Annotated in this window: 195 protein-coding genes, 2 rRNA genes and 3 pseudogenes (2 of these 200 running past the window's edge); 78 read left to right on the top strand and 122 right to left on the bottom strand. The window is 66.5% G+C overall.

Annotated elements, in window-relative coordinates; translation table 11 throughout:
- Together ACTG4X_RS02850 and ACTG4X_RS02845 are read right to left on the bottom strand one after the other, a co-directional pair.
- Window positions 1–5,494, bottom strand: partial view of an MG2 domain-containing protein gene (locus tag ACTG4X_RS02850; protein WP_440533180.1) — the 5' portion only. It extends 209 nt beyond the left edge of the window; only the first 5,494 of its 5,703 coding nucleotides appear in the window; the start codon lies at window positions 5,492–5,494; the stop codon falls past the left edge of the window.
- A gap of 144 nt (window positions 5,495–5,638) precedes the next feature.
- A complete protein-coding gene (locus ACTG4X_RS02845) occupies window positions 5,639–7,147 on the bottom strand; it encodes a CoA-acylating methylmalonate-semialdehyde dehydrogenase (protein ID WP_093053588.1) in 1,509 nt (502 codons plus the stop codon).
- A 118-nt stretch (window positions 7,148–7,265) separates the two neighbouring features.
- Between ACTG4X_RS02845 and ACTG4X_RS02840 the strand changes: the two genes are divergently transcribed.
- From ACTG4X_RS02840 to ACTG4X_RS02815, 6 genes are all read left to right on the top strand, one after another.
- Window positions 7,266–8,195: a LysR family transcriptional regulator gene (locus ACTG4X_RS02840; protein WP_093053586.1), complete on the top strand. Its 930-nt coding sequence runs from the start codon at window positions 7,266–7,268 to the stop codon at window positions 8,193–8,195.
- Window positions 8,196–8,339: 144 nt separating this feature from the next.
- Window positions 8,340–9,506 (top strand): MlaE family ABC transporter permease, encoded by a 1,167-nt coding sequence (locus tag ACTG4X_RS02835; protein ID WP_093053583.1) that lies wholly within the window; start codon window positions 8,340–8,342, stop codon window positions 9,504–9,506.
- Between the two features lie 4 nt (window positions 9,507–9,510).
- Window positions 9,511–10,353, top strand: coding sequence for an ABC transporter ATP-binding protein (locus ACTG4X_RS02830; RefSeq protein WP_093053581.1), 843 nt, complete (start codon window positions 9,511–9,513; stop codon window positions 10,351–10,353).
- A gap of 16 nt (window positions 10,354–10,369) precedes the next feature.
- On the top strand, window positions 10,370–11,329 hold the full coding sequence (locus tag ACTG4X_RS02825) for an MlaD family protein (RefSeq protein ID WP_097200589.1): 960 nt from the start codon (window positions 10,370–10,372) through the stop codon (window positions 11,327–11,329).
- Window positions 11,330–11,355: 26 nt separating this feature from the next.
- Window positions 11,356–12,042: an ABC-type transport auxiliary lipoprotein family protein gene (locus ACTG4X_RS02820; protein ID WP_440533179.1), complete on the top strand. Its 687-nt coding sequence runs from the start codon at window positions 11,356–11,358 to the stop codon at window positions 12,040–12,042.
- A gap of 30 nt (window positions 12,043–12,072) precedes the next feature.
- Window positions 12,073–12,294, top strand: coding sequence for a hypothetical protein (locus tag ACTG4X_RS02815; protein ID WP_093053572.1), 222 nt, complete (start codon window positions 12,073–12,075; stop codon window positions 12,292–12,294).
- 6 nt (window positions 12,295–12,300) lie between these two features.
- Here the strand turns inward: ACTG4X_RS02815 and ACTG4X_RS02810 are convergent, their stop codons facing one another.
- Both ACTG4X_RS02810 and ACTG4X_RS02805 read right to left on the bottom strand, forming a co-directional pair.
- Window positions 12,301–13,059 (bottom strand): SIR2 family NAD-dependent protein deacylase, encoded by a 759-nt coding sequence (locus ACTG4X_RS02810; protein ID WP_440533178.1) that lies wholly within the window; start codon window positions 13,057–13,059, stop codon window positions 12,301–12,303.
- On the bottom strand, window positions 13,056–13,919 hold the full coding sequence (locus ACTG4X_RS02805) for an IclR family transcriptional regulator (protein WP_097200592.1): 864 nt from the start codon (window positions 13,917–13,919) through the stop codon (window positions 13,056–13,058). Before ACTG4X_RS02805 ends, ACTG4X_RS02810 begins: the two co-directional genes overlap by 4 nt.
- Window positions 13,920–14,074: 155 nt before the next feature.
- Here ACTG4X_RS02805 and ACTG4X_RS02800 point away from each other — a divergent pair, with 155 nt between their 5' ends.
- From ACTG4X_RS02800 to fahA, 6 genes are read left to right on the top strand one after another with little or no spacing between them, the layout of a single operon-like run.
- Window positions 14,075–15,034: an MBL fold metallo-hydrolase gene (locus ACTG4X_RS02800; protein ID WP_097200593.1), complete on the top strand. Its 960-nt coding sequence runs from the start codon at window positions 14,075–14,077 to the stop codon at window positions 15,032–15,034.
- Window positions 15,035–15,071: 37 nt separating this feature from the next.
- Window positions 15,072–16,709: an FAD-dependent oxidoreductase gene (locus ACTG4X_RS02795; RefSeq protein WP_097200594.1), complete on the top strand. Its 1,638-nt coding sequence runs from the start codon at window positions 15,072–15,074 to the stop codon at window positions 16,707–16,709.
- A gap of 5 nt (window positions 16,710–16,714) precedes the next feature.
- Window positions 16,715–16,915 (top strand): DUF2783 domain-containing protein, encoded by a 201-nt coding sequence (locus ACTG4X_RS02790; RefSeq protein ID WP_093054237.1) that lies wholly within the window; start codon window positions 16,715–16,717, stop codon window positions 16,913–16,915.
- A gap of 48 nt (window positions 16,916–16,963) precedes the next feature.
- Window positions 16,964–18,274 carry a homogentisate 1,2-dioxygenase gene (hmgA, locus tag ACTG4X_RS02785; protein ID WP_440533177.1) on the top strand — a complete coding sequence of 437 codons (1,311 nt, stop codon included), beginning with the start codon at window positions 16,964–16,966 and terminating at the stop codon, window positions 18,272–18,274.
- Entirely contained in the window at window positions 18,271–19,254 is a 984-nt protein-coding gene (locus tag ACTG4X_RS02780) for a Bug family tripartite tricarboxylate transporter substrate binding protein (protein ID WP_097200596.1), read from the top strand. Before hmgA ends, ACTG4X_RS02780 begins: the two co-directional genes overlap by 4 nt.
- A gap of 22 nt (window positions 19,255–19,276) precedes the next feature.
- Window positions 19,277–20,542 (top strand): fumarylacetoacetase, encoded by a 1,266-nt coding sequence (gene fahA, locus ACTG4X_RS02775; protein WP_440533176.1) that lies wholly within the window; start codon window positions 19,277–19,279, stop codon window positions 20,540–20,542.
- 7 nt (window positions 20,543–20,549) lie between these two features.
- On the opposite strand, the gene mrdA is transcribed toward fahA, so the two are convergent.
- The 4 genes from mrdA to ACTG4X_RS02755 all read right to left on the bottom strand — a co-directional run bounded on the left by mrdA (window position 20,550) and on the right by ACTG4X_RS02755 (window position 25,186).
- Entirely contained in the window at window positions 20,550–22,520 is a 1,971-nt protein-coding gene (gene mrdA, locus ACTG4X_RS02770; RefSeq protein WP_093053547.1) for a penicillin-binding protein 2, read from the bottom strand.
- A gap of 55 nt (window positions 22,521–22,575) precedes the next feature.
- Complete coding sequence (gene mreD, locus ACTG4X_RS02765; RefSeq protein WP_093053544.1) at window positions 22,576–23,097, bottom strand: rod shape-determining protein MreD; 522 nt, start codon at window positions 23,095–23,097, stop codon at window positions 22,576–22,578.
- A complete protein-coding gene (gene mreC / locus ACTG4X_RS02760) occupies window positions 23,094–24,056 on the bottom strand; it encodes a rod shape-determining protein MreC (protein WP_097200598.1) in 963 nt (320 codons plus the stop codon). The genes mreD and mreC overlap by 4 nt, the downstream gene beginning before the upstream one ends.
- 86 nt (window positions 24,057–24,142) lie before the next feature.
- A complete protein-coding gene (locus ACTG4X_RS02755; RefSeq protein ID WP_007833435.1) occupies window positions 24,143–25,186 on the bottom strand; it encodes a rod shape-determining protein in 1,044 nt (347 codons plus the stop codon).
- A gap of 215 nt (window positions 25,187–25,401) precedes the next feature.
- On the opposite strand from ACTG4X_RS02755, the gene gatC reads away from it, so the two are divergent.
- Genes gatC through gatB form a run of 3 tightly spaced genes read left to right on the top strand, consistent with a single transcriptional unit; the run spans window position 25,402 to window position 28,683 of the window.
- On the top strand, window positions 25,402–25,701 hold the full coding sequence (gene gatC, locus ACTG4X_RS02750) for an Asp-tRNA(Asn)/Glu-tRNA(Gln) amidotransferase subunit GatC (RefSeq protein WP_093053537.1): 300 nt from the start codon (window positions 25,402–25,404) through the stop codon (window positions 25,699–25,701).
- Window positions 25,701–27,191: an Asp-tRNA(Asn)/Glu-tRNA(Gln) amidotransferase subunit GatA gene (gatA, locus tag ACTG4X_RS02745; protein ID WP_440533175.1), complete on the top strand. Its 1,491-nt coding sequence runs from the start codon at window positions 25,701–25,703 to the stop codon at window positions 27,189–27,191. Before gatC ends, gatA begins: the two co-directional genes overlap by 1 nt.
- A gap of 1 nt (window position 27,192) precedes the next feature.
- Window positions 27,193–28,683, top strand: coding sequence for an Asp-tRNA(Asn)/Glu-tRNA(Gln) amidotransferase subunit GatB (gene gatB, locus ACTG4X_RS02740; protein ID WP_440533174.1), 1,491 nt, complete (start codon window positions 27,193–27,195; stop codon window positions 28,681–28,683).
- A 43-nt stretch (window positions 28,684–28,726) separates the two neighbouring features.
- Here gatB and ACTG4X_RS02735 read toward each other — a convergent pair whose 3' ends face one another.
- Together ACTG4X_RS02735 and pyrE are read right to left on the bottom strand one after the other, a co-directional pair.
- Window positions 28,727–29,422: a DUF4124 domain-containing protein gene (locus ACTG4X_RS02735; RefSeq protein WP_177192769.1), complete on the bottom strand. Its 696-nt coding sequence runs from the start codon at window positions 29,420–29,422 to the stop codon at window positions 28,727–28,729.
- Between the two features lie 13 nt (window positions 29,423–29,435).
- A complete protein-coding gene (pyrE, locus tag ACTG4X_RS02730; RefSeq protein WP_093053529.1) occupies window positions 29,436–30,122 on the bottom strand; it encodes an orotate phosphoribosyltransferase in 687 nt (228 codons plus the stop codon).
- A gap of 12 nt (window positions 30,123–30,134) precedes the next feature.
- Between pyrE and ACTG4X_RS02725 the strand changes: the two genes are divergently transcribed.
- Entirely contained in the window at window positions 30,135–30,938 is an 804-nt protein-coding gene (locus ACTG4X_RS02725) for an exodeoxyribonuclease III (protein WP_097200601.1), read from the top strand.
- Between the two features lie 8 nt (window positions 30,939–30,946).
- On the opposite strand, the gene ACTG4X_RS02720 is transcribed toward ACTG4X_RS02725, so the two are convergent.
- From ACTG4X_RS02720 to ACTG4X_RS02675, 10 genes are read right to left on the bottom strand one after another with little or no spacing between them, the layout of a single operon-like run.
- Window positions 30,947–32,464: an amidohydrolase family protein gene (locus ACTG4X_RS02720; RefSeq protein ID WP_440533173.1), complete on the bottom strand. Its 1,518-nt coding sequence runs from the start codon at window positions 32,462–32,464 to the stop codon at window positions 30,947–30,949.
- A gap of 28 nt (window positions 32,465–32,492) precedes the next feature.
- A complete protein-coding gene (locus ACTG4X_RS02715; protein ID WP_097200602.1) occupies window positions 32,493–33,548 on the bottom strand; it encodes an ABC transporter substrate-binding protein in 1,056 nt (351 codons plus the stop codon).
- Between the two features lie 21 nt (window positions 33,549–33,569).
- A complete protein-coding gene (locus ACTG4X_RS02710) occupies window positions 33,570–33,983 on the bottom strand; it encodes a DUF3830 family protein (RefSeq protein WP_093054233.1) in 414 nt (137 codons plus the stop codon).
- 5 nt (window positions 33,984–33,988) lie between these two features.
- Window positions 33,989–34,765 carry an ABC transporter permease gene (locus ACTG4X_RS02705; RefSeq protein WP_097200603.1) on the bottom strand — a complete coding sequence of 259 codons (777 nt, stop codon included), beginning with the start codon at window positions 34,763–34,765 and terminating at the stop codon, window positions 33,989–33,991.
- Window positions 34,762–35,652 carry an ABC transporter ATP-binding protein gene (locus ACTG4X_RS02700; RefSeq protein ID WP_097200604.1) on the bottom strand — a complete coding sequence of 297 codons (891 nt, stop codon included), beginning with the start codon at window positions 35,650–35,652 and terminating at the stop codon, window positions 34,762–34,764. The genes ACTG4X_RS02705 and ACTG4X_RS02700 overlap by 4 nt, the downstream gene beginning before the upstream one ends.
- Window positions 35,653–35,660: 8 nt before the next feature.
- Window positions 35,661–36,806, bottom strand: coding sequence for a ring-opening amidohydrolase (locus ACTG4X_RS02695; protein WP_097200605.1), 1,146 nt, complete (start codon window positions 36,804–36,806; stop codon window positions 35,661–35,663).
- Window positions 36,803–38,272 carry an allantoinase AllB gene (gene allB, locus ACTG4X_RS02690; protein ID WP_440533172.1) on the bottom strand — a complete coding sequence of 490 codons (1,470 nt, stop codon included), beginning with the start codon at window positions 38,270–38,272 and terminating at the stop codon, window positions 36,803–36,805. The genes ACTG4X_RS02695 and allB overlap by 4 nt, the downstream gene beginning before the upstream one ends.
- 10 nt (window positions 38,273–38,282) lie before the next feature.
- Window positions 38,283–39,074 carry an SDR family NAD(P)-dependent oxidoreductase gene (locus tag ACTG4X_RS02685; RefSeq protein ID WP_097200607.1) on the bottom strand — a complete coding sequence of 264 codons (792 nt, stop codon included), beginning with the start codon at window positions 39,072–39,074 and terminating at the stop codon, window positions 38,283–38,285.
- 14 nt (window positions 39,075–39,088) lie between these two features.
- Complete coding sequence (locus tag ACTG4X_RS02680) at window positions 39,089–40,144, bottom strand: ABC transporter substrate-binding protein (RefSeq protein WP_097200608.1); 1,056 nt, start codon at window positions 40,142–40,144, stop codon at window positions 39,089–39,091.
- Window positions 40,145–40,155: 11 nt separating this feature from the next.
- Entirely contained in the window at window positions 40,156–40,977 is an 822-nt protein-coding gene (locus tag ACTG4X_RS02675; protein WP_097200609.1) for a cysteine hydrolase family protein, read from the bottom strand.
- Window positions 40,978–41,105: 128 nt separating this feature from the next.
- Between ACTG4X_RS02675 and ACTG4X_RS02670 the strand changes: the two genes are divergently transcribed.
- Window positions 41,106–42,011, top strand: coding sequence for a LysR family transcriptional regulator (locus ACTG4X_RS02670; RefSeq protein ID WP_097200610.1), 906 nt, complete (start codon window positions 41,106–41,108; stop codon window positions 42,009–42,011).
- Here the strand turns inward: ACTG4X_RS02670 and ACTG4X_RS02665 are convergent.
- Entirely contained in the window at window positions 42,008–42,916 is a 909-nt protein-coding gene (locus ACTG4X_RS02665; RefSeq protein WP_097200611.1) for a LysR family transcriptional regulator, read from the bottom strand. The genes ACTG4X_RS02670 and ACTG4X_RS02665 overlap by 4 nt on opposite strands.
- 102 nt (window positions 42,917–43,018) lie before the next feature.
- Here ACTG4X_RS02665 and ACTG4X_RS02660 point away from each other — a divergent pair, with 102 nt between their 5' ends.
- The gene (locus ACTG4X_RS02660) at window positions 43,019–44,257 is read left to right on the top strand and encodes a flavin-dependent oxidoreductase (protein WP_097200612.1); all 1,239 of its coding nucleotides are present in this window, start codon (window positions 43,019–43,021) and stop codon (window positions 44,255–44,257) included.
- Between the two features lie 31 nt (window positions 44,258–44,288).
- On the top strand, window positions 44,289–45,263 hold the full coding sequence (locus tag ACTG4X_RS02655) for a tripartite tricarboxylate transporter substrate binding protein (protein ID WP_097200613.1): 975 nt from the start codon (window positions 44,289–44,291) through the stop codon (window positions 45,261–45,263).
- Between the two features lie 13 nt (window positions 45,264–45,276).
- On the opposite strand, the gene ACTG4X_RS02650 is transcribed toward ACTG4X_RS02655, so the two are convergent.
- The 14 genes from ACTG4X_RS02650 to ACTG4X_RS02585 form a co-directional block, all read right to left on the bottom strand.
- Entirely contained in the window at window positions 45,277–46,020 is a 744-nt protein-coding gene (locus ACTG4X_RS02650) for a GntR family transcriptional regulator (protein WP_176928762.1), read from the bottom strand.
- Between the two features lie 29 nt (window positions 46,021–46,049).
- The gene (locus ACTG4X_RS02645) at window positions 46,050–46,727 is read right to left on the bottom strand and encodes a cysteine hydrolase family protein (protein WP_440533171.1); all 678 of its coding nucleotides are present in this window, start codon (window positions 46,725–46,727) and stop codon (window positions 46,050–46,052) included.
- A gap of 58 nt (window positions 46,728–46,785) precedes the next feature.
- Complete coding sequence (locus ACTG4X_RS02640; RefSeq protein ID WP_440533170.1) at window positions 46,786–48,372, bottom strand: ABC transporter ATP-binding protein; 1,587 nt, start codon at window positions 48,370–48,372, stop codon at window positions 46,786–46,788.
- A 169-nt stretch (window positions 48,373–48,541) separates the two neighbouring features.
- A complete protein-coding gene (biuH, locus tag ACTG4X_RS02635) occupies window positions 48,542–49,252 on the bottom strand; it encodes a biuret amidohydrolase (protein ID WP_440533169.1) in 711 nt (236 codons plus the stop codon).
- Window positions 49,253–49,257: 5 nt separating this feature from the next.
- Window positions 49,258–50,250 (bottom strand): formamidase, encoded by a 993-nt coding sequence (locus ACTG4X_RS02630; RefSeq protein WP_440533168.1) that lies wholly within the window; start codon window positions 50,248–50,250, stop codon window positions 49,258–49,260.
- 5 nt (window positions 50,251–50,255) lie between these two features.
- Entirely contained in the window at window positions 50,256–51,179 is a 924-nt protein-coding gene (locus ACTG4X_RS02625; RefSeq protein ID WP_440533167.1) for an ABC transporter permease, read from the bottom strand.
- Window positions 51,176–52,237: an ABC transporter permease gene (locus ACTG4X_RS02620; RefSeq protein WP_093076739.1), complete on the bottom strand. Its 1,062-nt coding sequence runs from the start codon at window positions 52,235–52,237 to the stop codon at window positions 51,176–51,178. The genes ACTG4X_RS02625 and ACTG4X_RS02620 overlap by 4 nt, the downstream gene beginning before the upstream one ends.
- A 23-nt stretch (window positions 52,238–52,260) precedes the next feature.
- Window positions 52,261–53,385 carry a BMP family ABC transporter substrate-binding protein gene (locus tag ACTG4X_RS02615; RefSeq protein ID WP_093076738.1) on the bottom strand — a complete coding sequence of 375 codons (1,125 nt, stop codon included), beginning with the start codon at window positions 53,383–53,385 and terminating at the stop codon, window positions 52,261–52,263.
- Window positions 53,386–53,436: 51 nt separating this feature from the next.
- Window positions 53,437–53,817 (bottom strand): oxalurate catabolism protein HpxZ, encoded by a 381-nt coding sequence (gene hpxZ, locus ACTG4X_RS02610; RefSeq protein ID WP_093076736.1) that lies wholly within the window; start codon window positions 53,815–53,817, stop codon window positions 53,437–53,439.
- Window positions 53,814–54,647 (bottom strand): ABC transporter ATP-binding protein, encoded by an 834-nt coding sequence (locus ACTG4X_RS02605; protein WP_440533166.1) that lies wholly within the window; start codon window positions 54,645–54,647, stop codon window positions 53,814–53,816. Before ACTG4X_RS02605 ends, hpxZ begins: the two co-directional genes overlap by 4 nt.
- Window positions 54,644–55,471, bottom strand: a complete 828-nt coding sequence (locus ACTG4X_RS02600; protein WP_440533165.1) for an ABC transporter permease — start codon at window positions 55,469–55,471, stop codon at window positions 54,644–54,646. The genes ACTG4X_RS02605 and ACTG4X_RS02600 overlap by 4 nt, the downstream gene beginning before the upstream one ends.
- A 5-nt stretch (window positions 55,472–55,476) precedes the next feature.
- Complete coding sequence (locus ACTG4X_RS02595; RefSeq protein ID WP_440533164.1) at window positions 55,477–56,478, bottom strand: ABC transporter substrate-binding protein; 1,002 nt, start codon at window positions 56,476–56,478, stop codon at window positions 55,477–55,479.
- Between the two features lie 12 nt (window positions 56,479–56,490).
- On the bottom strand, window positions 56,491–58,224 hold the full coding sequence (atzF, locus tag ACTG4X_RS02590; RefSeq protein ID WP_440533163.1) for an allophanate hydrolase: 1,734 nt from the start codon (window positions 58,222–58,224) through the stop codon (window positions 56,491–56,493).
- A 203-nt stretch (window positions 58,225–58,427) separates the two neighbouring features.
- A complete protein-coding gene (locus ACTG4X_RS02585; protein WP_426391104.1) occupies window positions 58,428–59,282 on the bottom strand; it encodes a M48 family metallopeptidase in 855 nt (284 codons plus the stop codon).
- A 60-nt stretch (window positions 59,283–59,342) separates the two neighbouring features.
- On the opposite strand from ACTG4X_RS02585, the gene ACTG4X_RS02580 reads away from it, so the two are divergent.
- From ACTG4X_RS02580 to ACTG4X_RS02555, 6 genes are all read left to right on the top strand, one after another.
- Window positions 59,343–60,728 carry an AmpG family muropeptide MFS transporter gene (locus ACTG4X_RS02580; RefSeq protein WP_440533162.1) on the top strand — a complete coding sequence of 462 codons (1,386 nt, stop codon included), beginning with the start codon at window positions 59,343–59,345 and terminating at the stop codon, window positions 60,726–60,728.
- 156 nt (window positions 60,729–60,884) lie between these two features.
- Window positions 60,885–62,087, top strand: coding sequence for a beta-ketoacyl-[acyl-carrier-protein] synthase family protein (locus ACTG4X_RS02575; RefSeq protein WP_440533161.1), 1,203 nt, complete (start codon window positions 60,885–60,887; stop codon window positions 62,085–62,087).
- Between the two features lie 5 nt (window positions 62,088–62,092).
- Window positions 62,093–62,929: a beta-ketoacyl synthase chain length factor gene (locus ACTG4X_RS02570; RefSeq protein ID WP_257015058.1), complete on the top strand. Its 837-nt coding sequence runs from the start codon at window positions 62,093–62,095 to the stop codon at window positions 62,927–62,929.
- Between the two features lie 118 nt (window positions 62,930–63,047).
- Window positions 63,048–63,770 carry a response regulator transcription factor gene (locus ACTG4X_RS02565; RefSeq protein ID WP_093053372.1) on the top strand — a complete coding sequence of 241 codons (723 nt, stop codon included), beginning with the start codon at window positions 63,048–63,050 and terminating at the stop codon, window positions 63,768–63,770.
- Between the two features lie 10 nt (window positions 63,771–63,780).
- Window positions 63,781–64,980, top strand: coding sequence for an ATP-binding protein (locus tag ACTG4X_RS02560; protein WP_440533160.1), 1,200 nt, complete (start codon window positions 63,781–63,783; stop codon window positions 64,978–64,980).
- A 71-nt stretch (window positions 64,981–65,051) separates the two neighbouring features.
- Window positions 65,052–66,308, top strand: coding sequence for an O-antigen ligase family protein (locus ACTG4X_RS02555; protein WP_440533159.1), 1,257 nt, complete (start codon window positions 65,052–65,054; stop codon window positions 66,306–66,308).
- A gap of 22 nt (window positions 66,309–66,330) precedes the next feature.
- Here the strand turns inward: ACTG4X_RS02555 and ACTG4X_RS02550 are convergent, their stop codons facing one another.
- Together ACTG4X_RS02550 and ACTG4X_RS02545 are read right to left on the bottom strand one after the other, a co-directional pair.
- A complete protein-coding gene (locus ACTG4X_RS02550) occupies window positions 66,331–66,540 on the bottom strand; it encodes a zinc-finger domain-containing protein (RefSeq protein ID WP_097200622.1) in 210 nt (69 codons plus the stop codon).
- Window positions 66,541–66,548: 8 nt separating this feature from the next.
- The gene (locus ACTG4X_RS02545; protein WP_093053364.1) at window positions 66,549–67,502 is read right to left on the bottom strand and encodes a branched-chain amino acid transaminase; all 954 of its coding nucleotides are present in this window, start codon (window positions 67,500–67,502) and stop codon (window positions 66,549–66,551) included.
- 142 nt (window positions 67,503–67,644) lie between these two features.
- Here ACTG4X_RS02545 and ACTG4X_RS02540 point away from each other — a divergent pair, with 142 nt between their 5' ends.
- Window positions 67,645–68,646 carry a recombination-associated protein RdgC gene (locus ACTG4X_RS02540; RefSeq protein WP_093053361.1) on the top strand — a complete coding sequence of 334 codons (1,002 nt, stop codon included), beginning with the start codon at window positions 67,645–67,647 and terminating at the stop codon, window positions 68,644–68,646.
- Window positions 68,647–68,658: 12 nt separating this feature from the next.
- Here the strand turns inward: ACTG4X_RS02540 and ACTG4X_RS02535 are convergent, their stop codons facing one another.
- Complete coding sequence (locus ACTG4X_RS02535) at window positions 68,659–69,870, bottom strand: M20 aminoacylase family protein (RefSeq protein WP_097200623.1); 1,212 nt, start codon at window positions 69,868–69,870, stop codon at window positions 68,659–68,661.
- A 33-nt stretch (window positions 69,871–69,903) separates the two neighbouring features.
- Window positions 69,904–71,223 (bottom strand): MFS transporter, encoded by a 1,320-nt coding sequence (locus ACTG4X_RS02530; RefSeq protein ID WP_440533158.1) that lies wholly within the window; start codon window positions 71,221–71,223, stop codon window positions 69,904–69,906.
- A gap of 191 nt (window positions 71,224–71,414) precedes the next feature.
- On the opposite strand from ACTG4X_RS02530, the gene ACTG4X_RS02525 reads away from it, so the two are divergent.
- On the top strand, window positions 71,415–72,359 hold the full coding sequence (locus tag ACTG4X_RS02525; protein ID WP_097197377.1) for a LysR family transcriptional regulator: 945 nt from the start codon (window positions 71,415–71,417) through the stop codon (window positions 72,357–72,359).
- Here the strand turns inward: ACTG4X_RS02525 and ACTG4X_RS02520 are convergent, their stop codons facing one another.
- Window positions 72,360–72,797 (bottom strand): glycerate kinase, encoded by a 438-nt coding sequence (locus ACTG4X_RS02520; RefSeq protein WP_093053349.1) that lies wholly within the window; start codon window positions 72,795–72,797, stop codon window positions 72,360–72,362.
- 151 nt (window positions 72,798–72,948) lie between these two features.
- On the opposite strand from ACTG4X_RS02520, the gene ACTG4X_RS02515 reads away from it, so the two are divergent.
- On the top strand, window positions 72,949–73,203 hold the full coding sequence (locus tag ACTG4X_RS02515) for a hypothetical protein (RefSeq protein ID WP_097197378.1): 255 nt from the start codon (window positions 72,949–72,951) through the stop codon (window positions 73,201–73,203).
- A gap of 50 nt (window positions 73,204–73,253) precedes the next feature.
- On the opposite strand, the gene radA is transcribed toward ACTG4X_RS02515, so the two are convergent.
- Entirely contained in the window at window positions 73,254–74,645 is a 1,392-nt protein-coding gene (radA, locus tag ACTG4X_RS02510) for a DNA repair protein RadA (protein WP_440533157.1), read from the bottom strand.
- A 99-nt stretch (window positions 74,646–74,744) separates the two neighbouring features.
- Here radA and hpaR point away from each other — a divergent pair, with 99 nt between their 5' ends.
- The 26 genes from hpaR (at window position 74,745) to ACTG4X_RS02380 (ending at window position 100,322) form a co-directional block, all read left to right on the top strand.
- Entirely contained in the window at window positions 74,745–75,182 is a 438-nt protein-coding gene (hpaR, locus tag ACTG4X_RS02505) for a homoprotocatechuate degradation operon regulator HpaR (RefSeq protein ID WP_093053341.1), read from the top strand.
- The gene (locus ACTG4X_RS02500) at window positions 75,179–75,805 is read left to right on the top strand and encodes a fumarylacetoacetate hydrolase family protein (protein ID WP_097197380.1); all 627 of its coding nucleotides are present in this window, start codon (window positions 75,179–75,181) and stop codon (window positions 75,803–75,805) included. The genes hpaR and ACTG4X_RS02500 overlap by 4 nt, the downstream gene beginning before the upstream one ends.
- The gene (locus ACTG4X_RS02495) at window positions 75,802–76,575 is read left to right on the top strand and encodes a fumarylacetoacetate hydrolase family protein (RefSeq protein ID WP_097197381.1); all 774 of its coding nucleotides are present in this window, start codon (window positions 75,802–75,804) and stop codon (window positions 76,573–76,575) included. The genes ACTG4X_RS02500 and ACTG4X_RS02495 overlap by 4 nt, the downstream gene beginning before the upstream one ends.
- Window positions 76,572–78,035, top strand: a complete 1,464-nt coding sequence (hpaE, locus tag ACTG4X_RS02490; protein ID WP_097197382.1) for a 5-carboxymethyl-2-hydroxymuconate semialdehyde dehydrogenase — start codon at window positions 76,572–76,574, stop codon at window positions 78,033–78,035. Before ACTG4X_RS02495 ends, hpaE begins: the two co-directional genes overlap by 4 nt.
- On the top strand, window positions 78,032–79,006 hold the full coding sequence (locus tag ACTG4X_RS02485; protein ID WP_097197383.1) for a tripartite tricarboxylate transporter substrate binding protein: 975 nt from the start codon (window positions 78,032–78,034) through the stop codon (window positions 79,004–79,006). Before hpaE ends, ACTG4X_RS02485 begins: the two co-directional genes overlap by 4 nt.
- Before the next feature lie 3 nt (window positions 79,007–79,009).
- Complete coding sequence (locus tag ACTG4X_RS02480) at window positions 79,010–79,345, top strand: aromatic ring-opening dioxygenase subunit LigA (RefSeq protein WP_097197384.1); 336 nt, start codon at window positions 79,010–79,012, stop codon at window positions 79,343–79,345.
- Window positions 79,342–80,169, top strand: a complete 828-nt coding sequence (locus ACTG4X_RS02475; RefSeq protein WP_097197385.1) for an extradiol ring-cleavage dioxygenase — start codon at window positions 79,342–79,344, stop codon at window positions 80,167–80,169. Before ACTG4X_RS02480 ends, ACTG4X_RS02475 begins: the two co-directional genes overlap by 4 nt.
- Before the next feature lie 13 nt (window positions 80,170–80,182).
- Window positions 80,183–80,590 (top strand): 5-carboxymethyl-2-hydroxymuconate Delta-isomerase, encoded by a 408-nt coding sequence (locus tag ACTG4X_RS02470; protein WP_097197386.1) that lies wholly within the window; start codon window positions 80,183–80,185, stop codon window positions 80,588–80,590.
- A gap of 13 nt (window positions 80,591–80,603) precedes the next feature.
- Complete coding sequence (gene hpaH / locus ACTG4X_RS02465) at window positions 80,604–81,407, top strand: 2-oxo-hept-4-ene-1,7-dioate hydratase (RefSeq protein WP_097197387.1); 804 nt, start codon at window positions 80,604–80,606, stop codon at window positions 81,405–81,407.
- A gap of 15 nt (window positions 81,408–81,422) precedes the next feature.
- Window positions 81,423–82,244, top strand: a complete 822-nt coding sequence (gene hpaI, locus ACTG4X_RS02460) for a 4-hydroxy-2-oxoheptanedioate aldolase (RefSeq protein WP_097197388.1) — start codon at window positions 81,423–81,425, stop codon at window positions 82,242–82,244.
- 25 nt (window positions 82,245–82,269) lie between these two features.
- On the top strand, window positions 82,270–82,740 hold the full coding sequence (locus ACTG4X_RS02455; RefSeq protein ID WP_093175579.1) for a nuclear transport factor 2 family protein: 471 nt from the start codon (window positions 82,270–82,272) through the stop codon (window positions 82,738–82,740).
- A 37-nt stretch (window positions 82,741–82,777) separates the two neighbouring features.
- The gene (gene ilvD, locus ACTG4X_RS02450; protein WP_097197389.1) at window positions 82,778–84,523 is read left to right on the top strand and encodes a dihydroxy-acid dehydratase; all 1,746 of its coding nucleotides are present in this window, start codon (window positions 82,778–82,780) and stop codon (window positions 84,521–84,523) included.
- 32 nt (window positions 84,524–84,555) lie between these two features.
- On the top strand, window positions 84,556–85,548 hold the full coding sequence (locus tag ACTG4X_RS02445) for a Bug family tripartite tricarboxylate transporter substrate binding protein (RefSeq protein ID WP_093175584.1): 993 nt from the start codon (window positions 84,556–84,558) through the stop codon (window positions 85,546–85,548).
- Window positions 85,549–85,567: 19 nt separating this feature from the next.
- Window positions 85,568–86,359, top strand: a complete 792-nt coding sequence (locus ACTG4X_RS02440) for a class II aldolase/adducin family protein (RefSeq protein ID WP_097197390.1) — start codon at window positions 85,568–85,570, stop codon at window positions 86,357–86,359.
- A gap of 19 nt (window positions 86,360–86,378) precedes the next feature.
- Window positions 86,379–87,368, top strand: a complete 990-nt coding sequence (locus ACTG4X_RS02435) for a 2-dehydropantoate 2-reductase (RefSeq protein WP_097197391.1) — start codon at window positions 86,379–86,381, stop codon at window positions 87,366–87,368.
- Between the two features lie 196 nt (window positions 87,369–87,564).
- A complete protein-coding gene (locus tag ACTG4X_RS02430; protein WP_176928761.1) occupies window positions 87,565–87,768 on the top strand; it encodes a hypothetical protein in 204 nt (67 codons plus the stop codon).
- Window positions 87,769–88,675: 907 nt separating this feature from the next.
- Window positions 88,676–89,839 (top strand): polysaccharide biosynthesis/export family protein, encoded by a 1,164-nt coding sequence (locus tag ACTG4X_RS02425; protein WP_093053301.1) that lies wholly within the window; start codon window positions 88,676–88,678, stop codon window positions 89,837–89,839.
- The gene (locus ACTG4X_RS02420; RefSeq protein ID WP_093053299.1) at window positions 89,836–90,294 is read left to right on the top strand and encodes a low molecular weight protein-tyrosine-phosphatase; all 459 of its coding nucleotides are present in this window, start codon (window positions 89,836–89,838) and stop codon (window positions 90,292–90,294) included. Before ACTG4X_RS02425 ends, ACTG4X_RS02420 begins: the two co-directional genes overlap by 4 nt.
- A complete protein-coding gene (locus ACTG4X_RS02415) occupies window positions 90,291–92,555 on the top strand; it encodes a polysaccharide biosynthesis tyrosine autokinase (protein WP_097197392.1) in 2,265 nt (754 codons plus the stop codon). Before ACTG4X_RS02420 ends, ACTG4X_RS02415 begins: the two co-directional genes overlap by 4 nt.
- A gap of 268 nt (window positions 92,556–92,823) precedes the next feature.
- On the top strand, window positions 92,824–93,603 hold the full coding sequence (locus ACTG4X_RS02410; protein WP_256216746.1) for a sugar transferase: 780 nt from the start codon (window positions 92,824–92,826) through the stop codon (window positions 93,601–93,603).
- A gap of 92 nt (window positions 93,604–93,695) precedes the next feature.
- The gene (locus ACTG4X_RS02405; protein WP_257014412.1) at window positions 93,696–94,754 is read left to right on the top strand and encodes a hypothetical protein; all 1,059 of its coding nucleotides are present in this window, start codon (window positions 93,696–93,698) and stop codon (window positions 94,752–94,754) included.
- Window positions 94,751–95,902, top strand: a complete 1,152-nt coding sequence (locus ACTG4X_RS02400; RefSeq protein ID WP_097197393.1) for a polysaccharide pyruvyl transferase family protein — start codon at window positions 94,751–94,753, stop codon at window positions 95,900–95,902. Before ACTG4X_RS02405 ends, ACTG4X_RS02400 begins: the two co-directional genes overlap by 4 nt.
- 13 nt (window positions 95,903–95,915) lie before the next feature.
- On the top strand, window positions 95,916–96,989 hold the full coding sequence (locus ACTG4X_RS02395; protein ID WP_097197394.1) for a glycosyltransferase: 1,074 nt from the start codon (window positions 95,916–95,918) through the stop codon (window positions 96,987–96,989).
- Entirely contained in the window at window positions 96,986–98,254 is a 1,269-nt protein-coding gene (locus ACTG4X_RS02390; protein WP_097197395.1) for a hypothetical protein, read from the top strand. The genes ACTG4X_RS02395 and ACTG4X_RS02390 overlap by 4 nt, the downstream gene beginning before the upstream one ends.
- Before the next feature lie 5 nt (window positions 98,255–98,259).
- Window positions 98,260–99,489, top strand: coding sequence for a lipopolysaccharide biosynthesis protein (locus tag ACTG4X_RS02385; RefSeq protein WP_097197396.1), 1,230 nt, complete (start codon window positions 98,260–98,262; stop codon window positions 99,487–99,489).
- Between the two features lie 29 nt (window positions 99,490–99,518).
- On the top strand, window positions 99,519–100,322 hold the full coding sequence (locus tag ACTG4X_RS02380; RefSeq protein WP_093053279.1) for a phytanoyl-CoA dioxygenase family protein: 804 nt from the start codon (window positions 99,519–99,521) through the stop codon (window positions 100,320–100,322).
- Between the two features lie 2 nt (window positions 100,323–100,324).
- On the opposite strand, the gene ACTG4X_RS02375 is transcribed toward ACTG4X_RS02380, so the two are convergent.
- Window positions 100,325–101,086 carry a hypothetical protein gene (locus ACTG4X_RS02375; RefSeq protein WP_097197397.1) on the bottom strand — a complete coding sequence of 254 codons (762 nt, stop codon included), beginning with the start codon at window positions 101,084–101,086 and terminating at the stop codon, window positions 100,325–100,327.
- Complete coding sequence (gene alr / locus ACTG4X_RS02370) at window positions 101,083–102,183, bottom strand: alanine racemase (protein WP_093076686.1); 1,101 nt, start codon at window positions 102,181–102,183, stop codon at window positions 101,083–101,085. Before alr ends, ACTG4X_RS02375 begins: the two co-directional genes overlap by 4 nt.
- Window positions 102,184–102,365: 182 nt before the next feature.
- On the opposite strand from alr, the gene lplT reads away from it, so the two are divergent.
- From lplT to ACTG4X_RS02355, 3 genes are all read left to right on the top strand, one after another.
- Window positions 102,366–103,670 (top strand): lysophospholipid transporter LplT, encoded by a 1,305-nt coding sequence (gene lplT, locus ACTG4X_RS02365; RefSeq protein ID WP_093053270.1) that lies wholly within the window; start codon window positions 102,366–102,368, stop codon window positions 103,668–103,670.
- Between the two features lie 65 nt (window positions 103,671–103,735).
- Window positions 103,736–104,626: a DMT family transporter gene (locus tag ACTG4X_RS02360; RefSeq protein ID WP_097197398.1), complete on the top strand. Its 891-nt coding sequence runs from the start codon at window positions 103,736–103,738 to the stop codon at window positions 104,624–104,626.
- 11 nt (window positions 104,627–104,637) lie between these two features.
- Entirely contained in the window at window positions 104,638–105,126 is a 489-nt protein-coding gene (locus ACTG4X_RS02355) for a glutathione peroxidase (RefSeq protein ID WP_093175618.1), read from the top strand.
- Window positions 105,127–105,150: 24 nt separating this feature from the next.
- On the opposite strand, the gene ACTG4X_RS02350 is transcribed toward ACTG4X_RS02355, so the two are convergent.
- From ACTG4X_RS02350 to ACTG4X_RS02310, 9 genes are all read right to left on the bottom strand, one after another.
- A complete protein-coding gene (locus ACTG4X_RS02350; protein WP_093053261.1) occupies window positions 105,151–105,588 on the bottom strand; it encodes a hypothetical protein in 438 nt (145 codons plus the stop codon).
- 89 nt (window positions 105,589–105,677) lie between these two features.
- Window positions 105,678–106,913: a glycolate oxidase subunit GlcF gene (glcF, locus tag ACTG4X_RS02345; protein ID WP_440533156.1), complete on the bottom strand. Its 1,236-nt coding sequence runs from the start codon at window positions 106,911–106,913 to the stop codon at window positions 105,678–105,680.
- Window positions 106,914–106,930: 17 nt separating this feature from the next.
- Window positions 106,931–108,037 (bottom strand): glycolate oxidase subunit GlcE, encoded by a 1,107-nt coding sequence (gene glcE / locus ACTG4X_RS02340; protein WP_440533155.1) that lies wholly within the window; start codon window positions 108,035–108,037, stop codon window positions 106,931–106,933.
- Window positions 108,038–108,042: 5 nt separating this feature from the next.
- A complete protein-coding gene (locus ACTG4X_RS02335) occupies window positions 108,043–109,545 on the bottom strand; it encodes an FAD-linked oxidase C-terminal domain-containing protein (RefSeq protein ID WP_093175623.1) in 1,503 nt (500 codons plus the stop codon).
- Between the two features lie 117 nt (window positions 109,546–109,662).
- Window positions 109,663–110,547 (bottom strand): LysR substrate-binding domain-containing protein, encoded by an 885-nt coding sequence (locus tag ACTG4X_RS02330; protein WP_093053249.1) that lies wholly within the window; start codon window positions 110,545–110,547, stop codon window positions 109,663–109,665.
- 102 nt (window positions 110,548–110,649) lie between these two features.
- Entirely contained in the window at window positions 110,650–111,594 is a 945-nt protein-coding gene (locus ACTG4X_RS02325; RefSeq protein WP_097197400.1) for an SMP-30/gluconolactonase/LRE family protein, read from the bottom strand.
- Between the two features lie 191 nt (window positions 111,595–111,785).
- The gene (locus ACTG4X_RS02320; protein WP_093053241.1) at window positions 111,786–113,213 is read right to left on the bottom strand and encodes an ammonium transporter; all 1,428 of its coding nucleotides are present in this window, start codon (window positions 113,211–113,213) and stop codon (window positions 111,786–111,788) included.
- 29 nt (window positions 113,214–113,242) lie between these two features.
- Window positions 113,243–113,581 (bottom strand): P-II family nitrogen regulator, encoded by a 339-nt coding sequence (gene glnK / locus ACTG4X_RS02315; protein WP_007833403.1) that lies wholly within the window; start codon window positions 113,579–113,581, stop codon window positions 113,243–113,245.
- Between the two features lie 67 nt (window positions 113,582–113,648).
- A complete protein-coding gene (locus ACTG4X_RS02310; RefSeq protein ID WP_097197401.1) occupies window positions 113,649–114,527 on the bottom strand; it encodes a TorF family putative porin in 879 nt (292 codons plus the stop codon).
- Between the two features lie 216 nt (window positions 114,528–114,743).
- On the opposite strand from ACTG4X_RS02310, the pseudogene ACTG4X_RS02305 reads away from it, so the two are divergent.
- Window positions 114,744–114,956: pseudogene (locus ACTG4X_RS02305) on the top strand (magnesium chelatase domain-containing protein); the annotation flags it as partial.
- Window positions 114,957–115,097: 141 nt separating this feature from the next.
- Here ACTG4X_RS02305 and ACTG4X_RS02300 read toward each other — a convergent pair.
- Both ACTG4X_RS02300 and ACTG4X_RS02295 read right to left on the bottom strand, forming a co-directional pair.
- Window positions 115,098–115,355: pseudogene (locus tag ACTG4X_RS02300) on the bottom strand (helix-turn-helix domain-containing protein); the annotation flags it as partial.
- A gap of 109 nt (window positions 115,356–115,464) precedes the next feature.
- Window positions 115,465–117,003, bottom strand: a complete 1,539-nt coding sequence (locus tag ACTG4X_RS02295) for an IS3 family transposase (RefSeq protein WP_097197408.1) — start codon at window positions 117,001–117,003, stop codon at window positions 115,465–115,467.
- A gap of 141 nt (window positions 117,004–117,144) precedes the next feature.
- Between ACTG4X_RS02295 and ACTG4X_RS02290 the strand changes: the two genes are divergently transcribed.
- The gene (locus ACTG4X_RS02290) at window positions 117,145–117,459 is read left to right on the top strand and encodes a hypothetical protein (protein WP_097197402.1); all 315 of its coding nucleotides are present in this window, start codon (window positions 117,145–117,147) and stop codon (window positions 117,457–117,459) included.
- Between the two features lie 225 nt (window positions 117,460–117,684).
- Here the strand turns inward: ACTG4X_RS02290 and ACTG4X_RS02285 are convergent, their stop codons facing one another.
- From ACTG4X_RS02285 to ACTG4X_RS02260, 6 genes are all read right to left on the bottom strand, one after another.
- Entirely contained in the window at window positions 117,685–118,074 is a 390-nt protein-coding gene (locus tag ACTG4X_RS02285; RefSeq protein WP_097197403.1) for a hypothetical protein, read from the bottom strand.
- A 2-nt stretch (window positions 118,075–118,076) separates the two neighbouring features.
- Complete coding sequence (locus tag ACTG4X_RS02280) at window positions 118,077–123,242, bottom strand: RHS repeat-associated core domain-containing protein (protein ID WP_440533154.1); 5,166 nt, start codon at window positions 123,240–123,242, stop codon at window positions 118,077–118,079.
- Between the two features lie 3 nt (window positions 123,243–123,245).
- On the bottom strand, window positions 123,246–124,256 hold the full coding sequence (locus ACTG4X_RS02275; protein ID WP_097197405.1) for a DUF2169 family type VI secretion system accessory protein: 1,011 nt from the start codon (window positions 124,254–124,256) through the stop codon (window positions 123,246–123,248).
- An 18-nt stretch (window positions 124,257–124,274) separates the two neighbouring features.
- Window positions 124,275–126,533: a type VI secretion system Vgr family protein gene (locus ACTG4X_RS02270; RefSeq protein WP_097197406.1), complete on the bottom strand. Its 2,259-nt coding sequence runs from the start codon at window positions 126,531–126,533 to the stop codon at window positions 124,275–124,277.
- Between the two features lie 164 nt (window positions 126,534–126,697).
- The gene (locus ACTG4X_RS02265) at window positions 126,698–127,180 is read right to left on the bottom strand and encodes an Hcp family type VI secretion system effector (protein ID WP_097197407.1); all 483 of its coding nucleotides are present in this window, start codon (window positions 127,178–127,180) and stop codon (window positions 126,698–126,700) included.
- Between the two features lie 530 nt (window positions 127,181–127,710).
- Window positions 127,711–128,064: an abortive infection family protein gene (locus ACTG4X_RS02260; protein ID WP_440533153.1), complete on the bottom strand. Its 354-nt coding sequence runs from the start codon at window positions 128,062–128,064 to the stop codon at window positions 127,711–127,713.
- 95 nt (window positions 128,065–128,159) lie between these two features.
- Here ACTG4X_RS02260 and ACTG4X_RS02255 point away from each other — a divergent pair, with 95 nt between their 5' ends.
- Entirely contained in the window at window positions 128,160–129,698 is a 1,539-nt protein-coding gene (locus tag ACTG4X_RS02255) for an IS3 family transposase (RefSeq protein ID WP_097197408.1), read from the top strand.
- A gap of 239 nt (window positions 129,699–129,937) precedes the next feature.
- Window positions 129,938–130,342 (top strand): annotated as a pseudogene (locus ACTG4X_RS02250) (ATP-binding protein); the annotation flags it as partial.
- A gap of 31 nt (window positions 130,343–130,373) precedes the next feature.
- On the opposite strand, the gene ACTG4X_RS02245 reads toward ACTG4X_RS02250, so the two are convergent.
- From ACTG4X_RS02245 to tssJ, 6 genes are all read right to left on the bottom strand, one after another.
- On the bottom strand, window positions 130,374–132,413 hold the full coding sequence (locus ACTG4X_RS02245; RefSeq protein WP_440533152.1) for a serine/threonine-protein kinase: 2,040 nt from the start codon (window positions 132,411–132,413) through the stop codon (window positions 130,374–130,376).
- Between the two features lie 52 nt (window positions 132,414–132,465).
- Window positions 132,466–133,179: a type VI secretion system-associated protein TagF gene (tagF, locus tag ACTG4X_RS02240; protein WP_093058945.1), complete on the bottom strand. Its 714-nt coding sequence runs from the start codon at window positions 133,177–133,179 to the stop codon at window positions 132,466–132,468.
- Window position 133,180: 1 nt separating this feature from the next.
- Window positions 133,181–136,840 carry a type VI secretion system membrane subunit TssM gene (gene tssM, locus ACTG4X_RS02235; protein WP_097197411.1) on the bottom strand — a complete coding sequence of 1,220 codons (3,660 nt, stop codon included), beginning with the start codon at window positions 136,838–136,840 and terminating at the stop codon, window positions 133,181–133,183.
- Window positions 136,840–138,240 (bottom strand): DotU family type VI secretion system protein, encoded by a 1,401-nt coding sequence (locus ACTG4X_RS02230; RefSeq protein ID WP_440533151.1) that lies wholly within the window; start codon window positions 138,238–138,240, stop codon window positions 136,840–136,842. Before ACTG4X_RS02230 ends, tssM begins: the two co-directional genes overlap by 1 nt.
- 8 nt (window positions 138,241–138,248) lie before the next feature.
- Window positions 138,249–139,544: a type VI secretion system baseplate subunit TssK gene (tssK, locus tag ACTG4X_RS02225; protein WP_256217028.1), complete on the bottom strand. Its 1,296-nt coding sequence runs from the start codon at window positions 139,542–139,544 to the stop codon at window positions 138,249–138,251.
- 255 nt (window positions 139,545–139,799) lie between these two features.
- Entirely contained in the window at window positions 139,800–140,228 is a 429-nt protein-coding gene (gene tssJ / locus ACTG4X_RS02220) for a type VI secretion system lipoprotein TssJ (protein WP_426391071.1), read from the bottom strand.
- A 240-nt stretch (window positions 140,229–140,468) separates the two neighbouring features.
- Between tssJ and ACTG4X_RS02215 the strand changes: the two genes are divergently transcribed.
- Genes ACTG4X_RS02215 through ACTG4X_RS02205 form a run of 3 tightly spaced genes read left to right on the top strand, consistent with a single transcriptional unit; the run spans window position 140,469 to window position 143,680 of the window.
- Complete coding sequence (locus tag ACTG4X_RS02215; RefSeq protein ID WP_256217027.1) at window positions 140,469–140,855, top strand: TssQ family T6SS-associated lipoprotein; 387 nt, start codon at window positions 140,469–140,471, stop codon at window positions 140,853–140,855.
- A gap of 58 nt (window positions 140,856–140,913) precedes the next feature.
- Window positions 140,914–142,896, top strand: a complete 1,983-nt coding sequence (gene tagH / locus ACTG4X_RS02210) for a type VI secretion system-associated FHA domain protein TagH (protein ID WP_440533150.1) — start codon at window positions 140,914–140,916, stop codon at window positions 142,894–142,896.
- Window positions 142,889–143,680: a PP2C family protein-serine/threonine phosphatase gene (locus ACTG4X_RS02205; protein ID WP_093058951.1), complete on the top strand. Its 792-nt coding sequence runs from the start codon at window positions 142,889–142,891 to the stop codon at window positions 143,678–143,680. The genes tagH and ACTG4X_RS02205 overlap by 8 nt, the downstream gene beginning before the upstream one ends.
- A gap of 12 nt (window positions 143,681–143,692) precedes the next feature.
- Here ACTG4X_RS02205 and ACTG4X_RS02200 read toward each other — a convergent pair whose 3' ends face one another.
- From ACTG4X_RS02200 to ACTG4X_RS02065, 28 genes are all read right to left on the bottom strand, one after another.
- Window positions 143,693–144,073: a DUF4150 domain-containing protein gene (locus ACTG4X_RS02200; RefSeq protein WP_093058952.1), complete on the bottom strand. Its 381-nt coding sequence runs from the start codon at window positions 144,071–144,073 to the stop codon at window positions 143,693–143,695.
- A 15-nt stretch (window positions 144,074–144,088) separates the two neighbouring features.
- Window positions 144,089–144,733, bottom strand: coding sequence for a DUF3540 domain-containing protein (locus ACTG4X_RS02195; protein ID WP_093058953.1), 645 nt, complete (start codon window positions 144,731–144,733; stop codon window positions 144,089–144,091).
- Between the two features lie 53 nt (window positions 144,734–144,786).
- Window positions 144,787–145,836, bottom strand: coding sequence for a pentapeptide repeat-containing protein (locus ACTG4X_RS02190; RefSeq protein WP_097197414.1), 1,050 nt, complete (start codon window positions 145,834–145,836; stop codon window positions 144,787–144,789).
- Window positions 145,833–148,544: a DUF2169 domain-containing protein gene (locus ACTG4X_RS02185; RefSeq protein ID WP_440533149.1), complete on the bottom strand. Its 2,712-nt coding sequence runs from the start codon at window positions 148,542–148,544 to the stop codon at window positions 145,833–145,835. Before ACTG4X_RS02185 ends, ACTG4X_RS02190 begins: the two co-directional genes overlap by 4 nt.
- A 17-nt stretch (window positions 148,545–148,561) precedes the next feature.
- Entirely contained in the window at window positions 148,562–148,990 is a 429-nt protein-coding gene (locus ACTG4X_RS02180) for a hypothetical protein (RefSeq protein ID WP_143042656.1), read from the bottom strand.
- Window positions 148,991–149,004: 14 nt separating this feature from the next.
- Window positions 149,005–151,374 (bottom strand): type VI secretion system Vgr family protein, encoded by a 2,370-nt coding sequence (locus ACTG4X_RS02175; RefSeq protein ID WP_440533148.1) that lies wholly within the window; start codon window positions 151,372–151,374, stop codon window positions 149,005–149,007.
- Between the two features lie 20 nt (window positions 151,375–151,394).
- Window positions 151,395–154,124, bottom strand: a complete 2,730-nt coding sequence (tssH, locus tag ACTG4X_RS02170) for a type VI secretion system ATPase TssH (protein ID WP_440533147.1) — start codon at window positions 154,122–154,124, stop codon at window positions 151,395–151,397.
- Window positions 154,121–155,326: a type VI secretion system baseplate subunit TssG gene (gene tssG / locus ACTG4X_RS02165; protein ID WP_440533146.1), complete on the bottom strand. Its 1,206-nt coding sequence runs from the start codon at window positions 155,324–155,326 to the stop codon at window positions 154,121–154,123. Before tssG ends, tssH begins: the two co-directional genes overlap by 4 nt.
- The gene (gene tssF, locus ACTG4X_RS02160; protein ID WP_440533145.1) at window positions 155,323–157,194 is read right to left on the bottom strand and encodes a type VI secretion system baseplate subunit TssF; all 1,872 of its coding nucleotides are present in this window, start codon (window positions 157,192–157,194) and stop codon (window positions 155,323–155,325) included. The genes tssG and tssF overlap by 4 nt, the downstream gene beginning before the upstream one ends.
- Window positions 157,195–157,722, bottom strand: coding sequence for a type VI secretion system baseplate subunit TssE (gene tssE / locus ACTG4X_RS02155; protein WP_042673168.1), 528 nt, complete (start codon window positions 157,720–157,722; stop codon window positions 157,195–157,197).
- An 11-nt stretch (window positions 157,723–157,733) separates the two neighbouring features.
- Entirely contained in the window at window positions 157,734–158,594 is an 861-nt protein-coding gene (locus ACTG4X_RS02150; RefSeq protein WP_093082835.1) for a type VI secretion system accessory protein TagJ, read from the bottom strand.
- Window positions 158,595–158,722: 128 nt separating this feature from the next.
- Window positions 158,723–159,205 carry an Hcp family type VI secretion system effector gene (locus tag ACTG4X_RS02145; RefSeq protein ID WP_097197420.1) on the bottom strand — a complete coding sequence of 161 codons (483 nt, stop codon included), beginning with the start codon at window positions 159,203–159,205 and terminating at the stop codon, window positions 158,723–158,725.
- 47 nt (window positions 159,206–159,252) lie between these two features.
- The gene (tssC, locus tag ACTG4X_RS02140; RefSeq protein ID WP_093059305.1) at window positions 159,253–160,761 is read right to left on the bottom strand and encodes a type VI secretion system contractile sheath large subunit; all 1,509 of its coding nucleotides are present in this window, start codon (window positions 160,759–160,761) and stop codon (window positions 159,253–159,255) included.
- 33 nt (window positions 160,762–160,794) lie between these two features.
- The gene (gene tssB / locus ACTG4X_RS02135; protein WP_093081718.1) at window positions 160,795–161,373 is read right to left on the bottom strand and encodes a type VI secretion system contractile sheath small subunit; all 579 of its coding nucleotides are present in this window, start codon (window positions 161,371–161,373) and stop codon (window positions 160,795–160,797) included.
- Between the two features lie 91 nt (window positions 161,374–161,464).
- Window positions 161,465–162,559, bottom strand: a complete 1,095-nt coding sequence (tssA, locus tag ACTG4X_RS02130) for a type VI secretion system protein TssA (RefSeq protein WP_093179985.1) — start codon at window positions 162,557–162,559, stop codon at window positions 161,465–161,467.
- 151 nt (window positions 162,560–162,710) lie between these two features.
- A complete protein-coding gene (locus tag ACTG4X_RS02125; protein WP_097197424.1) occupies window positions 162,711–163,892 on the bottom strand; it encodes a fumarylacetoacetate hydrolase family protein in 1,182 nt (393 codons plus the stop codon).
- Window positions 163,893–163,981: 89 nt separating this feature from the next.
- Complete coding sequence (locus ACTG4X_RS02120) at window positions 163,982–167,683, bottom strand: molybdopterin cofactor-binding domain-containing protein (RefSeq protein WP_440533144.1); 3,702 nt, start codon at window positions 167,681–167,683, stop codon at window positions 163,982–163,984.
- A complete protein-coding gene (locus ACTG4X_RS02115) occupies window positions 167,680–168,180 on the bottom strand; it encodes a (2Fe-2S)-binding protein (RefSeq protein ID WP_440533143.1) in 501 nt (166 codons plus the stop codon). The genes ACTG4X_RS02120 and ACTG4X_RS02115 overlap by 4 nt, the downstream gene beginning before the upstream one ends.
- Window positions 168,158–169,318 (bottom strand): ABC transporter substrate-binding protein, encoded by a 1,161-nt coding sequence (locus tag ACTG4X_RS02110; RefSeq protein WP_440533142.1) that lies wholly within the window; start codon window positions 169,316–169,318, stop codon window positions 168,158–168,160. Before ACTG4X_RS02110 ends, ACTG4X_RS02115 begins: the two co-directional genes overlap by 23 nt.
- 55 nt (window positions 169,319–169,373) lie before the next feature.
- A complete protein-coding gene (gene pncA / locus ACTG4X_RS02105) occupies window positions 169,374–170,099 on the bottom strand; it encodes a bifunctional nicotinamidase/pyrazinamidase (RefSeq protein ID WP_093059292.1) in 726 nt (241 codons plus the stop codon).
- 31 nt (window positions 170,100–170,130) lie between these two features.
- Window positions 170,131–170,865 carry an ABC transporter ATP-binding protein gene (locus ACTG4X_RS02100; RefSeq protein ID WP_093059290.1) on the bottom strand — a complete coding sequence of 245 codons (735 nt, stop codon included), beginning with the start codon at window positions 170,863–170,865 and terminating at the stop codon, window positions 170,131–170,133.
- Window positions 170,862–171,671: an ABC transporter ATP-binding protein gene (locus ACTG4X_RS02095; RefSeq protein ID WP_097197427.1), complete on the bottom strand. Its 810-nt coding sequence runs from the start codon at window positions 171,669–171,671 to the stop codon at window positions 170,862–170,864. The genes ACTG4X_RS02100 and ACTG4X_RS02095 overlap by 4 nt, the downstream gene beginning before the upstream one ends.
- Window positions 171,668–173,602: an ABC transporter permease gene (locus ACTG4X_RS02090; protein WP_097197428.1), complete on the bottom strand. Its 1,935-nt coding sequence runs from the start codon at window positions 173,600–173,602 to the stop codon at window positions 171,668–171,670. The genes ACTG4X_RS02095 and ACTG4X_RS02090 overlap by 4 nt, the downstream gene beginning before the upstream one ends.
- Window positions 173,603–173,632: 30 nt before the next feature.
- The gene (locus ACTG4X_RS02085; protein ID WP_097197429.1) at window positions 173,633–174,838 is read right to left on the bottom strand and encodes an ABC transporter substrate-binding protein; all 1,206 of its coding nucleotides are present in this window, start codon (window positions 174,836–174,838) and stop codon (window positions 173,633–173,635) included.
- 67 nt (window positions 174,839–174,905) lie between these two features.
- The gene (locus tag ACTG4X_RS02080; RefSeq protein WP_093059282.1) at window positions 174,906–175,490 is read right to left on the bottom strand and encodes an amino acid synthesis family protein; all 585 of its coding nucleotides are present in this window, start codon (window positions 175,488–175,490) and stop codon (window positions 174,906–174,908) included.
- Window positions 175,491–175,522: 32 nt separating this feature from the next.
- Window positions 175,523–176,164, bottom strand: coding sequence for an amino acid synthesis family protein (locus ACTG4X_RS02075; protein WP_093059280.1), 642 nt, complete (start codon window positions 176,162–176,164; stop codon window positions 175,523–175,525).
- Between the two features lie 21 nt (window positions 176,165–176,185).
- The gene (locus ACTG4X_RS02070) at window positions 176,186–177,091 is read right to left on the bottom strand and encodes a UPF0280 family protein (protein ID WP_440533141.1); all 906 of its coding nucleotides are present in this window, start codon (window positions 177,089–177,091) and stop codon (window positions 176,186–176,188) included.
- Between the two features lie 2 nt (window positions 177,092–177,093).
- A complete protein-coding gene (locus ACTG4X_RS02065; RefSeq protein ID WP_354339328.1) occupies window positions 177,094–178,713 on the bottom strand; it encodes a 6-hydroxynicotinate reductase in 1,620 nt (539 codons plus the stop codon).
- 311 nt (window positions 178,714–179,024) lie between these two features.
- Here ACTG4X_RS02065 and ACTG4X_RS02060 point away from each other — a divergent pair, with 311 nt between their 5' ends.
- The 3 genes from ACTG4X_RS02060 to ACTG4X_RS02050 are packed head-to-tail and all read left to right on the top strand — an operon-like array spanning window position 179,025 to window position 181,745.
- Window positions 179,025–179,798, top strand: a complete 774-nt coding sequence (locus tag ACTG4X_RS02060; RefSeq protein ID WP_093059274.1) for a ferredoxin--NADP reductase — start codon at window positions 179,025–179,027, stop codon at window positions 179,796–179,798.
- Between the two features lie 19 nt (window positions 179,799–179,817).
- The gene (locus tag ACTG4X_RS02055) at window positions 179,818–180,591 is read left to right on the top strand and encodes a TetR family transcriptional regulator (protein WP_440533140.1); all 774 of its coding nucleotides are present in this window, start codon (window positions 179,818–179,820) and stop codon (window positions 180,589–180,591) included.
- Window positions 180,546–181,745 carry an amidohydrolase family protein gene (locus ACTG4X_RS02050; RefSeq protein ID WP_093059271.1) on the top strand — a complete coding sequence of 400 codons (1,200 nt, stop codon included), beginning with the start codon at window positions 180,546–180,548 and terminating at the stop codon, window positions 181,743–181,745. The genes ACTG4X_RS02055 and ACTG4X_RS02050 overlap by 46 nt, the downstream gene beginning before the upstream one ends.
- A gap of 21 nt (window positions 181,746–181,766) precedes the next feature.
- Here the strand turns inward: ACTG4X_RS02050 and ACTG4X_RS02045 are convergent, their stop codons facing one another.
- From ACTG4X_RS02045 to metH, 4 genes are read right to left on the bottom strand one after another with little or no spacing between them, the layout of a single operon-like run.
- Entirely contained in the window at window positions 181,767–182,168 is a 402-nt protein-coding gene (locus ACTG4X_RS02045; RefSeq protein ID WP_426391055.1) for a GtrA family protein, read from the bottom strand.
- Window positions 182,165–183,160 (bottom strand): glycosyltransferase family 2 protein, encoded by a 996-nt coding sequence (locus ACTG4X_RS02040; RefSeq protein ID WP_440533139.1) that lies wholly within the window; start codon window positions 183,158–183,160, stop codon window positions 182,165–182,167. Before ACTG4X_RS02040 ends, ACTG4X_RS02045 begins: the two co-directional genes overlap by 4 nt.
- Window positions 183,157–184,986, bottom strand: coding sequence for an ArnT family glycosyltransferase (locus ACTG4X_RS02035; protein WP_097197436.1), 1,830 nt, complete (start codon window positions 184,984–184,986; stop codon window positions 183,157–183,159). Before ACTG4X_RS02035 ends, ACTG4X_RS02040 begins: the two co-directional genes overlap by 4 nt.
- A 52-nt stretch (window positions 184,987–185,038) precedes the next feature.
- Complete coding sequence (metH, locus tag ACTG4X_RS02030; protein ID WP_440533138.1) at window positions 185,039–187,753, bottom strand: methionine synthase; 2,715 nt, start codon at window positions 187,751–187,753, stop codon at window positions 185,039–185,041.
- Window positions 187,754–188,001: 248 nt separating this feature from the next.
- On the opposite strand from metH, the gene ACTG4X_RS02025 reads away from it, so the two are divergent.
- Together ACTG4X_RS02025 and ACTG4X_RS02020 are read left to right on the top strand one after the other, a co-directional pair.
- Window positions 188,002–188,973 (top strand): esterase/lipase family protein, encoded by a 972-nt coding sequence (locus tag ACTG4X_RS02025; protein ID WP_373559400.1) that lies wholly within the window; start codon window positions 188,002–188,004, stop codon window positions 188,971–188,973.
- Between the two features lie 7 nt (window positions 188,974–188,980).
- Window positions 188,981–189,910 carry a lipase secretion chaperone gene (locus tag ACTG4X_RS02020; RefSeq protein WP_097197438.1) on the top strand — a complete coding sequence of 310 codons (930 nt, stop codon included), beginning with the start codon at window positions 188,981–188,983 and terminating at the stop codon, window positions 189,908–189,910.
- On the opposite strand, the gene ACTG4X_RS02015 is transcribed toward ACTG4X_RS02020, so the two are convergent.
- Window positions 189,900–190,343, bottom strand: a complete 444-nt coding sequence (locus ACTG4X_RS02015) for a PACE efflux transporter (RefSeq protein WP_097197439.1) — start codon at window positions 190,341–190,343, stop codon at window positions 189,900–189,902. The genes ACTG4X_RS02020 and ACTG4X_RS02015 overlap by 11 nt on opposite strands.
- Window positions 190,344–190,444: 101 nt before the next feature.
- Here ACTG4X_RS02015 and ACTG4X_RS02010 point away from each other — a divergent pair, with 101 nt between their 5' ends.
- The 3 genes from ACTG4X_RS02010 to ACTG4X_RS02000 all read left to right on the top strand — a co-directional run bounded on the left by ACTG4X_RS02010 (window position 190,445) and on the right by ACTG4X_RS02000 (window position 193,182).
- Window positions 190,445–191,377, top strand: coding sequence for a LysR family transcriptional regulator (locus ACTG4X_RS02010; RefSeq protein WP_097197440.1), 933 nt, complete (start codon window positions 190,445–190,447; stop codon window positions 191,375–191,377).
- 33 nt (window positions 191,378–191,410) lie between these two features.
- The gene (locus ACTG4X_RS02005) at window positions 191,411–192,031 is read left to right on the top strand and encodes a TetR/AcrR family transcriptional regulator (RefSeq protein ID WP_097197441.1); all 621 of its coding nucleotides are present in this window, start codon (window positions 191,411–191,413) and stop codon (window positions 192,029–192,031) included.
- Between the two features lie 116 nt (window positions 192,032–192,147).
- Window positions 192,148–193,182 (top strand): NADP-dependent oxidoreductase, encoded by a 1,035-nt coding sequence (locus tag ACTG4X_RS02000; RefSeq protein ID WP_097197442.1) that lies wholly within the window; start codon window positions 192,148–192,150, stop codon window positions 193,180–193,182.
- Between the two features lie 11 nt (window positions 193,183–193,193).
- Here the strand turns inward: ACTG4X_RS02000 and ACTG4X_RS01995 are convergent, their stop codons facing one another.
- Both ACTG4X_RS01995 and ACTG4X_RS01990 read right to left on the bottom strand, forming a co-directional pair.
- Window positions 193,194–193,937, bottom strand: a complete 744-nt coding sequence (locus ACTG4X_RS01995; protein WP_440533137.1) for an SH3 domain-containing protein — start codon at window positions 193,935–193,937, stop codon at window positions 193,194–193,196.
- Window positions 193,938–194,015: 78 nt separating this feature from the next.
- A complete protein-coding gene (locus tag ACTG4X_RS01990; RefSeq protein ID WP_093059252.1) occupies window positions 194,016–195,068 on the bottom strand; it encodes a homocysteine S-methyltransferase family protein in 1,053 nt (350 codons plus the stop codon).
- 113 nt (window positions 195,069–195,181) lie between these two features.
- On the opposite strand from ACTG4X_RS01990, the gene ACTG4X_RS01985 reads away from it, so the two are divergent.
- Window positions 195,182–197,041 carry a DUF1963 domain-containing protein gene (locus tag ACTG4X_RS01985; RefSeq protein ID WP_440533136.1) on the top strand — a complete coding sequence of 620 codons (1,860 nt, stop codon included), beginning with the start codon at window positions 195,182–195,184 and terminating at the stop codon, window positions 197,039–197,041.
- 12 nt (window positions 197,042–197,053) lie between these two features.
- Here the strand turns inward: ACTG4X_RS01985 and hutG are convergent, their stop codons facing one another.
- The 14 genes from hutG to ACTG4X_RS01915 form a co-directional block, all read right to left on the bottom strand.
- Window positions 197,054–197,878, bottom strand: a complete 825-nt coding sequence (hutG, locus tag ACTG4X_RS01980; protein WP_440533135.1) for an N-formylglutamate deformylase — start codon at window positions 197,876–197,878, stop codon at window positions 197,054–197,056.
- Between the two features lie 7 nt (window positions 197,879–197,885).
- Entirely contained in the window at window positions 197,886–199,268 is a 1,383-nt protein-coding gene (locus tag ACTG4X_RS01975) for a formimidoylglutamate deiminase (protein WP_440533134.1), read from the bottom strand.
- On the bottom strand, window positions 199,265–200,491 hold the full coding sequence (hutI, locus tag ACTG4X_RS01970) for an imidazolonepropionase (protein WP_440533133.1): 1,227 nt from the start codon (window positions 200,489–200,491) through the stop codon (window positions 199,265–199,267). Before hutI ends, ACTG4X_RS01975 begins: the two co-directional genes overlap by 4 nt.
- A gap of 27 nt (window positions 200,492–200,518) precedes the next feature.
- Complete coding sequence (locus tag ACTG4X_RS01965) at window positions 200,519–201,091, bottom strand: HutD/Ves family protein (protein WP_440533132.1); 573 nt, start codon at window positions 201,089–201,091, stop codon at window positions 200,519–200,521.
- On the bottom strand, window positions 201,088–201,756 hold the full coding sequence (locus ACTG4X_RS01960) for an amino acid ABC transporter permease (protein WP_093059241.1): 669 nt from the start codon (window positions 201,754–201,756) through the stop codon (window positions 201,088–201,090). Before ACTG4X_RS01960 ends, ACTG4X_RS01965 begins: the two co-directional genes overlap by 4 nt.
- A gap of 7 nt (window positions 201,757–201,763) precedes the next feature.
- Window positions 201,764–202,516, bottom strand: a complete 753-nt coding sequence (locus tag ACTG4X_RS01955; RefSeq protein WP_093081781.1) for a transporter substrate-binding domain-containing protein — start codon at window positions 202,514–202,516, stop codon at window positions 201,764–201,766.
- A gap of 47 nt (window positions 202,517–202,563) precedes the next feature.
- Entirely contained in the window at window positions 202,564–203,298 is a 735-nt protein-coding gene (locus ACTG4X_RS01950) for an IclR family transcriptional regulator (RefSeq protein WP_097197449.1), read from the bottom strand.
- A 122-nt stretch (window positions 203,299–203,420) separates the two neighbouring features.
- Entirely contained in the window at window positions 203,421–204,272 is an 852-nt protein-coding gene (locus ACTG4X_RS01945) for a phytanoyl-CoA dioxygenase family protein (protein WP_097197450.1), read from the bottom strand.
- Window positions 204,272–206,008, bottom strand: coding sequence for a urocanate hydratase (gene hutU / locus ACTG4X_RS01940; protein ID WP_440533131.1), 1,737 nt, complete (start codon window positions 206,006–206,008; stop codon window positions 204,272–204,274). Before hutU ends, ACTG4X_RS01945 begins: the two co-directional genes overlap by 1 nt.
- A gap of 27 nt (window positions 206,009–206,035) precedes the next feature.
- Entirely contained in the window at window positions 206,036–207,595 is a 1,560-nt protein-coding gene (gene hutH / locus ACTG4X_RS01935; RefSeq protein WP_440533130.1) for a histidine ammonia-lyase, read from the bottom strand.
- 60 nt (window positions 207,596–207,655) lie between these two features.
- Window positions 207,656–208,393, bottom strand: coding sequence for a histidine utilization repressor (hutC, locus tag ACTG4X_RS01930; protein ID WP_097200628.1), 738 nt, complete (start codon window positions 208,391–208,393; stop codon window positions 207,656–207,658).
- 8 nt (window positions 208,394–208,401) lie between these two features.
- Window positions 208,402–209,199 (bottom strand): ABC transporter ATP-binding protein, encoded by a 798-nt coding sequence (locus ACTG4X_RS01925; protein ID WP_093059229.1) that lies wholly within the window; start codon window positions 209,197–209,199, stop codon window positions 208,402–208,404.
- Window positions 209,184–210,038 carry an ABC transporter permease gene (locus ACTG4X_RS01920; protein ID WP_093059309.1) on the bottom strand — a complete coding sequence of 285 codons (855 nt, stop codon included), beginning with the start codon at window positions 210,036–210,038 and terminating at the stop codon, window positions 209,184–209,186. Before ACTG4X_RS01920 ends, ACTG4X_RS01925 begins: the two co-directional genes overlap by 16 nt.
- Window positions 210,039–210,051: 13 nt before the next feature.
- A complete protein-coding gene (locus tag ACTG4X_RS01915; RefSeq protein ID WP_093059227.1) occupies window positions 210,052–211,026 on the bottom strand; it encodes an ABC transporter substrate-binding protein in 975 nt (324 codons plus the stop codon).
- A gap of 303 nt (window positions 211,027–211,329) precedes the next feature.
- Here ACTG4X_RS01915 and recQ point away from each other — a divergent pair, with 303 nt between their 5' ends.
- Together recQ and ACTG4X_RS01905 are read left to right on the top strand one after the other, a co-directional pair.
- Window positions 211,330–213,222 (top strand): DNA helicase RecQ, encoded by a 1,893-nt coding sequence (gene recQ / locus ACTG4X_RS01910; RefSeq protein ID WP_440533129.1) that lies wholly within the window; start codon window positions 211,330–211,332, stop codon window positions 213,220–213,222.
- Window positions 213,223–213,250: 28 nt separating this feature from the next.
- Window positions 213,251–214,132 (top strand): LysR family transcriptional regulator, encoded by an 882-nt coding sequence (locus ACTG4X_RS01905; RefSeq protein WP_097197455.1) that lies wholly within the window; start codon window positions 213,251–213,253, stop codon window positions 214,130–214,132.
- Between the two features lie 13 nt (window positions 214,133–214,145).
- Here the strand turns inward: ACTG4X_RS01905 and ACTG4X_RS01900 are convergent, their stop codons facing one another.
- From ACTG4X_RS01900 to ACTG4X_RS01880, 5 genes are all read right to left on the bottom strand, one after another.
- Window positions 214,146–215,138, bottom strand: coding sequence for a tripartite tricarboxylate transporter substrate binding protein (locus ACTG4X_RS01900; RefSeq protein ID WP_097197456.1), 993 nt, complete (start codon window positions 215,136–215,138; stop codon window positions 214,146–214,148).
- Window positions 215,135–215,974 (bottom strand): amidohydrolase family protein, encoded by an 840-nt coding sequence (locus ACTG4X_RS01895; RefSeq protein WP_440533128.1) that lies wholly within the window; start codon window positions 215,972–215,974, stop codon window positions 215,135–215,137. Before ACTG4X_RS01895 ends, ACTG4X_RS01900 begins: the two co-directional genes overlap by 4 nt.
- A gap of 124 nt (window positions 215,975–216,098) precedes the next feature.
- Window positions 216,099–217,292, bottom strand: coding sequence for a nucleoside hydrolase (locus tag ACTG4X_RS01890; protein ID WP_097197458.1), 1,194 nt, complete (start codon window positions 217,290–217,292; stop codon window positions 216,099–216,101).
- Window positions 217,293–217,462: 170 nt separating this feature from the next.
- On the bottom strand, window positions 217,463–219,094 hold the full coding sequence (locus tag ACTG4X_RS01885; protein WP_097200630.1) for a S41 family peptidase: 1,632 nt from the start codon (window positions 219,092–219,094) through the stop codon (window positions 217,463–217,465).
- Window positions 219,095–219,158: 64 nt separating this feature from the next.
- On the bottom strand, window positions 219,159–221,483 hold the full coding sequence (locus ACTG4X_RS01880; protein ID WP_093081809.1) for an ATP-binding protein: 2,325 nt from the start codon (window positions 221,481–221,483) through the stop codon (window positions 219,159–219,161).
- A gap of 121 nt (window positions 221,484–221,604) precedes the next feature.
- Here ACTG4X_RS01880 and ACTG4X_RS01875 point away from each other — a divergent pair, with 121 nt between their 5' ends.
- The 3 genes from ACTG4X_RS01875 (at window position 221,605) to ACTG4X_RS01865 (ending at window position 225,095) form a co-directional block, all read left to right on the top strand.
- Window positions 221,605–222,804, top strand: a complete 1,200-nt coding sequence (locus ACTG4X_RS01875; RefSeq protein ID WP_440533127.1) for a threonine ammonia-lyase — start codon at window positions 221,605–221,607, stop codon at window positions 222,802–222,804.
- A gap of 119 nt (window positions 222,805–222,923) precedes the next feature.
- Window positions 222,924–223,076: a hypothetical protein gene (locus tag ACTG4X_RS01870; protein ID WP_177142503.1), complete on the top strand. Its 153-nt coding sequence runs from the start codon at window positions 222,924–222,926 to the stop codon at window positions 223,074–223,076.
- Between the two features lie 153 nt (window positions 223,077–223,229).
- A complete protein-coding gene (locus ACTG4X_RS01865; RefSeq protein WP_097197460.1) occupies window positions 223,230–225,095 on the top strand; it encodes a phosphoenolpyruvate carboxykinase (GTP) in 1,866 nt (621 codons plus the stop codon).
- A 146-nt stretch (window positions 225,096–225,241) separates the two neighbouring features.
- Here the strand turns inward: ACTG4X_RS01865 and rrf are convergent.
- Together rrf and ACTG4X_RS01855 are read right to left on the bottom strand one after the other, a co-directional pair.
- Window positions 225,242–225,354: ribosomal RNA gene (gene rrf / locus ACTG4X_RS01860) — 5S ribosomal RNA — on the bottom strand.
- A 128-nt stretch (window positions 225,355–225,482) separates the two neighbouring features.
- Window positions 225,483–227,933: ribosomal RNA gene (locus tag ACTG4X_RS01855) — 23S ribosomal RNA — on the bottom strand (it continues 422 nt past the right edge of the window).

The following is a 227,933-nucleotide window of genomic DNA, read 5'->3' as shown; positions in this document are numbered from 1 at the left end:
CCTCGCTGGTCTCGCCGCGCTGCGCGAGATTGCTCTCGCGGCCCAGGCCGCGGCCGAGCTGGCTCGCGCCCGAGGGCACGGCGTCGCGCACCACCACCCAGGTCTGCTCGGCGGTCGATTCGAGGTCCAGCCGCACGCGGTAGACGTCGCCCACCGACCACTGGCCTTTGCGCTTCTGCTCGACCGGCGTGACGCTGCGGCGTACCACGAGACCGTTGGCGACGGGCTGCGTGTTGCGCACTGCTGCCAGCGTGCTGATGGTGGCCCAGGGCTTGCCGCTGCCTTCGTGGCGCAGCTGCAGCGTGCCTTGCGCGCCTTGGGCTGGCCAGGGCAGCAGCACACTCGGAGCCTTGGCATCGGTCCACGCCGCATCGCGCGTGGCGCGGCCCAGCGTGGCACGCGTCGTGCCATCGACCGGGCCGGCTTCGAACTGCTGCTGGAAGCGGCGCAGCGCGACCGTGCTCCAGGCATTGCCGGTGGTGGTGCTCCAGCGGCCGGCGCTCTGGCGGCCGACCAGCCCTTGCGTGATGAGCGGCGCATCGGCCTTCCAGCTTGCGTCGGTCTCGGCCCATTGCTGCGCGAGCAGGGCCATGCGCGCGGCGGTGCTGTCGCCGCTCCACATGAACCACCACCAGTGCAGCGACGATTCATCGCGCCAGCGCAGGCGCGTGCCCTGCACGTCGAAGCGGCTGCGCAGTTGCGCGCCGGCTTCCTTCAGCGCAGCATCGCGCTCGGCATCGGCGGGCATCGCCATGAGCGCGCGCGACCAGTCGACCAGCGACTGGGCCGAGAGCGCATCGAGCGCCTTGGGCTTGACCACGATCTTCGCGCGGCCATGCTCCACCAGCGTGGCCTGCGCGGCGAGCTGCTGCGGCTCCAGGTAATTGCGCGGCGCCCAGTCTTGCGCGGCCAGGCGGCCTTGAAGCAGGGCATCGAGCGCATCGAGCATCTGGCGGCGCGGGGCTTCGGGCACAGGCCAGCTCTTGGCGTGGGCGAGGTCGAGCAGCTGCACGGTGAGCATCTCGCTGCCGGACAGCGAGGACTCGGGGAAGTAGCGCGCCAGGCCCTTGCCGTCGATGTACTTGGGCAGCTGGGCCATCAGCCGGTCCCAACTCGCGCGATCGTCGAGCGACACGTAGCGCGAGCTCTGCTGCTCGAGGCAGCTGTACGGGTACTGCGCCATCCAGCGCGTGGATTCGGCCAGCGCTGCATCCACGAGGCTGGACTGCAGCGCCACGCGCACGCCGCCTGTGAGCGGCACGGCATCGCGCGGTTGCACGACGGGCACCGCGCCCGCGTCGGCCACCGACAGCAGCGTCGACTGGCGCACCGTGGCGGTCAGTGCTGGCACCACGCGCTGCGTGATCTCCAGCGCGTCGCGTTCTTCACCGCCCTGCGCGCTGATGCGCCAGCGCAGCGCACTGGCACCACCGGGCACGGCCACAGGCCACAGCACTTCCTGCGTCTGGCCGGCCGCAAGCTGCACACGGCGCTCGATCTTCAGGCCGCGCGCGGCCAATGCATCGGCGGGCACCACATCGCGTGCGCCAGACCATTCGCCATTGGGCTCGACGACGGCCTCGGCCTTGAGCACCACGGCAAGCGGCGACGCGCCGGTGTTGCGCAGGCTGAGCTTCTGCACGATGGCATCGTCCGCGCGCAGCAGCTCGGGCAGGCCGCTGAAGATCTGCAGCGGCTGCGTGCTGGTGATGGTGGTTTCGCCCTGGCCGAACTGCGCCTCGCCCGCACTGGCGATGGCGACGATGCGGAACTGGGTGAGTGCGTCGTTGAGCGGGACGGTGGCGCGGGCGATGCCTTGGGCGTCGGTGCGCAGGTCGGTGCGCCAGAGGATGAGCGAGGAGAGGTCAGTGCGCGGGGGCGGCTCGTCCGGCGCGTCCGGCTTCGAGGCGCGCATCGCGGCGGCCGCGACCGGGGCCGGAGCGCCCGGTACGGCGCCGAACAAGCCGCGCGCGGCCTCGTCGTCCGGCCGGTGCTGCGGCTGCAGACCGAGCTCGACCCGGCGCAACAGGCGGGCATCGAGCGCCGTGCTGGTGACCGAGTTGCCGCGCGCTGCGAGCATCGCCCGGGCCAGCGCCCAGGTGCCATTGGGCTTGAGCGCCAGCAGGGCCTGGTCCACCGCGACCAGTGTGACGCGCGCGCCCCCCACGGGCTGGCCGGCGACATCGCGCACCGCCACCTCCATCGACAGCTGCGTACGCGGCCGCGCCGTTGCAGCCTCGGGACGCAAACCGACGGAAAGCGTCCACGCGTCGGGACGCACCGGCACCTCCGCGCGCTGCACGCTCGCCAGCGGTGCGTCCTTGCCTGCGTCCTGCAGCGGATACACATAGCGCGCCGCCAGATGCACGTTGGGCGCATGTTGCGCAGCCAGCGGCAGTTCGATGCGCTGCGCCATCGCGGTGATCGCATGCACGCTGGCTGCCATCACACCTTCGCGTTCCACGGTGAGCAGCAGGTTCGCCGGCAGACGCTCGGGACGCGCGATCACGATGGCGGTCTCGCCAGGGCCGAAGGCCGGTCCGTTCTCCAGCTGCAGCGCTGAACGGGCCAGCGCCTCCTGCCAGCCCAGTGTCCAGCGGTACTGCAGCATGTCGGTGCGCACGACGGCGCGGCTGTGCTTCAGGCTGCTGGCGCTCGCGCTGAACAGCCATTGCTCGGGCACCTGCTGGCCCGACACCGCGGCGGGTAACTGCCACTCGCAGGCCCACCGCCCTTGCGCGTCGGTGCGGGTGCTGCACACATCCACCTCGGGGCCGAGGTCGGTGATTCGCGTCTGTCCGTTGTTCCAGTTCCGCTGCACCGGCTTGACACGCACGCTCACGGGTTCGTCGGCCACCGGCCGGTTCTGGTCGTCGAGTGCAATGCCTTCGATGGCCTGCGGCCGATCCCGGTCTTTCGCCCGCACGCGCAGGCCGAGCTTCATGCGGTCGGGCCACAGCATGGTGCTGGCGCCGACGGTCTGGGTTTCGCCGTTGGGGTCCTGGAACTTCAGCTCGGTCTGCAGCAGCATCGGCCGTTCCAGCGATGGCGCCTTGAGCCGCAGTTGCGTCCTGCCGGCGGCATCGAGCTTCGTGGCCTGCGGTGCAATGGACGGCGGCATGGCAGGCACGGCATCGAGCGTTTCGTCGTAGAACGCGTAGCCGGGCTGCGGACCTTGCACCTGGCGCGCCCAGCCCTGCTGCACGGTCACCGGCAGCCCGGCCGCGGCGCCGCCGGCGAAGTAGCTCAGCCGCGCATCGACCACCGCGAGTTGAGCGTCGCGCTCCCACAGCGCCTTGGTACGCAGTTCGCTGTCGAACACCGGCGTGCGGAACTCCTCGACCTGGAACTGCGCACTGGCCAGCTGCCGGCCGCCCTGCAACACCAACACGGTGTAGTTGCCGAGCTTGGCGTCGAACGGGATCGTCCATTGGCTGGTGGCGCTCCCGTCGGGGCCGAGCGGCACACTGGACGTGCTCACCTTGTCGCTCCAGCTGTAGCGGATCTCGACATCGAGCGTGCCTGCCGGCGGCAGCGCGAAGCCGCGGCTTTCAAGCAGCCGCACGACGTGCTGCATGCTGACGGTCTCGCCTGCCTTGAACAGCGTGCGGTCGAGCACGGTGTGGGCGCGGAAGTTCTGCGCATCGCGGCCTACGGGAAAGCCGTTCCACCCTGCGAAGACCTGCATCAGCGCCATGTCGTCGCCGGCGCGCACCACCACCCAAGGGCTGTTGTTGCCGCCGCCACCGTAGCGTGGCGTCACGGCGCGGGTGTTGTTGCTGCACGCCAGCTTGCCACGCAAGGTCTCGTCCGGCCGGGCCAGGCCCTGCGCGTCGGTCTTGCCGCGCCAGAGCAGTTCGCGGTTGCACGAGTACACGGCCACGTCGGCGCCCGCCACCGGCTTGGCGCTGTCGAACGCGGTGACCCAGATCACCGAAGCACCTGCATTGCCGAAGCTCGCGCCGGGGTTGAGGTTGGTGGCCTGCACCACCGCATAGCGCTGGCGTGGCGAGGCATCCCGGGTTTCGTTCGGACCAAGCGGGCGGGCGTCGATGTATTGCGTGAAGGCGGCGCTGTCGGCGCGCACCACGTGCAAGCCGGGCGCGGCGAGCGGCACGCCGACGAATTCCATTGCATCGCCCTGCGTGGCCAGCGTCGATGTACGCGGTGCCCCTGCCTTGGCGTTCAGCTCTTCGGTGGGCCACTGGCCGGCCTGCTGGTTCTGCAGCAGTGCGATGGCGTAGGCCTCGATGCCCACGCCCATCTCGCCGCCGAGCCGCCATTGCCGCAGCGGCACCGACTTCTCGACGCGGCGCACGGCAAAGGCCGCCACTGCGTCGGACTTGCCGGCTTGCCACGGCATGACGGCGAGAGAGTTGGCCACGCCCAGATATGGCGGCAGGCGAGCGAATTCGACTGTCTTGGGAAACTCCGACGCGTTGACCAGCGGCCGGCCGAGCACGTCGCGGAAGTCTTCGGGCAGGCGCACAGTGAAGCGGGTTCCCTCGCCGAAGCTGCCCTTGGGCGGCATCACGCGCAACTGCCGAACCTCGTCACGACGCCATGTGTCGACGGCATCGAAAGACAGGTCGGCGCCCGACGCGTCGGTCAGGCGGATGCCGCCGGACCTCATGAGGCCGATGCCGGCGGAGAAAGTCAGTTCGACCGGCCGTCGCGGGTCGCAGGCCTTCTGTCCCTGGGGGTAGTCGAGCACCGTGCACTCGACACGCGCGGTGAAGCGCGGGCGGGTGGTGTAGTTGAAGAGCTTCGGCTCGGCACCGCCCACGGGCGCCTGGCGCAGGCGCAATTGCACGCCTTCGGGCAGCGGCTGCGCGCAGCGCAGTGCCAGGGCATAGCTACCCGACTGGGCTGCGCGCAGCGCCGAGGCCAGGGCGGCCCCGGTGACCAGCTCTGCCGGCTGACTCTGCACCTTGTCGCCGTCGCGCAGCTCGCAGGTGAAGCCGGTCGCCAGCGTCTGCGGATCACCCACGGGCTGGGGGTCGTAATGGCGCAGCAGGAAGACCTGATCGGGCGCGACCTGCGAGCCCTCGGCCGGAAAGGAAGTAGAAAAACCATGGGGGCCGGCCACAAAGCTCGCAGCCGGCGGCGTGGTCACCGCCTCGCCCGCCAGCGTCTTCAGCCCAGCCTTGAACACGACATTGCATCGCGTCCCGCCACGCACATCCTTCTCGAACTCGAAGGCCCAGGCGCGCGGACCGATCCAGCGCGCGCGCCCTGCCGGCGTCTGCGGCGAGCACTGCACGCTCGCGGGCTCGGCGCCTTCGCTCTGGCCCAGCGGCACCATGTCGGCGTCGAAGCGGATCGACACCTGCCGCACGTCGCGCGCTTCGCCTTGCGGGCTCACGCTGAGCACGCCGGCCGCGTGCAGCGTCGGCGCCGCGACGAGCGCCACGGCCAGGGCCAGCAGCCGCCAGAGCGCGCCGCCGGCCAAAGCCGGGTTTCGGAAAGTCCTCGTGTTGTTGTTCGCAGCCATGTCTCCTCGGTCCTCTCTGGTCTTCTGATGCTGGACGCGGGATGCGTCCGGGTTTCTAGGCGGTCATGGCGAACTCTACGGAAGAAACGTTTCAGAACCCGAAGGATCGGAGAGACCCCGGCGACGGTGGCCGGGGGCCTGCTTTTACTTGGCAGTCGGCATCACGAACTCGGCGCCCTTGCCGATGCTCTCGGGCCAGCGCTGCATCACCGACTTCTGCTTGGTATAGAAGCGCACGCCCTCTTCGCCGTAGGCATGCATGTCGCCGAACAGCGAGCGCTTCCAGCCGCCGAAGCCGTGCCAGGCCATGGGCACCGGGATCGGCACGTTGATGCCGACCATGCCGACCTGGATGCGGCGGCTGAATTCGCGCGCCACGTTGCCGTCGCGGGTGAAGCAGCTCACGCCGTTGCCGAACTCGTGCGCGTTGACGAGGTCGACTGCGTCCTTGAAGTTGGCCACGCGCACGCAGCTGAGCACCGGACCGAAGATTTCTTCCTTGTAGATGCGCATCTCGGGCGTGACGTTGTCGAACAGCGTGCCGCCCATCCAGAAACCGTCGCCGCAGCCTTCGCCAGCGGTGCTTCCATTGAAGTTGCGGCCGTCGACCAGCAGCTTCGCGCCTTCCTTCTCGCCCAGGTCGATGTAGCCGGTGATGCGCTCGTGCGCGGCGCGCGTGACGATCGGGCCCATCTCGGCGGCGAGGTTGGTGCCGTTGAGCACCTTCAGTGTCTTCGTGCGTTCGATGAGCTTGGGAATGATCTTGTCGGCCACGTCGCCGACCAGCACCGCCACGCTGATGGCCATGCAACGTTCGCCGGCCGAGCCGTAGCCCGCGCCGATCAGCGCGTCGACCGTCTGGTCGATGTCGGCGTCGGGCAGCACCACCATGTGGTTCTTCGCGCCGCCCAGGGCCTGCACGCGCTTGCCGTGACGGGCGCCGGTTTCGTAGATGTAGTTGGCGATGGGCGTGGAGCCGACGAAGCTGATGGCCTTGACGTCCGGATGTTCGAGCAGCGCGTCGACGGCGGCCTTGTCGCCCTGCACGACGTTGAACACGCCGTCGGGCAGGCCGGCTTCCGTCAGCAGCTCGGCCATGCGCAGCGAGGCGCTCGGGTCGGTCGGGCTGGGCTTGAGCACGAAGGTGTTGCCCGCGGCAATGGCCACCGGGAACATCCACATCGGCACCATCACCGGGAAGTTGAAGGGCGTGATGCCGGCGACCACGCCGAGCGGCTGGCGCAGCGTCCAGTTGTCGATGCCGGTGCTCACCTGGTCGGTGAAGTCGCCCTTGAGCAGTTGCGGAATGCCGCAGGCGAATTCGACGATGTCGATGCCGCGGCTGACTTCGCCCTGCGCGTCGGTGAAGACCTTGCCGTGCTCGGCGGTGATGAGGTGGGCCAGTTCGTCCTTGTGCTCGTTGAGCAGCTGCAGGAACTTGAACATGACGCGCGCGCGGCGGATGGGTGGGGTGTCGGCCCAGGCCGGGAAGGCGGCCTGCGCGGCGGCGACGGCTGCGGAGACCTGCGCGGTGTCGGCCAGGCCGACCTTGCCGGTGACGGCGCCGGTGGCGGGGTTGGTCACGTCCTGCGTGCGGCCGGAGGTGTTGGCGGCAGGCTTGCCTGCGATGAAGTGGTCGATGGAGGTGGGCATGGGGAGGGCTTTGAGAAGGCTTTACTGGCGGAGGAGTGCAATCAGTTTAGGCAGCACCTTATTCCGCGCCTAGTCACGAAGACTGAACTTATTGTTCATAATAGCGAACAATAGAACCATGAAACCCCAAAATATCGAGTCGCTCTGGACGCACCTTCACTGGCTCACGGTGCTGGCGCAACAGGGCAGCTTCACGGCGGCGGCGCTGCGCCTGGGCGTGAGCAAGGCAGCCATGAGCCAGCGCATCGCCGAGCTGGAGCGCGCGGCCGGCGCGCCATTGGTGCAGCGCACCACGCGCAGCGTGCGGCTCACCGAGGCCGGCCAGCGGCTGGTGGAAGACATGCGCGGCCCCTTCGAGCAGATTGCCCACAGCTTCGCGGGCGTGCGCGATCTCGCGGGGGTGCCGCGCGGGTTGGTGCGGGTAACGGCGCCGGTGGCCTTCGCGCGCCAGCAGCTGGTGCCGCGGCTGGCCGACTTCCTGCGCGTGCAGCCGGAGGTGCGCCTCGAGCTCGATCTGTCGGACCGGCTCAGCTCGCTGGCGATGGAGGGCTTCGACCTGGCCATCCGCCACACGGCCGCGCCGCCCGACACGCACGTGGCCTGGACGCTGTGCGAAACCCGCTCGGTGCTGGTGGCCAGCCGTGCCTACCTGCGCCGCCGCGGCACGCCGCGCGAGCCGCAGGCGCTGGCGGAGCACGACTGCCTGCACTACCCGCGCGCGCAGGAAACGCCGACCTGGCACTTCGAGGCAAAGGCCTCGGCACCGCGCATCACGGTGCCTGTCTCGGGGCCGCTGGTCGCGAACAACAGCGAGGCGCTGCGCGACGCGGCCCTGAGCGGGCTGGGCATTGCGCTTGTGCCCGATTTCAGCGCGCAGGCGGCGCTGCAGTCGGGCAAGCTGCAACAGGTGCTGCCGCAGTGGCGCTCGGTGGGTGCTTTCGGCGAGCGGCTGTATGCAATACGGCCCTACGCCACGCATGTGCCGCAGGCTGTGACGGCCTTTGTGGGGTGGTTGCGTGAAGCCCTGTCCGAGGGCTTTTCAGCGTGATCGCACCTGCCCTGAAGAAAACCCGAAGAAACGGCGTTGTGCCCTACGCAAACGAGGGGTCTGGAGCACCTTCACACAGGATGCACCCGGTTACGATGCGCGCTTCCACCCCCGCCTTTGTTAACTTTCCCGCTCACCCGCCCTATGTCCCCTGCCACATCGACTGCCGACGCCTCCGCCGCCGACAGCGCGTGGCCTCGCGTCGAGCAGCGGGAACAGGAAGGCCGCCAGTGGACGGTGGCCAGCGGCTGCTGGACCACGCTGGCTATGTCGTCCAAGCCGGCATGGCAGGCGCTGGCCAAAAGCCTGGAAACCGCCCCGCCCGCCGACGACCGCGCGTGGGACCTGCGCCCCATCGGGCAACTCGACCACATCGGCGCGCAGTTGCTGTGGGAACACTGGCGCCACCAGTGGCCGGCCACGCTCGAAATGTTGCCGCAGCACAAGGCCGTGCTCGACCAGGTGGCGCAGTACACCGTCGCCACGCCGGACGAGCCCCCGCCCTCGCTGAGCGACCGCATCCGCGCGTTCTCGCACAACGGGCCGCGCGCGATGTACGTGGTGCGCGACTTCACAAGCCTGATCGGCCAGCTGGCGCTCGACGTGGGCCGGTTGATCCGCGCGCCGCACCGCGGGCCGTGGCGCGATTTCTCGGGGCACCTGTATCAGTTCGGCGCCACGGCGCTGCACATCACGGCGCTGGTCGGGCTGCTGATCGGCGTGGTGCTGGCCTACCTGATCTCGCAGCAATTGCGGCAGTACGGCGCCGAGACCTTCGTGGTGAACATCCTCGGGCTCTCGCTGATCCGCGAACTGGGGCCGGTGCTGGCAGCCGTGCTGATCGCCGGGCGATCGGGCTCGGCCATCACTGCGCAGATCGGCGTGATGCGGGTAACGGAAGAACTCGACGCAATGCGCGTGATGGGCATCCCGCACGGCTTTCGCCTCGTGATGCCGCGCGTGCTGGCGCTGGCCATTGCAATGCCGCTGATCAGCCTCTGGACTTCGATGGCGGCGCTCGCGGGCGGCATGCTGGCGGCCGATGCGGCGCTCAATATTTCACCCGCCTACTTTCTTTCGGCGCTGCCGCGCGCGGTGCCGATTTCAAACCTCTGGCTGGCGCTGGCCAAGTCGGCGGTGTTCGGCATTCTGATTGCGCTGATCGGCTGCTACTTCGGCATGAAGGTCAAGCCCAACACCGAGAGCCTCGGGCGCGGCACCACGCAGTCGGTCGTCACGTCGATCACCGCGGTGATCCTCGTAGACGCGCTCTTCGCCGTGCTCTTCAAGGGCATCGGATTCAGGGCCTGACACCATGAGCATGCCCGTACGCTCCGACACCTACACCACCGTGGTGGACATCCGCGGCCTGTGGACGGTGTTCCAGAGTCCCGACGGCGAGCAGGTGGTGCACCGCGACCTGCAGCTGCACATCGATCGTGGCGAGGTGCTGTCGCTGGTCGGCGGCTCGGGCACCGGCAAGACGGTGCTGTTGCGCCAGATCCTCGGGCTCGAGAAACCCACGCGCGGCCACGTCGAGGTGCTGGGCCAGGAGCCCGGCGAGCTCAGCGCATCGGGCGCGGCCAACGTGGGCATGCTGTTCCAGCACGGCGCGTTGTTCTCGGCCTTCAGCGTGCTGGAGAACATCGCCTTTCCGCTGCGCGAGCTGAAGCTGCTGCCCGACGAGCTGATCCGCCACGCGGCGCTGGTGAAGCTGCAGATGGTGGGCCTGGGCCCGCAGCATGCGAACAAGAGTCCATCAGACCTCTCGGGCGGCATGATCAAGCGCGTGGCGCTGGCGCGCGCGCTCATCATGGACCCGCCGCTGCTGCTGCTCGACGAGCCCACGGCCGGCCTCGACCCCGAGGCATCCGACAGTTTCTGCGACCTGCTGCGCGGCCTGCACCGCGAGCTGGGCCTCACGGTGGTGATGGTCACGCACGACCTGGACACGCTGTTCGACCTGAGCACCCGCATCGCGGTGCTGGCCGACCAGAAGGTGATCGTCACCGGCGCGGCACGCGAAGTCATCGCGTACCCGCATCCCTTCATCCACGAATACTTTCTCGGCGGGCGCGGCCAGCGCGCCCTGGAGGCTCTGCACGACAAGCCCGCCGAACAATCTCCGTCGCAGCCCGCCGCCGAGGCGGGCCGCTGAAAGGTAGGTAGCCACCATGGAAAACAAGGCTCACGCCCTCGCCGCCGGCGCCTTCGTGCTCGGCCTGATCGCCGCGCTCGTCGGGCTGGTGATCTGGTTCACGCGCGACAACACCGTGCGCAACATCTACGAGCTGTCCACGCGCGACGCCGTCAGCGGCCTGCAGCCGCAGGCCATGGTGCGCTACCGCGGCATCGCGGTGGGCAAGGTGGCGTCGATCGACTTCGACCCAAAGGTGAAAGGCAATGTGCGCGTGCGCATCACGGTCGACGAGCGCGTGCCGCTCACCACTTCCAGCTTTGCCACGCTGAGCTACCAGGGCGTGACCGGCCTGGCCTTCATCGCGCTGGACGACAAGGGCGAGTCGACGGTGTCGCTGAAGCCGGACGACGACAACCCGCCGCGCATTCCGCTCAAGCCCTCGATGCTGGCGCAGCTGCAGGACCGCGGCGAGGCCATCATCAACCAGGTCGAGGAAGTGACGAAGCGCGCCAACCAGCTGCTGAGCGACCCCAACCAGAAGCGCGCGGCCGAAGCGCTGGAGAACATCGCGGCCGCATCGGCCAGCGCCAACACGCTGCTCAAGACGCTCGACAACACGGTGAAGACCGGACTGAACCCCGCACTGACGAAGCTGCCCGACACGCTGGCCTCGGTGAAGAAGGCGGCCGGCGACGTCTCGCGCGTGGCCACCAACTTCAACACCACCGTGGGCCGGCTGAACGCGCCCGACGGCCCGGTCGAGCGGCTGAGCGACGGCACCAAGGCGCTGGCGCAGGCGGTCGATTCGTTCAACGCGGCGACGCTGCCGCGCGTGAATCGCGTGGCCGACGACACCTCGCACGCCGTGCGCCGGCTGGGCCGCGCGGCGGACAACATCAACGACAACCCGCAATCGCTGCTGTTCGGCAACGGCGGCGCAGTCGCGGGCCCGGGCGAGCCGGGGTTCAGCGCGCCCGCTGCGACGCGGCCCTGAGCAGCATCCAGGGAGGACCATCCACCATGAAGAACGCCATTCGCTCCTTGATGAACCCGGCCGGCATCGCGCTCGGCGCCGCGCTGCTGGTCGCAGGCTGCGGTGCGCTGCCGGACAAGCCCGCACGCACCACGCTGTACGACTTCGGCCCCGGCCTGACGGCGCCTGCTGCTGCCGCTGCGCCTGCCGCGGCCACCCTTCCCACGCTGGCGCTCGCCGAGTTCGACAGCAACTCCCGCCTGGACGGCACGCAGATCCTCTACCGGCTGGGGTACGCCGACGCCAACGAGCTGCGCCCCTACGGCCAGTCGCGCTGGAGCCTGCCGCCCGCGCAGCTGCTGCGCCAACGGCTGCGCGACACGCTGTCGGAGCGCCGCACCGTGCTCGGCCCCGAAGAAAGCGCCACCATCTCGCGCAGCCGGGGCGAGACGCCCGACACGCTGCGCATCTCGCTCGACGAGTTCAGCCACTACTTCGATTCGGCCAGCGCCAGCGTGGGGCTGGTGCGCCTGCGCGCCACGCTGGTCCGCAGCGCGCCCGCCGGCGACCGCGTGCTCGGCCAGCGCACTTTCACCGCGCGCCGCCCTGCTTCCAGCGCCGACGCACCCGGCGGCGTGAAGGCGCTGATCTCGGCCAGCGATGCCGCGATGGCCGAGGTGGTGCAATGGGTGGACCAGCTGCAGCAGCAAACGCCGCAGCAGCCCCGGCAATAGCAGCCATTCAACGGACGGAGGATCGACCCCATGAACGCAACACGCATCGTCGGCATCCTGCTGATCGTGGCCGGCATCGCCGCCCTGGGCCTCGGCAGCTTCAGCTTCACCAAGGAAACCCACGAGGCCAAGCTCGGCCCGCTGGAGTTCTCGATGAAGGAGAAGCAGACGGTCAACTTCCCCACCTGGGCCAGCGTGGCCGTGATCGTGGTGGGCGGAGCGCTGGTGCTGCTGGGCGGCAAGAAGGGCTGATCGCCCTCAGCCCCTGAGGCCTGGCAAGGCTGCCAGCAGCTGTGGCAGCAGGTCTTCCGAGGCGCCGCGCAGCACCACGGTCGCGGCCTCGTCCAGGTGCGGCAGCGGCTCCAGGTTGAGCGCGATGAGCCGCGCGCCATGCGCCAGCGCGGTCTGCGGCAGCTCGGCCGCCGGGTAGACGATGGTCGTGCTGCCGACCACCATGAACAGATCGCACTCCTGCGCGGCCACCTGCGCATCGAGCAGCACGCCCTCATTCAGCATCTCACCAAACATCACCACGTCGGGCCGCGCGTGCGAGCCGCAGCGCAGGCAGCGGTGAAAAGGCCATGGGCCGCTGCGGTTGCCACAGCGGTCGCAGCGCCAGCGGCGCAATGAGCCGTGGAGTTCGAGCACGTCTAGCCCGCCTGCCTGGGTCAGCAAGCCGTCGACGTTCTGCGTGACCAGCCGGGTGGCGGGACGCAGCCTTTGCAGCAGCGCCAGCGCAGTGTGGCCCGGGTTGGGCTGCGCCGACTCGATCAGCGACAGGCGCTGCGCCCAGAATTTCGTGAAGCCCGACGGGTCGCGCTGAAGGTCTTCGGCATGCGAGAACTGCAACGCGTTCTGGTTCTTCCACAGGCCGTCGGCGTCGCGGTAGGTCGGGATGCCCGAGGCGCGCGACAGGCCGGCGCCGGAGAAGACGACGATGCGCCGGGCGTTGCGCAGCAGCTCGATGGCCGCGTGGAGAGGAGAAGAAGAAGAGATATCTGATGTGACTGGCGTCATCGCTCTGGTCTGGGGAGATTCGCGGCAGGCGGGTTGGCGGTAGCGCCCAGGCGTTGCGACACGGTGTCCGCGCAGGCCTTGAGCGCGCGGGAAATCTCGCCGTCCCACGCGGTATTGAAGATGCCGGCCGGGCCGATGGCGGTCACGGCCAGCACGATGGCGCCAGTGTGGTCGAAGACGGGCGCCGCCATGGCGCTCACGCCTTCGATGACCTCGCCGTCGGAGCGGCTGATGCCGTGCGTGCGCACTTCCTGCAGTTGGCGCTCGAAGTCGCTCCACGAGGGCAGCGGCTGCACCGGCGGCATGCCGGCGGCCGGAACGGGCTCGGAGCCCCTGCGCTGCTTCTGGCGCTGGCGCTCGTCCTCGAGCAGTTGGCGCACCGCGTCGGCATCGAGGAAGGCTGCGAACACACGGCCCGAGGCCGTGTTGGTCAGCGAGAACACCGTGCCGTGCCGCATGTTCACGTGCACCGGCGAGGGCGATTCGGCCGTGCGCACGATGGTCGCGCCGCGCGCGCCCCACACGGCCAGCGCCACGGTGTGGCCGGTCTGCTGGGCCAGTTGGGCGATCAGCGGGGTGGCAATGTGCACCGGGTCGGCCTGCTGCAGGCTGATGAGCCCCAGTTGCAAGGCGAGCGGGCCGAGCAGATAGTGGCCGCTGGCGCGGTCCTGCTCGATCAGGCCCAGGCGCCCGAAGCTGACCATGTACGGGTGCGCCTTGGCGGCCGTCATGTCGGCTTCCCGCGCCAGGTCTTTCAGCGCCATGGGCCGGCCGTGGTGCACCAGCGCGCGCAGCAGCTGGCCGCCGACTTCGATGCTCTGGATGCCGCGCTGGGCGCGGTCGGTGTCACTGGCTGCCATGGCCGGCCTCGCCTTCTGGTCGTTCGTTCATGAAGAAGGGATTAGACATTAACTGATCAGCGGCTTACACTGCGGAAATTCGTTCACCGCGAATTCGTTCAGATTAGACGAATCGCAAAACCAACCTCACCCCACCCTACCAACGGAGACAACCGATGAGCCAAGCCAAGAAATTCGCCAGCCAGGCCGACATGGAAGAAAAGAAGATCACCTTCAGCCAGATCTCCGAACATGCCTGGGCCTACACCGCCGAGGGCGACCCCAACACCGGCATCGTGATCGGCGACGACTGCGTGCTGGTGGCCGACACCCAGGCCACCCCCGCCATGGCGGCCGACGTGGTGCGCCGCATCCGCGAAGTGACCGACAAGCCCATCAGGTACGTGGTGCTCACGCACTACCACGCGGTGCGCGTGCTGGGCGCGGCGGGCTACGGTGCCGAACACATCCTGGCCAGCCAGGACACGCGCGACCTGATCGTCGAGCGCGGCGAACAAGACAAGGCCAGCGAAATCGGCCGCTTCCCCCGCCTGTTCCAGAACGTCGAGACCGTGCCCCCGGGCCTGACCTGGCCCACCATGACCTTCACCGGCAAGATGACGCTGTGGCTCGGCAAGCTGGAAGTGCAGCTGATCCAGCTCGGCCGCGGCCACACCAAGGGCGACACCGTCGTCTGGCTGCCGGGCGAGAAGACGCTGCTGTCGGGCGACCTGGTCGAGTTCGGTGCCACGCCGTATGCGGGCGACGCCTACTTCAAGGACTGGCCGCAGACGCTGGACAACATCGCCGCGCTCAAGCCCGCCGCGCTGGTGCCGGGCCGCGGCGCCGCGCTGACCACGCCGGCCGAAGTGGCCGAGGGCCTGACTGGCACGCGCAACTTCATCTCCGACGTGTACGCCAGCGTGCAGGAAGGCGTGAAGGCCGGGCGCGACCTGAACGCGGTCTACAAGGACACCTACGAGAAGCTCAAGCCCAAGTACAGCCAGTGGGTGATCTTCGACCACTGCATGCCCTTCGACGTGAGCCGCGCCTACGACGAGGCCTCGGGCCATGCCGACCCGCGCGTGTGGACGGCCGAGCGCGACATCGAGATGTGGAAGGCACTGGAAGGCTGATTGCGCGAGACGACAGAAGAAGACACGGAGACAACACGTGATCGACTATCAGAGCCTGCGCTTCGACTATCGCCGCCACGCTGACCAGGACTCGGCCACGCCCGCCCGCCACCCGGTGGTGATCGTCGGCGCCGGCCCGGTCGGCCTCGCGCTGGCCATCGACCTTGCGCTGCGGCAGGTGCCCGTGGTGCTGCTCGACAACGACAACACCCTCTCAAGCGGTTCGCGCGCGATCTGCTTCGCCAAGCGCACGCTGGAGATCTTCGATCGCCTCGGCTGCGGCGACCGCATGGTCGACAAGGGCGTGTCGTGGAACGTCGGCAAGGTGTTCTTCCACGACGAGCAGGTCTACCGCTTCGACCTGCTGCCCGAGCCTGGCCACGAGCGCCCGGCCTTCATCAACCTGCAGCAGTACTACGTCGAGGGCTACCTCGTCGAGCGCGCGGCCACGCTGCCGCTGATCGACCTGCGCTGGAACAGCAAGGTCACGGGCATCGAGCAACGCGACGACGGCGCGGTGCTGACCGTGGAGACGCCCGAGGGCGACTATCGGTTGCACGCGGACTACGTTGCCGCCTGCGACGGCTCGCGCTCCAACCTGCGCCAGCTGCTGGGCCAGGAAGCAAAAGGCCGCGTGTTCCGCGACCGCTTCCTGATCGCCGACATCACGATGGACGCACACCTGCCCACCGAGCGGCGCTTCTGGTTCGACCCTTCGTTCCACCCCGGCCAGAGCGTGCTGCTGCACAAGCAGGCCGACGGCATGTGGCGCGTGGACTTCCAACTCGGCTGGGACGCCGACCCGGTGGAAGAACGCAAGCCCGAGAACATCACGCCGCGCGTGCGTGCGCTGCTCGACAGCATCGGCTTCGAAGGCGTGCAGTTCCAGATCGGCTGGGCCAGCGTCTACACCTTCGCCTGCCAGCGCATGGAGCACTTCCGCCACGGCCGCGTGCTGTTCGCGGGCGACTCCGCGCACGGCGTGTCGCCCTTCGGCGCGCGCGGCGCCAACTCGGGTGTGCAGGACGCGGACAACCTCGCGTGGAAGCTCGCGGCGGTGGTGCGGGGCGACGCGCCCGATGCGCTGCTCGACAGCTACGCCAGCGAGCGCGAGTTCGCGGCCGACGAGAACATCCGCAATTCCACACGCGCCACCGACTTCATCACGCCCAAGAGCGAGGTGAGCCGCCTCTTCCGCGACGCGGTGCTGGAGCTGACCAAGCGCCACGCCTTTGCGCGCACGCTGGTCAACAGCGGGCGGCTGTCGGTGGCCACGGTGCTGCGCGATTCGCCGCTCAACACGGCCGATGCCGAAGCCTTCGCCGGTGTGATGGTGCCGGGCGCCGCGGCGGCCGATGCGCCTGTCGTGCGCGCCGATGGCAGCACCGGCTGGCTGCTGCGCGAGTGCCATGTCTCGCAGTTCACCGCACTCGTGTTCGGCCAGGGTGAGACGGCCGAGCGGAGCCTGCAGGCGCTGAAGGCGAGCGACTTTCCGCTGCACGTGGTGCACGTGGAAGGCGGCGGCGCCGACGTCGCACTCGCCACCCAGCGCTACGACGCGCAGCCCGGCACCGTCTACCTGCTGCGGCCCGACCAGCACGTTTGCGCGCGCTGGAGACGACCCACGGCGGCAAACATCCGCGCAGCCGTCGGCCGCGCACTGGCAAAGGCGTGAACACCATGCAGCAGCAACAGCACCTGACCACCGCACCGAACCTCGAAGCGCCCGACGACTTCTACGAAGCGCTCATCGAGGCGCATCAAGGGCTTTCCACCGAAGAAAGCCATGCCTTCAATGCGCGCCTCGTGCTCGTGCTGGCTAACCACGTCGGCTCGCTCGCCGTGCTGCGCGAAGCCTTCGAGGCGGCGCGTGCCGGCTAGGCTGCACGCATTCCGATCTCCTCATTGCGACTTTCGAAAGAGAAGCCCATGACCCCAGCAACCGCAGCCTCCGAACGGCGCTACCAGAGCGGCTTCGGCAACGAACACGCCTCCGAGGCGGTGCCCGGCGCCCTGCCCCAGGGCCGCAACAACCCGCAGCGCGGGCCCTTCGACCTGTACACCGAGCTGATCTCCGGCACCGCCTTCACCGCGCCGCGCCACGAGAACCGCCGCACCTGGCTGTACCGTCGCCAGCCCTCGGTGGTCTCGGGCCGCTACCAGCCCTACGCGCAGGCGCACTGGACCACCGGCGCCGACCGCGAGATCTCCCTGCCGCCCGAGCCCCTGCGCTGGCATCCGCAGCCGCTGGACGGCGCGGCCGACATCGACTTCGTCGACGGCATGCGCACCATCGCGGCCAACGGCGATGCCGAGTCGCAGGTCGGCATCGGCTCGCTGATGTATTTGGCCGGCCGCTCGATGGAGCGCCGCGCCTTCGTCAACGCCGACGGCGAGATGCTGGTAGTGCCGCAGCAGGGCCGCCTCGTCATCACCACCGAACTGGGCGTGCTCGACGTGAAGCCCGGCGAAATCGCGGTGTTGCCGCGCGGCATGGCCTTCAAGGTGGCTTTGCCCGACGGGCTCTCGCGCGGCTACGTGTGCGAGAACTACGGCGCGCACTTCCGCCTGCCCGAGCTCGGCCCCATCGGCTCGAACGGCCTGGCCAACGCGCGTGACTTCCAGGCGCCCGTGGCGGCTTTCGAATCGGAAGAAGGCGCCTACGAAATCGTCAAGAAATTCGGCGGCCGCTTCTGGCAGGCGCCGATGAAGCAGTCGCCTTTCAACGTGGTCGCCTGGCACGGCAACCTCGCGCCGGTGAAGTACGACACGGCGCATTTCATGGTGATCGGCTCGATCAGCTTCGACCATCCCGATCCGTCGATCTTCACCGTGCTGACCTCGCCCAGCGACACGCCCGGCACTGCCAACTGCGACTTCGTGATCTTCCCGCCGCGCTGGATGGTGATGGAAAACACATTCCGCCCGCCATGGTTCCACCGCAACCTGATGAGCGAGTTCATGGGCCTGGTGCTGGGCGAATACGACGCCAAGCCGGGCGGCTTCAAGCCCGGCGGCGCGAGCCTGCACAACTGCATGGTGCCGCACGGCCCCGACGAGGAAGCCTTCGACAAGGCCACGCACGCCGACCTGAAGCCGCACAAGCTGGACAACACGCTGGCCTTCATGTTCGAGAGCCGCTACCGCTTCATTCCGACGAACTTCGCGCTGAAGAGCCCTGCGCTGGACACCGACTACGCGGACTGCTGGGCGGGACTGAAGGACCAGTTCAAGGCATGAAGAACGCATTCACCCTCACCCGCCGGGCGGCGGCCGTGGCGCTGCTGGCGGCGCCCTTCCTCGTGCACATCGCACAGGCCGCCGACTTTCCGACGAAGCCCATCCGCTTCATCGTTCCCTACACGCCCGGCGGCACCACCGACCTGGTGGCGCGCACCGTAGGCCAGAAGGTGTCGGAGAAGCTGGGCCAGCCGGTGCTGATCGACAACCGCGGCGGCGCGGGCGGCAACATCGGCATGGACGCCGTGGCCAAGGCCTCGCCCGACGGCTACACCATCGGCTTCGGCGCCATCTCGACCAACGCGCTGAACCCGCACATCTACAAATCGATGGCCTTCGATCCGCGTAAGGATTTCACGGCCATCAGCCTGCTGGGCACCTCGACCATCGTGCTCGAAGTGCCGGCCGCCTCGGCCATCAGGACCGTGCCCGACCTCGTTGCCGCCGCGAAGAAGAACCCCGGCCTGCCCTACGCCACCGCGGGCGCCGGCACCTCGATGAACCTGGCCGGCGTGATGTTCGCGCAGATGACCGGCACCGAGCTCGTGCACGTCGCCTACAAGGGCAGCGGCCCGGCCATCACCGACATGCTGGGCAACAACATCGGCGTGATGTTCGACAACCTGCCGGCCTCGCTGCCGCACATACAGGCGGGCAAGCTGCGCGCGCTGGCAGTGGCGGGCCCCACGCGCTCGCCTTCGCTGCCCGACGTGCCGACGATGGCCGAAGCCGGGCTCAAGGGCTACGCGCTGGAGCCATGGTTCGGCGTGTACGGCCCGGCGAAGCTGCCGGCGCCGATCGTCAAGGCGCTGAACGAGGCCTTCGTCGAAGCGCTTGCCATGCCTGACGTGAAGGCCAAGCTGGCGCAGGCCGGCTTCTCGCCGCGCGGCTCGACCCCGCAGGAGCTGACCACGCTGACCGAAACCGAATACAAGCGCCTGGGCGATGTGGCCCAAAAGGCCGGCATGACCGCAGACTGAACCGATTCACAGAAAGACATCCATGACCGCACTGAACGCCACCCATGACCCGAAGCTGCGCAGTTGGGTCGCCTCGGCCAATGAAGCCGGCACCGACTTCCCGATCCAGAACCTGCCCCTCGGCCGCTTCCGCATGGCCGGCAGCAGCGAGGCTTTCCGCATCGGCGTCGCCATCGGCGACCAGGTGCTGGACCTGCGCGCAGCGGGCCTCGTCGACACCGACGACATGAACGTGCTGATGAACGCCGGCATCAAGGACCGCCAGGCCCTGCGCGCCGCGATCTCCGCTGGCCTCGCCGAAGGCAGCGACAAGCAGGCCGCGTGGTCGAAGGCGCTGCTGGCGCAGGCCAAGGCCGAGATGACGGTGCCCTGCCGCATCGGCGACTACACCGACTTCTACACGGGCATCCATCACGCGACCACCGTCGGCAAGCTGTTCCGCCCCGACCAGCCGCTGCTGCCCAACTACAAGTGGGTGCCCATCGGGTATCACGGCCGCGCCTCGTCCATCGTCGTGAGCGGCCAGAGCTTCAAGCGCCCGCAGGGCCAGACCAAGGCGCCCGACGCCGCATCGCCGAGCTTCGGCCCCTCGAAGCGGCTCGACTACGAGCTGGAGCTGGGCTTCCTGGTAGGCCGCGGCAACGCGCAGGGCGAACCCATTGCCATCGGCGAAGCCGAAGACCACCTGTTCGGCGTGACGCTGCTCAACGACTGGTCGGCGCGCGACGTGCAAGCCTGGGAGTACCAGCCGCTCGGCCCCTTCCTCTCGAAGAATTTCGCGAGCTCGCTGTCGCCGTGGATCGTGACGATGGAGGCGCTGGCGCCGTTCCGTGCGAAGTTCGAGCGGCCCGCGGAAGACCCGCAGCCGCTGCCGTATCTCGACTCGGCATCGAACCGCGAGAGCGGCGCGCTCGACATCACGCTCGAAGTGCTGCTGCAGACCGCGAAGATGCGCGCCGAAGGCGTTGCACCGGCGCTGCTCACGCGCGGCAACACCACCGAGGCCGCCTACTGGACGGCCGCGCAGCTCATCGCTCATCACACGGTGAACGGCTGCAACCTGCAGCCGGGCGACCTGCTGGGCTCGGGCACGCTGTCGGGCCCGAAGCCCGACGAGGCCGGCTCGATGATGGAACTGACGCTGGGCGGCAAGCAGCCGATCACGCTGCCGAATGGCGAGAAGCGCACGTTCCTGGAAGACGGGGACACGCTGATCATTCGCGGTTACTGCGAGCGCGCGGGCGCCGTGCGCATCGGCCTCGGCGAAGTCAGCGGAACGGTGGTCTGAAGGGGTATCAGGGCGCGGTGGCGGGCGTCGCCACGGGCGCCGGCCACGCCACTTCACTTGCCACGCGCGGCTTGCCAATCGGCGCGGTCGCCTTGCCGGTCTTGATGGCCGCCAGGTCGGCCTCGCTCGGGTACTGGTTCGCAAGCCAGTAGTCGAACACCCGGCGCGCGATGGGGGCCGCGGCGCCCGCGCCCCAGCCGGCGTTTTCCACGATCACGGCCACGGCGATCTTCGGGTCGTTCACGGGCGCGAAGGCCATGAAAAGGGCGTGGTCGCGCTGGTGTTCTTCGAGGGCGCGCGCGTTGTACTTGGTGTTCTGCGCCTGCGTTACCGCCTGCGCCGTGCCCGTCTTGCCGGCTGCCTGGTAGGCTGCGCCCGCAAACACGCCACGCGCCGTGCCGGCAGTGACCACGCTGGTCAGGCCGTCGCGGACCACCGCGACGTTGGCGGCCGAGAAGCCGAGGTTTTCCGCCGGCGGCTGTGGCAGCGGCACCACCTGCCCGCTCACGGTGTTGCGCGTGGCCAGCACGAGGTGCGGCTTGTGCTTGAGGCCACCGTCGGCCACGATGGCCGTGGCCTGTGCCAGCTGCAGCATCGTGAAGGCGTTGTAGCCCTGTCCGATGCCCAGCGAGATGGTCTCGCCCGCGTACCACTTCTTTTGCTCGGGACGCTTGTAGGTGTTGCGCTTCCACTCGGTGCTGGGCAGCACGCCGCGCACCTCGCCACCCAGGTCGATGCCGGTGATCTGGCCGAAACCCAATGGCTTCATGAAGTCGTGGATCAGGTCCACGCCCATCTCGTTGGCCAGCGAGTAGTAGTAGATGTTGCTCGACAGCTGGATCGAGCGGCGCATGTCAACGCCGCCCAGGTTGCCTTCGGGGCTGCCGAAGCGGTGGCCGCCGAAGTTGAAGTAGCCGGGGTCGTTCACCACCACGTTGGGTCCGCGCTTGCCGGTTTGCAAGGCCGCCATTGCCATGAAGGGCTTGTAGGTGGAGCCGGGCGGGTAGGTGCCGCGCAGGGCGCGGTTCAGGAGCGGCTTGTCGAGGGACTCGGTCAGCGCCGCCCAGCTCTCGTTGTCGATGCCTTCGACGAACAGGTTGGGGTCGAAGGTGGGCTTGCTCACGAAGGCCAGCACCTCGCCGGTCTTCGGGTCGATGGCCACCAGCGCGCCGCGCCGGTCGCCGTACATGTCTTCCACCAGCTTCTGCAGCTTGATGTCGAGCGACAGCATCACGGTGTTGCCGGGCGTGGCCGGGTGGCTGGCCAGGCGACGCACGGCGCGGCCGCCCGCGGAGGTTTCCATCTGCTCGACGCCGGTCTGGCCGTGCAGCGTCTTCTCGTAGCTCTGCTCGATGCCGAGCTTGCCGATGTAGTCGGTGCCCTTGTAGTTGGCCTGGTCTTCTTCGTCCCAGTCTTCCATCGCGGTCTTCTCGCGCTGGTTGATGCGGCCGATGTAGCCGAGCACGTGCGAGGCCAGCTCGCCCTGCGGGTAGTTGCGGAACAGGCGCGCCTTGATTTCCACGCCCGGGAAGCGGTAGCGCTGGGCCGCGAAGCGCGCCACCTCTTCGTCGCTCAGGCGGGTGCGGATCGGAATGGAGTCGAAGCTGCGCGAGTCTTCGCGCAGGCGCTTGAAGCGGCGGCGGTCGCGCGGCGAGACTTCGAGCACCTGGGTCAGGCTGTCGATGGTTTCCTCGACGTCGTTCACCTTCGAGGGCGTGATCTCCAGCGTGTAGGCCGAATAGTTCGAGGCCAGCACGATGCCGTTGCGGTCGAGGATCAGGCCCCGGTTGGGCACCACCGGCACCACGGCCGTGCGATTGCTCTCGGCCTGCTCGGCCAGGTCTTCGTGGCGCGTGACCTGCAGGTACACCAGCCGCGCGCACAGCAGGCTGAACGCGAAGAGCACCGCCAGGCCAATGACGATCACGCGGCGCTTGAAGCGCGCGAGGTCGGCGGCGACGTTGCGGATTTCGGTCATGGCGGTGGGAGCTTAGGCGCGTGCAGTTGCTTTTGGCAAATGCGGCAGGCAGGGCTTAGAGGGGGCGGTTCTCGTCCGGTTCCGGGGTGCGGCGCTGGGGCGCGAGCAACAACGCCGTGACCAGCGGCCACAGCGCAGCCTCGATGGCGGGCGAGATCAGCACGGTCCACCCCGGGAACACGCCGCCGCCGATCATCCGCGTGACGACCTCGATCAGCTGCGACAGCGCAAAGAGCGGCAGCACCTGCAGCGCCTGCGACAGCACCGGATACCAGAGCAGGCGCCGGTGGATGGTGATCGCGAAGAAGCCCAGCGTGGTGTAGGACAGCGCATGCTGGCCCAGCATCGACGACTGGTGCACGTCCATGCACAAGCCGAACACGAAGGCCGCGCCGATGCCCACGCGCGCGGGCTGGTGCACGCCCCAGAACACGATCACCAGCGCCAGCAGGTCGGGCATCCAGACCGCGCGGCCGATGGGGATCATGTTGATGAGCAGCGCCACCACGAGGCTGCTCCACATGAAGAGCGGGCTGACGGGCAGCAGGAGCTGCTGCTGGCCTGGACGCTTGATCATGGGCGCGCTCCCGCTGGCTTCTTTTCGTTCTTGCCCGCGCCGGGCTTGCCTTCAGGCCGCTTGCGCTGGGTGGCGGCGGGCGCGGCAGGCGGCGGCGCGGCCGGCGTGCCGGTGGGCTCGAGCACCAGCACATAGCGCGCGGCCGTCACATGGGCCAGCGGCATGCAGTAGATGCGGGCGAAGGCCGAGTCGGCACGCCGCTCGATGCGCTCGATCTTCGCCACCGGCAGGCCGGCGGGGTAGATGCCGTCGACGCCGCTGGTGGAGAGCAGGTCGCCCTCCTGCAGGTCGGCATTGGCGGCCATGAAGCGCAGCTCCAGCCCGCCGCCGTGGGCCGAGGCGTCGCCGAAGGCCACGCTGCGCACGCCGGTGCGGGTGTTCTGCACGGGAATGGAAAGATCGCGGTCGATCACCAGCGTGACCTCGCTCGTGAAGGGCAGCACCTGCGTGACCTGGCCGAGCACGCCGCGCGCGTCGATCACCGGCGAGCCGGGCGCCACGCCCTGGGTCAGGCCCTGGTCGATGACGATCTTGCGGGTGTAGGGGTCGGCCGCGTCGTAGAGCACCTCGGCCGCGCGGCCCGGCGTGGCCGTGGTCTGGCGCAGTTCGAGCAGCTCGCGCAGGCGGGCGTTGTCCTGCAGCAGCGTGTCGGCCTGGGCGGCGCGTTCGGCCTGCATCATCAGCGCCTTGCGGGCGTCTTCCTCGTTGCGCTGCGCGGTCTTCAGGTCTTCGAGGTAGCGCCCGCCGCCCAGCACGGCCTGCACCGGCTTCAGCGCCACCCATTGCACCGGGTAGAGCACCGCGCCGATGGCCGCGCGGATCGGCTGCACGATGTGAAAGCGCGCATCGGCCACCATGAGGAACAGGGACAGCGCGCCGAAGAAGATCAGCTTGCTGAGCGCCGACTGCCCCTGGTTGAACAGGGGTGGCGCTGTGCGATCGAGCGTGCCCAGAGGCATGAATTCAGACCCGGCGGTGGTGCGGAATCAAATAACAAAAAGCCGGCCTGCGCAAGCAGAGGCCGGCCGATGATGGCTTTCGCCTTTTACTCGCTCGTGAAGATGCTGCCGAGACGGTCCATGCGCTCCAGCGCAATGCCGCAGCCGCGCACCACGCAGGTCAGCGGGTCTTCGGCCACCAGCACCGGCAGGCCGGTTTCCTCGGCCAGCAGGCGGTCGAGGTCGCGCAGCAGCGCGCCGCCGCCGGTCAGCATCATGCCGCGCTCGGCGATGTCGGCGCCCAGCTCGGGCGGCGTCTGTTCCAGCGCGTTCTTCACGGCCGAGACGATGTTGTTGAGCGGATCGGTCAGGGCTTCCAGCACTTCGTTGCTGCTGATGGTGAAGCTGCGCGGCACGCCTTCGGAAAGGTTGCGGCCCTTGACTTCCATTTCCTTGACTTCGGAGCCCGGGAAGGCCGAGCCGATGTTCTTCTTGATGACTTCGGCCGTCGGCTCGCCGATCAGCATGCCGTAGTTGCGGCGGATGTAGTTGATGATGGCTTCGTCGAAGCGGTCGCCGCCGACGCGCACCGAGCCCTTGTAGACCATGCCGCCCAGGCTGATGACGCCCACTTCGGTGGTACCGCCGCCGATGTCCACCACCATCGAGCCCGAGGCTTCGCTGACGGGCAGGCCCGCGCCGATGGCCGCGGCCATGGGTTCTTCGATGAGGTAGACGGAGGTGGCGCCGGCTGCTTCGGCCGCGTCCTTGATGGCGCGGCGCTCGACCTGGGTGGAGCCGCAGGGCACGCAGATGATGATGCGCGGGCTCGGCGTGAGCAGCGTGCGCGGGTGCACCATCTTGATGAACTGCTTGATCATCTGCTCGGTGATCACGAAGTCGGCAATGACGCCGTCCTTCATCGGGCGGATCGCCTCGATGTTGCCGGGCACCTTGCCCAGCATGGCCTTGGCCTCGCGGCCGACGGCCTGGATCACCTTCTTGCCGTGGGGGCCACCTTCGTGGCGAATGGCGACAACCGAGGGCTCGTCCAGCACGATGCCCTTGTTACGGGCAAATATCAGGGTGTTGGCGGTGCCGAGGTCGATCGCAAGGTCGGTGGAAAAGTACCGACGGAAAGCTCCAAACATGTGCGGAATTCCTCTGAGTACGGCCTGCGCATCGGCAGGTCGTCACTCTATTTTTGGGTCGTTTGACGGGGTGAATTGATCGTTTTTGGCGCAAAAGCCGGCGCGTTCGCGGGGGTTGCGGCAAAGGCGGGATAATACCCGAATCCCCTCTGATTCCTGTATTAGCACCCGCTTCGGCGTGCGATTACCTTCGCTTTTTTGGGCCGTTCCGACCTATGTCACTCTCCGCTTCCGATATTGAGCGCATTGCCTCTCTGGCGAGGCTGCAGCTTGCCTCCGATGAAAGCGAGCGCATGCTCAGCCAGATCAACGGCTTTTTCGATTTAGTCGAACGTATGCGTTCCGTGGACACCACGGGCGTCGAACCGCTGGCCCATCCGGTGGCCGCACTCGAAGACATCACGCTGCGCCTGCGCGACGACGTGGTGAGCGAACCCAATAACCGCGAAGCCAACCAGAAGAGCGCCCCGGCCGTCGAAGCCGGCCTGTTTCTCGTGCCGAAGGTGATCGAATAATGAGCAGCGGTGAATTGCACCAGATGAGCGTGGTCGCGCTGGCCAAGGCGCTGGCCGAGCGCAAGGTCTCGGCCGTCGAGGCCTCGCAGGTTTTTCTCGGCCGCATGAAGGCGCACGAGTCGCTCGGCACCTTCGTCGACGTCAATGAAGAAGTCACGCTGGCCCAGGCCCGCGCCGCCGACGCGCTGATCGCCACCGGCAACGCACCGGCGCTGGCCGGCGTGCCGATCGCGCACAAGGACATCTTCGTCACCGCCGATTTCGCCACCACCGCCGGCTCGAAGATGCTCGCGGGCTACCGCTCGCCCTTCGACGCCACTGTGGTCAGGCGCCTGGCCGAAGCCGGGGCGGTCACGCTCGGCAAGCTGAGCTGCGACGAGTTCGCCATGGGCTCCGCCAACGAGAACATCGCCGTGCCCGCCGTGGGCCACGACAAGGCCGTGCCCGTGCAGAACCCCTGGAACCGCGAGCGCATTCCGGGCGGCTCGTCCGGCGCCAGCGCGGCTGCAGTCGCGGCACGCCTGGCTCCCGCAGCCACCGGCACCGACACCGGCGGCTCGATCCGCCAGCCCGCGTCGTTCTGCGGCGTGACCGGCATCAAGCCCACCTACGGCCGTGCCTCGCGCTACGGCATGGTGGCCTTTGCGTCGAGCCTCGACCAGGCCGGCCCGATGGCCCACTCGGCCGAAGACTGCGCGCTGCTGCTGTCGGCCTTTTGCGGCCCCGACCTCGATCGCGATTCGACCTCGCTCGACAAGCCCGCCGAGAACTTCGGCCGCTCGCTGAACGACTCGCTTGAAGGCCTGCGCATCGGCGTGCCGAAGGAGTTCTTCGGCGAAGGCGTGGCGCCTGGCGTGCGCGCGGCCATCGACGCGGCACTCGCGCAGTACGAAAAGCTCGGCGCCAGGCGCGTCGAGGTGACGCTGCCGCGCACCGAGCTGTCGATTCCCGTGTACTACATCATTGCCGCGGCCGAGGCCTCGAGCAACCTGAGCCGCTTCGACGGCGTGAAGTTCGGGCACCGCGCGAAGCAGTACAAGGACCTGTCCGACATGTACGAGAAGACGCGCGCCGAAGGCTTCGGCGATGAAGTCAAGCGCCGCATCATGATCGGCACCTACGTGCTCTCGCACGGCTACTACGACGCCTACTACCTGCAGGCGCAGAAGGTGCGCCGCATGATCGCCGACGACTTCCAGCAGGCCTTCAAGCAGTGCGACGTGATCGCCGGCCCCGCTGCGCCCACCACCGCATGGAAGCTCGGCGAACACGGCGACGACCCCGTGGCCGACTACCTCGCCGACATCTTCACGCTGCCCGCCTCGCTGGCCGGCCTGCCCGGCATGAGCGTGCCCGCGGGCTTCGACGGCGGCATGCCCGTGGGCCTGCAGCTGATCGGCAACTACTTCGGCGAAGCGAAGCTGCTGAACGCAGCGCACCGCTTCCAGCAGGCCACCGACTGGCACGCACGCACGCCGGAGGGCTTTTGAGATGAGCGAGACCGTGAACACATTCGAAGCACAACAACAGGGCCGCCCGACCGGCCCACTGGTGCGCGGCTATGAAGTCATCATCGGCTTCGAGACGCACGCGCAGCTGTCGACCGCGAGCAAGATCTTCAGCCGCGCTTCCACCGCCTTCGGCGCCGAGCCCAACACGCAGGCCTGTGCGGTCGACCTGGCACTGCCCGGCACGCTGCCCGTGATGAACAAGGGCGCCGTCGAGCGCGCCATCAAGCTCGGCCTCGCGCTGGGCTCGCACATCGCGCCGCGCAGCGTGTTCGCGCGCAAGAACTACTTCTACCCCGACCTGCCCAAGGGCTACCAGATCAGCCAGTTCGAGATCCCGGTCGTGCAGGGCGGCTCGGTCTCGTTCTTCCTCGGCGAAGAACAGAAGACTGTGCGCCTCGTGCGCGCCCACCTCGAGGAAGACGCGGGCAAGTCGCTGCACGAGGACTTCATCGGCCAGAGCGGCATCGACCTGAACCGCGCCGGCACGCCGCTGCTGGAGATCGTGACCGAGCCCGACATGCGCTCCACCGCCGAGGCCGTGGCCTACGCGAAGGAGCTGCACAAGATCGTCACGTGGATCGGCATCTGCGACGGCAACATGCAGGAAGGCAGCTTCCGCTGCGACGCCAACGTGTCGGTGCGCAAGCCCGGCGACAAGCTCGGCACGCGCCGCGAGATCAAGAACCTGAACAGCTTCAAGTTCATGCAGCAGGCGATCGACTACGAGATCCGCTGGCAGATCGAAGAGATCGAGGACGGCCGCGAGATCGAACAGGCCACCGTGCTGTTCGACCCCGACACAGGCGAGACGCGCGCGATGCGTGCCAAGGAAGACTCGGCCGACTACCGTTACTTCCCTGACCCCGACCTGCCCCCGCTGGTCATCGCCGTCGACTGGATCGAGCGCGTGAAGGCCACCATGCCCGAACTGCCGCGCGCGATGGCCGAGCGCTACGTGCGCGACCACGGCCTGTCGGAATACGACGCGGCGCAGCTCACGCAGAGCGCGGCGCTCGCCGCCTACTTCGACGAAGCCGTGAACGCGGGCGCCACGCCCAAGCTCGCCAGCAACTGGATCACCGGCGAAATGGCGCGCCGCCTGAACGCCGCCGAGATCGGCATCGAGGCCGCACCAGTGAAGGCACAGCAACTGGCACAGCTGGTGAAGCGCATCGCAGACGGCACGCTGCCGAACAACGCCGCGCGCCAGGTGTTCGAAGCCCTGTGGACCGGCGAAGGCAGCGATGTCGACGCGATCATCGAGGCGAAAGACCTAAAGCCGATGAACGACACCGGCGCGCTCGACAAGATCCTCGACGAAGTGATCGCGAAGAACGCCAAGAACGTCGAGGAATACCGCGGCGGCAAGGAGAAGGCGCTCAACGCCCTCGTGGGCCAGGTCATGAAGGCCAGCGGCGGCAAGGCCAATCCGGCGCAGGTCACCGAGCTGCTGAAAGCCAAGCTGGGCTGATGGCAAGAAACCGGGGCCTTGGTGCAAGGTCCCGGCAGGTTCATCAACGGGGATTGCCGCCGTTCTGCGGCGACCAGAGCGTCTTCAGACGCGTGCGCTCTTCGTCGAAGCGCGCATTCACCCGCTTCTTCTCTTCTTCCTGCTCCGCAATGAAGCGGTTCTGCACCGCCACGCTCTGCGTGTTGTCTTCGAGCTTGCGGCGCACAGCGCCCGGCGCCTTGGTGGTGTCCTGCTTGTAGAACTCCATCTCCTCGTCGATCTTCTTGCGGTCTTCGCTCAGCTCGGCAATGCGCTTGCGCGCCGCCTGGGTCACTGCATCGATTTGCGCCAGCGCCTCGCTGCGCTCGCGGTCGTGCGTGGCGAGGTTGGGGTAGCGCACCAGCAGCGCACGTTCGCGGCGCCGCTCGTCGGTCAGGCGCGCGGTCTGGATGGCGGCTTCGCGGGCGCGGTCTTCGCGCTCCTGCAGCTCGCGCGCGGTGTAGGTGGGCTCGACTTTGCGGCGCACCGAGCCGCTCGGATTCAACTCGCGCTGCTCGCGGTCGGTGCACTCGGCAATCGGCCGGTCGGCCGTCAGCGTGCGGCCGCGGGCATCGGTGCAGGTATAGATGCCGGGGGAGGCGCCTTCCACTTTCTGCGGTTGCGCTTGCAAGGCGCCGCAGAACGAAGAAACCGCCAGGAAGAAAGAAGCCGACGCCAGCAGGCGGATCGGCTTGCCGTGATCGTCGCGTGCGTCGTGCATGGGCGCCCTTGCCTCAGCTGGTGGCGCCGTAGCGCGTGCGGTAGGCCAGCACGCGCTCGCGGTGCGCGCCCAGGTCGGCGGCGGCGTTGCCCGAGAGGTAGCTCAGCAGGTCGTCCAGCGTGGCGATGGCAATCACCGACAGGCCGAGCTGGTTGCGCACGTACTGCACGGCGCTGTGGTTTACGTCGACACCGTTCTCGGTGGCCTTTTCCTGACGGTCGAGCGCGATGGCCACTGCATGCGGCGTGGCGCCCGCTGCCTGGATCGCCGCGATCGACTCGCGCACCGCGGTGCCGGCCGACATCACGTCGTCGACGATCAGCACGCGGCCTTTGAGCGGTGCGCCCACCAGGTTGCCGCCTTCGCCGTGTGCCTTGGCTTCCTTGCGGTTGTAGGCAAAGGGGTAGTTGCGCCCGCGCCGGGCCAACTCGGCGGCCACCGTGGCGCCCAGCGGAATGCCCTTGTAGGCGGGGCCGAAGATCATGTCGAATTCGAGCCCGCTTTCGATCAGCCGGTCTGCATAGAATCCGGCGAGCCGGGCGATCTTGCCGCCGTCGTCGAAGAGCCCCGAATTGAAGAAATAGGGGCTCATCCGACCGGCCTTGGTCTTGAATTCGCCAAAGCGCAGCACGCCGGCATCCAACGCAAACTGGACGAAGTCCTGTGCGACCGCGCTGCTTTTCTCACCATCTACAGCCATCGGGAATTCCTTGTGTTCAAACTGACCAGTCTCAATCTCAATGGCCTGCGTTCGGCCGCTACCAAAGGCGTGGCCGACTGGGTGGCCGAACTTGCGCCGGATTGTATTTGCATGCAGGAGATCCGCGTCCAGGCCAGCGACATCGAAGGCCGGTTCGAGGAAATGGCCGGCCTCAAGGGCCATTTCCACTTCGCCGAGAAAAAAGGCTACGCCGGCACCGCTATCTACACCAAGCACAAGCCAAGCCAGGTCGTGGTGGGCTGGGGCGACGCCGAGTTCGACGCCGAGGGCCGCTACCTCGAACTGCGCTTCGACACGCCCAAGCGCAAGTTCTCGGTCATCAGCTGCTACTTCCCGAGCGGCAGCTCGGGCGAGGAGCGGCAGGAGGCCAAGTTCCGCTTCCTGAAAGGCTTTTTCCCGCACCTGGTGGCACTGAAGAACGAGCGCGAGTTCGTGCTGTGCGGCGACATCAACATCGCCCACAAGGAGATCGACCTGAAGAACTGGCGCGGCAACCAGAAGAACAGCGGCTTCCTGCCCGAAGAACGCGCCTGGATGACGAAGCTGCTCGACGCCGGTGCCGAGGGCGCCGGCCTGGTCGACGTGTACCGCATGCTCAAGCCCGACACCACCGGCGATGCCTACACATGGTGGAGCAACCGCGGCCAGGCCTATGCGAACAACGTGGGGTGGCGGCTCGACTACCACCTGGCCACGCCGAAGACCGCCGAGCTGGCGCGCACCGAGCAGATCTACAAGACCGTGAAGTTCTCGGACCACGCGCCGATCACGGTGGACTACGACTTCAAGCTGTAAGGCGCGGCCTAGCCGCAGCAGCCACCCATCCGCCCGCGCCGATAGAACGGCCCGAGGTCCTCGGCCAGCGCCTTGACGATCCCGCGCCACGACAGGGCGCCAGCAGCATCCGCCGCCAGTGCGCCGCGCATGCGTGCCAGCAGTTCGGCGCGCAGCGCGGGCTCGTCGATGCCCTGCACACGGCCCGCATCGACCACCACGCGCCCGCCGACCAGCACCTTGGCGATGTGGCTGCCGTTGCCGCGCGCCAACAGCAGGTCGAGCGGATCCGTCTCGGCGAAGAGCGCGTCGTCGTCGAGCGCATCCCAGTCCAGCAACACCAAGTCGGCCGCGGCGCCGGGCACGATGCTGCCGCCGCCAGCCGGCCCGCCGCGCACGCTGCGCGGACCGTTGCGCGCGGCAAAGGCCCAGAACTGGTCGCGCGTCATCGTGGTGTCGTAGCCCCAGCCGCGGTGCAGCGAGTACGCCAGCCGCATCTCGCGCAGCGCGTCGTCGTCTTCGTCGAAGGCCATGCCGTCCAGGCCCATGGCCACGCGGCATCCGTGCCGCAGCATCTCGGGCACCGGCGCAATGCCCGACTTGAGCCCCAGGTTGGAGCTGGTGTTGACCGCGATCGTCGCGCCGCGCTCGGCAATCAGCGCCAGTTCCTCGGGCCGCGCCCAGGCGCAGTGCGCGAGCGTGAGGCGCGGGCCCAGCAGCCCGATGTCGTCGAGAAAACGGACGATGCCGCCGGGGTGGTTGGCATCGGCCCAGTCGCGCTGATAGCGCGTTTCGAGCAGGTGCATGTGAACCGGCCGGCCCGTGTCGGCCGATGCCTGCGCAATTGCCTCGAGCAGCGGCGTGCTGCACCACTGCACCGCCGTCGGGCCGTACTGGACGGTCGCGTGGCCGCCATGGCCGTCCTCTTCCACCATGCGCGCGACCTCGTCGACCAGCGCAAGCTGCTGCGCGGGCGCCACCGGCTTCACCGCCAGCCGTTCGGCCACTGCATGGCGGATGCCGGGGCGCAGCGCCGCCAGAACGCTCGCGTCGTCGCAGTAGGCAATGCCGTGGCGGTCGCGCATGGCAATGGCGAAGCCGATGCGCACGCCGACGTCGCGCGCCGCGCGCGCCACCGCCCTAGCCTCGTCGACATAGGCCATGCCGCCCTGCACGCGCGTGTAGTGGACCATCAGGTTCGCCACGCCATGCCGCACCGAACGCGCGAACGAGGTCGCGGCGCAAAGGTACGGGTCCATGCCCGGCACCACGCCCAGGAACGGCAGCCAGCCTTCGAGCGGCTGGCCGAAGGCGCCCAGCGTGGCGCTGCGGAAGGTGCGCGCATGATCGTGCGCGTTGGTCAGCGCCGGCAGCGCGAGCAGGCGCGGCGTGCCCGTGCCGGCGACGGCCTCTTCCGCCAGCGGCGCGATCGACCGGATGCAGCCGTCCTCCAGCCCGATGCGCACATCCGATTGCGCAAGCTGCGCGCCGGGATCAGCCAGCAGCCAGGCGCAGTCGAGCGGGCCTTCGTGCATGCGAGCGGACATGGCGTTTCCTTCGTCGTCGGTCAATCGTTCAGGGCGCAGCGATCTTGCGCTCCGCCAGCGGCGGCAGGAAGCGCCGGTCGAAGACCTCGCCTGCGGTCGGTGCATTCGCCAGTTCGAACGCTTCCTTCACCTGCCCGATGGCACGCGTCATGCGCGCGTCGTTCACGTCACCGATACCGCCGGTGCCAACCTCGGGCGTCAGCATCACGGTGCGAAGCATGTAGAGCAGGCGCCGCTTCTCCAGCGCCTGGTTGAGCAGCGGCTCGCGCTTCATCAGCGCGGCAATGGCCGCGTCGGGGTCGGTCACGGTGTCGCGCACCGCCTTGTTGACGGCACGCACCAGCCCGGCCACAGCCTGCGGCTTGTCCCTGAGCAACTGGCGGGACACCAGCACGCCGTTGCCGTACAGGTCGACGCCGTGGTCGCCGTAGTGGAACCAGCGAATGTCCTTGTCCGGGTCCACGCCCTGCGCCACCAGGTTCATGTAGCTGGTCACCGAGAACACGGCCGAGCCCTCGACGTGGTCCTTCAGCAGCATCTGCTCCTGCAGGTTGGGTGCCATGCTGGTCCACTTGACCTTGCCCGCGTCCACGCCGTTGCGGGCCGCCATCAGCGGGAACATGCGTTGCGCGGCGCCGCCGGCCGGCGAGCCCAGCGTGCGGCCCTCAAGGTCCTTGAGGGTCCTGATGGGGCTGCCCGCCTTCACGATGAGCGCGAACGGCGCGCGGTTGTAGACCATGTAGACCATCACGGGCGCGGCGCCGGGCTTGGCGGCCGCGTTCTGGATGACCGCATTCACGTCGCCGAAACCCGCGTCGTAGGCCCCGGCCATCACCTTGGTCACGGCCGCCGCCGAGCCGTCGCCCTGGTCGATCGTCACCGCGAGCTTTTCCGCGGCGAAGTAGCCCCGGTCTTCGGCGAGGTAGTACCAGGCATGGATGCCCTGCAACTTCCAGTCGAGGACGAACTTGATGGGCGTGAGCTGCTGGGCGCGTGCTTCGCGCACCGGAAGCGCCGCGAGCGATGCGCCCAATGCGACGGACACCGCGACGACCGCTGCGCGGCGGGATACTGGAAAGGACATGCGAGGCTCCCGTGGGTTGAATCAGATGGCTTCGAAGAGAACGTCCTGCGCGCCTTCCCACAGCACCCTGGTGCCGAGCGTGCGCAACTGCTCCCGCCCTTCGACGATGGTGAGGAAGTGGTTGCCCGCAAGCGTGCCCATCTTGCTGGCGAAGCTGCAGGCGCCGTAGGCCAGGATGATCTCGGTCTCGCTGTAGCCGCCGGGGTAGAACAGGATGTCGCCCACCGACGGATGGCTGGTGTGGTTCTCGAAGCCCACGCCCAGCTGGAAGTCGCCCAGCGGCACCCAGCAGCCTTCGCCGCTCCAGCGCACGTGAATGAGCTTCTGCCGGTAAGGCAGCAGCCGGCGAAAGGCCGCGACGGTGAGCGGCGCGTCGGGGTGCGTCTGCGCCACGAAGCGCAGGCCGCCGGCGGTGATACGGACGAGATCGCTCATGTCGTTCATGCCATTGCCATGTCGGTCTTGCGCTGGGCCCAGCCCGTCATGCGCCGCTCGACCAGCGACGAGACGGCATACAGCGCCACCCCCATCGCCGCAAGCAGGAAGAGCCCGGCGAACACCATCGGCACATCGAAGTTGCCGCTGGCGATCATCATCACCGTGCCGATGCCCTGGTTGGACGCGACCGTCTCGCTCAGCACGGTGCCCACGAAGGCCAGCGTGATCGCGATCTTGAGCGAGGCGAACAGGTAGGGCAGCGCACGCGGCAGGCCCACGTTCCAGAGAATGTCACGCTTCCTCGCGCCGAGCACGCGCAGCACGTCCTCCAGCTCGGGCTCGGTGCTCGCGAGGCCGGTGGCCACGTTGACCACCACCGGAAAGATGCTGATCACCATCGAGGTCAGGATCGCCGGCACCGTGCCCGCGCCGAACCACACCACGAACAGCGGCACCACCGCCACCTTCGGAATGCTGGAGAACCCCACCAGCAGCGGATAGGTCACGTCGTAGGCCAGCTTCGACGAACCGATCACCATGCCGATGACGATGCCCGCTCCCACGCCCAGCACGAAGCCGGCGAGCGTGGTGTAGAGCGTCTGCACGGTGTGCGGCCACAGCAGCGGCATCTTCTGGATCAACACCGCCGCGATCTGGCTCGGGCGCGGCAGGATCAGGTCGGACACGCCGAAGGCCAGGCACACCACCTCCCAGAGCACGAAGAAGCCGACGAGCGCGCCCGCGGAAAGCAGGCGTTGCCGTGCGAGCGGCGCGATCATGCGGCCACCTCTTCGAGCACATTCCCGGGCGGCACCGGCATCGGTACTGGCACCGCATCGCTTTCGCGGCGCGCCTGCGCGATGCGCATGCGCAGCTGCTGCACCAGCGCCGCGAACTCGGGCGCATAGCTGCTCTCCAGCGTGCGCGGCCGCGCGAAGCCCACGTCGCGCGTTTCGAGAATGCGCCCCGGCCGCGCGCTCATCACGCAGATGCGGTTGGCCAGGTAGGCCGACTCGCGCAGGTCGTGCGTCACCAGCAGCACGGTCGGGCGCTTGGCGATCCACAGCGTCTGCATGATGTCCCACAGCTCCTCGCGCGTGAACTGGTCGAGTGCGCCGAAGGGCTCGTCGAGCAGCAGCAGTTCGGGCTCGTGCACGAGCGCACGGCACAGCGAGGCGCGCTGCAGCATGCCGCCCGACAGCTGCCACGGCCGCTTGTCGCCGAAGCCCCTGAGCCCCACCTGCGCCAGCAGCGCATCGGCGCGCTCGGCGTATTCGCCGCGCTTCTTGCTGCGGTAGTGCTGCCGGAAGGGCTCGACGATCTTGAGCGGGATCATCACGTTCTCGCGGATCGTGAGCCACGGCAGCATGGTCGGGTTCTGGAAGGCGAGGCCGATGCGAAGGCGCGGCGCCGCCGACGCATGCGCACCCGCCGGGGCCAGCGTGCCGGCCGCGCCCACCTCGCGCCCGCCGGCAATCACCGCGCCCGCACTCGGCCTCAGCAGGCCGGCCACCAGCTTCAGGATGGTTGACTTGCCGCAGCCGCTCGGGCCCACCAGGGCAACGAAGTCGCCCTTCTCGATGTCCAGCGTCGTATGGTCCAGCGCGATGGTGCCGCCGCCATAGCGCAGCATCACGTCGGACAGTTGGATGAATGCGTTGCCCATGAGGTCCTTCAGGAAAATGTGGAGTCCGTGTCGTCCACCCGCAGGATCGCGGCCACCGGGCCGCCGCCCGCGGGCCCCTGGTGCTCGGCGCCGCCCGACACGTACAGCGCCGTATGGCCGGCCACCGAGGCCAGCACACCGCCCACCACGGCACGCGCATGGCGCGTCGAGTGAATGTCGGAGTCGTTGAGCATGGTGTGGCGCGTGTCGCGCACGCGGCCGTCGGGGCTGGCCTCGGCCTTCGCGAGCAGGTTCACGAGCCGCGCCGACAAAGCCTGCGCATCGCGCTCCGGGTCGAGCCCGAAGGCATCGCGCAGCAAGGCGCGCACGCTCGCGGCGTCGATCGCATCGCGCATCACCGCATGGGCGATGCGGAACGCCGACGCGCTGCCTTGCGCCTCGCCGAGCACGATGACGACGTTGTCTTCCAGCTCGATGCCGGCCGAGGCCGATGCGCGCGCGGAGAACAGCCGCCAATCGCTCATCACGCTGGCATCGCAGACCTCTTCGCGCGCGACTTCGCCAAGCGCGACCGCCACACCGAGCGCCGATGCGCCGCGCGAATAGCCCATCGACTCATAGCTGTCGTGGGTCACGGGTGCGGCGCCGCGTGCCAGCGCGGCGGAGACCTTGGCCGCGGTAAGCAACGGGCACTTGACCTGCACGAAGTGCACGTCGTCCGCGCTCTCGATGCCCGCATCGCGCATGGCCTCGGCCACGGCTTCGGCCGTGGCGTCGACCTGTGCGGTGCGGCCCAATTCCTCCGGCAGGAAGGCGCGCGTGTGCGCGACGCCGACCACGAGGCGCTTGCCCGGGCCAGCCGGCGCTTCGGCCACCCAGCGCCGCGTGAACACCGTGAAATGCGGCGACAGCACGCCCTCGGTGCCGCCCGACATCACCAGCGCCACGCGGGCATGCACCGCGTCGGGCGTGCAACCCAGCGCGGGCGCCAGCAGATGGCACCAGGCACTGGATGCGTACTCGCGCGTGAAGTCGTTGACGCAGCCGTTGCCTTCGGTCTTTCCCATCACGGCCACGATGTCGGCCGCGACGATCTCGCCCGCATCGATCAGCGCCCTGGCGCCGCTCAGGTCGCCCGGCCCGCTGCACGGGATGCGCCATACCTGCACCTGCTGCACGCGGCCCGCGTTCATGCGGCGCTCCAATCCACCGCACCCACCGGCACGGCCGTCGCAGGCACGCCGGCCGGCGTCTGCAGGATCGCGCTGCTGTAGTGCTCGGTGTTGCGCGGCTTCGGAGTGGGCATCTTCTGCACACCCTTCACCGTGCGCCCCCAGCCGACCGCGTCGCTCACCAGCTTGCCTTCGCGCATCACGAAGCGCCCGCGCAGCAGCGTGTGCAGCGGATAGCCCTTCACCGCGCGGCCGTTCCACGGCGATATCTTGCTGATGCTCTGCAGCCGGCTCTGCGACAGCGTGCCGGCGCGCTGCATGTCGACGATCGCGATGTCGGCGTGCGCACCCGGCGCGATCACGCCCTTGGTGCCATACAGGCCCCAGGCCCTGGCCGGGTTCACCGCGCTCCAGCGCACGTAGTCCATCAGCGTGGCGCGCTCGCGGTTCACCTCGGTCAGCATCAGCGGCATCTGCGTCTCCACGCCCGGAAAGCCGCAGTCGCAGTCCCAGATGCTCTCGCGGGTCTTCTCTTCGGGGGTGTGCGGCGCGTGGTCGGTCGCGATCATGTCGAGCGTGCCGTCGAGCAGCGCGTCCCACAACGGCTGGTTGTGGCGCGCCTCGCGGATCGGCGGGTTGAGCCGCATCACGCCGCCGAGCTTCAGCATGTGGCTGGTGTTCAGCAGCAGGTACTGCGGGCAGGTCTCGGCCGTCACGTCGACGCCGCGGCGCTTGGCTTCGCGCAGCAGGAAGAGCGAATCGGCCGCGCTGTGGTGCGCGATGTGCACGCGCGCGCCAGTCCACTCGGCCAGCGTGAGCACGCGGCCGATGGCCTCGATCTCGGCCACGGCCGGTCGCGCGGCCAGGTGCGCCATCGCGTCGATGCGGCCGGCGGCCTGCATCTGCTTCTGGCGGCGCTGCAGGATCGAGGAGTTCTCCGCATGCACCACGGTGCGGATGCCCAGCGGGGCGAGCTTCTCGAAGCCCTCGAGCAGCGCACCATCGGTAGGCGCGGGCAGGTTGCCAAAGGTGTTGCCGACGAAGGCCTTGAAGCTGGTGACGCCGGCGTCGAGCAGTTCTTCGAGCCGGTCGACCGTGTCGTCGCCCAGCAGGCCGTGGATGCCGAAGTCGCAATACGACGACTGGGCCGCCTTCTGCTTCAGGCGCAAGGCCTCGACGGTGCCCGTCGCCGGGTTGGTGTTGGGCATCTCGAACACGGTGGTCACGCCGCCCATGGCGGCGGCGGCCGAGCCGGTCTTCCAGGTTTCCTTGTTCGGGTACCCCGGGTCGCGGAAATGCACGTGGCTGTCGATGGCGCCCGGCAGCAGGAACAGCCCGTCGGCGCGCATCTCCTTGCGCGCCGGCGGCATGGTGTCGTCATGGCCGACGGCCACGATGTGCTCGCCCGCGATGGCCACGCTGGCTTCGATGATCTGGTCCGCAGACACGACGCGCGCGCCGCGAATGACGAGGTCGACTTCTTTCATGCCGGCCTCCTCAGAGCATGGCCCAGCCGCCGTCGACGGGCAGGTCGACACCGGTGATCTGACGGGACACATCGCTCGCCATGAAGAGGCAGGCGTTGGCGACGTCGGCATCGGTGGAGACGCGGCGCAGCGCATAGTCGGCCGCGTGCCGCGTCATCGCTTCTTCCAGCGTGATGCCGAGCTTGTCGGCCATGTTGGCGCACACCTTCTCGCGAAAGCGCGGGCCGTCGACCATGCCAGGCGCCACGCAATTCACGTTGATGCCGTACGGCCCGGCCTCCAGGGCAAAGCTCTTGGTGATGCCGCGCAGGCCCCACTTCGATGCCGAGTAGGCCATGCGGCCGGCGCGCCCGCGCATGCCGAAGGTGCCGCCGACGTTCACCACCTTGCCGCTCCTGCGCTCGATCATCGACGGCAGCACGGCGCGCATGGTGTTGAAGCAGCCTGTCATGTTGAGTTGCACGATCTCGTGGAATTCCTCGCTCGTGGTTTCCCAGCCGGTCTTGCCGATCGGGCCCGAGCCGCCCGCCACGTTGACCAGCACGTCGATGCGGCCGAAGGCCTCCAGCGCATGCGCGGCCAGTGCCTCGGTCTGCGCGCCCACGGTCAGGTCGCAGGGCACGACGACCGCATCGACGCCGAGCACGCGCGCCTCTTCGGCCACAGGCTCGATGGCACCGGTGTCGCGCCCGGCCAGCACCAGCTTCGCGCCTTCCCGGGCAAAGGCCAGCGTCACGGCGCGTCCCATGCCCTTGGCCGGGCCGGTGATGAGCGCCACCTTGTCTCTCAGTTGCAGTTCCATGTCGTTTCTCGCTTTCAGTTCAAAGTCTTGGAGGGGCGCTCGGCGCGCGCGGGCAGGAAGCTGCGGTCGAACACTTCGGCGGGCGCCGGTGTGCGCGGCAGCTGGTTGGCGTCCACCACGATGTCGATGGATTTCTTCAGCCGCGCGTCGTCCACGTCGCCCAGGCCGATGCGGGCCACCTCCGGGTGGCTCATGTCGTTGCGCAGCGTGGCGAGCAGCTTTTCCTTCTCGACCTCGCGCTTGAGCAGCGGCTCGCGCTTCATGACGTGGTCGATGCCCATGTCCGGGTCGGCAATGACTTCCTTCACCGCGCGGTTCAGCGCCTTCACGAAGCCTTGCACCGCCTTGGGGTTGTCCCGGGCGAAGACGCGCGAGAAGAACACGGCGTTCGAATACAGGTCCATGCCGTGGTCGCCGTAGCGGATGAAGCGCAGGTCCTTCGCCGGATCGAGCCCCATCGCCTTCGCGCTGAAGCTCACGGTGGTGACGTAGCCGAAGGCGGCGTCGATCTGCCCGCGCGTGAGCATCTGCTCGCGCAGGTTGGGCGCCATGTTGGTGATGCTTACCTTCGACGCATCGACCTTCGCGATCCTGGCGAAGGCCGGGAACAGCTTCAGCGCGCCGTCGTTGGCGGGGCCGCCGATGGTCTTGCCTTCGAGGTCCTTGGGCGTCTTGATGGGGCTGCCCTGCTTCACCACCAGCGTGAAGGGCGGCGTGTTGTAGAGCATGTAGACCGCCACCGGCGCATCGGCCGGGCGTTTCGATGCCAGGTCGACCAGTGCGTTCAGGTCGCCGAAGCCGGCCTGGTAGGCGCCCGCCGCCACCTTCGGGATCGAGGCCGCGGAGCCCTCGCCCTGGTCGATCTCGACGTCGAGGCCCTCGGCCTTGAAGTAGCCCTTGTCCTGGGCGACGAAGAACCAGGCCTGCGGGCCTTCGTACTTCCAGTTGAGCACGAGCTTGACGGGCACCTGCGCGGCGGCGGAAACGGCCGCCAGGGCCAGGCCGGCGGCAGCGCCCAGCGAAGCGAGCGAACGCACGAGGCGCGAGTTGGCGAAGAAGGACAGCGGCATGCGAAGGACTCCTAGCGTTTCTTGGAGAGTGAGGAAAGCGAAGCGAGCAGCGACTCGGCGGTCGCAACGAAACCGTGCAGCTGCTGCACGATGAAATGAATGCCGCGCGTCACGTAGGCCGGCGACGGAGTGCCGCACGCGTCCTTCAGCAACACGCAGTCGTAGCCGAGGAAGTTCGCGTCCTGCAGCGTCGAGAACACGCAGCGGTCGGTGTTGATGCCGGCGAACAGCAGCGTCGTGATGCCCTGCTGGCGCAAGACGCTGTCGAGCTCGTTGTCCCAGAAGCCGCTGAGGCGGTGCTTGTGCACTGTGATGTCGCCAGGCACGACGGCGAGCTCGTCGATCACCTGCGCACCCCACTCGCCCTGCACCAGCGACGGGCCGTGGTCGATGGGCGAATGCTCCGCGTAGCCGACGCCGTCTGCGCTGCGCTTGCCCTTGAATTGCACCGTGGGCGACAGGTTGAGGCGGTCCGCGCGGATGCCCCAGTTGAGCCACACCACGCCGCCGCCGGCCGTGCGCCACGCCGGCAGCAGCCGCGCGATGGTCGGGATGGGCTTGCGCGCCGCGCGAATGCCGATGCCCTTCTGCGCGAACCAGCCCTCGGGATGGCAGAAGTCGTTCTGCATGTCGATCACGACGAGCGCGCTGCGCGCCAGGTCGAACTCGATCGGCTGCGGCTCGGCGGGCATCTGCACGGGCCGCGGCCGCTTCGGGGAGCGCACGAGGCTGACCCGGCCGCCGGCGAGTGTCCAGGCGTTGTGGGGCGCCGGGCCGAAGCTGACGGGCGGTTGCGCCGCATTGGTGCGCGAGGGTGCAGATCGGCGTGTCATGCGAGATCGGCACGCAGTCGCCGTGCCAGCAGGTGCTCCGAATCCATACCGATTCACGTACTGCCCGTTGCCGTTGCGGCAACGGTAAAAGCGGCACTCCTGGCGCGCTTCGTGCAATCGCTGCGGGCATGAACCACCTTCGCTTCCTGCGCTATGCAGACGAGGTCGCCCGGGCCGGCTCGATCCGCCAGGCGGCCGAGCGGCTCCATGTCGCGCCCTCCGCCGTCAACCGCCGCATCCAGGACCTGGAGGACGAACTGGGCACGCCGCTCTTCGAGCGTTTGCCGCGCGGCATGCGCCTGACCGCCGCGGGCGAACTGTTCGTGCGCTACATCCGCGGCCGCTCTTCGGAGCTGGAGCGGGTGCGCTCCGAAATAGAAGACCTGCAGGGCCTGCGCCGGGGCGCTGTCCGGCTGGTGGCCAGCCAGGCGCTCGCGCCGCGCTTCCTGCCGGCGGCCGTGAATGACTTCGCTGCGGAGCACCCGCTGGTGGCTTTCGATGCACGCATCGGCGACCACGTGCAGGCCGCCGACGCGCTGCGCAGCTTCGAAAGCGATCTCGCGCTGGTGTTCAACCTGGCACCGGAATCCGACATCGAGCGCGTGTGCGCGGTCGAGCAGAAGCTCATGGCCATCATGCACAAGCGCCATCCGCTGGCGAAGGCCAAGACCTTGCGCCTGAGCGATTGCGCCGACTACCCGGTGGTGCTGCCGAACCGCGACACCGGCGGGCGCCAGATGCTGGAGCGCTTTCTCGCCCGCAGTTCCACGCGGATCAGGGCCATGGTGGAGAGCAACAGCTTCGAGTTTCTGCGCGGCTGCCTCTACGACGGGCGCTCGATCTCGTTCCAGATGGCCATCGGCGCGGCGGCCGAAGCCCCCGACATCGTGGCGCGGGACATCGAGGACCGCGGCTTTCCGCGCGGCGAACTGGTGCTGGCCAGCCTGCGCGGCCGGCAGTTGCCGGTGATCGCCTATGCCTTCGCGGAGTTCCTGCGCAAGCGGCTCGCCGGGGCGCCCTCGGACACCCGCTAGCGCGACAGCGCGGGCAGCGCCTTCTCCAGCGTGGCGACGAAGGCCCGCATGGCTTCGGTCTCGTGCGCGCCGCGCTTGGTGATGCGGAAGAAGTCAAGCCCCACCTTCGGCTTGGTCAGCACGTCGGTGCGCACGCGGTGCCGGCGGCAGGCGGCCAGCGCAAAGGTCGGCATCACGGCAGTGCCGAAGCCGGCCTCCACCATCGAGATCAGCGTGCCGAAGAAGTTGAACGCGGGCCGCTGCGCGTCGGCGCGGCCGATGGTGGCCAGATGCTGGTCGATCACCTTCTGGATCGGGTTGCCGGGCGGCAGGCCGAGGAGTTCGGCGCTGCGCAACGCGGACCATGGCGCGATGCCGATGGCCGGCGGCTCTTCTTCATCACCATCGCAAGGCGTCACCCGCATCAGGTGAAAGCGCCCCACCGGCGTGCGCTCCAGCCCCGCCGCGGCCTTGAAGAAAAAGCCCAGGCCCACATCGGCATCGCCGGCCGCCACCATCGCCTCCACGTCGCGCAGGTCGGCGTCGAACAGGCGCAGGCTCACCTGCGGATGCGCGGCGCGGAAGGTGGTGAACACCCGCGGCAGCAGGTGCGAAGACACCAGAGGCGTGGCCGCAATGCGCAGCGTCTGGCGTGCGGCGTCGCCCTCGGCGCCCAGCTCGGCCGCCACGTCGTCGAGGTCGGTCACCAGCCGTTCGACCACCGGCAGCAGTCGCCTACCCGCCGGCGTGAGGCTCACGACGCGCGTGGTGCGGTCGAACAGCCGGCAGCCCAGCTGCTTTTCCATCTCGCGGATCAGGATGCTGAGCCCCGCCTGCGTGATGTGCGCCTGCTCGGCCGCGCGTGTGAAGTTGCCCATGCGCGCGACCTGCAGGAATGCGCGCATCTGGCGGGTCGAGAGGTTCATAAGGATTCATGATAAATCCATATCACATCTAAATTTCCCAAATGACCAGCTTGCGTTCCTAATGCGGCCCGAGACAAAACCGAACGCAACGACCGACCATTCATGAGCAACGAAGTCATCATCCTGGGCGCCGGCATCGGCGGCCTGACCCTGGCGCTGAGCCTGCACCAGGCCGGCATTCCCTGCCGCGTGTACGAGGCCGTGCCCGAGCTGAAGCCGCTGGGCGTGGGCATCAACCTGCTGCCGCATGCGGTGCGCGAGCTCACCGAACTCGGGCTGCTGGACGCCCTCGACAAGGTCGGCGTGCGCACGCAGGAGGCCGTGTTCTTCACCGAGCACGGCCAGTTGATCTTCCGCGAGGCCGCCGGCCAACACGCGGGCTACGACTGGCCCCAGTTCTCCATTCACCGCGGCGACCTGCAGACGGTGCTGTACGAAGAGACGCTGAAGCGCCTCGGCCCCGACAGCGTGGTGTGCAACCGCCGCTGCACGGGCGTGACGCAGGACGCCGGGGGCGTCACCGTGCACTTTGCCGATGCGCCTTCGGTGCGCGGCGCAATCGCGGTCGGCTGCGACGGCATCCACTCGGCGCTGCGCAAGCAGCTGTACCCGGATGAAGGCGCACCGCGCTATTCGGGCGTGAACATGTGGCGCGGCACCGCGCGCTGGAAGCCCTTTCTCACGGGCGGCAGCATGGTGCGCGCGGGCTGGCTCGCGGTCGGCAAGATGGTGATCTACCCGATCCGCAACGACATCGACGCCGACGGCAATCAGCTCGTGAACTGGGTCGCCGAGATCCACGCGCCACAGCCCGCCCTGCGCGACTGGAGCCGCGCGGGCCGGCTCGAAGACTTCCTGCCGGCGTTTGCCGACTGGCATTTCGACTGGCTCGACGTGCCCGCGCTGATCCTCGCATCGGACACCATCCTCGAGTACCCGATGGTCGACCAGGACCCGCTGCCGCGCTGGACGCACGGCCGCCTCACGCTGCTGGGCGACGCGGCGCATCCCATGGTGCCGCGCGGCTCCAACGGTGCCGGGCAGGCGATCATCGATGCGCGCTTCCTGGCCGGTGCGCTGAAGGACCTGGGCGTAGGCACCGCCGCGCTGGAGGACTACGACCGCGTGCGCGTGAAGGCCACCACGAACGTGGTGCTGACCAACCGCAGCAACCCGCCCGACGCGATCCTGCGCGAAGTGTTCGAGCGCTCGGGCGGCAAGCGCTTCCAGAACATCGAGGACGTCGTGCCCGTCGCCGAGCTGCAGGCCATCTCGGACAACTACAAACGCGTGGCCGGCTACGACCCGGTGGCGCTGAAGGCGCGCGCCTCCTACCTTTGAGCATCACTGGAAAGAACACGGAGACACGACCATGCATTCGCTGATCGAGAAAACCAAGAAGACCCTCGCCGCCCTGCTTCTCGCGACGGGCGCCACCGCTGCCTGTGCCTGGCCCGACCAGCCGATCACGCTGGTGGTGCCCTACACGCCCGGCACCGGCATCGACCTGGTGGCACGCCAGCTCTCTGCCCGCCTGCCCGCCCTGCTGGGCCAGCCGGTGATCGTGGAAAACGTGGCCGGCGCCAGCGGCAACATCGGCAGCGAGCGCGTGGCTCGCGCCAAGCCCGACGGCTACACGCTGATGGTGCAGGTCAACACGCTGGTGATGAACCGCAGCCTCTACCGCTCGCTGAGCTACGACCCGGTGGCCGACTTCGCGCCGGTGTCGCTCACCTCGTGGGGCACGCTGCTGCTGGTGACGAACCCGAACGTGCAGAAGGCGACGACGGTGTCGCAGATGGTGAGCGCGGCCAAGGCGGCGCCCGGCAAGCTGACCTACGCCACGCCGGGCGTCGGCACGCCGCATCACCTGTCGATGGCGCTGTTCATGCAGGGCACGGGCACCGAGATGCTGCACGTGCCGTACAAGGGCACGGCCGGCGCGGTGACCGACCTGCTGGGCGGGCGCATCGACTACATGTTCCTGCCGGTGCACGTGGCGCTGCAGCACATCCAGGTCGGCAAGCTCAAGGCCATTGCCACCGGCAGCGGCAAGCGCCTGCCCCAACTGCCTGACGTGCCGACGCTGGCCGAAGCCGGCGTGACCGCCGACAACGTCGACATGTGGTACGGCGTGCTCGCGCCCAAGGGCACGCCGCCTGACGTGGTGGCGCGACTCAACAAGGAGATCGCGGCGGTGCTGAAGCAACCCGAGGTGGCGAAGTCTTTCGAGTCGCAGGGCATGGTGCCGGCAAGCTCGACGCCGGCCGAATTCGGCACGCTGATGAAGAAGGATGCCGATCGATGGGCTGCCGTGGTCAAGCGCGGCAACATCACCGCGGACTGAGGCAGCAGCAGGCTCAGCGCGGCGCCGAGGCCTTCCCCGCGTGCCGCGCCAGATGCACCTGGTGCAGCGTGATCTTGCGCACCTCGGCCTGGCTGGTCTCGATGTGCGCGCGCAGCAGCATCGCGGCCTGGTCGCCGCGATTGGCACGCACGGCCTTCAGGATCTTCGCGTGCTCGTCGTAGGTGGCATCGATGCGCGGCTGCTTGGTGAAGTCGAGCCGGCGGATGATGCGGATGCGGTCGGTCACGTCGCCGTGCACGCGCGCCATCTCGGCGTTGCCGGCGGCCGCCACGAGCGAGCAGTGAAAGGCCTCGTCCCACTGCGCCACCTGCGCCATGTCGCTGCTGCGCTGCGCCGCGGGCACCAGCCAGATGCCGGCCAGCGTATCGAGCAGGCCGCGGTCGATGTGGCGGTCGGTCTCGCACAGCCGGTGCACGGCGGTGGTCTCCAGCACCATGCGCAGGTCGTAGAGCTGCTCGAACTGGTCGAAGTCGAAGGGCAGCACGCGCCAGCCGCTGCGGAACAGCACTTCGACGAAGCCTTCCTGCTGCAGCCGGAACAGCGCCTGCCGCACCGGCGTGCGCGACACGCCGAGCCGGTCGCTGATCTCGCTCTCGGTGAAGCGGTCGCCGGGCACGAGGATGAAGTCGGCCACGTCGCGCTTGAGCTGCGCGTAGACCTCGTCGGCCCGCGTGCGGAAAACGGCCGTATCGGTGGCGGTAACGGGAGATTCGGGGCGGGTTCGAACGGTAGACACGTGTGGAATGGTAGTCGCTGGCGTCGGCGTCAAGAAGAAGGGCTGCTGTTCAACGCCTCGAGCAGCGCGGCGCTCGGCGCGGTCCAGCCGACGATTGCGCCTTGTGCGCGGACCATGTCGAGCGTGGCCGCCTTGAATGCCGGGAAATAGCTTTCGGTGCAGTCCTCGAGCAGCAGGCTGTCGTAGCCGCGGTCGTTGGCTTCGCGCATGCTGGTCTGCACGCAGACCTCGGTCGTGACGCCGCCGAACAGCAGGTGGGTGATGCCGCGCTGCTGCAGCAGTTCGTGCAGGCCGGTAGCATAGAACGCGCCTTTGCCGGGCTTGTCGATGACGATCTCGCCGTCGATGGGGGTGAGCGCTTCGATGATCTGGTTGCCAGGCTCGCCAGCCACGAGGATGCGGCCCATGGGGCCTTCGTCGCCAATGCGCAGCGTGGGATTGCCGCGGTTTCGCTTGGCCGGTGGGCAGTCGGAAAGGTCGGCGGCATGCGCTTCCCTTGTGTGCACTACGAGGCCGCCGGCTTGTCTCCACGCCCGCAGTGCTTCTTTGGCTGCGGGGACGATGGCTTCGAGCAGCGAGACATCGTTGCCCAGCGTTTCGCCGAAGCCACCGGGCTCGATGAAGTCGCGCTGCATGTCGATGAGGACCAGCGCTGTCTTTGCTACGTCGAACTCGTAGGGGAAGGGATTGGCTTCGTTTATGCGCATGCTTTTGCTCGCTGGTTCCGTGGGCGGGGGTGCGGCACCTCGAAAGAAAACGGAGCACTCATGCCGCCGCCTTCAACGGCTCGTGATGACCGCCGCCCATGTGGGCTCCGATCACATGCCGCTCGGCTCCGGCAGCCGGGGTCTCGAACACGATCTGGCCTTCGCTCATCACGACGATGCGGTCTGCCAGTTCGAGCAGTTCGTCCAGGTCTTCGCTGATCAGCAGCACCGCCCCGCCCTTCTCGCGTACCTGCACGATGCGTGAGTGGATTTCGGCGACGGCCGCGAAGTCCAAGCCGAACACCGGGTTCGCGGCGATCAGCACGTTGATGTCACCGGCCAGTTCCCGTGCCAGCACCGCGCGCTGTACGTTGCCGCCGGAGAGGCTGCGGATCGGCGCGCCTTCGCCCTGCGTCTTCACGCCGTACTCCGCGATCCATTCGCGCGCCCTGCTGCGCCAATACGGAAAGCTCAGCACACCGCCACGCGACAAAGGCGGTTGATCGAAATCACGCAGCGCCATGTTTTCCGCGACGCTGAGGTCGCCGACACAGGCGTTGCGCAGCGGCTCTTCGGGAAGGCTGCGGACTTTGAGCTTGCGGTTCTCGGCGCGATGCGCACCATAGGGCTGCCCCATTGCCGTGACCGTGCCCGCAAGGCGGGGACGCTGGCCAACGAGCGCCTCTACAAGTTCGCGCTGCCCATTGCCGGAGACACCGGCCACGCCGAGGATTTCTCCTGCGCGCACGGACAGGCTCAGGTCATGCAGCGCCAGCGTGCCGCGATCGCCCTGCGCCTTGAGCCCTTCGACCTTCAATGCAACCGGCGCATTGGCAGGCACGGGCTTCCTGGCAACAGGCGTCGATGTCGTTGCCTGCTCGCCACCCATCATGGCCTGCGCCAGTTGCGCCGGGCTGGTGTCAACCACGCGGCAGTGATGCACCGCCTTGCCCCGCCGCAGCACCGTCACGCTGTCGGCATACGCCATCACCTCGCGGAACTTGTGCGTGATGATGAGCACCGTGCACAGCCCGCTGCGCGCGAACTCGCGCACATGACCCAGCACCTCGTCGGCCTCCTGTGGCGTAAGCACCGAGGTGGGCTCGTCCAGGATCAGCAGGCGCGGCTTCAGGTACAGCTGCTTGAGCAGTTCGAGCTTCTGCTTCTCGCCGGCCGCGAGTTCCGAAGGGCGCACGTCCAGGTCGAGGCTGAACGGCGTGGTCGCAAGAAAGTCTTTCAGTTCCGCGCGCTTCGTCTTCCAGTCGATCAGCGCCGGCGTCTTGCCGCCTGCGAGCAACAGGTTCTCCGCCACCGTCATGCCGGGCGCCAGCGTGAAATGCTGGTAGACCATACCGATGCCCAGCGCGCGCGCCACGATGGGGTTGGCGATGTCCTGCTCGCGCCCGTCGATCAGGATGCTGCCCTCCTCCGCGCGCTGGAAGCCCGCCACGCACTTCACCAGCGTGCTCTTGCCCGCGCCGTTCTCGCCAAGCAGCGCATGCACGGTGCCGGGCTCGACGCGCATCGTCACGCGGTCCATGGCCGTGAAGGCGCCGAAGCGTTTGGTGAGCTCGTAGGTGTCGAGCGCGAGTGCACCAGTGCCTGAGGGAAGGCCGCCGATGGCGTGAGGTGATGTGGCGCTCATGTTCGTTTGCCATCCCTTGAGTGCGTGTTAGGGCCGATCAACGACCGCTCTGAACGATCACGTCGATGGGGTGCCTTGCGCAGCGAAACAAAGGAGGAGGCCGAAGGCCGGGGCACATTCGCGGAGCAAGGTACCCCGTCGGCGTGATCGCACCCCGAACAAAACAGCTTCATACAACCGCCAGCAAAGCCTGCGAGGTGGCATGCGCCCCGAACACGCCGCCCTGCATGGTGATCATCTTCAGCGCAGCAAGATGATTGCCGTAATCCGTCGCAGCCGTGCAGTCCGATAACAACAGGCACTCGAACCCCCGGTCGTTCGCGTCGCGCATCGTGGTGTGCACGCAAACATCGGTCGTGATGCCCGCAAGGATGATGTTCTCGATGCCGCGCGTACGCAGGATCAGTTCAAGATCCGTTGCGTAGAACGACCCCTTGCCGGGCTTGTCGATCACCACCTCGCCCGGCAGCGGCGCCAGTTCCGGAATGATTTCCCAGCCCGGCTCGCCGCGCACCAGGATGCGCCCGCACGGCCCGTCGTCGCCGATGCCCACGCCATTCGCACCGATCTGGCGCGACCGCCATCGCTTGTTGGCCGGCAGATCGCCGAGGTCGGGCCGATGCCCTTCGCGCGTGTGGATGATGTGATAGCCCAGCGGCCGCAGCACCGCCAGCGTACGCGCGATCGGCTTGATCGGCGCCTGCACCAGCGACAGGTCGTAGCCCATCACGTCGACGTACCCGCCCTTGCCGCAGAAGTCGGTCTGCATGTCGATGACGATGAGCGCGGTGTTGTCGGGCCGCAGCGCGCCGTTGTAGGGCCAGGCATAGGGCTCGGCGGCCACGTGGCGTTCGGTGGTGTTGGCGATGGTGGTGGTCATGGTCGTCATCCTGCGTAGTTGCGTTGCGGCGGCGCAAAGCCGCAACTCGTGCCGTCGGTCACCTTCACCTCGGCACTCCATGGCAGCCTGTAGGTGCCGGCGGCCATGTCGTGCATGTAGGTGTAGGGGCAGTCCTGCGCGCCGCCCTTCACCGCGACATACCCGCGGTGGTAGAGCTGGTAGATGTTGTTCTCCACGCCCCAGCCGGTGCGGGCCTCGCGCACGAGGTCGGGGCGCAGCTCGGCGGTGATGATCTCGTCCACGCGGCCGCCGCCCTCGACCAGCACGGTGCCGTCGAAATTGCAGAACATGCCCTCGCCCATCGAGTCGAAGCTGCCATCGCTGCCGCACAGGCACACGCTCGCGGTGTAGGCGAGGTTGCAGAAAGCGTTGGCCTGGTTGGTGATCTTCCACGCATGGCGGATGGGCGCGGTGTAGCCGGCCGTGCGCAGGATGATGTCTGCGCCCTTGTATGCGGCCTCGCGCGCCATCTCGGGAAACATGCCGTCGTGGCAGATGATGAGCGACAGCTTGCTGCCGTTGGGTCCGTCGCACACCGGAATGCCCAGGTTGCCGGGCTCCCACGGCTCGACCGGCACCCACGGGTGCAGCTTGCGGTAGTAGAGCCTGATCTCGCCGTGGTCGTCGATGATCAGGCCGCTGTTGTAGGGATTGCCGCCGGGGTTGGCTTCCATGATGGAGAAGCAGCCCCAGATGCGGTGTTCGATGCAGGCCTGTTTGAAGGCCGTCACCTCGGGGCCGTCGAGCGTGCACATGATCTCGGGGTTGGTGTCCATCGAGAGTCCGTGCAGCGCGTACTCCGGGAACACCACGAGGTCCATGGTCGACTGGTTGCGGCGGGCCTTGCCCACCATCTCGCAGATGCGCTGCGCCTGCGCGGCGAGGTCGGCCGGCGTCTTCACGCTCGGCAGCTGCAACTGCACCAGACCGACGACGACACCGTGCGCCGATTTGTTGAGGCCTCCGAGACCGCTCATGACGTTCAGCTCCTTGTCGACGAGAGTTCGCCGGGGCTGCCGACGGCCGCGCTACCCGGCTTGCAGGTGAACACCAGAATCACCAGCGTGAGCACATACGGCACGGTGTTGAAGAGGTGGTAGCCCCAGCCGATGCCGATGGATTGCAGAGCCGGGCCGATGGCGCCCGCGCCGCCGAAGAGCAGCGCCGCGCCCACGCAGCGCAGCGGGCTCCAGCGCGCGAAGATCACGAGCGCCACCGCGATCAGGCCCTGGCCGCTGGAGATGCCTTCGTTCCAGCTGCCCGGATAGAACAGCGTGAGCGACGCACCGCCGAGCCCGGCGATGAAGCCGCCCGCCGCGGTCGCCGCGATGCGCAGGCCCGAGACTGAGTAGCCCAGCGCGCGCGTGGCCTGCGCCGAATCGCCCGCCATGCGCACCAGCAACCCGGCGCGCGTACGCGCAAAACCCCACCACAGAAGCACCGCGAGCGCCACGCCGATGGGCACCAGCGCATTGAGCTGCAGCGCCGAGCGCACGACAGTGTTGTCGCTCCAGAAGCCCAGCGGGATCGCGGGAATCTGCGGCGCCTGCGGCTGGATGAGCGGCTTACCCAGATAGAACGCGAGCCCCGTGCCGAGCAGCATCAGCGCGATGCCGGTCGCCACGTCGTTCACACGGTCGAGCGAGCACAGCAGGCCGTGCAGCAGCGCAAGCGCCGCACCGGCCACCGCGCCGATCAGCACGCCGAGCCATGCGGAGTCGGTGAGGTAGGCACCGCCGAAGGCCGCCATGGCCGACAGCACCAGCACACCTTCGAGCCCGAGGTTGATGCGCCCCGATTTCTCGGTGAGGCATTCGCCCAGGCTCACGAAAAGGAACGGAGCGCCGACGCGCAGCGCGCCGCCGACGATGCCGGCAACCAGCGCGATCCATTGGTCGGCCGTCATGTGTAGCTCCTTGCCTCGGGCAGCATGCGGTCGCCGAACTTCTTCCAGTTGACCGTGCGCAGGCCCTCGCTCGCGAGGATCAGCACGAAGGCGATGCCCTGCAGCACCAGCACCGACGCATCGGGCAGGCCGAGCCGCCGCTGCAGCAAGCTGCCCGCTGCGCCGAAGCCGCCGAACAGGATCGCCACCGGCACGATGGCCACCGGGTTGTGCCGTGCGATGAAGGACACGAGGATGCCCGCGTAGCCGTACCCCGCGATCAGCGAGGCATTGGCATTGGTGTGCACCGCCGCCACCTCGACCGCACCCGCCAGCCCCGCGCACGCACCGCCGAGTCCGCAGGCCGAAAGAATGAGCCGCGTGGCCGGCAGCCCCACAAGCTGCGCGGTCCGCGGGTTGCCGCCCACCACGCGCACCGAGAAGCCCGAAGCCGTGGCGCGCAGCCACCAGCCGAGCCCCAGGCAGGCCACGACGCCGATCACCAGGCCCCAGTGCACGTCGGAACCACCGATGCCGCCTATCAGCATCCCGTCGTTCAATGCATAGGTCGAGGGCTTGTTCAGGCTCGCCGGGTCGCGCAGCGGCCCTTCGACCAGATGCTTGAAGATGCCGATGGCGATGTAGGCCAGCAGCAGGCTGCTGATGGTTTCGTTGATGCCGCGAAACTGCCGCAGCCAGCCCGCGAGAACGATCCACACCGCACCGGCGATGGCGCCTGCGATGCACACGATCACCGTGCCGATGACATTGCCGGGCAGCGGCACCGCATGCGCCAGCGCCGCGCAGGCCAGCCCACCCAACACCAGTGCGCCCTCGCCACCGATGATGATGAGCCCCGCGCGCGCGGGCAGCGCCACGCACAGCGCGGTGAGCATCAGCGGCGCAGCGCGCTGCAGCGTGTTCTGCCACGAGAACCAGTCGCCGAACGCGCCCTTGAACAACGTGGCCCAGACCTCCACCGGATCGACGCCCGCGAAGGCCACCAGCAGGCCGAACACCAGCAGTGCCGCCGCGATGGCGAACACCGGCAGTGCGAATTCCTTGAGCGCGTGGCGCATGGCGATGCTTGTTGCTGCGCGGCTCAGACCTGGCCGACGACGCCTTCGACGAGGTAGTTCATCTTCTCGAGTTCCAGGTCGGTCTGCTTGAGCACCTTGCCGGCCGGCACCACGACCGCACCCTTGTTGTCCTTGATGCCGTCCTTGAAGATGTCGAAAGTGCCCGCGATCATCTTCGCCTTGATGTCGTCGGCCTGTTTCTTCGCGGCGTCCGGCACCATGGGACCGTAGGCGGACATCTTCACGTAACCCTCCTTCAGGCCTCCGCGCAGGAAGTTGGGATGCGGCTTGCCGGTTTGCGCGGCTTCGATGGCGGTCTTGTAGGCAGTGAGCCAGTTCCACTCGGCGCCGGTGAGGTATGCATTGGGTGCCAGCTTGGCCTGGCTCGCGTGGTAGCCGCAGACCATCTTGCCGCGCTTGGCTGCCGTCTCGACCACCACCTTGGGGCCGTCCACATGCATGGTGAACACATCGCAGCCCTGGTCGGCCAGGCTGTTGGTGGCTTCGGCTTCTTTCACCGCCATCGACCAGTCGCCCGTGAAGATCACGCTGCAGGTGATGTTTGGCTTGACCGAGCGCGCGCCGAGCGTGAAGGCGTTGATGTTGCGCAGCACCTGCGGAATGGGCTTGGCGGCGACGAAGGCGATCTTGTTGCTCTTCGTCATGTGCGCGGCAATCACGCCGTTCAGGAACTGGCACTCGTCGATGTAGCCGAAGAAGCTGCCGACGTTCTTCGGGTGCTTGCCTTCGGTCCAGAGGCCGCCGCAGTGCGAGAAGCGCACGTCGGGGTTCTTGGGCGCGACCGCGAGGATGTGCGGGTCGAAGTAGCCGAACGAAGTGGGAAACAGCAGCTTGGCGCCGTCCTGCGAAATCATGCCGGCCATGGTCTTCTGCACGGCGGCGGTCTCGGGTACGTTCTCTTCCTCGACCACCTTGATGCCGGGCAGCTTCTTGATCTCGGCGGCGGCCATGGCGTGCGCCTGGTTGTAGCCGTAGTCGTCGCGTGCGCCGACGTAGATCACGCCCACGGTGAGCGGCTTGGGCTTGGCCTGTGCGCTGGCAAGGGCGCTCCAGCTTCCGAGGCTGCCTGCCGCGCCAAGTGCGGCCAGGGTCTTGAGGGAATCGCGGCGATTGAATTGGCTGGTCATGACGTACTCCGGTCTTGGATTTGAGGTGGGTGCAAAGAATGTGCCCGCGGGTCAGCCGAGCAGGCTCACGTGGGCGGCGACTACGCGCCAGCCATCGGCCGTGCGCAACCAGGTCTGGCTCTGGCGGCCGGTCTGGCGGCTGCCTTCGCGGCGGAACTCGACGTTGGCGGTCGCGAAGTCACGGCCGTAGGTGGTGATGACGGTGCGCAGCAGTTCGCGCGGCGGGCTCTGCTGGGGCAGCGATGCGCGGAATGCGCTGATGTCGGCGTGGCCGTAGTGGTTCTCGGAGAAGCCGTAGCGCAGCGTGTGCGGGCTGTTCCAGAAGAGCTCGTCGAGCACCGCGCGGTCGTTGCCGACCAGCGCCGCCTCGTAGCGCGCGAACACTGCACTCACTTCAGCGATCACATCGGGGATATTGATCTCGGGCGTCACCGGCGAACCTCCCGCTGGAAGATGTCGAGGCTGAGCTTCTTCATGGCGACGAAGCTCTCGGTGCTCAGCGTCTCGACGGTGCGCGGGCGTGCATCGCTGTAGCGCAGTATCTCGGCGACCTTGGTGGGCCGCTTGGTCAGCAGCAGCACTTCGTCGGCGAGGTACACCGCCTCTTCGAGGTCGTGCGACACCAGCAGCATGGTGGTGCCGGTCTGCATGAACACTTCCTGCAGCTTCTCGCGGATGAAGAGGGTCATCTCGAAGTCGAGCGCCGAGAAGGGCTCGTCGAGAAACAGCACCTCGGGGTTGGGCGCGAGCGCACGCATGATCGACGCGGTCTGCTGTTGGCCGCCCGAGAGTTCGTACGGAAAGCGCTTCAGGTCGAACTTCACGTCGAAGGACGCCACCAGTTCTTCCATGCGCCGGTCGACCTCGGCCTTGCTGCGCCCTTCGAGCTTCAGCGGATAGGCGATGTTGTCGATGGTGCGCATCCACGGGAACATCGCCTCGCGATAGTTCTGGAACACGTAGCCGATCTTGGTGTCCTTGCGCTGCTTGCCGTCGAACAGGATCTCGCCCGAATCGATGGGAATGAGCCCCGCGATCATGTTGATGAGCGTGGACTTGCCGCAGCCGTTGGGCCCGAACACCGAGACGATGGCGTGCTTGGGAATGTCGAGGTCGAAGTTCTCGTACAGCGGCCAGCCCGCGAAATACTTGGTGAGGCCGCGGATGGTGATGTGCGTGCCTGCCGGGCCGGGCTTGAAGGCCGGCTTGGGCACGTCGGCGTACACCGGGCCGTTGACGACGATGTCTTGCGTGACTTTCATCTTCCGCTCCAGTGCACGATGCGGCGCTCGGCAATGAGGAAGAGGATGTTCAGCGCATAGCCCAGCGCGCCCGCCGCAAGAATCGCCGCGTACATGCTCTTCACGTTGAGCACCTGCTGCGCATCGATGATGCGGTGGCCGAGCCCCGTGTCGGAGCCGATGAACATCTCGGCCACGATGACGATCACCAGCGCCATCGACACCGCCGAACGCAGGCCGACGAAGCTGGGCTGCAGGCTTTCCCACACCAGCACGTCCTTGAAGACCTGCCAGCGCGAGGCGCCCATTACGCGCGCGGCCATCACGCGCTGCTTGCGTGCGTTGATGACGCCGTAGGCGCTGTTGAACACCACGATGAGCAGCGCGCCGAAGGCCGCGATGGCCACCTTGTTGACGTCGCTCACGCCGAAGATCAGCAGGAACAGCGGAATGAGCGCGGACGACGGCGTGGAGCGGAAGAAGTCGATCAGGAACTCCACGCTGCGGTACGCCTTCTCGTTGCTGCCGAGCAGCACGCCCAGCGGCACGCCGATGGCCGCCGCGATGACGAAGGCCTGCACAGTGCGCCACACGGTCATGGCGAAGTCGGTGAGCAGCGGGCCGCCGGCCAGGCCGGTGATGAGCGCGGCGATGGTGTCGGCGGGCGTGGGCAGCAATATCGGCTTGATGAAGCCGAGCCGCACCACCAGGTCCCACACGATGAACAGCACCACCGGGCCTATGAAGGGCAGCATGCGGTCTCGCAGCGGCGGCTTGGGCGCGGCAGTGACCGTGCTGGCCGGCGGGGTCCACGGCGCGGCCGTGGTCGAGCTTGCGTCGGCCATGGTCGTCAGGCCTTGTAGAGGAGCGTGTCCACCACGACCTTCTTCTCGAAGATGCCTTTGTCGGTGAACAGGTCGTAGAACTTCTGGAAGTACGCGACGTCGCTGGGCTTGAACTCGTTGTAGAGCATGTACGACGCGAGCGGCACTTCCGCCGTGAGCTTGCCTTCGATGGCGGTGTAGCCCTTCATGAACTGGCGTGCCTCGTCGGGCTTGGTGCGCACCAGCTCCACGCCGCGCGCGTAGGCGGCGATGTACTTCTTGGCGATCTCGGGGTTCTTCTTGATGAACTCGGTGGTGAGGCTGGCTGCCCCGCCGTGCCAGGGCGCCATCGGGTCGCCGAGGATGTACTTGGCGACCACGCCGGCCTCGATGACGCGCGTGGTGCCGTTCATGCGGCCGACGGTGCCGGTGGGCTCCAGCGTGTAGCAGGCGTCGACCTGGCCCGCGACCAGTGCGGCCACGTGCTGGCCGATGGGCAGTTCGCTCACGGTCGCGCCCTTGGCGCCCGCGCGGTCCAGCATGGTCTTGCACAGCGTGACGTTCTGGATGCCAGGGCCCGAGGCGACCTTCTTGCCGGCCAGTTCGGCCATGGTCTTGATGGGGCTGTCCTTGGCGACGATGAATTCGTCGAGCACGTATTTCGCGTTGCTCGGGTTGGTGCAGAAGATCTTGAAGAGGCCAGGCTGCGCGATCTCGCCGATGGCGAGGTTGGCCGAGCCAGTGCCGTTGGCGCTGCCGTCGCAGCGGCCCGCGAGCATGCCTTCCATCACCTGCTGCGCGCCGGCGAACTTGAGCGGTTCGACGTCGAGGCCGGCTTCCTTGAAGTAGCCCTTGTCGACCGCCGCGAAGAACGGCAGGCCGGCGGCCACGGGCCAGAAACCGATGCGCAGCTTGGCGGCGCCCTGCGCACGCACGATGGCGGGCGCGGCCAGCACGGCCAGGCCCGCGGCGCCGGCCTGCAGCAGCTTTCGGCGACGCGATGCGGGAGGTTTGTCTTGGGTGCTCATCGGAACTCCTGGTCAGTTGGAACTCGGGGTGGCGCGGCTCGCGACGTATGCGCGCCAGCCGCCAAGGAGGGTCACGTCCTGCGCACCGGCCAGCGCGTGGCCCTCGCAGATGAAGCCTTTCACCCAGCAGCCGTCGGCCAGCTCGACGCTGCCGAGGCCCAGGGGCGGCGGAATGAGGGAGAGAAAGCTGCCGACCTGCGCCAGCGGAACGGCCCACACTTCGAGCGCGATGGCAGCGCCTTCACTGCCCTCGACCACACGCTGCAGGCCGGGCTTGGGCGGCACGGTGCCCGGCAGTGCGTAGAGGCGGTAGAAGGGCGAGGTCGTCGTGGCACGCAGCAGCTTGGCGCCGCGCTCGGTGAGCTGGGCGTTGAGCGGCATGCCCGAGAGATGCGCACCGACCACGGCGATGGGCAGGGTGCCGGCGTCCGGCGCGGCGAGGCCGGGAATGGCACGCGGCTCGGGCAGCGGCACGCCGGTCGCGCCTTGCGCGAGCCCGGTGGCGTGGTGGTAGCGCTGGCCCAGGTCGGCCAGCGCGAGGTCGCTGCCGCAGGGGCCGATCAGCGTGATGCCGAAGGGCAGGCCGTCCGCGCGCAGGCTGCTGGGCACGGAGAGCGCGGCGTAGTCGAGCAGGTTGACGAAGTTGGTGTACGCGCCGAGGTTGCGGTTCAGCACCACCGGGTCGGCGCGCATCTGCTCGCGGGTGTAGTGCGTGGGCGCGGTGGGCACGAGCAGCACGTCGATGTCACGCCACATCGGCTCGACCTGCTGCGCAATGGCGCGCAGCCGCGTCTGGGCCTCGAACACGTCGGCGGCGCTGTAGTTGCGGCCACTCGCAAGGATGCCGCGCACGGGCTCGATCACGTCGTCGCCGTGCGCATCGAAGAACTCGCGCACCGCGGCGTAGCGTTCGGCGACCAGCGCGCTTTCATAGAGCAGCGCGGCGGCCTCGGCGAGCGGGGCGTAGGAAATGGTCACTGGCGAGCCACCCATGGCCAGCAGGCGCGCGGTCGCGTCGTTGAACGCCCGTTCGGCGGCGGTGTCGCCGAAGAAGCTCAGCTTGTCGGGTACGCCGAAGCGAAAGTGCGCGGGCAGCGGCTTGCGGCTCAGGGCCAGGTCGCGCGAGTACGGGTCGCGCGCGTCGTGGCCGACTGCGGCGAGCAGCACGTCGACCGCGGTGGCGACGGTGCGCGCGAAGATCGAGACGCAGTCGGCGCTCTGCGCCGCGGGCACCACGCCGAAGGTGCTCAGCAGGCCGCGCGAAGGCTTGAGTCCGACGATGTTGTTGAGCCCGGCCGGCACGCGGCCCGAGCCGGCGGTGTCGGTGCCCAGCGCGAAGTCGACCTCGCCGGCCGCCACCACGTAGGCCGAGCCCGAGCTGGAGCCGCCCGAAACGTATCGCGCGTCGAAGGCGTTGGGCACTTCGCCGTACGGCGAACGCGTGCCGTTCAGGCCGCAGGCGAACTGATCGAGGTTGGTCTTGCCAGCCAGCGATGCACCGGCTTCGAGCAGGCGCTGCACCACGGCTGCATGGACCGTGGGAAGGCGGTCGAAGGCCGGGCAAGCGGCCGTGGTGGGCGCGCCGGCGACGTCGATGTTGTCCTTGACCGCGAAGCTCAGCCCGGCGAGCGGCAGGGCAAAGCCCAGGGCCTTGCCAGCCGCTGCGTCCGCCACGGGGGTCGCGAATTTCGCGATCCAGGCAGCGGCAGGCGATCCGCTTTCTCCGTTTTCTTCATGCACCATCATCAGGCATCCAAACATGTGTACAAGTTGAGATGCAAGCGGCGTGCCAGCGGAAACGCGGTGTGGCGCGGATCTGAAACGTGTCGGGGATTGGCCCCCTCCCCCCTCGGGGAGAGGGTTGGGGTGAGGGCAGGTGCAGACGATGAGGCGCGGCTCTTATCTGGAGGCCGCCGCCCTCTCCCCAAGGGAAAAGAGCGTCATGCAGGTCAGCTCTTCTTCGCGTCGCGGTAGAGCTGCTCGACCTTCGGCAGGTTCGCCTCGAGCTTCGTGATGCGATCCGGCCCACTCGGGTGCGTCGAAAGAAAGTTCAGGCTGCCCTGGTTCTTCGACGCCGCGGCCATCTTCTTCCACAGCGACACCGAAGCCTTCGGGTCATAGCCCGCGCGCGCCGCGAGTTCGAGCCCCACGAGATCGGCCTCGGTCTCGTCGCTGCGGCTGAACTTGAGCGTGAGGAGCTGCGTGCCGGCGCGCGCCGCCAGGTCGCCCACCTGGCCCCAGCCGAGCAGTTGCGCACCGATGGAGAGCGCCGCGCCCGTGCCCGCGCTCTTGGCCATGCGGGCGCGCGCATGCTCGCGCAGCGCGTGGGCCATTTCGTGGCCCATGACCATCGCGACCTCGTCGTCGGTGAGCTTGAGCTGTTCGAGGATGCCGGTGAAGAAGGCGATCTTGCCGCCGGGCATGCAGAAGGCGTTGATCTGCTTGCTGCCGATCAGGTTGACCTCCCACTTCCAGTCGCGGGCGCGCGAGTTCCACGGCGTGGCGAAAGGAATGAGGCGCTTGGCAATGGCGCGCAGGCGCTGCAGTTGCGGGTTGCTGTCGCCCGCGAGCGCATTCTTGGCGCGCGCCTGTTCGAGCAGTTGGCCGTATTGCTGCACGCCGGCAGCCTCGATCCTGTCGGCCGGCACGAGGTTGCGCGCCACCGAGGCGTTGCCGACATCGACCTGCGCCAGCGCCGGCGCACTGAGGGCCGCGCCGGCGGCGGCCAGAAGAAAGGCCCGCCGGGGATTCCACGTGGAAGCGGCAGAGATGGCGGAAACAGGGCGATCGCAGCGTGTGCACATAGGAGGCGGATCATAGGAACAAATGAAGACAAAGGCCCTGGCCGATGTCCCCCGCCACTCATGGACAATCCGGGGTTCATGTCCGCCTCGCCCGCAGAAAACCCCACCGCCCCCTCACCGCCCTGGCGCGACGCGCTGAAGGTCTACCTGGAACCCGCCACCCTGCGCATGCTGGCGCTGGGTTTCTCCGCCGGGCTGCCGCTGCTGCTGGTGCTCGGCACGCTGAGTTTCCGACTGCGCGAAGCGGGCATCGACCGCACCACCATCGGCTACCTGAGCTGGGTCGGCCTGGCCTACGGCTTCAAGTGGGTCTGGGCGCCGCTGGTCGACCGGCTGCCGCTGCCGCCGCTGACCACCCTGCTCGGGCGCCGACGCGGCTGGCTGCTGCTGGCGCAGTGCGTGGTGATCGCCGGGCTGATCGGCATGGCGTTGAACGACCCGCGGCTGGGCCTCACGCCGCTGATCTGGTGCGCGCTGCTGGTGGCCTTCGGCTCGGCCACGCAGGACATCGCGCTCGACGCCTTCCGCATCGAATCGGCCGAAACGCGCAAGCAGGCCGCGCTGGCGGCCGCCTACCAGACCGGCTACCGGCTCGCGATGATCTGGGCCGGCGCGGGCGTCCTGTGGGTCGCGGCCTGGGCCGAGGTGGCACCGGCGGCCGCGGTCACGGGCGCGGCGGCGTACCAGAACGGGGCGTGGAAGACGGCCTACCTGGTGATGGCGGCCTCGATGGCGGTGGGCGTGATCACGGTGCTGCTGTCGCCCGAACCGGTGCCGCGCGTGCTGCCCAAGGCGAAGAATGCCGCCGAATGGCTGCAGAGCGTGCTGGTAGAGCCCTTCGCCGACTTCATCCGCCGCTACAAGTGGCAGGCGGTGCTGATCCTCTCGCTGATCGCCATCTACCGCATCAGCGACGTGGTGATGGGCATCATGGCCAACCCCTTCTACGTGGACATGGGCTTCACCAAGGACGAGGTGGCCTCGGTCAGCAAGATCTACGGCGTGATCATGACGCTGGTGGGTGCCTTCGTCGGCGGCGTGCTGTCGATGCGCCTGGGCGTGATGCGGGTGCTGATGCTGGGCGCGGTGCTGAGCGCGGCCAGCAACCTGCTGTTTGCCTGGCTGGCCTCGCGCGGGCACGACCTGACGGCGCTGATCGCCGTGGTCTCGGCCGACAACCTGGCCGGCGGCATCGCCTCGGCGGCCTTCATCGCCTACCTGTCGAGCCTCACGAACATCAGTTATTCGGCCACGCAGTACGCCCTGTTCAGCTCGCTGATGCTGCTGCTGCCGAAGTTCATCGCCGGCTATTCGGGCGTCTTCGTCGACGCCTATGGCTACAGCACCTTCTTCGTTGCCACCGCGCTCTTGGGCGTGCCGGTGCTGGTGCTGGTGGCGCTGGCCTCGCGGATGACGGCCATCACAAGGCCCGCCGACCGTCAATAGGGCCTGGGCCCTATAGGAAACAGCCGACGCTGCGCGCGCCGCGCAACTGGTAGGCTGTGCCGGTATACATTCGTTTCTTTCATTCTCCTTTCCCCCTCGCGCCCTCTTCCTGCGCGCCCATCGTCCGCGAGCCTGCCAGCAAGCCCCTACAAGATCGTGCCGTCCCGAATTTCTCCTCTCCAAATCAGCGCCTACACGGCGACCTCCGCCGTCGGTGTCGGCAAGGACGTGCTGGCCGACGCGCTCGCCCACTCACGCAGCGGGCTGCGCGCCAATGACTTCGGCGACGCGCCGCTGCCCACCTGGATCGGCCGCGTCAACGGCCTCGAGGAGATCCGCCTGCCCGAATCGCTCGCCCATTGGGACTGCCGCAACAACCGGCTCGCCTGGCTGGGCCTGCATGCCGACGGCTTCATCGAGGCCGTGGCCGCCGCGCGCGAGAAGTACGGGGCCTCACGCATCGCGCTGATCCTGGGCACCTCGACCGCCAGCATCGGCGAGACCGAGCTGGCCTACACCCAGCTCGACGAACAGGGCATGTTCCCAGTGAACCAGCGCCGCGCCGCAGTGCACACGCCGCACTCGCTGGCCATGTTCACGCAGCAGGTGCTGGGCATCAGCGGCCCGAGCGAGACCATTTCCACCGCCTGCTCGTCGAGCGCCAAGGTGTTCGCCTCGGCCGAGCGGCTGATCCGCCTGGGCCTGGCCGACGCGGCCGTGGTCGGTGGGGCCGACACGCTGTGCGGCAGCGTGCTGTTCGGCTTCAACTCGCTCGAACTGGTGTCGAGCGAGCCGTGCCGGCCCTTCGACGCCACCCGCAAGGGCATCAGCCTCGGCGAGGCCGCGGGCTTCGCGTTGGTCGAGCGCGTGCAGACCGGCGCCGATGCCGCGCCGCTGCACCTGCTGGGCTACGGCGAGGCCAGCGACGCGCACCACATGTCGACGCCGCACCCCGAGGGCCTGGGCGCCGAACGCGCACTCGACGAGGCGCTGGCGCGCGCCGGCCTCGCGCCCGAGGCCATCGACTACATCAACATGCACGGCACCGCGAGCCAGAAGAACGACGAGGTCGAGGGCGCGCTGGTGGCGCGCCGCTTCCCGGCGCGCACGCACGCCAGCTCGACCAAGGGCTTCATGGGCCACACGCTGGGCGCGGCGGGCATCGTCGAGGCCGTCATCAGCCTGCTGGCCATCGAGCGCGGCGTGATGCCGGGCACCGTCAACACCCATACGCTGGACGAAGGCTTCGGCCCGCAGATCAGGCTCGAACCGGCGCGCGGCGAGGTGCGCTATGCGCTGACCAATTCATTCGGCTTCGGCGGCAACAACTGCTCGCTGGTGTTCGGCAAGGCGGCATGAGCGACATGAACCAAGCCCCCACGCCCCCCACCCTCTACATCGAAGGCCCCGCCTTCTGGACGCCCACGCTGCCCGGCTGGGAGGCCGCGCGCGCCGCTTTCCGCGGCGAAGGCACGCTGGCCGACCCGCCTGCCAAGCGCCCGTCGCCACAGGTGCTGGCACCGGCCGAACGCCGCCGCGCGCCCGACACCGTGGCGCTGGCGCTCGAAGTGGCGGCCGCCGCCCTGGCCGGCTCGGGCCGCAACGCTGCCGACGTGCCCTGCGTGTTCACGTCGGCGCACGGCGACCTGTCGATCAACGACTACATGTGCAGCACGCTCGCAGGCGACCCGAAGATGCTGTCGCCCACCAAGTTCCACAACTCGGTGCACAACGCGGCCGTGGGCTACTGGACCATCGGCACCGGCTGCATGGCGGCCAGCAACGCCGTGTCTGCCTACGAGCACAGCTTTGCCTCGGGCCTGCTCGAAGCTGCGGTGCAATGCGCCTGCGACCAGGAGCCGGTGCTGCTGGTGGGCTACGACGCGCCCACGGTGGGTGCGCTGACCTCCGTCACCGACAGCCGCGGCCTGCTGGCGCTGGCGCTGGTGATCGCCAGCGAACCGACCGAACGGACCGTGGCGGCGCTCGACTGGTCGCTGGCCGGCAGCGAGAACAACGCCACGCCGCCGCGCTCCGAGGCCGCGAAGTCGCTCGCCGAAATCAACCCCATGGCGCAGGCGCTGCCGCTGTTCGAATCGCTGGCGCACATCGACAATGGCAACGGTTCGGCCCCCATCGACCTGCTGCTGTCTCCCACGCTGTCGCTGCGGCTGCAGCTGAGGCCGCACAGCCGGGGCTGAGTACCGTGCCCCCTGCCCCCGGCGCTATGCTTTTCGCAGCATCGCCGGTTGACAGGGATATTCGAGGTTTACCCAACTTTACGGAGCGTTCAAGCCTGCTTGCTCCCTGTGGACGACCATGAAGCGCATGAGCACCCCCCAACTCCTGATGATCGAAGACGACGCCCGCCTGGCGCAGATGGTGGGCGAATACCTGACGCAGTCGGGCTTCGCGTTCAACCATGCCGGCGACGGCGCCGCCGGGCTCGAGCAACTGCAGCAGCACGCGCCCGACCTGGTGATCCTCGACCTGATGCTGCCCGACACCGACGGGCTCGAAGTCTGCCGCCGCATCCGCGCGCTGCCCGGGCCGCTGTCGAAGGTGTCGGTGCTGATGCTGACGGCCAAGGGCGACCCGATGGACCGCATCATCGGCCTCGAAATCGGCGCCGACGACTACCTGCCCAAGCCCTTCGAGCCGCGCGAGCTGCTGGCGCGCATCCGCGCCGTGCTGCGCCGCCGCAGCGAGAACGCCACCGAGGCCGAAGCGTCCACGGTGATGCGCTTCGGCACGCTGGAAATCGACCGCAACGCGCGCACCGTGTCGGTGGCCGGCGCGCTGGCCGACCTGACCTCCTACCAGTTCGACCTGCTGGTGGCGATGGCCGAGCGCGCGGGCCGCGTGCTCACGCGCGACCAGATCATGGAGGCCGTGCGCGGCCGCGAACTCGAAGCCTTCGACCGCTCCATCGACGTGCACATGGGCCGCATCCGCGCGGCGATAGAAGTCGACGCGAAGAACCCCAAGCGCATCCTCACGGTGCGCGGCGTGGGCTACGTATTCGCGAAACAGCAAGACTGAGCGGCTGTCGATGCTGCGCAGCCTCTACTCACGCCACCTCTACGTCCGCATCTGGCTCGCGGTGGTGGGCGGCGTCGTCATCCTCACGCTGATGGCCAACTGGATCGTGCGCGAAGCGGCGGAGGCCGAGCGCGAGCGCCTGGCACCAGTGCCGCGCAACGTGGTCGTGCTGGACGCACAGGACAAACCGATCGGCGCGGGCACCGCCTTGCGCGTACCGGGCCAGGGCCTGGAGTTCGACGTGACGCTCAGCGACGGCAAGGCCATCACGCTGCGCGTGGCGCCGCGCGAGCGACCCACCGGCTCCGGCGGCTTCGCGCCGTGGCGCACGCCCTTCGGGCTGGGCTGGATGATCGCGCTGGTGGGCGTGGCGGTGGCATTGGGCGTGTACCCGATCGTGCGGCGCATCACGCAGCGACTGGAATCGCTGCAGCGCGGCGTGCAGCGATGGGGCGAGGGCGATCTCTCGGTGCGGGTTACCGAAGAAGGGCAGGACGAAGTGGCTGATCTCTCCAAACGATTCAACGCGTCGGCAGAACGCATCGAGCAACTGGTGCGCTCGCACAAATCGCTGCTGGCCAACGCCTCGCACGAGCTGCGTTCGCCGCTCACACGCATCCGCATGGGCCTGGAACTGATGGGCGAGCGCCCGAGCCCGGCCGCTCGCGAGGAAATTTCGCGCAACATCGGCGAACTCGACCAGCTCATCGACGAAATCCTGCTGGCCAGCCGGCTCGACGCCAGCGAGGCAGACATGGGCACCATCGAGGCCGTGGACCTGACCGGCCTGGCGGCCGAAGAGTGCTCGCAGGTGAATGCCGAGCTCGACCTGGCCGAAGGCACCGACAACGCCACGCTCACCGTGCCGGGCGTGTCGCGCCTGCTGCGCCGTGCGATCCGCAACCTGCTGGAAAACGCCCGCCGATACGGCGCTGGCGAAATCGCGGTGGAACTGGGCAGCGCCAACGGCTACGCCACCGTGCGCGTCAACGACCGCGGCCCCGGCGTGCCCACGGCCCTGCGCGAACGCATCTTCGAGCCCTTCTACCGCCTGCCGGGCGCCAGCGAGCGCAACGGCGGCGTGGGCCTGGGGCTGGCGCTGGTGAAGTCGATCGCCGAACGGCACGGCGGCACGGTGCGCTGCGAAGACCGCCCGGGCGGTGGGGCGAGCTTTGTGATCCGCCTGCCTGCAGCCGTGCGCGGACACTGAGCGCGCCACCCTCGCCCGCACGGGGCCGTGGTCAGGTTGGCTCCCAGATGCCAACCTAAAATCCCGCCCCTATGCAGAGATCGCACATCGTTCGGCCCGCGGCCATGTTCTGGGGGCTGGTGGTGTTCATGCCGGTCGGCGTCACCTACCTTTCGGCCATCTTGCTGCTGCTCACCATGCTGGTGGCCGGCGGCTTGCGCGAGCGCTACGCGCGGCTGCGCGCCAACCCGCTGTGGTGGCCGGTGGTGGCCTACCTGGCCTGGACCTTCCTCGTGCTGGCCTTCGGGCGGCACTACCCCGAAACCGGCTCCAACCTGTTCCACGGGGTGCGCATCGGCCTCACGATATTGATGGCGATGGCGCTCACGCGCGAAGAAGCGATATGGGCGCTGCGCGGCTTCCTGCTGGTCGCGGCGCTGAATATCCTGCTGATCGTGGCCTACTACGCCGTCGGCTTTCCGATCTGGTCGCCGCTGCGCGCGGTGGTCATGGAGGTGGGCAACAAGTCGATCAGCAACGCGCTGCTGTTCAGCGTGGTGGCGTCCACCGCCGCCGTGTGGGGCATTGCACAGATCGCCGCGCACACGCCGCTGCGTGCCATTCCGGCCTTCGTGCTGCTGCTCGGGCTGGGCGTGGTGGTGGCGCTGCCGCTGACTTCGCGCACCTCGGTGCTCGCGCTGCTGCTGGTGATTCCGGTGGTGTGCATCCACCAGTGGCGCAACCACCTGAAGATGCTGGTGAGCGCGCTGGTGCTGGGGGCCGTGGTGCTGGGTGCCGGGCTGTACCAGTTGCCGCAGCTCCAGCACAAGGTCGAGACCGGCGTGCAGGAAATCGAAGAGGCGCAGGCCGGCGCCATCTTCAAGGGCAGCTGGGTGATCCGCTACTACATGTACAAGGACACGGGCCTCATGATTGCCGACCGGCCGCTCACCGGCTGGGGCATCGGCGGCTGGACCGAGCAGTGGCACAAGCGCGGCCCGGCGCTGTTCGCCGACTCGAACATGCCGCACAACGACTTCCTGTGGGTCGGCGCGCAGGGCGGGCTGCCGGCCTTGCTGAGCCTGCTGGTCATCATGGTCGCCGCCGTCTGGCAGGCGTGGAAACGGCCCGACATGGCGGGCCGTTATGCGCTGGCAGCTACGCTGATCGCGCTGATTGCGTCGAGCGTGAATTCGGCCATGCGCGACGCGCAGATCGGCCTGGCACTGCTGTTCATCGCGATGGTCTACCTGCGGCTGGCGCAGGAGAAGCAAGACCCGGATCCGTGGCGCGACCTGCTGCCGTCGCGTTGGCGCAAGAAAGAAACCGCCCCCCAGGCTGCTGCCTGAAGGGCGGTTGCGTCGGCTCGGCTCAGTGCCGCGTCGACACCGTCTCGCCGGCCTTCAGCCGGTACACCGTGCCGCAATACGGGCACTTGGCCTCGCCGGTGCGCGCCACGTCGAGGTACACCTTCGGGTGGCTGTTCCAGAGCTTCATGTCGGCCTTGGGGCTGGGGCAGAAAACGCCGCCCTGATGGTTGAGCTCCTTGGCCAGGAGTTCGACGACTGCATTGGTGGACATGGGTTTTCTCAGACTTTCGTGAGCCAGTGGGCGTACTTGGGGTTCTTGCCGTTCACGATGTCGAAGAAGGCAGACTGGATTTTCTCGGTGATCGGGCCACGGGCGCCGCCGTCGCCGCGGTTGCCGATCTCGACGCGGTCGAGTTCGCGGATGGGCGTCACTTCAGCAGCGGTGCCGGTGAAGAAGGCCTCGTCGGCGATGTAGACCTCGTCGCGCGTGATGCGCTTTTGCACCAGTTCCAGGCCCAGGTCCTTGCACACGTGCAGGATGGTGTTGCGCGTGATGCCGTTGAGCGCGCCGGCCGACAGGTCAGGCGTGTACACCACGCCGCCCTTGACCACGAAGATGTTCTCGCCCGCGCCTTCCGACACGAAGCCGCTCGCGTCGAGCAGCAGTGCCTCGTCGTAGCCGTCGTCCAGCGCTTCCATGTTGGCCAGGATCGAGTTGGTGTAGTTGCTCACCGTCTTGGCCTGCGTCATCGTGATGTTGACGTGGTGGCGGGTGTAGCTGGAGGTTTTCACGCGAATGCCGCGCTTCATGCCCTCTTCGCCCAGGTAGGCGCCCCAGGACCAGGCCGCGACCATGGCGTGGATCTTGTTGCCCTTGGGGCTCACGCCGAGCTTTTCGGAGCCGATCCAGATCAGCGGGCGCAGGTAGCAGCTTTCGAGCTTGTTCTCGCGCACCACCTGTTTCTGGGCCTCGTTGAGCTGTTCGGGCGTGAACGGGATCTTCATGCGCAGGATCTTGGCGCTGTTGAACAGGCGCTCGGTGTGCTCTGCCAGGCGGAAGATCGACGTGCCGCCGTCCGCCGTCTTGTAGGCGCGCACGCCCTCGAAGGCGCCGCAACCGTAGTGCAGCGTGTGGCTCAGCACGTGGATCTTGGCGTCGCGCCAGTCCACGAGTTCGCCGTCCATCCAGATCTTGCCGTCACGGTCGTCCAGCGAGGGGGGGATCGAGCTCATTTCCTGATTCCTTTGTTTGGGAAGCGGTGTGGGGGTGGGGTGCGACGGGGGGAAGTCGCAAAAGCTTTCGATTTTACGGCCGGGGCCGGAACGGGGTGCCCGACAATGGCCGGTTGTGCAAACCAGTGGAAAAAGGGTTTCCGTGTCCGTATTCAAGAACGTCATCGTCTATCGCATCGAACCTGCCTGGTCCCAAACACTGGCCGAAGCGGAAGAAGGGCTCGGCAAGCAGCGCTTCGAGCCTTGCGGCCCCTCGCAGGAAAAGTCCGCCGGCTGGGTCGAGCCCCGCGGCGAAGCCAACGGCCCGTTGGTCGAATCCATCGACGGCCAGTGGCTGGTCGAATACATGATCGAGAGCAAGACCGTGCCCGGCTCCGTGGTGCGCCGCAAGCTCGACGAGCGCTGCGCGCAGATCGAAGCCACCACCGGCCGCAAGCCCGGCAAGAAGGAAAAGAAGGAGCTCAAGGAAGACATCACCCTGGAGCTGCTGCCCATGGCCTTCACGCGCAGTGCACGCGTGGCGGTGTGGATCGACAAGGCCGAGAACCGCCTCGTGATCAACAGCGGCAACGCCGCACGCGCCGACGAAGTGGTCACCAGCCTCGTGAAGTCGCTCGACGGCTTTGCCGTGGCCCTCATCAACACGCAGATCGAGCCCGCAGCCGCCATGGCCAACTGGCTGCTGACGCAGGAGCCGCCGGCCGGCTTCACCATCGACCGCGAGTGCGAGCTCAAGGCCTCCGACGACTCCAAGGCCGTGGTGCGCTACGCCAAGCACCCGCTGGACATCGACGAGGTGAAGCAGCACATCACCGACGGCAAGCGCCCGACGCGGCTCGCGCTGACGTGGGACGACCGCGTGTCCTTCGAGCTGACGCACGGCATGCTGATCCGCAAGATCACCTTCCTCGAAGGCACGGGCGACGGCGCCGCGGGCGGCAAGAAGGAAGATAACTTCGACGCAGACGTGGCAATTGCCACGGGCGAACTGGGCCAGCTGGTGCCGGCGCTGCTGGATGCACTGGGTGGCGAGGCGGCGTTCTCGGCGGCATTGCCCGACGAAGCGCAGAAGCCCGCTGTGGCAGCCGCACCCACGACGACCGTGCCTGCCGATGCGCCCGAGGAAGAAGACGCGCCGTTCTAAGGCCGCTATGGCTCAGGCGACCAGGTAGGTCTGCGCCAGCCGCACCCAGCATGCGGCTCCAAGCGGCAGCACCTGGTCGTTGAAGTCATACCCGGGGTTGTGCACCATGCAGCCCCCGAACTCGCCCTCCCCGTTGCCGAGCAGCAGATAGCAGCCCGGCAACGCATCGAGCATCCACGCGAAGTCCTCGCTGCCCGCGAAACCCCGGGGCACTTTCGTGATGACGTTCTCCTCGCCCACCAGCTCGGTGCAGACCTGCGCCATCAGCTGCGTCTCGGCCGCGGTGTTGACCACCGGCGGCACCAGCTCGCGGTAGTCGATCTCGGCCTCCACGCCGTGCGCCTGCGCGGTGAGGCTCACGATCTCGCGGATGCGCTGCTCGACCAGCGCGCGCGTCTCGGGCAGTGCCGCGCGCACGTTCAGGCCCAGCGACACCGACTGCGGAATCACGTTGTGCGTGGCGCCGCCGCGAATGAAGCCGACCGACACCACCGCCGTGTCGTCAGGCGCCACGTTGCGCGCCACCACGGTCTGCAGCGCCGTCACCACCGCCGCAGCTGCCGCGACGGGATCGCGCGCGCGGTGCGGCATGGCACCGTGTCCACCCACGCCCTTGATCGTGACGTCGGCCACGTCGGACGACAGCGTGACCGGGCCTTCGACCGCCAGCACGGTGCCCACCGGCACGCCCGGCGCGTTGTGCAGCGCGTACACCGCATCGCAGGGGAAGCGCTCGAACAGGCCGTCCGCGATCATCGCGCGCGCGCCGCAGAGGTTTTCTTCATCAGGCTGGAAGATCAGGTTCAACGTGCCGTCGAAGTTGCGCGCCGTCGCCAGCGCCTTGGCCGCGGCCAGCAGAATCGCCGTGTGGCCGTCGTGCCCGCAGGCATGCATGCGGCCCGGGTTTCGGCTCGCATACGGCAGGCCGGTGGCCTCGATGATGGGCAGCGCGTCCATGTCGGCGCGGATGCCGAGGCGGCGCGTGCCGCTGCCGAGCTTGAGCTGCGCCACGATGCCGGTCTTGCCGATGCCGGTGTGCACCTCGTAGCCCCAGCTGCGCAGCAGGTTGGCAACGAGTTCGCTGGTCGCGCTCACCTCGAAGCCGAGCTCCGGGTTGGCGTGGATCTGGCGGCGGATGTCGACGAAGGCCTTCGTGTCGACGTCGGCCTGGGGGAGCAGGCGCGACAGGAGCTTCGTGGTCTGGGGGCTGAGTTCGCGGGTCATGTGAAAGGGTTCGCTCTCGGTGAAGTTCTTCGATCAATCGGCCTTGCGTTCGCGCAGGCTCAGCAGCGCACACAGGCTCAGCACGCCGCAGACCATCATGTAGAAGGCCGGCGACATCGGGTTGTCCGTCTTCGCGAGCAGCCAGGTGACGATGAACTGCGAGGAGCCGCCGAACACCGTCACACCTACGCTGTAGATCACCGAGATGCCGCTGGCGCGCACGCCGGCAGGCAGCATCTCGAGCAGCATCAGGAACATCGGCGTGGTGCCGATGTTCACGCTCGCGGTCAGCAGTGCCGACAACGCCAGCACCAGCGGCACGCTCGGGTAGTGGCTGATGATCCAGAACACCGGGTAGACGGCGACAACGCTGAACAGCAGCGAGCCGATCACCAGCGGCTTGCGGTTCGGCAGCCTGTCGGCCAATCGCCCCGCCACCAGCGACACCACGAACAGCGTGATGCCCGTGACGCAGCCCGACAGCAGCGACAGCGACGGCGGCATGTGCAGCACGCGGATCATGTAGGTGGGCATGAAGAACACCACGAGGTACATCGTCGCCGTGCCCGCCGTGGTGGCGAGGATGCCCTTGAGCACCGTGCCGCCGTGGTTGCGCAGCAGCCGGCCGACGGGGCTGGATTCATGGCTCTCGGCGGTGTGCGTTTCCTCGAGGTGCGCGCGAATGTAGAGCCCCACCGGCGCGATCAGCAGGCCGAGCAGGAACGGCAGGCGCCAGCCCCAGCTTTCGAGCGACGCCTGCGGCAATGCGGCGTACAGCGCGGCGCCCGTGAGCGCGCCCAGCAGCGCAGACACGCCCTGGCTCGCAAGCTGCCAGCTCACGCGGAAGCCCCGTCCCTTGATGCCTCCGGCCTCCATCAGCATCGAGGTGGCCGCACCCACCTCGCCGCCCAGCGAAAAGCCCTGCAGCAGCCGGCCCGCGACGATCATCAGCGAGCCGAACACGCCGGCCGACGCATAGCTGGGCGCGAACGCGATGCACAGCGTGCCGAGCACCATGAGGCCGATGGTCAGCGTCATCGCGGCCTTGCGGCCCTTGCGGTCGGCGTAGTTGCCGATGATCACGCCGCCCAGCGGCCGCATCACGAAGCCGATGCCGAAGGTGGCCACGGCCAGCAGCAGCGAGCCGTACGGGCTGTCGGAGGGGAAGAACAGCTTGCCGATCAGCAGCGCGAAGAAGCTGTAGACGGTGAAGTCGTACATCTCCAGCGCATTGCCCAGCGAGCAGGCGGCGATCAGGCGGAACTGGCTCTGCCTTCCCTTGCCTTGCACGGCGGTAGCGGCGGCTGGTGAAGGGCCCCGGATCGGGCTTGCGGGCAATGCGGCTTCGCTCATCTAATGTCACTCCACGAACAGGTTGCGGGGGGCCGGATCGGCCTCTGGCGGCGGAGTATTCAGGCAAAGCGCTGCGGCAAAGAATCACATATTTTCATGCTGATAACCAAACGGCATCCCCGTCATAAACAGGCACCGGAAGCCATCGGGACAACCCTCAGGACGCCTTTTTTCGGGAGATCGGCACCACGATGAAGCTGCAACAGTTGCGCGTTCTGCTGGCGGTGGCACAGCACGGCAGCATCCATGAGGCGTCGCGCAGCCTGCACACCACGCAGCCCGCGCTGTCGAAGACCATTTCGGAACTGGAGCGCGAACTCGGCGTGACGCTGATGTCGCGTTCCACGCGCGGCGTGAGTCTCACCCCCTACGGCGTGGCGCTGGTCAAGCGCGCGAGCCTTGTCGAGCAGGAACTGCGGCATGCGCTCGAAGACATCGAAGCGATCCGCGGGCACGACGAGGCGCAGCTCAACATCGGCTTTACCGCGGTGGCATCGAGCGGGCCGCTGCCCGATGCGATGGCTTCGTTCCGCCAGCGCTTTCCCAATGTGGCGATGCGCGGCTTCGAGCTGCGGCCGCAGCAGATCTTCGAAGGCCTGCGCGAGGGGCGGCTCGACCTGGGACTGGTTTCCACCTGCAACGGGCCGGGCACCAGCGCCCTCCAGTGGGAGCCGCTTTTCTCAGTGGCGATGCATTTGTCGGTGCGTGCCGGCCATCCGCTGCGGCGCGTGCGCAAGCTGCAGCCGCTGCTCGACGCCGACTGGCTGGTGCTCGACCCCGTCGACGACGCCGGCAGCCCGCTGGTGAGCACGATGCGCCTGCACGGCCTGGAGATGCCCAGGCGCATGGTGCACAGCGCCTCGAACCTGCTGGGCCTGCAGCTGGCCACGCAGACCGACCTGATCAGCATGTGGTCGGATTTCGTCTTCCACGGCGCGGGGCCGCTGCGGCTGCAGCCCGGCCTGCTGGAAAAGCTGTCGATCACCGATGCGCTGCCGGACTTCGACGTGTTCCTGGTCTACCGCTCGGCCGACCTCATGACGCACGTGTGCACCGAATTCGTGAAGGAGGCGCGCCACCATGCGAAAGCGAATCCGCCTTGGCGGCAGCCAAGGCGCAAGGCGGGCGCGGGCTGATCAGGCCGCGGGGGTCTGCGTGCTGTCGTCTTCGGGCGCCGTTTCGGGCCGCGTCATCGTCCAGCTCTGCAGCTTGCCGCCGTTGAACACGGTATCGACATACGAGCCGCCGCCATCGGTCCAGCGGTAGTGCTCGGGCTGCTCGTCCTTGGGCGAGCGCAGCTCGCCGAGGGCGCGCGTCATCGCGATCACGTGCATCAGCGTCACGCCCGGCTTGAGCTTGGCATTGAGCATCACCGCGCTGGCCACATAGCCCACCGGCCGTTCGGCCGCGCGCTTGAGCACCTGCATCGCGCGGTTGAAGTGCAGCAGCAAGAACATCACGATCGCGCCGCCGGCCAGGGCAACACCGCCCCAACCGCCGCTGCGCCAGGCCAGCCCCAGGAGAAGGATGGCGCCCACGGGCACCAGAAGTTTCTTGAAATCCATGGCGCGCATTGTCGCCGCCCCGGGGCAGGCGCCGAAGTAGCGGCCCTGACTACCCCTGGGCGCGCTGGACGGTACTCACCCCGAAAAGCGCATGGCACGCGAGCCCCACGCGGCACATTTTGCTTCACGGGCACAGCAAGCCCGGGCCACCGAAAAGCGTATGACCATCCCGCGTTCCGTCACCTTCGTTCGTCTCACCCTCGTCGGCACGGCGATCAGCGGCATGGACGGGCGCGAACAGTTTCAGGGAGAGGCAACCCGGGTCGCAGGCTCGCAAGGCACCGGCATGGCGAACGCCACCGGCAGCCGCGGCGGCGACCCGGGATGCCAGTACACGATGAACCCGGCCACGTTGGGCAGCGGCCAATGCGTACCCAGCAGCGGACCGGCGTTCACGACACACATCGGGGGATAGGGAGGGTAGCCCGGCGCGTCACAGGCGCGCCGGGCATTTTTTCCCGATGGTCAATCGAGGCGGCGGACCACGTCCATCGCCTCTTCGATGCGTTCGACGGCGTGGATCGTCAAACCTTCGATCTCTTTCGTGCCCTTGCGCGGCGCATTCGCCTTGGGTACCACGGCCACGCTGAAACCGAGCTTGGCCGCTTCGCGCAAACGCTCCTGCCCGCGCGGCGCGGGTCGCACCTCGCCGGCCAGCCCCACTTCGCCGAAAGCGATGAAGCCCTTGGGCAGCGGCTTGCCGCGCAGGCTCGACGTAATGGCGAGCATCACGGCCAGGTCGGCCGCAGGTTCGCTGATGCGCACGCCGCCCACCGCATTGACGAACACGTCCTGGTCCATGCAGGCCACGCTCGCGTGGCGGTGCAACACGGCCAGCAGCATGGCGAGGCGGTCGCGGTCCAGGCCCACCGACAGGCGGCGCGGGCTGGGCCCGCCGTTGTCGACCAGCGCCTGGATCTCCACCAGCATCGGCCGTGTGCCTTCGAGCGTGACCAGCACCACGCTGCCGGGCACCGGCTCGGGGTGCTGGCTCAGGAAGATCGCGCTCGGATTGGTCACGCCCTTCAGGCCGCGCTCGGTCATGGCGAACACGCCGATCTCGTTGACCGCACCGAAGCGGTTCTTGATGGCGCGCACGAGGCGAAAGCTCGAATGCGTGTCGCCTTCGAAGTACAGCACCGTGTCGACCATGTGCTCGAGAACACGCGGGCCGGCAAGCGCGCCCTCCTTCGTCACATGCCCCACCAGCACTACGGCCGTGCCGCTGGTCTTGGCAAAGCGCGTGAGGTGCGCCGCGCATTCGCGCACCTGCGCCACCGAGCCGGGGGCCGAGGTGAGCTGGTCTGAATAAACCGTCTGGATCGAGTCGATCACCGCGATGGCCGGGCGCGTGGCGTCGAGCGTGGCGATGATTTTTTCAAGCTGGATCTCGGCCAGCACCTGCACCTGCGAGTTATCGAGGCCGAGCCGCCTGGAGCGCAGCGCCACCTGCGAGCCGCTTTCCTCGCCCGTCACGTACAGCGCGTTCTGCCCCGCGCGCTGCAACGCATCGACCGCCTGCAGCAGCAGCGTCGATTTGCCGATGCCCGGGTCGCCGCCGATCAGCGTGACGCCGCCCGAGACGATGCCGCCGCCCAGCACCCGGTCGAGCTCGTCGATGCCGGTGGGGGTACGCGCGATGTCGGTCGCCTCGATTTCGGAAAGGGTCGCGAGCTCCGACGCGCCCGCGAGTGACGCGAACTGCGTGCCGAAACGGTTGTTTGCTGGCCCGTTGCCCGCGCCCGCGACCTGCTCGATGAGTGTGTTCCAGGCGCCGCAGCTCGGGCATTTGCCGAGCCACTTGGGGCTGGTGCCGCCGCATTCGCTGCAGACGAAAGTTGTTTTGTCCTTGGCCATCCTTTGAGTTTAGGTGTCCGCACAAACCCTGATGCCCGGTGCCTTGGAAAGAAACGGCCAATCATTTAACATGTTAAGTAATTTCGGAAGAGACAAGCCTTGAGCACGACATTCACGCACCGCAATTTGCCGCGCCTGCTGCTGCAGGCCCGCGAAGCCGTGATGGCCCACACCCGGCCCAGCCTGCGCGAACACGCGCTGTCCGACCAGCAATGGCGCGTGCTGCGCGTGCTGGGCGAGCACGGCGCGGTCGACACCGGCCGGGTCGCGCGAGAGGCCTTCATCCTCGGCCCCAGCCTTACCGGCGTGCTCGCGCGCATGGAACGCGACAACCTCATCACCCGCGCCCGCGATCCGGCCGACCAGCGCCGCACCGTGGTCGAGGCCACGCCACACGGCATGAAGCTCGTGAAGCGGCTGTCGACCAGCATCGAGTCGCACTACGAGTGGATGGAGAAGTCGCTCGGCAAGGCCAAGCTCACGCAGCTCTACGGGCTGCTCGACGAACTGATCGCACTGGAGCAACCCTCGCCATGAGCCATTTCCTGCCCACAGGCACGGTGTACGGCACCTTGCTGAACTTCCGCGCCGAAGTGGATGCGCTCGCGCCGCAGATGACGCAGCCGCCCTACAAGGCGCCGCCGAAGGCACCCGTGCTCTACGTGAAGACGGCCAACACCTGGAGCCCGCACGGCAGCGACATCGCCGTGCCGGCTGCGGTGCCCGAGGTGGAAATCGGCGCGAGCATCGGCATGGTGATCGGCGCAGAGGGCGACGTCGAAGGCTTCGTGCTGATGAACGACCTGTCGATACCGCATGCGAGCTTCTTCCGGCCGCCGGTGAAGTTCAAGTGCGTCGACGGCTTCCTGGGCATCGGCCCCGTGCTGCGCGACGCGCAAGAGGTTGCCGACCCGGCGAGCTTCCGCGTCGAAGTGCGCATCAACGGCGATCTGAAGCAGTCCATCGACTTCTCGCAGCTAGTACGGCCAGCACAACAACTACTCGCCGACGTCGGCGACTTCATGACGCTCGCTCACGGCGACGTGCTGATGCTCGGCTGCGGTCACGGCCGCCCGCTGGCCCGCGCCGGCGACCGCATCGACATCTCCGCGCCGGGGTTCGAGACACTGAGCAACACGCTGGTGAAGGAAGCCGCATGAAGCACGCACGCGTCATCTTCGAAGGCCGCGAGCACACGGGCACGAGCCACGAATTCAACGGCCAGCAAGACGCTGCCGTGCGCCTGGACGACGGCCGCATCGTGCCGCAGGACCAGCTCACCTGGCTGCCCCCGCTCGCGCCGACTGCACGCCCCCGCACCATCCTCGCGCTCGGCCTCAACTACGCCGACCACGCGAAGGAACTCGAATTCAAGGCCCCCGAAGAACCGCTGGTGTTCGTCAAGGGCCAGAGCACGCTCATCGGCCACCGCCAGCACACGCACCGACCGGCCGGCGTGAAGTTCATGCACTACGAATGCGAGCTCGCCATCGTCGTCGGCAAGACCGCGAAGAACGTGAAGCGCGACGACGCCTACGACTTCATCGGCGGCTACACGGTAGCCAACGACTATGCCATCCGCGACTACCTCGAGAACTGGTATCGCCCCAACCTGCGCGTGAAGAACCGCGACACCTGCACGCCGCTGGGCCCGTGGTTCGTCGACGCCGCTGACGTGCCCGACCCCATGGCGCTCGCGCTGCGCACCTCTGTCAACGGTACCGTCACGCAGCAAGGCAGCACGCGCGACATGATCTTCGACGCGCCCTTCCTCATCGAGTACTTCAGCCGCTTCATGACGCTGTCGCCGGGTGACCTGATCCTCACCGGCACGCCTGACGGCGTGGTCGATTGCCAGCCGGGCGACGTCGTCGTCACCGAGATCGAGCGCATCGGCGCGCTTCAGAACACCATTCAAGGAAAAGCATGAGAGTCGATCACCTGATCGCCGGCAAGCGCGTGGCCGGCACGGACTACTTCGAAACCGTCAACCCCGCCACGCAAGAAGTGCTGGCCGAGGTCGCCTCGGGCGGCGAAGCCGAAGTGAACGCGGCCGTGGCCGCCGCGAAGGAAGCCTTTCCGAAGTGGGCCGGCATGCCCGCGCCCGAGCGCGCGAAGCTGATCCGCAAGCTCGGCGACCTGATCGCCAAGCACGTGCCCGAGATCGCGCAGACCGAGACCAACGACTGCGGCCAGGTGATCGCGCAGACCGGCAAGCAGCTCATTCCACGCGCGGCCGACAACTTCTATTACTTCGCCGAGATGTGCACGCGCGTGGACGGCCACACCTACCCCACGCCCACGCACCTGAACTACACGCTGTTCCATCCGGTGGGCGTGTGCGCGCTCATCAGCCCGTGGAACGTGCCCTTCATGACGGCCACGTGGAAGGTCGCGCCCTGCCTGGCCTTCGGCAACACGGCCGTGCTGAAGATGAGCGAGCTCTCGCCGCTGACGGCCGCGCGCCTGGGCGAGCTGGCGCTCGAAGCTGGCATTCCGCCCGGCGTGCTGAACCTGGTGCACGGCTATGGCAAGGAAGCGGGCGAACCGCTGGTGGCGCACCCCGACGTGCGTGCCATTTCGTTCACCGGCTCCACCGCCACGGGCAACCGCATCGTGAAGAGCGCGGGCCTGAAGAAGTTCAGCATGGAACTGGGCGGCAAGAGCCCCTTCGTGATCTTCGAGGACGCCGACCTCGACCGCGCGCTCGACGCGGCCGTGTTCATGATCTTCAGCAACAACGGCGAACGCTGCACGGCCGGCTCGCGCATCCTGGTGCAGCAGTCGATCTACGCCGACTTCGCGGCGAAGTTCGCCGAGCGCGCCAAGCGCATCACCGTGGGCGACCCGCTCGACGAGAAGACCATCGTCGGCCCGATGATCTCGCAGGCCCACCTGGCCAAGGTGCGCAGCTACATCGAGCTGGGCCCGAAGGAAGGCGCGACGCTGCTGTGCGGCGGGCTCGATGCGCCGTCGAACCTGCCCGATCGGGTGAAGAAGGGCAACTACGTGGTGCCCACCGTGTTCGCCGACGTCGACAACCGCATGAAGATCGCGCAGGACGAAATCTTCGGCCCGGTGGCCTGCCTGATTCCGTTCAAGGACGAGGCAGATGCGATCCGCCTGGCCAACGACATCCAGTACGGCCTGAGCAGCTACGTGTGGACGGAGAACATCGGCAAGGCACACCGCGTGGCCGCCGCCGTGGAAGCCGGCATGTGCTTCGTCAACAGCCAGAACGTGCGAGACCTGCGCCAGCCCTTTGGCGGCACCAAGGCCTCGGGCACGGGACGTGAAGGCGGCACCTGGAGCTACGAGGTGTTCTGCGAGCCGAAGAACGTGGCGGTGTCGCTGGGCTCGCATCACATTCCGCACTGGGGCGTGGCGTGAGCACACGCCGCCGCACGCTGCTGCAAGGCGCGGCCGTATTCGCGGCCCTGCCCTTGCTGGCGCGTGCGCAGGGCACATGGCCCAACAAGCCGATCCGCGTGATCGTGCCCTTCACGCCCGGCGGCACCACCGACTTCGTGGCGCGCCTCGTCGGCGTCGAGCTGTCGAAGGCGCTGGGCCAACCCGTCATCGTCGACAACAAGCCCGGCGCAGGCACGGTGATCGGCGTCGACGCTGCCGCCAAGGCCGCGCCCGATGGCTACACCTTCGTCTGCGTGGCCAACAGCTTCACGGCCAACCAGACGCTGATCCGCAAGCTGCCCTACGACACGCAGAAAGACCTGCGCCCCGTCGCTCTCATGGGCATGTCGGAACACGTGCTCGCCACGCATCCGGCCAGCGACCTGAAGACGCTCGCCGACTTGCGCAACGCAGCCAAGGCGAAGCCCGGCACGCTGAGCTTTGCCTCCTTCGGCAACGGCACCTCGGCCCATCTGTCGGGCGAAATGCTCAAGCTGCAGATGGGCCTGGACATCGTGCACGTGCCCTACAAGGGCCAGGGCCCGGCGCTGACCGACCTGCTCGGCGGACAGGTGACGATGATGTTCGGCAACTGGCCCGAGTTCCGCAGCCACATCCAGAACGGCAAGCTCGTCGCGCTGGGCATGGCGACAGCGCAGCGCTCGCAGTACGCACCGGCCATACCCACACTGGCGGAACAGGGTGTGCCCATCGAGTCCAATTCGTGGAACGGCGTGCTGGCGCCCGCCGGCACGCCCGACGCCGTGGTGCAGCGCATGAACGCCGAAGTGAACCGCGCGCTGACGGGGCCGGTGGTAACGGAGGCCTTCCACAAGGGAGGCATCGCGTCGCTGTCGGGCACGCCGGAGCGCTTTGCGGCTTTCATACAGAGCGAGATTGCGAAGTACGGCGACGTGATCCGCAAGGCCAACATCCAGGTGGAGGGCTGAACGATGAGCCTCTATGCGATGCAGAAATTCCTGTTCGCGCTGAATCGCGAGCAGGAAGTGCAGCGGCGCTATGCCGAAGGTGGCGAGACGCGCGCTACGCTGCTGGGCGCCTATGACTTCACCGATGAAGAGCGCGAGGCCATCGACGCCGGCGACATCGGCAAGCTCTACGTGCTCGGCTGCAATGGCCAGCTGCTGATGCACTTCGCACCGCTGCTCGGCATCCCGTGGGCCGACTACCTCGAAGCCATGCGCGAAGGCGTGCGCAAGTACGGCCCCGTACGTGCCGGCATCTACGCCATGACGACAGGTACAGACGAAAAGGTGGCAGGCGTATGAGCCTCGTATTCGCAGGCGTGTGCAGCCACGCCCCCGGCATCACCGGCCGCGCGCATCTCGCCGACCCAGCGGTGAAGGACGAGTTCCACGCGCAGTTCCACCGCTTCGGCGAGGCGATGCGCGCAACGAAGCCCGACGCGGTGATCGTGATCGCCGCCGAGCACTTCGCGAACTTCTTCATGAACAACATGCCGGCCTATGCGATCGGCATGGCCGAAAGCTACGAAGGCCCGATCGAAGACCCGAAGTGGCTGGGCATCGAGAAGCAGAGGATTCCCGGCGACGCAGCGCTGTCGCAGCGCCTGATCCGCGAGGTGATGCAGACGGTGGACGTGGCCTACGCGGAAGAATGGAAGTTCGACCACGGCATCATGGTGCCGCTGAACTTCCTCACGCCGGAGTTCGACACCAAGATCATCCCCGTCAACATCAACTGCCAAGGCCCGCCGCTCACGCCGCTGCACCGCGCCTGGGCTTTCGGCGAGGCGCTGCGCCGCGCCTGCGACAAGGCACCCGAACGCATCGCACTGGTGGGCACTGGCGGTATCTCGCACTGGCCCGCCACGCCCGATTCGGGCAAGGTCAATGCCGCGTGGGACGCCGAGTTCATGAAGCGCTGGTGCACCAACGACCGCGAGGGCCTGCTCTCGCAGGACGACTACGGCGACGAGGCCACCTACCGCGAAGCGGGCCAGGGCGGCTTCGAGATCCGCACCTTCATCAGCGTGGCCGCGGCCGCGCGCGGCAAGGGCGAGATCCTTCACATGAAGGCCATCCCGATCTTCGCCGTGACGTGTACGGCCGCGACGATGTCGGTGGAATGAACGGAGAGTACCCATGCCCCATCTCGTGATCCTCTACACGCCGAACATCGAAGCCGAGACTGACATGTCGGCGCTGTGCCGCACGCTGGCCGACACCATGCTGAAGCAGCGCGACGAGGCCGACAAGCCGGTGTTCCCCATCGGCGGCACGCGCGTGCTGGCCTACCCTGCCGCGCACTACGCGGTGGCCGACGGCAAGGCCGACTACGCCTTTGTCTACCTCAACATCCGCATGGCCGCGGGGCGCTCGGAGGCGGTGAAGAAGAAAGCCGGCGACGAACTTCTGGCCGACGTGCGCGCGCATTTCGCGCCGATCTTCGAGAAGCGCCACATCGGCATCACGCTGCAGATCGACGAAAGCCCGGGGCAGGTGTACGACGGCAAGCACAGCAACCTGCATCCCCTGTTCAACAAGACCTGAACGAAGCCAGTCCATGCTCTCCCAAGCCACCATCGCCCAACTGGCCGCCGAGCTGCACGAAAGCGAGAAGTCGCGCGTGCAGGTCGAGCACTTCTCCAAGCGCTTTCCAGAGATGACCATCGAGGACGGCTACGCCATCTCGCGCGAATGGGTGAGGAACAAGATCGCCGAAGGGCGCGTCGCGCGCGGCCACAAGATCGGCCTCACCTCGCGCGCCATGCAGCAGTCCAGCCAGATCGACGAGCCCGACTACGGCACGCTGCTCGACGACATGTTCTTCGAGCAGGGCGGCGACATCCCGTTCAGGCGCTTCATCGCGCCGCGCATCGAGGTGGAACTGGCCTTCATCCTCGGCAAGAAGCTGCAGGGGCCAAACGTGACCATCTTCGACGTGCTGGCCGCCACCGACTACGTGGTGCCCGCCATCGAGATCATCGACGCGCGCATCGAGCAGTTCGACCGCCACACCAAGGCGCCGCGCAAGGTGTTCGACACCATCTCCGACAACGCGGCCAACGCCGGCATCGTGATGGGCGGCCGGCCAGTGAAGCCCGATGCAGTGGACCTGCGCTGGGTGAGCGCGCTGCTCTACAAGAACGGCGTGATCGAGGAATCGGGCGTGGCCGCGGCCGTGCTCAACCATCCGGCCACCGGCGTGGCTTGGCTCGCGAACAAGCTGGCGCCGTGGGAAGAATGCCTGGAGGCCGGCGAAGTGGTGCTGGCCGGCTCGTTCACGCGGCCCACCACTGCCGTGCCGGGCGACACCTTCCACGCCGACTACGGCCCGCTCGGCGCCATCTCGTTCCGCCTTGTCTGAAAGAAGAAAGACGCCATGCAAACACCCATCAATACCTTCAAGCAGGCCCTTCAAGCGGGCAAGCCCCAGATCGGCCTCTGGGTCGGACTGGCCGACGGCTACGTGGCCGAGATCCTGGCCGGCACCGGCTACGACTGGCTGCTGGTCGACGGCGAGCACGCGCCCAACGACGTGCGCTCGGTGCTCGCCCAACTGCAGGGCATCTCCAGCGCGTGGTCTGCGCAGGCCGAGTCGGAACGCTCGCACCCCATCGTGCGCATTCCGGTCGGCGACACCACGCTGATCAAGCAGTACCTCGACATCGGCGCGCAGACGCTGCTGGTGCCGATGGTCGACACGGCCGAGCAGGCCGCGCGGCTGGTGCAGGGCATGCGCTACCCGCCCGAAGGCATCCGCGGCATGGGCAGCGCGCTGGCGCGTGCCTCGCGCTGGCAGGCCTACCCGAACTACCTGCACGAAGCCAACGCGCAGACCTGCCTGCTGGTGCAGGCCGAAACGGTGGAGGCGATGAAGAACCTCGACGCCATCGCGGCCACGCCGGGCGTGGACGGCGTGTTCATCGGGCCGGCCGACCTGTCGGCCTCGATGGGCTTCGTGGGCCAGCCCAACCACCCCGAGGTGCAGGCCGTGATCGCCGATGCCATCGCACGCATCCGCAAGGCCGGCAAGGCGCCGGGCATCCTGTCGACCAGCGAAGAGCAGGCGCGCAAATGGCTCGCGGCCGGCGCGCTGTTCGTGGCGGTGGGCGTGGACACCATCGTGCTGGCGGCGGCGGCAAAGCAGCTGCTCGCAAAGTACAAGGCCGCACCGGGCGTGGCCTCGCCCAACGGCTACTGATTTCCTTCACACCGGAGCACCCTTGATGCAACGCATGACTTTGGCGGCCATGGCCGCGACAGCCACCCTGTTCCTCGCCGCCTGTGCACCCATGGGCGCCGGCAAGCAAGGCCCCACCGCCCAGCAGGAAGCCAACCGCCAGACCGTGCTCGCCTTCTACGAGAAGGGCCTGAACCAGAAGGATGCCGATGCGGCCCTGCAATACGTGGGCAACCGCTACGTGCAGCACAACCCCACGGCGGCCGACGGCCCCGAGGGCTTTCGCAAGTTCATCGGGTTCCTGCGCGAGAAGTTCCCGAACTCGAAGAGCGAGATCAAGCGCAGCTTCGTCGACGGCGACTACGTGATCCTGCATGTGAACGCGGTACGCGAGCCCGGCACGCGCGGGAGCGCCATCGTCGACATCTTCAAGCTGGAGAACGGAAAGATCGTCGAGCACTGGGACGTGGTGCAGCCCGTGCCCGAGACCGCCGCGAACAAGAACGGCATGTTCTGACCCGTCCGCAATCCAGCCAGCAGCCAACGCCAGCCTGATGACCACGCCCACCGACCCCACCAAGCGCTTTCGCTCCGCCACCATTCGCGAGGGCACGATCCGCGCGACCACGCGCAGCTTTCTCCATGCGCTGGGCCAGGACGACGAGGATATCGCGCGCCCGCACATCGGCGTGTTCCATACGGGCGGCGAGATGAGCCCGTGCAACCTCAACCTGCGCGACCAGGCGCAGCATGCCAAGACCGGCATCTACGCGGGCGGCGGCACACCACACGAATGCCCCGTGGTGTCGATCAGCGACGGGCTGACGATGGCGCATTCGGGCATGCGCTTCTCGCTGATCTCGCGCGAGCTGATCGCCGACAGCGTGGAAGCCTCCACGCGCGGCCACCAGTGGGACGGCATCTTCGCCATCGGCGCGTGCGACAAGAACCTGCCGGGGCTGATGATGGGCATGGTCCGCTGCAACGTGCCGAGCGTGTTCGTGCACGGCGGCTCGGCATTGCCGGGCCAGATGCCGGGGCCACATCCAGAAGTACGGGGCCGCGACCTGAACGTGGTCGACACCTACGAGACCATCGGCAAGGTGCTGGCCGGCACCGCCACGCACGACGAACTCGACGCAATGAGCCGCGCCTGCCTGCCCACGGCCGGCGCATGCGCGGGGCAGTTCACGGCCAACACGATGGGCATGGTGTCGGAGGCGCTGGGCCTGGCGCCCATCGGTTCCAGCATGGTGCCGGCCGTGTTCAGCGAGCGCGCGCCGCTGATGCGCCGCGCCGCAAAGACGCTGATGAAGGCGGTGATGGGCGACAGCCCGCTGCCGCGGGACATCGTCACTCGCAAGGCGCTGGAAAACGCCTGCGCCGTGGTTTCGGCCACGGGAGGCTCGACCAACGCTGCGCTGCATCTGCCGGCGATTGCGCACGAGGCGGGCATCAAGTTCCACCTCGACGACGTGGCCGAGGTTTTCGCGCGCACGCCGCTCATCGCCGACCTGCGTCCGGGCGGCCAGTACCTGGCGCGCGACGTGTTCTACATCGGCGGCGCGGGCGTCATCCTGCGCACGCTGCTGGAGCAGGGCTTCCTGCATGGCGACGTGCTCACCTTCACCGGCCACACGATGGCCGAGGAACTGGCTGGTGCGCTGGCGCCCGACGGCCGCGTGGTGCGCGAGGCCGGCAACCCGATCACGCGCGACGGCGGGCTGGCGGTGCTCAAGGGCAACCTCTGCCCGGACGGCGCCCTGCTCAAGACGGCGGGGCTCAAGGGCCTGGTGTTTCGCGGACCGGCGCGCGTCTTCAATTCCGAGGAAGAAGCGCAGACCGCTGTGCAAAACCGGCTGTACGAAGCGGGCGACGTGATAGTGATCCGCAACGAGGGCCCCCGGGGCAGCCCCGGCATGCGCGAGATGCTGGGCATCACCGCCCTGCTCTACGGCCAGGGCATGGGCGACAAGGTGGCGCTGCTGACCGACGGGCGCTTCTCGGGCGCGACGCGCGGTTTGTGCATCGGTTATGCCGGGCCTGAAGCAGCGGACGGAGGCCCGATTGCGGCGCTGCGCGACAGCGACGTGATCGCCATCGACGCGCGGGCTGACGCACGCTCGATCACGGTCGAACTCACGGCTGAAGAAATCACGGCGCGGCTCGCCGGACGTGAGGTAAACGTGGGGGTCGCCCGAGGTGGCTTGCTGGAAAAATACGCGCTCACCGTGCGCCCTGCCCACCAGGGCGCCGTGACCCACTCGGGCGCGGTCACCTGGCTGCGCGACGAGTCTTGATCCTCCATAACCAACGTCCGGAGAGAGACACCATGAGCTTCACGCGCCGCCAGATCCTGCAGACCACCAGCGCCTCGGCCTTGATGGCCAGCCTTGGCCAGAACGTTTTCGCGCAAGCGATGAACATCGAGACCGCAACCATCGTCACCGGCTTCGCGGCCGGCGGCACGTCGGACACCACCTGCCGGCGCCTGGCGACGAGGCTCAGCCCGGACTACGCGAAGACCGTGGTGGTCGAGAACCGCACCGGCGCGGGCGGCCAGATTGCCGTGAGCTACGTGAAGAGCCGCCCGGCCGACGGCAGCACCATCCTGCAGACGCCGACCTCGATCCTCACGATCTACCCGCACATCTACAAGAAGCTGCCGTACGACCCGATGGTCGACATCACGCCGGTGAGCCTGGCCTGCATCTTCGACTTCGGCTTTGCCGTGGGCCCGGCCGTGCCGGCCAGCGTGAAGAGCGTGCCCGAGTTCCTGGCCTGGGCCAAGGCCAACCCGGCCGGTGCCAACTTCGGCTCGCCCGCTGCCGGCTCCACGCCGCACTTCATCGGTGCGCTGCTGGGCCAGAAGGGCGGCGTCGAACTGAAGCACGCGGCGTATCGCGGCACGCAGCCGGCCATGCTCGACCTGCTGGGCAGCAACATCTCGGCCGTGTCGGGGCCCATCGGCGACATCACGCAGCATCTGCTGTCGGGCAAGGTGCGCATCCTGGGCGTGTCGGGCTCCAAGCGCAGCCGCTTCGCGCCCGACGTGCCGACCTTCGGCGAGCAGGGCATCAAGGACATGGCCCACAGCGAATGGTTCGCCTTCTTCCTGCCGGCCAAGGCCTCGCCCGAACTGGTGGCGAAGCTGAACACGGCCATGAAGAACGCGCTGGCGCAGAAGGACGTGATCGACGGCCTCGGCACCTTCGGACTGGAAGCGATGTCTTCCACGCCGGCCGAGCTGACCGAACTGCTCAAGAAAGACACCGCCAAGTGGGCGCCGATCGTCAAGGAAGTCGGCTTCACCGCGGAAGGTTGAAACACATGAAGGAACTGCCATGAACACACTCGCCACTCCAGCACCCTCGGCGCTGGTCCATCCCTCGATCCACCCCGACGAGCGCGCCGCGCGCGAAGAGCTCGCGGCCTGCTATCGCGTGTTCGCGATGCTGGGCTGGGTCGAGATGATCTACAACCACATCACGGTGCGGCTGCCCGACAGCGTGACGGGTGGCGAGAAGCAGTTCCTGATCAACCCCTTCGGCCTGCACTACAGCGAGGTCACGGCCAGCAATCTCGTAAAGATCGACTTGCAGGGCAAGGTGCTCGACGGCTCGACCTACCCGGTGAACCCGGCCGGCTTCACGGTGCACGCGGCCATTCACGACGGCCTGCCCGGCGCGCACTGCGTGATGCACACGCACACGACCGCAGGCGTGGCCGTGGCCTGCCTGCAGGGCGGTCTGCAGCAGACCAATTTCTATACCGCCCAGCTGCACGGCATGGTGGCGTACCACGACTTCGAGGGCATCACGATCCATGCCGACGAAGGCCCGCGCCTGCTCAAGAGCATCGGCGACCGCAACGCGGTGATCCTGCGTAACCACGGCCTGCTGGCCTGGGGGCAGACGCTGCCGCAGACTTTTGCGATTTTGTGGACGCTGCAGCGCGCCTGCGAAATCCAGATGGCGACCTTCTCGATGGGCGCCGCCATTCCGGTGAGCGAAGAAATCGCGCAGCGCTGCACGCGCGACGCGCTGCAGTTCAGCCCCGAGCACGGCGCCGGGCAGGATGTGTTCAATGCACTCGTCCGCCAGGTGGACCGCATCGACCCTACGTACCGCAACTGAACCTGAAGCGACGGACCCCATGAAGATTTGTATTTACGGCGCCGGCGCGATCGGCGGATGGATCGGTGTCGGCCTCGCGCAAGCGGGCCAGCGCCTGAACGTGGTGGCACGCGGCGCCACGCTCGAGGCATTGCAGCGCGACGGCCTGTCGCTGATGCGCGGCAGCACGGGTGGAGAGGTGCGCACGCGCGTGCCCGTCAACGCCGTGGCCGACCCCGAGGCGCTCGGCGTGCAGGACCTGGTGGTCATCGCCGTGAAGGCGCCGGCCCTGGCCGCCGTGGCCGAACGCATCGGGCCGCTGATCGGCGCCGACACCATCGTGCTGGTCGCGATGAACGGCGTGCCGTGGTGGTTCCTCGAAGGCGGCTTCGGCGGCGAGATCACGGGCCACCGGCTCGCGGCGGTGGACCCCGGCGGTGCCCTTGCCCGCGCCATTCCGTCGCGCAACGTGATCGGCTGCGTGGTGCACGCGAGCTGCTCGCTCGACGGGCCGGGCGTGGTGCGGCATCACTTCGGCAACGGGCTGATCGTGGGCGAGCCTTCGGGCGAGGCCACGCCGCGCGTGCAGAAGCTGGTCGAGCTGCTGAAGAGCACGGGCATCGACACCACGCTGTCGCCGCAGATCCAGAAGGACGTGTGGTTCAAGCTGTGGGGCAACATGACGGTGAACCCGATCAGCGCGCTCACCGGCTGCACCACCGACCTGATCATGGGCGACGACTACGTGCGCGGCTTCATCTCGGCGGTGATGCTGGAGGCCAAGGAGATCGGACGGCGCATCGGCATCGAGATCACGCAGAGCCCGGAAGACCGGCACGCCATCACCATGAAGCTCGGGGCGTTCAAGACCTCGATGCTGCAGGACGTGGAAGCCGGGCGTTCGGTGGAGCTCGATGCGCTTGTAACGGTGGTGCGGGAGCTCGGCGAGCTGACGGCGGTGGCAACGCCCTTCACCGACGCGCTGCTGGGGCTGGCACGCCTGAGAACGCGGCAACTCGGGCTTTACTGAGCGCCGGCGCAGCGCACCGGGATCCAAGGTCAGGCGGCGCACAGGTTCGGTCCGCAGACTGCAAATGCAGCGTCTGCAGAACCCTGTACACCCTTTTTTCTTCTTGGGCTATCCTCTCGCCATTCGAATGCACGTAGCGATTTCTTACACACCAACAAGGCTATATGCGTGCTTGAGCGAAGGGGGAGACAGATAGATGCGCTTGATCTTCATCGAACTTCTGGTGGCCTTGGTGCTGCTGCCCATCAGCGGCCTGTTCTGGTGGTGGGCCTTCGGCATGGGCGGCCTGGCTGTGGCCGGCTTTCTGCTGGTTGGCGGCGGCGCTCTGTATCTTGTCTTGCGGGGCGTGCGCTCGGCCAAGAACCAACTCGGCCACCCCGGCGACGACCGTGAGCAATAGGCCCTGAGCCTTTTCGCCTGACACATTCGCATTCAATTTGGCAGGGAATTGGTGCAATTTGTTTTCTCGATCTCACCTGCCACGGCGTCGGCACGGCCGGATCTGAATTCTTTTTTCTGATTTGTCCGGCCTCGCGATGAGCCAGGCACAGTTTCATTGATTGAAATCTGAAACATCCTTCGGCTCCCGAATGATGCAAATAAAAAACACTACAAAAGTGTCAATCAGGCTGTCGCAAATCGCATTTCCTCTGAATTGAATCGGCAATTAGCCTGAAATCATTCATCGATTTCCTGGGCAGATTTCGCACGGTCTTGGTGCTCCTAGCCCCGGCGGAGGGCAAGAAATTCGGAAGTAATTCAAAAATCCTACCGCCAGTTCACCTTGGGCAGCGGCCGACTAGGTACCCTCCCGCGTCATTGCTCGACGCTAAAACTGGACGAACTGAAGCTCATAGCCCACGATTTGTCGGCTACGTCCTACTCAGTTGACAATTGCTTACAAAGTAGAACGCAATGTCAAAAACCCTATGCGGGTGGCCTCTGTGGTTCGAGAGCCACGATTTCCCGTATCAATGGGGTAATTAATAAGTTGCATTTTCCATTTCGGCTGACGGCATCCTGACCAGCCGTTTGCCCCCTCGATTCCCAATGAAAAAGGGTCTCCGGAAGGGGAAGCAAGGGATAACCCTGCCCTCGGCGTGGTCGCACCACGAATGGACACGCCTTTTGCGTCTACTCCACGAAATAGGGCTGCTGCGAAGGCAGCGACAATTTCCTTTTCATTGCTCTCCCGATAAATCTCCGGTCAAGCCGGAAAAGCGTCTTGGTAATAAAAAGAATTACCGGCGCAAATCGGGCTCGGGCTTTGCATATGAATCGCAGTTGTTGAAAAAACCAAGTTCGCAATGGAGTTCCATTTGACACGCTACCTGTACCTGATGGGGTGGAGTGCCGCCTTGGCCGGCGCGTTGATGCTTCAGGGCTGCGCACCGGGCTTTGGCTCCGTGGTGGCTTACGAGCCCGATCAGAGTCCGGCGCCATCTCTTGCTGCCGACGGCACGCCGCAGGAGGCGCTCGTCCCCATCTCGCCGAGCCTCATCCGCGCGATGGCCGAGGCGCAGCCGGCGGCGATTCCGCCCGACGTGAAGGCCCTGTTCGGCGAAGCCCCGGTCTACACGATCGGCCCGGGCGACGTCGTGGGCGTCATCGTCTACGACCACCCCGAGCTGCTGCCCAACGCCGGCGCCGTGATTTCCCAGCAGACGGACCCCACGGGCATCAGCGTGGCGCCGGGCTTCATCGTCGGCGCCAACGGGCAGATCAGTTTTCCGTACATCGGCCGGGTCCAGATGCAGGGCCTGACCGAGATCGAGGCGTCCGACGTGATCGCCAAGCGCATCGCGCGCTACATCAAGGACCCGCAGGTGACGGTGCGTATCCAGTCCTTCAGAAGCCGCCGTGCATTCGTGGAAGGCGAAGTGCGCACGCCGGGGCTGCAGCTCTTCACCGACGTTCCGATGACGCTGTCCGAAGCGCTCAACCGGGCCGGCGGCATCACGTCCAGCGGCGACCGTTCGTTCATCACGCTGACACGCGGCGACAAGACCACGCTCATCGACCTGCCCAAGCTGCAGGACCTGGGCAGCAACGCCAGCAAGATCCCGCTGCAGAACGGCGACGTGGTGCAGGTGCGCAACCGCGACGAGAGCAAGGTGTTCGTGATGGGCGAAGTCGCCAAGCCCTCGGCGCTGACCATGCACAACGGCAGGCTCACCCTCAACGAGGCGCTGGGCGAGGCCGGCAGCGCAAGCCTGGGCACGGCGAACACGGGGCAGATCTACGTCGTGCGCAACAACGCCAACAACACGAAGGGCTCGCCGTCGGTCTTCCACCTGAATGCGAAGAACCCCGCCGCGCTGGCGCTGGCCGAGCGCTTTCCGCTGCAGCCGCGCGACGTGGTCTACATCGACTCGGTGCCGCTGGCCACCTGGAGCCGGGTGGCCAGCCTGATCCTGCCGGCGACCCAGGCGCTCTACTACAGCGACCAGGTCTACATGAACCACCGATGAGATCCGTACTGACAGTCTGCATCGGCAACATCTGCCGAAGCCCGATGGCGGAAGGCCTGCTTGCCGCGGGATTACCGCATCTGCGCGTGTTCTCCGCGGGCACCGGCGCGCTCGTCGGCAAGCCGGCCGACCCGATGGCGCAGGCGCTCATGCGAAAGCGCGGCATCGACATCTCGGACCACGTCGCGCAGCAGGTGAGCCAGATGCTGTGCCGGCAGGCCGACCTGATCCTGGTGATGGACCGGGAGCAGCGCCGCCATCTCGAATCGACCTACCCCTTCGTGCGCGGCAAGGTCTTCCGCATTGCCGAGTTCTCGGTCGCGCAGGACGTGCCCGACCCGTATGGAAAAGACGAGGCGGCGTTCGAGCACGCCCTGGCCCTGATCGATGCCGGCGTCCGGACATGGATCGACCGCATTCTGAAAATCACAAAACCCGAGCAGCAACCTACATGAACGCACCCCCGCAAGCCGCGCCGATGCCGATGCAAGCGCTGGAAGAGGATGGCGACGGCATCAACCTGGCCGAGTACCTGGATATCCTGATCGACCACCGCTGGCTCGTCGCGGCCATCGTTGCCGTGACCGTGCTCCTGGGCGCGGCCTATGCCTTCCTCGGCAAACCCCTCTACGAAGCCAACGTCGCGGTGCAGGTGGAAGATTCCGGCAACTCCGCAGGCAGCTTCCTGGGCGATGCCGCCTCCTCGCTGCTGAGCGTGAAGACGCCGGCCGCGGGCGAGATCGAAATCCTCCGCTCGCGCGCCATCCTCGGCAAGGCCGTGGAGAACACCAAGCTCTACATCAGCGCACGGCCGCGGTATGCCCCCATCGTGGGCAGCTGGCTCGCTCGCCGCGCCACCGAGCTGTCGGACCCTGGCTTCATGGGGCTTTCGGGCTACGTGACGGGCACCGAGAGCATCCTCGTTCCGAGGTTCGACGTTCCCGCGGATTTCGAGGAAAAGCCGTTCACGCTGACCCTCGGGGCCGACGGGCAGTACGAACTGAGCAACCCCGACATCGATACGCCGATGAAGGGCGCCATCGGCACCTTGCTGGTAGCGAACGTTCCCGGCGTTCCGAACGGAAGCGTGAGTCTGCTGGTCAGCAGCATCAACGCGAAGCCGGGCGCGCAGTTCCAGCTCGTGCGGTCTTCGACGCAGCTGACGCTCCTGGCGCTGCAGGACAACCTGAAGGTCGTGGAAAAAGGCAAGCAGTCGGGCGTGCTCGATGTCAGCTGGAGAAGCGGCGACGCAGAAAAGCTGACGCAGCTGCTCAACGAAATCGGTCGCCTCTACGTTCGCCAGAACATGGAGCGCAAGGCGGCCGAGGCCGAGAAGACGCTGGGCTTCCTGGACGGCGCGCTGCCCCAGTTCAAGAAGCAGCTGGAGCAGTCCGAAGACATCTACAACCGCTACAGAAACCAGAACGGCACGGTCAGTCTCGACGACGAGGCAAAGAACGCGCTGACCCAGACCATCGACCTGCAGTCCAAGCTGCTCGAGGCCGAACAGAAGCGGCGCGAGCTCACGGCGCGCTTCACGAGCGAGCATCCCGCCGTCCAGACGCTGGACACCCAGGTCGCCGCATGGAAGAGCGCGCTCGCAACCGTCGATGCGCGCATCCGCAAGATGCCGGAGCTGCAGCAGAACACCGTTCGCATGCAGCGCGACATCAAGGTGAACACCGACCTGTACGTATCGCTTCTCAACAGCTCGCTGCAGATGCGGCTGGCCAAGGAAGGCAAGGTGGGCAACGTGCGCCTGCTGGACGACGCCATCGTTCCGGAAGAACCGGTGTGGCCCAAGCGGCCCCTGGTCATCGCGCTGGCTGTGATCCTGGGGCTGGCTGCCGGCATCGGCGCCGCGATTGCAAGGAACTCGTTCTTCGGCGGCATCCGCAATCCGGGAGAGATCGAAAGCCACACCGGGCTCAACGTCTACAGCAGCATTCCGCTGAGCGCCGCCCAGCGCACGGTCGAGAGGAACATCGAGAACAAGGTCGTCGGCAAGCACGTCCTGGCGCACCTGTTCCCCGAAGACCCCGCGGTGGAAAGCCTGCGCAGCCTTCGCACCGCGCTGCAGTTCGCCATGCTGGAAGCGACCAACAACCGCCTTCTCATCTCCGGCGCGACGCCTGGCGTGGGCAAGACCTTCATCTCGGTCAACTTCGCGGCGATCACCGCGGCAACCGGCAAGAAGGTTCTGCTGATCGACGCGGACTTGCGCAAGGGCCGCGTGAATCAATTCCTCTCGATCCAGCGGTCTTCCGGCCTGTCCGAATTGATCGCCGGCACGCTCGACCTCGAGAAAGCGATTCGCCCGTCGGCCCTGCCGAATCTGGACATCATTACCACGGGTGTGCTTCCGCCCAATCCGGCCGAGCTGTTGACGAGCGATTCCTTTGCCCAGGTACTGGAAAAGTTATCTCCGCTATACGACCTCGTCATCATCGACACGGCCCCGGTTCTCGTTGCCGCGGATACCGCATCGGTCGCCCCGCTCGCGAGCACTTTGCTACTCGTTGCACGCGCCGAAAAGACCCAGCTCGGCGAATTGAATGAGAGCGTCAGAAGACTTGCGCATGCAGGTCGCACGGTAAATGGCGTAATTCTGAATGCTATTGATCTAACCCGCCGCCACGCTGGCAGCGGGAGTTACAAATATGGCGCTTACAAGCATTTACAATATACATACAATACCAACAGGGATTCCACCTAGACCGTGAAAATTGGAGTTAAATTCAAAATCATGAGCCGGGATTTTGCCCTGACTCATTGATTAAATACTCAATTAGTATTCGGAGTAATAAGGCACTACAAATGGCAATTAGTCCATTCGTATTGCCTTCATCGAGTCATTTGGCCGCGCAATAGTTTCTGCATTGCAGATCCTACGAGGCATTTGTGCGGGTCGTCTCGGCCAAAAAACCAAGGCCATAACAGAGGACATGCAGGCTTTTGCCTGCGTGAGGAAAGGTGCGTCAAAAATGAAATCATTTCGACGAGAAATCTTGTCGCGCTTCAAATCCGGGCGGGGAAATCCCATGGGAAATCTCCACCCTGAAGAATCGCTGGTACCGCAAGGCTGGAATATTTCGGACGCAAGCGGCGAAATGTCCCGAGGCGGCTCGCAAACCGGAATTCATCATCCGGCCGTACTGCGGATCGGGAAAAGGTCGGTAGACATTGCCGCCGCGCTGTTCTTTTTTGCGGCATTCGGCTGGCTCTTCGTGCTGATCGGCCTCTTCGTGCTGATCAGCTCCGGATCTCCGGTCCTGTATTACCAGTCGCGCTACGGAAAAGACGGGCGAATATTCAGGTTCTACAAGTTCCGCTCGATGATCGCCAACTCGGCCCAGGTGCTCGAGGAGCATCTGAAAAGCAATCCGGAGGCACGCCGCCAATGGGATGAATACCAAAAGCTGGACGACGATCCACGGATCACGCGTTTCGGCAAATTCATCCGCAAGACCAGCCTGGACGAACTGCCGCAATTCTGGAACGTGCTGACGGGCGACATGAGCCTCATCGGCCCCCGCCCCTGCATGCTCGAGCAGAAGGAGCTCTACGGCCAGAACTGGTCGCACTACTGCGCTGTTCGCCCCGGGATCACGGGCCTGTGGCAGGTCAGCGGTCGCAATCAGCTGACCTACAACGCACGCGTTGCGTTGGACGTGAGGTATGTCGAGACCCTTTCCGTCGGGAAGGACGTGGACATCTTCTTCAGAACCATCTGGGTGGTTGCTGCCGGTCACGGGTCCCGATGAATTTCATCGGTCCCGGATGATCGGCTCCGGCCGGGCCGGCCGGACAGATTTTCCTTCGCTTTCGAAATGATTGGATTGGAATCCACATGCGGATGAGCCACGCCATTCCGGGACCGGTGGTGAGAAGAAGAAGCACGCGCCGCTTCAATCAATTCTCGATTGCCGGAATACTGATCGTGCTCGTGTACACGATCATCTACGCGTACTTCAGGGAAATGCTTCCCGAGAAATGGAGCGTGGACTCGGCAAAGATCATCGAGATCCTCAATTACGGCGGCACGGGCGACATGGACAACTCGTTTGCTGTCACCGCCGCGCTGTTCGCCGTTATCGGGGTCGACAACCTGGATGTTTTCACCTGCGGCGTGAGCGTCATATTTTTGTTTTTCGCGACTCACGACGTTCGCAAGGCCGGCGACTTTTTCGCCAGGCTGCTGCTGATTGCGCCTTGCATCATGCTGAACATGTTTGCGCCGTCCAAGGAGACGGTCGTGCTCATCATGACCATGTTCATCACCGTTTCGACCATCTATTTTCGAACGTCGAAAGTACTTACCGTCGGCGCCTTCCTTTTTCTATACGCGATCTACGGGGTCTTCGTACGGCAATATTATTTGCTGATTGTCGGTGTGTTTTTCATGGTCTATTACCTGTGGCGGCGCCCTCTTAAATATCACATTCTGGCCGCCATCGTGGTCGTCGGAGCGATCATGGCGGCGCCTTCCAGCATTTTGCAGACGCTTCAATCGCCGCGAGATACATCGAATGCCTACGCGGAACAGATCGGCAGCGACAACAGAACGGCTTTTACCAATATTGCGTCTCCCGCCAGTGGCCCCGGATTCCTGGTCAATTACGTCTATGCCGCAACAGTGCTAATCACGCCGGTTCTTTATTTTCAGACTGCGAGCGACGCGTTCATGCAATTGATGATCGCAGCCATGCTGATCATTCTGTACAGGGCCCGGCGAAAGTCCAAACGCGACCCGGATCGATTCGAGCCGAGGTTTTTCGGCAGCCTTTTCATAGCGCACATTCTTGTGCAATTGATATTCGAACCGGATCTCGGCAGCTTCACCAGGCATTTGACCTCCGTAATGCTCTACATCATTGCCATCAAAGTTTCCGAGAACAAAGCAGTCTCCAGATGAAAAAAATCCTGATTTGTGCGGTGCCGTACAGCGACAACCTGGGTGACGGGGTCATCGCGGCGTCGCTGGCTCACATCGCCGGCATGAAATATCCAGAGGCGAAGGTGGAGTTCCTCGACATCGCCGGCCGCGTCGCGTTCGACGAATCGAATCTGCGTGGCGGCGGCGCGTTCGAAATCTTCCAGAAGATGCCGGCCCTGCTGCGATCGGCAATCGTTTTCGCGTATTGCCTCAAGAACTACCTCCTGGGCTGGCGCAGGCAATGGAGCGTCGCGGTCAATGATGCGGATCTGGTCCTCATCGGCGGTGGTCAACTGTTCTGCGACGTGGCGCTGAACTTTCCCGCCAAGCTGTTTCTTCTGGGCAGGTTGCTTCGCGGCAAGAAGGTCGCGGTGGTCTCGGTTGGCGTCACGGCCAAATGGTCGTTCTGGGGGAAATTTCTGGTCAAGAAATTCCTCAGGAACGCCGCCCCCGTTTTCTACGCGACGCGCGATGTGGACTCGGCGAACAACCTGCACGCGTTCTTCGACATCCCGCGCAGCGAGATCAAGGTCGTTCCCGACCCCGCGCTGGTTTGCGCGAGCGCCTTTTCGGAAGAGCTCTCCCCGGACAAGAAGTGGGACGTGGGAATCTGCGTCAGCAGCCTCGATGCGCTGGTGATGAATTCCGAATATGGCGACACGCGCACCAGCGGGTCCGCGGAATTCTTCTCGGGCCTGGCCGAAGCATTGCAGGCGGAAGGCGCGCGGGTGCTGTATTTCACGAACGGCGCGGCGGAGGACAACAAGATCCTTGCCGAGATTTCTTCTTCGCGGGCAGCCGCGCCGGGCTTCTCGTTCGTCGTTCCGAAGCGCCCCGACGATCTTGTTGCGTTGATCAGCGCCTGCTCGTGCATTGCGGCGCACCGGCTGCACGCAAACATCGTCGCCTACAGCCTGAACATTCCCTCCATCGGGATGAATTGGGACAAGAAGGTCGAGTCCTTTTTCCAGCTGACGGACCGAACCCAGTATTTGTTCGGCCTGTCGCCGCGCCGGGAAGAGCTGAAGGCCTCCGTACTGAATCTGCTCAACGAAAAAAATGCCGACCGCAGAAGACTCGACGAATTGAAGACCGAAGTCATCGCCGGAACCCACGCATTGATCTGAGGAGCGAATCTCCATGAAAGTACTGCACGTTGCCGAAACGCTCAAGGGCGGGTTGGAAACCTATCTTCGGATCGTTTCGAATTTCCAGAAGAACTCTCCGGAAATCAGCCAGGTGAAGTTCATATTGCCCGGAACGGTCGATTGGCTGAACCCCGAGAGCGCACACGTGGTGCCCACCGCCCGCAGCCCCCTGTCCCTGGTGGGCTATGCCGCGCGCGTCAAGAAGATCATCGAGTCGGAGCGCCCTTCCGTGCTCCACCTGCACAGCTCGATTGCCGGAGGCATCGTCCGGGCCATGGCCATGCTCGGGCAGATACCCAGCGAAGTGAAGATCGTCTATTGCTCCCACGGCTGGGCATTCGATCAGGCTGCGTCCCGCTACAAGAAGTCGGCCTACCGCTGGATCGAGCGGCTGCTTTCCTCGCGCAGCGACGCCATCATCTGCATCAGCCGCCATGAGGTCAGGATCGCGTCGAAATCCGGCATCAGGCGATGCACATGCATTCCCAACGGGATCGACTCCGTCAGTCCCAGGCTGCCGAGTCAATTGCTTCCTGATGAAGTCGAACGCAGCCAGCGAAAAGTCCTGTTCGTCGGCCGCCTGGACCGGCAAAAGGGAATCGACGTCCTGCTCGACTCGTACAACAGGGTGAAGCCGAACTTCAAGCTGATCGTCGTCGGCGAGGCCGTGCGGAATGACCTTTTTCTTCCCAAGTCCGATCGGGTCGAGTTCAAGGGCTGGCTGGAAAAAGACGAGCTGGACGCCGTCTACCAGGACTGCGACGCCATCATCGTTCCGTCGAGATGGGAAGGCTTCGGGCTCGTTGCTGTCGAAGCCATGGCGAGGAGCAAGGCGGTTTTTGCATCCGCTGTGGGCGGCCTCGTCGACATCGTTGAAGACGACAGGAGCGGCCGGCTCTTTTCCCTGGAGCAGATGGACCAGATGCTGCGGGAAATCGACGGCATCCCCAATGAAACCCTGCGGCAGATGGGACAGACCGGGCGAAAGATCTTCGAAGAGAAGTTCACTTCGCAGCGAATGAACACCGCCATCGTCGATCTGTACAAGGAGTCGGTCCTGCCATGAAGATTTCTGGATTCTTTGCCCGAGGCCTCGTCGGGCTGCTGGGCACCCTGCTGTTCATTGCAGCGTCGATCAGCACGGCCAATGCCCGAGGCATCGACGGCCTGACCTCGGAGTACCCGGTTGCGCTGAGCGTGCAGATCGATCCCGCGACCATCACGGACGACGACCTGCATGAAATACGTGCGGCCGGTTTCGAATTCGTGCGGTTCGGCGTGCGGCCTCCGCTGAAAAGCGTCAACCCCAATTTGATCGACTACCCGGGCCTGATCCAGCGCGTGCGCAAGGCCAGGCTCGAAGCCATCGTCACGTTGTTCGGCGGCCGCGAGATCTGGGGACACGAGCCCTCGGACCTGCGTGGTGGCAACCGCAGCAAGGAAACCATGTTCGCGGACTTTGCGAGCGACTTCATGAAGGCGCACACCACCGATGTCGCCGTCTGGGAGATATGGAACGAGCCGGACAACAAGACATTCCTGCAGCCCAACCTTCTTTCGAACTTCGGGACCGCCTCGTCGGAGCTGTGCAACAAGCTGGCGCAGCAAAAGATCCAGCCGAACATCGTCATCGGATACGGCTTCGCGAAGCTGCCCTTCGCCGGAGGCAAGGTTCCTTCGGAGCTGGAAGATGCCTTTGTCTCGGCCGCCAGGACCGACTGCCTGACGGACATCTCGATCCATCCATACCGCTCGGTTCCCGAAACGGCGCTGGCCGACTACCAGAAGCTGCGTGCGCAACTGGACCAGCGGCAACTGAAGAAGACCGGCATCGTCGCTTCGGAATGGGGCTATGCCTCCTACATGCCGGTTCGCGACCGCAACGCACAGGCTTCGCTGATCTTCAGGGAGTACCTGATCAATGCCGCCGCGGGCATCAAGCTGCTGAACCTCTACGCGTGGCGCGACAGGGGACAGTCTTACTTTTCGAAGGAAGACAACTTCGGAATCAAGTCCAAAGCCGGGGAAAAGAAAGAGGCCTACTCCGCGCTGACCGAGTTTCTCAAGATCGCCAGGCACTCCCAGAAGGTGTCGTACCAGGATGCCAAGGGCATGAGCCAACTGGTGCTGCGTCGCGGCGAGTCTTTGCTGCACGTGGTCTGGACGCAGGGCCCCGAACAAACCGTGTCAGTCCCCGCAGGCAGCGGCAAGAAATGCACGCGCGTCGACTTCTTCCCCCAGATGCGTGAAGGCAGTTGCGGAAGTCCGTCGGGCGGGAGCTTTTCTGTCAAGGCGACTGCCAATCCCGTTTTGCTGTCCATATCGGACTGAACGGGATGAAGCATCTGTCCGGACTCGGAAAACGTCTTGGTGGTCCGATCTACGCCGTTGCAGACCAATGCATATACAGCGCGAGCCAACTGCTGCTGAGCTTTGCGCTGGCCCGCGTGCTTTCGCCTTCGGATTTCGGCGTTGCCTCCGCATTCCTTGCGGTGAGCAGCTTTCAATACATCCTGCACATGGCCATGGTGCATGAGCCCTTGCTGATCAAGCGCTACTACGCGCATCGATCCGCGGCATGGCTCTCATGGGCCCTGGTGGTTCTTTTTTCCCTCCTGGGGTACGCGGCCTGGCAGGTAGCGGCTTTTCCCGGGCAGCTGCACTGGGTGGGCGTGGCCCTGATCGTCGGCTACGAGATCTTCTGGATCTCGCGCAGCCTCCTGCTCACGGGGCGGCGGTACGGGATTCTGTGCATCACCGGTGTGCTGGTCGGCGTGGGATATGTCGCCATCCTGAAAGCCGAAAAGCCCGCGACGTGGATGGAAGCCCTGCTGCTGATTTCCATCATCCAGGTCCCGTTTCTTTTTCTGGTGCTCAGGAATGCGGGGAACGTGATGCTTCCGCTCCCGGCAGCGAAGAATGCGCAAGGGCTGACGGTCGGCGAATCGATGGCCTATGGCTGGAAGGCCAGCCTCTCCCAGTTCATGAGCTGGATCATGACGGGAGGGGCCATCCTGCTGCTTGGCTCCTCGGCAGATTCCGAGCAGGGTGGCTTGCTCAAGATCTACATCACCTTCCTGCTGCCGATGCAGTACGTGCTGTCGGCGCTTGGCTACTACCTGCTGCCGCAACTGGCGGCGAACTGGAATTCCGAAGGACGAAAAAAAGCCTTCCGCGATTTCATCAAGTTCGTGCTGCTCGGGTTCGTGATTGCCGAAGGGGTCGGCGTCTTGCTGGGCCTGCTGGGGCCCCGCCTCGTCGTTCTGGCATTCGGTCCGAACTACAAGGGAATGGACTTTTCCCCCTTCTTCTACGCGCCCGCGATCTTCGGGCTGACCATGTGCCTGCGGACGGGCTTCAGGGCGGCCGCACGGCCAGGCGCCCTCTTGCTGTGCTCGATCGTCGGCGCCGTGGTGTTCGCCATTCTGATGTTCGCGGCAACGCCGCCCATCTCCTACATCCAGACCATCCGCGCCATGACATGGGGCTTCGCCTGCATGGCCGCTTTGATGATCGGCTGGCTGTTCTATTTCATGCGAGCGACAACGACAGGGGAGAGTGCCTGAAAACGGGCAAGCAGGCCTTGGAGATCTTTATGAGCAACCCTTTGCTTCGCAGCGTAAGCATCGACGAGCGCCTTCGGTTCCTGAGGGATGGCGTGGTGTGCCTGCGCAAGATCATCTCGCCCGAATGGATCCAACTGGCCCAGGACGGCATCGAGCAGCAGCGCCGCGCTCCTTCGCCCTACGCGACCGTGGTGGATGCCGACCCGCTCTATCTGCTGATCGACCAGATGCCTTCGATGAAGAACGGCATGCTCCAGCGCGTGGTGTTCGAGTCAGGCGCCGGCGAGATCGCCAAGCAGCTGACCGTGACGAGACGGCTGCGCTGGATTTACGACCAGCTGTTCTACAAGGGCCGCGGCCCTGCCGCCGAGACGCCCTGGCACCAGGACACGTCCTATGGATTGGCCGACAGCCACCGCATCGTGCGCGTGTGGATGCCGGTCGACCACATGCCCCGCGAGACCGCCATCGAGGTGGTGCGCGGCTCGCACCTCTGGAAAACGCACTACGGGCTGAGCGGCAGCAAGATCGAGGTGCTGGACGATGAATTCGAACTGCCGGACATCGAAGCCAATCGCAGCGCCTTCGACATCGTGGGCTACGAGGTGGACCCGGGCGACGTGGTGGTCTTCAACTACCGGGCGCTGCATCATGCCGGCCCCGGCGTGAACTTCAACGAGAAGCGCAGGGCCTTTGCCATCCTGTACGCCGACGACGAACTCAGGCTGAGGCATCGTCCGTCCTTGTTGCCCGGGCCGTTGGACACCGCGGGCCTCGCGTGGCGCGACGGACAGAAGACGGGCGATTTTCCTGAGGTGTTTCGCGCCGTGTGAACTCAGTGCTTCTTCAGCAGAACGCGCACCGCCTCGGGCAAGGAGTTGACCTGCGGCATGAAGTGATCGAGCAGCGCGCCGAGGATCACCGCGCTCGCGACCGCGCCCAGCAGCGGCTTCCACGTGAGCCGCACGGCGGCCATGAGCCAGCCTTCGCGCGCCACGCGCACCGCGGCGCGCGCCGACACGTACGAGAAGGCGACTTCGATGGCCACGGCCAGCAGCGCGTCCCAGCTGAAGTACAGCAGCACGAGCGAGCCGGCGCCGAACAAGATGGCCACGCAGATCAGGAAGATGGCGACCACCGGCACGACGATGATCGCGCCTTCGTCCGCGGAACCGGCGACTTCGAGCGCACCGCTCGCCACGTCGGACAGGGCACTGCCATCGCCGCCGCTACCACCGCCATGGGCATCGCCGACGCTCACGTGGCTCTGGGAGCCGCCGCCGCGTCCGCTGCCGAAGTCCAGGTCGGGCGCATCGACATCGAAGTCCGTCTTGCGGCCCTCGACCAGCCGCCTGGCCCACCAGCGCAGCACCAGCAGATAGCCCAGGTACCCCACGCCCAGCGTGAGGAAGTAGCGCACCGCCAGCGAATCGACATGCAGCAGGTGCATCTGCAGCGCCGACACGCCCCACATCAGCAACAGCGTGAAGGTGCCGATCAGGATGCCGTGCGTGCGCAGGCTGTAGTTGCGATGCAGGTCGCGTTCGACCTGCGTTTCCCACAGGCGCACGGAGCGCCAGTTGGAAAGGATCTTCATTGACCTTCGACGGGAGCGAAGGGTACGCGCTGCGCCACGGCGCACATCAGTTCATAGCCGACGGTGCCCGCGGCCCGCGCGACCTCGTCGATGGGGAGCACGGCGCCTGTCTTGGCCGACTTGCCCCACAGCGTGACCTCGCTGCCGAACTTGGCGTCGGGCACGTTCGTGAGGTCGACGGTGATCATGTCCATGCTCACGCGGCCGACCATGCGGGTGCGCACGCCGTTCACCAGCACCGGCGTGCCGGTGTTGCAGTGGCGCGGATAGCCGTCGGCATAGCCGACCGCCGCCACGCCGATGGTGAGCGGCCCCTCGGCCGTGAAGTTGGAGCCGTAGCCGATGGTGTCGCCGGCCTTCAGCGTCTGCACCGAGATGAGCTGGGTCGACAGCGTCATGGTGGGCTGCAGCTGCCAGTGCGCCGAATCGTGCTCGGGAAAGTCGGGCGCGCTGCCGTACAGCAGGATGCCGGGGCGCACCCAGTCGCCACGCGTCTGGTCGGCGTGGCGCAGGGTGGCGGCGCTGTTGGCGATGGAGCGTTCACCCGGCAGGTCGCGGGTGACGCGCTCGAAGGTCTCGAACTGGTGGCCGATGCCGCGCGCTCCGTCGGCGTCGCTGAAGTGGGTCATGAGCGAAATCTCGTCGACCTGCGTGAGCGCGTTGAGACGGGTCCAGGCGGAGCCGAAGCGCTCGGGCGTGAAGCCCAGGCGGTTCATGCCCGAATTCATCTTCAGGAACACGCGCTGCGGCTTCAGGGTCTTGTGGGCGGCGAGCATGTCGATCTGCTCGTCGCAATGCACGGTGTGCCAGAGGTCCAGCCGCGAGCACAGCTCCAGGTCGCGGGCGTCGAACACGCCTTCCAGCAGCAGCACCGGGCCGCGCCAGCCGAGGGCGCGCACGCGCTCGGCTTCGGCCAGATCGAGCAGCGCGAAGCCGTCGGCGCCGCGCAATCCCTCATAGACCCGCTCGATGCCATGGCCATAGGCGTTGGCCTTGACGACGGCCCAGACGCGGGCTTCAAGGGCCGAGCGGCGCGCCCGGTCGAGGTTGTGACGCAGGGCGTCGGTATGGACAGTGGCGAGTATGGGACGCGGCATGGGTGGTTCCGGGAGAGACTCGGGGACAATGCAGACCACGTTTTAGCATCTTCGGGAATGAGGTCGAACACCGTGGGGACGCCGGATTCCGCGTCGCACCCCCGTGCTATAACCGCCCATTCGCCCGCAACGCGACACTTTTTCACTACCGCCAGCAGACCCTCTGGCCAGCCAGCCCATCGATGAAGCGCGGTTTCTACACGATCATGTCGGCCCAGTTCTTTTCGTCGCTGGCCGACCAAGCGCTTTTCGTTGTTGCCGTCGATCTCATGCGAAGTTCGGGCGCGCCTGAATGGCAGCGCGCGGCACTGGTGCCGATCTTCGCGGTCTTCTATGTGGTGCTGGCGCCGCTGGTGGGGGCCTTTGCCGACGCCCTGCCCAAGGGCAAGGTGATGTTCATCAGCAATGCCATCAAGGTGGTGGGCTGCCTGATGATGCTGTTCGGCTCGCACCCGCTGCTGTCCTATTCGATCGTGGGGCTGGGCGCTGCGGCGTATTCGCCGGCCAAGTACGGCATCCTGACCGAGCTGCTGCCGGCGTCCCAGCTGGTCAAGGCCAACGGCTGGATCGAGGGGCTGACCATCGCATCGATCCTGCTGGGCATCGTGCTGGGCGGCACGCTGGTGGGGCATGCCATCTCCAGCAAGCTGCTGGCCTTCGATCTCCCGTTCATCGACACCGGCATCGACACGCCGGCCGAGGCCGCAATCGCGGTGCTGATCTTCGTCTACGTGCTGGCGGCCTGGTTCAACACGCGCATTCCGCACACCGGCGTCGAGATGCGCCCGCTGCGCTCCAACCCCGAGCACGGCATGGCGCGCAACATCGCCGCGCTGCTGCCCGACTTCTGGCATTGCAACGCCCGCCTGTGGCGCGACCGCCTCGGCCAGATCTCGCTGGCCACCACCACGCTGTTCTGGGGCGCTGGCGGCAACCTCAAGTACATCGTGCTGGCCTGGGCTTCGCTGGCGCTGGGCTACAACACCACGCAGGCCTCGGCGCTGACGGGTGTGGTGACCATCGGCACGGCCGTGGGCGCCATCGTCGCCTCGATGCGCATGCGGCTGGACATGGCCACGCGCGTGATCCCCATGGGCATCGCGATGGGGCTGATGGTGATCTGCATGAACTTCATCAGCAACGTGTGGCTGGCGGTGCCGTTCCTGATTCTGCTGGGCGGCCTGGGCGGCTTCCTGGTGGTGCCGATGAATGCGCTGCTGCAGCACCGCGGCCACAACCTGATGGGCGCGGGTCGCTCCATCGCGGTGCAGAACTTCAACGAGCAGGCCTGCATTCTTCTGCTGGGCGGCTTCTACAGCGTGTGCACGGGGCTGGGCCTGTCGGCTTACGGCGCGATCAGCGCGTTCGGGCTGGTGGTGGCGGGCTGCATGTGGCTCATCAAGCGCTGGCACGAGAACAACCTCAAGAAGTACCCTGAAGAGGTCGAGCACCTCTTGGCCATCGCCCGCAGCGACAAGCATCACTGACATCGCGCGCCCGCGTTGGTGAAACGGCCGGCGCGCCCGGCGCTCCACCCTGTTCCAACGCCACCATGCCCGCGCTCGCCCTGATCTTCAACGCCTTCGTCTGGGGCGTTTCGTGGTTTCCCTTCCGCCAGATCGCAGGCCATGGCATGCATCCGCTGTGGGCCACCTGCCTCATCTACCTGGCCATCGCGACCGTGATGGGCCTCATGCGCCGGCACGCGTGGAAAGGCTTCGCGGCCTTTCCGATGCTGGCGGTGCTGGGCTTCGCGGCCGGCTTCACCAACGTGGGTTTCAACTGGGCCGTGACGCAGGGCGACGTGGTGCGCGTGGTGCTGCTGTTCTATCTGATGCCGCTGTGGAGCGTGCTGCTGGGCTGGCTGCTGCTGGGTGAGCGGCCGACCGGCGGCGCGCTCGCGCGCGTGGCGCTGGCGCTGACCGGCGTGGTGGTGGTGCTGAAGGCGCCGGGCGCCGACTGGCCGGTGCCGTCGAGCCTGCCCGACTGGCTGGGCGTGGCGGCGGGCTTCGGCTTTGCCGTTACCAACATCGCGCTGCGCCATCTGCGGCAGGCCCCGGGCGAGTCGCGCGCGCTGGCAATGTTCTGCGGCTGCGCCATCGTGGCCGGCATCACGGCGCTGGGCGGCACCGCGCTCGGCGCGTTCGATTCGCCGCTGCACGCATCGCCGGGCTGGCTCGGCTGGGCGGTGCCGCTGGGCATAGCGTTCGTCTTCGCCAATGTGTGCCTGCAGTACGGCGCGGCGCGGCTCGCGGCTGCCGCGACCTCGGTGATCATGCTGTCGGAGGTGCTGTTCGCGAGCGTGTCGTCGGTGGCGCTGGGTGCGGCCGAGATGAGCCCGCGCATCCTCGCCGGCGGCGCGCTGATCGTGCTGGGCGCCGTCTGGGCAGCGTTTGCACGAACGCCCGCGCGGCGCGATGATCGCGCCTCTTCTCCCATCTGAGGAACAACAGCATGACCAGCGTCTACGACTTCGAGGCCAACCAGATCGACGGCAAGCCGGTGAAGCTCTCCGCCTTCAAAGGCAAGGTGCTGCTGATCGTCAATACCGCCAGCAAATGCGGCTTCACGCCGCAGTTCGCGGGACTGGAGGCGCTGCATGAGAAGTACGCCGACCAGGGGCTCACGGTGCTGGGCTTTCCGTCGAACCAGTTCGGCGCGCAAGACCCGGGCAGCAACGAGGAAATCGGCGCCTTCTGCACCAGGAACTACGGCGTGAGCTTTCCGATGATGGAAAAGATCGACGTGAACGGCAGCAACGCCGCGCCGCTCTACCAGTGGCTCACCAAGGAAAAGCCGGGCCTGCTGGGCAGCACGGCCATCAAGTGGAACTTCACCAAGTTCCTGATCGGGCGCGACGGCAGCGTGCTCAAGCGCTATGCGCCGCTGGACACGCCAGCCTCGCTCACGCGCGACGTAGAGGCCGCGCTGGCGGCGGGCTGAAGCCCCCTGCCCTGCCCTGGCCGCTCAGAACCTGAAGTCGGCCGTCTTCGAGCCCCCGCCCACCGTCACGCTCTGGGTCTTGGCGCCTTCGCCGGGCATGGCCGCATCGATCACGTAGCGCCCGTTCGGCAGGTCGACCAGGCAGACCGGGCCGCTGGCGCGGAACGCCAGTGCGGCGGCGTTGTTGGCGTCACCGCCCTTGATCGTCACGTCGACATTGGCCAGGTAGGCGCCATCGGCACGCGCGAACAGCAATGCCAGCGGATGGTCTTTCATGGCGGCGCGCATGGCCGTCGATTCGTCGGAGCCGATACCACCGCACACATAGCGCGCCGGGCCCGCGCCCTGCCAGGGCGGCATGGCGCCTTGCGCCTGCGCGGCCATCGCACCGGCCGCGCAGGTGCAGGCCAGCAGCACGCGCCGCAGCGTGGAAGGAATAAGGGATGCGACAACATGGGACATGGCACTGGCTCCTTGCAGATTCGGTGCAGCCATGATGCGCCGCGAACCGGCTTCGCGGGAGTCGGACCAACGCCCTCCTGCTTGTGCGATCAGGCCTTGTCAGACAGCGCCGCGTCCAGCAGTTCGACCCAGTGCCGCACCGGCATGTCGCCGCTGCCGCTTTGCAGGTGCGTGATGCAGCCGATGTTGGCCGACGCGATGGTGGTGGGCTGCAACTGCTTCAGGTGGCCGAGCTTGCGGTCGCGCAGCGGATAGGCCAGCTCGGGCTGCAGCACCGAGTAGGTGCCGGCCGAGCCGCAGCACAGGTGCGATTCATTCATTGCCACGCGCACGTCGAAGCCGAGCGCGCGCAGGTGCGTCTCGACGCCGCCGCGCAGCTTCTGGCCGTGCTGCAGCGTGCACGGCGCGTGATAGGCCACCACGCCCGCAGGCGCCTTCACGCGGGCCTTGAGCGCGGGCACGAGATCGGGCAGCAACTCGCTCAGGTCGCGCGTGAGTTCGCTGATGCGCGCGGCCTTCAGCGCATAGGCCGCGTCGTGCTGCAGGATGTGGCCGTATTCGCGCACGGTGACGCCACAGCCCGATGCGTTCATGACAATGGCCTCGACTTCGTTGCGTTCCACGAAGGGCCACCACGCGTCGATGTTGGCGCGCATCTGCGCCTTGCCGCCGTCCTGGTCGTTCAGGTGGAACTTCACCGCGCCGCAGCAGCCGGCCGCCGGCGCAATCACCGCCTGGATGCCGGCCGCGTCGAGCACGCGCGCGGTGGCGCTGTTGATGTTGGGCATCATCGACGGCTGCACGCAGCCCGCGAGCATCAGCACCTTGCGCGCATGCGTGGCGGTGGGCCATGCGCCGGCTTCCTGCTTCGCGGGCACCTTGGCTTTCAGCGCCTCGGGCAGGAGGCCGTGCACCGATTGGCCGAGCTTCATCGCGGGGCCGAAGAGCGGCGACGACAGGCCCTCCTTCAACAGCCAGCGCTGTGCCGACTCCATCGCGGGGCGCGGCACCTTCTGGTCGACGATCTTGCGGCCGATGTCGACGAGGTTGCCGTACTGCACGCCGCTCGGGCAGGTGCTTTCGCAGTTGCGGCAGGTGAGGCAGCGGTCGAGGTGCAGCTGCGTGCTGCGCGTGGGCTCCTTGCCCTCGAGCACCTGCTTGATGAGGTAGATGCGCCCGCGCGGACCGTCCAGCTCGTCACCGAGCAGCTGGTAGGTCGGGCAGGTGGCGGTGCAGAAGCCGCAGTGCACGCACTTGCGCAGAATGGCTTCGGCTTCGCGGCCTTCGTCGGTGCCGCGAAATTCGGGGGCGAGCTCGGTTTGCATGTCTGTCGGTTCTTGTTTTACGTGGGCGCGAGCAGGCGGCCGCGGTTGCAGATGCCGTGGGGGTCGAACTCGCGCATCAGCGCGCGCTGGATGCGTTCGACAGGAGAGCTCAGTACATCGAAGCGCTGGACGCTGCCTTGTTGCGTGCCTAGGTCGGGCAGACGGAACAGCGTGGCATGGCCACCCGCCGCGCGTGCGATCTCGCGGATGCGCGCGGCCTGTTCGGGCGCAGCCTTGTACCAGCGCTGGCCGCCGTGCCATTCGATCAGCGGCGCGGCGCCGTCGAGCGAGAGCACGGGCGCGGTCTGCGGCACCGACAGGCGCCACAGCGCATCCGTGCCTTCGTTCGCGGCGAACCACGGCAGTTGCTGGTCGCGCAGCGATTGCCAGTCGGCGGCGGCGCGCGCGTTGTCCTTGCGCTCGCCGCCCAGGTGCGTGCGTGCCGCTTCCACGGCAGCGACCGCACCGCGCAAACGCAGATAGAGCGTGCCCTGCCCTTCGCATTCGAACCAGCAACTCGCGTTGAGCGGCAGCGGCCGGCCGCCCCACTCATTGAGCAGCCGCAACGCATCGGTCTGGCTGCAAGCGAACTCGAGCGTGGCTTCGGCGGGCGCCACAGGCAGCACCTTGAGACTCACCTCGGCGATCACGCCCAGCGTGCCGAGCGAGCCGGCCAGCACGCGTGAGACGTCGTAGCCCGCGACGTTCTTCATCACCTGGCCGCCGAAGGTCAGCACCTCGCCGCGGCCGTTGACGATCATGGCGCCGAGCACGTAGTCGCGCACCGCGCCGACGCTGGCGCGCGCCGGGCCGCTGAGGCCTGCGGCGACCATGCCACCGACGGTGCCGTTGCTGCCGAAGCACGGCGGCTCGAACGGCAGGCACTGGCCCTTTTCTGCCAGCGCCGCTTCAAGCTCGGCGAGCGGCGTACCGGCGCGCGCGGTGACGACCAGCTCACTGGGCTCGTAGCTGGTGATGCCGGCGAGCGCGCGCGTGTCGAGCAGCTCGCCTTGCGGCGTCTCCCCGTAGAAATCCTTGGTGCCGCCGCCGCGGATGCACAGCGGCGTGGCGTCATCGACTGCGGCACGGATGCGCTCGACGATCTGGTGGAGTGCGTTGTCCATCGCCATCAGAACCTCGGCAGATCCGGATGCTGCAGCTTGCCCCCACGCACCACCTGCTTGCCGTACTCGGCGCAGCGCTGCAGCGTGGGAATCACCTTGCCGGGGTTCAGCATGCCCTCGGGATCGAAGGCGCGCTTGACGCCGAACATCTGCTCGTTCTCCGCGGCGGTGAACTGCACGCACATGCTGTTGAGCTTTTCCACGCCCACGCCATGCTCGCCCGAGACGGTGCCGCCCATCGCGACGCTGGTCTCCAGGATGTCGGCGCCGAACAGCTCGCAGCGGTGCAGCTCGTCGGGGTCGTTGGCGTCGAACAGCACCAGCGGATGCAGGTTGCCGTCGCCCGCGTGGAACACGTTGCAGCAGCGCAGGTTGTATTTCTTCTCCATCTCCTGGATGGCCAGCAGGATGTCGGCCAGGCGCTTGCGCGGAATGGTCGAGTCGAGGCACATGTAGTCGGGGCTGATGCGGCCCGAGGCGGGGAACGCGTTCTTGCGCCCGCTCCAGAACTTCATGCGCTCTTCTTCGCTGCTGCTCACCGCGATGGCGGTCGCGCCGCAGCCACGCAGCACGGCGGTCATGCGGCCGATTTCTTCTTCCACTTCCTCGGGCGTGCCGTCGGATTCGCACAGCAGGATGGCGGCGGCATCGAGGTCGTAGCCGGCGCGCACGAAGTCTTCGACGGCGGCGGTCATGGGCTTGTCCATCATCTCCAGCCCCGCGGGGATGATGCCGGCCGCGATCACCGCGGCCACTGCGTCGCCGGCTTTGCGCACGTCGTCGAAGCTGGCCATGATGCAGCGCGCGAGCTGCGGCTTGGGCACGAGCTTGACGGTGACTTCGGTGGTCACGGCCAGCATGCCTTCGCTGCCGATGACGAGCGCGAGCAGGTCGAGCCCCGGCGCGTCGAGCGCCTCGCCGCCGAACTCGATGGGCTCGCCTTCGGCGGTGAAGCCGCGCACGCGCAGCACGTTGTGCAGCGTCAGGCCGTACTTCAGGCAATGCACGCCGCCCGAGTTCTCGGCCACGTTGCCGCCGATGGTGCAGGCGATCTGGCTCGACGGATCGGGCGCGTAGTAGAGGTTGAAAGGCGCGGCCGCCTCGCTGATGGCCAGGTTGCGCACGCCGCACTGCACGATGGCCGTGCGGCTGACCGGATCGATCTTCAGGATGCGGTTGAACTTGGCGAGCGACATGGTCACGCCCATGGTGTGCGGCATGGCGCCGCCCGAGAGCCCGGTACCCGCCCCGCGCGCCACCACGGGCACGCCGAGCTGATGGCAGGTCTTGAGCACGGCGGCCACCTGCGCCTCGGTTTCGGGCAGGGCCACCACGAGCGGGCGGGCGCGGTAGGCGGTGAGGCCGTCGCACTCGTAGGGGGTGGTGTCTTCTGCGTGCCAGATCAGGGCGTGGGCCGGCAGATGAGCCTGCAGCGCTCGCACTACCTGGGACTGGCGCTCTGTTTTCTGTAGTGAATCGTTTTGCGTGGGGGTGAGCGGCGCGTTCATGCGGCGACCTCTTTTCTTCTGCTCGCGGAATGTCTCGGTTCTACCCGCACTCTACGGACATTGCGGCAGGCCCGGGTTGATGGATTTTTGCCGGGCGCTTGAAAGAACTTCGCGGGTTCAGCGCAGGCTCTGTTCGAGCCAGTCGGCAAAGGCCGCGCATTCCCAGCGCTCGAGCGTGCCCGGCTGCCAGCAGATGTAGTGCCGGTGCGGCGACAGCACAGCCTGGTCGGACAGCGCCACCAGCCGACCCGATTCGAACCACGCCGCGCCCATCTTCTGCCGTACCAGCGCCACGCCGAAGCCGCTGGCCGCGGCGTCGTACACAAGCCCCAGGTCGTTGAACTGCGAGCCGATGTTCGGCTCGGGCTGGTCGAGCCCGCAGCTCGCGAACCAGGTGCCCCAGGGTTCGAGCGGGCTGCGGATCAGCCGTGCGCTGGCAATCTCCGCCGCAGTGCGAAAACCGGTGAAGGGGCCGAACTCGTTGAGGTAGCTCGGGCTGCAGGCGGGCACGACCTGCTCCTCGAGCAGGAGCCGGTGCTCGCAGTCGGCGTACCCGCCGGGGCCGTAGCGCACTTCGAGGTCAGCCTGCTCGGCCGTGACGTCGAGCAGCGGGATCGACACCTGCAGCACCAGTTCGATGTCTGGATAGATGTTGCGGAACAGCTCCAGCCTCGGCATGAGGAACTGGCGGCTGAAGGTCGGCGTGACGGCGATGCGCAGGCGCGTGGCGCGTTGGGCTGCGTTGGCGCCGAGCGGCGTGGCCTGCAGCGCAGCGAGCCCCGTGCGCACGTTCGCGAGGTAGGCTGCACCGTCGGCCGTGAGGCTGAAGTCGCTGCGGCCGAAGAGCTTGAAGCCGATGTGCGATTCGAGCTGCCGGATGCGGTGGCTCACCGCACTGGGCGTGACGCACAACTCATCGGCTGCGCGGCCCGCGTGACGCAGCCGGGCCACTGCCTCGAAGGTCAGCAGGCACTGGATGGGCGGGATGTGTTGCAGGGCCATGCGGTTCTTGTGCTTTTGTTCAGGGCGCATGCGAATGACACCGGGTACTCCCCTGCGCGAATGTCCCCCGTCGGCGTGATCGCGCGCCCTGAACAAACCACGTCACAACTCACCCTGGTCCTCGAAGAAGCTGACCGGCAACCCAGGCGTATCGACCCGCATGGAAATCACCGTGCCCGAGGCGGGAAGTCGCTCGATCTCGGCGGCAGGCCGACCCTTGCGGCCGCTGGTGACGAACAACGTCTTCAGGTCATCGCCGCCGAAGCAGGGCATGGTCGGGCATTGAACAGGCACGGGAACAGAGGCCACGATTTCGCCCGAAGGTGCAAAGCGCAGCAGCTGCGCGCCTTCGAACATGGCAACCCAGTAGTGGCCTTGCGCGTCGATGGTGGCGCCGTCGGGGCGGCCTTGGTAGCCCATCGGTGCTTCGGGCGTCCAGCCCTCAGGCTTGGCGTCGAACTGGTGGAACACGCGGGCGTGCGAGAGCGAGTTGCCCTCGGCGTCCCAGTCCCACGCGCACACCACGTGCGCGGCGGTGTCGGCCCAGTAGAGGGTGCGGGCATCGGGCGAGAAAGCGAGGCCGTTGGCGGTGGTGGACTCGTTGGCCATCTGCGTCAGCGTGGGCGAGACGCCGGTGTCAGGGCGTGCATCGAGGCAATAGAGCGCGGCATTGGCGCGGTCCTTGGCTTCGTTGAGCGAACCGCCCCAGAAGCGGCCGAGCGCATCGCACTTGCCGTCGTTGAAGCGCATGGTGCGCACGTCGTGCTCCACGCGCGCCATCGCGACCAGTTCACCGCCCCACTCGCGCGCGCGGTAGATGCCGTCGCGCAGCGCAATCACGAGGCCGCCGCTGCGCGCGGGCGCCATGCAGCCAGGCTCCGTGGACAGCGGCCATCGCTCGACCTTCGCATCTGGAGAGCCGATGTCGCCGCGGGTGCGCAGCACGGCGCGGCCGGGAATGTCGAGCCAATAGAGCGAGCGCTCCTGGGGATGCCAGAACGGCGACTCGCCGAGTTCGCAGAGGCTGTCTTCGAGGGAGGTCCACATGGTGTCGCGATTGTGCCCCCAGCCATCGCGGCAAAGGGCAAAAAAAAGCCCGCTGGCGCCGGAGCGCTTGCGGGCTGAACATCCAAAGGAGACCTCGCTTGAAAAACTCGTTACGAAGAATTGTTCTTGTAAAAGGTGGTGGTGGTCGTTTCAGTGGCGGGGCTGCCCGAAGGCAACCCGGCCAGAGCAGATCAGCGGTTGTAAGCCGTTTCGCCGTGCGACGAGATGTCGAGGCCTTCGCGCTCTTCCTCTTCCGACACACGCAGGCCGAGGGTCAGGTCGGCGATCTTGTAGGCGATGAAGGCAACCACGCCGGACCACACGACGGTGAGCGCCACGCTCTTGATCTGGATCCAGACCTGTGCGCCCATCGCGAAGGTGTCGGGCGTTGCGCCGCCGGTGCCGCCGAGGCCCTTGGCCGCGAACACACCGGTCAGGATGGCACCCAGGATACCGCCCACGCCGTGCACGCCGAACACGTCGAACGCGTCGTCGGCACCGAGCATGCGCTTCAAGCCGCCCACGCCCCACAGGCAGACCAGGCCGGCCAGCAGGCCCAGCACGATCGAACCCATCGGGCCGATGAAACCGGCGGCAGGCGTGACAGCCACGAGGCCGGCAACGGCGCCGGACGCAGCGCCCAGCATCGAGGCCTTGCCCTTGTGCAGGCTTTCACCCAGGATCCACGACAGGGCCGCGGCAGCGGTGGCGAGCACCGTGTTGATGAAGGCCAGGCCGGCGACGGCGTTGGCAGCACCAGCCGAGCCGGCGTTGAAGCCGAACCAGCCGACCCACAGCAGCGAAGCGCCGACCATGGTGAGCGTGAGCGAGTGAGGCGTGAACGCTTCCTTGCCGTAGCCGACGCGCTTGCCGACCATGTAGGCGCCGACCAGGCCGGCCACACCGGCGTTGATGTGCACCACGGTGCCGCCAGCGAAGTCGAGTGCGCCGTCCTTGCCCAGCAGGCCGCCGCCCCACACGATGTGGGCGATCGGCACGTAGCTGAAGGTGAACCACAGCACCGAGAACAGCAGCACGGCCGAGAACTTGGCACGCTCTGCGAACGCGCCGACGATCAGCGCCACGGTGATGGCCGCGAAAGTGCCCTGGAAGGCGACGAACACATATTCGGGAATCGTGGTCAGCGCGCCGAAGGTCTCCTGCGTGATGCCCTTCATGAAGATCTTGTCGAATCCTCCGAAGAAGTTGCCGTCACCGGAGAAGGCCAGGCTGTAGCCGTAGATGGCCCACAGGATGCTGATCAGCGAGAAGATCACGAAGACCTGCATCAGCACCGACAGCATGTTCTTCGAGCGGCCCAGGCCACCGTAGAACAGCGCGAGGCCGGGGATGGTCATCAGGATCACGAGAAGCGTCGAAGTCAGCATCCAGGCGGTGTCGCCGGAGTCGATCTTCGGAGCGGGTGCGGCGGCGGGCGCCGCGGGAGCTGCGTCGGCGGCAGCGGCCGGAGCTGCTGCGGCTGCAGGCGCGGCAGCGGGGGCCGATGCCGACGCGGCCGGTGCTTCGGCCGTGGCCGCAGCGGGGGTTTGCGCGAAGCCGGCAGTACCGGCAGCCAACACGCTCAAGCCGAGCGCAAGAGAGACAAGCAGTTTTTTCATAATCGTTGTTCTTTCGGGCCTGGACTCGATCAGAGGGCTTCGCGGCCCGTTTCGCCGGTGCGGATGCGCACGACTTGTTCGAGGTTGTAGACAAAAATCTTGCCGTCGCCGATCTTGCCGGTGCGTGCCGCGCCTTCGACAGCCTCGATCACGCGATCGACCAGGTCGTCGGAGACGGCCGCTTCGATCTTGACCTTGGGCAGGAAGTCGACCACGTACTCCGCGCCGCGGTAGAGCTCGGTGTGCCCCTTCTGGCGACCGAAGCCCTTGACCTCAGTGACGGTAATCCCCTGCACGCCGATGGCCGACAGTGCTTCGCGCACCTCATCGAGCTTGAACGGTTTGATGATGGCTGTGACCAGCTTCATGAGTTTTCTCCTTCGGATGGAAATGGAATGGCGCGGCAGCTTGGGCCGCACCTCGTTGTTGTATGGATTACAGCGTCTTCGTCAGCGTGAGGATGAAGCGCGCCTTGTTCGGCGAGTAGGTCGTCTGGCCGAAGGTGCCGAAGCCGAGGTCGACGCCCGGGTTGGCCACTGCCAGGTACGAGCTCTTCTTGTTGGCGCCCTGCACCGAGCCGGTCAGCGACAGGCCGTTGCCGAAGTCGTAGCTCGCGCCGACGTTGTAGTCGACATAGCTCTTGTAGCCCAGGCTGCGGATGTCGCTGGACATGTTCGTGTAGCCCACCGCCGCCTTCAGCGTGACCTTGGGCACGATTTCCTTGCTGTACGACAGGTTCAGGTAGCCGGTGTTGGTGCCCTTCAGGCCCGAGCCGGCCTTGTTGCCCGCGTAGCCGAAGTAGTCCTTCGACACGGTGTGCGAGTACTTGGCGGTGAACGAACCGAGGGTTTCGTTGGCGTAGGTGCCCGCAACGTACAGCTCGGTGGTGTTGCCCGCGGAGTTGCCCGGGTAGATGTAGGTGAGCGCACCGACGTCCATGTCCAGCGGGCCGGCCTTGAACTTGTAGCCGCCGTACACGTCCATCTCGATGCTGTTGCCCTTGAGCCAGTTGACGCTGGAGTTCCAGTTGCCCACGTAGAAGCCGCTGTCGCCGAAGGCGTAGTCCAGGCCGCCTTGAATGGCGGGCTTGAAGCCCTTGGTCTTGGCGTAGTCGTTCTTGCCGATCATGTCCTGGTCCTGGCCACGGAACTTGTAGTTCGTGGTGATGGACACGTTGCCCGTGAGATTCGGGGCGGGAGCGGCTGCCGGTGCTGCTGCGGCATCCGTCGTTGCTGTTTGCGCCAGGGCTGCGCCCGAAGCGGTCAATGCAGCGGCCAGAACGATCAGCGCCTGGGCGGCGGTACGGTGCGTCATCAGGGAACTCCTCGCAAGTGTGTTGTTGGACCTGTGAGGCTCAAAGCAGGGAGCGTGCCAAACTGCACAAATACCGGTCATAACCACCCCCGCCCCCGCATTGGTTGAGAGCCAAATCGTTACAACGTCTGTTGCGAGTGGTTGCAGATATCCGGTGCGCCGCACCACCGCGGACATGTCGAAGATAGGTGCACCATCTTGGGGAGATGGAGAAGAATGGGGTTGTCTTTGGTGCAGAGCCGCGCCTTGCTGGGCCTGGAAGCGGCCAGTGTCACTGTCGAGGTGCATCTGGCGAACGGTTTACCCAGCTTCACGCTGGTCGGGCTGGTGGAAACCGAGGTCAAGGAGGCGCGCGAACGGGTGCGTTCGGCGCTCCAGAACGCGGGGCTGGAGTTTCCGAACAACAAGAGCATCAGATGTAGCCAAGCGGTTTTTGTTTAGAACTGAGCAAGGTATGACCGCGCTGCCTGACAGGTATCAGGTCAGGCTCCCCCGAAGTTCACCCTGCAGCACTCTCAAAAACTGTCCCCCAGCCAGACGTCCTGTCGCTGCTGCGCAGGGTCGGCGTGTGTGGATCTGCCGCAGATTGCGCCGCTGTTTCCGCGATTTGGTGGCCTCGATCGCGAGCCATGTCGTGAGCTTCTCGGCATAGGGATCGAGCTTGCTCGAGCTCGTTCGCTTGGCGTAGCGCGGCATTTCTTCGCCGGCTCGCAGGTACTTCTTTACGGTGTTGCGAGACAGGCCTGTACGCCTGGCTATCTCGCGAATGGACATCTGCTCACGCAGGGCCCAGCGTCTGATGACACTCAATGTCGCCACGTCTATCACTCCTAGGATCCCCTGCTTTAAAAATCAGCAGGGTAGAGTTTTACGTGGGTCAGTCTTAGACGGAAATTACTGATCTAACTGGGGGTGCGGATAAAAACTTGGACTGGTTTTATGTCGAGAGTCCGAGACTTTGTCGGTATTCGATGGGGCTGCGAGAGCCAAGGGAGATCTTGATCCGCTTCTCGTTGTACCAACGGATGTAGGAATCAACTACCTCGATGAACTGCTCAATGGTCGTGGCCTTCCAGTCCCGAGGGTAGAACATTTCCGTTTTGAGCCGGCCGAAGAAGCCTTCGCACGCCGCGTTGTCAGGCGAGCACCCTTTGCGGGACATCGAGCGGATGAGCTTCGCTTCTCCGATACGCGACAGCCAGCCTGGCCAGCGATAGTGGGCGCCGCGATCTGAGTGGACAACGGGCCGGTCGTTGGTATCGACCACCGTCTCGATGGCTGCGTCCAGCATCGTGTTGACGAGCTCAGCGTCTGGATGCGTCCCAATGGACCAGCTGATGACCAGGCCATCGAAGCAGTCGATGACGGGCGAGAGATACACCTTGCCGGCCGGGATCTGGAACTCGGTGATGTCGGTGAGCCACTTCTCATTCGGCGCTGCGGCGTGGAAGTCGCGATTGATGAGGTTCTCGGGCGCTGGACTGATCTCCCCCAGATAGGAGCCGTACCGACGCCGCTTCGGCTTGGAGACGACCAGGCTCTCCTGTTTCATCAACCGCTGCACAACCTTCTCAGAGATGGTGACGCACTGCCTTGTCAGCGAAGCCTGCAGCCTGCGGTAGCCGTAGCAGCGGTGATTCATCTCGAAGATATCGGTAATGCTGCGACGCACAGCGAGGTATTTGTCTGCCACCTTCACACGGGCTCGATGGTAGAAGTACGAACTGCGCGCCAGATCCAACTGAGCAAGGAGCTCTGGCAGGGCATAGAGCTCTTTGAGGGCGTCAACCACCAATGTCTTCTCCCGGTTGGTCAGGAGTTGCAGATCGACGCCCAGGCCTTTTTTTACTATTTCATTGGCCTTCTTCAAAAGGTCGCGCTCGAGTTGCAGATGCCGGATGTCACGCTGCAGCGATTCGAGTTGTCGCTCCAGCTCTGCCAGTTCTGGTACTGGCGGTGAGTTGTTCTTGCGTTTCATGGATGCGGCAGCCTCCGGGCCGAGTAGCTGGTTTTTCCAGTTGTACAGCGTTGGCCTGCACACGCCCAGCCTTTCAGCCACCGCCTGCGCATTTTCTTGTCGACTGCAAAGCCCGATGACTCCGGCCTGCTTCAACGCCTCGGGATACCTTGGGCGAGCAGCCCTCCCAACCATGGCTTTCCTGGCCTCAGGCAGCGCCTCGCGAACCCATGCGGTCAACGTCCCACGACCCGGATAGCCCAAGGCTCTCATCGTTGCGGCAATGCAGCGATCGTGAGTGATGTAGTGCTCGACAGCCGCCTCCTTCTGCGCCTGCGAGTACTTGGGGACTCGGCCCGCATAGCCCACAGGCAAATCGAGCCGCTGCTCGTATTCGCGGTGCCAGCCCTTCAGGGCATTCTTGGTTGGATAACCCAGCTGACGAATGGTCGCCCTGACGCGTTTGCCGAGCTTGATATACAGCTCGACCGCTCGAATCCTGTCTTCGTATGAATACATGAACTACCTCCTGGTAGTCCAAGTTTTTGTCCGCATCCCCACTGGGTCAGTTTTCGGCGGCAATCAACAGCGCCGGCAGACTACAGTCGGCCAAAAACCGGTCGTTCAACTATCACCTCTGGCACGGAGAAATGACATTCCATGAACGCCATCGTCGTTGGGATCTCCAAAGTTGTTGATGACAGCGGATACCCGCCCTTCGTGGAATGCCTCTTGATCGATGCGATGGGTCAGAGGCACTGTTTCGTGGAGAAGGAGCCGGTCGTGAGCGTGACTGAGATCGGCATCGAGTCGCTTCCAGCACCAGGCGTTATCGCATATGAAGCCGAGTCAGAGTGGCTTGATGCGGACGGGCGCTCGGTCTTCCGTGTTGCGACAGCGCGGCCCTGGGGCGTAGAGTCCATTGCAGGTAGCAGCTGCTTTGTTGTGCTTGCCGAGCAGCTACGAGAGATTTGAGCGTCAGACAGAATCCGGCCAGAACCGGTCTTTCGACCATTCCCTCTGGCACGGAGAAATGACGCCCCATGAAAGCGATCGCCGTTACGCTGGTCCAGCGTCAAGCGGCGGCCGCTCGGATTCGAGCAAATGTCGTGGGCGCGGTCCTTGAGGATATCGACGGTCTCCTTTGAGAAATCATCCCTGTGTGAAGTCATCTTCGCAAGTGGAGGTGGGGGCTACTGTCTACCAAGGCAGATACACCTGACCCTCGGAGTTCAGGAATCGCATCTCCCTGGCTACAACGTGCGCGAACCAAGGGCCATGAAATCCCTCCACTGCGAAGCGGAATACATCACCGCCGTTGTTATCGAAGTAACGCTTGCGCGTATCTTCCGGCAGTGCCTCGGGTGGAAGCTTGGAAAAGACCTCCGAGCCCGTGTCGGTCTTCCAGCTGGTCGGGCAGTCGATGTAGCCCACGTCGGTGAATTCGATCTGCAGCTGGTAGCCGCAACTCATGTCGAGCGTGCCCCTGACCACCGCACAGGTTTCGTCGAGGCTCACCAAGTAGAAGTCCATCCATGGGTGCGCCATGATGGCTGCATTCAGCGCCTGCTCGTCGGTCTTGTAGTCCATGATCAGAAAGGTATGTGCGTGTCCGCCGCGGCGGCCGAATTGAAGTTCGGATTGTTGGCGCCGCCCTTGAAGAACTCCTTCAAGGTGCTTTCATGATGCCAGCATCCATGAATGTCCATGTACTCGGTGCCCTGGCCCGGCATCTGACGGGACACGCGATAGATGCTGCCTGTGCTGCCGTGCGCGGGATTGGCCGGATGGGCGCGGACCTCGTACTTGTACCCCCCATCCAGCCATGACTGCTTCAGGCTGGCAGGAGGCGATTTCAGTCCTTGCAGGCTAAGGGCCTTGTCAAGGAAGTTGCGTGTCGGCAGCCGCACGAACCGCCCGGCGGGGTTCTGCCATCGCCGGGCGCCGGGGTTCCATTTCAGGCACGCCAAGCCGAACGGATCGATCCACCCGGTTGGGTTGGGGGCATACATGTAAAGGTTCTGCGCCCCCTCGAGACCGATCGGATCCTGGCTGACAAATCGCCCGACATCCGGGTCGTAGTATCTGAACCGGCTGTAGTGGAGACCCGTCTCCGTGTCGAAGTACTGTCCCTGGAAGCGCAGGTTTTGTTCGATGGCATGCTGAGCTTGAGGTAGCGTGCCAGGCTCCCAGTCATCGTCGGCCTGCGCGGCCTCCATGCGCAGCGTGTTGCCCCAGGCTCTGTAGCTGGCGCTCCAGATGACGCTGCCTTCTTCATCGGTGAGCTCGCGCGGCGTGCCGAGATGATCGTTCTGGTAGTGCCGAACATGCCAGTGCGGCGCCGCGGCGCCGGCAAGCTCGCCCTGCTCGACGGCGCCGGCCCCCGTGCCGGCATCGCCGGCAGGACTTTGGATCTTGTCCCTGAGCGCCCTTTGTGCGGCAAGCATTCGGTCGACAAAGACCGAGTTCGCCCTCCTCGGCTGCCACTCGTCATCTGCCGAGACATCGTTGGCCGCGATGGGAAGCCTCTCGCGCGGGCCTTGGGCGCGTTGGATTTCGCGGCCATGCAGCATGGCCAGGGGAGCCATCCCGCCGGGCTCGTAGACATACACGCGGCGCATGTCACCACGCTGCTCGCTCAGCAGCTGGTTGCCGTCCCAGGTGTACAGGGTCTTGCCGAAGCGGTCCCGCTTGAGGATCCGACGCCCGAAGGCGTCGTAGGCGTACTGGGTTTCCTGTGCGACACCATTCCTCGTGACATGTGCGCCGGAGAGCTGGTGCTCGACGTCCCAGTAGAGCCTGATGACGGTGTGCCTGCCGATCTTCTTTTCGATCAGGTTGCCGTGGCTGTCGTAGCGATAGCGCTTGTCCTCGAACACTTCGACCCGGTTGTCCCGGATCCATCCCACCGATCCTCCGGCGGACGCGGAAGGAGCGGAAGAGGTGGTCAAAAGGTTGTGCGCGGGATCGAACGCGAAGCGCTCGTTCGAGTCACCCTGGTCGGCACTAAGCAGGCGGCCTATGCGGTCGTAGCCGAAGCGGACTCCACCGCAGCGCCGGTCGGCGATCTCCAGCAGTTGGCCGCTCGCGTCGTACCGGTAGTGGCGCGACAGTACGGTCGCGCCGCTGAGATCGAGATCATCGGGCACGCCCGCCGCGCCCCCTCCAACGCCGGGACTCTGCCGCGCGCCCGCTTTGCGCATCCACGCGGTGTGCGCCGTCAGCCTGCCTGCCGGGTCGTAGCGGTAGGCGCTTTGCAACTGCCCCTGGCTGCGACCGGTCTCACGGTGCAGTGCGTCGCGCTCGATGTCGCAGATCACCTGCCCGTCGATATTGACCTGATGCAAATGGCCGCTGCCGTAGTAAAGCCATTCGATGTTCGAGCCATGGGGCAAGGTGGTGCTGGTGCGATGGCCGAGCGCGTCGAAGCGATGGCCGAGCGTGCTGTCGATGCCTTGGCCAACGCGGGCCTCTTGCGTGAGTTGGCCGAGCGCATCGTAGGCCAGCGTGCTCCTGCTGCCAGCATCGTTGGCCGCGTCGACGAGGCGGCCGGCCTCGTCGTAGCCGTAGCGCGTGCGCCTTGTCTGCGGCTGCGCGCGGCCTTCGGCGTCCAATACGTGTCCTGCGACCTGCTTCTCGATCAGTCGGCCGGCGGCATCACGCACGAACGTCGTGACGATGGCATGCCCCGGCAACCGGCCGGCGGGCGCGACCTCGTCAGCCAGCCCCAGGCCCCAGGGGTCCTCGTACGTGGGTGTGGTGCGCTGCGGTGGCAGCACGCCTTGGCGCGTGGAAGCCTCTGGATCTCCGCTGAGGCGCTGCGCCAGTCGCTGCGTGGCGCTCAGGCATCCGAGTTCGAGCTTGCCCAGCAACAGTCCCACGGGGTCGTAGCGGTAGCGCGTGTGGCGGCCATCGAAGCCGATCTCGTCCAGGAGCCGGTTTAGCGCGTCGTAGCGGAAATCGCAACGCGCACCGTTCTCGTTGTGAAGCGCACTCAGGCGCCGTCCGGCATCGTACGCATAGCGCACCTCCGCACCCAGGGCATTGCGGCGAACGAGCGGCAATCCGTCGGGAGCGAGCGTGTACTCGGTGCGGGCGCCCAACGGATCCGTGTGGGCGACCAATCGGCCAGCCGTGTCGTACGCGTAGATCTCGGTCGAACCGTCGGGCTGCTGCATGGACAACAGCCGCCCCAGCGCGTCGTATCGGTAGCGCATAACGTGGCCCAGCGCATCCGTGATACGGGTCAGATGGCCCAGCGCGTCGTAGCTGTAGTGCGTGGACTGCCCCGAGCAGTCGATGAGACGCACGAGCTGGCCGGCTGCGTCATAGACCAGCCGCCGCGTCCTGCCTTGCGCATCGGTCACCTCGGTGGGCAGTCCGCGCGTGTCGTAAGTGTACGAGGTGGCATGGCCGAGCGGGTTGGTCATCTCCAGCAGGTTGCCTCGCGCGTCATACCGGAATCGGGCTGTGGCCCCTGTCGGATCAGTGATGGAGGCTGGCTGCCCCGAGCCCTCCTCGTAGACCGCGCTCGTGACTTGCGGCGACAACGGTGTGCCACCGGGCTCTTCCACCCGGGTGGTGCGGCCCTTGTCGTCGTAGCCGTAGCGCGTCACCCGGCCTGCGGGGTCGACGACGGCAATGAGCTTGCCGAAGGCGTCGAGTTCACGGACCGTGCGGCCGCCCATGGCATCCACGGTTCCGGTCCACTCCTTGCGATCATTGAATTCGTAGACTTCGACGCGGCCCAGATGATCCGTCACCCGTGTCTGCGTCTGGCCGTACGCGAACTCATGCCATTCGCCGAGCGCATTCTGCGAACGCAACACGCGGCCGCGCGAGGTCTCGATGTCGTAGTCGTAGCTCGACCACATGCCCTCCGCTTGGCTCTGCCAGACCATCATGTGATGACGGTATTGGAACTCCCGCACGGCGTGGCCCAGCGCATTGGTCACGCGCACCAAGTCGCCCTCGGCACTGTAGTCGTAGCGCACGAGCACCATGCCTGCATCACCCGACCCTGCCGAAGCCATCTGCTCGACCTGCGTCAGTCGGAACATCGGGTTGCGCGCATTGCTGCGGTCCCGTGCGCTCAGGTTCTCGAAGCGCAGAGCCAGCGTGCGTCCGGCACTGTCCATGACGCCGGTGGGCAGCCCATGGTCGCCATAGCTGATGCGCACGGCGTTGCCGTTGCGGTCCCGCACAGCTTCAAGCGCGTAGCGCTTTCGTCCGCCGACCGCTCCGGGCAGTTGCCGGAACTCCATGCGCTGGGTGCCGTCAGCGTCGACCAGTTCGAGCCGTTGCGCATCGACCGCCGTCAGGGTGATCTGCTCGAACTCGTTGTAGTAGCTGGCCCCTTCGCGCAACGCCGGGAACATGATTTCACGGCCGAATTCGTCAATGACGATCAGCCGGCCCCCTTGCGGGGTCCGCCGCAATTCGATGGCGATGCCGAACGGCAGTGTCCAGCCCTGGCCAAGCCACCCCGCATGACCGTTGCTCGACACATAGGTGCGCTGCCAGCGCAGCGGCAACGGCCCCGGGAGTTCGAAGTCGAGGTCCGGCTCCCCGGCCAGCACCTTGCAGCCCTGCACCGGATTGACGGGGTTGCCCACTTGCGGGCACACAGGGCAGGGCGGTGGGTTCGTATAGCCAGGTGTGCTCGAATCTGTCGTGTGCGGTTCCTTGGGCCGATGAGGCCCTCCTTCCCCGTGCGGCGCCTCCTTGCGCTTTCGCTTCAGATCCTTGAGCTTCTGGATGGCTGCCTTGATGCCGTCGCCTGCCTTGACGCCGGCTTCACCAAGCATCTCCGTCGCCCTTGCGAACTTGGCACCGCTTCCGGCCGCCGCCGCGGCGCCCGCGGCTCCACCGGTGGCGGCCGTAGCTGCCGCGATCACGACGGCCTCGGTCGCCTGACCGACAAGAACGCCGACGGCTTCGCATCCCTTGCCTTGCTTGACCATCTCCTCGATCTTGTCGGCCATCTCGCAGAGTTGGTCCTGGAGCATGTCGGCGGCGAAGTCGAGCAGGTCGTCCATCGAGATATCGCCGTCATACACGGCCTTGAGAACTTCGGCCGCCTGTTTGCCGGCTTCGTAGGCCTGTGTCCCGAACTGTTTCAGGCCGTCCACGGCGCTGCCCACGGACCCCAGTGGATCGGAGAAGAAGGCCTTTATGCCTCCCCAGACGCTGCCGAGCATGTCGCCGACGGCGGAAACGTCCCCGGAGATCGTGCCCCACGCGCCCGAGAGCATGTCCTTCAGGCATCCCGTGGTGTCGTCCGCCATCCGGTTTTTGGAGGTGATGCCCAGCGCCGAAATATTGGTCTTGAGCTTTTCCCAGCAGGCCTTGTCCGCAATGGCCTGGTCCGGATTCATGGAGGTATAGACCTTCGCCGGCGCATTGCCCTTGTTGATGGTCCCCATGTGCCCTTGGAACACCGCGCCATCGCCTTCGATGATCAGCGTGTCGGACCATTCCTTGGGCTCAAACTCGTCCATGTAGGCGCCAGTCAGGACACCTTTGCCTTTCCCGGCCTCACCGCCGTTGCTGACCGGTGCGCGGGAGCGCGCGATGAAATACTCATTGCCGCGCCCATCTGCGCTGGGCGCCGTTTTCTGGGCGCGATCGAAGTAGGCGATCGTCCAGTACGGGACCGGCACGCCGCGGTTGGGCTTGAGTGGCGTGTACTTCCAGTCCGGGGCCTTGGCAAAGGCGAAATGCTCGCGCCGTTTCTCGGCCTGTTCGGGTGCACCCATTGCCTATCGCTCCATCACACTCAGGCTGACCTGATTCAGGTCAGCAGCGGGCGTGGTCAGATGCCAGGTCAATGCGACAGTGCTTGCATCGAGGTCGATGTGCACGGTGCTCAGATCCATTTCCAGGGGGAGCACCACGCCGTTGTGGTTTGCCGTCAGAGCGGTCACCGCATAGTTGGGTAACTTGAAACGCCGCACATCCTCGAACAGACCGGTCAAGGTCACTTCTTCGTTCCCGCGTAGATAGCTCTCGGCCTGCTGGTCATCTGGCGCACAGTTGAAGTAGCGCAAGTCGAAGTCTTTGGGCAAGTGCGGCGCCACGTTCTTGCGCCAGTTCTCATCGGTGGTGCCGATGCGTCCGACGCGCGGAGCCCAGTCTCCTGGTACAGGGCCGAAGCTGGCAGTCCGGTAAGTACGGCCCGGCGCACCAGAGAGAGATTCTTTCAGTGCGAGCAACTGCGGTGCGGGATGGACTTGGTCCTTGCTCCATTTTCGGCGCCCGACAAAGCCTCGACCGACGGGATTGGGCCACCAGACATCCCGCTGCTCGTGATCTTCGATCGGCTGTTCGCCGCCAAAGGCGTACTCGTAGTGCAGCGGAACGCTGCGCACCGGCTCCACGCGGGTCAGCTCCCAACCCGAAATGGCGCGGTGCTGCCAGTGGCGCAGGCCGGTGATCTGCAGTGCCTTGTGGAGCTGACCTACACGGAACTCGGCCAGCCATCGGCTGGCAGGTTCTCCATGAGGCGCAACGGCTTCGCCGGTGATGATGACATCCGTGCGCTCGCGATACGGGACGAGATCGCTGGGCGCCAGCAGGCTGGAACTGCCCGGCTCACCAACATAGCCATCGGTCATCTGCAAGGGCAATTGTTCCTCGCGCAACTGCAGGCCATGCTCGGTCAGGTCGAAACTGAGCTTGACGGCCAGACTGTGGTATTCCCTCGCGTCGTACAGCTCGGTGTCGAAGCCGAAGGCGGGGTAGGGTGTCTCGTTGATCAAAGCAATCGACATGGCGCAGCGATCGGACGACTACTTGTTCAGGTGCACTTTGTTGCCGTCGACATGAACGACAGTAGCTCCAACGATCTTGATCTTGTCGCCCCGCATGGTGATGGTGCCGTTCTTGTGAAGCGTGATGGATGACTTTCCGCTGACGAGCGTCAGCTCGTCGCCCGCGTGATGGACCATGGTGCTTCCGGCGGAGGTCTTGATCGTCTTGCCTACGTCGAGCGAATAGCTTGTGCCCACGGTGGTCGAGGATTTGACGCCCACATGATGCATGTGCATGAAGCCCACGTTGCTCATCCACATGGCACCCACATTGAGGTTGTAGGCAGCGCCGATGTTGGTCATCTGCGCAATGCCTACGTTCTTGAGGCTCGTGAGGCCGATGGTTTCCTGCTTGTTCGATCCAACGGTCAGGTTCTGGTTAACGCCGATCTTCACTTTCTCGTTGTTGCCCACTGTCTCGGTGCGGTTGACACCGATCTTGATCGTCTCGTTCAGGCCGACATCCTCCTTGCGGTTGTCGCCTATCGAGATCGTCTCGTTGTGGTCCACAGTCTCCGTGCGGTTCTTGTGAATGGTGATGGTCTCGTTGCCATCGACCGTCTCGGTGCGGTTGTTGTGCACCGTGATGGTTTCGTCGTGGTCCACCGTTTCCGTGCGGTCGTGCTTCACATGCACGGTCTCGTCGTGGTCGATGGTCTTGGTGCGGTCGTGGCCCACCCAGTGGGTTTCGTCTTTCTCGACCTCGATGTCCTGGTTGCGCTCGGCGTGCAGCCACAGCTGCTCTTCGCCCTTCTTGTCCTCGAAGCGCAGTGCGTTGGCATTGGCGTCGGTCGCACCCTCGGAGCTGCGCGTGAGCAGGCCGCTTTGCGTTGCGTTGGCGGGCAGGTCCCACGGCGGCATGTTGTCGGCGTTGTAGACGCGGCCGGTGACGATGGGCCGGTCGGGGTCGCCGTTCTCGAAGTCGACGATCACCTCTTGCCCGATGCGGGGGATCTGGATGCCGCCGAAATTCGTGCCGGCCCAGGGCGACGACACGCGCACCCAGCACGAGCTGTTCTCGTCCTTGGTGCAGTAGCGGTTCCAGTGAAAGCTGAGCTTCACGCGGCCGTATTCGTCGGTCCAGATCTCGCGCCCCGCCGGGCCGGTGACGATGGCAGTCTGCGGGCCCGTGGTGCGCGGGCGCGGCGCTTCGGGCGCAGGTGCACGAAAGACCTTGCTCGTTGGGATCACCTCGAAGTCGACACGGCTTTCGAACTCCTGCTGCGCACTGGCATCGCCGATGTCCTGCAGCCGCAGGTGCGCATTGGTCACGAGGTATTCGCGGTTGGAGTCGTTCTGCGGATGCCGCTCCAACGACATCAGGCAGCCCGGCACCACGGCACGCAGGTTGCCCGAGCCGTTCGCACGCTCGCCCTGGCTGCCGGTTTCCTCCATGCGCGTGCGCACCAGTTGCTCGCCCTCGGACTCGACCACGTAGTCGCCCGGCCAGCCGTAGCGCTCCTGGCTGCTTTGCGCTGTCTTGCGCGGCATGGCACTCACCTGCTGCAGGCGCGCCTTCGGTCGCTTGAAGTCGAAATCGTCCGTGACCCAGCGGCCGCTTTGCAGCGTCTCGCAGGCATTGAACCTGTCGCAGTGTTCTTCGCGCACGGTGTCGTCGGCGCCGTAGAAAGGGACCTTCTGGTAGCCCGCATTGGTGTACGGCTGGTGCACGGACATGTCGTCGACTATCACGAGCTTGTGGCTGTCCTCCGCATGCTCGAAGTAGTAGTACAGCCCCCACTCGTGCATCAGGCGTGCGACGAAGTCGAAGTCGCTCTCGCCGTACTGCACCTGGAACTCACGCGCCGGGTAGCTGCGGGTGGCCTTTACTTCATGGGCGAAGTCGTAGTCGGACAGCACCTCGCCGAGGATGTCGAGCACGGTCTTGTTTTGAAAGATGCGGTAGTCGCTGGTGCGCGTGGCCAGCGTGAGCCAGGGCTCGATCACGCCTTCGTACAGTGCGCGGCGGTTTTCCAGGCGCAGGAAGCGCACGCGCGTGACCAGGCCCGAGATGTGGCGCTTGCCGCCGTCCGCGCCGGAGCGCCCGTCGAGCACGATGTGCACCGTGAGCGTCTCGCCCACCAACTTCTTGATGTCCACGTTGGCGGCCTGCCGCTCGTTGTAGCCCGCCTGCTCGGGCGTGCTGAACGTGACGGTGTAGCGAAACAGGTTGCTCAGGCCTTCGTCGCCTTCTATGGCCACCGGCTCCAGTGCGGGTTGCCCGCCCAGCATGGGCATGGCGGCACAAGAAGCGGTCAGAACGCGGATTACCCGCGCTGCGCCTGTTGGCATGACACTCTCCCTGGAAATCGAATCAACGCACGAAAATCAAAGCAGCGAGCCGGACCTTGCGACTCGACGAAGCGGAAGCACTCCGCTTCCGCTTCACATACAAAGAGGGATCAGGCCTCTTTGTTTTCCTTGATGTTCCAGCCCAGCACCGTCTCGGCGCCCTTGCCGCCCTTGTCGGTCTGTTCCCAGTACTGCTGCTTGACCTTCGCGGCCTGGAAGGCGTACTGCACGAACACGGCGTCCGAACCCTGCTCGGCCGTGTACTGCACCGAGGTGACCAGCACTTCTTCGAGCGTGACGCGCGTGTATTCGATCTGCGCGCCGCCGGCCTTGCAGACCGACACTTCGATCTTCGCCAGGTGCTTGCCGCTCGCGCAGTTCTTCAGGACGGAAGGCGCTGCCTTGTCGATGCGTGCAAGCACCTGCAGGTCATTGAAGCTCGCCTTGCCAACGCCACCACCACCGCCGCTGACCATGTTGCCGGGTTGCGTTGCGCCCCATGCGAACGACTTGATGTCGGTCCACTCCTTGTGGTTCGAGTCCTTCGATTCGCCGTTTGCGCCTTCAACGCGCATGAACATGTCCACTGCCATGGTGATTTCCTCCCTGAAATTTCCGAAGATTGGTTCAAAAGCGACTGCTGCCGCTACATCGAGGGAGAAATCGGCTCGAAATAACTCTACGCCTCGGTCAAACACCTATTGCGTCATTCTCCCCTTTATCATTCGACTTTAATCGTCGCAGGGCCAAGATGAAAGCACCAGAAATTACTACCTGGCATCAAATGAACGCCTGCGTCTGACATGCTCTGAAGCTCTTTTGCCCCGTCGCTTGATCGAAGGAGATGATTCGCAGTGCTCGGCTTGGTCAAGCGTCAGTGCGCATAGATCAGCCTTATGCATCCTTTCCCCTTTCTTCGGCGTTACGTCGGCGATCTGTCAACAGACTTCACCTCACTTTTCCAGTCGATGGTAGCTGTTGAGGCAGACTTGGCGCGATGTGCCGAGGTCGCGAAGTCGATGTGCAGCGACATCTGCGGGCCGCCAAGGAGCGGTCTTGAAGCATCTCATCTGGCTCGCAGACCCAGTGCCTGATGTCGGTTCGTACGCATTAACCCGAGCAGTCAGGGCCCGCGCTCCGCAAGGAATACCGCGAGCGTTGAGGCGGCGCCGACAGCCAGCTTGGCATGTCGAGCCTGCAACCCTTTCGAGCCGGACGCTTTACCGTGTCCAGTGCCGTAGTGGTTGCGCAGTTCGGCCACACCTTGGGTGATAGCTCCCAAGTTGCTGAGCAGCCGTTTGATGGTGTCGCTAGCCCTCGCTGCGTCAGGAATATCGGCTGGCGTCAAGTCAAGTTCCTTCGCCGTCAGCTTGACCAGCTCAGGAATGTCTGCATTCTTGGAGAACACGATGCCGCGCTCCGTCAGAATGGTCTTGCAGCATGTCTCGACAAGCTCTTTTGCCGTGCCAATGGCCAAGCCCGGGTCATTTGCTGTTGATTGCCGCCGAAAACTGACCCAGTTAGATCAGTAAGGGGATGCGGACAAAAACTTGGACTACCAGGAGGTAGTTCATGTATTCATACGAAGACAGGATTCGAGCGGTCGAGCTGTATATCAAGCTCGGCAAACGCGTCAGGGCGACCATTCGTCAGCTGGGTTATCCAACCAAGAATGCCCTGAAGGGCTGGCACCGCGAATACGAGCAGCGGCTCGATTTGCCTGTGGGCTATGCGGGCCGAGTCCCCAAGTACTCGCAGGCGCAGAAGGAGGCGGCTGTCGAGCACTACATCACTCACGATCGCTGCATTGCCGCAACGATGAGAGCCTTGGGCTATCCGGGTCGTGGGACGTTGACCGCATGGGTTCGCGAGGCGCTGCCTGAGGCCAGGAAAGCCATGGTTGGGAGGGCTGCTCGCCCAAGGTATCCCGAGGCGTTGAAGCAGGCCGGAGTCATCGGGCTTTGCAGTCGACAAGAAAATGCGCAGGCGGTGGCTGAAAGGCTGGGCGTGTGCAGGCCAACGCTGTACAACTGGAAAAACCAGCTACTCGGCCCGGAGGCTGCCGCATCCATGAAACGCAAGAACAACTCACCGCCAGTACCAGAACTGGCAGAGCTGGAGCGACAACTCGAATCGCTGCAGCGTGACATCCGGCATCTGCAACTCGAGCGCGACCTTTTGAAGAAGGCCAATGAAATAGTAAAAAAAGGCCTGGGCGTCGATCTGCAACTCCTGACCAACCGGGAGAAGACATTGGTGGTTGACGCCCTCAAAGAGCTCTATGCCCTGCCAGAGCTCCTTGCTCAGTTGGATCTGGCGCGCAGTTCGTACTTCTACCATCGAGCCCGTGTGAAGGTGGCAGACAAATACCTCGCTGTGCGTCGCAGCATTACCGATATCTTCGAGATGAATCACCGCTGCTACGGCTACCGCAGGCTGCAGGCTTCGCTGACAAGGCAGTGCGTCACCATCTCTGAGAAGGTTGTGCAGCGGTTGATGAAACAGGAGAGCCTGGTCGTCTCCAAGCCGAAGCGGCGTCGGTACGGCTCCTATCTGGGGGAGATCAGTCCAGCGCCCGAGAACCTCATCAATCGCGACTTCCACGCCGCAGCGCCGAATGAGAAGTGGCTCACCGACATCACCGAGTTCCAGATCCCGGCCGGCAAGGTGTATCTCTCGCCCGTCATCGACTGCTTCGATGGCCTGGTCATCAGCTGGTCCATTGGGACGCATCCAGACGCTGAGCTCGTCAACACGATGCTGGACGCAGCCATCGAGACGGTGGTCGATACCAACGACCGGCCCGTTGTCCACTCAGATCGCGGCGCCCACTATCGCTGGCCAGGCTGGCTGTCGCGTATCGGAGAAGCGAAGCTCATCCGCTCGATGTCCCGCAAAGGGTGCTCGCCTGACAACGCGGCGTGCGAAGGCTTCTTCGGCCGGCTCAAAACGGAAATGTTCTACCCTCGGGACTGGAAGGCCACGACCATTGAGCAGTTCATCGAGGTAGTTGATTCCTACATCCGTTGGTACAACGAGAAGCGGATCAAGATCTCCCTTGGCTCTCGCAGCCCCATCGAATACCGACAAAGTCTCGGACTCTCGACATAAAACCAGTCCAAGTTTTTATCCGCACCCCCCTAGGATCAGAGATCAGCGGAATTCAACAGAGATGGACTACGTCTCTGGAGACCAACGCCCCGTAACGTTGCGCTGAAATCGACCACCCATTAAATGCGACTCCCGGATGGGATTTTCTCAACAACTACGGTTCCAACACGCCAAGTGCAATGTCGGAGTTGTTGCATAACTTGTTGATTTCTATGGAATCTGCCATTCAATAACTTTGGAGCCACACACAGGGCAAGCTCAGCGGCCCGCTGCTGGACCGCATCGACTTGCACATCGAAGTGCCAGCGGTGTCGGCGCAGTTGCTGCTCGAAGCGCCGCCCGGTGAATCGACCGACAGCATCCGCACCCGCGTGGTCGATGCGCGCGAGCGTGCGATACGGCGGCAAGGCCACGCCAATCAATCGCTGCAAGGCGCTGCCATCGACCGGCATGCCGTGCTCGACGACGCGGCGCGCAAGTTCATGTTCAACGCGGCGAACAAGCTCGGCTGGTCGGCGCGCAGCACGCACCGCGCACTCAAGGTGGCGCGCACGATCGCCGATCTGGCGGGGGCGGATGCGGTGCAAGCGGCGCATGTGGCGGAGGCGGTGCAGTACCGCAGGGCACTGCGCGGCGCCAAATGAACGCAGGAGCCCAGCCGCGGCGCAGACCGTACTACTTGAACTCGTGGCTCACCACAGGCGCCGACTTGCTGTCCTGCACCGTCACGCGCTGCCGGAACACCTCGAGATCGCCGTTGCGCACTTCGATGTTGTAGATGCCCGGGCGCAGCGACAGCGACTTGAGCGGCGGGCTCACGCCGCGGTCCGCGCCGTCGACGAACACCTGGCCCCAGGGGCGGACGTTGAACACCACCCGGCCCATGCCGGGCGAGGCTGCAGGCGTGGCGGGAGCGGCAGCAGGTGCGCCCGGCGTGCCGGCGGGTGTGGCACCCGCCACGGTCGTCGTCGTGGTGCCCGGCGGCAACGTGCCGGGCGCGACGGGCACTGACGGCGGCGAGAGCCGGTTGATTTCGGCGATTGCATTGCGCGCCTCGCGCGCATGCACGCCGCGGCGGTAGCGGCGCAGGTAAGCCTCGTAGCCTTCGCGCGTGTTCTCGGTCTGCGCGAGGTTCCAGTCTTCGGCTTCGGCGGTGGCCAGCGCGGATTCGGGCGGCGCGGCCGGTGGGCCGACCGGCACGTTCTCCAGCGGTGTCAGCGGCGCCGTGGCCGTCGCGGCGGGCGCACTGGCCGGTGCAGCGGGCAGCGGCGCTGCTGCACTACCGCCGGCCGCAGGCGTTCCAGGCGCGGCCGGCACGCCATCGGTGGTGGTGGCCGGCGGCATTGCCGCCGGCGGCGCGGTGTTGCTCGACATCGGCGCGGCCGGAGGCGGCACCGGCACCATCGCGGTCTTGGTCTCCTGCGGCTGCATGCCCGAGGTCAGGCGCAGGCCGATCCAGCTGCCCACGGCCACTAGCGCGATCAGCAGCGCGCCCACCATGCCCCACGGCGGGCGCTTGAGCTTGTTCTTCTGCGCGGTTGGTGCTGCGGCTTTGTGCCCTTGCGCCTTGCTGCGGTCCTGCGGTGCGACGCGCGGTGCGGGCGCCGGCACTGGCGTAGGCGCTGCCCTCGGCTGCTCCGGCGCTGCCACCGGCATCGGCTCCAACGGCACCGGTGCCGACATCGGCGAGAACTGCTGCGGCACCAGCGGCGGAGGTGGCGGCGTCGCCGAAACGGGCGCCGCGGGAATGATCACCGTCGGGGCGCTCATGCCGCTCACGTAGATGTCGCCGAGCTTCACAAGCCCCAGCTCGGCCGCGAAGGCGGCCACGGTCTGCGTGCGGTCCTTGCTGTGCACGGCCAGCGTGTGGTCGACCGCGGCGCAGAAGCTCTGGCTCAGGTCGTCGCGGCCCATCGACGACAGGGGCACGTAGGCGTCCTGCACGCTGCGCACCACGGCCGAAGGCGGCGGATGGCCCGTGACCGCGCGGTACAGCACTGCCCCCAGCGCATACATGTCGGTCCACGCGCCCTGCAGCAGCGTGTTGTCGTCGGCGTATTGCTCGATGGGCGAGTAGCCCGACTTCACCATCACCGCCACTTCGTCGACGAGGTCGGCGATCGACTTGCGCGCCGCGCCGAAGTCGAGCAGCACCGGCAGGTCGTCCTGCTGGATGAAGATGTTGTCGGGCGCGATGTCGCGGTGGAAGCACTGGCTGCGGTGCAGCGTCTCCAGCGCGCCCAGCAGCGGCCCCAGCATGCCGAGCAGCCAGGGCTCGGTGATCCTGCCCGGCTCGTCTTCGGCCAGGCGGCGCAGCGTGCGGCCCTTGTAGAGCTGGATCGCCATGTAGGCGGTGGAGTTGGCCTCCCAGAAGCGATGCACGCGCACCAGCGCCGGATGGCTGAACTGCGCGAGCGTGCGCGCCTCGTTGATGAAGCTGCGCAGGCCCGCCTGGAAGGTGGCCGTGAGCCGCTCGGAGCGCACATGCACGCTGTTGTCGCCCACGCGGCGCGCGAGCATCGAAGGCATGTATTCCTTGATGGCCACCTCGCGCTGCAGCGAGTGGTCGTAGGCGCGGTAGACGATGCCGAAGCCGCCTTCGCCAATCACCTCCAGCAGCTCGAATTCGGCCAGCCGGTGGTTCACGCCCAGCGGGTGCGGCCGTTCGTCATCCGTCTCGGCCGGCGGGCTTCCGATGCCGTGCGTCGTCGTCATGCTTCTCCTCCTGCGGGACTGCTGTGGCCCCTATGGCCGGTCTGGCTCTTCTTCATGCCCATGGCACATGCCCCTGCGAAAACAACTTGGAAAACAGCGGTGTGTTGAGGCCGCCGCCGTGGGCAGCGGTCCGCAACGGCGATCCGTCGGCTTGATTGGTCCACCAGTAGCTGGTGCTGCCGAAAGGGTCGAAGCACAGTGGAAGCTCTGGCCAGCCCAGGGGCTGCTGGGCACTCGCGCCACCGGCTGTAGGCCCGAGGATCGAGAGGATGTCGTCCGAGCCGCCGCTGGCGGTCTGGAAGCCGGCACGGCCCGCGGCCAGCACCTGGCTGTCGAACTGGTCGGGCGCCACGCCGTGGCGGATGGCCTGCAGCAGCGCGGTGCCGCACTGCCGGTACCACGCGGCCGAGCCTTCGAGCACCGATGGGCGGTAGTTCTGCGCGGCCACCTGCAGCGTGATGCACACGGGGTAGTAGCGACCCACGCGGTCGCAGCTCGGCGCAATGCAGCCGAACTGCACGGCGTCCACGCCCTGCGTGGCGGGAATCGCGAAGTTCCATACCGGCGCAACGGCGTAGTGCCGCGTCATCGCATCGGGCCAGCGCTTGAAGCTGCCCAGGCCGTTCTGCATCCAGCGGTCCCACCACGCCTGCAGTTCGCGCGGCATGCGGCGGTAGAGAAAGTCGCCGGCTGCCGGCAGCTTGCCGTACCAGCCGATCTGTTCGTCGACTGGCACCCAGGCCTGAGGAGGAATGCTGCTGTTCATTTCAGGATTTCCCCGGGCAGGAGAAGCCGTTCATCTGCGGCAGGCGCAGCGGGTTGTAGACGCTGTTGGCCGTCACCGCGAGCACGACCTTCCTGCCCTGCAGGTCGAAGCTGGCGTTGAACGATTCGGGCGAGCTGCCCGCGGAGATCGAGGCCTTGTCGAACAACCGGTGCAGCGCCCACGGCCCTTCGGTCACGATACCGCCGGCCGGCGTGCCGTTGGCGGTGGTCACCTGCAGGCGCACCTGGTTGCTGTTGCGCGGGCCGGGCCACTTGATGGTGCTGGGCGCCTGCGGACCGTGCGCGTAGCGCACCGTCTGCCCGTCGACGTCGAGCGTGAACTGCGTGAGCGCCGCGTCCATGTCCTCGGGCCGGATGTCGATGGTGAACGAGGGCGTGCGTCCGCCCGCCATGCCCGAGAAGAACACGTCGCGGATGGCCTGCGCCTTCTGGAACGAATCGAGGTACGCCGAGCGGCCGGCCGCGCTGCCGTCCACGCCGCGCTTGAAGGCCCACGGGTTGACCGAGGTGTCGACCTGCGTGACGAGGTTCTTCTGGAAGAAGTCGTCCATCATCCCGCCCGGCGCGAACAGTTGCGCGAAGTCGCCCGAGGCCACGTCGCGGTTCGATCCACGCGTGAACGGATAGCGCCCCGCGATCGCCTGGTTGCAGAACGAGCCGATGCTCGCCGCCGCGCTCTGCCCGATGTTCTGCCGCGTTACCGCCGCCGCCTTCGACGACGCAGTGGCCGACAGGTCGTTCAGCATGCCCTGGAACGGCACCGGCAGGCGCCCGGCCTCGGCCTGCACCTTGGTGACCGAATCGCTGGTCGGCGGAATGTTGCCGCTGCGCAGCGCGGTGTCGGTGGCGGTGAGGTAGTTGTAGAGTTCGTTGATGAGCGCGGCCGTCGCGTCGATGGGGGCCTGCCCGCCCTGCTTGGGCGCGGTCACCATGCGGCGCAGCGGCTCGAAGTGGTTGTCCACCAGCGACTCGGGGCGGTCTACCCGCGTGTTGCGGCGCTGGCTGCCGTCGGGCTGGCCGATGAGCTGTTCGATGCGCTCGCGCGTGCTCTGCACGCGGTTCTGCGCCTGGTCGAGCAGGCTGCGCGCGGCCTCGTCGTGGTTGCGCAGCAGGTCGGTCTCGCGCGCCGCGCCGCGGATGAGCCGCGACATCGGCGACTCCGCGGTCGAGAGCACGCGCGTCATCTGGATGCTCTGCAGCAGCGAGCGGCTGTCGGCCAGGCGGATGTCGACGAGGTAGTCGTCCCACACCTTGATGTAGTCGGTGAGGTAGAGCCGGCGCACTTCGCGCAGCAGCAACTCGCGCGAGGTGATGTCGGTGATGCCGGGCGCGCGGATCTGCAGCACCCAGCGGTCTTCCTGCTCGAGCGACAGCGTGGTCTCGGCGATGCGCTTGTCGAAGATGTCCCAGTAGCCGCGGTAGGTGAACAGCGTGGGAATGCCGTCGGTCAGCGGCTTGCCGCTCGCACGGCGGATGACCAGCGCCGATTCGGCCCCGCCCGCCTCGGCGATGGTGAAGGCATTGGGCTGGCTGGTCTGCAGCAGGATGCGGCGCAGCCGCGCATACGAGCGCTGCGCCAGCGGCACGCCGGCCAGGCGCTCGCGCGTCTGCGTGATGAGCCGGTCGTCCTTTGCGAACGGCGAGGTCAGCACGCGGCCCACGAACAGCGCTTTCAGGTGCGACTCGAGGTTCGCACGCTGCTCGCGCGTGAGCGAGGCGCCGATCTTGCGGTCCACGTCGGCGAGCAGCCAGGCCTGCAGGAAGTCGGCGTCGTAGCGCTCTGCGTCATACAGCATGAGATACGCCTTGAGCGCCTCGTAGCTGTATTCGGCGTCGATCTTCGCGGCGTCGCGCAGCGACTGCTCGACGCGCTGCGCGGCCTGCGGCAGCAGCACCGTCTCCAGCGCGCGCTGGTACACGCCATCAGTTGCGGCCTGCAGCTTCTCGCCCTGGTAGAGGCCGAAGCGGTAGGACGTGGGCGGATCGCCGATGTCGAAGTGGCTGGACTTCGGCAGGTCGCGCAGCTTGTCGAGGATAAGCAGCGAGCTGGCGATGTCGCCACTCGAATCGACCACCGTGGGTAGCTCGCCGCGCGCGGCTGCCTTGTTGAAGGCCTTGGCGTTTGTGTCGACCTCGGCCACGTAGTCTTTGTTGTTGCGCCAGCTGTTCACGCAGGCACCCAGGAACAGCACCAGCAGCACGCCGATGGCGCTGTAGCCCGCGATGTCGATGGCCCGCTTGCGCCGGTACCAGCGCAGGTTGGTGCCGGCCACGCCAGCGTCGCGGAAGATCACCTGCTGCAGCAGTTCTTTCAGGAAGTAGCTCTTGCCCGGGCCCGGCGGCGGCGCCGGCGGCGCGTTGACCTGCAGGTAGCGCTTGATGGCGCCCATCACGCGGTCGAAGGCCGTGCCTTCCTGCGTGCCGCTGGTGAAGTACACACCGCGCAGCATCGACGCGGCCTCGAACTTCGACGGGTTGAACACGTCGGCCAGGAAGGTGCCGAGGATGTCCTCGAAGCTCGCGAACTGCTGCGGCAGCAGGTAGGCCTGCGCGCGGCGCATCGGGTCGGACTCGGCCGCCAGCAGCTCGGGCAGGCGCTCGTCCAGGCGCTGGTGCAGCAGCTTGTATTCCTGGTGGAAGCGCTCGCGCAGGTCGCCGCTGCCCACGGGTGCCGCGCCCTTGCCGGCCTTGTTCGCCGGGTTGCCCTGGATCGGGAAGGTGAAGCCCCACACCTGTTGCCGCTCAGCTCGGCCCAGCGAGCCGAAGTACTCGTTGAAGCCGGCCAGCAGGTCGGTCTTGGTGACCAGCACGTACACCGGGAAGTCGATGCCCAGGTCGTTGCGCAGCTCCAGCAGCCGCTTGCGCAGCGCCATCGCATGGCGCGCGCGCTGCGCGTCGTCGGCCAGCGGCAGGTCGGCAATGCTGATGGTGAGGATCGCGCCGTTGATCGGCTGGCGCGGACGGAACTTCTTCAGCAGATCGATGAAGCCCTTCCACTCGCCCTCGTCGGTCTCGCGGTTGCTCTCGTGCGTGGTGTAGCGGCCGGCTGTGTCGATCAGCACCGCTTCGTTGGTGAACCACCAGTCGCAGTTGCGCGTGCCGCCGATGCCGCGCACGGCGGCCTTGCCGAGCTGGTCGGCCAGCGGAAAGTCGAGGTCGGAATTCACCAGCGCTGTGGTCTTGCCCGAGCCCGGCGCACCGATGAAGATGTACCAGGGCAGCTGGTACAGGTACTGCCGGTCGAACAGCGAGAAGCGCCCACCGGACTTGCCGTCGGCCCCTTCGCCGAAGCGCATGTTCTTCAGGATGGCCGTGGCATCGGTGAAGCCGCTTTGCAGCTCCTTGATCTCGGGCGCGTCCTCGGGCTTGGCTTCCTTCTCTTTCTTGGAAGGGGTGCGCAGCTGGTTGAGCAGCTGCGCATTGAGCCGGCGCTCGCGCCACTTGCGGTAGATGACGCGCGCGATCCAGATCGCGAACATCAGCGCGATGACCACGATGCGCACGATCTCGTCTTCGAGCGGGCGGTAGCGGCCCACCGCGATGGCCGGGCCGATGATCCAGATCAGGAAAGCGAGCGCGACCAGGCCCAGGAAGACCCACAGATCGCGGCTGATGAGAAAACGGAAGATGGCGCGCAGCATCAGCGGGTGCCTCCGGGCTGCGGTGCTGCTGGAGCGGCAAGTGGCGCGGAGTTGGCGGGCACGCCGGCCACGGGCGCCACCAGCAGCGTCACCTCGACGCGCCGGTTGCGCGCGCGGTTGGCCGCGGAGTCGTTGGGCACGAGCGGGTCGGCATCGCCGCGGCCTTCGGCGCGCAGGCGTTCGGGGCGCGCAAGGCGCGTGGCGATCATTTTCTTCACCGCGTCGGCGCGGGCCTGCGAGAGTTGCCAGTTGGAGGGAAAGCGCACGCTGCGGATCGGCTGGTCGTCACTGAAGCCGCTGACCAGCACGTTGCCGTCCACGGCGTTGAGCGCATCGGCCACGCGCGCGAGCACCGGCGCATAGCGGTCGAGCACGCGGTCGGAGCCCGAGGCGAACAGGCCGTCGCCGCGCAGCACCACCACGCTGCGGTCGGCCTCGTCGCGCACGGTCAGCAGGCCGTCGCGGATCTCTGGCTCGAGAAAGCGCTGCAGGCGCGGCGTTGGCGCTGGCATGACCACGGCGCGTGCGGTCTGCGGCAGACGTACCGCGTTGACGGCCGCGAAAGCACCGTCGGAATGGCCAGCGAGGTTGAAGGTGAGCAGCGCGAACACGACGAGCAGCAGCACCGCCGCCACCGCACCCACCGCCCACACGGGCAGCCAGTTGCGTGCGCGGCGCACAGGCGCGCTCGCGTCCTGCCAGTGCGGCGACAGCGGCACGGCGATTTCGCCGCGCGTCTGCCGGATGATCTGCAGCAGCCGCTGCTTGAGCGTTTCGAGCTGCGTGCGGCCGTTGTCGATGACGCGAAAGCGCCCCTCGAAACCCATGGCCAGGCAGAAGTAGATGAGCTCGATCAGGTGCAGGTGCTGCTGCGGGTTCTGCACCAGGCGCGACAGCAGCTGGAAGAACTTCTCGCCGCCCCAGGTCTCGTTGTGGAACATCACGAGCAGGCTCTGCGACGACCAGATGCTGCCGCCCCACGGCGTGAGCGCCGCGGCCTCGTCGACTGCCGTGCACAGGCAGTAGCGCGCACCGATGATCACTTCGGGCGAAATGCCCGCCTGCTGCGCGCGCGTTTCGAAGCGGCGCACTTCATCGACAAGGTGCTCGCGCAGCTGCGCCGGCGCGGGATGGTGGCCGGTGGCGCGGATCTGCGGAATCAGGTCGAGCAGCGGATTGGCGGCCGCCACCAGCGGGTTGTTGCCCGCGAGCGCCGTGTCGCCCGCATGCGGGCGCCGTGCGTCGTGCCATGCGGTGAAGGAGTCGGGCTGCGCGCCAAGGCCGCTACCACCACGCGAGGCATTCGGCATGCCGCCTGCGTCGCCCATTGCATTGCCGCCGCCGGGATTCGGCGGCACGAAGCCTCCCGGACCGACGGCCATGTCGTTGACACCGTTCATAGAGTCCCTCACGGACGGATGGCCCAGAACTCCATGGCCAGCCCGGGAAAGTCACCGGCCAGGTGCATCGCCACGCCGCCCGATTTTTCGAGCTGGCGCCACATGTCGCCGCTCTTGTCGAGTTCGAAATAGTGGTAGCCCGCGTTGTACGGAATCTGCCGCGGCGCCACCGGCAGCGGCCGCACCACCACGCCGGGCAGTTGCAGCTGCACGAGATCGCGGATGCGCTCGACCGAGCCGATCTTCACCTGCGTGGGGAAGCGCTGTTGAATGGCGTCGGCCGGCAGGTCGGCATGCACCGCGAGCACGAAGCCCGCGTTGCGCACGAGTACCGGGTCGGGCATGCGGCCCACGCGCACGCCGTGGCTGCGCTCTTCGAGTTCGATGGCGATCGCGCTCTGCTCGAGCACTGCCGACAGCGAACGCCGCAGCTCTTCGAGCAGCGGGCGGATGCACTCGTTGAGGTTATCGTGGTCGTATATCGGCCACAGCACCGGACGGCGCGTGGGCGATGTGTGCGTAGCCAGATGGCAGGCCAGCTTGAGCCAGTCGACGAACAGGTTTTCAGGGTGCACCTGCACCGCCTGCTGCGAATGCCACGTGAGCGCAAGGTAGCGGTTGACCAGCTCGAGCAAGAGGAAGTCAGAGACCTCGCTCACGCCGCCGCGCCCCGGCTGCGACAGCCGCGAGGCCAATGCCTCGGAGCGCTGCGTGAGCAGGCCGTGCAGCTCCGCGATCATGCTGCGCAGCATTGCGTGCGCAGAAGCGTCGAGCACCGGCGGAATGTAGTTGGCATCGACCACCAGCTTGTGGTCGGTGCGCCGCTCGATCACGCGCACCGCGCCAATGGCTTGCCATTCGGCGGTGAGTGAGGAAGCGCGCGCAAGACGCAGGCGCGGCGCGGCGAGCTGCAGCACGGCGGGGCCGAGTGCCACCGCATTGCCGTCGTTCACTTCACGCTCGATCACGCCGAAGCGCGCGGCCGAGCCTTCGTCTTCCGCGAAGATGACCTCTTCGCTGCCGGGCCTGCGCAGCGGCAGCGCGAGCACGATGAGCTCGTCGGTGAGATCGGTCGGCACTTCGTAAGGCAGCGGCGCGTCTTCAGCGCCGAACGAGAACGGCGTGCCATCGGGCATCACGCCCGCGCCTCCGAGCAGCGACACACGGCCCAGCGCATACGCGTCGCGGTCGATCTCCAGACTCAGCCAACCCCAATAGGCGCCTTGCAGGCCTGCGGTGCGCCGGGTCACGTATTGCTCGACATAGCGTTCCATTTGCTGGAAATGCTGCGGCCGCAGGTACATCCCTTCGGACCACACCACACGATTCGCCAATGCCTGCGGATGGGCGCCATTCTTTGCGGCGCCCGAATTGCGAACTGTCACCAAAAGACCTCCTGGGGAGTGCTCACATCGAAGCGGGAGATGCGCTGAGGAGCGGCCTCCCGGTCCACTTGTTTTGCTCCTGATGCTACACGGCGCGTCTTACGTTTTGCACCGCATTTCGCTCAAGAATTTCTCGCACTTTCGTACTAGCAAGCCGGCACCCCAAGCCAGAAATTAACGACTTGGTAGCAGCTCTATACCCGTCTTGCGCACGGCAACGTGCACGGCCTGCTCGCTCGGCGAGAACTGCCACACCTTGTACAGGTTGGTTTGCTTCGGTTCCTTCAACGGCAACACGATGCGCCAGCGCGCGGCCTCGAGTTTGCGATAGCCCGCGATGATGCCGATGGCCCGCGAGTCGAGTCCTGCCTCGCGCTTGAACACGCGCTCTTCGCCGCTGCGCATGATGGCCTGGTCGGCGTTGACAAGCTCGGTCATGAGCGTCTCGCGGTCGCGATCCTGTAGTGCAAAGTAGTCTGCGGTTTCGAAGTTACCGGAAGATTTCAGTTCGAAGACCTTCACGAGGATGGGTGCGGCCTGGCCGCGTCCGTCGGGGTTGACGCCGTCGTCGATCTTGACTGTGACGGCATAGGGCGTGGGCATGGACTTGGCTGTCGATGCGCATCCGCCGATGAGGCCCGCAAACAACGGTGTGGTGGCAAGTGCGCCTTGTAGCAAGCTTCGTCGATGCATTGAAATCTCCCCGAGGGTTCGCGGCCTATATTATCGAAGTCATGCGCACTTACGATGGCGCATAACGTGCATGTCGCAACACAGCGGCACACTATCTCAAGCATTCCTTTTGCAAGGTAGGAGAGAAGATTGAAGTCATGTCTGCCTGCTTTGGCGTTCGCTCTTTTCGTGGTCGCGGGTTGCACGACCACACCGCCGCCAGAGCCCGCGCCGCAACCCGAACGACTGAGCCAGCAAGTGGCGCGCACCACGCTCGAGAAGGCGCAGCAAGCGTATGACGAAGGCGACTATGCCAAGGCCGTCAGCACGCTCAAGAGCGGCGGCGTGTCGGTATTCGAAGGTGCCGAGCCGGGCACCCGGCTCGATGCGATGAAGCTCGAGGCCTTCAGCTACTGCGTGGCCAACCAGATCGCCGAGTGCCGCAACCAGTTCCGCAAGATCCTCGATGCGTTCCCGACCTTCGAGCTCAACGTGGCGGAGCGCAAGCATCCGGTGTGGGGCCCCGCGTTCGAGGCCGCCAAGCGAATGAAGCGTTGATGAAGAACATCGCGGCCGCACCAGTGCGGCGGCGCGAGACGACGAACACGGAGAAGCCATGCGTTGGACAGTGATCGAACATGCCGGCAGGCCGGTGACCGTGGGCCCCTCGGCATTGCTCGCCGCGCCCGGCGGAACGATCGGACGCAGCCCCGACAACCACCTCGTGCTGCCCGACGAGCAGCGGCAGATCTCGCGCCTGCAGGCCACCGTGCGCTTCGACGAAGACGGCGTGGCGGTACTGCGCAACATGAGTGCGGTGCTGCCGATCAGCGTGAACGGACACACGCTTGCGCACGAGCAGGAAGCGCGCGTGGCCGATGGCGACCGCGTCGCAATCGGAAGCTATGTGCTGGAGGCCGCAAGCGCGCAGCGCGCGGCGCCTGTAGCGGCTGCGGTTCAGCCACCACCACCTCCTCCCCCGCCGCCGCTGCAATCGATGCAGCCGCCAATGGCCGCGCCGATGTCGGCGAGCCCCATCGACGCACTGCTGCCGTCCTCCGGCGCGTCCGACGTGTTCTCCGATCTGTTCGGCGAAGGCGCATTGCCCATCGGCGACACGCAACCCACGGTGGCGATGCCACCGCCGCGGCAGGCAACGCCCGTGCCGCCACCGATGCAGCCGCCCGCATTCGCTCCGGCGCCGCGCGAGTCCTTCGCTGCCCCTTTGCAGCCGTCCGCGCCACCGCCGGCGCCGCAACCCAAGGTGCGCCCGACCCTCGCCTCGTCACAGATCCCTTCTGCGGCTGACTGGGACGCCATCCTCGCCAACGCACCGCGCCGCGTCGACAGCACGCCCGCGCCGATGCCCGACCCGATGGCGCACGAGCCCTTCGAGTTGCCGTCGCAGGCGCGCCGCAACCCGGTCGATCCGCTCGCGGAGCTGAACCCCGACGCGGCCAACGACATGTCGGACATGGCGCTCAAGCGCGGCGTCGATCCGCTTTCTTTCTTCGCAGCCGACGAGAGCGCGCACTCGCCGCTGACCGATCCGCGCCCCACCGCGCTGACGCATACCGACCCGATGCTGCCGGGCGACACGCACCCCGCGCTCGACCTGTTGCAGAACAACAGACCAGCCGTGCAGGGGTACAGCCATTCGAACCATACGCGGGAAGTGGCGGCTCAGTTCCGTCCGCCGACTCCGGTGGCGATGCCGGTGCCAGCACCTGCGCCGGCACCCGTGCCCGCCGTCGAACCTGTGAAGGTGGAGGCGCCACCGCCGCCACCACCGCCTGCGCCCGTTCCACCACCACCTCCGCCGCCACCACCTCCGCCGCCTCCGCCTCCTCCCGCACTACCGCCGGTGGTGCCAGAGAGCCCGCCCGAGCCGCCGCCTGTCGTGGCCCCGCCCGTGGCCGCCGAGCCCGCTGCCGCACCCGTCGCCGCAGCAGTAGCGCAGCTCGTGGCACAACAGCCCGCAGCCCCATCGTCCTCGTCGGAAGCCCTCTTCAAGGCCTTTCTCGAAGGCGCAGGCGTGCCCGAAGTCGCTGGCCAGCAACCGCTCGACATCGAAGCCATGCAGCGCCTGGGCCGCATCATGCGGGCCTTCACCGACGGCACCATCGAACTGCTGTCCTCGCGCGCCATGCTCAAGCGCGAGGTGCGCGCCGAAATCACGATGATCGTGGACGAGGAGAACAACCCGTTCAAGATCCTGCCCAACGGCCGCGCCGTGCTGATGCAGATGTTCGGCGCGCGCATGCCCGGCTTTTTGCCGCCCGAGGCCGCCGTGCACGACGCGCTCGGCGACCTGCAGTCGCACCAGCTCGGCATGGTCGCCGGCATGCGCGCCGCGCTGCTCACGCTGCTCAAGCGCTTCGACCCCGCCGCGCTGAGCCGCGAAACCCCGCACGACGGCAGCCTGGGCGAGAAGCTGCTGCCCGGCGGTCGCGAGGCGCGCCTGTGGCGAGAGCTCCAGCAGCTGCACACCGAAACGACCGCGGCCGTCGAGGACGACTTCCAGGCCGTCTTCGGCCGTGCCTTCCAGCAGGCCTACGACAAGGAAATGGAACGGCTGAAGGAGGCGCGCCGTGCTTGAAGCCACCCGCTCTTTCGCCGTGCCCATCTCGACCTCGCAGTTCTCCTGCGTGGGCGAACGCAGCGGCAACCAGGACGCCATCGGCTACCACCTCGACGAGCGCAACGGCTGCTTCGTGGTGAGCGACGGCGTCGGCGGCAACGCAGGCGGCGAGCTGGCCTCGCGCATCGCGGTCGACACCGCCCTCGACACTTTCGTCGACGCCCCGTCTCTGGCCGCCGACAACATCCAGCGCTGCGTGAAGGCGGCCAACGACGCCATTCTTGCGAAGCAGCGCGAGCTCACGGAGCAGAGCCGCATGAGCGCGACCTTCGTGTCGCTGTTCATCGACCGCATCACCAACCAGGCCTGCTGGGCCCACGTGGGCGACAGCCGCCTCTACTGGTTCCGCCGCGGCGCGCTGATGCAGCGCACAGAAGACCACAGCCTGTCGGAGCGCTCGGGCGATGCGGCCGCAAGCCACCAGAACGGCGGCGAGCGCCTGGTGAAGACCAATCTGCTGTACCGCGCGCTGGGTGCACGCGCCACGGCCGAAGCCACCATCACGGCGCCACAACGCCTGGCCGATGGCGATGCTTTCCTGCTGTGCACCGACGGGCTCTGGCAGCTGATCTCGCAGCAGGTGATGGAACGCTCATTGCAGCTGGCCGACAGCGCGGAAGAATGGCTCGCGCTGATTCGCCGCGCAGCCGAATCCAAGGCTGATGAATCGCGCGACAACTACTCGGCGCTGGCCGTGTGGGTGGGCTTTCCGCAGCAGGTGACGCTGGCAGGGCCGGTCTGAATCGACGCGCCCTCAGGGCGCCAGCATCAGCACCTTGAACTGGCTCGGCACGATGCGCATGCCGACGATGTTGCAACGGTTCTGCGTCGTGATGCTGGTGACCCGCGTGGCCGGCGTACCCTTGAGAAGCACGGTGAACGCGCCTGTCACATGACGCGATTGCTGCATGAACGTCTGCGACACAACGCCGCCCAGCGCCCCGGGCTGATCCCCCAGGGTGATTGGCGTGGTCGTAGCCATGTTGTGTGCCGGCATCGCCATGAAAAGGATGTTCCAAGCATTCGGAACAGCCATCGGCCCCATAGCCATGTTCGGGTATGGAATGGGCACCGGCGTCTTGCAGACGTCGGGGAATGCCATGTCCATTCCCATGAGCTGACAATTGGCAAACATCTGGTACCTCCTCGCTTAACCCATGTGGATCTGAGCCGCGTCCACCTTCACCAGCTCCTGGCCGGTGACCATCGTGTGGTGGCCATGAATGCGCACCGTCTCGCTGGCCTTGTAGTCCATGTGGCCCGCACGCACCTGGTCGACTTCATCCGTCAGGCGTAGCGTCTGACGCGCCATCTGCACGATGCGATCGGCCACGGTCTCGAATACCTTGCCGACCAGCCGGACGCTTCCTGCCGCGGCCTGCACGGAGCGTGTCACCAGCCGCAGTTCACCGATGTCACACTCGCCCTCTTCTGCCTTGAGTACGAAGCGCTTGTCCGCGCGAAGCCTGAGCTCCGAAGTACTCGCGATGGTCACCCGGCCGTTGCCGGTAGACGCGAAGGTGACGTCGCCCGCCGCCTCGATGCAGCTTGACGACGCATCGGCCTGCTCGATCACGGCGATCAGGTAGGCTCGCGCGCTGTCGGGACCGGACACCAGCACGGTATCACCGCTGGCCGGTTTGAGCAGGCAGCTCGCCGCGCGCCGGCAAACCCAGACAGCACCCTGCTCGTCATCGACGGTGACACGTCCATCCGGCAGCAATGCGGCGACCACCCCCTGGAAGTGAACCGGAGCCGTCAGCTTCGAGGCTTTGCGCAGTGAAACGACTGACATGGAGATTTCCTTGTTTCGATGGGTAAACAGTGGAACGGACAGCCTTGGCGGCATCAGCGCAGCGGAAGGATCTCTTGAGCCTTGAACAGCTCCGGATCGTTTTCGATGATGCCAGCGCTTCCCGAGAAACGCGCATCTGCGCGCGCGGCCCGATGAAAGCGGGTGCGCAGAAAACGTGCATTGCGCAAATCCGCGTTTTGAAGTTCGGCATAGGAAAAATCAGCATCGTGCAGGTCCGCGTCGCGAAAGCTGGCACCCCTGGCCCGCGCGCGATGGAACACGCTCAGCGGCAGGCGCGAGCGGCTGAAATCGGCACCTTCGAGTTTGGCGTCGGCCCAGATCGACTGATCGAAGATGGCATCGCTGCAATTCGCTTCACGCAGATCGGCCTCCGGGAACATCGTCTGGGCGGCATCCACTCCGCTGAAGTTCGCCTTGGTCAGCGTGGCGCCCTTGAAGTTGCTCTGGGTCAGCACGGCGCCGCTGAAATCGACATCTGCCATCGCGCTGTCGGTGAACTGGCAGCGCAGGAAGGCGGTGTGCGGCAAGCGCTGACCTTCGAGATTGCACTCCATCAAGATCGCGCCATCGCATAGGGCCTGGGCGAACTCCACCGTGCGCAGATCCATGCGAAAGAACATCAGGTGCAGCAGCTTCGCCCCGCGGCAGTCGAGCTGGTCGACCCGTGATTCGGTGATGACGATCTGATCGCAGATGCCGGGCTTCAACACTGCATGCCCGAGCTCGCATCTGAGAAAAGCCACGCGCTCCATTTGCGATTTCTCGAAATCCGCGTGAGCCAGCGAAGATTCGACAAACTGGGTGTCCTGCATGAACGCGCGGCCGAGTTGCGCGGCCTCCAACCGACACCGAAACACGCGCACGCCTTTCAAGCTGGCCGCCGACAGGTCGGCTTGATCGAGGTTGCATTGCGCAAGCGAACTGTCGTCGAGGCAGGCGCCGCGCAGATTCGTCCGGCTCAAGTCGACGTGCTCCATCTGCGCCCCCGACAAGTCGATGCCGCTGAGGTCCTGACCCGCGAGACTCACTTTGACCACCGGTTCGGCATGCCGAATCTTGTCCAGAAGTTCTTCCACTGTCATCGAACCGGCTCAGTCTTTCTTGCAGGCAAGGTCTTGGCTCCCTGGGTGTAGGCGCCGATGAAGGTGGTCGAACCGTCGATGGCGGCCTGTGACACGTCGGCGCGAAACAGATTGGCATCCTGCAGGCTGGCAAAGCGCAGGTCGGCCTTGGAAAGATTGGCGTCGATGAGGTTGGCACCGCGCAACGAGGCTTCGCGCAAGTCCGCGCGAATGAACAGGCTCTCGCCGGCATGCAATTCCTCCAGCCGCGCGCGCCGCAGGTCGCACTCGGAGAAGTCGCAGCCGTCAAGGCGCGCCTTCGCGAGGTCGGCGCCGACCAATATGGCACCGCGCAGGCCGCACTGCCTGAGCGAAGCGGCGCAGAACACCGCCTGCACAAAGCTGCAGCCATGGACGAAGGAACAGGTCACGAGGCTGGCCTCGGTGAAGTCGACCCCCTCCCGCGCATCGACGGCGACGAAAGCACAGGCGTTCAGCGAGGCGCGTACGAAGGATGTTCCCTTGAAGCTGCACTCGACCCAGCTCACCTGCTTGAACGCGGCGTCGTCGAAAGCGATGTCTTCCAGTGCCAGCTTGACCATCGCCATTTGCTCCCAGTGCGAGCCGCGCGCATCGCAGCGCGCCCATTCGCTTTCGAACAGATCGGCTTGCTTGAACGCGGCCTTCGCCAGCACGCAGGAACGAAAAATGGTCTTGCTGCAACGCGTCTGCACGAAGCTGGCCGCCGTGAAGTTCGCCCCTTCGCATTGCGCGCCGCCCAGATTGGCCTCGTCCAGCCGCGCATCGGTGAGCGAAGCCCGGACAAGCCGTGCCCGCGCAAGCACCGCGCGCGTGAAGTTGCAGCCATCGAGCCGCGCGTCGCTGAAGTCGACGTCTTCGAGGTTCGCTCCCGTGAAGTCGGCACCGCGCAGATCCAGACCCGAGAGGTTGGCGCCGACGAAGCTCATGCCTGCGAAACGACGCTCGCCGCTGGCTGCGGCCTCGAGACGCCGACGCAGCCGCCTGGAGCGCAGGCTGCCGACCGGCGGCGCCGGCTCGAGCAGGTGTGCGCCGTAGAGGTGCCCCATGCGCATGCTGCGCCCAGCCTGCTCGCGCAGCCGCGCGCTTTCGGCGGCCTCGTCGGATGTGGGGGGTGTTCGGCGCTCGCGCGCGGCGTCTTCCTCCAGGCGCGCGAGGTCACGCAGCAGGCGGTCCGGGTCGAATCGGCGCTGCACAGGCTTGCCGGTCCGCGCCTCCACCTCGGTCATGGCCTTGTCGATGCTCGCCTTGATCTCGTCCGACAGCTTGCGCGGTTCCATCTGCGACAGCGGCGGGATATCGATATCGGGTTGAATGGCAGCGGGCATCCCGTGTGCGACGGCCTTGGCCCGGCCCTCGGCGCCGCGAGCAAGGGCCGCCTGGCGCATTTGCTCGAGGGCTCGATCGGCCTTCTCGGCGAAGTCTGGCAGATCGTCCGCGGAGGCAGGCGGCCGCAGATCCGGTTCGGACACGGGCGGCAGATACTGCTCGGGATCCAGGCCCTGCGCCAGCAGACGGGCACGCATGCGTTTGCGCTCGCGCTGCCGGCCTGCGTGCAGATTGCGCGCCAGCGGAAGCGAAGCGATATCGGGCATCTGGTCGCCTGCCCATGGCCCCATGATTGCCTTGGGGACCAGGTCGCTGTCGCGCAGGACCAGCACCGCCTTGGCTGGATCGATGCGCTGCTGCAGCACCTGTTGGTAGTGGGCGAGCGGCCGCGGCTGCCCGCGCAACTCGAGCGCGGGCATGACGTGCTTGACGTCGGCCGCGTCATCCTCTGCGATGGGCGATGCTCCGTGCCAGACCAGGATGACGCGCTCGGCGTGCGGAAAAAACCAGGCCGTGCTCAGGTGCAGCGAAATTTCCGACAGCGCGCCACCGTCTTTCTGAAAGCTGGCGAAGCAACGCGCCTGCCAATCGGGCAGCTGGCCGCGCATCACCGGCTGCCGAGGGTGCATGTTCCACAGTTCGTAGGCGGCGCCCGGCGGCAATTCGCGCCGGCCGGGCAGGCGCTGGTCGAGAGGTGCTGCATTGAAGTAGCGCCAGTCCATGTCATCGGCGAAACCCGGGTACTCGTGCTGCAGCCACTGCTGGTCGTAGGCGCGCCCCATCAGCGCGAGCCGCTGCGGCCGATCGGGAGGCACGGCGCCGAAGCCCGCAGGCACGATGCGCCGCCCGGGTGCGTCCTGACGCGCGCCGGGCAACTCGACATTGGGAAGCCGGCGCGTCTGTACGCCGTTGATCGTTTCATCGAAGCTGCCGATGCCTTCCGGGTTTTCGGGCTCGCCCGGGCCGCCATAGGCATGCGCCCAATCCAGCCTCAGGCGCTCGAAAGGCTGCGCAGGCGTGGCGCGGCCGTCGAGCCAGTAGCGATCACCGCTCACCAGCAACGACTTGGCCTGGCCATGGAAGACGGCCTGGGCCGCGCACAGTGTCTTGTCGTCCTGATGCGCCGTGTACGCATAGCCGCTGACCAGCCACTCCGGCTCGATCTTGGGCACGCACAGGTCCAGCACGTTGCCGGGCCCGATTTCGTCGGCCGCCAGCTTCCAGAGATCCTGGTCGGGCATCAGCAGGGGCTCGGGCGCCAGGCTGGCCATCGCGAAGACCGAGACGCCCAGGTGGTCTTGCCGCTGCCGCCGGAAGGGCCGCGTGAGGATGCTCAGGCGAAAGGGTTTGATGGTCTTCATGGGGCAGCGGACCCGCTTCAGCGCATCGGCTGATCGATGGCGATCTCGTGCGAGACCGGGTCGAAGCGCAGCTTCACGGAGCGCCCCGGTGCGAAGTCGGCGAGCTTCACCGGGCTGATCGGGGCGACCAGTTCAGCCTCGAAGGCAGGCCATCCGCCCTCAGGCTGTACTTGGAACTTGAGCCGTACGAGGATATAGATGCGCGCGGCCCGCATGCCCGTGTCATGGCTCTCGAGCACCGTCGCTACGGCCGGTTGGCCCGTACGAAGCACTCGCTCGGCGAGATCCGCACCCATCGCGCGGCGGTTGACCACACTCTGCATATGCATCACGTGGGAGGCATGGCGCTTGGCCAGCGTGATCGCCACGAACGCTGGCAGCACGACGACAGCGATGGGGACAATCAGATACCAGTACTTGGTAAACCACACAGCGAAAAGATCCAACACGCGCTCCAAGCTCAGACAAAGACGGTGAAGCCCGAGAGGTTCACCCTGTATCCGTTGTTATCGATTTTTTGTGCCTCGTTGTCCCACGTGAAAGTCGTCTGGGTGGTGGAAAATGTGCCCGCCGCAAGGCTGACGGAATACAGGTCGAGCTTTATGAACGCACCCGTGAGCGAGTAGGTGTTGAACCCCAGGTTCAGCCCGGCAATGCTGGTCACCAGGCCGTTCACGAACAGCGAAGTGCCGTTGAGGCTCACGTTGGCCCCGTTGATCCCCATGTTGAAGCCCTTGAAGGCAATACCCCAGTCCGTGAAGGTCACCTTTTTTGCCGACTTGTCCTCGACATGGGGCGCATCCAGCACGATCTTGGTCGGCGACTTGACCGAGATGTCTGCCGCGGTGCTTTCCAGGTTCATGGGGCCATCCGTCGTCGCACTCAACGACGTGTTCGCGTGCACCTTTTGTGCCCCCTTGACGAGATAGTCCTCGTCGCCGTCGACCGTCACCTTCTTGCCCTTGGTTTCTTCGGTGTACAGGCCGACCACCTTGGTGGTCTGCGGACCCGCGATGTCTTCCTTGAGCGACGTACCGATGATTCGCTCTTCACCGCTGTCTACCGTGTCTGTGCGCTTGCCGGTGACATGGATGGTCTGATTCCCGATGACATCGACCTGCTGATTGCCACCATCCACCTTGATGAACTGGTCGCCGCCGTTGACGGTGATCTTCTGCGGCCCGCCCTTGTTCACCGTCAGCGTGTGCGGCCCGTTGACCGTCTCGTTGAGCGAGGTGTTGGTCGTGTAGGTGTCCGCGCCTTCGATCAGCGTCTCGCGCGTGCCGTCCACGGTGTGCGTTTCATTGTTCTCCACGCTGAGGCTGAAGTCCTTCTGCGCGTGCATCTTGATCGACTCGCTGCCGGGGTCGTCGTCGATCACGAAGTGGTTGGCCAGTTCGCCGTCGCCCTTGATGGTGCGGCTGATGAAGCCGCTGACCGTCGCCTTGGCCGGCAGTTCGAGCGGCGGCATCTGGTCGGCGTTGTAGACACGGCCGATGATGATCGGCCGGTCGGGGCAACCGGCGATGAAATCGACGATCACTTCCTGCCCCACGCGCGGGTGGTTCACCGCGCCGAAGTTGGAGCCCGCCCACGCGCTCGACACACGCACCCAGCACGAGCTGTCCTCGTTGCGCTGACCGTAGCGGTCCCAGCGGAACTGCACCTTCACGCGGCCGTACTTGTCGATCCAGATGTCTTCCCCGGGCGGGCCCACGACCGTGGCGGTCTGCGGGCCGTGCGTGGTCGGCATCCGCGTGACGCGCGGCGCGCGGAACGGAAACGACGTGGGCTGCACGTCGAAGTCGAAGCTGTAGAGACCGTCGGGGCTGCCGGTGGCATAGCCGCCCTCGCGCAGGTTGTACGTCACCGAGGCGATCAGGTATTCCTTGTTGTCCTCGTCGCGCGGCGCGTTCTGCATGCTGAAACGGTAGCCGGGCGCCATGCCGCGCACGTTGGAGTGACCGGTGTCCACCTCGGCCTGCGCTTGCGCTTCCTCGAGCCGTATGCGCGCGTAGTGCTCGCCATCCCCGGCGTCGCTGTAGCCGCCGAGCCACTCGTACATCTCGTAGCGGCCGTGATCGTTCTCCCGCGGCTGGCTGCGCGTGTTGAGCAGGTCGGCCTTGGGCTTCTTGAAGTCGAAGTCGTCGACCACGAAGGTGCCGGGGCGAATCTCCTCGGTCACCTCCCACTGGTCGATCACTTCGCGGCCCGTCTCGCCCGCGCGATCGGTGGCGAGGTAGCCGATGCGCGGGTAGCCCGGCAGCGTGTCGTGCGCACCCATGTCGTCGGCCAGCACCAGCGTGTGCTGGTTCTTCTCGTGCTTGAAGTAGTAGTAGATGCCCTCGTGCTCCATCAGGCGGCTCACGAATGCGAAGTCGGTCTCCTGGTACTGCACCGAATAGTCGCGCTGGCGGTAGGTGGCGCTGAGCTTCTTCTCGAACGCGAACCCATACTCGCCGAGCACTTCGTCCAGGATGTCGACCACCGACTTGTTCTGGAAGATCTTGCAATCGCTGGTGCGCGTGAGATACCAGAGCCAGGGCCGCACCAGAGCCCGATACACCACATAGCGCGACGAGCTCTCTTCGCGGCCGATCATCGTGAAACGCGTGATCTGCCCGTTGAGGTAGCGCGGCGTCCCGTCGATCGTCACGATCTCGAGAGTGAGCGGCTTGCCGAGCACCGCCTTCATGTCGACGGAAGTGTTGGGGCTCAGCAGGTCCACTTCGAACTCGAAGAGCTCCGACAGCCCTTCCTTGCCGTGCATCGAACGGAACAGCAACTGGTCCGGTGCAAGCGGCGTGTGTGCAGTGACGACTCTGGCCATGTGGTGCTCCCTTTCTGCGCTCAATGTTCGAAGAATTCGTAGCGGAAGTCGTCATCCGCCGCACTCAGTTGCACACTCGCGAGCTTGCGCGCACTGACCGTGGCCCCGATGACTTCCTCGCTCAGCCTCGGAAGGATCGTGTGCGTGAGGATCGCGTCGATCATCCGGCCGCCCGATTCGATGGCGGTGCAACGGCGCGCGACGAGTTCGACGGCGCTGTCGTCGTAGGCCAGTGCGATGCCGTGGTTCGCCTGCAGGCGCGTCGCGATGCGATCGAGCTGCAGACGGATGATGCGATGCAACGCCTCTGCGTGCAACGGGTAATAAGGCACTACAACGAGGCGGCCGAGCAGCGCGGGCGCGAACACCTTGAGCAGCGGCTCGCGCAGTGCGGCAGCCAGCGGCTCGGGGTCGGGGCGCAGGGTCGGGTCTTCGCACAGTTGCATGACCAGGTCGGTGCCGACGTTGGAGGTCATGATGATCACGGTGTTGCGGAAGTCGATGTGGCGGCCCTCGCCGTCTTCCATCCAGCCCTTGTCGAAGACCTGGAAGAAGATCTCGTGCACGTCGGTGTGCGCCTTCTCGATCTCGTCGAGCAGCACCACGCTGTAAGGCCTGCGGCGCACGGCCTCGGTGAGGACGCCGCCTTCGCCGTAACCCACGTAGCCGGGCGGTGCGCCCTTCAGCGTGGAGACGGTGTGCGACTCCTGGAACTCGCTCATGTTGATGGTGACGAGGTTCTGCTCGCCACCATACAAAGCTTCAGACAATGCCAGCGCGGTCTCGGTCTTGCCCACGCCCGAGGGGCCGCACAGCAGGAACACGCCGACGGGTTTGTTGGGGTTGTCGAGACGTGCGCGCGCGGTGCGGATACGGCGCGAAATGGTCTCCAGCGCGTCGGGCTGCGCGACCACGCGGGCCGAGAGAATTTCGCCGAGCTTCAGCACCGACTGCGCGTCGTCGCGCACCATGCGGCCGATGGGGATCCCGGTCCAGTCGGCGACCACGGTGGCGATGGCTTGGGCATCGACGGCCGCGAGGATGAGTGGCGATTCGCCCTGCAGCTGCACGAGCTTGTCTTGTGCTTCGTTGAGTTCGGCGCGGATTTCCTCGGGCGTGCGCTGGGGTTCAGCGGGCGGTGTGTCGACATCCGCATCGACATTCGCCTCGCCGGCTTCTGCCGTCTCCGCCTGCACCGGCACCGCCGCCGGCGACAGCTGCTTGCGCAGCGCCACGATGCGTTCGACCAGCGTGCTTTCTTCCACGCGCCGCGTCTCCAGCAGATCGAGCTCGGCCTGCGCCGCAGCCACCTGGACCGCGATGTCTTCCACGCGCTGGTGCTCGCCCACGCCAATGGCTGCCTCGCGCCCCGCGATGCCCGACTCGATGCCCAGCACCTCGATGCGGCGCTGCAGGTCTTCGATGGCGGCGGGTAGCGCATGCTGGCTCAGCGCCACGCGTGCGCAAGCCGTGTCGAGCAGGCTCACGGCCTTGTCAGGCAACTGCCGCGCGGGAATGTAGCGGTGCGACAGGCTCACGGCCGCCTCGAGCGCAGCATCGAGAATGAGCACGCCGTGGTGCTTCTCCAGCTCGGCCGAGATGCCGCGCAGCATGATCACCGCCTTGGGCTCGGTGGGCTCGTGCACCTGGATGGTCTGGAAGCGCCGCGTGAGCGCCGGGTCTTTCTCGATGTACTTCTTGTACTCCGACCAGGTGGTCGCGCCGATGGTCCGCAGCCGCCCACGCGCCAGCGCCGGCTTGAGCAGGTTGGCCGCGTCGCCGGTGCCGGCCGTGCCGCCTGCGCCCACCAGCGTATGCACCTCGTCGACGAAAAGCACGATGGGCTTGGGACTCTTCTCGACCTCGTCGATCACCTGGCGCAGGCGCTGTTCGAATTCGCCCTTTACGCCCGCACCAGCCTGCAGCAGCGTGGGGTCGAGCACCCACAGCGACACGTCTTTCAGCGAAGGCGGCACGTCGCCCGCGGCGAGGCGCGAGGCAAGGCCCTCGACCACTGCCGTCTTGCCGACGCCGGCCTCACCGGTGAGCAGCGGGTTGTTCTGGCGGCGGCGCATGAGGATGTCGATGATCTGTCGGATCTCGTCGTCGCGGCCGTAGACCGGGTCGAGCTCGCCTGCGCGTGCCTTGGCGGTGAGGTCGCTCGCATACTTGGCGAGCGCCGAACCACCTGCCGCGGGGCTATCGCCCTGGTGGTGCGCGGCAGCGGCTGCGCCGCCGGCCGCGACGCCGCTTGGTGCGGCATCGAAGTCGTCTTCAGGCGAGCCTTCGGTCCATGCAGCGAGCTGCGCCACCAGCACGTCGGGCACGATCTTGTCGAACTCGCGCGAGATGCCCGAGAGCACCTGGCGCAGCCCCGGCGTCTTGATGATGCCCGCGAGCAAATACGCACCGCGGATCGAGGTAGCCTCGAAGCGCAGGCTCGCATAGACCCACGCGCGCTCGACGGCGTTGTCGACGTGCTCGGAGATGTCGCTGATCGACGTGGCACCGTGCGGCAGCCGGTCGAGCGCACGCACGAGGTCTTGCTCGACCGCGTCGAGGTTGAGCCCCGCGCGCTTGATGATGCGCAGCATGTCGCTGTCCTGCAGCTGCAGGATCTGGTGCAGCCAGTGCACCAGCTCGACGTAGGCATTGCCGCGCAGCTTGGCGAAGGCGGTGGCGGTCTCCAATGCCTTGTAGAGCATCGGATTGAGTTTCGAAAAGAGAGAGACGCGGCGGATGTCGGTCATAGAGCCATGGAGGAAGATGCGGGCGCGGCAACGGGTGCCGCCGATGCGGAACGGGAAAACAATGCTTCGGGCTGGAACACCATGTCGCCGGCGTCGGTGTCCGACAGGCGCGTGCCGAGCCAGCTGCCCCAGCCGAGGCGCTGGTTGCTGTTGAGCCGCATGCCGTGCGCGTCCTGCTTCTTGAGCACGAGCCGCAGGTCCCACGCGAACTCGATACCGACGTACTGGCGCACCCAGTCGACCACTTGCTGCAGCCGCTTGCTGCCCGGCAGGAACTCGCGGAACTCTTCCTGCGAGAGCGGCCCGAGTTCGAGGCGGAACTTGCTCTGCGCATCGCGCACCGCAAGGCCGATGGTGGCGCCGCCGCCGAGCCGGTGATTGCGGCCGGTGATGCCGATGCGGCTGACCTGACGCTCGTCGATCATCACCCAGTCGCTCACGAACTCATCGACGCGCACGGGCACGTCGAAGTAGAGCTTGAGGATCTGGATCAGGCCCTCGGGGTTGCGCGTCTGGCGCACGAGATGGCCCGCCATGAAGGTGCGCGCATGGTCGGCGATGCGGTCGCGCTCCTTGAGGCCGGGCTGCCCCATGTTCATGAGGCTGGCCACGTAGTCGACGAAGCGGTGGCCGTCGGGGCGGTCCAGGCTGTTGACCGATTGCGCGTCGGCCCAGGCCCGGTAGAACAGCAGGATCAGCCGGTGATGGAACAGGTCAGCGAACGCGCTGATGGTGTTGTCGGCGTGATGCCGCTTGCGTTCGCGCGCGTACTCCGTCAGGTGCAGCGGCAGCGGACCGTTGGGGCCGAACAGGCCGAAGCCGTAGATCGAGATACGCGGCGGGCCGTCGCTGTCGACATCGACGCCCGACACATTCGAGGGCGCGAAGGCCATCGAGGGCTCTTGCCCGAGGCGCAGCGGTTCGTCGAGCGGGCGCGGCGCGCGGCCCAGCAGCGGATGGTCGCCCTGCGCGTCGAGCCGGCGCAGCAGCATGAACAGGTCGTGCTCGAAGGGCTGCTCGACCAGCTTGGCCCAGAGCACTGGATCGGCCTGCGGTACGCCGCGCCGCGCCGCGGCACCGTACGCAGGTTGCACAGGCTGCGCGATGTCGTGGCGAGCCTCGGCCGCATCCAGCACCTCCTGGGCCTCCTCAGTCGGCGCTGCGGCCTGTTGCATCCCGTCGGTGAAGCTGGTTTCGCTCATACGGCGGGGCGACGTCCCACGCGCGGGGTCCACCGCGCGATCTCGCCGCGCTGCAGGCTGGACAGCGCGAACTCGGTGAACGCATTGAGCGACACATGCCGGCTGAAGAACTGCTCCAGCACGGCGCCGAAAAGATACGGGCTCGCGCCCGAGAACGCGACCTCGTCGATCTTCAGCGCAATCTCCACGCCGCGCCCGAACACGATGGGGCCCGGCTCCGGCAGGCGGCGGAACACCGGCGCCAGCGCCATCGAGCGCACGCCCTGGATCTGGCGGCGCACCGAAGGGTCGGCGAGGTTGCCGTACAGGTCGAGCATCTCGCGCAGCGCGGCCGCGCCCTGCGCCGCATCGACGTCGGTAAGACTCAGGTAGTTGAGGCCGAGGTGGCTGATGAGACGCCACGTCAGCGCGCCTTCGGCCAGTGCGGGGTACGGCCGCGAAGGCCCGCGCAGGATGCGGATCGATCGCACGGGTGCCGACACGCGCAGCGTGAAATCTGACTCGAGCCCGGTCGGCAGCAGCAGCGGCAGGTCGCGGTTGGTGCACAGCGCGTCGAGCGTGATGTGCCGCAGGCTGTGCGGAAACGGCGCGTCGTGCTGGTCGACCAGCGACACATAGACCTCACTGCCGGTGTAGCTGGTGCGCGTACCCTGGGCGCGTGCGCGGTCCGACACCAGGCGCGGCTCGCGGCGCAGCGAGAAGTACGCGCCGAAGTCGCCGTCGTCCGCCGCGAACGAACCGAGGAAGGGCCGGAACTCGCGCTCTTCCGAGCCGTTGGCCATGTGGCCGGTGACGCGCTCGACGGTGAAGATCTCGAAGTCGCGCGGACGCGTGCGGTCGATCACCGCATGGTGCTCATGCTGGCCCGGCCCAACCGGAATGCGGTCACTGCGGCGCGGCACGAGGTTGATGATGGGTGTGCAGAACAGCGAGAAATGCTTGGCGTCTACCAGCCGTTCGAGGTCGCCGTCGGCGCGGTCGAGCAGGACCACGATCTCCATCGTGGTGCCGCTCATGGCCTGCACCGCCGCGCGCAGCTTGTTCACGCTGAAGAACAGGTAGCGATCGGGAAACGCGAAATACTCGTGCAGCAGGCGGTAGCCCTGGAAGGAGCGCGCGTCGTAGGGCAGCAGCGCCTGGTCAGGGTCGAAGCCCTCGTGCCTGATGGCCTCGTCGCCCAGCGGCACGATGCGCGCCGTGCTGCCCGGCCCGCTGCGGCACACGACGCCGATGCTGTGGTGCGCCGCGAGTTCGAGCACGCGCAGCGCATGCAGCTCCGCACCCGAAAGAAAGAACTCGAGCCGGTCGAGCGGCATGTCGGCAAAACGCGCGCCGCCCACCGCTTCGAGCTTGATGGTGATGGCGCTCTTCGCCTGCCGCGCAGCCATGGGCATCGCATACGCGATTTCCGCGGGCACCGGGCCGATGCCCGCGTCGGCGATGCGAATGGGCCACAGCGTGACGGCATGGCCGGTGCGGAACTCGCAGGCTGTCTGCTCGCCCTTGATCATTCGCCCGCGCAGGATGGTGTGGCGCGGCAGCTCGTAGCCGGCTTTCAGCGAGCCTTCGTTGAGGTTGCCGTCGATCTGCACCACGGCCATCGCGGGCAGCGGCGCGAGGAAGTTGGGGTACACCACTTCGAGCAGCCGCTGCGAGAAGCGCGGAAACTCCGCGTCCATCTTGAGCTGGATGCGCGCGGTGAGAAAGCTGAAGCCTTCGAGCAGGCGCTCCACGTACGGGTCGCTGACCTCGATGCCGCGCATGCCGAGGCGGCCCGCAATCTTCGGGTAGCGCTGCGCGAACTCGGCCCCGAGCTCGTGCATGTAGGTGAGCTCGCGGTTGTAGTAGTCGAGCAGCCGCGCGTCCATTCAAAGGCCTCCGGTGGGCCGCAGCACCATGTGCCCGCTTTCGAGGTCGAGCTCCGAGCGCAGGATGAATTCGATCGGGTACGGCACCGACCACAGCGTGCCGCGGATCTCCAGCGCGAGCAGGTTGTGGTGTTCGAGATCGGTGGCGTCGGTCACGCAGCGCACGTCGATGCTGTCTTTCATGATGCGCGGCTCGAAGTCGATGATGGCCGAGCGGATGGCCGCCTCGACGTCCGCAAAGTCGACCTCCGACATGCGGCCGCCGGCCCAGCCGCGCACGCCGAAGTTCAACACCGAGCGGCGCGCGCGCGGCATGGTGTTGATGTTGTGGTCCGCACCGAAGTTGGTGGTGTTGAGCAGCCACTGCAGATCGCGCAGCACCGAGTCGCGCAACAGCCTGCCGCTCATGAGGAAGGCGCCCGCGCGCTCCTGGCGGGTCTGCGGCGTCTTGTCGGTGAGGCGGTCGAGCAGCACCGGCTGCAGGCGGTCGCGCGCGACGCTTTCCTGCTGGTCGCCGTCGGTGTCCATGATGCTGCTCATCAGGTCGCGTCCTCGCGCGAGAACTCGATGAGCCGCAGGTCGAGCAGCGAATGGTCACCGGCCTCGCTGATCAGCGTGCGCTGGCCGAGGCCCGCGTATTGATCTTCGCCGGCCAGCGGCAGCCAGTCGGTGCGGCGGCCCAGCGTGGTTTCGTCGTCGAGGCCTTCGAGCGAGCCCGGATAGCGCACCGGCACCAGGCCGTTGAGCGCGCGGCCGTCGTGCAGCTCGAATTCAGCTGGCGCCCACAGCAGGTCGACCAGGTGTTGAGGGCGCGAGAACTTGATGCGGCGCACTTCGGGCAGGGGCAGCCATGCATAGCCCGAGGGCGTGAGCAACTCCAGCACCGCGCCGATGCGCACGTCGCCGTCGCACAGCCACGCGAAGATGCTGCGCTCCACCGGTTCGCCGTCGAGCGCCTGCACGGCGCGCGAATCGGAGCGGTCGACGCTGGTGAGCGCGCCATGCAAGGCGGGCGCGGCCTGCCGCGCGGTCTCGCGCAGGGCGGCGGCTTCCTCGGCACGGTCGGCCGGCAGGGCCGCGGCAGCGATCAGCTGTTCGACCCATTCCGCGTTGCCGCAGATGATGGCCGGAGCGCGTCCGCCGGACCAGAAGTCGCTGCGATGCCGTTCGCCCGAAAGCGCCATCGAACAGGTGACGCTGGCGGGAGTGAAAGTGGGGTCGAGCTTGGTGGCGAGCTTGAGCTGATCTTCAGCCCGCTGCCATTCGCCGCGCAGCGCGAGGAAGTGACACAGGGCAAGACGCAAGCTTGCATTCTGGGGATTGGCGCGGATCTGCCTCTGTACCCATTCGGTGTGCTCGGCCACGGAGCGTTCGCCCAGCACTGCAAACCCATCGCCCATGAAGCTTCCTCGCTGACTGAATGGCACACGGCGCGAAAGGCCTGTGTGCGAAGGACGGCCGTGGAGGCCGTCGGGAAAAACGTCGCGGCCGGCCCGCTGGGCCGGCCGCGCATCGGGGAAAAAGGAAATCAGGCTTCCTTGTTTTCCTTGATGTTCCAGCCCAGCACCGTCTCGGCGCCCTTGCCGCCCTTGTCGGTCTGTTCCCAGTACTGCTGCTTCACCTTCGCGGCCTGGAAGGCGTACTGCACGAACACGGCGTCCGAACCCTGCTCGGCCGTGTACTGCACCGAGGTGACCAGCACTTCTTCGAGTGTGACGCGCGTGTATTCGATCTGCGCGCCGCCGGCCTTGCAGACCGACACTTCCACCTTGCTCAGGTGCTTGCCGCTGGCGCAGTTCTTCAGGACGGACGGCGCCGCCTTGTCGATGCGTGCGAGCACCTGCAGGTCATTGAAGCTCGCCTTGCCCACGCCGCCGCCACCGCCGCTGACCATGTTTCCAGGCTGCGTTGCTCCCCACGCAAACGACTTGATGTCCGTCCACTCCTTGTGGTTCGAGTCCTTCGATTCGCCGTTCGCGCCTTCAACGCGCATGAACATGTCTACTGCCATGATTAACCCCCAAAGTTATATGTGCCCGATTCCGGGACACCGTTGAATTAGCTGCTGTCCTTCTTGTTGGATGGCAGCTTCGAAACCAGCCGCAACGACACCGTCAGCCCTTCGAGCTGATAGTGCGGCCGGAGAAAAAACTTGGCGGCGTAGTAGCCCGGGTTGTCCTCGATGGCTTCCACCTGGACTTCCGCCGCCGCCAGCGGCTTCATTGCCTTCGTGTCCTGCGACGAGGTGCCGGGGCTGCCGTCGACGTAGTTCATGATCCAGTCGTTGAGCCAACGCTCCATGTCCTCGCGCTCGCGGAACGAACCGATCTTGTCTCGCACGATGCACTTCAGGTAGTGCGCGAAGCGGCAGCAGGCGAACAGATACGGCAGGCGCGCCGCGAGGTTCGCGTTGGCCGTGGCGTCGGCGTCGTAGTACTCAGCCGGCAGCTGCAGCGATTGCGCACCGATGAAGGCCGCGAAGTCGGAGTTCTTGCGGTGCACCAGCGGCATGAAGCCGTTCTTGGCGAGCTCGGCCTCGCGCCGGTCGCTGATGGCGATCTCGGTCGGGCACTTCATGTCCACACCGCCGTCGTCGGTCGGGAAGGTGTGCGTGGGCAGGTTCTCCACCGCACCGCCGGACTCCACACCGCGGATGGAAGTGCACCAGCCGTACTGCTTGAACGAGCGGTTGATGTTCACGCCCATTGCGTAGGCCGAGTTGGCCCAGGTGTAGCGGCTGTGCGCGGCCGAGTCGGTCTCTTCCTCGAACTCGAATTCGTCGACCGGATTGGTGCGCGCGCCGTACGGCAGGCGCGCCAGGAAGCGCGGCATGGCCAGGCCGATGTAGCGCGCGTCTTCCGAGTCGCGCAGGCTGCGCCATGCGGTGTGCTCGGTGTTCTGGAAGATCTTGGTCAGGTCGCGCGGGTTCGACAGCTCCTGCCACGAGTCCATCTGCATCACGGTGGGCGATGCGCCGGCGATGAAGGGGCAGTGCGCGGCCGCGGCGATCTTGGCCATTTCGCTGAGCATCTCGACGTCGGGTGGGCTGTGGTCGAAATGGAAGTCGCCGATCAGCGCGCCGAAGGGCTCGCCGCCGAACTGGCCGTACTCGGCTTCGTAGATCTTCTTGAACAGCGGGCTCTGGTCCCAGCCGATACCCTTGTGGCGCTTGAGCGAGCGCGCCACTTCACGCTTGGACGCGCACATCACGCGGATCTTGAGCTGCTCGTCGGTCTCGGTGTTGTTCACGAGATAGTGCAGGCCGCGCCATGCGCCTTCGAGCTGCTGGAAGTCCTCGTGGTGCAGGATCTGGTTGATCTGCTCGGAGAGCTTGCGGTCGATCTCGGTGATGATGGCCTGCACCGTGCGGTAGGCATCGTTGGAGACGGTAACGGTGCTCTCCAGCGCCTGCACGGCCAGCGTCTTGACGGCGTTCTCGACCGCCTCGCGGGCCTGGTCGGTCTTGGGCTTGAACTCGCGCTGCAGCAGGTCGGAGAACTCGTTCGGCTCGAGCGTTTCGACGGAGGCGGGTGCGCGCGCGGCGGTCTGTTTGGGGGCGGTGCTCATGATGATGACGGTCCTTGCTGCTCGTGCTCGCGCTTACTCGGAAGAGGTCCCTGGGTTGCCGGGCGTACCGGCCTTTTCGTTGGCGGCTTCCACTGCCTTGGCGACGGCCGGGTTCGGCGCCGAGGCCAGCGACTTGAGAAGCCCCGGGTTCTGCAGCGCCTGTGCGATCAGTTGCTCCGCGCCGTTCTTGCCGTCCATGTAGGACAGCAGGTTCGACAGCTCGGTGCGCGCTTCGAGCAGGTGCTGCAGCGCGCCGACCTGGCGGGCGATGCGCGCGGGCGAGAAGTCGTCCATGCTGTCGAAGGTGATGTCGACGTTCATCTGGCCGTCGCCGGTGAGCGTGTTGGGCACCTGGAAGGCAACGCGCGGCTTGATGGACTTCATGCGTTCATCGAAGTTGTCGATGTCCACCGCCATGAACTCGCGCTCGCCGAGGTCGGGCATCGGGTCGACCTGCTTGCCCGCGAGATCGGCGATGACGCCCATCACGAAGGGCAGCTGGATCTTGCGTTCGCTGCCGTAGATCTCGACGTCGTATTCGATCTGCACACGCGGCGCGCGATTGCGCGCAATGAACTTCTGACCACTGTTTCTGACACGGTTGTCTGCCATAAGCTTCCTCTTGAATCTGTAATGCGTGTGGGTACGACCCCGGCAGTCCTGCCGGCCAGCGGAGTCCGCGACGGACTCCGCCTTCTTCTTATTACGTGCTGCCCCCACTGTTCAGCGGGCGTCCAGCAAGGCTTTCTATCTTTTGCAATCCCTCGGGCACAAGCTCTTCGATGATCTGGAAGAAGTTGAGATCCAGCAGCCGCTGCGCTCTGCGAATCAGCATGGGCGCCGGATGACTGGGTTCCGTGCGCTCCATGAACTGGCAAGCTTTTTCCAACAACACTTGCACATCATCACGAGTCGATATTTCAATATCTTTAATAGGCACCGTGCGTAGGCCAGCACCACCATTTGCATTGCCGGCAGCAGCACCCTTCGCAGCCGGCTCGGCAACTCCCGCCCCTTGCGGATCGGCTCCAGAGTGGGCTTCGCCAGCCCCGCCCCCTTCGCTCTGCGCCTGCTCGGGCAACAGCTGGGCCACGGTGCGCAGCGAGCGTTCGAGCCGCGAGAAATCAGGCGCCCAACTCTGACCTAGCGCGCGCTCGCAGGTCTCGCGTATGCGCTGCAGCAGGTCGAGCGCAGCACGCAATGCCACCACCGGGGGCGCCGCCTTTTCCTGCGCACGCCGCGCCGCGTCCCGCAGTCGGCCGATGCCGCCCGGGTAATCGATCTGATGGTCGGTCTTGCTCGAGTCGAGCAAGGCTTCGACCTGTCGCAGGCTCATTGATGCGCCGCCGTCTTCGAGCAGCCTTGCATCGCGAACACTGCGCCCCAATCCCTCGGCCTCGGCCAGCGCGGCCAGTGCATTCATGCGCGGCAGCGGGTCTTCGAAGCCATCGTCGACAACGCGCGGATGCACGCCGTCCCAGAATTTCTGCAGCACGGCGTCGACGAGTTGCAGCCCATCGACATAGCCGGGCAAGCCACGGTTTTCGGTCCAGGCCAGCGTGAGGGGCACCAGCACCCGCAGGTCGCGCGTACGTGTGCACAGCTGCTTCGCGATGCGCTCCACGCGGGCCCAGTCGGGTGGCTCGGCGGGGATGATCGTCGAGCCGAATTGCTGCTCGCGCTTACCCGTTGTTGCTTGGTGCAACGCCATGAAATCGGGGTCGTATTCCAGGTCTTCACCGCACGGATGCGAGCCTTCCACAGGCAACTGCAATAGATCGATTTCGCTCGGCGACAAACCTCTTCTCCCTGTTCAACCGTTTCGTAACAGCGGCAATCTTGAGGGGAACAAGAGGCGCGGTCAACAGCAACAGATTGCAACACGACGCACATGAATTACTAAGGAGTACAACTCCTTTTGAAATTCAAACGGAACGTCTACATGCGAATCACAGCAGACCGCGTTCACTCAAATTGCGCATCAACGCACTGATACCAAAAGTCCACATCGGCGCCTGGTCCGCGTGCACAACGCGATTGACCAGGGCGCCGAGTTCCGGTGCGGCAATGCACACGCGGTCGCCCACGACGTGGGTGAATCCTTGCCCAGGCCCGTGACGGTCTTGTGTCGGCGCGAACATCGTTCCAAGAAACAACATGAAACCATCAGGGTAGGCGTGATGCCTACCCACGGTCTGCGCCACGAGGTCGAGCGGATCGCGGCTGATCTTCGACAGCGAGCTCGAACCCTCGAGCGTGAAGCCCTCGGGGCCGGTCACTTCCAGCGCGACGGTGATGCGGCGCACGTCCGCAATGCCGAAGTGCGCATCGAACAGGCGGATGAAGGGGCCGATGGCGCACGAGGCGTTGTTGTCCTTGGCCTTGCCGAGCAGCAGCGCGCTGCGGCCTTCGAAGTCGCGCAGGTTGACGTCGTTGCCCAGCGCGGCGCCAAGCGTCTCGCCGCGACTGTTGACGGCGAGCACGACCTCGGGCTCCGGGTTGTTCCACACCGAGCCCGAATGAATGCCGACGTCGGCCCCCGTGCCCACGGCGGAGAGCACCGGGGCCTTGGTGAAGATTTCGGCGTCGGGGCCGATGCCGACTTCGAGGTACTGCGACCACGCGCCCTGCGCGATCAGCACTTCCTTGACCTTCATGGCCTCGGGCGAGCCCGGCACGATGTCGGCAAGGTTATCGCCGAGCACGCCGCCGATGGCCGCGCGCGTGGCTTCGGCCTTCGATGCATCGCCGCGTGCCTGCTCTTCGATGACACGTTCGAGCAGGCTCGCGACGAAGGTGACGCCGCTGGCCTTGATGGCCTGCAGGTCGCAGGGTGCGAGCAGCCAGGGCTTGCTCGTGTCGCGCGCGGTCTCGTCGCTGTTGGCAAGGACTTCGTCGAGCGCGGCGATGCGCGGTGCGCCCTGCAATGCGTGGCGAACGGCTTCTGCAGGCGCTTTCCTGCCTTCGAGCAGGTCGCTCATGGTCGGCGCGAGCGCCGACAGGTCGTACAGGTCGCCGTCGTGCACGGCCACCAGCACGGGGCCCACGCCGGGTTGCCACAAACGGCCGACGAGGGTGGCGCGTTCGGCGTCGCGGGGCAGGCTGGAAGAGATTGAAAGATCAAGCGGCATGGCGTGGTGTCTCCTTGGATGTGTGCGCTACGTTGCATCGTAGCGGCGCACAGCGGATTGCGACGCGGCCGGCTCTTCTCTTTCTGCTGTCAGTGTCCCGGCGCGGCGCGCACGCGCGCCACGTCGGCAGGCAGGTTGGCCCACGCAGGCTCCTGCGGTGCGAAGCGCGTGCGCATGTAGCCGGCAAGCTCGGCGATCTGCCGGTCGTCGAGCACTTCGCGGAACGCGGGCATGAAACCGATGTCGCGGCTCGCGGGCTCGCGCACGCCGTCGAGGATGGTGCGCAGCAGGTTGTCTGGCCTCGCGCTCGTGAGGTTGCTGTTGAGCGCGAGCGGCGTGTTCACGCCAAGCAGCGTGGGGCCGTTGCCGTCGTGGTGGCAGGAGGCGCAGGCGCTGTCGAACATGCGCTGCGCGGGACCGAGCAACTGGCCCTGCGTGCGTGCGGCGTTATCGACCGCTTGCTGTGCCACGACAGTCGGTTGCACGGACGGTGCTGGATTGAACGAACCGAGGTAGGTTGCCATCGCGCGTACGTCTTCATCCGGCACCTGCGCAAGCTCGCGCACCACCTCGGCCATCGGCCCGCCGGCGATGCCATGGCGCTGCGTGTGGCCGTGGCGCAGGTAGCGATACAACTCGTCGGCGTCCCACGGCACCACGGACTTCGACAGGTGCGTGAGCGCCGGTGCTTCCCAGCCATCGATCATGGCGCCCGACAGGAAGGCGCTGCCGCCCTGCTCCGCGCCGAGCGCATTGCGCGGCGTGTGGCAGGCGCCGCAATGACCGAGGCCGTTGACGAGATACGCGCCACGGTTCCATTCCGCGCTCTGCGTGGCCACGGGCTGCATCGGCGTCGGGTCATGGAAGAGTGCATTCCAGCCGGCCATCAGCGGCCGCATGCTGAACGGGAACTTGAGCTCGGACTTCGGCGTTTCCGCACGCACCGCAGGCATCGACATGAAGTACGCATAGAGCGCCTGCAGGTCGTCGTCACTGGTCTTCGCGAATGCGGTGTAGGGGAACGCGGGGTACAGGTAGTGGCCGTCGCGCGAGACGCCTTCGCGCATCGCGCGCTGGAAGGCGCTGAAGGACCAGCGGCCGAGGCCCGTCTCGGGGTCGGGCGTGAGGTTGGTCGTGTAGAGCGTGCCGAAGGGCGTTTCCATCGCGCGACCGCCCGCATTGGGCGCGCCGCCAGGGGCTGTGTGGCACACGGCGCAGTCCCCGGCGGCGGCGAGCACACGCCCGCGTTCGATGGTGGCCTGGCTGTAGACCGGAGCAGTGAGCGATACGGGCGCGATGGCGGAGCGCCAGCCGAGCAGGCCGGCGACGACGCCGATGCCGCCAACGACGAGCGCGGCGCCGGTCGCCCACAAGCCTTTGCGGCGCGGCCAGGCTGCATTGCTCCGCCCCTCTCTGGGGGAAGGTTGGGATGGGGGCACAGCGGCGTCACCAAGCACCCCCCGGTTCAATTCCGCCAGCACCGTCTCCGGCGTAAACGGCGGCGAACGAAACCGCACCCCCGTCGCATCGAAGATGGCATTCGCGATCGCCGCAGTCCCCGGCACCGAAGACGACTCGCCCGCCCCCAGCGAAGGCTCGCCGGGCCGGGGCATGTGCATCACCTCGATCACCGGCACTTCGCGGAAATTGATGATCGGGTAGCTGCCCCACTCGCGGCTCGCGACCACGCCCGAAGGCAGCACGCCCGGCAGCTGCGCACCTGTCGCCGTGCCTTGCTGCTGCTGTTGCGGCGCGAACTGCACCTGCTCCTTCAACGCCCGGCTCGTGGTCTGGATCACATTGCCGTGTATCTGATGCTCGACCCCTGCCGGGTTGATCATCAGCCCCGCGTCATGCCCCACCACCACGCGGCGCACATGCACCTCGCCGGTCTTGCGATTGACCTCGACGTCAGCCACCCACGCGGCCCACGCGGCGCCGAAGCCCGGCCACTTGCTGTGGATGTAGCGGGCGTATGCAAAACCCTGCCCGAAGAGGATGTCGCCGCCTTCGCCGAGCCCACCGTCCGCGTTCTCCTGCGGCCCGGTGCGCATGCGCCAGCCGGCCTTCTGCGCGGTGGCCTGCACCAGCTCGACCGCGCGCGGATCTTCCAGATGCCGCAAGCGGAACTGCACCGGGTCCACACCCGCAGCAGTCGCCAGCTCGTCGATGTACGACTCGTGCGCGAACGAACTGGGCAGCGCCGACACGCCGCGCAACCACGAGGCGCGCACGATCGGCGCCATGTCGTTGACCTTCACGCGCAGGTTGTCGTACGTGTACGGCGGTCGCGCGGTGCGGTCGCCCATCTCGAAGGCCTGCGCCACCGGTTCGATGGTGCGCGTGAGCAGCAGCGCGAGCGTCGGCGCACCGTTCGACGGATAAGAGGTTTCGAAGTCGTAGGCGGCGACGCGGCCGTCTGCCATGAGGCCGCCGTCGATCTCCATGAGCTGCGCGGCGCCCTTGGGCTCCCACGCATGCTCCTGCTCGCGCGTGAGCTGCACGCGCACCGGCGCGCCGACCGCACGGGCGAGCAGCGCCGCATCGGCTGCCACGTCGTCGGCGCCGTTGCGGCCATAGCAGCCAGCAGCTTCCATGCGGACCACGTCGACCTGCACGTCCTCCACGCCCATGAGCTTCGCGAGATCGGCGCGCAGCACGTGCGGGTTCTGCGAGCCGGCCCAGCAACGCAGCTGCATGCCGCTGCCGTCGGCCGGCTGCCAGTCGGCCAGCGCGCACGAAGGGCCGATGGAGGCATGCATCTGGTACGGCCACACGTAGGTGCGATGCATCGGCTGCGCGGCGGCGGCAATGGCGCCATCGACATCGCCTTCATCGACCAGCAGGCGCTGCGTCGACGGGTTGTCGCGCAGCGCCTGTGCCAGGTCGCCCAGGTCGGGCATGCCGGGCCATGGCTTCCACGTGACGCGCAGTTCGCGCAAGGCCTGCTCGGCGTGCTCCTCGCGCTCGGCCACGATGCCGACGAAGTCGCGGATCACGACCACGGCGCGGATGCCGGGGATGTGCGCAATCGACGATTCATCGACCGCCTCGAGCGTGTTGCCGATGAACTCGCCATGGTCCGCGCCCGCATACGGTGGTCGCACCACGCGCCCGTGCAGCATGCCGGGCACGCGCATGTCGTGCACGAACACAAGCTCGCCTGCCAGCTTGGCCGGAATGTCGACGCGCGCCTGCCGCGTGCCGACGACTCGGTAATCGGCGGGATTCTTGGGCTGCGCCTGCGGATCGAGCCGCAGCACAGTGCGCTGGCCGGCCACCAGCTCGGCATAGCTGACGTGGCGGTCCGGCGCTTCGGTGATTCGCACCACGCCGTTGTGCATCTGTAGCGCATCGTCGGCCACGCCAAGCCGTTCGGCCGCACGCGCCGTCAGCCATGCACGCGCCTGCGCAGCGGCAAGCCGCATCGGCTGCGCATGGATCTGGATCGACGCGCTCGCAATCGTCGCGCCCTGGTTGGGCGCGCGCGCGGTGTCGCCGAGCATCACGCGCACGCAGGGCATGCCGAGGTCCAGTTCCTCGGCCACGATCTGCCCGAGCGCGGTCTGGATGCCGGTGCCCAGGTCGACGTGGCCGTTGAGTGCCGAGGCGCTGCCGTCGTCCCACACGGCGAGCAGGATCTCGTCGCCTTCGATCGGGTTGCCGGCAATGAACGCGGGCTGGCCCTTGGCGGGCGGCGGTGCGAGCGGGGTCTCGCGCACCACCAGCAGCACGCCATTGGCCGACAGGAACTCGGCGCGGGTCCGCGGAAGATCGGCGCGGCGAGTCATGGGGCCGGATGCGCGCGCATGCGCGCCGCCGCGCGCTGCACGGCGTCGAGAATTTCGATGTGGGTGCCGCAGCGGCACAGGTTGCCCGAAAGCTCGCTGCGGATGCGCGCATCGCTCGCATCCGGATCGCGCGCAAGCAAGGCCGCCGCCTGCATGACCATGCCGTTGAGGCAATAGCCGCATTGCGCAGCCTGCGCGTCTTCAAAGGCGGCCTGCACCGGATGCCAGTCGCCGCGCGCGCCCAGCCCTTCGAGCGTTGTGATGGATCGCCCCGCCACGCCACGCGCGGGAATCACGCACGAGCGCGCCGCCACGCCGCCGACATGCACCGTGCATGCGCCGCACTGCCCCAGCCCACAGCCGTACTTGGGGCCGTTCAGCCCCAGGTCGTTGCGCAGCAGGTGCAGCAGCGTCGCTTCGCGCGGCACGCCCTCGATCGATTGCGCCTGGCCGTTGACCAGCAGGTGCAGCGGCTCAGCGCCGCAACTGGCCGTCACGGGTGTACATCTCCAGGTCCACGAAGGTCGAGCCGTTGTGGTTCTTCGCGCTGTACTCGACGGGGAAGTCGCCGATGCGCGTGCTACCGATGCTTTCGAGCCCGGCGATGAAGCTGTCGCGCGTGAGTGTCTTGCCCGCGCGGCGCAGGCCCTCGACCATCACGCGCGCGACGATGTAGCCTTCCAGCGCGGTATAGCTGTCGATCTTCTCGCCGAACTCCGCGCGGTCGCGCTGGTAGTCGGCCACGATGGGCATGCGCTGCGCCTGCGGCGGCGGCACGATGCTGGCCGTGACCAGCCCCGCGAGCTTGCCGTCGAGCCGCTTGGCCGAACCTGCCGCGTCGGTGATGCCGACCGACAGCGTATACAGCGGCGCGCCAACGCCATTCGCGCGGTAATCGCGCATGAACACTTCGACCATGCGCCCGGCCATGATCATCACGACCGCGCCCGGCTTGGTTTCAGACAGACCGGTGACGACCTGCTTCGCGTCCTCGGCCGTGATGGCCAGCGGGAAGGTCTTGAGCACCTTCACCTTGTGGTCGGCCGCCAGCTCCTCGCAGGTGGCGAGGTTCGACTTGCCGAAGGCGCTGTCCTGGTAGACCACCGCGATCGACTGGATGCCGATGGTCGAGAGGTGGCTGATGATCTTGCGCAGCTCCAGGTCGTAGCCCGCGCGCACGTGGAACAGGTAGCGGTTGACCTTGGTGCGGAACGAGCTGGTGCCCACCAGCGGTGCGAACATCGGCACGCCCGCCTTCTCGGCCAGCGGCATCGCGGCCGCGAGGTTGCCGGTGGCCACGTAGCCGGTGAGCGCGAAGACCTTGTCCTCGTCGATCAGCTTCGCCGTGTTGATGGCGGTCTTTGCGGGGTCGTATGCGTCGTCGTAGGTGACGAGTTCGATCTTGCGACCGTTGACGCCGCCCGACTTGTTGACCCGGTCGAAGTACAGCTTGATGCCCGCGCGGTAGTCGACGCCGAAGTCTTTCGCCGGCCCACTGAACACGGCCGACTGGCCGATGCGGATGGTGGTGTCGGTCACGCCGTTTTCCGCGCGTGCCGAACGCAGCAGGCCGGGGCCGAGGGCCAGGGCCGCACCGCCCGCCACCATGGCGCGCCTTGAGATCGAAAGCTTCATGCGTCGTGTGTCTCGTGTATTCTTGTTGTTCGTCGTTGTTCTTCGCGGTGCGGTCTCAGGCGGTCTGGATGTCGGCGGACTGTATGCGCTTGACGCCCTTGGCCGTCATCTGCTTCCACGCCGCGGCCAGCGAGCCGTTGAGATCGATGCCGCGCGTGGCGTCCTCGATCACGTAGGCCTCGAAGCCGGCCTTGCGCGCATCCATCGCGGTCCAGGCCACGCAGAAATCGGTGGCCAGGCCGGTGACGTACACGGTCTTGATGCCGCGCGCCTTCAGGTAGCCGGCCAGGCCTGTGGCCGTCTTGTGATCGGCTTCCTCGAAGGCCGAGTAGCTGTCCATCTCCTTGTGGAAGCCCTTGCGGATGATGAGCTGCGCGGTGGGCACCTTCAGCTCCTTGCCGAGCGCGGCGTCTTCAGTGCCCTGCACGCAGTGGTCGGGCCAAAGCACCTGCGTGCCGTAGCTGAGCTTGGTGGTCTCGAAGGGCTTCTTGCCGCTGTAGGTGCTCGCGAAGGACGCATGGCCCGCCGTGTGCCAGTCTTGCGTGACGACGATGTTCTGGAACGCGGGCGCCAGTGCATTGATGACCGGAATGACTTCGTTGCCGCCCTTCACCGCCAGCGTGCCGCCGTCGAGAAAGCAGTTCTGCACGTCGACCACGATCAGCGCGGCCTTGTCGCCGGGCTTGATCTTGCCCGCCGCGAAGGCGTTGAAACCGACACTGCCCAAACCGCCAACCAGCCCGAGGGCGGCGGCGGATTTCACGAGGGTTCTGCGATGCATGGCGTGGACTCCGATGGGTTGAAGGAAAAACTCAGACGCTCAGGTAGGCGCGGCGAACTTCGTCGTTGGCCGCAAGCTCGGCCATGGTGGCGTGATAGCGGATCTGCCCCTTCTCGAGCACATAGGCGCGGTCGGACACCAGTTCGGCGAAGTGCATGTTCTGCTCCGACAGCAGGATGCTCACGCCCTGCGCCTTGAGCTCCAGGATCATGTTGGCCATCTGCTCGACGATCACCGGTGCCACGCCTTCGGAAGGCTCGTCGAGCAGCACGAGGTACGGGTTGCCCATGAGCGTGCGCGCCACGGTCAGCATCTGCTGCTCGCCGCCGCTCATGCGCCCGCCCGGACGGTTCGGCATTTCGCCGAGGTTGGGGAACAGCTTGAACAGGCGCTCGGGCGTCCACAGCGGTGCGTCGGTGCCGTCGGCCCAGCGGCGCGCGGGCTGCTTGCCGACTTCGAGGTTCTCCATCACCGTGAGGTCGGTGAACACACGGCGATCTTCGGGCACGAAGCCCAGGCCCAGGCGCGCTGCGTGGTGCGGCTCGCTCCTGGAGATGTCATGACCCAGGAAGCGCACCGCGCCGCGACGCTTGGTCAGCATGCCGATGAGCGTCTTCAGCGTGGTCGACTTGCCCGCGCCGTTGCGGCCCATGAGCGCGACCACTTCGCCGCGACGCACTTCGAGGTCCACGTCATAAAGGATCTGCGCGGCGCCATACCAGGCACACAGGGCCTTGGCCTGCAGGAGGGGTTCGTGTGTGCTCATGCTGCGACTCCAAGGGCTGCGGCTTTCTCTGCGATCTTCTCGAATGTCTTGCCGCTGCCGAAGTACACCTCCTGCACCTTCGGGTGGTCGCGGATTTCGAGCGGCTTGCCCTGCGCGATGAGGCGGCCGCGCGCCAGCACGATCATGCGGTCGGCATACGCGAACACCACGTCCATGCTGTGCTCGGTGAAGAGCACGGCCATGCCGCGCTGGATGACGAGATCTTTGGTCAGCGCCATGAGCGAGTTGCGCTCCTTGGGCGCCATGCCGGCGGTGGGCTCGTCCATCAGCAGCAGCTTGGGGCTGTTGGCCATCGCGATGGCGAGCTCGACCCGCTTCACGTCGCCATACGCCAGCACGCTGCAGGGCCGGTCGGCCTGCGACTTCATGCCGACCTGGTCGAGCAGCGCCAGTGCTTCGTCGCGCTTGTGGTCGGCCGCGCGGCGCCACATGGAGAACAGCTTGCCGTCGTGCGACAGCAGCGCCATCTGCACGTTCTCGACCACGGTGAGCGAGGCGAAGGTTTCGGCAATCTGGAAAGTGCGGCCCACGCCCTGGCGCCAGATGGCGCGCGGCTTCTGGCCCACGAGCTCGTGCCCGTCGAACAGGATCGAACCCTGGTCGGCCTTGAGCTGGCCGTTGACCATGTTGAAGGTGGTCGACTTGCCGGCGCCATTGGGGCCGATGAGGGCGAGCAGTTCGCCGGCGTGCAGCTCGAAGCTGATGCCGTCGACGGCCTTCACACCGCCAAAAGACTTGCCGAGGTTCTCGACCTTGAGCAGGGGTGTGTTGGAGGTGGTCGTCATGCCTTGGCCTCCTTCGCCTCGGCAGCCACAGGCGCCGCATCAGGCTTGGCGCGGCGCAGCAGCTTGTCGGTCAGCTGCTTCGCGAAGCCTGCGATGCCCTGCGGGAACAGCAGCACGAGAATCAGGATGATGGCGCCGAGCGTCGCGCGCCAGTAGTCGGTGTTGCGCGCCACGGTGTCGTGCAGCCAGCTGAAAGTGACGGCGCCGACCACCGGCCCCGCCAGCGTCTGGATGCCGCCCAGCAGCACCATCACCAGCCCGTCGACCGACTTGTCGACGCTGAGGCTCTCCGGCGAGATGCTGCCCTTGGAGAAGGCGTAGAGCGAGCCGGCCAGCCCGGCCGCAGCGCCCGCGACGACGAAGGCCGTCCACTGCATGCGCTTGACGTCGATGCCGATGGCGTCGGCGCGCAGCACCGAATCGCGGCCCGCGCGCAGCGCATAGCCGAAGGGCGAGAACAGCACGCGGCGCAGCATCATGACGCCGACGGCCACGAGCGCCAGCGTGAGCCAGTAGTAGGTGCGCTTGTCCGACAGCCACTCCGACGGCCACACGCCCGTGAGGCCGTTGCTGCCGCCGGTGAACGAATCCCACTGGTAGACGATGGCCCAGGTGATCTGCGCGAAGGCCAACGTGAGCATGGCCAGGTACACACCCGACAGCCGCACCGCGAACCAGCCATAGATGAAGGCGCCGATGGCCGCGACGAGCGGGGCCACGATGAGCGCCACTTCCATCGGCAGGCCGCTGGAGCGCACCAGCAGCGCGGCGCCATAAGCCCCGAGGCCGAAGTAGGCGGCATGGCCGAACGAGTGCATGCCGGCCGGCCCCATGATGAAGTGCAGGCTGGCGGCGAACAGCGCGGCAATCAGCAGGTCGATCATCAGCACCGTGGTGTAGGGCGAATCGGCGGTGAGCAGCGGCATCGCCATGAGCACCACGCCGAGCGCGGCGACCAGCCACAGGTAGCCCTTGCTCGCGCGGCGCAGCGGCTCCTCGGCCATGCCCACGTAGCGGCTCGGCGCCTGCGGCCGGCCGAACAGGCCCCACGGGCGCCACACCAGCACGATGGCCATGACGATGAAGTCGACCACCAGCGTGAGCTTCGAGAAGGACACGCTGTAGCCGAAGATTTCCACCACGCCGAGCCAGATGCACACGGCCTTGATCTCCGAGATCAGCAGCGCCGCCGCGTAGGCGCCCGGAATGGAGCCCATGCCGCCCACCACCACGACCACGAAGGCCGCGCCGATGGTGTTGAGGTCCATTGCGAGCGTGGCCGGCTCGCGCGGCAGCTGCAGCGCACCGCCCAGGCCCGCGAGCATCGCGCCGAGCGCGAACACCGCGGTGAAGAGCCAGGCCTGGTTCACGCCCAGCGCGCTGACCATCTCTCGGTCTTGCGTAGCGGCGCGCACCAGCGTGCCCCAGCGGGTGCGCGTGAGCAGCAGCCACATCAGGCCGAGCACGACCGGGCCGACGACGATCAGGAACAGGTCGTAGGTCGGAAACTGCCGGCCCAGGATTTCGACGGAGCCCGACAGGCCCGGCGCGCGCGGCCCGAGCAGTTCGTCAGGCCCCCAGATGTAGAGCACCGCATCCTTGATGACAAGGACCAGTGCGAAGGTCGCCAGCAACTGGAACAGCTCGGGCGACTTGTAGATGCGACGCAGCAGCACCATCTCGATCAGCGCGCCGAGGATGCCGACCGCGAGCGCGGAAATCACCAGCGCGGGCCAGAAGCCCATGCCGCCGCCGAGCTTCTCGACCAGCGTGTAGGCCAGGTAGATGCCGACCATGAAGAAGGAGCCATGCGCAAAGTTGACGATGCGCGTGACGCCGAAGATCAACGAAAGGCCGGCCCCCACGAGGAACAGCGACGAAGCCGACGACAGCCCGGTGAGGAACTGAAGCAGCAGGGACGAGAGGCTCATGGGTGCAAGCGTTCCGGAAAAGGATCAGGGTCAGTCGGCGGCGCGCGACTTCTTGACGTCGGCGGCGGAGGGCTGGAACTTGGCGCCGTCGAAGTAGGTGTAGTCGACCATCACGCCCTTGCCGTTTTCGTTCTTCGTCTTGCCGACGAAGGCGCCCATGGTGGACTGGTGGTCTTCGGCGCGGTAGCTGATCTTGCCGAACGGCGTGTCGACCTGCAGGCCCTTGAAGGCTTCGAGGAGCTTCGGCGTTTCGGTGCTCTTGGCCTTGGCGGCGCCGGCCGCGACCGACTTGATCATGCTGTAGCCGACCACCGAGCCGAGGCGCGGATAGTCGTTGTACTTGGCGTGGTACGCGAGGAAGAAGGCCTTGTGCTCAGGCGTCTGGATGCCGTACCAGGGGTAGCCGGTCACGATCCAGCCGTTGGGCGTTTCGTCCTTCAGCGGATCGAGGTACTCAGGCTCGCCGGTCAGCACGCTGACGACGGTGCGGTCCTTGAACAGGCCGCGAGTGTTGCCTTCGCGCACGAACTTCGAGAGGTCGGCAGCGAACAGCACGTTGAAGATTGCGTCGGGCTTGGCATCGGCCAGCGCCTGGACCACGGCACCCGCATCGACCTTGCCCAGCGGCGGCGCCTGTTCGGCGACGAACTCGACGTCGGGCTGCGCGGCCTTCAGCAGCGTCTTGAAGGCAGCCACGGCCGACTGGCCGTATTCGTAGTTGGGGTACACGACGGCCCAGCGCTTCTTCTTGAGCTTGACGGCCTCGGGCACGAGCATCGCGGCCTGCATGTAGGTGCCGGGACGCAGGCGGTAGGTGTATTCGTTGCCGCCCTGCCAGGTCATCTTGTCGGTCAGCGGCTCGCCGGCCAGGAAGAAGATCTTCTTCTGCTTGGCGAAGTCGGCCACGGCCAGGCCGGTGTTCGACAGGAAGGTGCCGGTGAGCACGTCGATCTTCTCGCGCGCCACCAGTTCTTCGGCCACGCGCACGGCGTCGCCGGGGTTGGCGTTGTCGTCGCGCGTGATGAGCTCGATCTTCTTTCCGTTCACGCCGCCCTTGGCGTTGATTTCTTCGACGGCCAGCTCCATGCCCTTCTTGTAGGGCTCCAGGAAGGCGGGCTGGGCCTTGTAGCTGTTGACCTCACCGATCTTGATCACGCCCTGCGCATGCGCGGGAACGAGAGCAGTGGTCAGCGCAGCGAGGGCCGCGGCGCTGAAGACGTGACGCAATGGGTTCATGGGGAAAGCTCCTTGAGATCGAATGAGGAAAGAAAACACCGTGATTGGGCGAGGGCGAAAGACAGCGTCAGCGAAGACCGTCTTCGCCCTTGATTTCATGGGCCTGCAGGCCGCCGATGCGCGGCAGCGGACGGCCGCTGTCGGTGACGGCAACCGCCACCACGATCTCGTTGGCGCGCGGTGCATCGCTCACGCGGGCTTCGATCGCATCGAAGTGGCTGCGCACGAAGGCCGCGTCCTTGTGGCCGAGCGGCACATCGATGGCGGTGCCCAGCGTACCCTGCTTCTTGGCCGAAGGCACGAGCGCCGCGCCCTTCTCGACCGCAACGCGCAGCGGCGCGCCCAGCTTGGGATGCAGGATGGCGGCGGCGTGTTCGAGCTCGCCGCGCTCGCCGACGATGGCGGCCTTGCCGTAGCTCTGCGCCTGGCCGGGCTCGATGCCCAGTGCCTTCACGGCCTTCTGGCCGAGCAGCGCGCCGAGTTCTTCGCCGATGGCGATCAGCTCGTCGAGGTTCTCGCTGTAGCGGCCGGCGTAGGGGTTCTCGATCACGGCGATTGCGACGGCGCGGCGCGTGGGCGGCGTGACGTCCTTGCCCATTTCCTTGCGGGTTTCATCGACCTGGATGACGAGCTTGCGGATGTTGGCGGTCATGTTCTGTGTTCCTTGTCTTGTCTCTGTGCGGGTCAGCGCAGGCCGTCCCACTTGCTGATGTTCTCTGCGAGCAGGCCGCCGACACGGGCATGCACGCGGTAGCCCGTGCTCATCGCGAGGATGAAGACGATCTCGTCCGCAGCCGGCGCGCCAGGCACTCGCACTTCGATGGCGTCGAACTGGCCGCGCACGTAGCTGGCGTTGATGTTGGTCAGCGGCACGTCGAGCGCGGCGCCGGGCGGGCCGACCTTCTTGGTCGACGGCACGATGGACAGCGCATTGCCGGGCTGGCCGGTTTTTTCTTCGGCCGTGCCTGCGGTGTAGGCAACGCGGCTGCCCTTCCAGCCGAGCAGCTCGCGCATTGCGTAGCCGCCGGGCACGTGCCACAGCGCGCCGTGCTCCAGCTCGCCGTCGGCGCCGACGATGGCGCCCTTGCCGTAGGTGGCGATCTGCTCCAGCGGCACGTCCATGGCGGCGTGCAGCTTGTGCGCCATGTCGACGCCTACGGGGTCGAGCAGCGCCATCATCGGCAGGATGTCGGGCTCGTAGCGGCCGGCGAACGGATTGGTCAGCACCGCGCCGATGGCACCGCGCACCAGCGGCGTTTCGGCGCGCGGTCCGAACTCGTGGTGGATGTGCTCGACATGGGTGAAGACGCGTCGGATTTCGATCATGAAAAAGAACCTTGCTTTTCGTTAAGCAAATACTGAACCAACTGCTTTCGGCAGCTCGGTCTTGAGCGCCTTCGAGCATAAGGGTTCGACAAGTCGCCACTGCCCCTGACAAACGAGTAGAGCGGCCCACACAAGCCCGCCTTTTTGCAGGACCTTGGCGCACACCACGCCCGTATCGAGTGCGCTGCGCACCTGCCCGGGGGCCAGCGTGGGCACGTCGACGGTGACGAGGGTGTCGCCAAGGTCGCTGTCGTCCTTGCATTCGTTCGCGGGGCGGCGCGCGATGGCAGCGTCGTCGACATCGACGGCGTTGGCAATCACTGTCGCCGCCGCATCGGCCTGCGCTGCAGTGGCGGCCAGGACCGTCACGCTGTCGGCGATGCCCAGCGAGAAGCTGCGCCCGCGCCAGCCGCTGGTGGCGACGCCTCGCACGGGCTGGTCGGCGTGCAGCTCGAACTGGCCGTCGGTGGTGAGGATGCCGCTGTTGTCACGCCAGTCGAAGCGCGCAAGGTCGGCGAACACGCCCACGCGCGCCGATTGGCCGGGCGCGAAATGCAGCGCAATGTCGCCGCCGTTGTTGATCCATGCGCGCTCGATGCCGGGGCGCTCGTAGAACGCGATCAGCTCCTGCGCGACCGAGCCGGCCACCGCCGCCATCGGCGTGATGAACATCGGGGAGAACGCGGCGCAGGCGTCCCACATGCGGCGCGCCACCACATTGCGCGGACGCATCTTGTCGGTGACGGGCAGGCGCAGCAGCGGCAGCTCGTGCACCAGTTCGTCGAGCACGTGGACGAAGCGCGCCCACGCGGCGTCGTGCGCGGCCGCGACGGCGTACGGGTCGCCATGCGCCTCGGCCACGATGTCGATCGGGCCGTGGTTGAAATGCCAGCGGTTCTTGTCGAGCGCTGTGCGTTGGGCGGACATGATCAGCCCAGCATGGGGGCGTGGCCGAGCGGCCACGGATTGGCGTCGTCCATCGCGAGCCATTGGCGCGCGAGCGGTGCGCCGTCTTCCTGCCATGCACCGCGCGCGAGCGCCTGTTCGAGCGGGAAGATGTGTTCCATGTGGCCGCCGAGCGCCTCGTAGTCGTCGCGCCGCATGCTGAACTCGATGGGCGCGACGATGGCTGGCGTGGGCACGGTGCCGAAGCTGTTGTCGGGCATGCGCATGACGTCGGCCATCACGGTGATGCCGCCGCCGGGCCACACGTATGCCGGCGCGCCGCCGCATGTGACGTTGACCAGCGCGCGCTTGATGGCACGCGTGAGCAGCACCGGGTTTTCGGTGACGCCCGCGCGCAGGCTTCCGCCCGCGCCGCCGAGGAACAGCACAGTGCACAGCGAGGGTTCGCAGTTCTCGCCGATGCGGTCGACGATGCGCTTCACCTCCGTTGGCATGGGCTGCTCGACGGGCTTCAGTGCATCGTCGAGCACGTACCACTGCGCGTGCTCGCCGGTGGTCGAGGTCATGAGCAGGCGCAGGCCGGGGCGCGCGACGCCCTCTTCCCAGCCTTCGATGATCGCAAGGGGATCGGCGATGTCGGTGCCGCCCCATCCGTTGCCCGGGTTCGCCACCTGGAAGTAGCGCCCCGGCGTGGACTTGCGTCCCAGCATCTGGATGCCCGAGGGCGCCATGTCGAGGCAGCGGCCAGCCTGGTGCTCGGTGAGCACGCCGGTGATGTGGTCGTCGACCACCACCACCTCGTCGGCCACGCCCGCGAACTGGCGCGCGAAGATGCCGACCGCCGCGGAGCCGCAGCCCACGCGCATGCGCTGCTCTTCGACGCCGTTGACGATGGGCGCCTTGCCGGCCTGGATGACGAGGGTGGAGCCTCCGTCGATGGTGCACTCCACGGCCTTCTTGTTGCCCAGCAGCTGCATCAGCTCGGCCGTCATGCGGCCTTCCTTCTTGCTGCCGCCAGTAAGGTGGTGCACGCCGCCGAGCGAGAGCATCTGCGAGCCGTATTCGGCCGTGGTGACGTGGCCCACGACTTCGCCGCGATAGCGCACGTTGGCCTGCTCGGAGCCGAGGAAGCGGTCGGTGTCGATCTTCACCTTGAAGCTGCAGTAGCTGAAGATGCCTTCGGTGACGACGGTGACCATGTCGACGCCCTGGGCCTTCGATGCAACGATGAAGGGCGCGGGCTTGTAGTCGGGGTAGGTGGTGGACGAGCCCACGCCGGTGACGAAGACTTCGTCGGCGTGCAGCAGGTCGCCGTTCCAGTCGGGCTCGGCAGGAGCCGGGGCCGTTTCGGCGCCGGTGCGATTGAAGGGCACCAGCGCAGGCGCTTCGCTTTCGATCGTCCGGCGCAACAGCACCACGGGATCCACGCGCACAAGCACGCCTTCGCGGTTGGCATAGCGGTCGCAGGCGCCGGTGCGGCCGTCGGAGATCTGGCACAGCACCGGGCAGGCGTTGCACTCGACCTTGGCGGTGCTCATGCGCTCGTTGCGCGGCGGCGCCTTGCCGAAGGCGCCGCTGCCGGCTTCAGCCACCACGGGCATGTCCATGCCGGGGAGGCCATCTGTCTTGGTGTGTTCTGTCATCGGGCAATCTCGTGGGCGTATGTGGGCAAATCCTGGCTGTCGGGGTTTGCAACAAACGTGCCGTCCGCCCGCTTGTGCACCGACTTCCGTTTGTGTAGCATTCCCTACACTTTCATGTTGCGTTCACTACATTCGCAGTCAATGTAGCAAACAGGCCCGATGCTTGCAATGGTGTTTTCTCGCGATGTTCATCGGGGTTTTTACGACCAACGACAATGGAGGGTTCGGAGCCGGCCGGCGGTTTTCGCCCCAAAGGCGTGCACGTCGGCTCAGCCAACCTCCCCTGTTACCAACCAACTCTTGAGTTCCGTATGAGTGCATTCAGCGAAGAACGCGTCCTGAGCGTCCACCACTGGACCGACCGCCTGTTCACCTTCACCACCACGCGCGACCCGGCGCTGCGCTTCTCGAACGGTCATTTCACGATGATCGGCCTGAAGGTCAACAACAAGCCCCTGCTGCGCGCCTACAGCATCGTGAGCCCGAACTACGAGGAGCATCTCGAGTTCCTGAGCATCAAGGTGGAAGAAGGCCCGCTGACTTCGAAGCTGCAGCACATCCAGGTGGGCGACACCATCATCGTGGGCCGCAAGCCCACGGGCACGCTGCTGATCGACTACACGCTGCCGGCCAAGCGCCTGTACCTGTTCGGCACCGGCACCGGCCTCGCACCGTTCATGAGCATCATCCGCGACCCGGACACGTACGAGAAGTTCGAGCAGGTCATCCTGGTGCACGGCGTGCGCCAGGTCGACGAGCTGGCCTATCACGACCTCGTGACCGACCACCTGCCCAAGCACGAGATCCTCGGCGAGATGATCGCCAAGCAGCTGCTGTACTACCCGACCGTCACGCGCGAGGAGTTCCGCAACCAGGGCCGCATCACCGACCTGATCGAGAGCAACAAGCTCACCGACGACCTCGGCCTGCCGCCGCTCAACGTCGAGGAAGACCGCGTCATGCTGTGCGGCAGCCCCGGCCTCTTGGTCGACCTGAAGCACATCCTGGAAAAGCGCGGCTTCAAGGAAGGCAACACGAGCACGCCGGGCGACTTCGTGGTCGAGCGCGCGTTCGCAGAGAAGTAATCGGCATCTCGCGCGCCCGATGGCCGACAGCCGCTCCGCACCCAAGACCAAGCCCCAGCGTCGCACGGGCGTGCGCGAGGCGGCCGCACAGGCCACGCGCGACAGCATCCTGAAGGCGGCGACCAAGGTGTTCGCCAAGTACGGCTACGACGGCGGCAGCGTGGAGAAGATCTCCAAGGCCGCGAAGTCGTACGACCGGATGATCTATTACTACTTCGGCAGCAAGGAAGGCCTCTTCATTGCGGTGCTCGAAGGCATCTACCAGCGCATGGACGACGCCGAGGCCGCCATCGCGCTCGACGCCTCGCGGCCGGTGGAAGCGCTCACCGAGGTCATCCGCTTCGTGCTGGGCTACTACCGCAAGAACCCCGAGTTCGTCACGCTCTTGAACACCGAGAACCTGCACAAGGGCCGGCACATTTCGAAGTCGCTGCGGGCGCGCGAGTATTCGTCGCGCGCGGTGGCGATCATTGCGGAAATCCTCGCCAGCGGCGCTGCGCAGGGCCTGTTCCGCAAGGAACTGGTGGCGCGCGACATCTACCTGCTGATCGCGTCCACGGGTTATTTCTACACCTCCAACCGGCACACGCTCACCGCCTTCCTCGGTGAGCCGCTGGAATCGCCGGAGGCGATCACGCACTGGGAAGACTTCGTGATCGAGACGCTGCTGCGCACGGTGCGCGCGGACGCGGATACAGAGGCGGACGAGCCGCAAGACAACACACCACCCCACGAGGACACATCGAAATGGCAGAAATCGCAGCCGGCGGCAAGTCGGGCAAGGTCGTCATAAAGAACATCGGGCTGCTGCTCTCGGGCGACATCGACAAGCCCATCCTCGACGCCGACACCATCGTGGTGAACGACGGCCTGATCGTCGCGGTCGGCAAAGAGAAAGACTGCGATCTCGAAGGCGCGCAGACCGTCATCGACGCGAAGAAGACCTGCGTGGCGCCAGGCCTGATCGACAGCCACGTGCATCCGGTGTTCGGCGACTGGACGCCGCGCCAGGGCCAGATCGGCTGGATCGACTCCACCATGCACGGCGGCGTGACCACCATGATTTCCGCCGGCGAGGTGCACCTGCCCGGCCGTCCCAAGGACATCGTGGGCCTGAAGGCACTGGCCATCACCGCGCAGCGCGCCTTCGACAACTTCCGCCCCGGCGGAGTGAAGGTGCTGGCGGGCGCGCCCGTCATCGAGAAGGGCATGGTCGAGAGCGACTTCAAGGAACTCGCCGAAGCCGGCGTGGGCCTGCTTGGCGAAGTGGGCCTGGGCTCTGTCAAGGCCGGCTACGAGGCGAAAGAGATGGTGGCCTGGGCGCGCAAGTACGGCATCCAGAGCACCATCCACACGGGCGGCCCGTCGATCCCGGGCTCGGGCCTGATCGACAAGGATGTTGTGCTCGAGGCCGACGCCGACATCATCGGCCACATCAACGGCGGCCACACCTCACTGCCCGAGGCTCACGTGTGTGAGCTCTGCGAGAAGAGCTCGCGCGCCATCGAGATCGTGCACAACGGCAACGAGAAGGTGGCCATCGCGGCGGCCAAGGCGGCGCTGGAGCTCAAGTGCCCGCACCGCGTGATTCTCGGCACCGACGGGCCCGCGGGCTCGGGCGTGCAGCCGCTGGGCATCCTGCGCATGGTGGCAATGCTGTCGTCCATCGCGAACATTCCGGCCGAGCTGGTGTTCTGCTTCGCGACCGGCAACACGGCGAAGATCCGAAAGCTCAACTGCGGCCTGATCGAGGTGGGCCGCGATGCCGACTTCGTGTTCATGGACCGCGCGCAGCATTCGCCCGCGCCGGGCCTGCTCGAAAGCGTGCAGCTCGGCGACATTCCGGGCGTGGGCATGGTGATGATCGACGGCATCGTGCGCTGCGGCCGCAGTCGCAACACGCCGCCTGCAACGGAGATTCCGGTCGTCGTTTCCGGCGCGCACTGAGCGCCCCGCGCATCGGCGGCCTCAGCCGCCGCGGTGCGAGCGAAAGACCAGGTAGCGCGCCGACAGGAAATTGGCGCTCATGCCGGCGAGGCTGCCCAGGGCCACGCCCAGGGCCGCGGCCCAGCGCCCTTCGACCCAGTGCAGCGTCAGCACATAGGCGCCGTAGTTGAGCACCGCGCCGGCCGCCATGGTCGCCAGGTAGCCCAGGTACTCGCGCCAGAGGGAGCTGCCAGCCGATGCGCTGGCCGCGAAGGTGTAGCGGCGGTTGAAGGCCCAGGTGGTGGTCGCCGCTGCGAGAAACGACACCACCCGCGCGCCGTACCAGCCCAGCAGCGGCGCCAGCAGATACAGCACGACCACGTCGACCACGAGCCCGATCACACCAACGAGGGCGAAGGAGAGGAACTCGCGTCCGATCTTCATCGTGAAGTGCGTGTGCCGCGGGCCGCCTGCTCGCGCACGCTAGGAATCGCGAGGTAGCTCAGCCGCTTGGCCTCCCGTCGCCCCAGCGTGATGGCCTGCATGACGACACCGCACACGAAGGACAGCATGGCAGCCAGCATCGCACCCGTGGCCAGCACCGCCGTGGGGAGCCGGGGCACCAAGCCGGTGTGCATGTAGGTCATGACGAGCGGCAAGACCAGCGCGACCGACATCAGCACCAGCAGCCCCCCGATGATCGAGAAGAACTGCAGCGGCCGCTCGCTCACGAACAGCTTGCAGATGGTCTTGAGAATGCGCCAGCCGTCGCGGTAGGTCGAGAGCTTGCTCACCGAGCCTTCGGGGCGCGTGCTGTAGGCGGTGCTTTCCTCGGCATAGGGCATGCGCAGTTCGAGCGCGTGTACGGTGAGTTCGGTTTCGGTCTCGAAGCCGCGCGACAGCGCCGGGAACGACTTGGCATAGCGCCGCGAAAACACGCGGTAGCCCGAGAGCATGTCGCTGAGGCCTCCGCCGAACAGCTGCGCCACGGCGCCCGTGAGCATGCGGTTGCCCAGGCGGTGGCCGGTGCGGTAGGTATGCGCGTCCTGGCCGTCGTCCACGCGGCTGCCGACCACCATGTCGAGGTTATCGCTCACCAGCCGGTCGATGAGCCGGCGCGCGGCGCCGGTGTCGTAGGTGGCGTCGCCGTCGACCATCACGTACACGTCGGCATCGACGTCGGCAAACATGCGCCGCACGACATTGCCCTTGCCGCGCAGGGTCACGTGCGTGACGATGGCGCCGGCCGCGCGCGCCACGGCGGCCGTGTCGTCGCTGGAGTTGTTGTCGAAGACGTGGATCTCGGCCTCTGGCAGCGCGGCGCGAAAGCCCGCCACCACCTGGGCGATGGCGAGCGCCTCGTTGTAGCAGGGGATCACCGCGGCAATGCGCAGGCCGCTGCTGCCGTGGGTGGCGGGGAAATTGGCGTCGGTCATGGTGCGGCGGGAAGGATACGGTAGACCCGGCTGCCGTCCTTCTCGTACTCGACGGCGAAGTACTTGTCGAAGTCGACACGCGCGCTGAACACCGGCACCACGGAGTCCGGCAGGACGACCGCCACAAAACCCAGGCCACCGAGCTTGCGCGCGAGATCGCCGCCTGACAGGCGCCCGAAGTCGGTGTAGCGCCACGGCCCGAGCGTGTCGCCCCAGATGGGGTTGGGGCCGTAGTAGATCGCCTCGTTCAGCGCGATCTGGTAGACGCGGCCGGTGGCCGTGCGGCGCAGGTAGTCCATGACGGCATAGCCCGGCACGTGCTTGCGCAGCACGGCATCGCGGGCTTCCGGGGTGATCGAGACCATCGACACCTTCACCGCAGTCTGGCGCACCGACACGGCGGCCAGCACGGCCAGCAGCAGCACGAGCACCCAGTCGCCCGCGCGGGCGCCGGAACGCGCGGTGTCGCGGCTCATCGAGCCCGTCGCCACGGTACCGGCATCCTGCGTCTTCTCCTTCGCACCGAACATGCGGCGCACGGCCGATGCGGCCCAGCCGAACAGCACCTGCCAGCCGATGGCCGCGATGGCGGCCAGCAGCGGGAAAGAGGCCGTCAGGTAGCGCGGATAGCGCGAGGTCACGACCCAGACCACCACCGAGTAAAGGCAGAACCAGCCTGCCGCACGCACGGCCGCGGAGCGCTTCCACAGCACGCTGAACGGTGCGAAGAACACGGACCAGATCAGCGCATTGGGCAGTTCGGCATGCACGCGCACATCCGCCACCTGCTGCACGTAGTCGGCCGGCGTCCATTCGGTGAAGCCGAACACGCGCGCACCGATAGGGTTGAACGGGTCGCCCGTCATGACGGCGTTGCGCGCGTACCAGTACACGCACGGGATCAGGAAGCAGACGAACACCAGCGCCCATGCCTGGGGCCGGCGCTCGTGGCGGATGACGAACAGCGCCACCAGCGGCAGAAAGATCAGCGCCTGGTACTTCGAGCCCGCGGCCACGCCGAGGCAGAACGCAGCCACGCCGAGCCAGCGCATGCCGCCGTGCACGGGCTTGCCGGGTTCCGATTCGCGCCACCACCACAGCGCCACGCAGGCCGACAGCACGAACAGCGCCACGCCCATGTCGATCAGCGCGTTCGAATAATCGCCAAGCCCCAGCCAGATGGCCGCGCCGATGCAGGCGGTGAGCCGGTTGGCGTGCAGGATGCCGAGGCGGAAGATCATCACCACCGACAGGGCGCCCGCCAGCGCATTGAGGAAGTGCGGCAGCACGTCGTCGCCGACCTGCAGCGCGGCGGCGTAGAGCAGGTTGTAGTTGTACGGGAACCAGGGATAGCGCAGCCAGTCGTGAATGCCCAGCGAGCCCTGCTGCGCGACCTGGCGCGCATACGGCAGGTGGTACATCAGCTCGTCGAAGGCGATCGGCGGCGCGAGCGGCGCTACCAGCGCGGGCAATGCGACCAGAGCCAGCGCAATCATCGCGACGCGCTCGAAGTAGGTCCACGGCGCGGCGGGTTCGTTCGCACGCAGGGCACGCCGCTCGCGCAGCCACGACGGCAGCTGGATCGCCGCCGCAACGAAGCCCGCAACGACAAGCGCCACGGTCGCGCCCATCTTGAAGGCCCCGAAGATGGCCAGCGCCTGGAACGCGCAGATGAAGAGACCGACGCCCAGCGCCACGGCCATGGCGGCTTCGAGCCCCGCGTCGCGGCGCGGCGGCGGGGCCATGCGGCCCAGCAATGCGCGGCCGTAACCCCAGCAGCTGAACACGAAAACCGCCAATGCCGCGTAGTGCGCGGCTGCAAACATCAGCTTCTGAATAACAACTCCCGGCGCCGGGCGGCCGCGCCGGCCGGCAGGTTCAAAGATTGGGCGCCAGCAGACGCTCGAGATCGGACTCGCTCTCCTTGCGCCGCGCGGCCTGGTCCTGCAACTGATCGTGTCCGATCTTGCCGACGTTGAAGTACGTCGCGTCGGGGTGGCTCAGGTAGAAACCGCTCACGCTGGCGGCGGGCATCATAGCGAGGCTTTCCGTCAGGGTCATGCCAATGTCCGCGCAGGCCAGAAGGTCGAACATCGGGCGCTTCACGCTGTGGTCGGGGCAGGCCGGGTAGCCGGGCGCGGGGCGGATGCCGCGGTACTTCTCCGCGATCATGTCGTCGTTGCTCAGGCTTTCGTCGCTCGCGTAGCCCCAGAGGTCGGTGCGCACGCGGTGGTGCAGCGACTCGGCGAAGGCCTCGGCCAGCCGGTCGGCCAGGGCCTTGAGCATGATGGCCGAGTAGTCGTCGAGGTCGTCGATGAAGTACTTCTCTTTTTTCTCGACACCCAGGCCGGCGGTGACGGCGAACATGCCGACGTAATCTTTCACGCCGCTGTCCTTGGGCGCGACGAAGTCGGACAGGCAGCGGCTGGGGCGCATCACGCCGTCGATCATCTGCTTTTCAGTCTGCTGGCGCATGCCGTACCAGGTGAGCGCGACCTCGCTGCGCGACTCGTCGGTGTACAGCTCGATGTCGTCGTCGTTCACCGTGTTGGCGGGCCAGAAGCCGACGATGCCGCTCGCGCTGAGCCAGCGGCCTTCAATGAGGCGCTTGAGCATGCGCTGGCCGTCGGCGTACACGCGCACGGCCTCGGTGCCGACGATCTCGTCCTTCAGGATGGCGGGGAACGGACCGGCCAGGTCCCAGGTCTGGAAGAACGGGCCCCAGTCGATGTACTTGGCCAGATCGGTCAGGTCGAAGTTCTTGAACACGCGCCGGCCGATGAACTTGGGCACCGGCGGCAGGTAGTTCGCGAAGTCGATCGGCGTCTTGTTGGCACGCGCCTTGGCCAGCGGCCACATCGGCACCTGCTTCTTGTTGGCGTGCTGCTGGCGCACCTTGACGTAGTCGGCGTTGATCTCGTCGATGTACGCGGTGGCCTGGTCGGAGAGCAGGCTCTGCGCCACGCTCACGCTGCGCGAGGCGTCGGGCACGTAGACCACGGGGCCTTCGTAGTGCGGCGCGATCTTCACGGCCGTGTGCACGCGGCTGGTGGTGGCGCCGCCGATCAGCAGCGGAATCTTCTTGATGCGGAAGTGGTCGTCCTTCTGCATCTCGCCGGCCACGTACTGCATTTCTTCGAGGCTCGGCGTGATGAGGCCCGACAGGCCCACGATGTCCGCCCCCTCGACCTTCGCCTTGGCGAGGATCTCGTGGCACGGGACCATCACGCCCATGTTCACCACTTCGAAGTTGTTGCACTGGAGCACGACGGTGACGATGTTCTTGCCGATGTCGTGCACGTCGCCCTTCACGGTGGCGATGATGATCTTGCCCTTGGTGCGCACGTCGCGGCCCGCGGCCTCGTCCTGGCGCTTTTCTTCCTCGATGTAGGGAATGAGGTGGGCCACGGCCGACTTCATCACGCGCGCCGACTTCACCACCTGCGGCAGGAACATCTTGCCCTGGCCGAACAGGTCGCCCACGATGTTCATGCCGTCCATCAGCGGGCCTTCGATCACGTGCAGCGGGCGGCCGCCCTTGGCGAGGATCTGCTGGTAGGCCTCTTCGGTGTCTTCCACGATGAAGTCGGTGATGCCGTGCACCATCGCGTGCGACAGGCGCTGGTTGACGTGCACCGGGTTCTCGGGCGTGCCGCGCCATTCGAGCTTCTTGCTGTCGTCCTTGGCGCCGCTCTTGGCGGTTTCGGCCACTTCGACGAGGCGCTCGCCGGCGTCGGCGCGGCGGTTGAGCACCACGTCTTCCACGCGCTCGCGCAGCTCGGGTTCGAGGTCGTCGTACACGCCGACCATGCCGGCGTTGACGATGCCCATGTCCATGCCCGCCTTGATCGCGTGGTACAGGAACACGGTGTGAATCGCTTCGCGCACCGGGTCGTTGCCGCGGAAGCTGAAGCTCACGTTCGAAACGCCGCCCGACACCTTGGCGCCCGGCAGGTTCTCCTTGATCCAGCGCACGGCGTTGATGAAGTCGACCGCGTAGTTGTCGTGCTCCTCGATGCCTGTGGCAATGGCGAAGATGTTCGGGTCGAAGATGATGTCTTCGGGCGGGAAGCCCACCTCGTCGACCAGGATGCGGTAGGCGCGCTCGCAGATCTCGATCTTGCGTGCGTAGGTGTCGGCCTGGCCTTTTTCATCGAAGGCCATCACCACGGCAGCGGCGCCGTAGCGCTTCACCAGCTTGGCCTCGTGCTTGAACTTGTCGACCCCCTCCTTCATGGAGATGGAGTTGACGATGCCCTTGCCCTGGATGCAGCGCAGGCCGGCTTCGATGACTTCCCACTTCGAGCTGTCGACCATCACCGGCACGCGCGCGATGTCGGGTTCGCTGGCGATGAGGTTGAGAAAGCGGACCATCGCGGCCTTGCTGTCGAGCATGGCCTCGTCCATGTTGATGTCGATCACCTGCGCGCCGTTCTCGACCTGCTGGCGCGCCACGGCCAGGGCTTCTTCGAACTGTCCGTTCAGGATCATCCGCGCGAAGGCCTTGGAGCCCGTGACGTTGGTGCGCTCGCCGATGTTGACGAACAGCGTGCCCTCGCCGATGGCAACCGGTTCGAGGCCGGACAGCTTCATGGGAGGGGGCATTGGGGAAGACATGGTTTGACTCGGGGGCAAAAGCGGTTATTCGTGCGCGGGTTGGGGGAGTCTATCGCCCTCCCCCAAGCAGATAGCGTGCAAGGAGTAAGTCTGAATCATGAAAGGGTAAGTCCGAATCGATAGCGAATCCCTGATTTCGCAGAATGAAAAGAGCACGCTCGTTCTTTTTTGTGTGCATCCCCAAAACCGATCCAACCCAATTGCAGGGAGTTCCGATGATTCGACTGAAGACGATTCTGGCTTCGACGGGCAGGAAAAGCGGTACGGCGCGGCGCTCTGCCGGCGCGCTGCTGATGTGCGGCGTGCTGGCCTTGGCGCCCCTGATGCAGACGGCCCAGGCAGCCACGAGCAAGGCCGCGCAGACGGCCTACCCGATCGTGCTGGTGCACGGCATGCTGGGCTTCGACACCATCGCGGGCATCGACTACTGGTACGGCATTCCCGGCGAGCTTCGCGCCCAGGGCGCCAAGGTCTTCGTCGCCGAAGTGGCGGCCACCAACAGCAGCGAAGTGCGCGGCGAGCAGCTGCTCAAGCAGGTCAAGGACGTGCTGGCGCTCACCGGCGCGAGCAAGGTCAACCTGATCGGCCATTCGCACGGCGGGCCCACGGCGCGCTATGTCTCGGGCGTGGCGCCGGAGCTTGTGGCCTCCGTCACGACGGTTGGCAGCCCCCACAAGGGCAGCAAGGTGGCCGACGTGCTCGGCGACACGCTGCCGGCCGGCAGCCTCAGCCGGACCGTGGTGGTGAGTGCGGTCAATGCGTTTTCCAGCCTGCTCGGCATTCTCTCGGGCAACAACACGCCCCAGAACGGGCTGGGCGCGCTCGATTCGCTGAACACCGTGGGCTCGGCGAAGTTCAACGCCAAGTTCCCCGACGGCGTGCCCACCACGGCCTGCGGCAACGGGGCCGAGCTGGTCAACGGCGTGCGGTACTTCTCCTGGTCGGGCACCCAGCCGCTGACCAACGTGTTCGACGCCTCCGACTACCCGCTGTCGCTGCTGAGCGCGGTCCACGGCGAAGCCAACGACGGGCTGGCATCGGCCTGCAGTTCGCATCTGGGCACCTACCTCGGCAGCTACCGGCAGAACCATCTGGACGAAGTCAATCAGCTGCTCGGGTTGCGCGACCTGTTCTCGGTGAGCCCGGTGACGCTGTACGTCAACCAGGCGGCGAAGCTGAAGCAGCTCGGCCTCTGAGGAGTCGATGTCCCCGAAGCTCCTGCGTCCGCTGGCGGCGGTCGCGGTGGTGGTGGCCGCAGGCGTGGCGTGGTGGCAGCTCAGCGCGCCTGAAGCGCCTGCGGTCGCCGCGTCTTCGATGCCGCCGGCCACCAACCCCGCGGCGGCGGAAGCATCCGCCGTCGCGTTGCGCAACAACAGCCACGCCCCCGACCCACTGCTGACACCCGACCTGCTGCGCATCTTCGAGCAGATGCTGAACGACAGCCAGGCCAGGGACAAGGAAGGCCTGATGGCCGAGATGCGCGCCAAGATCGACAAGTACCTGCCGCCGGAATGGAGGGTGCGCGGGCTGGGCCTGCTGGAGCGCTACATCGACTATCGCAACGCGCTAGAGGCGCTGCCGGCGGCCAGCATCGGCGACCCTGCCGGGCTGCGCAGGATCCTCGATGCGCGCGCGGGCATCCGGGCACGCTACTTCGCGCCGGAAGAGGTCGAGGGCCTGTTCGGCGCCGAGGAGAAGTTCGACCGCTTCAGCGTCGAGAAGCTGGAAATCGAGCGCAACAAGGATCTGACGCCCGAGCAGAAGCGCGAAGCGCTGGCGCAGACCGAGAAGAACTGGCTTACGCCCGAGCAGCTAGCCGACCGGGCTGCCACCACGGCGCAACTCGGCGTCGCCGAGCAGACCGCCGCGCTGGAAGCACGCGGTGCGAGCCCCCAGGAGCGCTTTGCCGAGCGCTCCCAGCAGTACGGCCACGAGGCAGCGCAGCGGCTGGCCACGCTCGACCAGCAGGAGCAAGACTGGCAAAGCCGCCTCTCGCGCTATGCCGCGGCCGACGAGGCCACGCGGGCGCAGTTGCAGGCCCAGCTCTTCACGCCGCAGGAGGCGCTGCGGCTTCAGGCCGCGCTGGAAGTCCGCGCCGCCAACGACAGGAAGAAAGCGCCCTCTACGCCGTGACCACCGTGTTGTTCGCCGCCGCAGAAGCCGGCAGGCCGAACACCCGGTCGAAGGCCCAGTTGAAGACGAAGGTGTAGACCAGGAAGAAGATCACCAGCCCCAGGTCCATCACCAGTGCCTGCCAGAGCGACACGCCCAGGCCCCAGGCGAACATCGGCACCAGGAAGGCAACCAGCCCGCCCTCGAAGCCGATGGCGTGGGCGATGCGGCGGCGCAGGCTGCGTCCGCGCACGACCTGGCGCGACTCCCAGCGCTCGAACAGCGAATTGAAGACCAGGTTCCAGATCACCGCGACGACCGAGGCGGCCACCGCCAGCACGCCCGAATGGCCGAGGCCGGCGTCCGTCATCAATGCCAGCCCGGCGCTGGCGGCGACGATGGCGATGCCCTCATAAAGGCTGATGTAGACGATGCGACGTTGAATGCCTTGCATGACTCTTCTCTTGGTTTCGTTACTGCGATGACTGGACTTTATGTGTCATCCGCTGATATAAAAAGTTAACTTGTTTCAGTTTTATTGATAGGTCGGGTGCCATGGCTTTTTCCAGCGACAACGTCGAAGTCTTCCTGGCCGTGATCGACCACGGCTCCTTCTCGGCCGCCGCCCGGGCGTTGCACAGGGTGCCGTCGGCCGTGAGCATGGCCATCGCCAACCTCGAGGCCGAGCTCGACCTGCCGTTGTTCGACCGCAGCGGCCGCGAGCCCCAGCCCACCGCCGCCGCGCGCTCGCTGGAGCCGCAGGCGCGGCTGCTGGCGGCCCAGCTCAGGCAACTGCAGGTGCAGGCGCTGGCGCTGACCCAGGGGCTGGAAGACCGGCTCACGCTGGCCATTGCGCCCGAGCTGCTGGCCGCGCGCTGGAGCGGTCCGCTGGCCGAGCTGGCGCGGGAGCATCCGCTGCTGCAGGTCGAGGTGCTGGCGGCCCCGCAGGCCGACGCACTGGCGCTGCTGCACAGCGGGCGGGCGCAACTGGCGTTGGTGTTCGAGCGCCCGAGCCTCGACGGGCGCGAAGGCTTCCAGGAAGTCGGCAGCGACCTGATGGTGGCGGTCATCGCGCCGGACCACCCCGTTCTCGCGGCCAACGGCGGCCGGCTGCGCGAGGACCACCTGACGAACACCCGGCAGATCGTCGTGGCCGGGCGCGACCTGACCACCAGCGACCCGCGCTTCGTGTTCGCGCGCCATGTCTGGCGCACCGACAACGCACTGGCCGCGCTGAGCCTGATCACCGCCGGGCTGGGCTGGGGCTGGCTGCAGCGCAACTTCGCAAAGCCGCATGTGGCGGCGGGCGCGCTGATCGAGATTCCGTTCGAGAACCTCAGCAACGGGCTGGACCTGTGGGTGGACGTGGTGTGGTCACGTGAGCGCCCACTCGGCCTGGGAGCCCAGCGCTTCGTGAAGCTGATAGCCAAGGACCGGGCAGCCGCCGGTGCGTGCAGCCCCAAGACCGGCGGCGATCAAGGCGACTAGACGACTGGTCTAATAGTCGCTAGAGTGCGGGCCATGAACGCGATCGCCCCCACTCCCGACGTCCGCCAGCACATCCTCGACGTGGCCCATCCGCTGTTGCTGCAAAGGGGCTTCACAGGGGTCGGACTGGCCGAGGTGCTGACGGCGGCGAAGGTGCCGAAGGGCTCGTTCTATCACTACTTCGGCTCCAAGGAGGCCTTCGGCGAGGCCGTGCTGGAAGCCTATTTCACCGAATACCTGGGGCGTACCGACGCGTTATTGACCGAGACACCGGGCACGGCCGCGCAACGGCTGATCGGCTACTTCGACGACTGGCTCGATTCGCAGACCGGCGACGATGCGCAGAGCCGCTGCCTCGTGGTCAAGCTCGGCGCGGAGGTCTGCGACCTGTCCGAGAGCATGCGCGCGGCGCTGGCGCGAGGCACCCGCGGCATCACCGACCGGCTGGCGCGCTGCATCGAAGCCGGCCGGGCCGACGGCTCGTTGCAGGCCGCGCCGCAAGCAAAGGAACAGGACGCGCAGGGAATCGCCGTCGCGCTCTACCAGCGATGGCTCGGCGCCAGCCTGCTGGCCAAGATCACCCGAGACCGCGCCTCGCTGGACATGGCCATGCGCGACACCCGGCAGCTGCTGGGCCTGTCTCCGGACACCTGAAAAAGCCTGGAGCGGGAGGCATACGCGCTCCCGCTTTTTTTCGGCCGTGCACTAGACGACTGGTCTATTCGCCTCCGCAGATCCGCATCCCCAACCATTACAGGAGCCACCAGCCCATGCCTCAAAGCGACACCCTCAACCGCCGCATCGTCCTCGCTGCACGCCCGCGCGGCCTGCCGACACCGGGCGACTTCCGCCTCGAAGAAACCGCCGTCCCCACGCCCGGCGAAGGACAGGTGCTGCTGCGCACCCTGCACCTGTCGCTCGACCCGTACATGCGCCAGTTGATGGATGAGATCGCGCCGGTCTACGCGGCCTCGGTGCCACTGGGCGAGCCTATGCCGGGCGGCACGGTCAACCGCGTCGCCGCCTCCAAGCACCCGCAGTTCCGCCCCGGCGATCTCGTGCTCGGCAACGCAGGCTGGCAGGACTACGCGCTGTCCGACGGCCAGGACCTGCTCCCGCTCGGCGAGATGGCGCAGCCTTCGCTGGCGCTGGGCGGGCTCGGCATGCCTGCCTTCACCGCCTACGTCGGCCTGCTCGACATCGGCCAGCCGAAACCGGGCGACACCGTTGTCGTGGCCGCGGCGACCGGCGCGGTCGGCTCGGTGGTCGGGCAGATCGCCAAGCTCAAGGGCGCGCGCGTGGTCGGCATCGCGGGCGGTGCGGACAAGTGCCGCTACGCGGTCGAAACACTGGGCTTCGACGCCTGCCTCGACCGCCATGACCCGGAGTTCGCATCGCGCCTCGCGACCGCGTGCCCCAAGGGCATCGACGTCTACTTCGAGAACGTCGGCGGCGCAGTGTTCGACGCGGTGCTGCCGCTGCTCAACATCGGCGCGCGCGTGCCGGTGTGCGGGCACATCGCCGACTACAACAACGAGAAGCTGCCGTCCGGCCCGAACCGGCTGCCGCTGCTGATGGCGGCGCTGCTGCAGAAGCGCATCCGCATGCAGGGCTTCGTCATCCTCGACCACTACGGCGACCGCTTCGACGCCTTCCGGCGCGAGATGGGCGAATGGGTCGATGCGGGCCGCGTGACGCTGCGCGAGGACCGGGTCGACGGGCTGGATAACGCGCCAGCTGCGCTCATCGGCCTGCTGGAGGGGCGCAACTTCGGCAAGCGCGTGGTGCACGTCGCCGAGGGCTGACGCACGCGCCTTCAGGGCCGGTGGCCACCTCCATGGCCGCCACCATGTCCGCCACCATGTCCGCCGCCGTGTCCGCCACCGCCATGCGGGCGTTCGCCGCCGCCCCCACCAGGCCTCGGCCGGCCGCCGGGGTGTGGATGTGCCACGCCGGGCGGAGGCCCGGGACGAAAGCCCGGCTGCGGCCGCGGCGGCCTGATGCCGGGATCGTGCGGCGGGCGGAATCCAGGCCCGGGTGGTGGGCGGAACCCGGGCCCTGGCGGCCGGAAACCCGGCCCCGGCCGCCACGGGTGCGGCTGCCATCCCGGCCTCACCGGCGGCGGTGGACGCCAGCCCGCCATGGGTGGCGGAGGCGGCCGGCCGCCCCACCAGCGCCGGTCGCCGTACCATGGCCGGTCGCGGTAGTAGTCGGCCCAGTAGCTGCCGATCGCGAAGCCGATGATCGGCACGCCGATCACCGCGCCGTAGGTGGCCAGCGGCACGCGCTGCTCCTGATATGCGTAGTCGAGGTTGCGCGACCAGACCCAGCCGCGCCCGCCGTCGGGCAGCACCACGTCGCACCAGCCATAGCCGCTGGTGCAGCCGACCACGTCGAGCGGCTGGCCCGGCCCGAGCCGCGCCACCAACGGATAGTCGCCCGAAGGGCCGGCGCGCATGTTGACCGCGCCACGCGTGAAGGCCTGTTGCGCCGCGGCCGCGAGCGGAAGCAGCAGTGCCAGGGCGCCGATGCCGATCCAGCGCGGAACGAGTGTGTTCATGGGTAGGCTCCTTGCGCCCCAGCGTAGGCCGGGGGCAAAGAGCCTGTCAATCGGCCGCGGGCGCGACCGGAGTGGTGCTTACGCGGCTTCCTTGTAGAAGCCCGCGTTGTTGCTGCCCAGCACGCGGCCTGCCACTGGCGCCACAGCCTTGCCGATGGCCGCGATGTGGTCCGGCGTGGTGCCGCAGCAGCCACCCACGATGTTCACCAGCCCCTCGGCCGCGAACTCGTGCAGCAGCCGCGAGGTCACGTCGGGCGTCTCGTCGAAGCCCGTGTCGCTCATCGGATTGGGCAGGCCCGCGTTCGGGTAGCAGCTGATGAAGGTGTCGCCGGCCACACGCGCCAGCTCCTGGATGTACGGGCGCATCAGCGCCGCGCCCAGCGCGCAGTTCAAGCCAATGGCCAGCGGCTGCGCATGGCGCACGCTGTGCCAGAAGGCGGTGACGGTCTGGCCGCTGAGGATGCGGCCCGAGGCGTCGGTCACCGTGCCGCTGATGATGAGCGGCAGGCGCTGGCCGCTGTTGTCGAAATACTCGTCGACCGCGAACAGTGCGGCCTTGGCGTTGAGCGTGTCGAAGATGGTCTCGACCAGGATCACGTCGGCGCCGCCTTCGACCAGCGCTTCGGTCTGCTCGTAGTAGGCCGCGCGCAGTTCCTCGAAGTTGACGTTGCGCGCGCCCGGGTCGTTCACGTCGGGGCTGATGCTCGCCGTCTTGGGCGTCGGGCCAAGCGCGCCGGCCACGAAGCGCGGCTTGTCGGGCGTGCTGAACTTGTCGCAGGCCGCGCGCGCCAGCTTGGCGGATTCGAGATTCATCTCGCGCGCGAGGTGAGCCATCTTGTAGTCCTCCTGCGCGATGGTGGTCGCGCCGAAGGTGTTGGTCTCGATCAGGTCGGCGCCGGCCGCGAGGTAGCTCTCGTGGATGTCGCGGATCACGTCGGGCCGGGTGAGCGACAGCAGCTCGTTGTTGCCCTTGATGTCGCGATCGAAGTCCTTGAAGCGCTCGCCGCGGTACTGCTCCTCGGTGAGCTTGAAGCGCTGGATCATCGTGCCCATGGCGCCGTCGAGGATGGCGATGCGCTTGGCGAGGATGCCGGCCAGGGCCTGGCCGCGGGTGTAGACAAGGGGCTTCATAAGCTCCGATTGTAGAAACCAGCCCATCGCCCCGCTTTGCCCCGGGACTTGGCCTTGTCCATGCCTTGCCGGTCTGGCAAGGTTGGACGCAGGCACCCGACGCTTTCATCTCCATGCAAGAAGACATCTTCCAGGTCGGCGACGCGCACTTCGCGTTCACCGCGCAATCCTCGGCCAGCTTCGTCGACGGGGGCATGCAGTTCCAGCTGCACACGGCCCCGGTCGCGTTCGATGCGGCGCTGCATGCACCCGCCTTCCAGCCCGACGACGTGGACAACCCCTCGCAGGGCACGATCGCGCCGCAGTTCGGCACTTACGGCGCGTTCTTCTTCCACGACAAGACCGGCGAGCCGCTACGCATCGTGCAGATGCCGCAAAACCAGCCGGCCACCTTCGACTTTCACCTGTACGAGCGCGGCTTCGCGCTCGACAGCTTCCACGGCACGGTGACGCTGACGCCTTCGTCGGTCGAGCTGCGCGGCACGATGCGTTCGCGCTACGACGACAGCAAGAGCGTTCCCATCCACGTCCGCAAGGCTTTCGAGCCGGGTGAAGTGACATTGCGGCCGCACACGTACACCAGCCTCGAGGAGGCTGCCGAGGTGCCGCCCGAACGGGTGCGGCGGCTGCTGATCCGGCAACCGTGGCAAGGCGACACACCGAAGATCGAGATCTTCCCGCCCGAGATCCTGCGCTTCAGGAACCTCGAGTTCCTGTCGCTGCAGTTCATGTCGCCGGCGCACGCGCCCTTCACAGCCTTGCCGGACGAATTCTGTTCGCTCTCGTCGCTGAAGGAGCTGTTCGTGCGCGGCTCGGCCATCGAGCACCTGCCCGAGAACTTCGGTGCGCTCGAGCAGCTGGAAGCGCTGTTCCTGCAGTACGGCAAGCTGCGCGACCTGCCCGACAGCATCGGCCGCCTCTCGCGGCTGCAACGGCTGGTGCTGCCCGGCAACGCACTCACCACGCTGCCCGAATGCGTCGGCCACCTGCCGGCGCTGACCTTGCTGAACGTCGAGAAGAATCCCTTCGTGTCGCTGCCGGTGTCGCTGAAGAAAATCAAGAAGGTCACGCTCGAGAACAAGCTCAAGGCGCTGTATCTCGACATCCGCTATCGCCCGGAGATCGACGTAGCGGTGGCGCCCGAAAGCTTCCTGGCGCGCGGCAGCGCGGAACACGCCGCGATCCTGGAAGCCGCCTGCGCCCGGCACAAGCTCAAGCGCTACCTGCCCGCGCTGCTGCGCCTGGCCCGCAACACCGTGCGCTACCGCACCACCGAGCCGGAAGACTATGCGCAGAAGGGCAACACGCGCTTCGGCGGCGCCCCCGACCTTCCGCCGGACATCGAATTTCCCCGTGCGGAAGACGGCACGCACTGGCGCTTCTATGCGCAACTGCGCCTGGCCGACGTGGCCGGGTTGCAGCCCTGGCTACCGCGCGACGGCATGCTCTACTTTTTCGGCGAGGACCAGGAGGAGCTGCAGAAGCACCGGGTGATCCACTCGACCGCCGCCGCCTCGTCGCTGCAGACCTACGTCTACCCGGACGACGCCACGTTCGAGAACGGCGACGCGTTCCCCGGCTTCACGGCCGTTGCCACTGCCACCGTGTCGGTGCCGAGCCTCTACAACGCGCGCGACCGCCTGACCGGCCGCGACGCGGTGCTGCTGAACATCGAGGACGACGACAAGCTGCAGAAGGCCTACTGGGCGCTGCAGGAAGAGCTTTCGGGCAAGAGCGAGGGCTGCCACCTCGTCAACGCACACGTGTTCACGCAGCACGAATCGCCCGAGGAGCAGGCATCGGCCGAGCGCGGCGGCCTGCCTGGCGAATGGATCAACCTGCTGATGCTCGAGTCGGACAACCGGCCCGGCTTCTGCTTCTGGGATGCGGGCACGCTGAGCTTCAGCATCCACATGAAGGACCTGGCGCTCAGCGATTTCTCCAGGACTTTCGCGAGCCTGGAAAGCAGTTGAGCCTGCGGCCGCTCAGCGCGCCGCGCGCGATTCGGCGAACGCCAGCACCGCCTCGATCATGCGCCGCACATGCGGCTGCACGCCCGCCGCCACCTCGGGCAGATAGTCGAAGGGCAAGGCCTCCTGCATGTAGCTGCTCTGCGTCATCTCCAGCTGCACCGCGTGCACGTTCTGCGCAGGGTTGCCGTAGTTGCGCGTGATGTAGCCACCGGTGAAGCGGCCGTTGAGCACTCCCGTGTAGCCGGTGGCGCCTTCGGCGATGCTCAGCAGCGTCTGCGCCAGCGCCGGGTCGCAGCTGATGCCCTTGCCGGTGCCCAGGTTCAGGTCGGGCAGCTTGCCTTCGAAGAAACGCGGCAGCACCGAGCGGATGGAGTGCGCGTCCCACAGCGCGGCCACGCCATGCTGCGCTCGGATGCGCGCGAGTTCTTCGGCCAGCTTCGCGTGATAGGGCTGCCAGATGGCATCGCGGCGCTCGGCGGTTTCCGCATCGCCCGGCAGGTCGCCGGGGTTGGCATACACCGGCGTGTCGTCGAAGGTGTCGACCGGGCACAGGCCGGTGACGCTCTGTCCCGGGTAAAGGCTCGCGCCGTCCGGCGGACGGTTCAGGTCGATCACGTAGCGCGAGTGCGTGGCCACGAGCACCGAGGCACCGAGTTCGTCGGCGAAGTCGTAGAGCCGTTCGAGGTGCCAGTCGGTGTCGGGCACATGGCGCGCTTCCTCCGTGAGGCGGGCAGCCAGCGCGGGCGGCACGTGCGTGCCGACGTGCGGCATCGAGATCAGCAGCGGGCGCGTGCCCTGGCGGAAGCGGAATGGCGGTTCGGCGGTGGTGAAGGCCATGGTGGGGTCAATCCTTGAGTAGTTGGGTGCGCGCGGCCACGAAGGCGGCCGCGGCTTCGTCGTGCAGCGCATGGCGGCCGGCCGATACGCGCGCGCGGCCCGCCACCCAGACGGTGTCGACGGCCGAGGTGCGATGGCTCGCGAAGACGTGGGCCGAGAGCATATCGGGCGCAAGCAGGCCCTGCAGCGCGAGGTGCGAGGCGTCGAGCACGGCGAAGTCGGCCTGCTGCCCCGCTGCAAGCCCACCGACGGCGCGGGCCGATGCCTGCGCACCGCCCTGCACCGCCTCGAGTGTGAGCGCGGTCGCTACATGCGGCTGCGCCGCGCTCGCGCCGACGTTGCGCTGGCGCTTGGCCAGACGCTGGCTGTACTCGAGCATCAACAGCTCTTCGGCGGCGTTCACGCTCGCGTGGCTGTCCGAGCCCACGCCCCATGCGCCGCCGTGGCTGCGCCATTTGGCGAAGTCGAAGATGCCGTCGCCGAGGTTGGCTTCGGTCGTCGGGCACAGGCCCGCGACAGCGCCGCTCTGGGCCGCGTATTCGTACTCGGCGTCATTCATGTGCGTGGCGTGCACGAGGCACCAGCGCGCATCGACCGGCGCGTGATCGAGCAGCCACTCGACCGGACGCAGTCCACTCCAGGCCACGCAGTCGTCCACTTCCTTCGTCTGCTCGGCAATGTGGATGTGGATGGGCGCGGTGCGGTCGATGGCTTCGAGCCCCGCGATCGCATCGCGCAAGCCTTCGGGCGGCACTGCGCGCAGCGAATGCGGTGCGAGGCCGAGGCGTGCGCCCTGCGCATCGCAAACCGGCTTGAGCGCTTCGAGCAAGCGCAGCATCGAATCGGTCGAGCGGATGAAGCGGCGCTGCCCGTCGGTGGGCGGCAGGTCGCCGAAGCCCCCGGTCTGGTAGAGCACCGGCAGCAGCGTGAAGCCGATGCCGGCTTTCTTCGCCGCGCGCAGCAGGGCGAGGCTCAGCGTCGCGTCGTCGGCATACGGACGGCCGTCCACGTCGTGATGCACGTACTGGAACTCGCACACGCTGGTGTAGCCCGCTTCGAGCATCTCGGCATAGAGCCAGGTGGCGATGGCTTCCATGTGCTGCGGGCCGAGGCGCGCGGCAAAGCGGTACATCAGCGTGCGCCAGCTCCAGAAGCTGTCCTGCTGCTCGGCACGGTGTTCGGTAAGGCCGGCAAAGGCGCGCTGGAAGGCGTGCGAATGCAGGTTGGGCATGCCGGGGATCACGGGGCCGTTGGCGGCTTGCGTGCCGGCAGGCCGTTGCGCACCTGCTTGCACCTGCGTGAGCTGGCCCGCGTCGTTCCACGTCAGCAGGACGTTTCTGGCCCAGCCTTCGGGCAACAGCGCATCGGCTGCAAAAAGCGTTTGTGTCATTCCTTGGCTCCGATGGCGATGCGGCCCTGCCGCACCACCGCGCGCACGGGCTGCTGGCCGAACCAGTAGGCGAGTTCGGCGGCTTCGCGCACGTTCCACAGCACGAAGTTGGCGGGCATGCCTGGCGCGATGGCGCCGTGTGTGTCCTGCAGGCCCAGCGCGCGCGCGGCATGCACAGTGACGCCGTCGAGCGCCTCGGGCACGGTGAGGCGGAACAGCGTGCAGGCCATGTTCACCATCAGCAGCAGGCTCAGTGCCGGCGAGGTGCCGGGGTTGTGGTCGGTGGACACCGCCATCGGCACGCCCGCAGCGCGCAGCGCGGCGATGGGCGGCAGGTGCGTGTCGCGCAGCGTGTAGTACGCGCCGGGCAGCAGCACGGCCACCGTGCCCGACTTGCGCATCGCCTCAATGCCTTCGGCCGACAGGTGTTCGATGTGGTCGCACGAGAGCGCCCCATAGCGCGCGGCCAGTGCCGCGCCGCCCATGTCCGACAACTGCTCGGCATGCAGCTTCACCGGCAGGCCCAGCGCCTGTGCGGCCTTGAAGACCTGCTCGGTTTCCTCGAGCGAGAAGGCGATGCGTTCGCAGAACACGTCGACCGCATCGACCAGCCCTTCGGCGGCCAGCGCGGGCAGCATCTCGTTGCAGACGAGGTCGATGTAGTCGCCGCTGCGGTCTGCGTATTCGGGCGGCAGCGCGTGCGCGCCGAGGAAGGTGGTGCGCACCGTCACGCCATAGGCGTCGCCCAGGCGCCGCGCCACGCGCAGTTGCTTGCGCTCGTGTTCCAGCGAAAGGCCGTAGCCCGACTTGATCTCGATGGCGCACACGCCGTCGGCCAGCAACTGTTCGAGCCGCGACGCGGCCTGCGCGAAGAGCGTGTCTTCATCGGCCTCGCGCGTGGCGCGCACCGACGAGACGATGCCGCCGCCAGCCTTCGCCACTTCTTCGTACGTAGCGCCCGCAAGCCGCATTGCGAATTCGTTGGCGCGCCGGCCGCCGTAGACGAGGTGGGTGTGGCAATCGACCAGGCCCGGCGTGACGAGCGCGCCGCCGCCGTCGTGCAGCGCAAGGCCCGCGAACCCTGCCGGCAGTGCGCTGCGCGCGCCGACCCAGCGGATCGCGCCCTGCTCCACCACGATGGCAGCTTCCGCCCCGGCATCGGTAGCGAGGCGTAGACCGGTCCAGAGGCCGTCGGCCGAAGGGAATTCGTTGGCGGGTTTCATCGTCTTTCCTGTCTTTGCTGTTGCAGGTTACGCCGGCACGACGCGCACCGCGAGCAACCGTGCATCGGAGCCCTCGGGTACCGCCTGCCAGGCCTGCGCTGCGTCAGCCCACTGCAGGCCCTCGCCTTCGCGGCACGCTTCGCCGTTCAACCGCCACTCGCCGCGCAACGCCAGCAACACGCCATGCGGCGCGGCGTCGATGGCTGAAACGCCATCGAGCACCAGCACCTCGGCGCGCCACTGGCCGCGCCGTGTCATCACGTTGAAGTCGTTCGACACACCGCCGAGCAGCGTGCAGTCGATGGCCTCGTCGCCGCTGAAGGCGAAGGGCCGGTGCGGCACGTCGAGCCGATGGTCGATGCGCCCGTCGTGCGTGAAGAGGCGCACGCCGTCGCCCTCCAGCAGCGTGATGCTGCGGTCGACACCGGCGAACACCGAGAAGGGCCCCGCCGCCGCGATGGTGGCGATGCTCACGCGCCAGCCGAAGCTGTCGAGCCCCGCGCCCTGTGGCCAGCTGGCGATTTCCTGCGTGGTGCCGCCGCCGTTCTTCCACGGCGTGACGGGCAGCGCGGCGCGCGAGAAACGAAGCACAACGCTCATCGCATCAACCCGCCCTGGCGCAGCCGCTGCTCGAAGTGCCGCAGCACCAGCGTCATGGTGCCGGTCAGCACGAAGTACACGACCGCGATGGCCAGGTACACCTCCAGCGAGCGGTAAGACACGCTGATGATCTTCTGCCCTTCATGCATCACGTCGTGGATGGTCAGCAACGACACCAGTGCCGAGTTCTTGATGAGCGCGATGAACTCGTTGCCCAGCGGAGGAATCATGCGCACCACCGCCTGCGGCAGCACGATCTGGCGCATTGCCACGCCGGGCGTCATGCCCAGCGACTGCGCTGCCATCGTCTGGCCCTTGTCGATCGACTGGATCGCGCCGCGCACGATCTCCGACACGTATGCGCCCGAGTACACGCCGAGCCCCAGCACGCCGCACAGGAAGGCCGGCAGCAGGATGCCGAAGTGCGGCAGCCCGAAGAACAGGATGAACAGCTGCACCAGCAGCGGCGTGCCGCGAATGGCCGCCACATACGCGGTGCACACGCCGTAGAGCCAGCGCCGCTTCGGGTTCAGCCGGCCGATGCCGACCAAGAGGCCCAGCACGCAGCCCAGCGCCAGCGCGCAGGAGGTGATCTCCACCGTAACGAGCGCGCCGCGCAGCAGGTCGGGCCAGCCCTCCCAGACGGGCGAGAAATCGAAATCCATGGCTCGCTTACTTGGCGTTGGCGCTGAACCACTTCTTCACGATCTGGTCGTAGGTGCCGTCGGCCTTGAGCTTCTCGATGGCGCCGTTCACCGCCTTGGTGAGTTCTGGCGTGTCCTTGCGGATGGCCATGCCGTATTCCTCGGTGGTGATCTGCTCGGGCAGCACCTTCAGGCCGCCGCGCGTGCGCACGTACTGGTAGGCGGCGGGCTTGCCGGTCACGGCGGCGTCGGCACGGCCGATGTCGACGAGGTTGAACATTTCCTGGTTCTTCTCGACTTCCATCAGCTGCACCTGCGGGAATTTCTCCTTGGTGTACGACACCGACTTGGTGCCCACCTGCACGCTGACCTTCTTGCCGTTGATGTCGGCCGGCGTCTTGATAGCGGTGTTGCCGTCCTTCACCATCACGACCAAGCCGCCCGCGTAGTACGGCACGGTGAAGTCGACGACCTTCTTGCGCTCGTCGGTGATGTAGATGCCCGAGACGGCCATGTCGAAGCGCTTGGAGATCAGGCCCGGCACGAGGCCCTTGAAGTCGATGTCGATCCACTCGATCTTGCGGCCCAGCGTCTTGCCGATGGCCTCGACCAGCTCCACGTCGAAGCCGGTGCGCTTGCCGTTCTCCACGAACTCCATCGGCGGGAAGGTGGCGTCGGTAGCCACGCGCAGCGGCTCACCCTGCGCCTGGGCAGCGCCGGCGAAACCGAAGAGAGCGAGGCCGGAGAGTGCGGCGGCGACGAGGGAGCGACGGGTGTTCATGGTGAAAGGCTTCCGTGGGAGTAAAGAAGAAAAAAAGCAGCGCGCGACTACTGCAGGGCGCGAGAGATGCGGGCCGCCGTGACGACGGTCATGTGGAGCAATGCAGCTTCCATGCCCTCGACGCGCGTGAGCGGCGCCATGAGCGTGATCGCGCCGCGCAGGCGCCGCCCCGAGGCGAGCACCGGCGCACTCGCGCCCCACACGCCGGCATCGACCTCGCCGTGGGTCACGGCATGGCCGGCTTCGCGGATGGCATCGAGTTCGGCGGCGCGCTCGGCGCGGCGTTCGGGGCTTTCGGCCAGCCCGTCGAGCAGGGCATCGCGCTGGTCGAGCGGCATGTGGGCCAGCAGGCACTTGGCGCTGGCGCCGTCGCGCGCCGGCACGCTGCGGCCACGATCGAAGGAACAACGCAGCGACTGCTCGCTGTCGATCATCTCCAGGCACACGACGCGCTCGTTCACGGCCGTGACCAGCGCCACGCTCTCGTGCGTCTGCTGGGCCAGCACGCGCATGTCGGCGCGCGCCGCCATCACGAGGTCGGAGTTGCCGTCGAAGCCGGTGGCCAGCTGCACGCTCACCGGGCCCGGTGAGTAGCGGCCTTCGGACTCCATCACGAAGCCCCAGCGGCGCAGCGTGGCGATCTGCCGGTACAGCGTGCTCTGCGACAGGCCGGTGGCCTGCACCAGCTCGGCCGCCGTCATCGCCGCCTTGCTTTGCGCCAGCACCGACAGCACGAACAGCGCGCGGTCGTTGTGGGCGGGAGCTTCAATCGGGGGCGTCATCGGAGGCAATCGCTGGAGGTCGAAAGTGGATGCGGCGTGCAGTATCTTGCTCGCCGTTCTCACTTCCAAGCCTTGATTCCCACTCGATGGGAATGAGCGCGTTTTTTCTTTCTACCTTCGTCTTAACCCACCAGCAGCGGAAAGCGCGCGTCGTCCATGGGCGCGCCCGCCGGCAGCGTGTCAGCCAGCCCGGGGAAGTCGGGCGAGGTCTTCCAGCTGCGCGGCGCATGGCGGATGTCGTCGCCCAGGAAGCGCACCGAGAACACGCGGCGCCGGTTGGGCCCCTCGACCCCGGCGGCCGCATGCAGCGTGAGCATGTGGAAGCAGACGAAATCGCCGGGCTCGATGTTCCAGCCGACGATGGGGAAGCGCTCGCGCGCGCCCTCGATGTCGGGCAGGTCCTGCAGGCTGCCTTCGGGGAACCACTTGGCGTGGTTGTCCATGAAGGTGCGCGGCATCAGCCACGGCCCCTTGTGGGAGCTGGCCACGAACTCGAGCGTGGCGGCGCGCGACACCGGATCGACCGGAATCCACATGCTGACGTTCTGCTCGCCCTCGATGTTGTAGTAGGGCTGGTCCTGGTGCCACGGTGTGCGCTGGCGCGTGCCGGGCTCCTTCACGAGCAGGTGGTCGTGGTACAGCCGCACGGTCTGCGAGCCCATCAGCCGTTGCGCCAACTGCGCGAGCGGTGCTTCGAAAATGAAGCGGCGGAAGGCGTCGATGTCCTGCCAGTTGCAGAAGTCCTCGAAGAAGCGGCCCGGGTCGTCGGGCCGGCTCGCCACCTTGGCGCGCGGGCTGGGTGCGGCGAGGTTGGCTTCGATGCCGTCACGCAGCAATGCCAGTTCATCGGCCGTGAGCAGCTGGCGGATGCAGACCGCGCCGTCGCGCTGGAACTGCGCGACCAGCGCGTCGTCCACGCGCGCCTGCACGCGGCGCTGCAACTCCCGGGCGTCGGGAAGGACCGCGCCCGCCATCACTTCACCATCGGCAGCTTCAGGCCCTGCTTCTTCGCGGTGGCGACGGCGATGTCGTAGCCCGCGTCGGCATGGCGCATCACGCCGGTGGCCGGGTCGTTGAAGAGCACGCGCTCGATGCGCTTGGCCGCGGCATCGGTGCCGTCGCACACGATCACCACGCCCGAATGCTGCGAGTAACCCATGCCCACGCCGCCGCCGTGATGCAGGCTGACCCAGGTGGCGCCGCCCGCCGTGTTGAGCAGCGCGTTCAGCAGCGGCCAATCGGACACGGCATCGGTGCCGTCCTTCATAGCCTCGGTCTCACGGTTGGGGCTGGCGACCGAGCCGGTGTCGAGGTGGTCGCGGCCGATGACGATGGGCGCCTTCAGCTCACCGTTCTTCACCATCTCGTTGAAGGCCAGGCCCGCGATGTGGCGTTCGCCCAGGCCCAGCCAGCAGATGCGCGCCGGCAGGCCCTGGAAGGCGATGCGCTCGCGCGCCATGTCGAGCCAGCGATGCGTGTGCTTGTTCTCGGGGAACAGCTCCTTGATCTTGGCGTCGGTCTTGTAGATGTCTTCAGGGTCGCCCGAAAGCGCCACCCAGCGGAACGGGCCCTTGCCTTCGCAGAACAGCGGGCGAATGTAGGCCGGCACGAAGCCCGGGAAGTCGAATGCATTCTTCACGCCTTCGTCGAACGCGACCTGGCGGATGTTGTTGCCGTAGTCGACCGTGGGGATGCCCATGGCCTGGAAGTCGAGCATGGCCTGCACGTGCACGGCGCACGACTTGGCGGCGGCCTTCTTGAGCGCGTCGTGCTGCGACACGTCTTTCATGGCGGCCTGCCATTGGGGCACGCTCCAGCCCGAAGGCAGGTAGCCGTTGATGAGGTCGTGCGCGGAGGTCTGGTCGGTCACGAGGTCGGGCTTCAGGCCGCCGGCCTGTCCTGATTTCACGCGCTTGACCAGCTCGGGCAGGATGTCGGCCGCGTTGCCGAGCAGCGCGATCGACACGGCTTCCTTTGCGTCGCAATGCTGCTTGATGAGCTCGAAGGCATGGTCGATGTCGCGCGCCTGCTTGTCGACGTAGCGCGTGCGCAGGCGGAAGTCGATGCTCGACTGCTGGCATTCGATGTTGAGCGACACGGCACCGGCCAGCGTGGCCGCGAGAGGCTGCGCGCCGCCCATGCCGCCCAGGCCGGCCGTGAGGATCCACTTGCCCGCGAGGCTGTTGTTGTAGTGCTGGCGGCCGGCTTCGACGAAGGTCTCGAAGGTGCCCTGCACGATGCCCTGGCTGCCGATGTAGATCCAGCTGCCGGCCGTCATCTGGCCGTACATGAAAAGGCCCTGGCGGTCGAGCTCGTTGAAGTGCTCCCAGTTGGCCCACTTGGGCACGAGGTTGGAGTTGGCCAGCAGCACGCGCGGTGCGTTCTCGTGCGTCTTGAACACGCCGACGGGCTTGCCCGACTGGATGAGCAGCGTCTCGTCGTCGTTCAGCTCTTTCAGCGACGCGAGGATCTGGTCGTAGCAGGCCCAGTTGCGCGCGGCGCGGCCGATGCCGCCGTACACCACGAGGTCTTGCGGGCGCTCGGCCACCTCGGCGTCGAGGTTGTTCTGCAGCATGCGGAACGGGGCTTCGGTGAGCCAGCTCTTGCAGTTGAGCTCGCTGCCGCGTGGGGCGCGGATCACGCGGGTCGGGTCATGGCGCGGGTCGGCAGCGGCAGGGTTGTTCAGGGCGAATTTCTCGGGAGCGTTCATGGCGTGGTTCTCCTAATCGGGGTGTTTTTACGAGTGACTGGGCAGGATGTCGAGCAGCGCGGCCGGCAGCTCGGCCTTCAGCGCCCACTGGCGCATGGCTTCGATGTCGGGGGCAAGGTAGCGGTCGCGTTCGAGGAAGGCGACCTTCCGGCGGATGCTGGCGAATTCGGCTTCGACCAGCGGCGAGCTCTTGAGATTGCGCTTGAGTTCGATGCCTTGGGCGGCGGCCATGGCTTCGATGCCGACCACCACGGCCGTGTTGTTGACCATGTCAGCCAGGCGTCGGCCCGCGAAGGTGGCCATCGAGACGTGGTCTTCCTGGTTGGCCGAGGTCGGCAGGCTGTCGACGCTGGCGGGGTGCGCGAGCGACTTGTTTTCCGAAGCCAATGCCGCCGCCGTTACCTGCGCGATCATGAAACCGGAGTTGAGGCCACCGTCGCGCACCAGGAACGGCGGCAGGCCCGACAGGCCCGTGTCCAGCAGCAACGCGATGCGGCGTTCGGCAATCGCGCCGACTTCGCTGATGGCCAGCGCAATGATGTCCGCTGCAAAGGCAACGGGTTCGGCGTGGAAGTTGCCGCCCGAGATCACCTCGCCGGTGTCGACGAACACCAGCGGGTTGTCCGACGCGGCATTGGCTTCGATGACCAGCACGCGCGCGGCGTGCGCGAGGTTGTCGAGGCAGGCGCCCATCACCTGCGGGATGCAGCGCACCGAGTACGGGTCTTGCACGCGGCCGCAGTCGGCGTGCGAGGGAACGATCTCGCTGCCTTCGAGCAGCGTGCGCACCGCGCCCGCCACGGCAATCTGGCCGAGCTGGCCGCGCGCGGCGTGGATGCGTGCGTCGAAAGGCTTGATCGAGCCCTGGATGGCTTCGAGCGACAGCGCGCCCGACATCAGCGAAGAGGCGAACACGTCTTCCGCGCCGAACAGGCCGAAGAGCGCGAGCGCGGTCGACACCTGCGTGCCGTTGAGCAGCGCGAGGCCTTCCTTGGGGCCGAGCACGAAGGGTTCGAGGCCGATGCTGCGCATCGCCTCGGCGCCGCCGACGACCTTGCCGTCGGCCAGGGTCGCCTGGCCTTCGCCGATCAGCACGCAGGCCATGTGCGCGAGCGGCGCGAGGTCGCCGGAAGCGCCGACCGAGCCCTTGCACGGAATGCTCGGCGTGACGCCCGCGTTGAACAGGGCCAGCAGCGCATCGACCAGCGCGGGCCGCACGCCCGAATGGCCGCGCGCCAGGCTCACGGCCTTGGTCGCGAGGATCATGCGCACCACCGGCGCAGCCAGCGGCTCGCCCGTGCCCACGCTGTGCGACAGCACCAGGTTGCGCTGCAGCTCGGCCAGGTGGTCGTTGCCGATACGCGTGCTGGCGAGCTTGCCGAAGCCGGTGTTGATGCCGTAGACGACCTGGTCGTTCTCGACGATGTGGCGCACGGCGGCTTCGGCGCGAAGCATGCCGTCGCGCACCGACGGATCGAGCGCAAGTTGCACGCCGCCGGCCTGGATGCGTCGCAGCATCGCTAGATCGACCTTGCCGGGCATGAGGGTCAAAGTGGCATCTGGAGTGGCGGTGTGATTGCTTGGCATGTGAACCTGTCTATACAAGTAGTTGCGAGAGAAAACGTAGGTCTCTGAGGACGAAAAAAACTAGCCGAAGCTCGGGTTGCCGTCGGCTTTGAAACGGCTGCCCAGGCTGTAGCGTGAAGCGGGATGCAGGCAGCGCACCCATGTCACGGGCGTGTTGCGTATCCACGTGCGGCGCGTCAGCAGCAGGCAGGGGTCGGTGGACGCCATCGCGAGCCTCTGCGCCTGTTCCAGGTTGGGCAGCACGGCATCGACGACGTGTTCGATCTGGTCGAAGGGCACGTTGCGCACCAGGTACTCGCTGGGCGGCATGGCGGTGAAGTCCTGCTCGAGGTAGTCGGGCACGACCTGCGGGTTGACGTAGCGCTCTTCGAGCTGCACCGGCGTTTCGTTCTCCAGGTGCAGGCAGGCGCTGTGGAACACCGAGTCGCCCGCGCGCAGGTCGAGCCACGCAGCCACGTCTGGCGAGGCGGCGATGCGCTCGACCTCGATCATTTCGCAGCGGTAGTCGTGCCCGCGCTGGCGGATTTCGCTGGCGATGTTGGCGATCTGCAGCAGCGTGGACTGCGGCTTGTTCTCGGCCACGAAGCTGCCGACGCCGGCCACGCGCACGATGCGGCCCTGCTCCACCAGCTCGCGCAGTGCACGGTTCACCGTCATGCGCGCCATGCCGAACTGCGCCACCAGCTCGTGCTCCGAAGGCAGGCGGTGGCCGGGCGGCCACGTGCCGTCCTGGATCTTGCGGGAGATGTGATCCTTGACTTGCGCGTAGAGCGCGAGGGTCGGCAGGTCGCGTTTCATCGTTTCGGTCAATGCTCCGCCGCTGCCATCGACTCGGCACGAATTTCTTCCGTCAGGCGTGCCTTGATGTCCATGAATTCCGGCGAGGTCTTGATGGTATAGCTGCGCGGATGCGGAAAGTCGACCGCGATCTCGGTCTTGATGCGCCCCGGCCGCGCGCTGAACACCGCCACGCGGTTGGCCATGAAGATCGCCTCGTCGATGTCGTGCGTGACGAACAGCACCGTCTTCTGCGCCGACTCCCAGATGCCGAGCAGCAGCTCCTGCATCAGCACGCGGGTCTGGTTGTCGAGCGCGCCGAAGGGCTCGTCGAGCAGCAGCATCTTGGGGTCGTTGGCCAGCGCGCGCGCAATGGCCGTGCGCTGCTGCATGCCGCCCGAGAGCTGCTTCGGAAAGTGGTTCTCGAAGCCGCGCAGGCCTACCTTGGCGATGAAGAACTCGCTGCGCTCCTTCTGGTCGGCCTCGCTCATGCCGCGCTCGCGCAGGCCGAAGCGGATGTTCTGCGCCACCGTGAGCCACGGGAACAGCGTGTAGCTCTGGAACACCACGCCGCGGTCGGCGCCCGGGCCATCGATGCGCTCGCCGTCGAGCAGCACCTGGCCGGTGGTCGGGAAGTCGAGCCCCGCCACGATGCGCAGCAGCGTCGACTTGCCGCAGCCAGAGGGGCCGAGGATGGTGACGAAGTCGTTCTCCTTCACCTCGAAGTCGATGGGCTGCAGCGCTTGCGTGCGTTGCCCCTTGGTGCCGGTGAAGACGCGCGACACGCCCTGGATGGAAAGTTGGTTCTTCGTCACAGTGCGGCCCATGCAAACAGACGGCGGTTCAATGCCTTGAAGGCGAAGTCGGACAAGAGGCCGATGACGCCGATCACGATGATCCCGAAGATGATCTGGCCGGTGTTCAAGAGCGCCTGGCTGTCGGTGATCATGTGGCCGATGCCCGACGAAGAGCCGATCAGCTCCGCCACGATCACGTACGTCCACGCCCAGCCCAGCACGAGGCGCAGCGTTTCGGCGATGCCGGGCGCGGCGCCCGGAATGAGCACGCGCGCCACGATGCCGCGGCTGTTGGCGCCCAGCGTGTAGGCGGCCTCGACGAGGTCGCGCCGCGCGCCGCCGACGGTAACGGCCACCATCAGCACGATCTGGAAGAACGAGCCGATGAAGATCACCAGCAGCTTCTGCATCTCGCCCAGGCCCGCCCACAGGATCAGCAGCGGAATGAAGGCCGAGGCCGGCAGGTAGCGGCAGAAAGACACAAAGGGTTCGAAGAAGGCCTCGACGGTCTTCCAGGTGCCCATGGCAATGCCCAGCGGCACAGCGAACACCGCCGCCAGCAGGAAGCCGCCGAACACGCGCCACACAGTCATGCCGATGTCGCCGATGAAGCCGTACTCGGTGAAGAGCAGCCAGCCCTCCTTGACCATGGTCGGCGGGCTCGCGAGGAAGGTCGGCGGCACGAAGCCGCCGAGCGTGGCAATGGCCCACACCAGCACGAAGACGACGAAGAACGCGAGCCCCAGCAGCACACGCGCACGCGTGCCGATGGGTTCGAGCGGTGCGAACGCGCGGCGGCGCGCGGGCGCGACGACCGGCGCCGCTGCGGGCCTGGGGGCAGGCGCCGCGGCCACCGCGGCGGACGGCATTTGCGACATGGTCTTACTTGACGAAGCTTGCATCGAAGGTCGCGGCGAAATCTTCGGGCGCCTTGCGGATCACGCCGGCTTCCAGAAGGATGGGCGCGGCTTCCTTCATGAAGCTGGTGAGTTCGCCCGCGAAGAATTTCTGGTTGGCGGCCTTGTCCTGCCAGCGCAGGAAGGCCGACGACTTGGCGAACTGCTCGCCGCTCTGCTTCACGGCCGAGCCCATGAGCTCGTTCGACTTCTCCGGCTCGGCCTTGATCATGTCGAGCGCCTCGAAGTACGACTTGGTGAGCGCGGCGGCGGCCTTGGCGTTGGCCTTGAGCCAGGTGGGCGCGCAGCCGACGGTGTCCATCACCATCGGGTAGTCGAGCGTGGTGGCCAGGATCTTGCCGGCGGCGGGGTTGGCGCGCACGGTCGAAAGGTACGGCTCGTAGGTCATGGCGGCGTCGTTCTGGCCGGCCACGAAAGCCTGGGCCGAAGCCTGCGGCGACAGCGTGGTCGTCTTCACGTCCTTCAGCGTCATGCCGTTCTTGTTGAGCATCCAGGCCAGGCCGAAGTAAGGCGCGGTGCCGGGGGCGTCGACGCCGATGGTCTTGCCCTTGAGGTCGGAGAACTTGGTGATGTCGCCGCGCACCGCGAGGCCGTCGGCGCCGTAGGACTTGTCCATCTGGAAGATCTGCACGATGGGCACGCCGTTGGCGTTCCAGGCCACGTGCGTCTCGACCGTGGTGGCCGCGCACTGAATGGCGCCGGAAGCGAGGGCCAGGTGGCGGTCCTTCTGCGGGATCATCTTGAGTTCGACGTCGAGCCCGTTCTTCTTGAAGATGCCGGCCTTGTCGGCCAGCGAGAGCGGCGCGAAGCCGGTCCAGCCCGACATGCCGAGCGCGATCTTCGTCATGTCCTGGGCGGCGGCCGTTCCGGCCATGCCCGCTGCACACGCACCTGCTGCAAGCAGCGAAGCGACTTTCACAACTACCGTCTTCTTGACCATGGGTACTCCTGGGTCTGTTTCTTTGGAAAAGGCTCGGCGGCGGGCCCGATGGCCGGGTAACGCACGCCTCGCATTGTTGCCAAGCGCCCCAACTTGTATATACAGGATAACCCGAAAGGTCATTTTTGGTGCACTTCCTTGGGAAATGCACCTCTTTGCTGTCTAGACAAGGGAGGCCGCGGGACGGGGATGACCATCGCAAACCTCGTGCCACAGTCATATCGACGGGGCTGGGGGACAATCGACGGCCCGCCCCCTTTTGCCCTCTGCGCCTCCTTTCCGACCTCCCACCGCTCGCTGCCTGTGTCCTCTCTCGCTCCCCACCCCATCGACGTCTCCGGCAGCAGCGCCCCTTCCGACATCCTCCACGAGGTCTTCGGCTATGCGCAGTTCCGCGGGGCCCAGCAGGACATCGTCGATCACGTGGTGGGCGGCGGCGATGCGCTGGTGCTGATGCCCACGGGTGGCGGCAAGTCGCTGTGCTATCAGATTCCCGCCATCGCGCGGCAGCGTGCGGGGCGCGGCGTGGCAATCGTGGTGTCGCCGCTGATCGCGCTGATGCACGACCAGGTGGGCGCGCTGCACGAGGCCGGGGTGAGCGCGGCCTTTCTCAACTCGACGCTCGATTGGGAGCAGACGCAGGACGTGGAGCGCCGCATGCTGCGCGGCGAGATCACGCTGCTGTATGCCGCCCCCGAGCGCGTGAACACGCCGCGCTTTCTGTCGCAGCTCGATTCGCTGAAGGAGCGCGGCAAGCTCTCGCTGTTTGCCATCGACGAGGCGCATTGCGTGAGCCAGTGGGGCCACGACTTCCGCCCCGAGTACCGCGCGCTGACTGTGCTGCACGAGCGCTACGCGGGCGTGCCGCGCATCGCGCTCACGGCCACGGCCGACGACCTGACGCGGGCCGACATCGTCGAGCGACTGCAGCTGGAGGACGCGCGCCAGTTCGTCTCCAGCTTCGACCGGCCGAACATCCGCTACACCATCGTCGAGAAGAAAGACGCCACCACGCAGCTGCTGCGCTTCATCGAGCGCGAACACGAAGGCGATGCGGGCGTGGTCTATTGCCAGTCGCGCAAGCGGGTGGAAGACGTGGCCGTGACGCTGCGCGACGCGGGCATCAACGCGCTGCCGTACCACGCGGGCCTCGATGCGGCGGTGCGACAGAAGCACCAGGACCGCTTCCTGCGCGAGGAAGGCATCGTGATGGTCGCGACCATCGCCTTCGGCATGGGCATCGACAAACCCGACGTGCGTTTTGTCGGCCACCTCGACATGCCGAAGAACATCGAGGGCTACTACCAGGAAACCGGCCGCGCGGGCCGCGATGGCGGCCCTGCCGACGCCTGGATGGCCTACGGCCTGCAGGACGTGGTGAACCAGCGCCGCATGATCGACGAGAGCCCCGCCGGCGAAGAATTCAAGCAGGTGATGCGCGGCAAGCTAGATGCACTGCTCTCGCTGGCCGAAGCCAGCGACTGCCGGCGCGTGCGCCTCCTGGGCTACTTCGGCGAGAAGAGCACGCCCTGCGGCAACTGCGACAACTGCCTGAACCCGCCGCAGGTGTGGGACGGCACCGATGCCGCGCGCAAGCTGCTGAGCACCATCTACCGCGTGCAGCAGTTGAGCGGCATCAGCTTCGGCGCAGGGCACATCATGGACATCCTGCGCGGCAAGACGACCGAGAAGGTCAAGCAGTTCGGGCACGAGCGCGTGAGCACCTTCGGCATTGGCGCGGAGTTCAGCGAGGTGGCGCTGCGCGGCGTGCTGCGCCAGCTGATTGCCACCGGTGCGCTGGCGGTGGACGCGGAGGCGTTCAACACGCTGAAGCTCACGGAAGGCTCGCGCGCGGTGCTCAAGGGCGAGGCGAGCGTGACGCTGCGCGAGTCGGTTTCGTCACCGGCCGAGCGCAAGCCCCGGCGCGAGAAGGTCGCCAAGGGCGCGCCATCGCCGGCCGCAGCCAAGCTCGACGACATGGGCAAGAAGCGCTTCGATGCGCTCAAGGCCTGGCGAGCCGAGGTGGCGAAGGAGCACAACCTGCCGGCCTACGTGATCTTCCACGACGCCACGCTGGCAGCCATTGCCGAGCGCGCGCCCGCGACGCTCGAAGACCTGCAGGGCATCAGCGGGATCGGCACCAAGAAGCTCGAGGCCTACGGCAGCGAGGTGCTTCGCGTCTGCGAAGCGCTCTGACGCCGGAGCATCTTCGAGGGGAACCGCATTGGACACCCGCCAGATGCGCTGCGTGATCGCGATCGCCGAGGCGGGCAGCCTCACGAAGGCGGCCGAGCGGCTGGGCCTGGCGCAGCCAGCGCTCACGCAGACGCTGAACCGGCTCGAAAAGGAGCTCGGCACACCGCTCTTCACGCGCTCGCGCCGCGGGGCCACTCTCACCGACGCGGGCCTGGCCGTCATCGACGACCTGCGCGCCAGCCTTGCCTATGGCGACACGGCCGCAGAGCGCGCCCGCGCGATAGGCGTCGGACGCGCAGGCCGGCTCACGATCGGCTTCGTGACGCATGCGGTCTACCAGGTGCTGCCGAACGCGCTGCGCCGGCTGCGCGCCGAGCATCCGCAGCTCGACGTGGTGCTGCGCGAGATGAGCAATGCCGAGCAGGTGGCGGCGCTGGAAGGCGGGCGCATCGACATCGCGCTGCTGCATCCGCCGGTGTCAGTCACGGCCCGGGTGCACGAGCTGCGGCTGGGCGAGGAGCCGATGATCGCCGCGCTGCCCGCCGCCTGGCCACTGGACGACGACGGCTGCGTGTCGCTCGCCGACATCGCGCGGCACGGGCTGGTGTGGTTTCCGGAGCAGCAGATACCCGCCCTGCGCGCGCAGCTGCTGGGCGCGCTGCGCCGCGCCGGCCACGAGACGCGCGTGGTGCAGGACGCCAACCGCACGCTGACGGTGCTGGCCTGCGTGGCTGCGGGGCTGGGCTGGTCGCTGCTGCCGCGCTCGGTGCGCGCACTGCAGCACGAGGGCGTGCGCTATGCCGAAGTGCGCGATGGCGCGGGGCTGCCGGCCTTCGAGCTTTCGGCTCTGTGGCTGGCGCGCTCGCGGCCGACCTTCGCGGACACCTTCGCCGCCATGCTGCGCGGCTGAGGCACGGCCCCGATCAATCCATCTGGATCTTGTTGTCCTTGGCGAGCTTGGTCCACTTGGTGATCTCGGCACGGCGGAAGCCGTCGAGCTCGGCGGGGCTGGAGCCGATCACCTCGGCGCCCAATGCTTCGAGCCGGCCGCGCACCTCCGGGTCCTTGAGCGTGGCCGCGAGTTCCTTCGAAAGCCGCTCCACCACCGGCGCGGGCGTGCCGGCCGGCACGAACACCGCATTCCATTCGTAGACCTCGTAGCCGGGCAGGCCGGCCTGCGCCACCGTGGGCAACTGAGGCAAGGCGGGCGCATGCGCCTTGCCGGTCACCGCCAGCGCGCGCAGCTTGCCGCCCTGGATGAAGGGCAGGCTCGAAGCCATGCTGGCAAAGAACACAGGCACGTGCCCCGACATCACGTCGGTTAGCGCGGGGCCGCCGCCCTTGTAGGCCACGTGCGTCATCTGGACGCCAGCCATCGAGGCGAACAGTTCGCCCGCCAGATGCTGCGCCGAGCCGTTGCCCGACGAGGCGTAGTTGATGCCGCCCGGCTTCGCCTTGGCCTGCGCGATCAGGTCGGCCACGTTCTTCATCGGTGCCGACGGATTCACCACCAGCACGTTGGGCACCTTCACCAGCAGGGACACCGGCGCCAGTTCGCGCAGCGTGTCGAAGGGCATCTTGCGCAGCGCGGGGTTCTGCGCGTGATTGGAGGCGTCGAGCAGCACGGTGTAGCCGTCGGGCGAACTCTTGGCGACCAGGTCGCCTCCGATGGCGCCGCCGGCACCGCCGCGGTTGTCGATCACCACCGGCTGACCCAGCTTCGCCGACAGCTTGGGCGCAACGATGCGCGCCACGGCGTCGACCGTGCCGCCGGGCGGATAGCTCACGACCAGCCGCACGGGCTTGGCCGGCCACGCCTGGGCCTGCGCGCTGACGCCGCCCATCAGCAGGGCCGCGCCCACGAGGGCAAGGGGAATGGCGCGCAGCAGGCGCGCGCGAGAGATTTCGTTGGTCATTGGTCGATGTCTCCTGTATTGAACTTGAACAAGCGGGCCGGCGTGTCGACCAGGATGCGGCGGCGCACAGCGGCGTCGGGCACCCAGTCGGCCAGAGCCGCGTGTGCGGTGGCGAAATCGGCGATCTCGCGGTGCTGCGTGTGCGGCCAGTCGCTGCCCCACACGAGGCGTTCGGGGCCGAAGGACTTCAGCAGTGCCTGTGCGGCGTCGTGCGCGGCCGTGGCTGCGGTGGCCACGGGCCAGTTCCGGTAGGCGGCCGACAGCTTGACCCAGATGCGTTCGCAGGCCGCGGCGGCAAGCAGCCAGGCGAAGCCTTCGTCAGCGATGGCCGGCGCCGACGCGGGGCGGCCGAAGTGGTCCACGACCAGCGCGCATCCGGCGTCGAGCACGGCCCGTGCGGCCAGCGGCAGGTCGCGCGATTCGCGATGCAGCTCCACATGCCAGCCCAGCGCATGCACGCGGGCGAAAAGCCGCTGCCAGTCCGGCCGCAAGAAGTCGGGCAGCGGCATGCCCACGATGTTGAGGCGGATGCCGACGACGCCGGCGTCGGCCATCGCCTGCAGCGTGGCGTCGTCCACCCGCGGATCGACCACCGCGACACCGCGCAGGCGAGCGGGGCTGGCGCGCAGCGCATCAATCAGGAAGCGGTTGTCGGTACCGAGGAAGCTGGGCTGCACCAGCACGCCGTGCGAGACGCCGTGCGCATCGAGCAAGGCGAGGTACTCAGCCAGCGTGGCGTCGTAGTCGGGCGCATGCCGGCGCATCTCCGCCAGGGGCAGGCCGCGCACGAACACATGGGCGTGGCTGTCGATAGCGGTGATGGCGGAGAAGGGCACTGCGTTGTCTCTGTCGGATTCGTTGTGCGTCCGCGGGGTTGCGGACGTGGGCGAGTATCCGAAGGGCAATGCCTGTTGGGAACGTGTCTCCCGGTTGCGTTTGGATAAGCGCGGCTTATGGCGCTCAGTTCGCTGTCGGGGGCAGCGTGATCGGCACCGGCCGCGTCAGCAGGTCGACGTACAGCTCGAAGAAGCGCGCGTTGTCGAACTTCTTCACCACCGTCATCTTCTGAAGCGTCGCCCCCGCCGGCTGCGAGGCGTAGCCGATGGACTGGCCGTTGTTGGCGGCACCGGGCTTGGCGATCACGTCGACGTAGCGGTCCACGGTCTGCGTGGCGTAGCTCGGGTCGATCAGGTAGGCCAGCGTGAGGGTGTCCCAGATGTTCTGCGTGTAGTTCGGGTTGGTCTCGAAGCCGTTCTTGCCGTCGAAGCCGTAGCCGTTGAGCTTCTGGAACACGTCGGTCACGGCCGTGGGCTTGGCGGCATGCGCGATGCGGTCGTAGATGGGCTTGGTGAGGAAGACGGTGTCGGTCACGTCCAGCGGCACCACCACCTGCGGGATCGGCAGCCGCACCACGAACTGCGCGGCGTCGGGGTCGAACCACCAGTTGAACTCGGCAGCCTTGGTGGTGTTGCCCGGCACGTCGATGGCGCCGCCCATGTAGATGATCTTCTTGATGAGCGGGACGATCTCTGGGTTCTGCTTCACCGCGAGCGCGATGTTGGTGAGCGGGCCGATGGCCAGGATGGTGATCTCGTTCGGGTTCGCCTTCACGGTGTCGACGATGAAGTCGACCGCGCTCTTGCGCTGCACCACGGTGTGCTGGGCGAAGCCGTCGGGCGAGGGCTTGAGGTCGGCGTCGGTCTTGGGTTCGGGGCCGCCCCAGGCGCCGAGGTAGCCGTCGCCGCCAGCGCCGGCGGCCATTTCGGCTTCCACGTCGGCGAAGGTGTGGTTGAGCGCGTAGTTCGCACCCACGTAGATGCCGATGTTGCCGCCCACGCCGAGCCGCTCCACCGACATCAGCGCGTCGGACACGCCCTGCTTGAGCCACTGGTTGCCCGAGACCACGCTGATGCCCATGACCTGCACCTGGCCCGTGGCCTGCAGCTGCGCGGCCATGACGCCGAGCTGGCCGTCGTCACTCATGGTGTTGTAGTCGCTGTCGATGATGATCTTCTGCGCGCTGGTGGAGCCGCCCGATCCGCCGCCACCGAAGCCCGGACCGAGGCCGATGCCGCCGCCTCCATCGCCACCTCCGCCGCAGCCCGCCAACACCGTGATGACGGCGAAGAACATCGCCCCGATCCATTTGCGCATCTTCTTCTCCTGAAACTAGGAATTTGGTTTTCAGGCTTCGACACCGAATACCACTGAAATACAAACGTTTGCGCAAAGCTTTGCGCAAACGTTTGCCAACTCTAAATGGCGAGCCACGGGTGTGGCAAGCGCCATGGCCTAGGGGTTTTCCGCGGGAACGGAGAGAAGGGTCAGCCCGGGTTGGGCTGGGGGTCGATCAAGCGGTTCTCGCGCAGCGGCGAGCGGCCCGGCATATAGGGTTGCTCCACGTCGGCCTGCTCTGTCTTCTCCAGGCCCGAGGCGGCGGACTTGGCCGACCCGGCCGGGCAGGCGCCGGTGCTGCGCAGCGTGAGCGCCGCGGACAGCCGCGCCTCGTCTTTATCGCCGAGCTGATGGCTGAAGTCGTCGGCCACGGTGCAGCCGGGGTTGGGCGTGAAGCCGTCGCCGTAGTCGCCGTAGCCCTGCTGGTTCACGCCCTTGAACTGGATCGCGAAGTAGGTGGTGCCGCAGTTGTCCTGCGGATAGAAGCCGTAGGGCTTGCCGCAGGTGGTGCCGCCGACGAGGTTGACAGTGACGCCCACGCCGCGCAGGCTGTTGACGACAGACTCGCTCGCCGAGCACGTGTCTGGGCCGGTCAGGACGGTGACGCGCGAGAGGCCGAGCGTGGGCAGGGCCTGACCGCTGCGGCTGGTGGCGGTGAAGGGCGTGAGGGTCTGCGCGACTGTCAGGTGGAACGGGTTCTTGTCGTTGAAGGCAAGTTGCTCGAAGGTCTTGCCCGCGGTCACTGACGGCGACGAGATCATGTAGGCCAGCCGGCTGGCAATGAGCAGCTGGCCGCCGCCGTTGTAGCGCATGTCGAGCACGAGGTCCTGGATGCCGGCGCCCTGCTTGAAGGTGTTCACCGCGGAGATGAGCTGCGCCTCGGAGGTCGTGATGTGGTCGTTGAACAGCAGGTAGCCGACGCGGCCGCTGCCGGTGTCGATGACCTGGACGTTCTGCACCGGCGTGCTGGTGATCTTGGCCGCCGTCAGCTGCACGGCAGGCTGAGCCGTGCCGCCCACCTCGAAGGTGAAGGTGTGCGATTCGCCAATGGCCTTGGGCGACAGGGCCGCGTTGATCGCGTTGACGTTGGCGGTGCCTGTGCTGCTGACGACGTTGATGCCGTCGATCGTGAGGATCTTCGCGCCGCGCTGCAGGCCCGCCGTGGTGGCGGGCGAATTCGGCTCGACGAAGGCGATGCGGATGTCGCGCGGCGGCGAGCTGCGCACCGACGCCGTTTCCATGCCGTAGCCGGCCGACACGCCGCCCTGCGACAGCTGGCGGTACACCTCGGTGTCGTAGGTGAAGTGAAAGCGGTCCTTGGCGCGGCCCGAGTTCGTGGTGGCCGTGGTCTTGAGCACGTTGAACCAGGTGATCGGCGTGGCGTAGTCTGCGGCCTTGAGGGTGGTCGGCACCTCGCCGTACCAGAGGTAGGTTTCGTCGATCCAGCCGCGCACCCAGCTTTTCTCGTTGTCGAGCGTGCCGCTGTGGTCGGGGTAGGCCGTGCCGGTGTCGGGGTTGATGCCGCTGCGCGGCGCGGCGCACAGGCCGGCGACCGTGGCCGAGGCGACGATGCCGTTGCCGCCGTCACCGCCACTTGCGGGCGGCGGTGTCGTGGTGCCGGGCACCAGGCCGATCGGCAACCCACCGCCGCCGCCTCCACCACCGCCGCCCCCACAGCCCGCCAGCAGGCAGGCCACGGCGAGCGCAGCGCTTGCTGCTGCCGCAGCCCATGTGCCAGGAGGCGGCAGTTGCCGCGCGTCTTCGACCTTGCGAGAGCCCATGTGTTCCTCCTTGTTCTTCCTCACAGCACCGTCTTCTTCGTCCGGCTGCTGCCAATGAAGCCGGCTACTGCAGGAAGCCCATGCCGCGCGATTCGCGCACTTCAGGCTTGATGCGGTGCTCGGCTTCGAGCTGGTCGAGAAACTCGATCGCGGAAAACTCCGCCGCGAGGATATCGACCTGTCGTTTCACCGCCGCGAAATCCCCCGGGCACAGCTGTGTCAGCGGTGCCAGCCGCGAGCGCATGGCGCTCGTCATGAGTGCGGCGTCGCCGGCGAGCGCCTCGGTGATGAACATACGCTCCCGCTGCGTGGCGGTGAGCGGCATGAACTTGATCTTGAAGGTGAAGCGCCGCAGCGCAGCCTGGTCGAGCCGGTCGAGCAGGTTGGTGGTGCAGATGAAGACGCCGTTGAAGCGCTCCATGCCCTGCAGCATCTCGTTGACCTCGGTGACCTCGTAGGTGCGCTGCGCGCCGCGCCGGTCCTGCAGGAAGCTGTCGGCCTCGTCGAGCAGCAGCACGGCCTTTTCATTCTCGGCCTCGCGGAACATGGCGGCCATGTTCTGCTCGGTTTCGCCGACGTACTTGCTCATCAGGTCGCTGGCCTGCTTGACGATGAGCGGGCGGCCGACGGCCTTGGCGATGTGTTCGGCCAGCGCGGTCTTGCCGGTGCCTGGTGCGCCGTAGAAGCACAGCGTGCCGTGGCCGCGCGCCTTCAGTGCCTCGACGATGCGCGGGATCTCGAAGCGGGTCTCGACGTTGAGCATGTCGAGGTCGTAGGTGGTGACGCTGCGGCGCTCGCCGCGGCCGCTGTCGAGCGTACCCAGTGCCAGGTCGGCGTTGCGCAGCTGGCGCTCTATGAGCGCTTCCATCGACGCGTCGTCGGTTCGCGCGAGCCCTGCGAAACGCACTGCAGTGCGGATCTGCGCGGGCGTGAGACCCTTGCGCTCGGCCAGCTTGGCAGTGAAAGCCTCGGACACGACCACACCCTCGAGCGTTTTCTTCACGAGCTGCTCGCGCGCGCCGGGCGGCGGCGACTTGAGCTCGAGGTGATAGGCGAAGCGGCGACGGAAAGCCGGGTCGATCTGCTCGATGCGGTTGGTGACCCACAGCGTGGGCACGGGGTTGGCTTCGAGGATCTGGTTGACCCAGGCCTTGCCGCTGACGCTGCCACTGGTGGGCGCCGGAATCTGCTCGGCGCGCGCCATGAACTGCGCGGCTTCTGTGCTGATGGGCGGGAAGACGTCTTCGACTTCGTCGAACAGCAGCGCGGCCTGCGCGCTGCCCTTGAGGAACACCTGCGCGATCTGCAGCGAGCGGTAGCGGTCGCGGCCGCTGAGCGAGTTGCCGTCGCGGTCCGCGTATTCGACTTCGAAAAGCTCGAGTCCGGCGGCCTGCGCGACGACCTTGGCCAGCTCGGTCTTGCCGGTGCCCGGGGGGCCGTAGAGCAGCACGTTGACGCCTGGCTCCTTGCGCGCGACCGCCGCTCGCAGCAGAGTGACGAGCATCTGCGCGTCTTCCTGCACGAAGGAGAAGTCGTGCGGCGTGAGTGCGCTCTTGGCCGAAGGCCGCGTGAACACGGCCATCAACTCGTTGTGGTCGCGGTATTCGCGCATGAGCACGGGCGGCAGCTTCTCGCTGACCTTCATGAGATCTGCGAGGTCGGTGATGTTGTGCTCGGAGATGAGGTTCTCGACGAGCCCGATGCGTTCGAGCCGCGAGCCCGCGCGCAGGGCCTCGCCCACTTCGCTTGCGTTAACGCCCGCGATGTCGGCGATGGCCGCATAGGCCTCGGGTGCGTTGTTGACCTTGAACTCGACCAGCAGCGAGCGCAGGTCACGCTGGTAGCGCGCAAGCGTGCCGTAGAGCAGCAGCGCGCGCTCGGCCTTGTTGAGCTGCAGCAGGCCTGCGAGCGCATCGATGTTCTTCTCGACCAGCGTCGACTGCTTGCGCAGCGCATGCGTGAGCCAGTCGCGCGTGACGGCCAGCACCGAGAGCAGGTCCTTCGGCTGGTCCTTGGCGTATTCGTCAAGGTAGAAGAAGAGCGTGCCCTCTTCATACGGGCCGCGCCACACGCCGTGGCGCTCCAGCAGCGTGCGGCCGTCGAAGTCTTCGACGCCCTTCCATGCTTCGTTGCCCGCGCAGCGGCGTCCGAGGAATTCGCGTAGCCGCTGCAGCACCGCCGCGGGCCACACCAGGTGCCGCCCCGTGAGCGACAGGAGGCCGTTGATATCGCGCCGCACATTGAAGCGCGGCCCCTGCTTGGCCGCGAGCGTGAGCACGAAGTGCGAGCACATGAGCTCGAGCACCGGCGCCTCCTTGAGGCCGGGCGACGGCAATGCCTGCCCGCGTACCGCAGCAGCCACTACATCGACACCCGCACGCTTGGCCATCAGGCAACCTCCAACGAGGACAATCTCAATCTCGGAGCGACCATAACGCAGACTTTTAGCTTCGGGAAGGCCAGTAAACGGGAAAAACCCTGATGGTGCGATTCCAGCCACAATGCGCGCCATGATCGGAATCCAGGAAATCGAGCGCGCCGCGGCGCGCCTGCAAGGCCAGGTGCTCAACACTCCGTGTGTCGAATCGCGCACCCTGTCGGAAATCGTCGGCGCTCAGGTGTTCCTGAAATTCGAGAACCTGCAGTTCACATCCTCGTTCAAGGAGCGGGGGGCGTGCAACAAGCTGGTCGATCTTTCCCAGAACGGTACACGCGGAGTAATCGCCATGTCTGCCGGCAACCATGCGCAGGGTGTGGCCTATCACGCGCAGCGCCTCGGATTGCGCGCCCTGATCGTGATGCCGCGCTTCACCCCCGGCGTGAAGATCGAACGCACACGCGGCTTCGGCGCCGAGGTGGTGCTGCACGGCGACACGCTGGAGGCGGCGCGAACCCACGCTTTCGAGCTTGCACAGCGCGAAGGGCTGACCTTCGTGCATCCCTACGACGACGAGGCAATCATCGCGGGCCAGGGCACGGTGGCGCTCGAGATGCTCGACGCCGTACCCGACCTGGACACGCTGGTGGTGGCGGTGGGCGGCGGCGGGCTGATCGCGGGCATGGCGGTCGCCGCGCGCGAGCGCAAGCCGGGCATCGAGATCGTCGGTGTGCAGACCACGCGCTTTCCGGCGATGGTCAACGCCATCAAGGGCACGCACCACGTGCAGGGCAAGAGCACGATCGCCGAAGGCATTGCGGTCGGCACGCCCGGTGTGCTGACGCAAGAAATCATCGCGAGCAAGGTCGACGACCTGCTGCTGATGGACGAAGGCGACATCGAGCAAGGCGTGCTGATGCTGCTCGAAATCGAGAAGACGCTGGTCGAAGGCGCGGGCGCGGCGGGGCTGGCGGCGCTGATCCGGCACCCCGAACGCTTCAAGGGCAAGCGCGTGGGGCTGGTTCTGTCGGGCGGGAACATCGATCCGCTGCTGCTCGCGGCCATCATCGAGCGCGGCATGGTGCGGGCTGGGCGGCTGGCCCGAGTGCGTGTCAGCGCGCGCGATGTGCCGGGCTCGCTGGCCCAGATTACGGCCACTGTGGCCGAAGCGGGCGCTAACGTCGATGAAGTTCACCATCAACGTGCCTTCACGATGCTGGCGGCGCAGAACGTCGACGTCGAACTGGTGCTGCAGACGCGCGGGCGGGCCCATCTGGCCAGCGTGCTGGCCGCGTTGAAGGATGCGGGCTTCGAAGCTGAAGAGCAGCATTGAGCCGCAAGATCAACCCCGGCAAGCCTGATTCAGGGGCTCGCATCCCCCTAGACCGGCCCTGGGCTACCCGCCGGTAAAATGCCATCAGTTTGTCAATTGAGCCTTCGAGGAATTTCCCGATGTCCAACCCTACTCCCGTAGAGCCGAGCCACGCTGCCGCTGTCGAAAAAGACGCCGTCGAATCGGTCGTTCACCTGATGCCGCTGGTGCTTCCGCTGGCTGGCGGCGTGCTGATGCTGCTTCTGGCATCGATCGCGGTCTTCTTGGCCTGACGCTGACAGGCACTGTCGCCTTTGTCTGCGGGCGGTGCGGCCCGCACTGACGCAATCTCCCGAAGCGAAACGTTTTCTCAAACGGACCTCCGTGCCTGAGCAGGCACAGCGCCCCGTTCGGAAAGACGATTTTTCAACTTAGGAGATTTTCCGATGAACGCACCCACGATGCAGGGCCTCAACATTCAGGCGCCCTCATACGTCAAGAACGCGAAACTGATTGCCTGGGTGGCCGACATGGCCGCACTGTGCAAACCCGAAGCCATCCACTGGTGCGATGGGAGCAAAGAAGAATACGACCGCCTCTGCCAGCAACTGGTCGACGCCGGCACCTTCAAGAAGCTCAACCCCGCCAAGCGCCCCAATTCGTTCCTCGCGGTGTCCGACCCGAGCGACGTGGCGCGCGTCGAAGACCGCACCTTCATCTGCTCCGCAGAAAAGGAAAACGCCGGCCCCACCAACAACTGGATGGCACCGGCTGAAATGCGGGCGACGCTGCAGCCCCTGTTCGACGGCTGCATGAAGGGCCGCACGATGTACGTCGTGCCGTTCAGCATGGGCCCGCTGGGCTCGCCGATTGCCCACATTGGCATCGAACTGTCCGACTCGCCTTATGTGGCCGTCAACATGCGCATCATGACCCGCATGGGCAAGGCCGTGTACGAGGTGCTGGGCGCCGACGGCGACTTCGTGCCTTGCGTGCACACCGTGGGTGCGCCGCTCGAAGCCGGCCAGAAAGACGTGGTCTGGCCCTGCAACAAGACCAAGTACATCGTTCACTACCCCGAGACGCGCGAGATCTGGAGCTATGGCTCCGGCTACGGCGGCAACGCACTGCTGGGCAAGAAGTGCTTCGCGCTTCGCATCGCTTCCAACATGGGCCGCGATGAAGGCTGGCTGGCCGAGCACATGCTCATCCTGGGCGTGACAAGTCCCGAAGGCAAGAAGTACCACGTGGCGGCTGCGTTCCCCAGCGCTTGCGGCAAGACCAACTTCTCGATGCTGGTGCCGCCTGCCGGCTTCGAAGGCTGGAAGGTCACGACCATCGGCGACGACATCGCCTGGATCAAGCCCGGCAAGGACGGCCGCCTGTACGCCATCAATCCTGAAGCGGGTTACTTCGGCGTGGCGCCGGGCACCAACATGCTGACCAATCCGAACTGCATGGACAGCCTGCATCACGACGTGATCTTCACGAACGTGGCACTCACCGATGACGGCGACGTGTGGTGGGAAGGCATGGAGCAGGACACCAAGACCCTGCCCGAGCATCTGACCGACTGGCAAGGCAATGACTGGACGCCGCAGATCGCCAAGGAGACTGGCGCCAAGGCAGCCCACCCGAACTCGCGTTTTACCGTGGCGGCCACGAACAACCCCGCGCTCGACGACGCTTGGGACGACCCGAAGGGCGTGGCAATCGACGCCTTCATCTTCGGCGGTCGGCGCTCGACCACCGTGCCGCTGGTGACCGAAGCCCGCAATTGGGTTGAAGGCGTCTATATGGCTGCGACCATGGGTTCAGAGACCACTGCCGCCGCCGCCGGCCAGCAAGGCGTGGTGCGCCGCGATCCGTTCGCGATGCTGCCGTTCATGGGCTACAACATGAGCGACTATTTCCAGCACTGGCTCAATCTCGGCAAGAAGCTGGAAGCCTCGGGCGCCAAGCTGCCGAAGATCTACACGACCAACTGGTTCCGCAAGGGTGCCGACGGCAAGTTTGTCTGGCCAGGCTACGGCGAGAACATGCGCGTGCTGAAGTGGATGATCGACCGCGTCGAAGGCAACAAGACCGAAGGTGTGGAACACATCACCGGTGTGAGCCCACGCTATGAGGATCTGAACTGGACGGGCCTGAACTTCAGCGCCGAGCAATTCGCCACGGTGACCAGTATTGACAAGGCAGCCTGGCAAGCGGAGTTGAAGCTGCACGCGGAACTGTTCAAGCAGCTGGAGCACCATCTGCCGACGGAATTGCCGGAAACCAAGGCTGCTATTGAGCAGCGCCTAGCCGCCTAATCACACTGGCTGCGTTAATAACAAAGCCCGATGGACTCATCGGGCTTTTTTGTTGCTGTGCATTTGGATATTTGCAAGTTCCAAAAGCCTCCCTCCAAAGCAAAAACCCCCAGTCATTTCTGACTGGGGGTTTCTGGGCTGTAAGAGCCTGACGATGACCTACTTTCACACGGGAACCCGCACTATCATCGGCGCTGACGCGTTTCACTGTCCTGTTCGGGATGGGAAGGAGTGGTACCACGTCGCTATGGTCATCAGGCATAAAGGGTTGTCTGACTGATCACATGATCAATCAAACGAATTCATAGAGTTTGGAATCAGCTTTTGGCGAATTGTTTTGAATGCGTCAACTTGGCATAACACCTTGATCAGACTGATCAAAGTTATAGGGTCAAGCCGCACGAGCAATTAGTATCAGTTAGCTTAACGCATTACTGCGCTTCCACACCTGACCTATCAACGTCCTGGTCTTGAACGACTCTTCAGGGGGCTCAAGGCCCCGGCAGATCTCATCTTGAAACGAGTTTCCCGCTTAGATGCTTTCAGCGGTTATCTCTTCCACACTTAGCTACTCGGCAATGCCACTGGCGTGACAACCGATACACCAGAGGTGTGTCCACTCCGGTCCTCTCGTACTAGGAGCAGGCTTCCTCAAATCTGCAGCGCCCACGGAAGATAGGGACCAAACTGTCTCACGACGTTTTAAACCCAGCTCACGTACCTCTTTAAATGGCGAACAGCCATACCCTTGGGACCGGCTACAGCCCCAGGATGAGATGAGCCGACATCGAGGTGCCAAACACCGCCGTCGATATGAACTCTTGGGCGGTATCAGCCTGTTATCCCCAGAGTACCTTTTATCCGTTGAGCGATGGCCCTTCCATACAGAACCACCGGATCACTATGTCCTGCTTTCGCATCTGCTCGACTTGTCAGTCTCGCAGTTAAGCACGCTTATGCCATTGCACTATCGTCACGATGTCCGACCGTAACTAGCGTACCTTCGAACTCCTCCGTTACGCTTTGGGAGGAGACCGCCCCAGTCAAACTGCCTACCATGCACTGTCCCCGATCCAGATAATGGACCTAGGTTAGAACCTCAAACACACCAGGGTGGTATTTCAACGTTGGCTCCACAAGATCTAGCGACCCTGCTTCAAAGCCTCCCACCTATCCTACACAGATCTGTTCAAAGTCCAATACAAAGCTACAGTAAAGGTTCATGGGGTCTTTCCGTCTTTCCGCGGGGAGATTGCATCATCACAAACATTTCAACTTCGCTGAGTCTCAGGAGGAGACAGTGTGGCCATCGTTACGCCATTCGTGCAGGTCGGAACTTACCCGACAAGGAATTTCGCTACCTTAGGACCGTTATAGTTACGGCCGCCGTTTACTGGGACTTCAATCAAGAGCTTGCACCCCATCATTTAATCTTCCAGCACCGGGCAGGCGTCACACCCTATACGTCCACTTTCGTGTTTGCAGAGTGCTGTGTTTTTAATAAACAGTCGCAGCCACCGATTTTTTGCAACCCATTCATGCTCCGTTGTTCACTTCACACTAATAGGGCACACCTTCTTCCGAAGTTACGGTGTCAATTTGCCGAGTTCCTTCTCCTGAGTTCTCTCAAGCGCCTTAGAATACTCATCTCGCGCACCAGTGTCGGTTTGCGGTACGGTCGTATATAGCTGAAGCTTAGTGGCTTTTCCTGGAACCTCGTTCAGTCACTTCACCAGCAAGCTGGCTCGATCGTTGGCCTCGGTATATGTGCACCGGATTTGCCTAATGCACGCCTACATCCAACTAAACCGGGATATCCAACACCCGGATGACCTATTAAGATCCGTCCCCACATCGCACTATATATCGGTACAGGAATATTGACCTGTTTCCCATCAGCTACGCATCTCTGCCTCGCCTTAGGGGCCGACTCACTCTACGCCGATGAACGTTGCGTAGAAAACCTTGCGCTTACGGCGAGGGGGCTTTTCACCCCCTTTAACGCTACTCATGTCAGCATTCGCACTTCTGATACCTCCAGCACGCTTTACAACGCACCTTCACAGGCTTACAGAACGCTCTCCTACCACTTGCAATAAATTGCAAATCCGCAGCTTCGGTAACTGGCTTAGCCCCGTTACATCTTCCGCGCAGGACGACTCGATCAGTGAGCTATTACGCTTTCTTTAAATGATGGCTGCTTCTAAGCCAACATCCTGACTGTTTTAGCCTTCCCACTTCGTTTCCCACTTAGCCAATTTTAGGGACCTTAGCTGGCGGTCTGGGTTGTTTCCCTCTTGAGTCCGGACGTTAGCACCCGGTGCTCTGTCTCCCAAGCTGTACTCATCGGTATTCGGAGTTTGCCTTGGTTTGGTAAGTCGCCATGACCCCCTAGCCAAAACAGTGCTCTACCCCCGATGGTAATACTTGAGGCACTACCTAAATAGTTTTCGGAGAGAACCAGCTATTTCCAAGTTTGTTTAGCCTTTCACCCCTATCCACAGCTCATCCGCTAGTTTTGCAACACTAGTCGGTTCGGACCTCCAGTACCTGTTACGGCACCTTCATCCTGGCCATGGATAGATCACTTGGTTTCGGGTCTACACCCAGCGACTGATCGCCCTATTCGGACTCGATTTCTCTACGGCTTCCCTATTCGGTTAACCTTGCCACTGAATGTAAGTCGCTGACCCATTATACAAAAGGTACGCAGTCACCCCTTACGAGGCTCCTACTTTTTGTAAGCACGCGGTTTCAGGATCTATTTCACTCCCCTCCCGGGGTTCTTTTCGCCTTTCCCTCACGGTACTAGTTCACTATCGGTCAATGATGAGTATT

The organism is Variovorax sp. YR566 (assembly GCF_051992195.1).
In the GTDB taxonomy this organism is placed as follows: domain Bacteria; phylum Pseudomonadota; class Gammaproteobacteria; order Burkholderiales; family Burkholderiaceae_C; genus Variovorax.
The sequence above is the reverse complement of the archived record's forward strand: the minus strand, read 5'-3'. Positions and strand labels throughout refer to the sequence as shown.

Excerpts from the sequence above, each read along its gene's own strand:
- ACTG4X_RS02710 (WP_093054233.1), bottom strand. The coding sequence starts at position 33,983 with ATGAGCGATCTCGTCCGTATCACCGCCGGCGGCCTGCGCTTCGTGGCG.
- hutI (WP_440533133.1), bottom strand. The coding sequence starts at position 200,491 with ATGAAACCCGCCAACGAATTCCCTTCGGCCGACGGCCTCTGGACCGGT.
- ACTG4X_RS02780 (WP_097200596.1), top strand. The coding sequence starts at position 18,271 with ATGAAGAACGCATTCACCCTCACCCGCCGGGCGGCGGCCGTGGCGCTG.
- ACTG4X_RS01870 (WP_177142503.1), top strand. The coding sequence starts at position 222,924 with ATGTCCAACCCTACTCCCGTAGAGCCGAGCCACGCTGCCGCTGTCGAA.
- gatA (WP_440533175.1), top strand. The coding sequence starts at position 25,701 with ATGAGCAGCGGTGAATTGCACCAGATGAGCGTGGTCGCGCTGGCCAAG.
- ACTG4X_RS02090 (WP_097197428.1), bottom strand. The coding sequence starts at position 173,602 with ATGAGCCTCTCGTCCCTGCTGCTTCAGTTCCTCACCGGGCTGTCGTCG.
- ACTG4X_RS01975 (WP_440533134.1), bottom strand. The coding sequence starts at position 199,268 with ATGACACAAACGCTTTTTGCAGCCGATGCGCTGTTGCCCGAAGGCTGG.
- tssE (WP_042673168.1), bottom strand. The coding sequence starts at position 157,722 with ATGGACACCGACGGCGACCAGCAGGAAAGCGTCGCGCGCGACCGCCTG.
- ACTG4X_RS02720 (WP_440533173.1), bottom strand. The coding sequence starts at position 32,464 with ATGTCCGCTCGCATGCACGAAGGCCCGCTCGACTGCGCCTGGCTGCTG.
- ACTG4X_RS02085 (WP_097197429.1), bottom strand. The coding sequence starts at position 174,838 with ATGAACCCATTGCGTCACGTCTTCAGCGCCGCGGCCCTCGCTGCGCTG.
- ACTG4X_RS01875 (WP_440533127.1), top strand. The coding sequence starts at position 221,605 with ATGATCGGAATCCAGGAAATCGAGCGCGCCGCGGCGCGCCTGCAAGGC.
- ACTG4X_RS02420 (WP_093053299.1), top strand. The coding sequence starts at position 89,836 with ATGAGATCCGTACTGACAGTCTGCATCGGCAACATCTGCCGAAGCCCG.
- ACTG4X_RS02395 (WP_097197394.1), top strand. The coding sequence starts at position 95,916 with ATGAAAGTACTGCACGTTGCCGAAACGCTCAAGGGCGGGTTGGAAACC.
- ACTG4X_RS02045 (WP_426391055.1), bottom strand. The coding sequence starts at position 182,168 with ATGAAGATCGGACGCGAGTTCCTCTCCTTCGCCCTCGTTGGTGTGATC.
- ACTG4X_RS02810 (WP_440533178.1), bottom strand. The coding sequence starts at position 13,059 with ATGACGCCAGTCACATCAGATATCTCTTCTTCTTCTCCTCTCCACGCG.
- ACTG4X_RS02350 (WP_093053261.1), bottom strand. The coding sequence starts at position 105,588 with ATGTCCCATGTTGTCGCATCCCTTATTCCTTCCACGCTGCGGCGCGTG.
- gatC (WP_093053537.1), top strand. The coding sequence starts at position 25,402 with ATGTCACTCTCCGCTTCCGATATTGAGCGCATTGCCTCTCTGGCGAGG.
- ACTG4X_RS02835 (WP_093053583.1), top strand. The coding sequence starts at position 8,340 with ATGTCCCCTGCCACATCGACTGCCGACGCCTCCGCCGCCGACAGCGCG.
- ACTG4X_RS02200 (WP_093058952.1), bottom strand. The coding sequence starts at position 144,073 with ATGTTTGCCAATTGTCAGCTCATGGGAATGGACATGGCATTCCCCGAC.
- ACTG4X_RS01915 (WP_093059227.1), bottom strand. The coding sequence starts at position 211,026 with ATGGTCAAGAAGACGGTAGTTGTGAAAGTCGCTTCGCTGCTTGCAGCA.
- ACTG4X_RS02470 (WP_097197386.1), top strand. The coding sequence starts at position 80,183 with ATGCCCCATCTCGTGATCCTCTACACGCCGAACATCGAAGCCGAGACT.
- ACTG4X_RS01955 (WP_093081781.1), bottom strand. The coding sequence starts at position 202,516 with ATGAACACCCGTCGCTCCCTCGTCGCCGCCGCACTCTCCGGCCTCGCT.
- pncA (WP_093059292.1), bottom strand. The coding sequence starts at position 170,099 with ATGCATCGCAGAACCCTCGTGAAATCCGCCGCCGCCCTCGGGCTGGTT.
- ACTG4X_RS02440 (WP_097197390.1), top strand. The coding sequence starts at position 85,568 with ATGAACACACTCGCCACTCCAGCACCCTCGGCGCTGGTCCATCCCTCG.
- ACTG4X_RS02480 (WP_097197384.1), top strand. The coding sequence starts at position 79,010 with ATGAGCCTCTATGCGATGCAGAAATTCCTGTTCGCGCTGAATCGCGAG.
- ACTG4X_RS01985 (WP_440533136.1), top strand. The coding sequence starts at position 195,182 with ATGCAAGAAGACATCTTCCAGGTCGGCGACGCGCACTTCGCGTTCACC.
- ACTG4X_RS02520 (WP_093053349.1), bottom strand. The coding sequence starts at position 72,797 with ATGCGCGCCATGGATTTCAAGAAACTTCTGGTGCCCGTGGGCGCCATC.
- ACTG4X_RS02500 (WP_097197380.1), top strand. The coding sequence starts at position 75,179 with ATGAGCCATTTCCTGCCCACAGGCACGGTGTACGGCACCTTGCTGAAC.
- ACTG4X_RS02820 (WP_440533179.1), top strand. The coding sequence starts at position 11,356 with ATGAAGAACGCCATTCGCTCCTTGATGAACCCGGCCGGCATCGCGCTC.
- ACTG4X_RS02655 (WP_097200613.1), top strand. The coding sequence starts at position 44,289 with ATGCATTCGCTGATCGAGAAAACCAAGAAGACCCTCGCCGCCCTGCTT.
- tagH (WP_440533150.1), top strand. The coding sequence starts at position 140,914 with ATGCGTTGGACAGTGATCGAACATGCCGGCAGGCCGGTGACCGTGGGC.
- tssK (WP_256217028.1), bottom strand. The coding sequence starts at position 139,544 with ATGTACCTGCGGCCGCAGCATTTCCAGCAAATGGAACGCTATGTCGAG.
- mreD (WP_093053544.1), bottom strand. The coding sequence starts at position 23,097 with ATGATCAAGCGTCCAGGCCAGCAGCAGCTCCTGCTGCCCGTCAGCCCG.
- ACTG4X_RS02430 (WP_176928761.1), top strand. The coding sequence starts at position 87,565 with ATGCGCTTGATCTTCATCGAACTTCTGGTGGCCTTGGTGCTGCTGCCC.
- ACTG4X_RS02825 (WP_097200589.1), top strand. The coding sequence starts at position 10,370 with ATGGAAAACAAGGCTCACGCCCTCGCCGCCGGCGCCTTCGTGCTCGGC.
- lplT (WP_093053270.1), top strand. The coding sequence starts at position 102,366 with ATGAAGCGCGGTTTCTACACGATCATGTCGGCCCAGTTCTTTTCGTCG.
- hutH (WP_440533130.1), bottom strand. The coding sequence starts at position 207,595 with ATGCCAAGCAATCACACCGCCACTCCAGATGCCACTTTGACCCTCATG.
- ACTG4X_RS02515 (WP_097197378.1), top strand. The coding sequence starts at position 72,949 with ATGACCATCCCGCGTTCCGTCACCTTCGTTCGTCTCACCCTCGTCGGC.
- ACTG4X_RS02065 (WP_354339328.1), bottom strand. The coding sequence starts at position 178,713 with ATGACAGAACACACCAAGACAGATGGCCTCCCCGGCATGGACATGCCC.
- ACTG4X_RS02380 (WP_093053279.1), top strand. The coding sequence starts at position 99,519 with ATGAGCAACCCTTTGCTTCGCAGCGTAAGCATCGACGAGCGCCTTCGG.
- ACTG4X_RS02040 (WP_440533139.1), bottom strand. The coding sequence starts at position 183,160 with ATGACCGACGCCAATTTCCCCGCCACCCACGGCAGCAGCGGCCTGCGC.
- ilvD (WP_097197389.1), top strand. The coding sequence starts at position 82,778 with ATGACCACGCCCACCGACCCCACCAAGCGCTTTCGCTCCGCCACCATT.
- ACTG4X_RS01950 (WP_097197449.1), bottom strand. The coding sequence starts at position 203,298 with ATGACGCCCCCGATTGAAGCTCCCGCCCACAACGACCGCGCGCTGTTC.
- ACTG4X_RS02560 (WP_440533160.1), top strand. The coding sequence starts at position 63,781 with ATGCTGCGCAGCCTCTACTCACGCCACCTCTACGTCCGCATCTGGCTC.
- ACTG4X_RS02405 (WP_257014412.1), top strand. The coding sequence starts at position 93,696 with ATGAGCCACGCCATTCCGGGACCGGTGGTGAGAAGAAGAAGCACGCGC.
- tssF (WP_440533145.1), bottom strand. The coding sequence starts at position 157,194 with ATGGACGCGCGGCTGCTCGACTACTACAACCGCGAGCTCACCTACATG.
- ACTG4X_RS02195 (WP_093058953.1), bottom strand. The coding sequence starts at position 144,733 with ATGTCAGTCGTTTCACTGCGCAAAGCCTCGAAGCTGACGGCTCCGGTT.
- ACTG4X_RS01890 (WP_097197458.1), bottom strand. The coding sequence starts at position 217,292 with ATGCGCAAATGGATCGGGGCGATGTTCTTCGCCGTCATCACGGTGTTG.
- ACTG4X_RS02415 (WP_097197392.1), top strand. The coding sequence starts at position 90,291 with ATGAACGCACCCCCGCAAGCCGCGCCGATGCCGATGCAAGCGCTGGAA.
- ACTG4X_RS02840 (WP_093053586.1), top strand. The coding sequence starts at position 7,266 with ATGAAACCCCAAAATATCGAGTCGCTCTGGACGCACCTTCACTGGCTC.
- ACTG4X_RS02230 (WP_440533151.1), bottom strand. The coding sequence starts at position 138,240 with ATGAACGGTGTCAACGACATGGCCGTCGGTCCGGGAGGCTTCGTGCCG.
- ACTG4X_RS02475 (WP_097197385.1), top strand. The coding sequence starts at position 79,342 with ATGAGCCTCGTATTCGCAGGCGTGTGCAGCCACGCCCCCGGCATCACC.
- ACTG4X_RS02805 (WP_097200592.1), bottom strand. The coding sequence starts at position 13,919 with ATGGCAGCCAGTGACACCGACCGCGCCCAGCGCGGCATCCAGAGCATC.
- ACTG4X_RS01960 (WP_093059241.1), bottom strand. The coding sequence starts at position 201,756 with ATGGATTTCGATTTCTCGCCCGTCTGGGAGGGCTGGCCCGACCTGCTG.
- ACTG4X_RS02410 (WP_256216746.1), top strand. The coding sequence starts at position 92,824 with ATGAAATCATTTCGACGAGAAATCTTGTCGCGCTTCAAATCCGGGCGG.
- ACTG4X_RS02360 (WP_097197398.1), top strand. The coding sequence starts at position 103,736 with ATGCCCGCGCTCGCCCTGATCTTCAACGCCTTCGTCTGGGGCGTTTCG.
- ACTG4X_RS02335 (WP_093175623.1), bottom strand. The coding sequence starts at position 109,545 with ATGAACGCGCCGCTCACCCCCACGCAAAACGATTCACTACAGAAAACA.
- ACTG4X_RS02530 (WP_440533158.1), bottom strand. The coding sequence starts at position 71,223 with ATGAGCGAAGCCGCATTGCCCGCAAGCCCGATCCGGGGCCCTTCACCA.
- hutC (WP_097200628.1), bottom strand. The coding sequence starts at position 208,393 with ATGAAACGCGACCTGCCGACCCTCGCGCTCTACGCGCAAGTCAAGGAT.
- ACTG4X_RS02275 (WP_097197405.1), bottom strand. The coding sequence starts at position 124,256 with ATGTCGATTGCTTTGATCAACGAGACACCCTACCCCGCCTTCGGCTTC.
- ACTG4X_RS02605 (WP_440533166.1), bottom strand. The coding sequence starts at position 54,647 with ATGAAAGTCACGCAAGACATCGTCGTCAACGGCCCGGTGTACGCCGAC.
- ACTG4X_RS02425 (WP_093053301.1), top strand. The coding sequence starts at position 88,676 with ATGGAGTTCCATTTGACACGCTACCTGTACCTGATGGGGTGGAGTGCC.
- ACTG4X_RS02185 (WP_440533149.1), bottom strand. The coding sequence starts at position 148,544 with ATGAAGACCATCAAACCCTTTCGCCTGAGCATCCTCACGCGGCCCTTC.
- glcE (WP_440533155.1), bottom strand. The coding sequence starts at position 108,037 with ATGGACAACGCACTCCACCAGATCGTCGAGCGCATCCGTGCCGCAGTC.
- ACTG4X_RS01885 (WP_097200630.1), bottom strand. The coding sequence starts at position 219,094 with ATGGGCTCTCGCAAGGTCGAAGACGCGCGGCAACTGCCGCCTCCTGGC.
- tagF (WP_093058945.1), bottom strand. The coding sequence starts at position 133,179 with ATGAACAGCAGCATTCCTCCTCAGGCCTGGGTGCCAGTCGACGAACAG.
- ACTG4X_RS02715 (WP_097200602.1), bottom strand. The coding sequence starts at position 33,548 with ATGTCCTTTCCAGTATCCCGCCGCGCAGCGGTCGTCGCGGTGTCCGTC.
- ACTG4X_RS02585 (WP_426391104.1), bottom strand. The coding sequence starts at position 59,282 with ATGTGCACACGCTGCGATCGCCCTGTTTCCGCCATCTCTGCCGCTTCC.
- ACTG4X_RS02555 (WP_440533159.1), top strand. The coding sequence starts at position 65,052 with ATGCAGAGATCGCACATCGTTCGGCCCGCGGCCATGTTCTGGGGGCTG.
- ACTG4X_RS02355 (WP_093175618.1), top strand. The coding sequence starts at position 104,638 with ATGACCAGCGTCTACGACTTCGAGGCCAACCAGATCGACGGCAAGCCG.
- tssH (WP_440533147.1), bottom strand. The coding sequence starts at position 154,124 with ATGACCGACATCCGCCGCGTCTCTCTCTTTTCGAAACTCAATCCGATG.
- ACTG4X_RS02125 (WP_097197424.1), bottom strand. The coding sequence starts at position 163,892 with ATGCCGCTTGATCTTTCAATCTCTTCCAGCCTGCCCCGCGACGCCGAA.
- ACTG4X_RS02295 (WP_097197408.1), bottom strand. The coding sequence starts at position 117,003 with ATGTATTCATACGAAGACAGGATTCGAGCGGTCGAGCTGTATATCAAG.
- ACTG4X_RS02145 (WP_097197420.1), bottom strand. The coding sequence starts at position 159,205 with ATGGCAGTAGACATGTTCATGCGCGTTGAAGGCGCGAACGGCGAATCG.
- ACTG4X_RS02665 (WP_097200611.1), bottom strand. The coding sequence starts at position 42,916 with ATGAACCTCTCGACCCGCCAGATGCGCGCATTCCTGCAGGTCGCGCGC.
- ACTG4X_RS02400 (WP_097197393.1), top strand. The coding sequence starts at position 94,751 with ATGAAAAAAATCCTGATTTGTGCGGTGCCGTACAGCGACAACCTGGGT.
- metH (WP_440533138.1), bottom strand. The coding sequence starts at position 187,753 with ATGAAGCTGTCCGGCCTCGAACCGGTTGCCATCGGCGAGGGCACGCTG.
- ACTG4X_RS02685 (WP_097200607.1), bottom strand. The coding sequence starts at position 39,074 with ATGGAACTGCAACTGAGAGACAAGGTGGCGCTCATCACCGGCCCGGCC.
- ACTG4X_RS02570 (WP_257015058.1), top strand. The coding sequence starts at position 62,093 with ATGAACCAAGCCCCCACGCCCCCCACCCTCTACATCGAAGGCCCCGCC.
- ACTG4X_RS02670 (WP_097200610.1), top strand. The coding sequence starts at position 41,106 with ATGAACCACCTTCGCTTCCTGCGCTATGCAGACGAGGTCGCCCGGGCC.
- ACTG4X_RS02020 (WP_097197438.1), top strand. The coding sequence starts at position 188,981 with ATGTCCCCGAAGCTCCTGCGTCCGCTGGCGGCGGTCGCGGTGGTGGTG.
- ACTG4X_RS02100 (WP_093059290.1), bottom strand. The coding sequence starts at position 170,865 with ATGAGCACACACGAACCCCTCCTGCAGGCCAAGGCCCTGTGTGCCTGG.
- ACTG4X_RS02660 (WP_097200612.1), top strand. The coding sequence starts at position 43,019 with ATGAGCAACGAAGTCATCATCCTGGGCGCCGGCATCGGCGGCCTGACC.
- ACTG4X_RS02005 (WP_097197441.1), top strand. The coding sequence starts at position 191,411 with ATGAACGCGATCGCCCCCACTCCCGACGTCCGCCAGCACATCCTCGAC.
- ACTG4X_RS01995 (WP_440533137.1), bottom strand. The coding sequence starts at position 193,937 with ATGAACACACTCGTTCCGCGCTGGATCGGCATCGGCGCCCTGGCACTG.
- tssC (WP_093059305.1), bottom strand. The coding sequence starts at position 160,761 with ATGAGCACCGCCCCCAAACAGACCGCCGCGCGCGCACCCGCCTCCGTC.
- hmgA (WP_440533177.1), top strand. The coding sequence starts at position 16,964 with ATGACCCCAGCAACCGCAGCCTCCGAACGGCGCTACCAGAGCGGCTTC.
- ACTG4X_RS02375 (WP_097197397.1), bottom strand. The coding sequence starts at position 101,086 with ATGAAGATCCTTTCCAACTGGCGCTCCGTGCGCCTGTGGGAAACGCAG.
- ACTG4X_RS02255 (WP_097197408.1), top strand. The coding sequence starts at position 128,160 with ATGTATTCATACGAAGACAGGATTCGAGCGGTCGAGCTGTATATCAAG.
- hpaE (WP_097197382.1), top strand. The coding sequence starts at position 76,572 with ATGAGAGTCGATCACCTGATCGCCGGCAAGCGCGTGGCCGGCACGGAC.
- gatB (WP_440533174.1), top strand. The coding sequence starts at position 27,193 with ATGAGCGAGACCGTGAACACATTCGAAGCACAACAACAGGGCCGCCCG.
- ACTG4X_RS02385 (WP_097197396.1), top strand. The coding sequence starts at position 98,260 with ATGAAGCATCTGTCCGGACTCGGAAAACGTCTTGGTGGTCCGATCTAC.
- ACTG4X_RS02310 (WP_097197401.1), bottom strand. The coding sequence starts at position 114,527 with ATGACGCACCGTACCGCCGCCCAGGCGCTGATCGTTCTGGCCGCTGCA.
- ACTG4X_RS02550 (WP_097200622.1), bottom strand. The coding sequence starts at position 66,540 with ATGTCCACCAATGCAGTCGTCGAACTCCTGGCCAAGGAGCTCAACCAT.
- ACTG4X_RS02390 (WP_097197395.1), top strand. The coding sequence starts at position 96,986 with ATGAAGATTTCTGGATTCTTTGCCCGAGGCCTCGTCGGGCTGCTGGGC.
- hpaH (WP_097197387.1), top strand. The coding sequence starts at position 80,604 with ATGCTCTCCCAAGCCACCATCGCCCAACTGGCCGCCGAGCTGCACGAA.
- ACTG4X_RS02265 (WP_097197407.1), bottom strand. The coding sequence starts at position 127,180 with ATGGCAGTGGACATGTTCATGCGCGTTGAAGGCGCAAACGGCGAATCG.
- ACTG4X_RS02290 (WP_097197402.1), top strand. The coding sequence starts at position 117,145 with ATGAACGCCATCGTCGTTGGGATCTCCAAAGTTGTTGATGACAGCGGA.
- ACTG4X_RS02595 (WP_440533164.1), bottom strand. The coding sequence starts at position 56,478 with ATGAGCACCCAAGACAAACCTCCCGCATCGCGTCGCCGAAAGCTGCTG.
- ACTG4X_RS02600 (WP_440533165.1), bottom strand. The coding sequence starts at position 55,471 with ATGGCCGACGCAAGCTCGACCACGGCCGCGCCGTGGACCCCGCCGGCC.
- ACTG4X_RS02175 (WP_440533148.1), bottom strand. The coding sequence starts at position 151,374 with ATGGCCAGAGTCGTCACTGCACACACGCCGCTTGCACCGGACCAGTTG.
- ACTG4X_RS02565 (WP_093053372.1), top strand. The coding sequence starts at position 63,048 with ATGAAGCGCATGAGCACCCCCCAACTCCTGATGATCGAAGACGACGCC.
- ACTG4X_RS02615 (WP_093076738.1), bottom strand. The coding sequence starts at position 53,385 with ATGACCAGCCAATTCAATCGCCGCGATTCCCTCAAGACCCTGGCCGCA.
- ACTG4X_RS02285 (WP_097197403.1), bottom strand. The coding sequence starts at position 118,074 with ATGGACTACAAGACCGACGAGCAGGCGCTGAATGCAGCCATCATGGCG.
- glcF (WP_440533156.1), bottom strand. The coding sequence starts at position 106,913 with ATGCAAACCGAGCTCGCCCCCGAATTTCGCGGCACCGACGAAGGCCGC.
- ACTG4X_RS02625 (WP_440533167.1), bottom strand. The coding sequence starts at position 51,179 with ATGACGGCCGACCAATGGATCGCGCTGGTTGCCGGCATCGTCGGCGGC.
- ACTG4X_RS02755 (WP_007833435.1), bottom strand. The coding sequence starts at position 25,186 with ATGTTTGGAGCTTTCCGTCGGTACTTTTCCACCGACCTTGCGATCGAC.
- ACTG4X_RS02060 (WP_093059274.1), top strand. The coding sequence starts at position 179,025 with ATGAGTGCATTCAGCGAAGAACGCGTCCTGAGCGTCCACCACTGGACC.
- ACTG4X_RS02035 (WP_097197436.1), bottom strand. The coding sequence starts at position 184,986 with ATGTTTGCAGCCGCGCACTACGCGGCATTGGCGGTTTTCGTGTTCAGC.
- ACTG4X_RS01900 (WP_097197456.1), bottom strand. The coding sequence starts at position 215,138 with ATGACCAACGAAATCTCTCGCGCGCGCCTGCTGCGCGCCATTCCCCTT.
- ACTG4X_RS01990 (WP_093059252.1), bottom strand. The coding sequence starts at position 195,068 with ATGAAGCCCCTTGTCTACACCCGCGGCCAGGCCCTGGCCGGCATCCTC.
- ACTG4X_RS02845 (WP_093053588.1), bottom strand. The coding sequence starts at position 7,147 with ATGCCCACCTCCATCGACCACTTCATCGCAGGCAAGCCTGCCGCCAAC.
- ACTG4X_RS01965 (WP_440533132.1), bottom strand. The coding sequence starts at position 201,091 with ATGAGCGTTGTGCTTCGTTTCTCGCGCGCCGCGCTGCCCGTCACGCCG.
- ACTG4X_RS02055 (WP_440533140.1), top strand. The coding sequence starts at position 179,818 with ATGGCCGACAGCCGCTCCGCACCCAAGACCAAGCCCCAGCGTCGCACG.
- ACTG4X_RS02645 (WP_440533171.1), bottom strand. The coding sequence starts at position 46,727 with ATGCGCATAAACGAAGCCAATCCCTTCCCCTACGAGTTCGACGTAGCA.
- hutG (WP_440533135.1), bottom strand. The coding sequence starts at position 197,878 with ATGGCCTTCACCACCGCCGAACCGCCATTCCGCTTCCGCCAGGGCACG.
- ACTG4X_RS02010 (WP_097197440.1), top strand. The coding sequence starts at position 190,445 with ATGGCTTTTTCCAGCGACAACGTCGAAGTCTTCCTGGCCGTGATCGAC.
- ACTG4X_RS02630 (WP_440533168.1), bottom strand. The coding sequence starts at position 50,250 with ATGAGCGGTCTCGGAGGCCTCAACAAATCGGCGCACGGTGTCGTCGTC.
- ACTG4X_RS02095 (WP_097197427.1), bottom strand. The coding sequence starts at position 171,671 with ATGACGACCACCTCCAACACACCCCTGCTCAAGGTCGAGAACCTCGGC.
- ACTG4X_RS02280 (WP_440533154.1), bottom strand. The coding sequence starts at position 123,242 with ATGGGTGCACCCGAACAGGCCGAGAAACGGCGCGAGCATTTCGCCTTT.
- ACTG4X_RS02435 (WP_097197391.1), top strand. The coding sequence starts at position 86,379 with ATGAAGATTTGTATTTACGGCGCCGGCGCGATCGGCGGATGGATCGGT.
- ACTG4X_RS02080 (WP_093059282.1), bottom strand. The coding sequence starts at position 175,490 with ATGACCGCCAACATCCGCAAGCTCGTCATCCAGGTCGATGAAACCCGC.
- ACTG4X_RS02735 (WP_177192769.1), bottom strand. The coding sequence starts at position 29,422 with ATGCACGACGCACGCGACGATCACGGCAAGCCGATCCGCCTGCTGGCG.
- fahA (WP_440533176.1), top strand. The coding sequence starts at position 19,277 with ATGACCGCACTGAACGCCACCCATGACCCGAAGCTGCGCAGTTGGGTC.
- ACTG4X_RS02620 (WP_093076739.1), bottom strand. The coding sequence starts at position 52,237 with ATGCGCCACGCGCTCAAGGAATTCGCACTGCCGGTGTTCGCCATCGCG.
- ACTG4X_RS02580 (WP_440533162.1), top strand. The coding sequence starts at position 59,343 with ATGGACAATCCGGGGTTCATGTCCGCCTCGCCCGCAGAAAACCCCACC.
- tssM (WP_097197411.1), bottom strand. The coding sequence starts at position 136,840 with ATGCTGCGCGCCATCTTCCGTTTTCTCATCAGCCGCGATCTGTGGGTC.
- ACTG4X_RS02535 (WP_097200623.1), bottom strand. The coding sequence starts at position 69,870 with ATGACCCGCGAACTCAGCCCCCAGACCACGAAGCTCCTGTCGCGCCTG.
- tssJ (WP_426391071.1), bottom strand. The coding sequence starts at position 140,228 with ATGCCCACGCCCTATGCCGTCACAGTCAAGATCGACGACGGCGTCAAC.
- ACTG4X_RS02445 (WP_093175584.1), top strand. The coding sequence starts at position 84,556 with ATGAGCTTCACGCGCCGCCAGATCCTGCAGACCACCAGCGCCTCGGCC.
- ACTG4X_RS02330 (WP_093053249.1), bottom strand. The coding sequence starts at position 110,547 with ATGGCCCTGCAACACATCCCGCCCATCCAGTGCCTGCTGACCTTCGAG.
- tssG (WP_440533146.1), bottom strand. The coding sequence starts at position 155,326 with ATGAGCGAAACCAGCTTCACCGACGGGATGCAACAGGCCGCAGCGCCG.
- mrdA (WP_093053547.1), bottom strand. The coding sequence starts at position 22,520 with ATGACCGAAATCCGCAACGTCGCCGCCGACCTCGCGCGCTTCAAGCGC.
- ACTG4X_RS02695 (WP_097200605.1), bottom strand. The coding sequence starts at position 36,806 with ATGAACGCGGGCCGCGTGCAGCAGGTGCAGGTATGGCGCATCCCGTGC.
- hutU (WP_440533131.1), bottom strand. The coding sequence starts at position 206,008 with ATGAACGCTCCCGAGAAATTCGCCCTGAACAACCCTGCCGCTGCCGAC.
- ACTG4X_RS02680 (WP_097200608.1), bottom strand. The coding sequence starts at position 40,144 with ATGCCGCTGTCCTTCTTCGCCAACTCGCGCCTCGTGCGTTCGCTCGCT.
- tssB (WP_093081718.1), bottom strand. The coding sequence starts at position 161,373 with ATGGCAGACAACCGTGTCAGAAACAGTGGTCAGAAGTTCATTGCGCGC.
- pyrE (WP_093053529.1), bottom strand. The coding sequence starts at position 30,122 with ATGGCTGTAGATGGTGAGAAAAGCAGCGCGGTCGCACAGGACTTCGTC.
- ACTG4X_RS02830 (WP_093053581.1), top strand. The coding sequence starts at position 9,511 with ATGAGCATGCCCGTACGCTCCGACACCTACACCACCGTGGTGGACATC.
- ACTG4X_RS02120 (WP_440533144.1), bottom strand. The coding sequence starts at position 167,683 with ATGACTCGCCGCGCCGATCTTCCGCGGACCCGCGCCGAGTTCCTGTCG.
- ACTG4X_RS02070 (WP_440533141.1), bottom strand. The coding sequence starts at position 177,091 with ATGTCCGCCCAACGCACAGCGCTCGACAAGAACCGCTGGCATTTCAAC.
- ACTG4X_RS01865 (WP_097197460.1), top strand. The coding sequence starts at position 223,230 with ATGAACGCACCCACGATGCAGGGCCTCAACATTCAGGCGCCCTCATAC.
- ACTG4X_RS02545 (WP_093053364.1), bottom strand. The coding sequence starts at position 67,502 with ATGAGCTCGATCCCCCCCTCGCTGGACGACCGTGACGGCAAGATCTGG.
- ACTG4X_RS01920 (WP_093059309.1), bottom strand. The coding sequence starts at position 210,038 with ATGCCGTCCGCCGCGGTGGCCGCGGCGCCTGCCCCCAGGCCCGCAGCG.
- alr (WP_093076686.1), bottom strand. The coding sequence starts at position 102,183 with ATGCCGCGTCCCATACTCGCCACTGTCCATACCGACGCCCTGCGTCAC.
- ACTG4X_RS02455 (WP_093175579.1), top strand. The coding sequence starts at position 82,270 with ATGCAACGCATGACTTTGGCGGCCATGGCCGCGACAGCCACCCTGTTC.
- ACTG4X_RS02110 (WP_440533142.1), bottom strand. The coding sequence starts at position 169,318 with ATGAAGCTTTCGATCTCAAGGCGCGCCATGGTGGCGGGCGGTGCGGCC.
- ACTG4X_RS02705 (WP_097200603.1), bottom strand. The coding sequence starts at position 34,765 with ATGATCGCGCCGCTCGCACGGCAACGCCTGCTTTCCGCGGGCGCGCTC.
- atzF (WP_440533163.1), bottom strand. The coding sequence starts at position 58,224 with ATGATGGTGCATGAAGAAAACGGAGAAAGCGGATCGCCTGCCGCTGCC.
- ACTG4X_RS01925 (WP_093059229.1), bottom strand. The coding sequence starts at position 209,199 with ATGGGCCGCACTGTGACGAAGAACCAACTTTCCATCCAGGGCGTGTCG.
- ACTG4X_RS02150 (WP_093082835.1), bottom strand. The coding sequence starts at position 158,594 with ATGGGCGATGGGTTTGCAGTGCTGGGCGAACGCTCCGTGGCCGAGCAC.
- ACTG4X_RS02050 (WP_093059271.1), top strand. The coding sequence starts at position 180,546 with ATGGCAGAAATCGCAGCCGGCGGCAAGTCGGGCAAGGTCGTCATAAAG.
- ACTG4X_RS02800 (WP_097200593.1), top strand. The coding sequence starts at position 14,075 with ATGAGCCAAGCCAAGAAATTCGCCAGCCAGGCCGACATGGAAGAAAAG.
- ACTG4X_RS02190 (WP_097197414.1), bottom strand. The coding sequence starts at position 145,836 with ATGACAGTGGAAGAACTTCTGGACAAGATTCGGCATGCCGAACCGGTG.
- ACTG4X_RS02640 (WP_440533170.1), bottom strand. The coding sequence starts at position 48,372 with ATGAGCGCCACATCACCTCACGCCATCGGCGGCCTTCCCTCAGGCACT.
- ACTG4X_RS02320 (WP_093053241.1), bottom strand. The coding sequence starts at position 113,213 with ATGAAAAAACTGCTTGTCTCTCTTGCGCTCGGCTTGAGCGTGTTGGCT.
- ACTG4X_RS01880 (WP_093081809.1), bottom strand. The coding sequence starts at position 221,483 with ATGGCCAAGCGTGCGGGTGTCGATGTAGTGGCTGCTGCGGTACGCGGG.
- mreC (WP_097200598.1), bottom strand. The coding sequence starts at position 24,056 with ATGCCTCTGGGCACGCTCGATCGCACAGCGCCACCCCTGTTCAACCAG.
- ACTG4X_RS02495 (WP_097197381.1), top strand. The coding sequence starts at position 75,802 with ATGAAGCACGCACGCGTCATCTTCGAAGGCCGCGAGCACACGGGCACG.
- hpaI (WP_097197388.1), top strand. The coding sequence starts at position 81,423 with ATGCAAACACCCATCAATACCTTCAAGCAGGCCCTTCAAGCGGGCAAG.
- ACTG4X_RS02790 (WP_093054237.1), top strand. The coding sequence starts at position 16,715 with ATGCAGCAGCAACAGCACCTGACCACCGCACCGAACCTCGAAGCGCCC.
- ACTG4X_RS02525 (WP_097197377.1), top strand. The coding sequence starts at position 71,415 with ATGAAGCTGCAACAGTTGCGCGTTCTGCTGGCGGTGGCACAGCACGGC.
- ACTG4X_RS02000 (WP_097197442.1), top strand. The coding sequence starts at position 192,148 with ATGCCTCAAAGCGACACCCTCAACCGCCGCATCGTCCTCGCTGCACGC.
- ACTG4X_RS02245 (WP_440533152.1), bottom strand. The coding sequence starts at position 132,413 with ATGACGACGACGCACGGCATCGGAAGCCCGCCGGCCGAGACGGATGAC.
- radA (WP_440533157.1), bottom strand. The coding sequence starts at position 74,645 with ATGGCCAAGGACAAAACAACTTTCGTCTGCAGCGAATGCGGCGGCACC.
- ACTG4X_RS02675 (WP_097200609.1), bottom strand. The coding sequence starts at position 40,977 with ATGACACGCCGATCTGCACCCTCGCGCACCAATGCGGCGCAACCGCCC.
- allB (WP_440533172.1), bottom strand. The coding sequence starts at position 38,272 with ATGAAAGAAGTCGACCTCGTCATTCGCGGCGCGCGCGTCGTGTCTGCG.
- biuH (WP_440533169.1), bottom strand. The coding sequence starts at position 49,252 with ATGACCACCACCATCGCCAACACCACCGAACGCCACGTGGCCGCCGAG.
- ACTG4X_RS02015 (WP_097197439.1), bottom strand. The coding sequence starts at position 190,343 with ATGCAAGGCATTCAACGTCGCATCGTCTACATCAGCCTTTATGAGGGC.
- ACTG4X_RS02075 (WP_093059280.1), bottom strand. The coding sequence starts at position 176,164 with ATGATCGAAATCCGACGCGTCTTCACCCATGTCGAGCACATCCACCAC.
- ACTG4X_RS02815 (WP_093053572.1), top strand. The coding sequence starts at position 12,073 with ATGAACGCAACACGCATCGTCGGCATCCTGCTGATCGTGGCCGGCATC.
- ACTG4X_RS02270 (WP_097197406.1), bottom strand. The coding sequence starts at position 126,533 with ATGCCCATGCTGGGCGGGCAACCCGCACTGGAGCCGGTGGCCATAGAA.
- ACTG4X_RS02700 (WP_097200604.1), bottom strand. The coding sequence starts at position 35,652 with ATGGGCAACGCATTCATCCAACTGTCCGACGTGATGCTGCGCTATGGC.
- ACTG4X_RS02325 (WP_097197400.1), bottom strand. The coding sequence starts at position 111,594 with ATGTGGACCTCCCTCGAAGACAGCCTCTGCGAACTCGGCGAGTCGCCG.
- ACTG4X_RS01945 (WP_097197450.1), bottom strand. The coding sequence starts at position 204,272 with ATGGCGGGCGCGGTCCTTCCCGACGCCCGGGAGTTGCAGCGCCGCGTG.
- glnK (WP_007833403.1), bottom strand. The coding sequence starts at position 113,581 with ATGAAGCTGGTCACAGCCATCATCAAACCGTTCAAGCTCGATGAGGTG.